Origin of the sequence: Streptomyces tatrensis (assembly GCF_049310065.1) — a bacterium.
GTDB lineage: Bacteria > Actinomycetota > Actinomycetes > Streptomycetales > Streptomycetaceae > Streptomyces.
This window is the reverse complement of the sequence record NZ_JBMDLB010000007.1, coordinates 627,060-852,534: the sequence shown is the minus strand read 5'-3', so window position 1 is coordinate 852,534 and position 225,475 is coordinate 627,060. Positions and strand designations below refer to the sequence as shown.

205 protein-coding genes and 13 pseudogenes are annotated in these 225,475 nt (G+C 70.2%); 97 read left to right on the top strand and 121 right to left on the bottom strand.

Annotation, left to right across the window (positions count from 1 at the left end):
* Nucleotides 1-97 precede the first annotated feature (97 nt).
* The 3 genes from ACODT5_RS07575 to ACODT5_RS07565 all read right to left on the bottom strand — a co-directional run bounded on the left by ACODT5_RS07575 (nt 98) and on the right by ACODT5_RS07565 (nt 2,309).
* On the bottom strand, nt 98-1,126 hold the full coding sequence (locus ACODT5_RS07575) for an amidinotransferase (protein ID WP_422518407.1): 1,029 nt from the start codon (nt 1,124-1,126) through the stop codon (nt 98-100).
* A gap of 141 nt (nt 1,127-1,267) precedes the next feature.
* Nucleotides 1,268-1,798 (bottom strand): class I SAM-dependent methyltransferase, encoded by a 531-nt coding sequence (locus tag ACODT5_RS07570; protein ID WP_422519585.1) that lies wholly within the window; start codon nt 1,796-1,798, stop codon nt 1,268-1,270.
* A 145-nt stretch (nt 1,799-1,943) separates the two neighbouring features.
* Complete coding sequence (locus ACODT5_RS07565; protein ID WP_422518406.1) at nt 1,944-2,309, bottom strand: DF family (seleno)protein; 366 nt, start codon at nt 2,307-2,309, stop codon at nt 1,944-1,946.
* 339 nt (nt 2,310-2,648) lie between these two features.
* Here ACODT5_RS07565 and ACODT5_RS07560 point away from each other — a divergent pair, with 339 nt between their 5' ends.
* Nucleotides 2,649-3,734, top strand: a complete 1,086-nt coding sequence (locus tag ACODT5_RS07560) for an IS630 family transposase (RefSeq protein ID WP_422518405.1) — start codon at nt 2,649-2,651, stop codon at nt 3,732-3,734.
* Nucleotides 3,735-3,839: 105 nt separating this feature from the next.
* Here the strand turns inward: ACODT5_RS07560 and ACODT5_RS07555 are convergent, their stop codons facing one another.
* The 4 genes from ACODT5_RS07555 to ACODT5_RS07540 all read right to left on the bottom strand — a co-directional run bounded on the left by ACODT5_RS07555 (nt 3,840) and on the right by ACODT5_RS07540 (nt 7,839).
* On the bottom strand, nt 3,840-4,769 hold the full coding sequence (locus tag ACODT5_RS07555; protein WP_422519584.1) for a DUF4331 family protein: 930 nt from the start codon (nt 4,767-4,769) through the stop codon (nt 3,840-3,842).
* A gap of 131 nt (nt 4,770-4,900) precedes the next feature.
* Nucleotides 4,901-5,302, bottom strand: coding sequence for a hypothetical protein (locus tag ACODT5_RS07550; RefSeq protein WP_422518404.1), 402 nt, complete (start codon nt 5,300-5,302; stop codon nt 4,901-4,903).
* A 435-nt stretch (nt 5,303-5,737) separates the two neighbouring features.
* Complete coding sequence (locus ACODT5_RS07545) at nt 5,738-6,505, bottom strand: hypothetical protein (protein ID WP_422518403.1); 768 nt, start codon at nt 6,503-6,505, stop codon at nt 5,738-5,740.
* Nucleotides 6,502-7,839 carry a right-handed parallel beta-helix repeat-containing protein gene (locus ACODT5_RS07540; RefSeq protein ID WP_422518402.1) on the bottom strand — a complete coding sequence of 446 codons (1,338 nt, stop codon included), beginning with the start codon at nt 7,837-7,839 and terminating at the stop codon, nt 6,502-6,504. The genes ACODT5_RS07545 and ACODT5_RS07540 overlap by 4 nt, the downstream gene beginning before the upstream one ends.
* Before the next feature lie 78 nt (nt 7,840-7,917).
* On the opposite strand from ACODT5_RS07540, the gene ACODT5_RS07535 reads away from it, so the two are divergent.
* Both ACODT5_RS07535 and ACODT5_RS07530 read left to right on the top strand, forming a co-directional pair.
* On the top strand, nt 7,918-9,075 hold the full coding sequence (locus ACODT5_RS07535) for a Dyp-type peroxidase (protein ID WP_422518401.1): 1,158 nt from the start codon (nt 7,918-7,920) through the stop codon (nt 9,073-9,075).
* A gap of 147 nt (nt 9,076-9,222) precedes the next feature.
* Nucleotides 9,223-11,433: an SdrD B-like domain-containing protein gene (locus ACODT5_RS07530; protein WP_422518400.1), complete on the top strand. Its 2,211-nt coding sequence runs from the start codon at nt 9,223-9,225 to the stop codon at nt 11,431-11,433.
* A 461-nt stretch (nt 11,434-11,894) separates the two neighbouring features.
* On the opposite strand, the gene ACODT5_RS07525 is transcribed toward ACODT5_RS07530, so the two are convergent.
* From ACODT5_RS07525 to ACODT5_RS07510, 4 genes are all read right to left on the bottom strand, one after another.
* A complete protein-coding gene (locus ACODT5_RS07525) occupies nt 11,895-12,710 on the bottom strand; it encodes an alpha/beta fold hydrolase (RefSeq protein WP_422518399.1) in 816 nt (271 codons plus the stop codon).
* Nucleotides 12,711-13,067: 357 nt separating this feature from the next.
* Nucleotides 13,068-13,913 (bottom strand): proline iminopeptidase-family hydrolase, encoded by an 846-nt coding sequence (locus tag ACODT5_RS07520; protein WP_422518398.1) that lies wholly within the window; start codon nt 13,911-13,913, stop codon nt 13,068-13,070.
* A gap of 176 nt (nt 13,914-14,089) precedes the next feature.
* Nucleotides 14,090-14,743: a DUF1326 domain-containing protein gene (locus ACODT5_RS07515; protein WP_422518397.1), complete on the bottom strand. Its 654-nt coding sequence runs from the start codon at nt 14,741-14,743 to the stop codon at nt 14,090-14,092.
* A 64-nt stretch (nt 14,744-14,807) separates the two neighbouring features.
* Nucleotides 14,808-15,074, bottom strand: coding sequence for a hypothetical protein (locus ACODT5_RS07510; protein WP_422518396.1), 267 nt, complete (start codon nt 15,072-15,074; stop codon nt 14,808-14,810).
* Between the two features lie 111 nt (nt 15,075-15,185).
* On the opposite strand from ACODT5_RS07510, the gene ACODT5_RS07505 reads away from it, so the two are divergent.
* Nucleotides 15,186-15,806 carry a DUF1326 domain-containing protein gene (locus ACODT5_RS07505; protein ID WP_422518395.1) on the top strand — a complete coding sequence of 207 codons (621 nt, stop codon included), beginning with the start codon at nt 15,186-15,188 and terminating at the stop codon, nt 15,804-15,806.
* A 94-nt stretch (nt 15,807-15,900) separates the two neighbouring features.
* Here the strand turns inward: ACODT5_RS07505 and ACODT5_RS07500 are convergent, their stop codons facing one another.
* A complete protein-coding gene (locus tag ACODT5_RS07500; protein WP_422518394.1) occupies nt 15,901-16,734 on the bottom strand; it encodes a DUF2182 domain-containing protein in 834 nt (277 codons plus the stop codon).
* A 62-nt stretch (nt 16,735-16,796) separates the two neighbouring features.
* Nucleotides 16,797-18,998, bottom strand: a complete 2,202-nt coding sequence (locus ACODT5_RS07495) for a heavy metal translocating P-type ATPase (RefSeq protein ID WP_422518393.1) — start codon at nt 18,996-18,998, stop codon at nt 16,797-16,799.
* A 134-nt stretch (nt 18,999-19,132) separates the two neighbouring features.
* Here ACODT5_RS07495 and ACODT5_RS07490 point away from each other — a divergent pair, with 134 nt between their 5' ends.
* The 4 genes from ACODT5_RS07490 (at nt 19,133) to ACODT5_RS07475 (ending at nt 21,506) form a co-directional block, all read left to right on the top strand.
* Nucleotides 19,133-19,543, top strand: coding sequence for a heavy metal-responsive transcriptional regulator (locus ACODT5_RS07490; RefSeq protein ID WP_422518392.1), 411 nt, complete (start codon nt 19,133-19,135; stop codon nt 19,541-19,543).
* A gap of 52 nt (nt 19,544-19,595) precedes the next feature.
* The gene (locus tag ACODT5_RS07485; protein ID WP_422518391.1) at nt 19,596-20,000 is read left to right on the top strand and encodes a hypothetical protein; all 405 of its coding nucleotides are present in this window, start codon (nt 19,596-19,598) and stop codon (nt 19,998-20,000) included.
* A 115-nt stretch (nt 20,001-20,115) separates the two neighbouring features.
* Nucleotides 20,116-21,243, top strand: coding sequence for an urease accessory protein UreH domain-containing protein (locus ACODT5_RS07480; protein WP_422518390.1), 1,128 nt, complete (start codon nt 20,116-20,118; stop codon nt 21,241-21,243).
* Nucleotides 21,243-21,506: a cation transporter gene (locus ACODT5_RS07475; protein ID WP_422518389.1), complete on the top strand. Its 264-nt coding sequence runs from the start codon at nt 21,243-21,245 to the stop codon at nt 21,504-21,506. The genes ACODT5_RS07480 and ACODT5_RS07475 overlap by 1 nt, the downstream gene beginning before the upstream one ends.
* A gap of 195 nt (nt 21,507-21,701) precedes the next feature.
* Here the strand turns inward: ACODT5_RS07475 and ACODT5_RS07470 are convergent, their stop codons facing one another.
* Nucleotides 21,702-22,550 carry a winged helix-turn-helix transcriptional regulator gene (locus ACODT5_RS07470; RefSeq protein WP_422518388.1) on the bottom strand — a complete coding sequence of 283 codons (849 nt, stop codon included), beginning with the start codon at nt 22,548-22,550 and terminating at the stop codon, nt 21,702-21,704.
* Nucleotides 22,551-22,570: 20 nt separating this feature from the next.
* On the opposite strand from ACODT5_RS07470, the gene ACODT5_RS07465 reads away from it, so the two are divergent.
* Entirely contained in the window at nt 22,571-23,941 is a 1,371-nt protein-coding gene (locus ACODT5_RS07465; protein WP_422518387.1) for an FAD-binding oxidoreductase, read from the top strand.
* Nucleotides 23,942-24,848: 907 nt separating this feature from the next.
* Here ACODT5_RS07465 and ACODT5_RS07460 read toward each other — a convergent pair.
* Both ACODT5_RS07460 and ACODT5_RS07455 read right to left on the bottom strand, forming a co-directional pair.
* Nucleotides 24,849-26,132, bottom strand: a complete 1,284-nt coding sequence (locus ACODT5_RS07460; RefSeq protein WP_422518386.1) for an MFS transporter — start codon at nt 26,130-26,132, stop codon at nt 24,849-24,851.
* The gene (locus tag ACODT5_RS07455; protein ID WP_422518385.1) at nt 26,129-27,493 is read right to left on the bottom strand and encodes an MBL fold metallo-hydrolase; all 1,365 of its coding nucleotides are present in this window, start codon (nt 27,491-27,493) and stop codon (nt 26,129-26,131) included. Before ACODT5_RS07455 ends, ACODT5_RS07460 begins: the two co-directional genes overlap by 4 nt.
* 87 nt (nt 27,494-27,580) lie before the next feature.
* On the opposite strand from ACODT5_RS07455, the gene ACODT5_RS07450 reads away from it, so the two are divergent.
* Together ACODT5_RS07450 and ACODT5_RS07445 are read left to right on the top strand one after the other, a co-directional pair.
* Nucleotides 27,581-28,249 carry an ArsR/SmtB family transcription factor gene (locus ACODT5_RS07450; protein ID WP_422518384.1) on the top strand — a complete coding sequence of 223 codons (669 nt, stop codon included), beginning with the start codon at nt 27,581-27,583 and terminating at the stop codon, nt 28,247-28,249.
* Nucleotides 28,246-28,395 carry a hypothetical protein gene (locus tag ACODT5_RS07445; protein WP_422518383.1) on the top strand — a complete coding sequence of 50 codons (150 nt, stop codon included), beginning with the start codon at nt 28,246-28,248 and terminating at the stop codon, nt 28,393-28,395. The genes ACODT5_RS07450 and ACODT5_RS07445 overlap by 4 nt, the downstream gene beginning before the upstream one ends.
* A gap of 45 nt (nt 28,396-28,440) precedes the next feature.
* On the opposite strand, the gene ACODT5_RS07440 is transcribed toward ACODT5_RS07445, so the two are convergent.
* The 7 genes from ACODT5_RS07440 to ACODT5_RS07410 all read right to left on the bottom strand — a co-directional run bounded on the left by ACODT5_RS07440 (nt 28,441) and on the right by ACODT5_RS07410 (nt 31,705).
* Entirely contained in the window at nt 28,441-29,547 is a 1,107-nt protein-coding gene (locus ACODT5_RS07440; protein ID WP_422518382.1) for a cytochrome P450, read from the bottom strand.
* A 26-nt stretch (nt 29,548-29,573) separates the two neighbouring features.
* Nucleotides 29,574-29,828 (bottom strand): hypothetical protein, encoded by a 255-nt coding sequence (locus tag ACODT5_RS07435; protein WP_422518381.1) that lies wholly within the window; start codon nt 29,826-29,828, stop codon nt 29,574-29,576.
* A 67-nt stretch (nt 29,829-29,895) separates the two neighbouring features.
* On the bottom strand, nt 29,896-30,297 hold the full coding sequence (locus ACODT5_RS07430; RefSeq protein WP_422518380.1) for a hypothetical protein: 402 nt from the start codon (nt 30,295-30,297) through the stop codon (nt 29,896-29,898).
* Nucleotides 30,294-30,533 (bottom strand): hypothetical protein, encoded by a 240-nt coding sequence (locus ACODT5_RS07425; RefSeq protein WP_422518379.1) that lies wholly within the window; start codon nt 30,531-30,533, stop codon nt 30,294-30,296. Before ACODT5_RS07425 ends, ACODT5_RS07430 begins: the two co-directional genes overlap by 4 nt.
* Nucleotides 30,530-30,937, bottom strand: a complete 408-nt coding sequence (locus ACODT5_RS07420; RefSeq protein ID WP_422518378.1) for an HK97 gp10 family phage protein — start codon at nt 30,935-30,937, stop codon at nt 30,530-30,532. The genes ACODT5_RS07425 and ACODT5_RS07420 overlap by 4 nt, the downstream gene beginning before the upstream one ends.
* Nucleotides 30,934-31,344, bottom strand: coding sequence for a DUF6093 family protein (locus ACODT5_RS07415; RefSeq protein ID WP_422518377.1), 411 nt, complete (start codon nt 31,342-31,344; stop codon nt 30,934-30,936). The genes ACODT5_RS07420 and ACODT5_RS07415 overlap by 4 nt, the downstream gene beginning before the upstream one ends.
* Complete coding sequence (locus ACODT5_RS07410; RefSeq protein WP_422518376.1) at nt 31,337-31,705, bottom strand: hypothetical protein; 369 nt, start codon at nt 31,703-31,705, stop codon at nt 31,337-31,339. Before ACODT5_RS07410 ends, ACODT5_RS07415 begins: the two co-directional genes overlap by 8 nt.
* A 600-nt stretch (nt 31,706-32,305) precedes the next feature.
* Here ACODT5_RS07410 and ACODT5_RS07405 point away from each other — a divergent pair.
* Nucleotides 32,306-33,043 carry a hypothetical protein gene (locus ACODT5_RS07405; RefSeq protein ID WP_422518375.1) on the top strand — a complete coding sequence of 246 codons (738 nt, stop codon included), beginning with the start codon at nt 32,306-32,308 and terminating at the stop codon, nt 33,041-33,043.
* A gap of 213 nt (nt 33,044-33,256) precedes the next feature.
* Here the strand turns inward: ACODT5_RS07405 and ACODT5_RS07400 are convergent, their stop codons facing one another.
* The 5 genes from ACODT5_RS07400 to ACODT5_RS07380 form a co-directional block, all read right to left on the bottom strand.
* Nucleotides 33,257-33,577 (bottom strand): hypothetical protein, encoded by a 321-nt coding sequence (locus ACODT5_RS07400; RefSeq protein WP_422518374.1) that lies wholly within the window; start codon nt 33,575-33,577, stop codon nt 33,257-33,259.
* A gap of 58 nt (nt 33,578-33,635) precedes the next feature.
* Nucleotides 33,636-33,839: a hypothetical protein gene (locus ACODT5_RS07395; RefSeq protein ID WP_422518373.1), complete on the bottom strand. Its 204-nt coding sequence runs from the start codon at nt 33,837-33,839 to the stop codon at nt 33,636-33,638.
* A gap of 131 nt (nt 33,840-33,970) precedes the next feature.
* Nucleotides 33,971-34,885 (bottom strand): major capsid protein, encoded by a 915-nt coding sequence (locus ACODT5_RS07390; protein ID WP_422518372.1) that lies wholly within the window; start codon nt 34,883-34,885, stop codon nt 33,971-33,973.
* Complete coding sequence (locus ACODT5_RS07385; protein ID WP_422518371.1) at nt 34,885-35,277, bottom strand: head decoration protein; 393 nt, start codon at nt 35,275-35,277, stop codon at nt 34,885-34,887. Before ACODT5_RS07385 ends, ACODT5_RS07390 begins: the two co-directional genes overlap by 1 nt.
* Nucleotides 35,278-35,422: 145 nt before the next feature.
* A complete protein-coding gene (locus ACODT5_RS07380; protein ID WP_422518370.1) occupies nt 35,423-36,118 on the bottom strand; it encodes a hypothetical protein in 696 nt (231 codons plus the stop codon).
* Nucleotides 36,119-36,212: 94 nt separating this feature from the next.
* Here ACODT5_RS07380 and ACODT5_RS07375 point away from each other — a divergent pair, with 94 nt between their 5' ends.
* The gene (locus ACODT5_RS07375; protein ID WP_422518369.1) at nt 36,213-36,767 is read left to right on the top strand and encodes a hypothetical protein; all 555 of its coding nucleotides are present in this window, start codon (nt 36,213-36,215) and stop codon (nt 36,765-36,767) included.
* On the opposite strand, the gene ACODT5_RS07370 is transcribed toward ACODT5_RS07375, so the two are convergent.
* Nucleotides 36,745-38,337 (bottom strand): hypothetical protein, encoded by a 1,593-nt coding sequence (locus ACODT5_RS07370; RefSeq protein ID WP_422518368.1) that lies wholly within the window; start codon nt 38,335-38,337, stop codon nt 36,745-36,747. The genes ACODT5_RS07375 and ACODT5_RS07370 overlap by 23 nt on opposite strands.
* A 720-nt stretch (nt 38,338-39,057) precedes the next feature.
* Between ACODT5_RS07370 and ACODT5_RS07365 the strand changes: the two genes are divergently transcribed.
* From ACODT5_RS07365 to ACODT5_RS07345, 5 genes are all read left to right on the top strand, one after another.
* A complete protein-coding gene (locus ACODT5_RS07365; protein WP_422519583.1) occupies nt 39,058-41,016 on the top strand; it encodes an APC family permease in 1,959 nt (652 codons plus the stop codon).
* A gap of 58 nt (nt 41,017-41,074) precedes the next feature.
* Complete coding sequence (locus ACODT5_RS07360; RefSeq protein ID WP_422518367.1) at nt 41,075-41,251, top strand: hypothetical protein; 177 nt, start codon at nt 41,075-41,077, stop codon at nt 41,249-41,251.
* Nucleotides 41,252-41,450: 199 nt separating this feature from the next.
* The gene (locus ACODT5_RS07355; protein WP_422518366.1) at nt 41,451-42,002 is read left to right on the top strand and encodes a response regulator; all 552 of its coding nucleotides are present in this window, start codon (nt 41,451-41,453) and stop codon (nt 42,000-42,002) included.
* A 327-nt stretch (nt 42,003-42,329) separates the two neighbouring features.
* Nucleotides 42,330-43,520: an MAB_1171c family putative transporter gene (locus ACODT5_RS07350; protein ID WP_422518365.1), complete on the top strand. Its 1,191-nt coding sequence runs from the start codon at nt 42,330-42,332 to the stop codon at nt 43,518-43,520.
* Between the two features lie 2 nt (nt 43,521-43,522).
* Nucleotides 43,523-44,125 (top strand): hypothetical protein, encoded by a 603-nt coding sequence (locus ACODT5_RS07345; protein WP_422518364.1) that lies wholly within the window; start codon nt 43,523-43,525, stop codon nt 44,123-44,125.
* A gap of 66 nt (nt 44,126-44,191) precedes the next feature.
* Here the strand turns inward: ACODT5_RS07345 and ACODT5_RS07340 are convergent, their stop codons facing one another.
* Both ACODT5_RS07340 and ACODT5_RS07335 read right to left on the bottom strand, forming a co-directional pair.
* On the bottom strand, nt 44,192-44,947 hold the full coding sequence (locus tag ACODT5_RS07340) for a recombinase zinc ribbon domain-containing protein (protein ID WP_422518363.1): 756 nt from the start codon (nt 44,945-44,947) through the stop codon (nt 44,192-44,194).
* 494 nt (nt 44,948-45,441) lie between these two features.
* A complete protein-coding gene (locus tag ACODT5_RS07335; protein ID WP_422518362.1) occupies nt 45,442-45,639 on the bottom strand; it encodes a DNA-binding protein in 198 nt (65 codons plus the stop codon).
* A gap of 184 nt (nt 45,640-45,823) precedes the next feature.
* Here ACODT5_RS07335 and ACODT5_RS07330 point away from each other — a divergent pair, with 184 nt between their 5' ends.
* Complete coding sequence (locus ACODT5_RS07330; protein WP_422518361.1) at nt 45,824-47,407, top strand: tyrosine-type recombinase/integrase; 1,584 nt, start codon at nt 45,824-45,826, stop codon at nt 47,405-47,407.
* Nucleotides 47,408-47,531: 124 nt separating this feature from the next.
* Here the strand turns inward: ACODT5_RS07330 and ACODT5_RS07325 are convergent.
* Together ACODT5_RS07325 and ACODT5_RS07320 are read right to left on the bottom strand one after the other, a co-directional pair.
* Nucleotides 47,532-47,720 (bottom strand): annotated as a pseudogene (locus tag ACODT5_RS07325) (type II toxin-antitoxin system PemK/MazF family toxin); the annotation flags it as partial.
* Entirely contained in the window at nt 47,717-48,406 is a 690-nt protein-coding gene (locus ACODT5_RS07320) for a TetR/AcrR family transcriptional regulator (protein ID WP_422518360.1), read from the bottom strand. The gene ACODT5_RS07320 and the pseudogene ACODT5_RS07325, both read right to left, overlap by 4 nt.
* 77 nt (nt 48,407-48,483) lie before the next feature.
* Here ACODT5_RS07320 and ACODT5_RS07315 point away from each other — a divergent pair, with 77 nt between their 5' ends.
* On the top strand, nt 48,484-48,891 hold the full coding sequence (locus ACODT5_RS07315) for a RidA family protein (RefSeq protein WP_385379132.1): 408 nt from the start codon (nt 48,484-48,486) through the stop codon (nt 48,889-48,891).
* Between the two features lie 35 nt (nt 48,892-48,926).
* Here ACODT5_RS07315 and ACODT5_RS07310 read toward each other — a convergent pair whose 3' ends face one another.
* The 3 genes from ACODT5_RS07310 to ACODT5_RS07300 all read right to left on the bottom strand — a co-directional run bounded on the left by ACODT5_RS07310 (nt 48,927) and on the right by ACODT5_RS07300 (nt 51,720).
* Nucleotides 48,927-49,538 (bottom strand): hypothetical protein, encoded by a 612-nt coding sequence (locus ACODT5_RS07310; protein WP_422518359.1) that lies wholly within the window; start codon nt 49,536-49,538, stop codon nt 48,927-48,929.
* Nucleotides 49,539-49,715: 177 nt separating this feature from the next.
* On the bottom strand, nt 49,716-50,411 hold the full coding sequence (locus tag ACODT5_RS07305; protein ID WP_243341112.1) for an alpha/beta fold hydrolase: 696 nt from the start codon (nt 50,409-50,411) through the stop codon (nt 49,716-49,718).
* Between the two features lie 64 nt (nt 50,412-50,475).
* Complete coding sequence (locus tag ACODT5_RS07300; RefSeq protein WP_422518358.1) at nt 50,476-51,720, bottom strand: MFS transporter; 1,245 nt, start codon at nt 51,718-51,720, stop codon at nt 50,476-50,478.
* Between the two features lie 287 nt (nt 51,721-52,007).
* On the opposite strand from ACODT5_RS07300, the gene ACODT5_RS07295 reads away from it, so the two are divergent.
* The 3 genes from ACODT5_RS07295 (at nt 52,008) to ACODT5_RS07285 (ending at nt 56,269) form a co-directional block, all read left to right on the top strand.
* The gene (locus ACODT5_RS07295; RefSeq protein ID WP_422518357.1) at nt 52,008-53,084 is read left to right on the top strand and encodes a LacI family DNA-binding transcriptional regulator; all 1,077 of its coding nucleotides are present in this window, start codon (nt 52,008-52,010) and stop codon (nt 53,082-53,084) included.
* A 387-nt stretch (nt 53,085-53,471) separates the two neighbouring features.
* The gene (locus ACODT5_RS07290) at nt 53,472-54,671 is read left to right on the top strand and encodes a thiolase family protein (protein ID WP_385379119.1); all 1,200 of its coding nucleotides are present in this window, start codon (nt 53,472-53,474) and stop codon (nt 54,669-54,671) included.
* Between the two features lie 158 nt (nt 54,672-54,829).
* Nucleotides 54,830-56,269 (top strand): aldehyde dehydrogenase family protein, encoded by a 1,440-nt coding sequence (locus ACODT5_RS07285; protein WP_422518356.1) that lies wholly within the window; start codon nt 54,830-54,832, stop codon nt 56,267-56,269.
* A gap of 54 nt (nt 56,270-56,323) precedes the next feature.
* Here the strand turns inward: ACODT5_RS07285 and ACODT5_RS07280 are convergent, their stop codons facing one another.
* The gene (locus ACODT5_RS07280; protein ID WP_422518355.1) at nt 56,324-56,959 is read right to left on the bottom strand and encodes a hypothetical protein; all 636 of its coding nucleotides are present in this window, start codon (nt 56,957-56,959) and stop codon (nt 56,324-56,326) included.
* Nucleotides 56,960-57,010: 51 nt separating this feature from the next.
* Between ACODT5_RS07280 and ACODT5_RS07275 the strand changes: the two genes are divergently transcribed.
* From ACODT5_RS07275 to ACODT5_RS07265, 3 genes are all read left to right on the top strand, one after another.
* Nucleotides 57,011-57,556, top strand: a complete 546-nt coding sequence (locus ACODT5_RS07275) for a thioredoxin family protein (RefSeq protein WP_422519582.1) — start codon at nt 57,011-57,013, stop codon at nt 57,554-57,556.
* A gap of 81 nt (nt 57,557-57,637) precedes the next feature.
* Nucleotides 57,638-59,068 carry a dihydrolipoyl dehydrogenase family protein gene (locus tag ACODT5_RS07270; protein WP_422518354.1) on the top strand — a complete coding sequence of 477 codons (1,431 nt, stop codon included), beginning with the start codon at nt 57,638-57,640 and terminating at the stop codon, nt 59,066-59,068.
* Between the two features lie 133 nt (nt 59,069-59,201).
* Nucleotides 59,202-59,729: a hypothetical protein gene (locus tag ACODT5_RS07265; RefSeq protein ID WP_422518353.1), complete on the top strand. Its 528-nt coding sequence runs from the start codon at nt 59,202-59,204 to the stop codon at nt 59,727-59,729.
* A gap of 176 nt (nt 59,730-59,905) precedes the next feature.
* On the opposite strand, the gene ACODT5_RS07260 is transcribed toward ACODT5_RS07265, so the two are convergent.
* Nucleotides 59,906-60,628: an SDR family oxidoreductase gene (locus tag ACODT5_RS07260; protein WP_422518352.1), complete on the bottom strand. Its 723-nt coding sequence runs from the start codon at nt 60,626-60,628 to the stop codon at nt 59,906-59,908.
* A gap of 96 nt (nt 60,629-60,724) precedes the next feature.
* Between ACODT5_RS07260 and ACODT5_RS07255 the strand changes: the two genes are divergently transcribed.
* The gene (locus tag ACODT5_RS07255; RefSeq protein WP_422518351.1) at nt 60,725-61,648 is read left to right on the top strand and encodes an AraC family transcriptional regulator; all 924 of its coding nucleotides are present in this window, start codon (nt 60,725-60,727) and stop codon (nt 61,646-61,648) included.
* A 1-nt stretch (nt 61,649) separates the two neighbouring features.
* Here ACODT5_RS07255 and ACODT5_RS07250 read toward each other — a convergent pair whose 3' ends face one another.
* The 4 genes from ACODT5_RS07250 to ACODT5_RS07235 form a co-directional block, all read right to left on the bottom strand.
* Entirely contained in the window at nt 61,650-62,759 is a 1,110-nt protein-coding gene (locus tag ACODT5_RS07250) for an ABC transporter substrate-binding protein (protein ID WP_422518350.1), read from the bottom strand.
* 304 nt (nt 62,760-63,063) lie between these two features.
* Entirely contained in the window at nt 63,064-63,165 is a 102-nt protein-coding gene (locus ACODT5_RS07245) for a putative leader peptide (protein WP_422519581.1), read from the bottom strand.
* Between the two features lie 146 nt (nt 63,166-63,311).
* Nucleotides 63,312-65,663 (bottom strand): arylsulfatase, encoded by a 2,352-nt coding sequence (locus tag ACODT5_RS07240; protein ID WP_422518349.1) that lies wholly within the window; start codon nt 65,661-65,663, stop codon nt 63,312-63,314.
* Nucleotides 65,664-66,026: 363 nt separating this feature from the next.
* Nucleotides 66,027-66,125: a putative leader peptide gene (locus ACODT5_RS07235; RefSeq protein ID WP_422518348.1), complete on the bottom strand. Its 99-nt coding sequence runs from the start codon at nt 66,123-66,125 to the stop codon at nt 66,027-66,029.
* 301 nt (nt 66,126-66,426) lie between these two features.
* Here ACODT5_RS07235 and ACODT5_RS07230 point away from each other — a divergent pair, with 301 nt between their 5' ends.
* The 3 genes and pseudogenes from ACODT5_RS07230 to mtnB all read left to right on the top strand — a co-directional run bounded on the left by ACODT5_RS07230 (nt 66,427) and on the right by mtnB (nt 68,318).
* Nucleotides 66,427-67,011 (top strand): 1,2-dihydroxy-3-keto-5-methylthiopentene dioxygenase, encoded by a 585-nt coding sequence (locus tag ACODT5_RS07230; RefSeq protein WP_422518347.1) that lies wholly within the window; start codon nt 66,427-66,429, stop codon nt 67,009-67,011.
* Nucleotides 67,008-67,715, top strand: a pseudogene (gene mtnC, locus ACODT5_RS07225) (acireductone synthase); the annotation flags it as partial. The gene ACODT5_RS07230 and the pseudogene mtnC, both read left to right, overlap by 4 nt.
* Before the next feature lie 3 nt (nt 67,716-67,718).
* The gene (mtnB, locus tag ACODT5_RS07220) at nt 67,719-68,318 is read left to right on the top strand and encodes a methylthioribulose 1-phosphate dehydratase (protein WP_422519580.1); all 600 of its coding nucleotides are present in this window, start codon (nt 67,719-67,721) and stop codon (nt 68,316-68,318) included.
* A gap of 84 nt (nt 68,319-68,402) precedes the next feature.
* Here the strand turns inward: mtnB and mtnA are convergent, their stop codons facing one another.
* Nucleotides 68,403-69,434 (bottom strand): S-methyl-5-thioribose-1-phosphate isomerase, encoded by a 1,032-nt coding sequence (gene mtnA / locus ACODT5_RS07215; RefSeq protein WP_422518346.1) that lies wholly within the window; start codon nt 69,432-69,434, stop codon nt 68,403-68,405.
* A 403-nt stretch (nt 69,435-69,837) separates the two neighbouring features.
* Here mtnA and ACODT5_RS07210 point away from each other — a divergent pair, with 403 nt between their 5' ends.
* The 5 genes from ACODT5_RS07210 to ACODT5_RS07190 are packed head-to-tail and all read left to right on the top strand — an operon-like array spanning nt 69,838 to nt 75,150.
* Complete coding sequence (locus ACODT5_RS07210) at nt 69,838-70,887, top strand: BMP family ABC transporter substrate-binding protein (RefSeq protein ID WP_422518345.1); 1,050 nt, start codon at nt 69,838-69,840, stop codon at nt 70,885-70,887.
* Nucleotides 70,868-72,367 (top strand): ABC transporter ATP-binding protein, encoded by a 1,500-nt coding sequence (locus tag ACODT5_RS07205; RefSeq protein ID WP_422518344.1) that lies wholly within the window; start codon nt 70,868-70,870, stop codon nt 72,365-72,367. Before ACODT5_RS07210 ends, ACODT5_RS07205 begins: the two co-directional genes overlap by 20 nt.
* A gap of 1 nt (nt 72,368) precedes the next feature.
* Nucleotides 72,369-73,535: an ABC transporter permease gene (locus tag ACODT5_RS07200; RefSeq protein WP_422518343.1), complete on the top strand. Its 1,167-nt coding sequence runs from the start codon at nt 72,369-72,371 to the stop codon at nt 73,533-73,535.
* Nucleotides 73,535-74,404, top strand: coding sequence for an ABC transporter permease (locus ACODT5_RS07195; RefSeq protein ID WP_422518342.1), 870 nt, complete (start codon nt 73,535-73,537; stop codon nt 74,402-74,404). Before ACODT5_RS07200 ends, ACODT5_RS07195 begins: the two co-directional genes overlap by 1 nt.
* A complete protein-coding gene (locus ACODT5_RS07190; protein WP_422518341.1) occupies nt 74,401-75,150 on the top strand; it encodes a nucleoside phosphorylase in 750 nt (249 codons plus the stop codon). The genes ACODT5_RS07195 and ACODT5_RS07190 overlap by 4 nt, the downstream gene beginning before the upstream one ends.
* 90 nt (nt 75,151-75,240) lie before the next feature.
* Here the strand turns inward: ACODT5_RS07190 and ACODT5_RS07185 are convergent, their stop codons facing one another.
* The 4 genes from ACODT5_RS07185 to ACODT5_RS07170 form a co-directional block, all read right to left on the bottom strand.
* Nucleotides 75,241-76,356 carry an aliphatic sulfonate ABC transporter substrate-binding protein gene (locus ACODT5_RS07185; protein ID WP_422518340.1) on the bottom strand — a complete coding sequence of 372 codons (1,116 nt, stop codon included), beginning with the start codon at nt 76,354-76,356 and terminating at the stop codon, nt 75,241-75,243.
* Nucleotides 76,357-76,613: 257 nt separating this feature from the next.
* Nucleotides 76,614-76,712, bottom strand: a complete 99-nt coding sequence (locus ACODT5_RS07180) for a putative leader peptide (RefSeq protein WP_422518339.1) — start codon at nt 76,710-76,712, stop codon at nt 76,614-76,616.
* A gap of 149 nt (nt 76,713-76,861) precedes the next feature.
* The gene (locus ACODT5_RS07175) at nt 76,862-77,320 is read right to left on the bottom strand and encodes an RrF2 family transcriptional regulator (RefSeq protein ID WP_422518338.1); all 459 of its coding nucleotides are present in this window, start codon (nt 77,318-77,320) and stop codon (nt 76,862-76,864) included.
* Nucleotides 77,321-77,439: 119 nt separating this feature from the next.
* Nucleotides 77,440-78,645, bottom strand: coding sequence for an acyl-CoA dehydrogenase family protein (locus ACODT5_RS07170; RefSeq protein ID WP_422518337.1), 1,206 nt, complete (start codon nt 78,643-78,645; stop codon nt 77,440-77,442).
* Nucleotides 78,646-79,342: 697 nt separating this feature from the next.
* On the opposite strand from ACODT5_RS07170, the gene ACODT5_RS07165 reads away from it, so the two are divergent.
* The gene (locus ACODT5_RS07165) at nt 79,343-79,894 is read left to right on the top strand and encodes a winged helix-turn-helix domain-containing protein (RefSeq protein WP_422518336.1); all 552 of its coding nucleotides are present in this window, start codon (nt 79,343-79,345) and stop codon (nt 79,892-79,894) included.
* A 9-nt stretch (nt 79,895-79,903) separates the two neighbouring features.
* Here ACODT5_RS07165 and ACODT5_RS07160 read toward each other — a convergent pair whose 3' ends face one another.
* From ACODT5_RS07160 to ACODT5_RS07140, 5 genes are all read right to left on the bottom strand, one after another.
* Nucleotides 79,904-80,725: a class I SAM-dependent methyltransferase gene (locus ACODT5_RS07160; protein WP_422518335.1), complete on the bottom strand. Its 822-nt coding sequence runs from the start codon at nt 80,723-80,725 to the stop codon at nt 79,904-79,906.
* 122 nt (nt 80,726-80,847) lie between these two features.
* Entirely contained in the window at nt 80,848-81,726 is an 879-nt protein-coding gene (locus ACODT5_RS07155; RefSeq protein ID WP_422518334.1) for an oxygenase MpaB family protein, read from the bottom strand.
* 29 nt (nt 81,727-81,755) lie between these two features.
* Nucleotides 81,756-83,879, bottom strand: a complete 2,124-nt coding sequence (locus tag ACODT5_RS07150; RefSeq protein WP_422518333.1) for an MMPL family transporter — start codon at nt 83,877-83,879, stop codon at nt 81,756-81,758.
* Nucleotides 83,880-84,090: 211 nt separating this feature from the next.
* Nucleotides 84,091-84,510, bottom strand: a complete 420-nt coding sequence (locus tag ACODT5_RS07145; protein ID WP_422519579.1) for a MarR family winged helix-turn-helix transcriptional regulator — start codon at nt 84,508-84,510, stop codon at nt 84,091-84,093.
* 145 nt (nt 84,511-84,655) lie between these two features.
* Nucleotides 84,656-85,903, bottom strand: a complete 1,248-nt coding sequence (locus tag ACODT5_RS07140) for an NAD(P)/FAD-dependent oxidoreductase (RefSeq protein ID WP_422518332.1) — start codon at nt 85,901-85,903, stop codon at nt 84,656-84,658.
* A 133-nt stretch (nt 85,904-86,036) separates the two neighbouring features.
* Here ACODT5_RS07140 and ACODT5_RS07135 point away from each other — a divergent pair, with 133 nt between their 5' ends.
* Both ACODT5_RS07135 and ACODT5_RS07130 read left to right on the top strand, forming a co-directional pair.
* Complete coding sequence (locus ACODT5_RS07135; RefSeq protein WP_422518331.1) at nt 86,037-86,312, top strand: hypothetical protein; 276 nt, start codon at nt 86,037-86,039, stop codon at nt 86,310-86,312.
* Between the two features lie 74 nt (nt 86,313-86,386).
* On the top strand, nt 86,387-87,022 hold the full coding sequence (locus ACODT5_RS07130; protein ID WP_422518330.1) for a VOC family protein: 636 nt from the start codon (nt 86,387-86,389) through the stop codon (nt 87,020-87,022).
* A gap of 49 nt (nt 87,023-87,071) precedes the next feature.
* On the opposite strand, the pseudogene ACODT5_RS07125 reads toward ACODT5_RS07130, so the two are convergent.
* Nucleotides 87,072-88,196 (bottom strand): annotated as a pseudogene (locus tag ACODT5_RS07125) (NAD(P)/FAD-dependent oxidoreductase); the annotation flags it as partial.
* A gap of 92 nt (nt 88,197-88,288) precedes the next feature.
* Nucleotides 88,289-88,627, bottom strand: a complete 339-nt coding sequence (locus ACODT5_RS07120) for a VOC family protein (protein ID WP_422518329.1) — start codon at nt 88,625-88,627, stop codon at nt 88,289-88,291.
* Nucleotides 88,628-88,873: 246 nt separating this feature from the next.
* On the opposite strand from ACODT5_RS07120, the gene ACODT5_RS07115 reads away from it, so the two are divergent.
* Nucleotides 88,874-89,638, top strand: a complete 765-nt coding sequence (locus tag ACODT5_RS07115) for a phosphodiesterase (protein WP_422518328.1) — start codon at nt 88,874-88,876, stop codon at nt 89,636-89,638.
* On the opposite strand, the gene ACODT5_RS07110 is transcribed toward ACODT5_RS07115, so the two are convergent.
* The gene (locus ACODT5_RS07110; RefSeq protein ID WP_422518327.1) at nt 89,611-89,910 is read right to left on the bottom strand and encodes a DUF2087 domain-containing protein; all 300 of its coding nucleotides are present in this window, start codon (nt 89,908-89,910) and stop codon (nt 89,611-89,613) included. The two genes, ACODT5_RS07115 and ACODT5_RS07110, sit on opposite strands and share 28 nt — an antisense overlap.
* Before the next feature lie 144 nt (nt 89,911-90,054).
* Between ACODT5_RS07110 and ACODT5_RS07105 the strand changes: the two genes are divergently transcribed.
* Nucleotides 90,055-92,817, top strand: coding sequence for a penicillin acylase family protein (locus ACODT5_RS07105; RefSeq protein WP_422518326.1), 2,763 nt, complete (start codon nt 90,055-90,057; stop codon nt 92,815-92,817).
* A gap of 73 nt (nt 92,818-92,890) precedes the next feature.
* Here the strand turns inward: ACODT5_RS07105 and ACODT5_RS07100 are convergent, their stop codons facing one another.
* From ACODT5_RS07100 to ACODT5_RS07075, 6 genes are all read right to left on the bottom strand, one after another.
* Entirely contained in the window at nt 92,891-93,547 is a 657-nt protein-coding gene (locus tag ACODT5_RS07100; RefSeq protein ID WP_422518325.1) for a hypothetical protein, read from the bottom strand.
* Complete coding sequence (locus tag ACODT5_RS07095) at nt 93,544-94,032, bottom strand: DUF6114 domain-containing protein (RefSeq protein WP_422518324.1); 489 nt, start codon at nt 94,030-94,032, stop codon at nt 93,544-93,546. Before ACODT5_RS07095 ends, ACODT5_RS07100 begins: the two co-directional genes overlap by 4 nt.
* A complete protein-coding gene (locus tag ACODT5_RS07090) occupies nt 94,023-94,652 on the bottom strand; it encodes a DUF6230 family protein (RefSeq protein WP_422518323.1) in 630 nt (209 codons plus the stop codon). The genes ACODT5_RS07095 and ACODT5_RS07090 overlap by 10 nt, the downstream gene beginning before the upstream one ends.
* 123 nt (nt 94,653-94,775) lie before the next feature.
* Nucleotides 94,776-95,540, bottom strand: a complete 765-nt coding sequence (locus ACODT5_RS07085) for a MerR family transcriptional regulator (RefSeq protein ID WP_422518322.1) — start codon at nt 95,538-95,540, stop codon at nt 94,776-94,778.
* Nucleotides 95,541-95,627: 87 nt separating this feature from the next.
* Nucleotides 95,628-96,824, bottom strand: coding sequence for a methyltransferase (locus tag ACODT5_RS07080; RefSeq protein ID WP_422519578.1), 1,197 nt, complete (start codon nt 96,822-96,824; stop codon nt 95,628-95,630).
* Between the two features lie 155 nt (nt 96,825-96,979).
* Complete coding sequence (locus ACODT5_RS07075; protein WP_422519577.1) at nt 96,980-97,354, bottom strand: tetratricopeptide repeat protein; 375 nt, start codon at nt 97,352-97,354, stop codon at nt 96,980-96,982.
* A 171-nt stretch (nt 97,355-97,525) separates the two neighbouring features.
* Here ACODT5_RS07075 and ACODT5_RS07070 point away from each other — a divergent pair, with 171 nt between their 5' ends.
* Nucleotides 97,526-98,491, top strand: coding sequence for a pirin family protein (locus ACODT5_RS07070; RefSeq protein ID WP_422518321.1), 966 nt, complete (start codon nt 97,526-97,528; stop codon nt 98,489-98,491).
* Nucleotides 98,492-98,930: 439 nt separating this feature from the next.
* Here the strand turns inward: ACODT5_RS07070 and ACODT5_RS07065 are convergent, their stop codons facing one another.
* Both ACODT5_RS07065 and ACODT5_RS07060 read right to left on the bottom strand, forming a co-directional pair.
* Entirely contained in the window at nt 98,931-99,521 is a 591-nt protein-coding gene (locus ACODT5_RS07065; protein ID WP_422518320.1) for a DUF5994 family protein, read from the bottom strand.
* 143 nt (nt 99,522-99,664) lie between these two features.
* On the bottom strand, nt 99,665-100,375 hold the full coding sequence (locus tag ACODT5_RS07060; protein ID WP_422518319.1) for a CBS domain-containing protein: 711 nt from the start codon (nt 100,373-100,375) through the stop codon (nt 99,665-99,667).
* A gap of 231 nt (nt 100,376-100,606) precedes the next feature.
* On the opposite strand from ACODT5_RS07060, the gene ACODT5_RS07055 reads away from it, so the two are divergent.
* The 3 genes from ACODT5_RS07055 (at nt 100,607) to ACODT5_RS07045 (ending at nt 102,451) form a co-directional block, all read left to right on the top strand.
* On the top strand, nt 100,607-101,695 hold the full coding sequence (locus ACODT5_RS07055; protein WP_422518318.1) for a zinc-dependent alcohol dehydrogenase family protein: 1,089 nt from the start codon (nt 100,607-100,609) through the stop codon (nt 101,693-101,695).
* Between the two features lie 253 nt (nt 101,696-101,948).
* Nucleotides 101,949-102,305 carry a flavodoxin domain-containing protein gene (locus tag ACODT5_RS07050; protein WP_422518317.1) on the top strand — a complete coding sequence of 119 codons (357 nt, stop codon included), beginning with the start codon at nt 101,949-101,951 and terminating at the stop codon, nt 102,303-102,305.
* Nucleotides 102,302-102,451: a hypothetical protein gene (locus ACODT5_RS07045; RefSeq protein WP_422518316.1), complete on the top strand. Its 150-nt coding sequence runs from the start codon at nt 102,302-102,304 to the stop codon at nt 102,449-102,451. Before ACODT5_RS07050 ends, ACODT5_RS07045 begins: the two co-directional genes overlap by 4 nt.
* 72 nt (nt 102,452-102,523) lie before the next feature.
* On the opposite strand, the gene ACODT5_RS07040 is transcribed toward ACODT5_RS07045, so the two are convergent.
* The gene (locus ACODT5_RS07040) at nt 102,524-103,387 is read right to left on the bottom strand and encodes a slipin family protein (RefSeq protein ID WP_422518315.1); all 864 of its coding nucleotides are present in this window, start codon (nt 103,385-103,387) and stop codon (nt 102,524-102,526) included.
* Between the two features lie 160 nt (nt 103,388-103,547).
* The gene (locus tag ACODT5_RS07035) at nt 103,548-104,177 is read right to left on the bottom strand and encodes a CBS domain-containing protein (protein ID WP_422518314.1); all 630 of its coding nucleotides are present in this window, start codon (nt 104,175-104,177) and stop codon (nt 103,548-103,550) included.
* Nucleotides 104,178-104,444: 267 nt separating this feature from the next.
* Here ACODT5_RS07035 and ACODT5_RS07030 point away from each other — a divergent pair, with 267 nt between their 5' ends.
* Together ACODT5_RS07030 and ACODT5_RS07025 are read left to right on the top strand one after the other, a co-directional pair.
* The gene (locus ACODT5_RS07030) at nt 104,445-105,353 is read left to right on the top strand and encodes a universal stress protein (RefSeq protein ID WP_422518313.1); all 909 of its coding nucleotides are present in this window, start codon (nt 104,445-104,447) and stop codon (nt 105,351-105,353) included.
* Between the two features lie 154 nt (nt 105,354-105,507).
* Nucleotides 105,508-107,223 (top strand): sensor histidine kinase, encoded by a 1,716-nt coding sequence (locus ACODT5_RS07025; protein WP_422518312.1) that lies wholly within the window; start codon nt 105,508-105,510, stop codon nt 107,221-107,223.
* Nucleotides 107,224-107,232: 9 nt separating this feature from the next.
* On the opposite strand, the gene ACODT5_RS07020 is transcribed toward ACODT5_RS07025, so the two are convergent.
* The 3 genes from ACODT5_RS07020 to ACODT5_RS07010 all read right to left on the bottom strand — a co-directional run bounded on the left by ACODT5_RS07020 (nt 107,233) and on the right by ACODT5_RS07010 (nt 110,932).
* Nucleotides 107,233-107,922 carry a response regulator transcription factor gene (locus ACODT5_RS07020; protein WP_327251446.1) on the bottom strand — a complete coding sequence of 230 codons (690 nt, stop codon included), beginning with the start codon at nt 107,920-107,922 and terminating at the stop codon, nt 107,233-107,235.
* Between the two features lie 43 nt (nt 107,923-107,965).
* Nucleotides 107,966-108,451 (bottom strand): Crp/Fnr family transcriptional regulator, encoded by a 486-nt coding sequence (locus tag ACODT5_RS07015; RefSeq protein ID WP_422518311.1) that lies wholly within the window; start codon nt 108,449-108,451, stop codon nt 107,966-107,968.
* Between the two features lie 117 nt (nt 108,452-108,568).
* Nucleotides 108,569-110,932, bottom strand: a complete 2,364-nt coding sequence (locus tag ACODT5_RS07010; RefSeq protein WP_422518310.1) for a phosphoketolase family protein — start codon at nt 110,930-110,932, stop codon at nt 108,569-108,571.
* Nucleotides 110,933-111,220: 288 nt separating this feature from the next.
* Here ACODT5_RS07010 and ACODT5_RS07005 point away from each other — a divergent pair, with 288 nt between their 5' ends.
* The 4 genes from ACODT5_RS07005 (at nt 111,221) to ACODT5_RS06990 (ending at nt 115,725) form a co-directional block, all read left to right on the top strand.
* On the top strand, nt 111,221-111,787 hold the full coding sequence (locus ACODT5_RS07005) for a DUF1003 domain-containing protein (RefSeq protein WP_422518309.1): 567 nt from the start codon (nt 111,221-111,223) through the stop codon (nt 111,785-111,787).
* A 109-nt stretch (nt 111,788-111,896) separates the two neighbouring features.
* Nucleotides 111,897-112,577, top strand: coding sequence for a helix-turn-helix domain-containing protein (locus tag ACODT5_RS07000; RefSeq protein ID WP_422518308.1), 681 nt, complete (start codon nt 111,897-111,899; stop codon nt 112,575-112,577).
* A complete protein-coding gene (locus ACODT5_RS06995; RefSeq protein ID WP_422518307.1) occupies nt 112,574-113,329 on the top strand; it encodes an HAD family hydrolase in 756 nt (251 codons plus the stop codon). The genes ACODT5_RS07000 and ACODT5_RS06995 overlap by 4 nt, the downstream gene beginning before the upstream one ends.
* Nucleotides 113,326-115,725 carry a glycoside hydrolase family 65 protein gene (locus ACODT5_RS06990; protein WP_422518306.1) on the top strand — a complete coding sequence of 800 codons (2,400 nt, stop codon included), beginning with the start codon at nt 113,326-113,328 and terminating at the stop codon, nt 115,723-115,725. Before ACODT5_RS06995 ends, ACODT5_RS06990 begins: the two co-directional genes overlap by 4 nt.
* A gap of 110 nt (nt 115,726-115,835) precedes the next feature.
* Here ACODT5_RS06990 and ACODT5_RS06985 read toward each other — a convergent pair whose 3' ends face one another.
* The 3 genes from ACODT5_RS06985 to ACODT5_RS06975 all read right to left on the bottom strand — a co-directional run bounded on the left by ACODT5_RS06985 (nt 115,836) and on the right by ACODT5_RS06975 (nt 118,338).
* Nucleotides 115,836-116,711, bottom strand: a complete 876-nt coding sequence (locus ACODT5_RS06985) for a universal stress protein (RefSeq protein WP_422518305.1) — start codon at nt 116,709-116,711, stop codon at nt 115,836-115,838.
* Between the two features lie 94 nt (nt 116,712-116,805).
* Complete coding sequence (locus ACODT5_RS06980; RefSeq protein ID WP_422518304.1) at nt 116,806-117,678, bottom strand: universal stress protein; 873 nt, start codon at nt 117,676-117,678, stop codon at nt 116,806-116,808.
* A 36-nt stretch (nt 117,679-117,714) separates the two neighbouring features.
* On the bottom strand, nt 117,715-118,338 hold the full coding sequence (locus ACODT5_RS06975) for a CBS domain-containing protein (protein WP_422518303.1): 624 nt from the start codon (nt 118,336-118,338) through the stop codon (nt 117,715-117,717).
* 273 nt (nt 118,339-118,611) lie between these two features.
* Here ACODT5_RS06975 and ACODT5_RS06970 point away from each other — a divergent pair, with 273 nt between their 5' ends.
* The 3 genes from ACODT5_RS06970 to ACODT5_RS06960 are packed head-to-tail and all read left to right on the top strand — an operon-like array spanning nt 118,612 to nt 122,992.
* Entirely contained in the window at nt 118,612-119,514 is a 903-nt protein-coding gene (locus ACODT5_RS06970; protein ID WP_422518302.1) for a universal stress protein, read from the top strand.
* A gap of 8 nt (nt 119,515-119,522) precedes the next feature.
* Complete coding sequence (locus ACODT5_RS06965) at nt 119,523-120,380, top strand: universal stress protein (RefSeq protein ID WP_422518301.1); 858 nt, start codon at nt 119,523-119,525, stop codon at nt 120,378-120,380.
* On the top strand, nt 120,380-122,992 hold the full coding sequence (locus ACODT5_RS06960) for a cation-translocating P-type ATPase (protein ID WP_422518300.1): 2,613 nt from the start codon (nt 120,380-120,382) through the stop codon (nt 122,990-122,992). The genes ACODT5_RS06965 and ACODT5_RS06960 overlap by 1 nt, the downstream gene beginning before the upstream one ends.
* Before the next feature lie 195 nt (nt 122,993-123,187).
* Here ACODT5_RS06960 and ACODT5_RS06955 read toward each other — a convergent pair.
* Nucleotides 123,188-123,403 (bottom strand): annotated as a pseudogene (locus ACODT5_RS06955) (sensor histidine kinase); the annotation flags it as partial.
* A gap of 1 nt (nt 123,404) precedes the next feature.
* Here ACODT5_RS06955 and ACODT5_RS06950 point away from each other — a divergent pair.
* Nucleotides 123,405-123,749 (top strand): annotated as a pseudogene (locus ACODT5_RS06950) (cytochrome P450); the annotation flags it as partial.
* Between the two features lie 264 nt (nt 123,750-124,013).
* On the opposite strand, the gene ACODT5_RS06945 reads toward ACODT5_RS06950, so the two are convergent.
* From ACODT5_RS06945 to ACODT5_RS06930, 4 genes and pseudogenes are all read right to left on the bottom strand, one after another.
* A complete protein-coding gene (locus ACODT5_RS06945) occupies nt 124,014-126,077 on the bottom strand; it encodes a SpoIIE family protein phosphatase (protein WP_422518299.1) in 2,064 nt (687 codons plus the stop codon).
* A gap of 169 nt (nt 126,078-126,246) precedes the next feature.
* Complete coding sequence (locus tag ACODT5_RS06940) at nt 126,247-126,528, bottom strand: hypothetical protein (RefSeq protein ID WP_422519576.1); 282 nt, start codon at nt 126,526-126,528, stop codon at nt 126,247-126,249.
* A gap of 139 nt (nt 126,529-126,667) precedes the next feature.
* Nucleotides 126,668-127,453: pseudogene (locus tag ACODT5_RS06935) on the bottom strand (Dyp-type peroxidase); the annotation flags it as partial.
* Nucleotides 127,440-128,072: a molybdopterin-dependent oxidoreductase gene (locus ACODT5_RS06930; RefSeq protein WP_422518298.1), complete on the bottom strand. Its 633-nt coding sequence runs from the start codon at nt 128,070-128,072 to the stop codon at nt 127,440-127,442. The pseudogene ACODT5_RS06935 and the gene ACODT5_RS06930, both read right to left, overlap by 14 nt.
* Before the next feature lie 318 nt (nt 128,073-128,390).
* Between ACODT5_RS06930 and ACODT5_RS06925 the strand changes: the two genes are divergently transcribed.
* Complete coding sequence (locus tag ACODT5_RS06925; RefSeq protein WP_422518297.1) at nt 128,391-129,098, top strand: hypothetical protein; 708 nt, start codon at nt 128,391-128,393, stop codon at nt 129,096-129,098.
* Nucleotides 129,099-129,170: 72 nt separating this feature from the next.
* Here ACODT5_RS06925 and ACODT5_RS06920 read toward each other — a convergent pair.
* Nucleotides 129,171-129,975 (bottom strand): annotated as a pseudogene (locus ACODT5_RS06920) (IS5 family transposase).
* Nucleotides 129,976-130,040: 65 nt separating this feature from the next.
* Here ACODT5_RS06920 and ACODT5_RS06915 point away from each other — a divergent pair.
* Entirely contained in the window at nt 130,041-130,667 is a 627-nt protein-coding gene (locus ACODT5_RS06915; RefSeq protein ID WP_422519575.1) for a tyrosine-type recombinase/integrase, read from the top strand.
* Between the two features lie 28 nt (nt 130,668-130,695).
* Here ACODT5_RS06915 and ACODT5_RS06910 read toward each other — a convergent pair whose 3' ends face one another.
* The gene (locus ACODT5_RS06910; protein WP_422518296.1) at nt 130,696-134,424 is read right to left on the bottom strand and encodes a DEAD/DEAH box helicase; all 3,729 of its coding nucleotides are present in this window, start codon (nt 134,422-134,424) and stop codon (nt 130,696-130,698) included.
* Between the two features lie 351 nt (nt 134,425-134,775).
* Between ACODT5_RS06910 and ACODT5_RS06905 the strand changes: the two genes are divergently transcribed.
* The 3 genes from ACODT5_RS06905 (at nt 134,776) to ACODT5_RS06895 (ending at nt 137,438) form a co-directional block, all read left to right on the top strand.
* Nucleotides 134,776-135,426: a class I SAM-dependent methyltransferase gene (locus ACODT5_RS06905; protein WP_422518295.1), complete on the top strand. Its 651-nt coding sequence runs from the start codon at nt 134,776-134,778 to the stop codon at nt 135,424-135,426.
* A gap of 150 nt (nt 135,427-135,576) precedes the next feature.
* Nucleotides 135,577-136,434: a DUF3592 domain-containing protein gene (locus tag ACODT5_RS06900; protein ID WP_422518294.1), complete on the top strand. Its 858-nt coding sequence runs from the start codon at nt 135,577-135,579 to the stop codon at nt 136,432-136,434.
* Between the two features lie 128 nt (nt 136,435-136,562).
* Nucleotides 136,563-137,438 (top strand): hypothetical protein, encoded by an 876-nt coding sequence (locus ACODT5_RS06895; RefSeq protein WP_422518293.1) that lies wholly within the window; start codon nt 136,563-136,565, stop codon nt 137,436-137,438.
* Between the two features lie 245 nt (nt 137,439-137,683).
* Here ACODT5_RS06895 and ACODT5_RS06890 read toward each other — a convergent pair whose 3' ends face one another.
* The 3 genes from ACODT5_RS06890 to ACODT5_RS06880 all read right to left on the bottom strand — a co-directional run bounded on the left by ACODT5_RS06890 (nt 137,684) and on the right by ACODT5_RS06880 (nt 141,209).
* Complete coding sequence (locus ACODT5_RS06890; protein ID WP_422518292.1) at nt 137,684-138,940, bottom strand: hypothetical protein; 1,257 nt, start codon at nt 138,938-138,940, stop codon at nt 137,684-137,686.
* 344 nt (nt 138,941-139,284) lie between these two features.
* Nucleotides 139,285-140,013, bottom strand: a complete 729-nt coding sequence (locus tag ACODT5_RS06885; protein ID WP_422518291.1) for an HAD family hydrolase — start codon at nt 140,011-140,013, stop codon at nt 139,285-139,287.
* A gap of 263 nt (nt 140,014-140,276) precedes the next feature.
* Entirely contained in the window at nt 140,277-141,209 is a 933-nt protein-coding gene (locus ACODT5_RS06880) for a hypothetical protein (RefSeq protein ID WP_422518290.1), read from the bottom strand.
* Between the two features lie 499 nt (nt 141,210-141,708).
* On the opposite strand from ACODT5_RS06880, the gene ACODT5_RS06875 reads away from it, so the two are divergent.
* Genes ACODT5_RS06875 through ACODT5_RS06860 form a run of 4 tightly spaced genes read left to right on the top strand, consistent with a single transcriptional unit; the run spans nt 141,709 to nt 143,716 of the window.
* A complete protein-coding gene (locus ACODT5_RS06875; RefSeq protein WP_422518289.1) occupies nt 141,709-142,917 on the top strand; it encodes a DNA/RNA non-specific endonuclease in 1,209 nt (402 codons plus the stop codon).
* Between the two features lie 27 nt (nt 142,918-142,944).
* On the top strand, nt 142,945-143,361 hold the full coding sequence (locus tag ACODT5_RS06870; protein WP_422518288.1) for an ATP-binding protein: 417 nt from the start codon (nt 142,945-142,947) through the stop codon (nt 143,359-143,361).
* Nucleotides 143,358-143,561 (top strand): hypothetical protein, encoded by a 204-nt coding sequence (locus tag ACODT5_RS06865; protein ID WP_422518287.1) that lies wholly within the window; start codon nt 143,358-143,360, stop codon nt 143,559-143,561. The genes ACODT5_RS06870 and ACODT5_RS06865 overlap by 4 nt, the downstream gene beginning before the upstream one ends.
* On the top strand, nt 143,558-143,716 hold the full coding sequence (locus ACODT5_RS06860) for a DUF6126 family protein (RefSeq protein ID WP_422518286.1): 159 nt from the start codon (nt 143,558-143,560) through the stop codon (nt 143,714-143,716). Before ACODT5_RS06865 ends, ACODT5_RS06860 begins: the two co-directional genes overlap by 4 nt.
* A gap of 76 nt (nt 143,717-143,792) precedes the next feature.
* Here ACODT5_RS06860 and ACODT5_RS06855 read toward each other — a convergent pair whose 3' ends face one another.
* From ACODT5_RS06855 to ACODT5_RS06830, 6 genes are all read right to left on the bottom strand, one after another.
* Complete coding sequence (locus tag ACODT5_RS06855) at nt 143,793-144,128, bottom strand: ArsR/SmtB family transcription factor (protein ID WP_412078666.1); 336 nt, start codon at nt 144,126-144,128, stop codon at nt 143,793-143,795.
* Nucleotides 144,129-144,295: 167 nt separating this feature from the next.
* Nucleotides 144,296-144,724 carry an STAS domain-containing protein gene (locus ACODT5_RS06850; protein ID WP_422518285.1) on the bottom strand — a complete coding sequence of 143 codons (429 nt, stop codon included), beginning with the start codon at nt 144,722-144,724 and terminating at the stop codon, nt 144,296-144,298.
* Nucleotides 144,725-144,754: 30 nt separating this feature from the next.
* Nucleotides 144,755-145,159, bottom strand: a complete 405-nt coding sequence (locus ACODT5_RS06845) for an ATP-binding protein (protein WP_422519574.1) — start codon at nt 145,157-145,159, stop codon at nt 144,755-144,757.
* A gap of 17 nt (nt 145,160-145,176) precedes the next feature.
* Entirely contained in the window at nt 145,177-145,599 is a 423-nt protein-coding gene (locus tag ACODT5_RS06840; protein ID WP_422518284.1) for a pyridoxamine 5'-phosphate oxidase family protein, read from the bottom strand.
* Nucleotides 145,596-147,320: a SulP family inorganic anion transporter gene (locus ACODT5_RS06835; protein WP_422518283.1), complete on the bottom strand. Its 1,725-nt coding sequence runs from the start codon at nt 147,318-147,320 to the stop codon at nt 145,596-145,598. The genes ACODT5_RS06840 and ACODT5_RS06835 overlap by 4 nt, the downstream gene beginning before the upstream one ends.
* Nucleotides 147,317-147,658, bottom strand: coding sequence for an ArsR/SmtB family transcription factor (locus ACODT5_RS06830; protein WP_422518282.1), 342 nt, complete (start codon nt 147,656-147,658; stop codon nt 147,317-147,319). Before ACODT5_RS06830 ends, ACODT5_RS06835 begins: the two co-directional genes overlap by 4 nt.
* Before the next feature lie 266 nt (nt 147,659-147,924).
* On the opposite strand from ACODT5_RS06830, the gene ACODT5_RS06825 reads away from it, so the two are divergent.
* The gene (locus ACODT5_RS06825) at nt 147,925-148,284 is read left to right on the top strand and encodes a zinc ribbon domain-containing protein YjdM (protein WP_422518281.1); all 360 of its coding nucleotides are present in this window, start codon (nt 147,925-147,927) and stop codon (nt 148,282-148,284) included.
* Between the two features lie 187 nt (nt 148,285-148,471).
* Here the strand turns inward: ACODT5_RS06825 and ACODT5_RS06820 are convergent, their stop codons facing one another.
* From ACODT5_RS06820 to ACODT5_RS06795, 6 genes are all read right to left on the bottom strand, one after another.
* Nucleotides 148,472-149,686, bottom strand: coding sequence for an IS30 family transposase (locus tag ACODT5_RS06820; protein ID WP_422518280.1), 1,215 nt, complete (start codon nt 149,684-149,686; stop codon nt 148,472-148,474).
* Nucleotides 149,687-149,761: 75 nt separating this feature from the next.
* Nucleotides 149,762-150,028, bottom strand: coding sequence for a metal-sensitive transcriptional regulator (locus ACODT5_RS06815; RefSeq protein WP_250739415.1), 267 nt, complete (start codon nt 150,026-150,028; stop codon nt 149,762-149,764).
* Between the two features lie 60 nt (nt 150,029-150,088).
* The gene (locus ACODT5_RS06810; protein WP_422518279.1) at nt 150,089-150,661 is read right to left on the bottom strand and encodes a rhodanese-like domain-containing protein; all 573 of its coding nucleotides are present in this window, start codon (nt 150,659-150,661) and stop codon (nt 150,089-150,091) included.
* An 85-nt stretch (nt 150,662-150,746) separates the two neighbouring features.
* Nucleotides 150,747-151,493, bottom strand: a complete 747-nt coding sequence (locus ACODT5_RS06805; RefSeq protein ID WP_422518278.1) for a sulfite exporter TauE/SafE family protein — start codon at nt 151,491-151,493, stop codon at nt 150,747-150,749.
* Nucleotides 151,490-151,849 carry a rhodanese-like domain-containing protein gene (locus ACODT5_RS06800; protein ID WP_422518277.1) on the bottom strand — a complete coding sequence of 120 codons (360 nt, stop codon included), beginning with the start codon at nt 151,847-151,849 and terminating at the stop codon, nt 151,490-151,492. The genes ACODT5_RS06805 and ACODT5_RS06800 overlap by 4 nt, the downstream gene beginning before the upstream one ends.
* A 41-nt stretch (nt 151,850-151,890) precedes the next feature.
* Nucleotides 151,891-153,270, bottom strand: a complete 1,380-nt coding sequence (locus ACODT5_RS06795; protein ID WP_422518276.1) for a rhodanese-like domain-containing protein — start codon at nt 153,268-153,270, stop codon at nt 151,891-151,893.
* Nucleotides 153,271-153,432: 162 nt separating this feature from the next.
* Between ACODT5_RS06795 and ACODT5_RS06790 the strand changes: the two are divergent.
* From ACODT5_RS06790 to ACODT5_RS06770, 5 genes and pseudogenes are all read left to right on the top strand, one after another.
* A pseudogene (locus ACODT5_RS06790) lies at nt 153,433-153,874 on the top strand (P-type ATPase actuator domain-containing protein).
* Nucleotides 153,774-154,814 (top strand): type IV pilus twitching motility protein PilT, encoded by a 1,041-nt coding sequence (locus ACODT5_RS06785; RefSeq protein WP_422519573.1) that lies wholly within the window; start codon nt 153,774-153,776, stop codon nt 154,812-154,814. The pseudogene ACODT5_RS06790 and the gene ACODT5_RS06785 overlap by 101 nt, the downstream one beginning before the upstream one ends.
* 344 nt (nt 154,815-155,158) lie before the next feature.
* Nucleotides 155,159-155,335 carry a hypothetical protein gene (locus ACODT5_RS06780; protein WP_422518275.1) on the top strand — a complete coding sequence of 59 codons (177 nt, stop codon included), beginning with the start codon at nt 155,159-155,161 and terminating at the stop codon, nt 155,333-155,335.
* A gap of 786 nt (nt 155,336-156,121) precedes the next feature.
* A complete protein-coding gene (locus ACODT5_RS06775; protein ID WP_422518274.1) occupies nt 156,122-158,194 on the top strand; it encodes a SpoIIE family protein phosphatase in 2,073 nt (690 codons plus the stop codon).
* Between the two features lie 251 nt (nt 158,195-158,445).
* On the top strand, nt 158,446-158,625 hold the full coding sequence (locus tag ACODT5_RS06770; RefSeq protein WP_422519665.1) for a hypothetical protein: 180 nt from the start codon (nt 158,446-158,448) through the stop codon (nt 158,623-158,625).
* Here ACODT5_RS06770 and ACODT5_RS06765 read toward each other — a convergent pair.
* Nucleotides 158,590-158,781: pseudogene (locus tag ACODT5_RS06765) on the bottom strand (SixA phosphatase family protein); the annotation flags it as partial. The gene ACODT5_RS06770 and the pseudogene ACODT5_RS06765 overlap by 36 nt on opposite strands.
* Nucleotides 158,782-159,216: 435 nt before the next feature.
* The gene (locus ACODT5_RS06760) at nt 159,217-160,077 is read right to left on the bottom strand and encodes a hypothetical protein (RefSeq protein WP_422518273.1); all 861 of its coding nucleotides are present in this window, start codon (nt 160,075-160,077) and stop codon (nt 159,217-159,219) included.
* Between the two features lie 9 nt (nt 160,078-160,086).
* Here ACODT5_RS06760 and ACODT5_RS06755 point away from each other — a divergent pair, with 9 nt between their 5' ends.
* The 6 genes from ACODT5_RS06755 (at nt 160,087) to ACODT5_RS06730 (ending at nt 167,584) form a co-directional block, all read left to right on the top strand.
* Nucleotides 160,087-160,299: a hypothetical protein gene (locus tag ACODT5_RS06755; RefSeq protein ID WP_422518272.1), complete on the top strand. Its 213-nt coding sequence runs from the start codon at nt 160,087-160,089 to the stop codon at nt 160,297-160,299.
* A 145-nt stretch (nt 160,300-160,444) separates the two neighbouring features.
* A complete protein-coding gene (locus ACODT5_RS06750; RefSeq protein WP_422518271.1) occupies nt 160,445-160,759 on the top strand; it encodes a hypothetical protein in 315 nt (104 codons plus the stop codon).
* A 559-nt stretch (nt 160,760-161,318) separates the two neighbouring features.
* Nucleotides 161,319-162,581 carry a lectin gene (locus tag ACODT5_RS06745; protein WP_422518270.1) on the top strand — a complete coding sequence of 421 codons (1,263 nt, stop codon included), beginning with the start codon at nt 161,319-161,321 and terminating at the stop codon, nt 162,579-162,581.
* Entirely contained in the window at nt 162,578-163,966 is a 1,389-nt protein-coding gene (locus ACODT5_RS06740) for a ricin-type beta-trefoil lectin domain protein (RefSeq protein WP_422518269.1), read from the top strand. The genes ACODT5_RS06745 and ACODT5_RS06740 overlap by 4 nt, the downstream gene beginning before the upstream one ends.
* A 151-nt stretch (nt 163,967-164,117) precedes the next feature.
* Nucleotides 164,118-166,304, top strand: a complete 2,187-nt coding sequence (locus tag ACODT5_RS06735; RefSeq protein ID WP_422519572.1) for an RICIN domain-containing protein — start codon at nt 164,118-164,120, stop codon at nt 166,302-166,304.
* Nucleotides 166,301-167,584 carry a ThuA domain-containing protein gene (locus ACODT5_RS06730; RefSeq protein WP_422518268.1) on the top strand — a complete coding sequence of 428 codons (1,284 nt, stop codon included), beginning with the start codon at nt 166,301-166,303 and terminating at the stop codon, nt 167,582-167,584. Before ACODT5_RS06735 ends, ACODT5_RS06730 begins: the two co-directional genes overlap by 4 nt.
* Before the next feature lie 94 nt (nt 167,585-167,678).
* Here the strand turns inward: ACODT5_RS06730 and ACODT5_RS06725 are convergent, their stop codons facing one another.
* Both ACODT5_RS06725 and ACODT5_RS06720 read right to left on the bottom strand, forming a co-directional pair.
* Entirely contained in the window at nt 167,679-168,890 is a 1,212-nt protein-coding gene (locus ACODT5_RS06725) for a M4 family metallopeptidase (RefSeq protein WP_422518267.1), read from the bottom strand.
* Between the two features lie 49 nt (nt 168,891-168,939).
* Nucleotides 168,940-170,328 carry a hypothetical protein gene (locus ACODT5_RS06720; protein ID WP_422518266.1) on the bottom strand — a complete coding sequence of 463 codons (1,389 nt, stop codon included), beginning with the start codon at nt 170,326-170,328 and terminating at the stop codon, nt 168,940-168,942.
* 143 nt (nt 170,329-170,471) lie between these two features.
* On the opposite strand from ACODT5_RS06720, the gene ACODT5_RS06715 reads away from it, so the two are divergent.
* Entirely contained in the window at nt 170,472-170,675 is a 204-nt protein-coding gene (locus ACODT5_RS06715; protein ID WP_422518265.1) for a hypothetical protein, read from the top strand.
* A 33-nt stretch (nt 170,676-170,708) separates the two neighbouring features.
* On the opposite strand, the gene ACODT5_RS06710 is transcribed toward ACODT5_RS06715, so the two are convergent.
* From ACODT5_RS06710 to ACODT5_RS06690, 5 genes are all read right to left on the bottom strand, one after another.
* Complete coding sequence (locus ACODT5_RS06710; RefSeq protein ID WP_422518264.1) at nt 170,709-171,782, bottom strand: trypsin-like serine peptidase; 1,074 nt, start codon at nt 171,780-171,782, stop codon at nt 170,709-170,711.
* Nucleotides 171,783-171,812: 30 nt separating this feature from the next.
* Nucleotides 171,813-172,943, bottom strand: a complete 1,131-nt coding sequence (locus tag ACODT5_RS06705; RefSeq protein ID WP_422518263.1) for a trypsin-like peptidase domain-containing protein — start codon at nt 172,941-172,943, stop codon at nt 171,813-171,815.
* Between the two features lie 6 nt (nt 172,944-172,949).
* Nucleotides 172,950-177,014: an AAA family ATPase gene (locus ACODT5_RS06700; RefSeq protein WP_422518262.1), complete on the bottom strand. Its 4,065-nt coding sequence runs from the start codon at nt 177,012-177,014 to the stop codon at nt 172,950-172,952.
* Between the two features lie 177 nt (nt 177,015-177,191).
* On the bottom strand, nt 177,192-178,133 hold the full coding sequence (locus ACODT5_RS06695; protein WP_422518261.1) for a hypothetical protein: 942 nt from the start codon (nt 178,131-178,133) through the stop codon (nt 177,192-177,194).
* A 1-nt stretch (nt 178,134) separates the two neighbouring features.
* The gene (locus ACODT5_RS06690) at nt 178,135-179,025 is read right to left on the bottom strand and encodes a DNA/RNA non-specific endonuclease (RefSeq protein ID WP_422518260.1); all 891 of its coding nucleotides are present in this window, start codon (nt 179,023-179,025) and stop codon (nt 178,135-178,137) included.
* 192 nt (nt 179,026-179,217) lie between these two features.
* On the opposite strand from ACODT5_RS06690, the gene ACODT5_RS06685 reads away from it, so the two are divergent.
* Nucleotides 179,218-180,072: a caspase family protein gene (locus ACODT5_RS06685; protein ID WP_422518259.1), complete on the top strand. Its 855-nt coding sequence runs from the start codon at nt 179,218-179,220 to the stop codon at nt 180,070-180,072.
* Nucleotides 180,073-180,099: 27 nt separating this feature from the next.
* On the opposite strand, the gene ACODT5_RS06680 is transcribed toward ACODT5_RS06685, so the two are convergent.
* Nucleotides 180,100-182,961: a peroxidase family protein gene (locus ACODT5_RS06680; RefSeq protein WP_422518258.1), complete on the bottom strand. Its 2,862-nt coding sequence runs from the start codon at nt 182,959-182,961 to the stop codon at nt 180,100-180,102.
* A 466-nt stretch (nt 182,962-183,427) separates the two neighbouring features.
* Between ACODT5_RS06680 and ACODT5_RS06675 the strand changes: the two genes are divergently transcribed.
* On the top strand, nt 183,428-185,134 hold the full coding sequence (locus tag ACODT5_RS06675) for a thiamine pyrophosphate-binding protein (RefSeq protein ID WP_422518257.1): 1,707 nt from the start codon (nt 183,428-183,430) through the stop codon (nt 185,132-185,134).
* Nucleotides 185,135-185,158: 24 nt separating this feature from the next.
* Nucleotides 185,159-186,550, top strand: a complete 1,392-nt coding sequence (locus ACODT5_RS06670; protein WP_422518256.1) for a hypothetical protein — start codon at nt 185,159-185,161, stop codon at nt 186,548-186,550.
* Between the two features lie 84 nt (nt 186,551-186,634).
* Here ACODT5_RS06670 and ACODT5_RS06665 read toward each other — a convergent pair whose 3' ends face one another.
* From ACODT5_RS06665 to ACODT5_RS06630, 8 genes are all read right to left on the bottom strand, one after another.
* Entirely contained in the window at nt 186,635-187,105 is a 471-nt protein-coding gene (locus tag ACODT5_RS06665; RefSeq protein ID WP_422518255.1) for a hypothetical protein, read from the bottom strand.
* A 320-nt stretch (nt 187,106-187,425) separates the two neighbouring features.
* Nucleotides 187,426-190,464, bottom strand: a complete 3,039-nt coding sequence (locus ACODT5_RS06660) for a patatin-like phospholipase domain-containing protein (protein WP_422518254.1) — start codon at nt 190,462-190,464, stop codon at nt 187,426-187,428.
* Nucleotides 190,465-190,477: 13 nt separating this feature from the next.
* On the bottom strand, nt 190,478-191,533 hold the full coding sequence (locus ACODT5_RS06655) for a hypothetical protein (RefSeq protein WP_422518253.1): 1,056 nt from the start codon (nt 191,531-191,533) through the stop codon (nt 190,478-190,480).
* 3 nt (nt 191,534-191,536) lie between these two features.
* Nucleotides 191,537-192,502: a serine/threonine-protein kinase gene (locus ACODT5_RS06650; protein WP_422518252.1), complete on the bottom strand. Its 966-nt coding sequence runs from the start codon at nt 192,500-192,502 to the stop codon at nt 191,537-191,539.
* Between the two features lie 42 nt (nt 192,503-192,544).
* A complete protein-coding gene (locus ACODT5_RS06645; RefSeq protein ID WP_422518251.1) occupies nt 192,545-193,453 on the bottom strand; it encodes a hypothetical protein in 909 nt (302 codons plus the stop codon).
* A 179-nt stretch (nt 193,454-193,632) separates the two neighbouring features.
* A complete protein-coding gene (locus tag ACODT5_RS06640) occupies nt 193,633-193,755 on the bottom strand; it encodes a hypothetical protein (protein ID WP_422518250.1) in 123 nt (40 codons plus the stop codon).
* A 490-nt stretch (nt 193,756-194,245) separates the two neighbouring features.
* The gene (locus ACODT5_RS06635) at nt 194,246-194,437 is read right to left on the bottom strand and encodes a hypothetical protein (RefSeq protein WP_422519664.1); all 192 of its coding nucleotides are present in this window, start codon (nt 194,435-194,437) and stop codon (nt 194,246-194,248) included.
* Nucleotides 194,438-194,571: 134 nt separating this feature from the next.
* Nucleotides 194,572-195,042, bottom strand: coding sequence for a hypothetical protein (locus ACODT5_RS06630; RefSeq protein ID WP_422518249.1), 471 nt, complete (start codon nt 195,040-195,042; stop codon nt 194,572-194,574).
* 557 nt (nt 195,043-195,599) lie between these two features.
* Here ACODT5_RS06630 and ACODT5_RS06625 point away from each other — a divergent pair.
* The 3 genes from ACODT5_RS06625 to ACODT5_RS06615 all read left to right on the top strand — a co-directional run bounded on the left by ACODT5_RS06625 (nt 195,600) and on the right by ACODT5_RS06615 (nt 200,906).
* Nucleotides 195,600-196,517: a terpene synthase family protein gene (locus ACODT5_RS06625; protein ID WP_422518248.1), complete on the top strand. Its 918-nt coding sequence runs from the start codon at nt 195,600-195,602 to the stop codon at nt 196,515-196,517.
* A gap of 14 nt (nt 196,518-196,531) precedes the next feature.
* Complete coding sequence (locus ACODT5_RS06620; RefSeq protein WP_422518247.1) at nt 196,532-197,935, top strand: cytochrome P450; 1,404 nt, start codon at nt 196,532-196,534, stop codon at nt 197,933-197,935.
* Nucleotides 197,936-198,005: 70 nt separating this feature from the next.
* Complete coding sequence (locus ACODT5_RS06615) at nt 198,006-200,906, top strand: ATP-binding protein (protein WP_422518246.1); 2,901 nt, start codon at nt 198,006-198,008, stop codon at nt 200,904-200,906.
* 93 nt (nt 200,907-200,999) lie between these two features.
* On the opposite strand, the gene ACODT5_RS06610 is transcribed toward ACODT5_RS06615, so the two are convergent.
* The gene (locus tag ACODT5_RS06610) at nt 201,000-202,130 is read right to left on the bottom strand and encodes a PucR family transcriptional regulator (RefSeq protein ID WP_422518245.1); all 1,131 of its coding nucleotides are present in this window, start codon (nt 202,128-202,130) and stop codon (nt 201,000-201,002) included.
* Between the two features lie 86 nt (nt 202,131-202,216).
* On the opposite strand from ACODT5_RS06610, the gene ACODT5_RS06605 reads away from it, so the two are divergent.
* Both ACODT5_RS06605 and ACODT5_RS06600 read left to right on the top strand, forming a co-directional pair.
* Nucleotides 202,217-203,272, top strand: coding sequence for a ferredoxin reductase (locus tag ACODT5_RS06605; protein ID WP_422518244.1), 1,056 nt, complete (start codon nt 202,217-202,219; stop codon nt 203,270-203,272).
* Nucleotides 203,273-203,279: 7 nt separating this feature from the next.
* Nucleotides 203,280-204,398, top strand: coding sequence for a fatty acid desaturase family protein (locus tag ACODT5_RS06600; RefSeq protein ID WP_422518243.1), 1,119 nt, complete (start codon nt 203,280-203,282; stop codon nt 204,396-204,398).
* Between the two features lie 194 nt (nt 204,399-204,592).
* On the opposite strand, the gene ACODT5_RS06595 is transcribed toward ACODT5_RS06600, so the two are convergent.
* A complete protein-coding gene (locus ACODT5_RS06595) occupies nt 204,593-206,056 on the bottom strand; it encodes a hypothetical protein (RefSeq protein ID WP_422518242.1) in 1,464 nt (487 codons plus the stop codon).
* A 705-nt stretch (nt 206,057-206,761) separates the two neighbouring features.
* On the opposite strand from ACODT5_RS06595, the pseudogene ACODT5_RS06590 reads away from it, so the two are divergent.
* The 6 genes and pseudogenes from ACODT5_RS06590 to ACODT5_RS06565 form a co-directional block, all read left to right on the top strand.
* Nucleotides 206,762-208,102: pseudogene (locus tag ACODT5_RS06590) on the top strand (pectate lyase family protein); the annotation flags it as partial.
* Nucleotides 208,097-209,128, top strand: a complete 1,032-nt coding sequence (locus tag ACODT5_RS06585) for a pectinesterase family protein (RefSeq protein ID WP_422519571.1) — start codon at nt 208,097-208,099, stop codon at nt 209,126-209,128. The pseudogene ACODT5_RS06590 and the gene ACODT5_RS06585, both read left to right, overlap by 6 nt.
* 125 nt (nt 209,129-209,253) lie before the next feature.
* A complete protein-coding gene (locus tag ACODT5_RS06580) occupies nt 209,254-209,781 on the top strand; it encodes a SigE family RNA polymerase sigma factor (RefSeq protein WP_422518241.1) in 528 nt (175 codons plus the stop codon).
* On the top strand, nt 209,778-210,485 hold the full coding sequence (locus ACODT5_RS06575; protein WP_422518240.1) for a hypothetical protein: 708 nt from the start codon (nt 209,778-209,780) through the stop codon (nt 210,483-210,485). Before ACODT5_RS06580 ends, ACODT5_RS06575 begins: the two co-directional genes overlap by 4 nt.
* Nucleotides 210,486-210,522: 37 nt before the next feature.
* Nucleotides 210,523-210,654, top strand: coding sequence for a hypothetical protein (locus ACODT5_RS06570; protein WP_422518239.1), 132 nt, complete (start codon nt 210,523-210,525; stop codon nt 210,652-210,654).
* A 207-nt stretch (nt 210,655-210,861) separates the two neighbouring features.
* Nucleotides 210,862-211,034: pseudogene (locus ACODT5_RS06565) on the top strand (IS5/IS1182 family transposase); the annotation flags it as partial.
* Nucleotides 211,035-211,132: 98 nt separating this feature from the next.
* Here the strand turns inward: ACODT5_RS06565 and ACODT5_RS06560 are convergent.
* The gene (locus ACODT5_RS06560; RefSeq protein WP_422519570.1) at nt 211,133-211,837 is read right to left on the bottom strand and encodes a TetR/AcrR family transcriptional regulator; all 705 of its coding nucleotides are present in this window, start codon (nt 211,835-211,837) and stop codon (nt 211,133-211,135) included.
* Between the two features lie 95 nt (nt 211,838-211,932).
* On the opposite strand from ACODT5_RS06560, the gene ACODT5_RS06555 reads away from it, so the two are divergent.
* The 3 genes and pseudogenes from ACODT5_RS06555 (at nt 211,933) to ACODT5_RS06545 (ending at nt 214,655) form a co-directional block, all read left to right on the top strand.
* A complete protein-coding gene (locus ACODT5_RS06555; RefSeq protein WP_422518238.1) occupies nt 211,933-212,790 on the top strand; it encodes an NmrA family NAD(P)-binding protein in 858 nt (285 codons plus the stop codon).
* A 617-nt stretch (nt 212,791-213,407) separates the two neighbouring features.
* A pseudogene (locus tag ACODT5_RS06550) lies at nt 213,408-213,598 on the top strand (transposase family protein); the annotation flags it as partial.
* Between the two features lie 472 nt (nt 213,599-214,070).
* Nucleotides 214,071-214,655: a GNAT family N-acetyltransferase gene (locus ACODT5_RS06545; protein ID WP_422518237.1), complete on the top strand. Its 585-nt coding sequence runs from the start codon at nt 214,071-214,073 to the stop codon at nt 214,653-214,655.
* Between the two features lie 573 nt (nt 214,656-215,228).
* On the opposite strand, the pseudogene ACODT5_RS06540 reads toward ACODT5_RS06545, so the two are convergent.
* Nucleotides 215,229-215,783: pseudogene (locus tag ACODT5_RS06540) on the bottom strand (TetR/AcrR family transcriptional regulator); the annotation flags it as partial.
* A 147-nt stretch (nt 215,784-215,930) separates the two neighbouring features.
* On the opposite strand from ACODT5_RS06540, the gene ACODT5_RS46980 reads away from it, so the two are divergent.
* From ACODT5_RS46980 to ACODT5_RS06530, 3 genes are all read left to right on the top strand, one after another.
* Nucleotides 215,931-216,377: an MFS transporter gene (locus ACODT5_RS46980; protein ID WP_479685660.1), complete on the top strand. Its 447-nt coding sequence runs from the start codon at nt 215,931-215,933 to the stop codon at nt 216,375-216,377.
* On the top strand, nt 216,277-217,119 hold the full coding sequence (locus ACODT5_RS06535) for an MFS transporter (protein WP_479685663.1): 843 nt from the start codon (nt 216,277-216,279) through the stop codon (nt 217,117-217,119). Before ACODT5_RS46980 ends, ACODT5_RS06535 begins: the two co-directional genes overlap by 101 nt.
* 645 nt (nt 217,120-217,764) lie before the next feature.
* A complete protein-coding gene (locus ACODT5_RS06530) occupies nt 217,765-219,534 on the top strand; it encodes an oleate hydratase (RefSeq protein ID WP_422518236.1) in 1,770 nt (589 codons plus the stop codon).
* Between the two features lie 51 nt (nt 219,535-219,585).
* On the opposite strand, the gene ACODT5_RS06525 is transcribed toward ACODT5_RS06530, so the two are convergent.
* The 6 genes from ACODT5_RS06525 to ACODT5_RS06500 all read right to left on the bottom strand — a co-directional run bounded on the left by ACODT5_RS06525 (nt 219,586) and on the right by ACODT5_RS06500 (nt 224,366).
* Complete coding sequence (locus ACODT5_RS06525) at nt 219,586-220,059, bottom strand: MarR family winged helix-turn-helix transcriptional regulator (RefSeq protein WP_422518235.1); 474 nt, start codon at nt 220,057-220,059, stop codon at nt 219,586-219,588.
* A gap of 207 nt (nt 220,060-220,266) precedes the next feature.
* Nucleotides 220,267-220,758, bottom strand: a complete 492-nt coding sequence (locus ACODT5_RS06520) for a M48 family metalloprotease (protein WP_422518234.1) — start codon at nt 220,756-220,758, stop codon at nt 220,267-220,269.
* Nucleotides 220,692-221,060, bottom strand: coding sequence for a hypothetical protein (locus ACODT5_RS06515; RefSeq protein ID WP_422518233.1), 369 nt, complete (start codon nt 221,058-221,060; stop codon nt 220,692-220,694). Before ACODT5_RS06515 ends, ACODT5_RS06520 begins: the two co-directional genes overlap by 67 nt.
* Nucleotides 221,057-221,437 (bottom strand): BlaI/MecI/CopY family transcriptional regulator, encoded by a 381-nt coding sequence (locus tag ACODT5_RS06510; protein ID WP_422518232.1) that lies wholly within the window; start codon nt 221,435-221,437, stop codon nt 221,057-221,059. Before ACODT5_RS06510 ends, ACODT5_RS06515 begins: the two co-directional genes overlap by 4 nt.
* A 139-nt stretch (nt 221,438-221,576) precedes the next feature.
* Nucleotides 221,577-222,188 carry a hypothetical protein gene (locus ACODT5_RS06505; protein WP_422518231.1) on the bottom strand — a complete coding sequence of 204 codons (612 nt, stop codon included), beginning with the start codon at nt 222,186-222,188 and terminating at the stop codon, nt 221,577-221,579.
* Nucleotides 222,189-222,296: 108 nt separating this feature from the next.
* Nucleotides 222,297-224,366 (bottom strand): RICIN domain-containing protein, encoded by a 2,070-nt coding sequence (locus ACODT5_RS06500; RefSeq protein WP_422518230.1) that lies wholly within the window; start codon nt 224,364-224,366, stop codon nt 222,297-222,299.
* A gap of 557 nt (nt 224,367-224,923) precedes the next feature.
* Between ACODT5_RS06500 and ACODT5_RS06495 the strand changes: the two genes are divergently transcribed.
* Nucleotides 224,924-225,343 (top strand): DUF5990 family protein, encoded by a 420-nt coding sequence (locus ACODT5_RS06495; protein ID WP_422518229.1) that lies wholly within the window; start codon nt 224,924-224,926, stop codon nt 225,341-225,343.
* Nucleotides 225,344-225,475: the final 132 nt, after the last annotated feature.

Below are 225,475 nucleotides of genomic sequence, written 5' to 3'. Positions count from 1 at the left end.
TGCTGTGCTGGCTGGACATCCTCGGCCAGTCAAGCGGCCAACCCGTTGGCACCAGGAAGCGTGTACGTCCGTGGGTGCCGGCTGCCCATCCTCATTCTCACGCCGTCCATGTTCGGCGGTCCCGGCGGACGTCGAGGGTGGCGCAGTGGAAGGAGCCCCCCAGGGCCTGGACGTTGCGGAAGGGGGACGGCACGGGTGTGAAGTCGAGCGAGGTCAGCAGGGTCTGGAGCTTCTCGTCCTCGGCTTCCACGAGGACGTGCCGGTCGTCGACGACGAGGAGGTTGATGCTCACCCACGCGCTCGTCATGTACCGCGGCGGGGGTCCGGCGTCCGGTTCGGGCCGTGGCGCGGGAACGAGTTCCCACCCGTCCAGCGGTGTGCCGCGCATCGTGTCCGGGGTGATGCGGTCCGGGTTGTAGAGGGCGAGTCCCTCGCGTAGTGGGCAGAGGGTTGCGTCGATGTGCATGGCGTGGGGATCGTCAGGCTGCAGCAGGTGCACCCGAATGTCGGGTCCGAGCCGGGCACGCAGGTGGTCGACGCCGGAGCGGTTGGTGACGTGGCTGAGCTGGCCCACGACCGTGCGGGGTCCCAGGCGGAGGAAGTCGGCGGCGTCCCAGGCGGGCCTGTCTTCACCGATGACCCATCGTGGCCCGGGTGCGCGCGGTCCGGTATCGAGGAGGTCCGTTCCGAGGTCCACGTCGGCCGGCAGCCAGCGTGCACCGGCCTGCCGCCACTGCTGGATCAACGGCCAGTAAGCGAGCAGCTCGTGCTGGCGGCTGCGCCAGGCCATGGGCGCTTCGATGATGCGGTCGCCCATCACCAGCAGGCTGTCCCGGGGCATGGCCGCGCAGTAGCCGCCAAGCCCCTCCCAGGGAACGCGCTGCGGGCGGTGGACGCGGCAGCCCATCGACTCCAGGAGCTCCGCCAGCGCCTGGAGTTCCCGCTCCGCCGCTTCGGTGATCCATCCCGGAAACGGGTGCCCGGGCCGGAACTCGTCCCAGTGCTCGGACGGCATGGTGGCCTCGATCATGCGCCGGTCCTCGTCGGGGAACATCGCCCCGTACGCCGTACCGACCACCACCTCCCGCAGAGCACTCCACTCGTCGCACGCGTCCACCACCGTCACGGGCACTCCTCTGCTCAGCCCCTGCGAAGGACCGTACGCAGGCACCGGGTACGGCAGGTCAGGACACGCCGCGGCGGCCCCCTGACCGCAGGGCCGGACGGCGTCGTGCCGTCCCCGGCTCCGTGGCGACACAGGAGGGCGTCATAGGAATTGTGCTGATGGGGGCAGGGTCTGGGTGACGCGCCACAGGCACCGGGGAAGGTCGCCTTCCTCGAAGGGGTGGACCTCCTCCAGGGTCCAGCCGTCGGCGAGCGCGTCGACGAGGTGGCGGGGGAAGAAGTGCACGGCGAACCCGCCGCGCTCGTAGATGTCGTCGCCGTGGGCAATGCCCGTGCCGTAGTGGGCATCGCCGATATGCCGGACGGTGTAGACGAACGTGCCGCCCGGCCGCAGCACCCGGCGCACCTCGTTCACCAATCTGCGGATCTCCTGGGTGGACAGGGCCATGCACAGCAGCATGTGCGCGAAGACCGCGTCCACGCAGCCGTCCGTGAACGGGAGGGGCTCACGCACATCGTGGACGGCTGTGGTGACCCGCTCGGCGACGCCCTGCTCCCGGGCGGCCTTCTCCAGCTGCTCCAAGCCGGTCGTACTGAAGTCGGTGGCCAGGACCATGAACCCCGCACCGGCGAAGTAGAGAGCGTCGCGGCTGTGGCCGGCGCCGAGTTCCAGTACGTCCTGCGCCCCAGCCGCCCGGAAGACCGCCGAGGCATGGGCCAGGGGGCGGAAGGCTGCCCGCCATACATGCCGGGATGGGCGGTATAGGTGCTCTGCCAGTGGCGCCGCTGCGCATCCGCCAGATCCTTCTCGCTGTCCTTCACAGACCCTGTTTCCCTTCGTGCCCCGGGCCGGCTCCGGTGTCGCCGCAGGTCCGGCCGGGGGTGCTGGTCAGTGCCTGCCGCAGCTGCTCTGGGCTGGGGAGACCAGAGAAGCCGTCGGCTGTCCGATACACCCGGCACGCCAGGGCCGCCCGGCGGCCGGGCTCGGCGAACGGATCGTGCCCGTCGATGAGGAAGGTCGGGGAACCGGTGAAGCCCGCCCTCTCCGCCTGATGCTGGTCGGTGATCACGCGCGTGGTGACCTCGACGCCGTCCAGGCCGAGTTCGGCGAGCACATGGCGCACCCGGGCGGCGGCGGCCTCGGAGTGGGGGCAGTCCGCTACGGCCAGGATCTCGATGTTCATGTCTTCAGGATCACGCACATCGGGCCCGGCGGCCGCCCTCTGCTGCTGGGCCAGGGCTTGCGCCATGGGGGCGGTCTGACGCGCGGGCCCAGGCGCAATGCGCTCGACCGTGGTAGAGGACCTGGTACAGGTGTCCGGCGGAGTGGGGTGCCAAGCAGGAGGGCTCCGAGGTGCTCGCGGGCGCACCGAACGGCACCCGAGCCCTTGGGGTGCGGGTCGAGCGGGACCCCCTTCCTAGTGATCTGGTTTTGAGGTCTGAGCTCGCCTCATGAGTCGTGTTCCGTTTGAGATCTTGGGGTTCGCCTGACGTGACCGGCTTGCGGCCGGTGTCCTGGATGGATGGGTGATACCAGGCTGCCGCCGGTCGTGCTGTCGGATGCCGAGCGGTTGACGTTGGAGGACTGGGCCAGACGGCGTTCGACCGCGCAGGGTCTGGCTCAGCGTGCGCAGATCGTGCTGGCGTGCGCGCGGGGATGGAACAACACGGTGGTGGCCGCGCGGCTGGGTATCGAGCGCAAGACGGCGGCCAGATGGAGGAGGCGGTTCCTGCGGGACCGCCTCGACGGGCTGGCTGACGAGCCGCGGCCCGGGGTACCGCGGACCATCACCGATGCCCAGGTGGAAGAGGTGGTGGTCCGCACCCTCGAGGAGGTGCCTGCGGGCGGGACGCACTGGTCGAAGCGGGAGCTGGCCAAGGTGGTGGGGATCTCGCCGGCGAGCGTGCTGAGGATTTGGCATGCCTTCGGCCTGCAGCCGTGGCGGACCGAGACCTTCAAGATCTCTCCGGACCCGTTCCTGATCGACAAGATCCGTGACGTCGTCGGTCTCTACCTCGCCCCGCCGGCCAACGCGGCTGTGTTCGCGGTGGACGAGAAACCGCAGATCCAGGCCCTGGAACGGACCGCACCGGTGTTGCCGATGCTGCCAGGGGTGCCCGAGCGGCGGAGTTTTGACTACGTTCGGCACGGGACCGTCGATCTGTTCGCCGCGTTGAACACGGCGACGGGCAAGGTGATCACGAAGCTGTCCGCGCAGCATCGGGCCGTGGACTTCCGTGACTTCCTCGACGAGATCGACCGCCAGACCGATCCCGGTCTGGCGGTCCACGTGATCTGTGACAACCTCTCCGCCCACAAGGCGCCCGTGGTGCACAAGTGGCTGCTGGCGCATCCCCGCTTCCACCTGCACTTCACGCCTACGTATTCGTCGTGGATCAACCAGGTCGAGCGGTGGTTCGCCGAACTGGAACGACGCTGCCTCGCACGCGGAGTGTTCTGCTCTCTCGACGACCTCAAGGCCGGGCTAGAGAGCTGGATCAAGGTCTGGAACGACGAGGCCCGACCCTTCAAGTGGACCAAGACCGCCGACCAAATCCTCGACCGCATCTGCCGCTACTGCGACAGGATCTCAAAACCGGATCACTAGGCGTCATGGCCCGGACCGTGGCGATGGTCGCCTAGGCGTCCGGGATGAGTGATCAACCTCGCTCGCACAGCCCACTCGATGTCCATGGGCGGTCCACGAATCGGGTCAGCCGCCGGCCGGCAAGGGATGTGGGGTGCCGAGGTAGGGGAAATCGGGCAGCAGGTCGGTGTGCGGGCCGATGTGGTCGGTGGTGATCTTCCCGTTGGAGAGCATGGTCAGGCGGGCTGAGGTGACGTCGTCGGTGAGGGTCCGGCCGTTGGGGTAGGCGGCGGGCTTGGCGCGGTCGTAGCGCAGGATGTCCGGCAGAACGGTGCGCAGGGCCTGCTCGGCGGCGTGGGGGTCGTAGTTGCCGAAGTGCTGGAGTGCCGCGGTCCATGGCTCGTGGTAGGTGTCCCAGTCCTCGGCGGGTTCGCCCTCGTTGTAGGTGTCCTTGGCGTCCTCGGCGTTGAAGTACGCGGTCAGGGAAGGGTGGGCACCGCGGTCCACGGACTTGAGCTGTCCGTCCTGGTACAGGCTGACGCGCGCCCACACCCCGATGACCGGGTCGGCGGCGAGCTCGGCGTTCGGCATCTCCAGCACGATGCCGAGGACGTTCTTGTCGGCGCCCCAGTCCACGCCGGTCCACTGGAACTCCTTGACGATGCCGTCCAGGTCGGCGAAGAACGGGTCGCTGCGCAGCCCGGCGGAGAACCGGTATGGGCCGGCTTCGACCACGGTCGGCTCGGGGCCGAACCCGACTGGCGCGTCGGTGATGATCTGATGGCCGCTGACCTCGTGGGCGTGTGCTCGGGCGCCGGTCGCCCGGTAGACGGTGGTGGTCTGTCTTCCCTCACGGGGCGGGGAGAAGACGACGCTGAACGCGATGTCGGCTTGATGGTCCCCGTCGGTGTCGACGTTGATCCGGTACACCGCGTCCGGATGGAAGGCCGCGCCGCCGACGGGCGCGATCGGATGAACGTTCATGATCAGCACGGTGCGGTCACCAGGGACAGTGAATACGAAGAGATCCGTCAGATCGAGCCGGGCGTCGTCCATGGGGGAGCGCAGATTTGGTCCGCTGAGGTGGTGAGACATGACCTCAACATCCACCGCTCACCAGCGCGCAACCCGGCGGCGCGTCGACACGACTCCAGGAGTCACCCATCCGGCCATCGCGGTCCTGCCGATCAGATCAGCCCGGAGGCGTTGCGGCGGCCGGCGGTGCGTTCGGGGTCGTGGATGAAGAAGACGCCGACGAGGGGGACGTCACGCATCCCGTCGGGGGTGTCGATGCGTACGCCGCCAGCACCGTCGAGGTACAGAGTGTGGCCGCTGACGCTGCGCAGGGTTTCGCAGCCCTCCCCGTCCCGGGAGATGACACCGCAGGTGAGGGGCCGGTCGGCTTGGGCCTGTTGGCCCAGGGCGCTGCGCACGAGGAGGCGGCCGGAGGCGTCCCAGGTGGTGGGACTGGTCCAGGTACAGCGGCTGACGGTGTCGGAGAAGATCTGGCGGCGTCCGCTGCCGTCCTGGGCGTCACCGATCCAGATGAGTCGCATCTGCCCGGGCAGCGTGCTGATCGTCTCGAACATGCCGCCACCATCGCACGTCCCTCGGGCCCTGGGCCGCTCACGCGCCGGACTCGCCGAGCCTGGGTCCCGAGCGTGGGCCGTGTGTGGGACGGCCCGCCACGGGCCTTCGAGCGGTTAGGTGCGCGGACCGGACGGTCAGCTGGCACGGAACTGTCTCGTTCGCTGCCATAGCGTGAGGCACGTCCATTAATCAAAGCTGGCTGCTGTGCTTATCGGACCCCGGTGTCCCGCCCTCGTCGGAGGAGCGGGACACCGCCGTTTGTGGTCACGGAGATCCCCGTGCTGACCGTTTCCTCTTCTGCGCGTTACAGAGCTCCCGGATGGCCCCGGACCGTGCTGGGGATCTCTTCGGCAGCCGAGTCAGGGCGGCAAACAGCGGACAGCAGGGGTGACACGGGAGCCCCCGAAATCACCCAGAGGCGGCACGTTGCCCGTTCAGCTCGGGGATGGAGAACTCGGCGGGTTGAGTGGGGCCTGGGTGAGTGCCGGCAGTGGTGACGGCAGCGGGTCCGCGGGGGCCTGGGGAAGTTCCGCGGTCATCCAGTCGCTCTCCCCGCCGGCCCGTGCGCTGAAGCGGAGCAGGCGGCCGTCGTTGTCGATCCAGTAGCGGGTGTTGCCGATTTTGGACTGGTCGGCCCCGGCGGTCGGGGCGGCGGGGCCGGCTACGACGATGACCGGGGCCTTGGCCACGTGGTCCTGCCTGACCAGGCGCGCGCTGCTACGGGCGAGGAGCTGGGCGTTGTCGGGGCGGTCGGTGCCCAGGTTGAGCAACAGGAGAAGGGCTGCGTCGAGCGGTGAGGCGTGCGGGGTGAGGCGGTGTGCTTGCCAGCCGGTGGCGGGGGGCTGTTTCGGGAGGCCGCCGGGCCAGTTGGGGCGCGTGGTGACGCTGGTGAGGTTCCACTGGATGAGCTCTCGGGCCGGCGATTCGGCGTCCGCGCGGATTTCGGCGTAGCCGAGGTGGCGGCGCCAGTCGATGCGGCCGGTGAGGGTGATGGTCCGGCCCCGGGAGGGGATGGTCATGGTGACGTTTCCCGTGCCGCGCCGGTACGTCGCGAAGCGGGCCAGCGCGACGCGGTCTGCCTCCTCGGCGGTGAGGGGCCGGGGGGCTCCGTCCTCGGCCTCGGGCTGTCCTGATCCGGAGCAGGAGGTCAGGGCGAGCCAGCAGGTCAGCACGGCTGCCACCGCAGCGCGGACCCGGGTCATCGGCCGTCCCGGCTGGACGCGGCGAGCAAGGTCGCGGCGGGCACCGGGACGGTCGCCGGGTCGACGGGCTCCGGGCTGCCGGGGGCGGGAGCGGCGGGCGCCGTGGCGGCCTGCGGAAGCTGCGGTTGGGCAGGGGGGAAAGGGACGTCGAGGAAGGGCAGGCCGACCGGGGCGGGCGGGGTGTGCACTGCGGTCCCGGGGCCCGAGGTGGGGCTGTCGGGACCGGGGCAGTCCATGGTGTCCGCCAAGTCCGCCGGGAGCGTGCGGCCCGGGAGGTCGTCGAAGCAGTTCCCGCTGCCGGGGGCGTGCGGTGAGGCGAGGTATGCGGCGTCGAGAGCGTTGGCGGCGAAGATGTTGCCGATAACCTTGTTCCCCATCGGGGGCATGTCCTCGGACGAGGAGAGGATCAGGCCGGCGCGGGGGTGGCCCGTGATGCGGTTGTTCTGGATGGTGTTTCTGCGACCGCCGGCGATGCCCAGGCCGATGCCGAAACCGCCGTCGGCCTGTTCGGGGGTGTCCGGGGCGGCGTTGTCGGCGATGAGGTTGCCGACGATGGTTGCACCGGTCTGTGGGGTGAGGGCCTCGAGGTAGTCGGAGCCCACGGTCATCCCGACTCGGTTGCCGGTGAAGCGGTTGCCGACGACCCACAGGGGGCCGCTGGCGTTGGTGCCCTCGTAGCCGACGGCGTTGCGCTCGGCGACATTGCCCCGCACCAGGATCTCGCACGGCTTGCACTGGCCGACGTACAGGCCGGAGTCGGCGCTTCCGGAGGCGTAGTTGTGCTCGATGGTGCCGCGGCGGGCGTTGAAGGCGTAGATGCCGTAGAGGCCGTTGTTGGCGGCGGTGACGTAGCGGACGCGAAAGCCGTTCAGGGGAGGGTTCGCCGCCGGGTCGAGGCGGTGATAACCGTCGCTGCCGCGGCCGATGCCTTCGCCTCCGTTCTTCATGCCGGTGACGAGGACGCCGTTCTGGAGGTGGCTGCGGACGGTCAGGTTCTCCACGGTCACGCCGGGGGCGGTGACCACGATGCCGTTGCCGCGCCGGCCTTCGCCGTCGATGACGACACCATTGCGGTCGGTGCCCCGCAGCGTTACCTGTCCCGTACGGATGTGGACGGTCTCGCGGTAGCGGCCCGGGGAGACCAGGACCAGATCCTGGGGACGGGCCCGTTCCAGGGCGGAGGTGATGGTCGGCGCCTGGGCGGGGACGCGGATCACGGCCGGGGCGCGGGGGGCATCGTCGGCGGGCCCGGCCGCGTGCGGACTGCAGGCGGCCGTCGCGGCGCAGGCGAACAGCACGGCTAGGAACCGGAGTCGCAGGTGGGGGGCGGGCACGGCGTGAGGTCCTCATCCGGGCAGGCGGTGCCGGCCGCAGCGGATCGGCGGCCGATCAGTCGTGCGTAGAGTACTCACATGACCACGCAGAGTGACAACCCTTCGGTGGTTCGACGTGCGTTGCTGGGCGTGCTGCCCGCCGTCGCCTCACTGAGCGGGTGCCGGTCCGGCGCCCCTACGCCGCCCGCCTCCGGCCCGCGCCCGGTAGACGGGCGGCCGCCCGGCGCGGTGTTGGCCTCGGGCCCGCGCCAGGCCGGGGTCGACCGCCCGACACAACCGCAGACCCACGCCGTGGTGTCGGTGTACGACTTCCCTCCGGGAGCCGACCCCGCCCGAGTGGCCGCGCGCCTGGGCGAAGCCATCCTGGAGCTGACCGGGAAGCCCCGGATCACCATTGGGCTGGAGGTCGGGGACCTGACCGTGACGGTGGGCATGGGACCGCGACTTGTCGGCCTCGCCCATCAGGGCGTGGCTGGCGGGCTGGAGTTGCCGGCCTTCGCCGGCGAGGAGCGGACCGCCGACGCGTGGGGTGGCGACTTGCTGGTGCAGACATGTGCGGGCGACCCCGTCGCCGCGGTTCTCTCCGATACGCACCTGAGTGCTCAGCTGACCTCCGACGGCGCCTCGCGCCGCTGGTCGCAGACTGGATTCCGGCCGCCGGGCGGCGGAGCGGTCCGCAATCTGCTGGGCTTCCCGGACGGCATCGAGAACCCCCACACCCGCTCCGACTTGGAGCGGGAAGTGTGGCTGCCCGAGCCCGCCGCGTTGGCCGACGCCACGATCGCGGTCGTACGAAGGCTGCGCATCGACGTACCCGCGTTCCTCGCCCAGCCCCCGGCCCGACAGGAGGAGGTGATCGGGCGGCGCAAGGCAGATGGCGCACCGCTGAGCGGCGGGGATCCGGCCGACCGGCTCGACCTGGCGGCGAAGTCGGCGCGCGGCCGGTACCTGGTGCCTGCCATGGCCCACGCACGGCGGGCCAATCCGAACGCCACGGGCAGCGGCCGGATGCTGCGCCGGGGGTACAGCTATCACAACGACCCCACGGACCAAGGGCTGCTGTTCATCAGCTTCCAGCGGCAGTTGCGCACCTTCACCGCTACCCAGCGACGCCTCGACGACGGCGACGACCTGATGCGGTTCGTCACCGCCACCGCATCCGGGGCCTTCCTCATCCTTCCGGGTTTCAGCCCCGAAAAGCCTCTCGGAAGTGGCGTTTTCGCAGGTCGCCGCTGAATCCGTTCTGCACATCTCACCCCATCCAGGGGCGAGTCACTCGAAAGTGCGAATCTACCGACAGGGCCTTTCGGGAAAGATCAACATCCCAAGATCATGGTCACGCAACGTGTTCATCACCACTGTGTGTGACATGGAGGAAGAGCTGTGAAAGCCCTGAGGAAGGCCATGGTGGCGCTCGCCGCCGGTCTTGCCCTGACCACCGGAGTCCTACAGCAACCCGCGGCCGGAGCGGACCCGGCAGACGGCACGGCCCGCATCAAAGTCGTCCGCGACTCCAACACCAACGGCCGCCATGATCCCGCTTCCGAGCTCCCGGCGGCCGGCATCACCGTCGAGCTGACCGACTACGAAGGCAACGTGGTCAGCGGAATCACCGGCCCCGACGGATACGCGGTCTTCCCGCCCAACACCGTCCTCACCGGCGGCAAGTACTACGTACACATCAAGATGCCCAACGGCTCCTTCCTCCAGCCCACCTTCGGCGCCGCCGGCGGCCTCGCGTCGAACGCCGCCATCATCGACGTGACCAACGGGGACGCCGAACTGACCATGGGCGTACGCAACCCGGCGGACTGGTGCGAGGACGACGCCCGGCTGAGTACGGTCTGCCAGGTCGCCGCCACCAAGTCCAACGGTGTCCGCACCACGGTCACCTTCCCGTTCCGCGAACGCGGTGACAGCAACAGCGGCAACACCACCACCCTCGCCACCCGCACCGACACCGGCAACACCTACGGTGTGGCCTACCACAAGCAGCAGCGCCGCATCTTCACCGGCGCCCACGCCAAACGGCACACCGTCTACGGCCCCTCGGGGCAAGGCGCCATCTACGTCACCCCCCGGGACGGCGGAGCCACCACCCTCTTCACCACCGTCCCGAACACCGGCACCACCGCGCACCAGGACTCGGTCCGCTTCGACGGCCCCTTCGTCGGCGCGGTCGGCAAGGAGTCACTCGGCGACATCGACATCTCCGAGGACAACCGCCAGCTGTTCGCCGTCAACCTCAACGACCGCAGGCTGTACACCTACAACGCCACCCAGCCCACCGCCGCCGCGCCGGTGACATCCGTGGCCATCCCCAACCCGGGCTGCCAGGCAGCCGGCGACTGGCGGCCCTTCGGCCTCGGCGTGCGGGACGGGGTCGTCTACGTCGGCGGGGTCTGCTCCGCGGAGTCCTCCCAAGCCGCCGCCAACCTCAGGGCGGTCGTGTGGACGTACAACCCCGTCACCGCGACCTTCGCGGCGGCGCCGCTCTTCCAGCAGCCGCTCACCTTCCCCCGCGGCGAGGTCAACGTCGGCGTCCCCGGCTTCAACCGCTGGTTCCCGTGGACGGCCGGCGCCTCCACCTTCCCCCAGCAGCTCGTCGCCCACCCCGAGCCCGAGCTCAGTGACATCGCCATCGAGAGCAACGGCGACATGGTCCTCGGCTTCCGCGACCGGTTCGCGGACATGGGCGGCCACGAAATGCCCAACGCCAACCCCTCCTACACCAACAGCGCCATCACCGACTCCGGCGGCGACCTCAACCGCGCCTGCCGCAAGCCCAACGGCACCTTCGAGTGGGAGGGCACAGGCTCCTGCCCGAACAACGCCCCCACGCGCCCCAACGGCGGCCAGCCCGCCAACGTCGTCGAGTTCTACCCCGGCGAGTTCGTACCCAACGCCCACCTGGAGACCGCCCAGGGCGCCATCGGCCTCCACCTCCGCGAGCAGCGGATCGCCTCCACCGCCATGGACCCGGCCAGTCAGTTCTTCACCGGCGGCACCGCCTACTTCGACCGCCTGACCGGAAGCCGCGGCGCCAACCCCGGCGAACAGGGCTTCACCCTCCAAAAGCTCAACGACCCGCTCGACGGCGGCTTCGGCAAGGCCAACGGCCTCGGCGACCTCGAAGTCCTCTGCGACGAGCCGGCCGTCCAGATCGGCAGCCGCGTCTGGTACGACCGCAACAAGGGCGGCGCCCAGAGCGTCGACGACGACGAACCCGGCATCCCCGGAGTCACCGTGCAGCTCCTGGCCGACGACGGCAGCCTGCTGGCCACCGTACGCACCGGCGCCGACGGCGCCTACTACTTCGGCCCCGAGCACGGCCTCCGCCCCAACACCAAGTACAAGGTCCGCTTCGACAAGTCCACCGCCGACACGAGCGTGATCAACTCCCGCCGCCCGCCTGCCGCAAGCGGCCTCGTCTGGTCGCCCGTGCAAGCCATCGGCGCCCCCGGCGACCTCAACTCCGACGCCGTCCCCGACACCACGCCCACCGGCCAGTTCGCCACCACCGAAGTGACCACCGGCGCACCCGGCACCGTCGACCACACCATCGACGCCGGCCTCTTCATCAACCGCCTCTGACCCAGCCAGCCGGTCGCCGCCACCTGTGCCCACATGAGTGGCGGCGACTCCACCCTGACCCCACGTGCCAGTCAGGACGATAGCCAGCGGTCAACAGGGGCGCGCCGAGAGCCCCGACATCACCCTCAGGAGCCATGTTTTCGCAGGTCATCGCACTTGTAGACACCAAGTGCCGGGTGCTTCCCAAGCTTACGGCGCGGGTTCGATGCCCGCCATCCGCCCTTGGAGGAAGGCCCACGCCAGCGACCCGGGCCTTCTTCATTGTTTAGACCCCTACGGCATTGGCGTGCCCTCCCCGTACCCCACCTCGCAGGAATACTCCGGCCAGGGAGCCTCTGGAACGCCACTCGCACCGCCCCAGCGAAGCGCCGTCTCGAATTGCGAGGCAATTCAAGCGACTTACGCCATCCTGCCGCGCGGAATGGTGAATTCGCTTACGCAAGACGGTGGTTGGCTCAAGATTAGGCTCCGCGGGCGAATCCGGTCAGTGCGGCCACGTACTCCTGCGGATGAGTGATGTGGGGGATGTGCCCCGCCCCCTCGATAGTCTGCCGCTTTGCCTGGGGCATCGCTGCGGCCAGCCGGTCGAGGACCTTTGAGAACCACGCTGGGCTCTCGGACCCGCGGCTCAGCAGCACCGGCATGGTGCAGGCGGTGAGTGCGTCGAGGTCGAGCGTGGCCCAGCCGGGGTCGGTCTGCTCATCCAGCCAGGTGGGGGCATGCGTCACGAGCGTGCCGCGGAAATCGTCGGGCAGCCGGTCCCACATACCGGGGCCCAGCGCGATTTCCTCCACGAACAGGCGCGCGCCCTGCTCGTTCTCCCCCTTGCGCAGGTGGTCCATGGCGGCGTCGACGGAGATCATCGCCGGCTGGAGCTCTGCCATGGACTCTGGGTCGTCGGCCACGACGGCGATGAGCGGCGGCTCGTGCAGCGTGAGGCTGCGGAACAGCTCGGGACGGCGTGCGGCCAAGGCGAGCACGATCGACGCGCCGAAGGAATTGCCGGCGGCGTGTACGGGGGCGAGCCCGAGCTGCTCGATCAGCGCGGCGAGATCGTCCTCGTCCTGGCGCCGCGTGCCCTGGCCTGGCACGGTTTCACTGCGGCCATGGCCGCGGCGGTCATAGGCGACCACGGTGAACGAGGCTCGGATGTCGGCCTCGATCGCGGGCTTCCAGCTGGTGTGGTCGTTCCACGACCCGTGGACGCATACGAGCGGATCGCCCTCGCCGACGAGCTCGTAGTAGAGATCGACACCGTTGGCGCGTACCTGTGGCATGCCATAGCTCCTGGGGGAGGGGAAGGGCGGCGGGTTTCCAGTGATCACCCGCCGCACCGTTCCCTACCAGTCCCGTCCGGCAACACGTCCGCTGCCACGCCGTCATGGGGCCCGGTCGAAGTCGATCACCACGTCCGGGCCCACCGGGTGGGTGTGGCAGGCCGGTCGAAGCCGGCGTCGCGGTCGGCTTCGTCGAGGTCGCAGTCGCCGAACGAGGTCAGGATGTGCAGCGGGAGGGGCACGCAGGCCGGCTCGTACGCCGTGAGGGCGAGTGTGCGCCGTCGACCGACCGTACGGCGTAATCCTCGAGGTTTCCGGCGCGGTACTGCGGCCGTCGCCCGGGCCGTTCCTGGCTCGCTAGGGGAGGGCGGACGCCTCGACTTTGGTGAGGAAGGAGTTGAGGACCTCACGGTAGTGGTCCGGTTCTTCCGCTGAGGGGAGGTGGGAGCTCTGCTCGAAGAGGACCCATTCGGCGCCGGCGATGCCGTCCGCCAGGGGGCGGACCACGGCGGGGGTCGTGAGGTCGTGGCGGCCGGAGGTGATCAGGACGGGGAGGTCCAGCTCGCCCAGGCGAGGGGTGACGTCCCAGTCCTTGAGGTTGCCGGTGATGTCCCATTCCTTGCCCCACATGATCCCGTACACGTCGTGGTTCATGTTCGTGAAGGAGCGGACGAGGTGGTCGGGCCAGGGGTCCAGGCGGCAGAGCCACCGCTGGTAGAAGGCCATGGTGGCCCCCTCCTCGTCCCGGGCGATGGCGGCCCGCGCGTCGGGCGGTAGGGAGTGCTCGAGTCGGCGGGTCTCGGACTCGTACAGGGCCGCGCTGGCCAGGGGGCCGGCCAGGGTGAGGCTGGCCAGGCCGGAGGGGCGGGTGAGGACGTACTCCAGGGCCACCTGGGCACCGAAGGAGTGGCCCAGGAGGTGCAACCGCTCCAGCCCGAGGGCCGACCGGACGGCAGTGACCTCTTGGACGAAGGTGTCCATGACCCACAACGCGGGGTCGTCCGGATGGTCGGAGCGCCCGCACCCGAGCTGGTCGTAGAAGATCACTGCACGGTCGAGTGGCTCCAGGTCGGTCATGCAGTCATGAGGGCAGCCGGGTCCTCCGTTGATCACGAGCAGCGGCAGCTCTTCGCCGGGCTCACCCACGATCTTGTACCAGGTGCGGAGCCCGTGGAACGCTACGAAACCCTCGGTGGCCGCCATGACGCGCCTCCACGTGAGATGGGCACAGCCCCAATGGAACAAGGTCTCGCCATCCCACTCAACCGATGTCCGCCTTGAAGCCAAGTGCTCGTTCTCGGCATGCAGCCGGGCACCGGCAATGGCCCGAAGGCCGGCCCTCTGAATGTGACTCCGACCGTAATCGCCCGGACAGGCCGCTAGTCCGGCCCTGTCCAGTCGAAGGTGATGTGCTTGCTGGACTGGCCTTCCCGGCTCCAGTGGAAGCCGAAGGCGTCGGCGCGGTCCGCGGTGGAGCGGCCCCAGGTGGCGACCTGGCCCGGACCGGTTTCAGAGCCCGGCAGGTTGGTCGACTGAACCCGTGCGCCCTCCGGTGTGGTCGGTCCCGTCAGGGGCACCGCGCTCGCCTCGACGCGGCCGGGGATCGTGGCGCGCCAGCCGCCCAAGTCTTCGTCGACCTCCACTTGGATGGGTGCGAAGTCCATGCCGCGCATCTCGGCGTCCATCATGGTGACCATTTCGGCTGGCCAGCTGCCCGCCTGGCCGCCGAAGATCATTTGCAGGGCTTCGCGCTGCGCGGTGTCGGCACGTTCGTCGAGGAACACCGCCGCGTACGACTCGGTGTGCTCCGCCCATATGTTGCCGACGAAGGAGCCGAGCATCAGCACGTTGAGGCTGTCCAGTGGCACCTCGCCGTAGTTGCCCTCGCGGATGTGCCAGGCCAGGACTCCATCGCATTCACCGTAGGTGGGCAGCTGGGCGAAGGAGCAGGGGCAGGGAACATTGCACCTGCACGTGTCGAACCAGTCCCCGGCCGCGTGCCATCTCGGGACGGTCGCTGTCGTCTCGGACATCTCATCGCCTCCACACGGCCCGCGCCGGGCAGGGAACACGTGGTCGGCAAGCCCCCGCCGGACATCACAGCCGGCGCTCGGCGGCACGGGTCATCTCCTCAATTCTCCCCCTCCTCCTGCGATGGGCAAAGCCGAGGACGCCAGGGCCGAATCGATCTGTACACCCGTGGCGGGTACGCCTAGCCTTGAAGGGAAGGGCTGGCTCCTCGGGCCGGAACAGCGTCCGCAGGTGCGAGTCGGAGATGCATGCTGCCATCGCGCTGGACAGAACCTCTGGCCTGGGCGGCGGGGTGAGGTATGCCGCCGCTGCCGGGGTTAGCGTCGGCTCCATGGCCTGCAGCGTGCCCGCCGAGGGGTCTGCGCGTTCCCCGCCCGCCGCTCTCGACGCCGGCGTCGTCCGCACCGTCGGACGGCGGAACCCCTCCAGCGATCGGGAGCAGTCATGACGTGGAGTATCTCGGGCAACTACCTGGCTGGTTGCTCATGCGCGATGGTCTGCGGGTGCGCCGTCGACGCGAAGCCGCACGACCCGCAAGGACGCGAGGAATGCCTTGGGTGCGCCGCGTTCCATGTGGCGGACGGGCGGTTGGACGACGTTGACCTGTCCGGGGTGACCTTCGCCTTCTACAACCACTTCCCCTCCAACCTGACGGCCGGCAACTGGAAGGTCGGCGTCGTCGTCGACGAGGGTGCCAGCGACGAGCAAGTCGATGCACTCGAGCGCATTGTGTCCGGGCGTGAAGGCGGTGCGTTCGGTGAACTGTCGCAGTTCTACGGCGAGTACCTCGGTGTGGAGAGGGCGAGTGTCTCCCTGACGGACGGGGAGAAGCCCCGGCTCAGCGTCGCTGGGAGGACCGAGCTGGCATTCGAGCCTCTTCGCGGTCCCGATGGTGGGCCTACGACGATGAAGAACGCGATGTTCGGGTTCTCCCCCGAGTTCACCCTGGGACGCACGACCGGCACTTCGACTGCCTTCGGCCTGACCTTCGAGCCGGCGTACGGAGAGCAGTCCGACTACACGTTCTCCAGCGAGCAGCCCGAGGGCGCGCCCGTAGGGCGGTAGCGCGCAGTCGGCCCGTACGTCGAACACGGGAGGAGGACGGTACATGTCTCCTCCCGCGCAGGTGGAGCTTGGCGGGCGACGGCGAGGCTGCCGCTCAGAGCGGGCCGCTCATCTGGTTCATCTCCTCCATCGGCGGCGCGTCCTGAAGGCCCGGCAGCAGCCAGCCCTGGAAGGGAGCGAGAGCCGCCAGGACAAGGAAGGCGATCCCGACGGCCCAGGTGAGCCAGGGGCCCCGCCGCCACAGCTTCTCCAGGAAGATCACCGCGGCCACGGCCGCCATCGCGGCCACGTTCATGAAGCCGAGCGGGATCAGGACGGCCATCAGCCCCCAGCAGCAGCCGACGCAGTACAGACCGTGGTGCGCGCCGACCCGCAGATCCTTCGCCCACGGCCGGAACCGCGAGTACCGCAGCAGCTGGAACATCGGATTGCGGCAATGCCGCAGGCAGACCCGCTTCAGCGGCCCGAACTGATGCAGCCCGGCGAGGAGGAAGGCCCCCGCCCCGATCCAGCGGCCGGCGTCCGGGTTGCCGTCCACCAGGTGTCCGGTCAACGCCAGGGCTCCGTACGCGAGCAGCCCGAACCCGGTCCAGGCCAGCAGATAGCCGCTGACGAATTCGGCGATGTGCAGTGCGCGTGCCGGGCCTGTCGAGCGGCGGCTGATGCCCCGTACCCAGGTGATGGCGACCGGGGCCACCGACGGCAGCATCATCGCCGCCATCATGACCACCCACAGCAATAGGAAGAGCGGCAGCGCCAGTCCCATGGTGCCGGGCTCCATTCCCATGTGTTGGGCTTGCCCGATCGTGAGCACCCACGCGAGTACGGCGATCAGCACCATCAGCGTCCAGCCGACCGCCAGATCCCGCCGGGGCAGAAGGACTCCGGGCCGGGTCGGCGCGGGTGCGTCGAGGTGGACGTGCGGCATGGCGGGCCTCCCAGGGGCGCCGTTGCCCGAGGACATCTCCAGCTCAGCACAGAACCCGCGGGTCAGCGATGCAGCGGCTGGAAGCGGCGTAGCCGCGGGCTGTTGGTGACGACGAAGACGGACGAGGAGGCCATGGCTGCGCCGGCGATCATCGGGTTGAGCATGCCGAGGGCGGCCAGCGGCAGGGCGGCCACGTTGTAGGCGAACGCCCAGAACAGGTTGGCCTTGATCGTACGGAGGGTGCGGCGCGCGAGCCTGATGGCGTCACCGGCGGCCCGCAGGTCACCCCGTACGAGCGTCAGGTCGGATGCGGCGATCGCGGCATCGGTGCCGGTGCCCATGGCCAGACCGAGGTCGGCCTGGGCGAGCGCGGCCGCGTCGTTGACGCCGTCGCCGACCATCGCCACCACGCGGCCCTGCTCCTGAAGCCGCCGGATCTCGGCGACCTTGTCCTCGGGGTGGACCTCGGCGATGACCCGGCCGATGCCGACCTCGGCGGCCACCGCGCGGGCAGCTGCCGCGTTGTCGCCGGTCAGCAGGACCGGGGTGAGCCCGAGCCGCTTGAGGTCCGCGACCGCCTCGGCGCTCGTCGCCTTCACGGTGTCGGCGACCACCAACGCGGCCCGTACCTGCCCGTCCCATGCGGCAAAGACCACCGTGCGTCCCTCGCCCTCTGCCGCGTCCCGGAGGCGGGCGAGTTCGGCCGGCAGCCGCAGCTCCTGCCGCCCCTCCAGCCAGGACGCGCGGCCCGCGTGAACGGTGCGCCCCTCCACGGTCCCGGTGACGCCCCGGCCCTGGGTGTTGGCGAAGCCGGTCACCGGCGGCAGGGAGCCGAGCCGCTCCCGTGCGGCCTGGGCGATCGCGGCGGCGATGGGGTGTTCGCTCGCGTCCTCCAGGGCCCCCGCCAGGCGCAGGACCTCGGCCTCGTCCTCGTCGGCGGCGGGCACGACCTTCACCAGGCGCATCCGGCCCTCGGTGACCGTGCCCGTCTTGTCCAGGACCACGGTGTCGATCCGTCGGGTGGACTCCAGTACCTCCGGCCCGGAGATCAGCAGCCCGAGCTGGGCGCCACGGCCGGTCCCGACCATGAGGGCGGTCGGCGTCGCCAGGCCCAGCGCGCAGGGGCAGGCGATGATCACCACGGCGATGGCAGCGGTCAGCGCGGAGGCTGCGGAGGCGCCGGTCAGCAGCCAGACGCCGAAGGTGCCCGCGGCGAGCGCGATGACCACGGGCACGAACACCGCCGAGATCCGGTCGGCCAGCCGCTGCACGGCCGCCCTGCCCGTCTGTGCCCGCTCCACCAGGACCGCGATCTGCGCCAGCTTGGTGTCCGCGCCGATCCGGGTGGCCCGTACGACCAGCCGGCCGTGGCTGTTGACGGTGGCACCGGTGACCGCCGAGCCCGGCCCGACCTCGACTGGCACGCTCTCGCCGGTCAGCAGTGACTCGTCCACCGCCGAGGCGCCCTCGACGACCTCGCCGTCCGTGGCGATCTTCTCCCCGGGCCGTACGACGAACAGGTCATCGACCGCCAGGTCCTCGACCGGGATGCGTACCTCCGCGCCGTCGCGCAGCACCGCGACGTCCTTGGCGCCCAGGTCCATCAGTGCGCGGATGGCGTCCCCGGCCCTGCGCTTGGCCCGGGCCTCGAAGAACCGGCCGGCCAGCAGGAAGGCCGTCAGGACGACCGCGACCTCCAGATACAGGTGCTCGCCGCCGGCCATGACAACGACGACGCTCCACAGGTAGGCGGCGAGCACACCCAGCGACACCAGGGTGTCCATCGTCGCCGACCCGTGCCGCAGGTTCAGGGCGGCCGCCCGGTGGAACGGCCAGGCGCCCCACACGACCACGGGAGTGGCCAGCAGCAGCGCGCCCCACGGCCAGCCGTCGAACCGAAGCGCCGGAGTCATGGATACGAGGACCACCGGCAGCCCCAGCAGCGCCGAGCCGATCAGCCGCCGCCGAAGCCCGGCGAGGTGGGCGCCCTCGGTGTCCGTCTCGGCTTCCCCCTGCGCGGACTCGCGACCCACCGCCGAGGCCCCGTATCCGATGGCCTCGACCGCATCGATCAGCTGCTCCTGCGACACCTCCGGGTTGTCCCGCGTGACGTGCGCTGTCGCGGTCGCGAGGTTGACCGTCGCGCTCACTCCCGGCAGCTTGGCCAGCTTGCGCTCGACCCGGGCCACGCAGGACGCGCAGGTCATGCCGGTGATGGCCAGCTCTATGGAGTGGCTGGCTTCGGCGGGAACGGTCCGTGCCATGGCGGGGTTCCTCTCGCTTTCCGTCTCGTAGGGAACCGGGCATGGGCGACAGCTCCGCCGGTGCGACCACGCTAAAACCTTGCCCTTAGGGCAAGGTCAAGCGCAGACTGTCGGGCGTACGAACGGAGTCGCCCATGCTCACCGTCGGCCGCATCGCCGCCCAAAGCGGTCTGAGTCCCAAGGCCGTCCGCCTCTACGAGGCCGGCGGACTCATCGACCCGCCCGAGCGCACCTCCGCCGGTTACCGCACGTACCCGGACGACATGGTTCCGGTACTCCGCTTCATCAGACAGGCCCAGGCGCTCGGCCTCAGCCTCAAGGAGATCAAGGGAATCCTCGACCTCCAGCGCAGCGGCGAGCAGCCTTGCGGCCTCGTCACCGATCTCCTCGATCAGCACCTCGCGCACATCGACCGCCGTATCTCCGACCTCCAAGCACTCCGGACGACCCTGCGCAATGCCCGGGCCCAGGCCGATCAGGCAACGGGCCGAGGGGAGAGCGCCGTGGTCTGCCGGATCATCGAAGGTGCGTCGGCGGCGTCCTGAGCCGCGGACGCCCGATCGGAATGGCAGATGAGGGCATGGCCTAGCATGGCGCATGCCGCGACCCCTGCCTCCGTCGCTCCGGACGTGGTCCGGGGTGCTGCTGGTGTGCGCGCTCTTCGCCTGTCTGACAGGGCTCGCGCGTCCCGCGATGGCGATGCCGATGCCTGGGCCGATGGACACCACCCCGCACGTCGCGGTCCGCTTGCACGTCGAGGCCTCGGCCGCCGCCTCGGCCGCCGCCTCGGCGCCGGATCACGGTCCGCGTTGTCCGGTGGCGCAGGAGCAGTGCGTGGCGTCGAAGGTCGTCCTCACGCAGGGCAGCCCGGCAGCCCCGGCGCCCGCGATCACCTCGCACGCGACGGACTGTCCGTCCCGGCTCCCGCGCCCCTGGCCCCATGCCCCGCCTCCGGCGGCGGCCCCTCCTGATCTGCACCGGTTGTGCGTGTCACGGACGTGACGGCCGGCCACCCGCAGGGCTGACGCCCCGCGGGAAGCCGCCTTCCCTCACGTCCGCTTCGGCGCGCCCCGATGTTGCTGCGCGTGCCGTCGTCGCAGAACAGGAGTAACGACGCATGCCGTCGTCCGTAGCTTTGCTGATCACCGGTGCGAGCACCGGTCTGCTCGCCGGTGGCGCCTCGTGTGCCGCCGTACAGGGGGGCCTGCTGGCCGGTGCCGTGACCCGCCGCAGCAGCCCCGACCCGAAATCCACTCCCGCGTCCTCGCGTACGCCGCGCCCCGCGCGGCAGGCGGATGCCGGCACACCGCTGGCTCCCGTCGGGGCGTTCCTCGCCGGAAAGCTGGTGTCCCATACGGCGCTCGGCGCCCTGCTCGGGGTGTTCGGCAGTGCCTTGCAGCCCAGTCCGCGTACGCAGGCGGTGCTGCTGCTCGTGGCCGGCTCCGTCATGGTGCTCTTCGCGCTGGACCTGATCGGAGTCAAGGCCGTGGGGCGGCTGGTGCCGCGCCCGCCGGCATCATTCGGCCGCCTGATGCGGCGCAGCGCCAAGACCGAGTCGCCCGTCACCCCCGCCCTGGTCGGCTTCGCCACGGTGCTCGTGCCCTGCGGCGTGACCCTGTCCATGGAGCTGCTCGCGATCACCTCCGGATCGGCGGTGGCCGGCGCCGCGGTGATGGCCGGGTTCGTACTCGGCACCGCACCGCTGTTCGCCGCCCTCGGCTACCTGTTCCGGCGCAGCACCCAGGCCCTCTCTGGCAAGCTTGCCGGGCTCACCGGAGTGGTGGTGCTGACCGTAGCGGCCTGGACCATGGTCTCGGCTCTTCAGGCCGGCGGCTGGGTCTCCTTCGACTTGGCGAGCAAGCAGCAGACCACCGCCACCGGCCCGTTCCTCGTCGAAGGTGGCGAAGGCAGCGGCAACGGCAACGGCGGAACGGCATCGGGCGAGGCCGCCCCCGTACACATCGACGCCTCCGGAAAGCAGACCGTCGTCCTCACCGTGACGGACTTCTACCTCCCCACGCAGTTCACCGCGAAGGCCGGCGTGCCCACCACACTGGTCCTGCGGGGCAAGGACTCCGGCGGCTGCGCCCGCGCCTTCACCGTCCCCGAACTCGGCGTCCAGGAGATCGTCAAACGCGACGGCGACACCGAGATCGACCTGGGCACCCGCAAGCCCGGCACCCTGCGCTTCTCCTGCGCCATGGGCATGCAGACCGGCGCGATCGAGTTCAGGAAGGACCTGTGATGAAGCTGTTCAGCCGTGAGAGCAAGCCCGAGGCCCCGACCGGCGAGCAGGTGGTTCTCCTGATCGACGGCATGCACTGCACCAGCTGTGGCCTGCTCATCGACGACGAGCTGGAGGACCTCCCCGGCGTCCGCTCAGCCACCACCGACGTACGAGCCGGACGCTGCGTCGTCCGCTTGGAGGACAACACCGGCGCCGACACTGCGGCGCTCGTCGCGGCAGTTGAGGCAGCCGGGGACTACACAGCGCGCATCGCCGGCTGACACCCGTAGGTACTCGCTCGGCCCGGCACGAGGGGAATCCGTGCCGGGCCCTCGGGGGCGGGCGATCGGCATCGTGATCGCTCACGCCACATCGCCCACTTCGGATCCGCCGCAGCAACTCACCGGCACACCGCTCGCCGGCCACGTCGCCGACCTCGAGCCTTACGTGCGGACATCAGGCCGTGCCCCTCCGTGTCAACCCAGGGTCTGCAGTCGGCTCGCCGCAGTCTGGGGGGCCGGCTTGATGTGGGCGAAGGCGCTCTTGGCGTTCCAGGTGGGAAAGGCGCGTACGAGCCACGACGGGCCGTGGAGCTGGATGTGGCGGTCGCGGGTGGCTTCGACCCAGGTGAGTCGGCCGGCGTGCCATTTGACGAAGGCCTCGGCTTCCGCCGTGACGTAGAGGTCCTCGTCGAGGCCGGGGTACGTCTTGCAGATCTCCGCGTCCGCGTGCTCTATCAGCAGCCAGTACCGCTCGGGGCTCGGGCGGCCGGTGAAATCGAAGCGGACGACGATGCGGCGGTCCGGGAGCCGGTCCCGGCGGAGCATGTTGCACATCGACCACAGCGCCACGAAGGGATCGAGGTGCTCGGGGGCGATCTCGAGCCAGGCGGCACCCCACTCGCCGAGCGACACGCAGACCTTGAAGAGGTCGCGACCCGCGGAAGTGAGCCCGTACTGGCGTCCGCGCTCTCCGTCCTTGGGCGCCGACGTGACGATGCCGAGCCGTTCGAGCTGCTTGAGCCGCTGCGCGAGCAGGGTGCGGGAGAGCCCGGGGGCGCCTTCGAGGATCGCACTGAAGCTTCCGCAGCCCAGGTACAGGTTGCGGATGATCACTGGCGTCCATCGCTCGGCAAAGATCTCGGCACCCCGGGCGATGGGACAGTACTGACCGTAGGTCCGCACCACGCCAGTGTCCCACGCCCGGCTTCGGCTGATAAATCCGGTGAAGTCCAGATTCTTGACTTCACGACCCCGGTCGACGGTGGTGCGATGGGTGCGTAGGCAGACGAGGACCACGACGCCGACACCCTGCAGGTCGGCCATCCGAGCGGGAGGTGACCGCGATGGAGATCAACGGATTCCGGGGCCGGCTGATCACCGCCGACCACACCGACTACGACAGCGCCCGAGCCGTGTGGAACGGCGCCGTCGACCGGCGCCCCAGGTTGATCGCCCGATGCGGCGGGAGCGCAGACGTGGCCGCAGCCGTGCGCTTCGCCCGCGAGCACGACCTGGAGATCGCCGTCCGAGGCGGGGGCCACAACGTGGCCGGCACGGCGGTGTGCGACGACGGGATCGTCATCGACCTCTCGGCGATGCGGGCCACCTGGGTCGACCCCGCCGGCCGCACGGCCCGGGTGCAGGGTGGTGCGCTGTGGGGCGACGTCGACCACGAGACGCAGGCCCACGGTCTGGCCACCACCGGCGGTATCGTGGGCCACACCGGCGTGGCCGGGCTCACCCTCGGCGGTGGCATCGGGTTCCTGATGCGCAAGCACGGGCTCGCCGTCGACAACCTGATGGCCGCCGAGGTGGTAACCCCCGAGGGCGGCATCCTTCGGGCGTCCGCGGATGAACACCCCGATCTGTTCTGGGCGCTGCGGGGCGGCGGCGGCAACTTCGGCGTCGTCACCACGTTCCGGTTCGCCCTGCACCCCGTCGGCCCGACCGTGATGGCCGGACCCGTCTTCTGGGCGGCCGACGACACTGACGACGTGCTGCGCTTCTACCGGGACTTCGCGGCCCAAGCGCCCGACGAGCTCGGCACCGTCGTCAGGCTCGGTACGGTTCCCCCGCTGCCGGTCATCCCGGAGGAGTTGCACTGGCGGCCGGCCATCGCCGTGGCCTGCTGCCACGCCGGCACCGCCCAAGACGGCGAGCGTGCGCTGCGGCCGCTGCGCCGGTTCGGGACGCCGCTCATGGACCTGATCTCACCGACGCCGTACGCCGCCTTCCAGGGCGCCCTCGACGACACCGTCCCCCACGGGTGGCACTACTACTGGAAGTCCACCGACCTCACGAGCCTCTCCGGCGACGTCATCGGCGTCATCGCCGATCACGCCTACCGGGCCGCCTCACCCCGGTCGTACGTGGCGATGTTCCACATGGGTGGCGCCGTCGCGCGGGTCCCCCGTGACGCCACCGCCTACGCCGGTCGCGACGTGGCCCACAACATCGTCATCGACGCCGCGTGGCTCCCCGACGAGTCCGACGAGCACGCCGCGACCGAGACCGCCTGGGCCCGCCGGTTCCTCCAGGCCCTCCAACCGCACCGCGCCGGCAGCGTCTACGTCAACTTCCTGGACTCCGACGACGCCCCCAGCCGCGTTCGAGAAGCCTACGGCGATCACACCTACCGGCGACTGGCCGAGATCAAGGCCAAGTACGACCCCGACAACACCTTCCACCACAACAAGAACATCCGCCCCGTCTGAGCGGGGCGGGCGACGATCCCGGGCCGATGCGACCTCCCTCTCAGCGACCGTAAGGAGGAGACGCTCAGGACTGACTGTTTTGAGGAAGCCGATGAGGCAAGCGCCCCACCAGCCGGACTGGCTGACGGTGGCCGCCAGGCCCGACTGGATGAGCAGAGGCTGCGTACGGGGCGTGGCGAACCAGTCGACGGCCAGCACGGCGCCGAGCCCGACTACCAGCTCACGCCGCGCGTGCTCCAGGCGGCGCCGCATCAGGTACTGGTGTGGGGACTGACCGGTCGACATCTTGAAGGCACGGGTGGAGTGGGACTCCCTGACCCCCGCCACAGCAGCCAGATCGAACCGCTCCCGGCACGCCCTTCCGTCCGCGGACCAGCGCAGATTCGACGATTTCCCGGTATACACGACCACCACGTGCACCGGCGGCCCCACCGGCAATGACGCCATATCCGATGTCCCCGCGGCAAGCTCCAGTGACCGCTCCGTCACCACGTGAAGGGCCGCTGCCGTACAGACTCCGCAGGTGAGGCTTGATGCACGAAAGGCTCACCCCGCCAGTATGCGACCTCACGCCTCCGGCGTCCTGCCTTCACGCCGCCTGCGAGGGAACCACAAGGTGCTCACGGCGGAGTCGTCTCCGCCACAGCTTCACCGCCTCCACCCCCGGCCAGCGGCCCCTGGCCGAGCTGGACGTGGTCGAGGTACGCGATGAGGAGCATGCGACCTCCAACGGCATGAACGGGTCACCACGGGCCTCGTGGGCGGAGCCGACCCTTCGCTCGACCCGGTGCCTGGCGACCGCGAGCGACGTCCTGTGGCTGCTGGACAAAGCCGCGCGGGCGCCCACTTCACTCGGGACCGCCCGGGAGCATGACGTTCCAGAGGCGGCACGACCCCGGCAACGGGGTCACCGACCAGGGGGTGGCTTCGGGTGCGTTTCGTACATGCGGATCGCGACGAGCAGGCCCGAGGCGGCGGTGAGGGCGGCGACGGCCCAGACTGCCGTGCTCAGTCCGTAGACGTCGGCCAGGACTCCGGCGAGGAGCGCACCGACCGCGAAGCCGCCATCTCGCCAGAGCCGGTAGACGCCGACCGCACGTGCCCGCCAGGCGGGGTGGGCGACGTCGCCGATCACGGCCAGGAGGGTCGGGTAGACCATGGCGGTGCCGAGTCCGAGGAGGGCCTGGGCGGTGGCCCAGGCGCCGAATGTGGTGCCGGCGGCGACGAGTCCGATGGCGACGGCCTGGAGGAGCATGCCGGCGGTGATGAGGTGTTTGCGGCCGATGCGGTCGGACCACCAGCCGGTGAGGAGTTGTCCTGCGCCCCAGACCGCCGGATAGATCGCGGCGAGTGCTCCGATCTGACCGATGGACAGGCCGTGGGCGGCGAAGAGCAGGGGGAAGATGCCCCAGGCGAGGGCGTCGTTGAGGTTGTTGACCATGCCGGCCTGGCTGGCGGAGGACATGGCCTTGTCGGTGAAGCTGGTGCGCCGGGCGATCTGCCCGGTGCTCAGCTGGGTTGCGGCCAGGTCTTGTACGGGGTGCAGTGCGGCTTCGGCGCGGGCGTGGTCGCGCGTCTCGCGTACGGCGAGGACGGACAGGCCGAGGCCGAGGGCGGCGTAGGCAGCGCCGAGCAGGAACGGTTCGGGGCGCAGGCCCGCGTGGGCGGCTACGGCGCCGGTGGCCATCGCGGTAGCGGCGACGGCGACGTATCCGGCTGCCTCGTTGAGGCCCATGGCCAGGCCTCGTCGGTCGGGTCCGGCGAGGTCGATCTTCATGATGACGGTGGTGGACCAGGCCAGGCCTTGGGAGGCGCCGAGCAGGATGTTGGCGGCGACGATCCAGCTCCAGGATGGCCCCCAGGCCAGCATCGCCGGGACAGGCAGGGCGAGGAGCCAGCCGGTGATCAGTACGGGCTTGCGGCCGTATCGGTCGGAGAGGGTGCCGGCGAAGAAGTTGGTGACGGCCTTGGTGGCGCCGAAGGCCAGGATGAAGGTCAGTCCCGCGGTGGCGGAGTCGAGGCCGAAGACCTGGACGGCCAGCGGCGAGAGGAGGGTGCGCTCTTGTCCGAGCATGCCGCCGACGAGTGCGTTGACGGCGACGAGCAGGGTGAACTGGGCGAGGTTGGCGCGCAGTCCGAGCCGGATGCCGCTGCTCGAGTTCGTGCGGGGCGTGGCTGCGGGGCGGGTCACTCTCCCCCCTGGAGGGGGCGGCCGGTTGCCTTGGCCCAGTCGGCGGGGCCGCCGTCGAGAACCGCGAGGTTCTGGTGGCCGGCGCGCTGGAGCAGGCTGGCGGCGGTCATGGCGCGCTCACCGTGCCCGCATGCCACCACCGCACCGTTCGGGGCTTCGTCGGCGTGAGCGGCAAGGTCGCCGAGTTCGATGTGGAGCGCGCCCTTGATGTGGCCTGCTGTGTGCTCGGCGCGCTGCCGTACGTCGAGGACCGGCCGGTTGCCGATGCGGTCGGCGCTGACGAGGGCGAGGGTCTGCTGTTCGCCGCCCGCAGCGGTCCAGGCGTCCATGCCGCCGTCGAGATGGCCGGCCAGCCGCTCGTAGCCGATCTTCAATGCCTGCCAGGTGATCTCGGAGAGGTCCTGGCCCGGTGCGGCGACGAAGCCGATCGGGGCGTCATCCGGAAGCAGCCAGCCCAGCCACGTCGCGAACTGGTCCCGCAGCGGGATGGAGATCGCGCCGGGGATGTGGCCGACCGAGAAGGCGGTCACCGGGCGTACGTCGACGAGGTGGCCGCCACTGCCGAGCAGGGTCCGCACCTCGCCGGCGCTGAGGGCCGCGAGGTGCGGGGCGGCGCCCAGTACAGCCGGCCCGCTGCGGTTCCGTTCCCCCAGTCGGTCGAAGTACGCGGGGTAGGAACCGAGGCTGCCGAGGAGTTCACGTACGAAGGTGTCCTCATCGGGGGCGGCGAGGAGCGGATTGCCCCGCTTCTGCGCGCCGATGGTGGTGGTGCGCTCGGCGCCGGGCGGGGCCGAGCAGAAGGATCCGGCGCCGTGGGTGGGCCAGACTGCCACGGCGTCCGGCAGCTCGGCCAGGCGCTTGAGCGAGTGGTACTGGGCTCTGGCCAGCTCCTCGGCGCGGTCTGCGCCGAGGAGGTCCGTACGCGCGGCCGAGCCGACGATCAACGATCCGCCGGTGAACACGCCCAGTTCGCGGGCGCCGTCCAGAAGGAGGAAGGACAGGTGCTCGTCGGTGTGTCCGGGGGTCGCCAGCGCCCTCAGAGTCAGCCCGCCCAGGTCGGTCTCGTCGCTGTCGCCGAGCGGGGTGTACGGGAAGTCCCGGCCCCCGGTGGCGGAGGCCAGTACGGTCGCGCCGTCGTCGGCGGCGAGCTGAACGGCGCCCGACAGGAAGTCGGCGTGCAGGTGGGTGTCGGCGGCGAAGGCCACCGTCAGACCGTGGCGGTCGGCGGCCCGGCGCAGGGACCGCAGGTCCCGGCTCGCGTCCACGGCCAGGGCCCGGCCTCCGCCGAGGTCGACGAGGTAGGCGCTGTTGCCCAGCCCCTCGTCGACCAGCGGTATCAGATGATCGTCGGCGAAGCCCATGAGGTCCTCCAAGTGTCACGGTAGGGGCTGCGTGGTCACAGCGCCCCGCCCATGGATATAATATTCCATGGATTTATGGAGGATGCCATGGGAGATGTGACGCGGAAGTCCGCGCTGTACGACGCCTTCGCCCACACGGGCAAGGCGCTGAGCAGCGGCAAGCGCCTGGAGCTGCTGGACCTGCTCGCTCAGGGCGAGCGCACCGTCGATGCGCTCGCGAAGGCGGCGGGGCTGAACCTGACCACCGCCTCGGCCCATCTGCAGACGCTCAAGCAGGCCGGGATCGTGGCCACCCGGCGGGAGGGCGTACGCATCCACTACCGGCTGGCCGGGGGCGATGTCGCCGCCCTGTACGCCTTGCTGCGCAAGGTCGCCCAGACCCACCAAGCTGGCGTCGAAGCGGCGCGCCTTGCCTACCTCGGCGACGACCAGCCCGAGGAAGTGGGGCGTGAGAACCTGCTCGCCCGCGCGCAGACTGGCGAGGTCCTCGTGCTGGATGTCCGCCCCGCCGCGGAGTACGAGGCCGGGCACATCCCCGGCGCCGTCTCCATCCCGGTCGAGGAGCTCGCCGAGCGGATCGCCGAGCTGCCGGCCGAGACCGAGGTCGTCGCGTACTGTCGCGGCGAGTACTGCGTCATGGCTTACGACGCCGTACGCCTGCTCAACGCGAACGGCCGCCGTGCCGTCCGGCTGACCGACGGAATGCTCGAATGGCGGCTCGCCGAGCTGCCCGTGGCCACCGGAGCCGCCGCGTGAAGCACACCCACCCCGGCCTCGACCGCGGCCCGGTCTACTTGGACTGCAATGCGACGACCCCCATCTCCGACCGCTCCTACCGCCCGGTGCACCCACCTGAAAGCCGGCGCCTGTCCCGCGGCTTCTCCAGGCACCCGGTCGGCTGAGCTCAGGCGACTGTGCGGCATCCATTGGCGCGTCCGGCCGCGCCATCATGGGGACTGTGTCGCCTCGCCCGAAGGGCTCGAGCGGGCCGGGAAGGCTCGCACGCGCCGCCCCCTCTGCGGGGGCGGAGAGCAAGGACATCCCATGCGCACCTTCGAGCAATCTGGTGTTCGCCGGGGGCGAGGAGTTCTCGAACGCCATGCAGAAGTCCACGTTCGCCGTCGTCGGCGGCACAGGCGAATACAGCGGGACGGGCGGCTACCTGGACAGCAAGTTCTCTGGGGCTCGGCATGTGGCGCGAGGCGTAACCGGACGGCTTGGCGCAGCTCAGCGTCGGTGCGGCCCACCGTATTGCATGCAGCATGTGTGGTGCTATCGCCGGATCGGGCGATGCCTCTCACTGCAAGGTGGGGTCCGCGTTGTCGAGGCTTTCGGGGCGTGGCGTGACGGTCATGCGGATACCGTCCGGCCGCACGGTGATCGACGCGGACGGTCGGACCCTCGCGCCGGGCACGGGGCACAGCCGCCAGCGTGTGGTGATGGTGGCGAGGGCCAGGGTTGCCTCGATGGTGGCGAACTGGTCTCCGATGCACCTGGCGGGCCCCGCCGCCGAAGGCGATGAACGCGTTGCGCGCTGGCGGGGTGCGTTTCGCGGGGTCCCATCGATCCGGGTCAAACGTCTGTGCGTCTTCGTACAGGTCTTCCCGGTGATGGATCAGGTGCGGACTGAAAGCGACCGTCTCCCCGGCTTTGAGGGTGTGTCCGCCGAGTGCGGTGTCGGTGGTCACGATGCGGTTGAGTAGCCACACCGGTGTATACAGCCGCAGCACCTCGGTGATCACGCGCCCGGCGAGTTCCAGCTGTGGCAGGTCGGCGAACGAAGCGGCCCGGCCGGCGAGTACCGCGTCGGCTTCGGCCTGGACCCGGCGCTCGATCTCCGGATGCTCGGCCAGCATCCAAAACGCCCATGAGAGCGCGCCCGCCCCGGTCTCCGTCCCTGCGATGAAGAACGTGATCACTTGGTCGCTGACCTGGGAGTCGGTCAGGCCGGGATCGGTGGGCTCGCCGTCATCGTGGCCGTGGCCGAGCAGCGAGGAAAGCAGGTCGCCGTGGTCCTGCCCGTCGGTCCTGCGTTCGGTGATGATGTTGTTCATCGTGTTCCGCAGCCGGGCAGGCGCCACTATCCGCGTTGGTTGAGGGCGCGGGTCAGGTCGCGGTTGGCGGCTCGGGTGGCGTCGAGTTCGGCCTGCCGTTCCTCCAGCGCGCGGGTCAACTCGATGTTGCGTTGTTCGAGTTGAGTGATGCCCTCGCGATAGATGCACACGAAGACTGCCTGGTTCAGTTTGGCCTCGGTGTAGGACCCGTTGAATGCGGGCGTCCTCGTGCCGTTCGGAATGCGGCCTGCTGGACAAGGGAAGGGGGGCGTCTTCGGCATGGAGTTCGGGATCTCCACTTGTGGGTCACTCGGCTCGATGCGCTGAGTTGGTACCGCTGGACTTGCGTCACCATGTCGTCGGCCGTGGCCGGATCGGAGCCACCATCCACCATCCACCATCCACCATAAGCAACCGCGCCCATACGGCGACCCCAGGCACATCTAGCGGGCGCTCCCACCCGCCGTCCGGGGTGCGCTGGAGGAAGGCCCGTCGTACTCGGTCGGCCAGCCACTCGGCCTGGTCGGTGCGTGCCGCGACGATCGTCACCTGGAAGGTGAGGTGGGCGTCCTCGGAGGCGTCGGAGAACGGCGCGCCGTCGACGGGGCCGCCCAGCGGGTAGAGCACGCTGTACGGCAGCGGCGCCGGTTTGCCGTCCACCAGCGGAAGCCCCCCGACTCCGCAGGGCCGACCGGTAGCTGCGGCCAGCATGGTGCGTACGGCGGCCGTCAGGGGGGCGCGGTCGATCATTCGGTGTCCCGAGTGAAGTAGGCGGCGGCCGGTCCTTCGATGCTGAGTACGCCATATCGGCACAGCCCGAGCGCGTCCCATTCGCTGAGGCCCGGGGTGGTGATGACCGACAGGGAGCGTTCGCCGTCCACGTCCAGGACCTCCGCAACGACCACGGCACGGGACAGGATGCCCCGCTCGTGCCCGCCCAGGACCTCGGTCAGCACCGTCTCCACGTCGGTGGCCAGATCGTTCACAGGGCACGCTCCACCGCAGCACCGAGGATCCGGGCGACGACCGGACCGGACGCCTCAACAGCAGGCCCAACGTGAGGGAACGGGGGCTGCGCATACGGGCGGCCGAGGCTGTCCGTCCCGACGAACCCGTACTCCAGCCTCCGGGCCTGCGGAGCGTTCGAGCCGATCTGCGCGACGAACACGGCGCCGGCCGCGGTCACCTCGGACTGCCACGAAGCCCGGTACCGGCCGGTGATCACCCTCGGGCCCGGCCGGCCGGACGCGCGCTGCCGGATCGACGCCACCAGCAGCGCCGCACTCACGCGGGCCGCAGCCTCCGACTCCGACCGCAGAGCCAGTCCCCTCTGATCGAAGAGGGCCGCGAGCGCCGCCGGATGGTTGAACGAATCCTTCCCCCGACTCACTGCGCGCCCCGGTTGCGCTGCTCCAGCCACACGGTCCGCAGCACCGGGAACGACGACACCTCGCCCAGCGTGGTCACCTCGTACGTACGGCCTTCGGCCTGCCGGTCACGAGCCTCGACCACCAGCACCGCGTCGTGGTCCTCCAGCTCCGGCGCCGACAGCGGCAGCAGCAGCTTGTACCCGGCCCGGATCTCCTCGACCCACGCCCCGTCCCGGCCCCGGCTGCGGATCTTCTCCTGCTGCGGATACAGCCCGGCGTTCCCGTCGTAGACCACCAGCGGCGGCCCGTCGATCAGCTGCCCGGTCTTCGGATCGAGGACCTGCTCACCGACGTCACGCGTCACCTTCACCGTGTCCGTCATCAGGTGCCGCTCCGCGAAGCGGGCAACTCCAGCCTGATCAAGCACGATGCGCCCACTCCCTGAGCTGCGCCAGCACCCCGCGGGTCAGCTCACCAGGCCGGCCATCAAGGTCATCGCGGTTCAGTACGGCCTCGTCGAGCTTCTGGGAGTCCACGGCGTCGAGGAAGCCGATCACGACGTGCCTCAGGTCGGACGGCTCGGCCATCACCTCGGCCAGCCCGTCGAAGCCGAAGCCCTCCCAGCCCGGCGTCAGATACAGCGTGATCTCGGGACCCTCGTCCACGGTCTGCGTGATCCGGTAAGCCTCCACGGCCCCCGCCACGTCCTGCCCATCGACCTCGATCACGGCCGACTCATCCGGACGGGCGGCTATACGGACACGGCGGGGCTCATCGAAAACGCTCATGATCTGGAGCGTAGGTGTGCGAACGGGGCGCCCGCGGTCAGCTCTCCAGGCGGTCTCGCTGACCTCGTGGACCGTCTCGTTCGCTGCCGTAGCGTGAGACACGTCCATTAATCAAAGCTGGCTGCTGTGCTTATCGGACCCGAGTGTCCCGCCCCTCTTCGGGGGCGGGGCACCGCCGTTTTCACCCAGTAGGGCCGTGGATGCCCTGACCGTCTGCTCTCCTGCCCGTTACGGTGTCTTGGTGGACCGGACGGCGTTCAGGATGCGGTGGGCCCCGGCGCCAGCGAGCTCCGTTGCAAGGGCCTTGCCAAGGGATTCTGGGTCCGAGGCCGGACCCCGACGCCAGAGGCTGATTTGCTCCGTTCCATCCAGAGATGTCACCTGGTAGTGGCGGCTTTCCCGTACTGGGAGACAGCGCGTGGGACAGGTCGACTCTGCAACTGAGCCCGCACAGGGTGGAAGGCGGCGGCATGCGCAGCATCGTTCCCGTTCGGGGGATTCGGGGGATCTGTCGGCGGGCCTCGGGGGCGTATCCGTTGCGCTCCTCAATGATCACCAACGGGATCCGCAGGGTGTGGGTCTGGTGATCGAGGAGTGTTGATGCAGTCCTTGCCGCGTACTGTCGCCGCCGTTTTGACGACCTGCATGGCCCTGGGCCTGACCTTGGTGCCGCAGTCGGCTGGTGCTGCACCCGGGCCGCGCGGGGTGGACAAGACCATCCTCAAGACGAACCTGCCTGAGGCCAAGGCGTTCCTCGACGGGGAGCCCGCCGACCTGTCGGCCGCGGTCGCCTTCTGCAACAGCGGCCCCAGTGCGTGCTCCTTCACCGTCGAGCTTGAGAACAGCTTCGCCTACTACGACCGGGCCCAGGTCGTCGGCGACACCTTCATCAACTGCACCCGCAACTTGGTGGAGAACAATCGCCCGGTCTCCTACGAGGGGGTCACCTACGACAGTGTCAACAAGGCGCAGCCGGACCTGTTCGCCCACCCGGACTTGGACCGGCCGCAGGAGGCCAGCGCCATGTCCGAGCAGTTCGCAGCAGCGGCGGAGCGGGCCCTGACGCTGCCGTGGACGTGGACCACGTCCGTGAGCAGGACCGTGACGGAACGGGTCCAGCCGGGCGAGGCGTCCTGGATCGAAGCCCAGACCGCCCGGCAGCGGGTGTACGGCTCGTTTACCGCAGCCGGCCAGGGCGTGCCAGCCTGGCGGATCGAGGTCATCGTCGACAGCCCCAGCCGCGCGCTCCCCGACCGCCTCCTCCAGCGCACCGCACCGATGAGCACGGTGGAGCAGCAGCGGTGCGTCTCGAGCCGGCCCAGCGCCCTGATGCCCTGACCATTCCGCTCTCGCCGCGACCGCTAGATTCGGCGTAGAGGAAACGACGGCCCGGACTGGGTATTTTCGGCCCCCGGCCCAGGCAGGTGCCCAGAGCCTGGGACTTTTGGCGAGCTGGTCTGGTCCACCACCGAGCGCCCGGTGGAGATTGAACGAGCCCCATCAAGGCTCCAGGGCACCCGTGGCGGGTGCCCTCACTCGGGCCGTGGTCCGTCAGCGGCGGGGGCGTGCGACGAGGGGGACGCCAAGGATCACTTCCGAAGCCCCCGCAGGTGCGTCGTCAGGTGCGGTCTGTGAGCTGAGTTGGGCAAGGCGCCGTTCCAGCGCGGCCACGTTCGAGGCGTGGTCGATGGTCGCGACCCCGTTCACGGTCACCCGTAGGGGCTCGGCGAGCAGCGCGGCGATCCGTGCGTGAAGCACCTCGTCGGCAACGGCACGTGCCGAGCCGAGGCGCTCGTACCGTTGGGCCAAGTCGACCGGATCGGTGTCGGGGCCGAGCTGGGCCGTCAGCCAGTGAAGGACATCGGTGTGCACGAAGCTCCTGTTCGTACGTAGGGGGCGGGGAGGAGTGGTGTGCTCCTCCCCGCGGTGGTCAGGCTGAGGGCGTGCCCTTACGGGCGGGCTTCTCCTTCGGTGGCTCGCTGTTCTCCCAGCAGCTCGGGTTGGTGATCTGCTGGGCGATGTCCGGGTCCGTGACCTCCGTGCCGGCGGTCAGCACGAGCGGTACGCGCTCCACCGGGTCCAGGACGTGCACGGTCGCGGTCAGGACCCCGAGGGCGTGGACGGCCGCGCTCACAGGACGGTCGCCGTGATGTGGCAGTCCGGTGCGGCCAGCACCGGCATGGCGACGGCAGCGCCCTTCGTCCAGATCTGCACGGGGTCGTCCTGTGCGCCGCGGGTGATGATGATGCCTGGGGCCTCCTCCCGTTAGATCTGCGCGCCGGTGCCGCGGGAGAGGGCCAGGGACTCGGCGGTCGTGCCGTACTGGGTCTGTCCGCACTTGGCCCGATCCGGCGGCAGCAGAATCCACTTGTCCTCGGGCAGTACGCGCTTGGACACGTCGTCCTGCCAGACCTGCGCCTTGTAGAGCGTGATGGGCGGCAGCCCGTACGTGCCGCGCACCGAGTTGACTTGCTCGGGGGTCAGGACCGAAGTCGGCGTTTGGGCGCCCGACGGGGTGCCGTGGTACGCGGCCCGGTAGGAGCTGTTCCCCGCGAGGTGCGACCACGCCCTGCGGGAAGTCAGGACCATCTCCGGGGCCGGGGCGCCGATCGAGTCGAGGTAGTCGATCCAGCGCAGCTCGTCCGCGAGCGGGTCGGACGTCGGATCGCTCCAGGGCTTGGGCGCGGTCGGCATGTTCGCCGCCGGGACTCCGTAGTCGACTTCGACGGTCAGCCCGTTCTCGCCGGCGAGGGAGAACTTGCCGTCGAGGAGCACGTCACCGGCGGCCAGCTCCAGGCGGGAGCGAATCGCTTCGACATGCCGTTCCACGTCGTCGTAGAGCAGCTCGACAAGCCGGTCTTCGTCGGCGCCGCGCGCCGCGTCCAGGAGGAGCTGTTCCATCTCGCCCACCAGGAGCTTCTGGCCGAGCGCGGGCAGGGTGCCCTCGGTCTGGGTGGCTTCGGCCTGGCGCTTCGCGAACGGGACGCTCGTGTCGTACGCCCGGTAGGAGGCGGTGTTGACGCGGCGCTTGGAGTTCCGGATCCGCCACTTCACGTCCTGGACCTGCGTCTCCGCGAACACGGTCTGCGTCAGGAGGAAGTCGCCCGGGTTGGGGATCGAGCGCGCGTACACGGTGAGGTCCGCGACGGACACGCCCTTGAGGAGGTCGCTGATGCTCATTAGCTCACCGCCAGGAAGCGGATCTGCGCGCCCGCCGGGTTCGCGGCGATCTTCGACGGATCAATGCCGCCGGGGATCTTCGCTGTCTTCACCGTGCCGTGCCAGAGCAGGGCGGCCGGGACCTTCACGGTGCCCGGGGTGAACGCGGCCTCCGCGTAGACGAGGCCGGCGAGGACCTGACGGCCGTCGGTGGCCGCCGGGTCGTAGGCGCCGTACAGGCCGGACGCGGTGATCCGGCCGACGGGCACGCCGGACCGCACGAAGCCGTGCGGGGCAGTGGCGGTCGGCTCGGAGTAGTGGGTGCTCTTGGTGAGCTTGGCCAGGTCGAGGGTGATCGTCTCGGTGGAGTCGGTGCCGTGACGGGAGGCGAGCCAGTCCCGGTCAGCGGTCACGGTTACAGAGGTCGTGTACGGCTGTATCAAGCCGCTGTCTCCTGTAGTGCTGGAGGCGACACGCTCGCACCGGAGTTGGTGGAGCGGTCCACGAGGAGAGAGCGGGGCGTGGTCCCCGCGGCGGGCAGCTGTCGCTGCGCGCGGGCTACGAGGCCGGGGGCAGGATGCCGCGGCGGCGTGCCATCGCGAGACCGGCAGAGCCGGGCCTGCTGGTCTGGCCACCCGGGCGGGGCGGAGGCGCGGACGCGGGGGACCCGCCCGGCGCCGGCGGGATCGCGTCGGGGGTCTTGGGAACGGTGGTGAACAGCTCGGGGCGCCGGTTGCGGAGCTCGCTCGCGGCCTGGGCCACAGCGGTGTCGTCCGCGTCGTCCGCGTCGTCCGCGTCGTCCGGGACGCGCAGCAGGGCCACGGCGTCGTGGAGGTCTTCGCCCGTCGCACCGAGTCCGGCGAGGGCGGCGCGACGTGCGGCGTCCCGCTCGCGGGTGCTTGCTGCTGCCTCGCGCTGGATGGCGGCTGCCTCGCGGGCGTCGAGGTCCTGCTCGCGGCGCTGGGCTTCGGTGAGCTGTGCCTTTTCGGCTTCGCGCTGCTGGGTGATGAACTGCTCCAGCTCGCTGGCCGAGGTGAAGCCCAGCTTCTCGACGAGCGCACGGGCGCCGGACCGCTGCCCCTGGTCCTGGTCCTTCTCGCGGGCCATCAGCTGCTGAAGCTGCTGCTGGTCGAGGGACACCTTCACTGCGGCGTTGGACGGGTCTTCGGAGGAGGCGCCGAGGATCGGGAAGATGGGGCGGCCGTCGCGGCGGTAGCCGAGGACGGCACCGGGATTGGGCATGGTGCGGGACATCAGGACGTGCAGCTCCTCGACGTCCCCGCGCCATCAGCGAGTCTACGTATGCCAGCGTGACGCCCTGCGGCTTCCTCGATACCCCTCACCTGGAATGATCAACACGACTATCCAGATGGGGGGCATCGTGGAAGAGATCGACGGCGTATCGCTCGAGAAGACGGCAGCGGCCGGGAGGCGACCGAAGAAGGCGTGGTTGGCCGCCGGGGCCGTAGTGGTCCTGGTGGTGGGCGGAGCCCTGTGGCTATGGCAGCCGTGGGTGGACCGCACACCGTTCACCGCGTACACAGCCGCCCTGCAAGAGGCCGAGTACACCGTCCCCGGGTCCTCGCCGGATTCCTGCGTACGCACGGCTGCATCCGAGGAAGAACGCGTCATCTTCGACGAAGACGGCAAGCAGCTCGCCGCCGGGCGGGACCCCAGGGAAGGCCAAGTGCTGGGGCCGGAGTTCGGTGAGTTCGCAGGCGACTGCCTGTTTATCTCCCGCATCGACAACGTCCCTGGTGGGAAGGGGACCTACGTGACGCAGTGGGGTGGAGGCACCAAGCAGAAGGTCTCCGAGGAGGACATGCGCGAGTCGGCGCAGGCCCAGACGGAGCGGTTCAAGACGAAGCAGAAGTCGGACTTCAAGACCCCTTCGGAGAACTAGAGTCCTCCTCCTCGTCGCCCGGCTGGGCCGATCGGGCTCCGGCCGGTGTCGTCTTCTCCCGCCGCACGGTGATCCGATCCACCTCCTCGAAGGCATCCTCGATCGGGTAGCCGGCGTCCTGCAACATCCGTACGCCGGTCTCCAGGCTCAGCACACAGGCCCCGACACCGCGCACCACCTCGTCCAGGACGGCACTGCGGTCCGTAGGCGTGTGCGGCCCGAAGGCCAAGCGCACCGGCAGGTTTTCACCTGCGGGCCAGCCCTCCGCCTGCCCGGCCTGATGGAGCCTCTGCACCATCTTGAACAGCAGCCCGTACTTGTGCGCGCGGGCCAGGCGCATCGCGTCGACCAGGGAGTCCAGCGGGCCCAGGGACAGCTGGAGGGCGTACCCGCTGGGGACGTCGGAGGGGTCGACCGTGCCCAGGCTGACGGCGGGGAGACGTGCGTTGACGGCCGCCCTCTCCCGGATTTCCTCCACGCGGGCGCGGAGCTCCGCCAGCTGCCCGGAGGTGTCCAAGACGTCCATGCGTCCGCCGTCGGCCAACTGAAAGATGGTGCCCGGCTCCACCGACAGCGGGCGGGGCCTGCCCGTGACCCGGTCCACCTCGGCGCGCGCGCCGGCCAGACCGATGATCGGGGCGCCGGTCGTCGCCGAAGCGCGCGCTGAGTCGGTGTCGGTCTCCGCGAGTTCGTCCAGTACCTGCATGACGGGGGCCAGCGACGACTGCCCGAAGTGCTCGCCGTCGGCCACGGTGTTGCTGATGTGGACGATCGGCAGGAAGTCCAAGCGCAGGTCGAGACGGTGCAGGACCTCCCCGTCCGAGCGGGTCCGGAACCGGGCCTTGTCCAGCGGCAGGTCGTCGAGGCTCTGTCCGTGGCGCAGGTCATCGAGGTTCCACTCCGCGTCGGTGAGGAAGCAGGTGGTGCTGGAGGGCCGGTCCGCCCACGGGTAGGTCCGCTCTTCGGGTATCTCCCAGGCCAGATGGACGCGCCGCGGGTAGTCGCCCGGATCCGCGTCCTCATCCAGCACGGGGAAGTAGAATCCGGGGTCGAATGTCCGCAGCCGCACCCTCCCCTTGTCCGGGTCCCAGGCCAGCAGGTACACCGCGTCCCCGAGCAGCACCGCCTTGCGCTCGGCGGCCTGCATGCGCAGCGGCAGGAGCTCCTTCTCCGCCCAGCCACGCAACAGCAGCTGCACGGCGGCCGCGGCCTGCGCCTGCGGGTCGGGCTCGTCGGCCCCGGCGTGCTCGGCGCCCGCAACTACGATCTGCTGGGACTTGCCGAGGAGGTGCGCGAGCGCGGTATCGACGAAGACGGCGGCGGCACCGAACTCGCGCCGTTCGGCGCCCGCGTCGTTGCCGGTGAGGACGGCCAGCTCCCCGGCCTGATTCGCGTCGTACGCGGCGAGGATCTTGTACGCGGCCAGCCGGCGCAGAGCATCACGGGGAACCCATGTCGCCTGCACCTGAGGTGCGAGGGACCGATGAGGGCGGCCGCCGCTGGCGGCCGTCATCATCGGCTTGTAGTTCAGCCACGACCAGGCGTCGGACACGAAAGTGCGCAGGCCCACGAGAAGATCACCCTCGACAGCCCCACGCCGCCTTCAGCGTAAGGGAGCGAACAGTGCGCACCTGATCCGCTCGCCTCGCCCCGAGACCTGCTGCGTGACGGTGGCCCGGGACGAGGGGGCGTGGACCGCAGCCGCCGTGTCTGGGTGGCCGGGCCCCACCACTCCACACCATCGCCCTTGTGACGGCTCGTGCCTTCTCTGCACTTCTTGCCTCGCACCAGGGCGTCGAGCGGTCGAGGTCAGCGGGTGGGACGGCGAGCCTGCGGAGGTGCCCCTCTCGGAGGCAGGGTTTTGTTGCTGCGTTGGGCTGCTCCGGGCTCCCGCTACGTGGGGTGCCGGGCTCTGCCAGAGGAGTTGCCGTTGTGCGTCCTGACGGGCGTTAAGGATGCGTCAGGATTTTTGGGGGTTGGGATGCGGCAACAAGTGCTGTGGTGTCCTCCGGGCACAAGGTAAAGGGCGGTGGCGCGTCTCGCTGGCTGGTGCTTTGCCGCTTCCTGGGTGGCTTGTTGAGGTTGGAGATCGTAGCCGGGGCGGTGGGTGGCGCTCTGGGCGCACGAAGCAGGGCGGTAACGGAGTGGTTTTGTCCGGTGCGTGTTCGCCTCGGCGGCGGGCTCATACTCGATGATCGTCGCGAGGCCTGAGCTGGTGGCCGTCGTGTGGGTGCGTTGAACAGGCCGGGAAAGGTTGCTGGGGGACATGAAGGACGCGGATCAGTCCGGTATGCCGGAGGTGGTAGACAGTCCTGCTCTGCGGTCTGAGCCGTCTGGCGGGCTGGCGCGGTGGATGCTGCGGCACCAGGTGCAGCCGGTGGGTCCTGCTGCGGGTGAAGGGCACGCCTTGCCTCACGCGTGGTGGAAGGTGATGTGTCTGACTGGCGTCGACTACTTCTCCAGCCTGGCCTACGTGCCTGCGATCGCCGCCCTTGCCGCAGGGGCGGTGTCGCCGCTGGCGACGCTGCTGATCGTGGCGCTGACCCTGTTGGGGATGCTGCCGATGTACCGGCGGGTGGCGAAGGAAAGCCCGCACGGCGCCGGATCGGTGGCGATGCTGGAGGACCTGCTGCCGTTCTGGCGGGGCAAGCTGTTCGTGCTCATCCTGCTCGGCTTCGTGGCCACGTCGTGGATCATCACGATCACCCTGTCCACCGCGGATGCCTCCGTGCACGTGGTGGAGAACCCCTTCTTCCCCGCGGTGCTACACGGCCACGAGGTCGCCCTCACCGTCGCCCTGCTGCTGGTCCTCGGAGGGGTGTTCCTCCTGGGGTTCAGCGAAGCGGTCAGCGTGGCCATCCCCTTGGTCGCCGTGTTCCTCGTCCTGAACGCGGTCGTCATCGGCATCGGTATGGCCCACGTGTTCACCACTCCCGGGGCCTGGTCCGCGTGGACCGACGCCCTCGCAGCGGGCGGAGGCGGCTTCGGCGCCCTGGTCGGCCCCGCGCTGCTCGCCTTCCCCCTGCTGGTGCTGGGCCTGTCGGGCTTCGAGACCGGAGTCAGCATGATGCCGCTGGTCGCCGCAGAAGGCGACGACACCGAGCAGCGGCTGCGCTCGCGGATCCGCAACACCCGCAGGCTGCTGACCACCGCCGCGCTCGTCATGAGCGTCTACCTGCTATCCGCGAGCTTCGTCACCACCCTCCTCATCCCGCACGAGCTCTTCGAACCGGGCGGCGCCGCCAACGGCCGCGCCCTCGCCTGGCTGGCCCACGAACATGTCGGAGAGGCGTTCGGCACCGTCTACGACATCAGCACCATCCTGATCCTGTGGTTCGCCGGCGCCTCCGCCATGGCGGGACTGGTCAACATCGTCCCCCGCTACCTGCCCGACTACGGCATGGCCCCCGAATGGGGACGCGCCGTGCGCCCCGTCGTGATCGTCTACACCGCCCTGTGCATCATCATCACGATCGCCTTTAACGCCGACGTCGACGAACAGGCCGGCGCCTACGCCACCGGCATCCTCGCCATGATGGTCTCCGGCGCATTCGCCGTCACCGTCTCGACCGCACGCCACCGCCGCCGCGCCACCACCATCGGCTTCGCCCTGCTCACAGCCGTCCTGCTCTACGCCCTGGTCGCGAACATCATCGACAAGCCCGACGGCATCGTCATCTCCGGCTTCTTCATCGCCGGCATCATCACCGTGTCGCTGATCTCCCGCGTTTCACGCACCACCGAACTGCGCGCCGACCGCATCGTCTTCGACGCCGACGCCCGCCGGTTCATCAACGACACCCTCGCCCACGACAACTCCATCAACATCATCGCCAACCGCCGCCAGGCCGGCGACGCCGCCGAGTACAGCGACAAGGAACGCGAACAGCGCGGCGTCAACCCGGTACCCGGCCGCGCAGACGTCCTCTTCCTCGAGATCGACGTCGTCGACCCCTCCGACTTCAGCGACACCCTCACCGTCCACGGCGTCGACGTGGATGGCTACCGGATCCTGCGCGCGGCCGCGCCGGCCGCACCGAACGCCATCGCCGCGATCCTGCTGGCCCTGCGCGATGCCACCGGCGTCCAGCCGCACTGCCATTTCGCCTGGGCCGAGGGCAGCCCGCTGGTGCACATGGTCCGCTACTTCCTCCTCGGACGCGGCGACACCGCTCCGGTCACCCGTGAGATCATCCGCAGCCACGAACCCGACCCAGCCCGCCGCCCCGGCATCCACGTCGGCGGCTGACCACCGCAGGGCGTACGCAGCCACTTTCAAGGATTCCGCGGGTGAGGAGACGAAGGGCATGCCAGAGATGACCTACAAGCCGGACCGCCGCATGCGGCTGAGGATCATCGTCCTCACACTCGGCGCGACCGCCATGATCACAGCAGGAGTGGCCACCGAATGGTGGTGGCTGCTCGGCATCGGCGTGTGGACCGTGATCGTGGCGTTCCTGACAGAGCTGATCTACCGTCCGTAGGCCGGTGACGCCGGCGCGCTCCGGGCCCGTATCTGCCTGATGCTGACGGCCCCCTGACAGCTGAGCCCGGCTCAGAACATGTGGGTGCCGCAGGGCATCTGCGGCCGTGCATGCCCCGGTCAAGGATGTTTATCAACGAGCCGCACCTTTCAGGTCATTTAGGATTTCCGTCAGCACCGGAGGAAAGGCTGCCCACCTAATGACCCGGGTGCTCGTGGTGGAAGGTGACCCTCAGCTCCTCCGCGCGCTGAAAATCAACCTCCATGCGCGGAAGTTCGAGTCCCAGGAAGCCGGCACCGGAGCCGACGCGTTGCGGTTTGCCGCTGCCCGCACACCCGACGTCATCCTGCTGGATTTTTGTCTGCCGGACATGGACGGCATCGATGTGATCAAGAGCATTCGGCGCTGGAGCGCAGTCCCCATCCTGGTCCTTTCCACCGGGTGCACCTCGCAGGAGAAGGTCCATGCCCTGGACACGGGCGCGGACGACTACGTGGCGAAACCGTTCAGCATGAACGAGAGCCGCCGACCGGGGACGCCCCCTGTTCATCGCACAGCTGACGGCCATCGATCCGGACCTCCCCTGTGGAATGTGGTTCGGCTCAGATCGAGGCGACTACGTCTTCTACAAGCCAGCGGCCAGCAGGATTCTCCAGGGTGCAGATCATCCTGCACGAGATCGCACACATGCTGCTGCAACATCGCGGCCCGCACTTCGACACCGATGACATACCCAGCGGTGAGGACGTAGAGGTCGCGGCGGAAACCATGGCTTCCCTCATCGAAGGCAGCACGCAGCCCTTCGGCACGAACACTTCAGGAATGCCTGCCGCCGACATCATGCGGGCCGAAGCCGCCCGCATCCGGGCCATTGCCTCCGCACCTACCAATCTCGATGAGTACTTGGGGATTTCGCCGGCGAGGATGCTGTCCCTGCTCGGACGGACCAGATACTCCGGCCCCCAGGAGATGGATGCGGAAAGCCTGGCGACTCTCATCCACGAGAAGGCCAGCCGTACCGAGGCGCGGTCCCGGACAACCGAAGGAACGGACGTCCTGGAGCGTCTCAGCGACGCCTTTGGACACCCCACTCAGCAAGAAAGTCCGACCCATCAAAACCGCAGTCGTCATCACGCTGTGGGTTGTTGCCCTGTCGCGCCTTCCCGCAGCAGTACGTATTCCTCGTCAACGCCCGTTGTGGGCCGCATTTATGTGCGTCGCCCTGGCCTGCACGGTCGCGCGCCCGAACGTGAAGCGGCTGCTGATCGAGCCCACCGGAGTGACCAACCTGGCCACCTTGCTCCAGCACATTCTGGGTATCGCGGGCAGCACGGCCGTTCTCCTGTTCGTCATCGCCATGGCCCGGCCGGCATCCCTTCGCCGCGCCCGACCGGCTCTCTACGCTGTCGCCACGGTGGGCCACGCGCTGCTCATCACGCTTTTCGCGCTGACACCGCGTCCGGTCGAGGTCCACAACTTCTTCGAAGCCAACCTCGGCCAGCCGTATGGCACGGCCTACTGCCTGGTCTTCCTCGGCTACCTCACTGTCGCGATGACGATCTCCGCCTGGCTGTTCCTGTCCTACAGCGGCCGCGCGGCGGGCGGCCCCCTCCGTGCAGGCCTGAGGTTCCTGGGTGCGGGGGCGGAGCTCGGTGCCATCTACACAACCTGGCGCATCGCCCACATGCTCACCCGCCTGTCCGGCTCCGACTTCATCACTGACGACGACACCACCCAGGTCATCGCGGACTTCCTCGAGTACACAGCGATCACGCTGATTGTCCTCGGCAACACAATCCCCGCCCTCGGAGTGCTCTGGCACTCCACGAGCTCACGGCGGGCCCTGCGCCAGGTTGAGCCGCTGTGGTCCAGCCTCACCGAAGTCGTCCCCGATGTAGTCCTGGACAAGCCCGTGGGCCGCACCCCGCGGCTGCGACTGCACCGCCGACTCATCGAGGTCTGGGATGTAGTTCTCGTCCTCCGCGCATACGCCCCGGCGGAACTGATCGCGGCAGCCCGGGCCCGGTCCCAGGCCCCGGACATACCTGCCGCGCAACAGGAGGCGTTCGAGTACGCACTGTGGATCCGGGCGGCTTGGGATGCCCGCCTCCGAGGAGCCGACTCGACCGTTGACGAACCCGCCGGCGAGAACCGGATGGGTGACGCCGACACCGAGTTCGACACCGAGGTCCGCAAGATCCTCGCTCTCGCGCAGGCGTACCAAGATCCACGTGTCGCCGAATTCGCCCGCACCTACCAGGAGTCGTAACCATGACCACCACCCACACCCCCGTATCCGGGGCGGACAAGACGCTCGCGCAGCACGTCACCGACATCCTGGAACCGAGGACGTGGATCATCGCGGTGACTCTCCTCATGGGCTGGCACGCCGACCGGCTGACCGGAATCGGCTGGGGCCTGTTCGCCGCATTCTTCTGCGGCATCGCCCCCATCCTGTGGATCAAATGGGGCGAGCGCCGAGGCTACTGGGGCGACCGGCACGTCCGGCGAAGGCAGGACCGCCTCATCGTCATCCCCGGCATCATGCTGTCCGTCGCCATCTGCATCGGTGCCATGACGCTCCTCGACGCCCCGAAGGAGATGACGGCGCTGATTGTCGCGATGCTCGCCACACTCGTCGCAATCCTGGCGATCACCACCCAGTGGAAGATCAGCGTTCACACGGCCGTCTCGAGCGGGGCCGTCCTCATGCTGGGCTTCGCCTACGGCCTGTGGGTGCTGGCCGCCTACGCACTGGTCCTCCTCGTCGGTTGGTCCCGCGTGCAACTTCGCGACCACACCCTCGCCCAGGTCGCCGCCGGCACGGTCCTGGGCGCTAGCGTCGCCGGGCCGATCTTCCTCAGCCTGAGCTGAGGCTGTATGCACGAAGGGGCCCCGACCAATCGAGGTCGGGGCCCCTTCGTGCATACAGTGGCTTTGTCAGCCGATTGACGTCCGCCAGTCGATCCGGATGCGGCTGTGAGGGTCGTGGCCACGTCCGCCTCCGGAGGCCAGCACGTGGACCTTCCGCACCGACAGCAGCACGAGTCCGCGCTGCGATGCGCGCGGCGCCGACTTCCACCACCTCACGATGTCGTTCACGTCCGAGATCGGAACAGCAGCGAGCTGCTCCAGGAACCGGACGCGGGCCCGACATGCCTTGAGGTCATCCTTCGTTGCCTGCTCCGCAGCCTTGTAGGCCTGGGGGAGCATGGACTTCCGCATGGACTTCAGGACACCGAACCGCTCCTCGGCCCCCTCGATGTGCGTGCGAAGCCGCACCAGCTCCTTGCGGGCGTCCGCCTGGAGCCGCAGCAGCTTCTCGTGGACCCCCGGTCGCAGGAGGTCGGCGATGACCTGTTCCGCAAGGGCGGTTTCCAAGCGGTCCGCGTTCATGCGGACCTTGCCGCACGAACTGCGGGTTCGGGTGGGAGGCAGGCAGCGATAGCCCGGTCCCGCTTCGGCGTTGACCCGAGCTCCAGACACGTCGTGACCGCATTCGCCGCAGTCCGCGATTCCCTGGGTGGCCAGGTACTCGTACGCGTCCCGGGGCGGCGCGCTCGTCGCGGCGCGCTCCGCGCGGTTCCGCACCAGGGCGCGGTGCTCGTCCAGGGTGAGGACGGTGTCCCCGAATCCTTCGATGGGCTCACCGTCCGCGTCCAGGCCGGCCATCTTCGGGTGCAAGAGAGTCCGCATGAGCGTCTCGCCGCGCCACAGACCACCGAGAACGGTGCGGTGCCCCTCGTCGTTGAGCCAGTTTGCGACAGCGTTCGCTGACTCTTGGGGGTCGGTGGCGAAGAGCCGGGATGCCGCCCGCCGGAGGAACGCCGCCTCGGCAGGGCTTAGGCCCCCGCCGTTGACGTAACCGGACAGCCGTGCCATATCCCTATGTCTCCGCTCGATCGTGTGTAGATCGCGTCTAGATGAGGCGTAGCTCTCGCCTCTAATAGGCCAATGTACGTGTTGGGGGACTGTCAGCATGTTTACTGATCGGTCGTCAGGCTGGGCGTGGCTCGTTTACGCAGATGAGAGACTCCGAGGGTTGCGTGAATGTGGCGCAAGTCACAATGGTTCGGCAATGTGAAGGCATTCAAGATCGACAAACTGAACGAGCAGGTCGGAGCGCCAGAATCGCAAGGAGCCCACCCCCTCGAACGGGGAGCGGGCTCCTGTGAAATAGGTCAGCGTACTCAGCTCACGCACACGCCCAGCGCATCCCAGAGCGAGGCCGTAGCAACCCGCGACGTCGACCCCAGTCGGATGATCCGCGCCGGAAAACAGTCCGCCTTGATCAAGTCGTACGCCCTGTCCTTGCCGATGCCCAGTGCCCGCGCAGCCGTCGCCACACTCACCGCCGGAGGCGGCTCCAACAGCTCGGCCATCGTCATCGGGCCGCCCTGCGCACACCGCGCCGGACGCCCCGCAACGGCAGAAACAGATGAGGACATAGGTGGTCACATCCCTCGTCCCCGCGCCACCTGATCAGAAGCCTACGGTGCCCAAGGAGGCGTCCCGCTCGCTACAGAAAGATGAGGACACGTAAGGACAATCAAGCTCATTCGGGGGACGCCCATGTTCAGCGGCAGCATCTACAAACGGTGCAAGTGCACCGAACCGAAGCTCGACGAATCGGGCCAGCCCGTTCTCGACTCGAACGGCAATGCAAAGGCTCGCGAGCTCGGAACCAGCTGCCCTGAGCTGAAGAAGCGCGACCACGGAAGCTGGTACTACTACGTCAACCTGCCCGACGGGCCACGCGGTGAACGGCGCCGCCCGCGCAAGGGAGGCTTCCTCACTCGCGCAGCCGCACAGCACGCCGCCCAGGAGCTCTGGAGCGAGGCCAACCATGGAATCAAGGTCGAGTCCCGCGAGACCGTCGAACAGTTTCTACGGCGCTGGCTGAACAACCGCGTGGACCTCAAGCGGAAGACCCGCTGCGACTACGCCGACTTCATCGAGCGCCTGTACATCCCCGCCCTCGGCCAGCTGACCATGCGAGAACTCCGAACTCGGCACATTCAGGCGATGTTCGAGGACATCTGGACCTACAACAAAGTCAAGGAAGAGAACCGCATCCGGGCGGACCAGGCCGTCGCGGCATCTGAGGCCGCCCGCCAAGCGTGGCGGCAGGCTCCCCGGCCACGCCCGCCGGAGCTCCGCGCGCACTGGGATGAGGCCAAGGCGGCCCTCAAAGAGGCCCGGGCCAAGCCCCGCCAGGACACCGGCCCCGGAACGCAGAAGCGGATCCTCGACGCCCTCTCGGCCGCTCTCAAGGCCGCTGCGATGGAAAAGCTCATCACCGAGAACTGGGCCGACGAAGTAGTCATCCCGAAGTACGAGAAGCCGCGCCCCCTGGTGTGGACCGACGAACGCGTCGCTCGCTGGCGCCAGACCGGAGAGAAACCGAGCTCGGTCATGGTCTGGACCCCCGAGCTCACCGGCCAGTTCCTCGACGCCGCCGCCGGCCACCGCATGTACGTGATGTGGCACTTGCAGGTGTTCCGCGGTCCTCGCCGAGGTGAAGCCGCAGGACTCACCTGGGCCGAGGTCGACATGACCCGAGGAACAGCGAACATCGTTCAACAGCTTGTCTCCGACACCTCGCACAAGCTCTTCGAAGAGACCCCCAAGAGCCGCAGCGGCCGACGGACCATCGCCCTCGACTCCGCTAGGCACGCACTCTTGACCACCTGGCGCGACGTGCAGAGGGCCAAGCGAGTCGACTGGGAAGCGAAGCACAAGCAGAGCCCTGAGAAATACGGTCCGTACGTCGACAGCGGATACGTGTTCACCCAGGACAACGGGACGCCCTGGCACCCCGACAACGTCTCCAAGGTCTTCGATCGCCTCCTCAAGCGTCTCGACATGCCGCCGATCAGGCTCCACGACCTACGCCAGTGCGCGGCCTCACTCAGCCTTGCCGCCGGCCTCTCCATGAAGGCCATCCAGACACTGCTGGGACATGCCACCTTCTCGCTCACAGCCGACACATACACCAGCCTGCTGCCCCAGTTCGAGAAGGAAGCCGCAGAGGCCCCCGTCGCCCTGGTTCCCCGAGCCCACCACCAGCCAGCAGTACCGGCGCAGGAGGCCAGACCACAGATGACGCTCATCTCAGGAAAGCCGAGCGCGAGCGACAGGAAGACCGCCGCCTAGCCTGATGTCCCCCGAATGTCCCCCGCACATGCAGAAACGGCCTCCCGAGGAAGATCTCGGGAGGCCGTTTCTGCATGTTTTGGCTGGTCGGCACGGGTCTAGAGGAGAAGAGAGGGATCGGTGGCCCGTCGTTCTCCTCGTACGGAACCCAGGTCCACACGATCTCGCCGGGATCGGGATCCCCGTCGCAATCGGGGGCGTACGAGGTCTGCACCGGCCCGATGGCATGCGGATCGGCCTCGGCGGTCGCGGTGTGCCCGTCGCGGCCCGGCTGCTCGACGTGACCGTTGCTCTGGTGTGAAAGTGCCGTCATTCGGGCGAGGTTACCGGGTGGCCGCGCGGGGTGCCGGGCGGCGTCCCGGGAGTCGAGCGTCCTTCCTCGGGTGGGACGGGCGCTGTCTGCCAGCCGAGTTCGACGGAGCGGCGGCACCTGTCGGCGGCGTCGCCGGAGCCCGTGAACAGTGCGGTCAGCATGGGCACGCCCTGGCTGAGGACTTGGTGCGGCAGGGGGCCCGTCGCGACCAGGGACGCGAGTCCGTGGCCGATCACCCAGCTTTGCGTCGCCAGGGTCAGGGGGTCGATGTCGTCGCGGAAGCGGCCGCCGGTCTTGGCGCGTTCGACGGCGCTGACGAGACAGTGCAAGGTCTCGTCAGCGGCCTTGGCGTCCTCGAGCTCGAAACCGGCGTCGAACATGATCCGGTAGAGGTCGGGGGCGGCCAGGGCGTTGTCCACGTAGGCGGCTCCGAGCGCGGCCAAGTCCCGTACCGGATCCGTGGACATGGCCACGGCGTCGAGCCTGGCCGCCAGGTGCTTGAAGCCCTCCTGGCGCATCGCCGTCCACAGGCCGTCCATGCCGCCGAAGTAGGTGTAGACGGCCATCGTCGACACGCCGGTGCCGGCCACGAGCGAGCGGAGGGTGACCGGTTCGCGGGTGCGCAGCATCATCGCGGCCCGCTCGATCAGGAGGGAGCGGATCGCCGGGTCCTTGGTTCGCGCCATGTTCCTACAATACATAGCAGCGCTATGCTTTGAGGAGTTGCACGCCGGAGCGTGCGCACCGACGAGAAGGAGCCGTCATGGCCGTGAAGCTGGTCAACCCGAACGGGCTGCCGAAACCAGACGTGTACCGCCAGCTCTCGATCGCCACCGGATCGAAGCTGGTGTTCCTCGCGGGCCAGGTCGCGCGCGATGCCGAGGGTCGGAAGGTCGGTGAGGGGGACTTCGCCGCTCAGGTCGAGCAGTGCTATCTCAACATCGGCACCGCCCTGGCCGAGATCGGCGGATCCTTCGACGATGTGGCGAAGCTGACCGTCTACGTCGTCGACTGGAGCCCCGAGAAGATGCCGCTGCTGGGGGAGGGCGTGGCCCGGGCGGCGGCCAAGCTGGGCATCGACCCCGTCAAGCCGATCACCTTGCTGGGCGTCGCGGCGCTGGGGGAACCCGACCTCCTCGTCGAGGTCGAAGCCACGGCCGTCCTCGACTGAGGCGGGTGATGACCACTTCCCCAGGAGGGCGGAGGTCACCTGTCGATCGGTAGCAGGTTGTTGATCGCCGAGACCGCCGTCCGGGGGTCGTCGGCGTGGCAGCGGACCGTGTGGACCTGCTTGCGGCGGCCCAAGAGGCTTACGTGGGTGACCGGGTGGGTCAGGTCGATGGTGATCGAAGTCTGTGAGGCGATGGCCACGTCCAACACGCCGTCTTCGGGGTCGTTCGCGTTCGGGAAGCGGAGGTCGTAGCGGGCGGACGCGACGTGGTCCAGCGGTATGAGCAGGTCGAGCCGCGCGCCGCGCCGTATCCATAGGCCGCCGGGTCCTACGACGTGAGGGCGTGTGACGGCGGTGGCGTGCAGCCCCAAGGCGAGCAGCACCGTGTAGAGGTCTATGGGAAGCATGGTCAAGTGGGCGACCGGATAAGGGGCGAGCATGATGGAGACGCCGACCGTCTCGATCGCGCAGAAGAACACCAGCCCGTACGCCATCGGGGCTTGAGCCCGCGCGTATCCGACGGCGATGCCGGTGCCCCCCACCCCGTGCGTGCGCCGGGTCACCCATAAGACGAGGCTCGCCAGTTGGCGCCGCTCGTGCGCCAGTAGTCGTCGTGTGTGGTCGATGAGTGTTGTGGTTCTCCCCATGTGAGCAAGTGAATCAAAAGGGGTGGGCGGGGGATGCGGGCGGTGGCGGTCTGTGCGGTTCGCCGCGATCAACTGCCCCGCCCTCCCGGCTGAACGGGGAGTTCTGCCGGGAGGGCGGGGGGAATGGGTGGTGGGGAGGAGGCTCCTTGTTGGTGGGGCCGGGGCCGGGGCCGGGGCCTAGAGCCAGCCCTCCAGGGAGGCCATGAAGCCGTCGAAGTCGTCTCGGTGGATGGTGTGGCCGGCGCCGGTGACCGAGCGGACTTCGAAGCCGCGCTCCTTGAGGACCGCCGCGCGCTCGGGGGAGATCAGGAAGCTCGGGTCCGCCAGTTGTACGAGGGACGGGACCACCGGCGCGGCCGGCAGCAGGTCGGTGCCCATCAGCGGGGTCAGGCTCAGGGCGGTGGCCTCGTCCCAGACGGCCAGGGTGGCCAGTTCGACGTCCACGTCGGCCTCCTCCCAGCGCGGGTTCATCGCCTGGATCTGCTCCTTGGGCGCGGACTTGAACTGGGCGAACATCTCGGGGCCGAAGCCCTCGCCGAGCTCCGCCAAGTGCCAGGCAGGGTCGGAGAACACGGCGCGCTTCGGCTTCAGGCGGTCGACGGCCTTCGAGAGGGTCAGGCCGCCCAGGGAGTGGCCGATGGCGAGCTCGGCGCCGGCCGGGAGCGTTTCGACCACGTCGTCGGCGAAGGCCTCCGGGCTGTACTCGCCCCGGCCGCTGGCGCCGTGGCCGCGCAGGTCCACGGCGATGGCGCGGTAGCCGCGCTCGGCGAGGGCGGGTCCGACCCGGCGCCAGGTCCGGTGGTCGGCCATGATCCCGTGGATCAGGAGGGCGATGCGGTCGCCTTCGCCCCAGGTGTGGGTGTGGAGCTGCACGGTGGTGTCCTTCGTCGTCAGGGGTGGTGGGTGGTGAGGGAGAGCGGGGGTGGCGGCCGAGTCGTCAGCGGACGCTGCGGATCGGCTTGACCGCCAGGGCGCCCGCCACCGCCAGGGCGGCGGCCGCGATGAACAGGGCCGTGTAGCCGCCGCTCACGGACACGATCACCGAGGCGATGAAGGGGGCGACGATCTGCGGGCCGGCGTTGGCGATGTTGAGTACGCCCATGTCGCGGGCGGCGTCCTCCGCCTTGGGGAGCACCATCGTGACCAGTGCGGTGTCCACGGCCATGTAGCAGCCGAACGCGAGGCCGTTGATCACGGCGAAGGCCAGCATGGCCGTCCAGCTGGTCGACAGGGCCGGGATCACCAGCGCGACGGCGGACAGCAGGGCGGAGGCGCCGACGAAGAGCTTGCGGCGGTCGTACTTGTCCGAGAGCCAGCCGCCCAGGACGGTGGAGACGACCATCGCCACGCTGGTCAGCGGCATCATGATGGCGACCGCCGCCTCCGGCTTCATGCCCTCGGGCAGCACGGTGTGGTCCTGGAGGATGTACAGCTGGTAGCCGCTCACCGCGAAGTAGCCGAGGACCAGCAGAGCCCGACCGATGAACGCCCAGCGGAAGTCGTGGTCCCGCAGGGCGCTCGCGAAGGCGACCAGCTGCTCCTTGACCGGCATGGAGGGCTTGGCGGGGCGCCGTTCCTCGCGGGTGCAGGTGGTGAACAGGACGGCGGCGCCGGCGACGATCGCGCCGAAGATCAGGTATCCGGTGCGGTAGTCGTCCGAGAAGGCCGCGCCGATCAGGGCGCCGATGGTCGAGCCCAGCGGCAGGCCGAGGCCGACGGCCGCGGAGGCCTTGCCGCGGGCGCTCATGGGCACCCGGTCGGGGACCACGGAGGTGATGGCGGCCTGGTAGATGTTCATCACGGCCTGGCCGAGGCACCAGGCGATGGTGATGAGCAGGATCGTGTCCGCGGCGCCGAGCAGGAACATCGCCGGTATCGCGGCGAGTCCACCGCCCAGGATCCAGGGGTTGCGCCGTCCGCTGCGGTCGGACAGGGCGCCCGCGACCGGGTTGAAAACGGTCGCGAAGATCGCCGAGACCCCCGCGATCAGGCCGAAGTTGGCGACCTTGTTCGCCGCGTCGATGTCCTCGACCTGGAGGGCGAGGAGTACGCCGGCGACGCCGATGTAGAGCGCGTACATGGCGCCGTTGCCGACGAGCAGCAAGGGGAGCAGGCCGCGCGGGGAGGCGGGGGCGTCGGTGGTGGCGGCGGCGGTGCCGGTGCCGGGGGAGGAAAGGGCCACGGTGCCCTCCTGGGCAGTTTGGTAAGGGGCGAGGGATACGGGAGGGGTGCACTGAGGGGTGTGGGGAGGTGTGCGCGCCGCCCCGTCACGACGGCGGGGGTGCGACGGAACGCGGCAGGGCGGCGGCACGGCTGGACACGGCACCGGCACGTGTGGAGACACCCTTGGTGAAGCCGGGGTGACGTCCTGGTTACACGTGTCAGTGAATCGTGTAACCACTGTGTAGCATTGGTTTCCGGCCATCCGCTAGCCCCTGGGCACAAACGGTCTGGAAAGATGCCACGGCAATGTCTCAGTCACCGAAGCCGCCGAAGCCCCCCACGCCGCCCGCGACCCCCACGCTGCCGTCGCCGTCGCCGTCACCGTCTCCGTCCGGGCCGCCGCCCGTGCCGACCAGCGCGGACGTCGCCCGGCTCGCCGGAGTGTCGCGCGCGACGGTCTCGTACGTCCTGAACAACGCGGAGGCCGTACGCATCAGCGAGCCGACCCGCCGCAAGGTCCGCGAGGCCGCCGAAGAGCTCGGCTACGTCCCCCACGCGGCCGCCCGCAGCCTGCGCGCCGGGCACACGCGCATCGTCCTGCTGCCCACCTCGCACGTGCCGATCGGCCCGCTGTACAGCACCTTCCTCAACGAGTTGCAGTGGGCGCTGCGCAGCCTCGACTACACGGTGGTCCAGTACGGCAGCCTCGGCCTCACCGGTGACGAGGCCGCGCGGGCCTGGGCCGAACTGCGGCCGGTCGCGGTGCTCTCCCTCGGGGAGATCACCCTGTCCGCGCACAACGTGGCCACGCTCAAGCGGGCCGGGGCGCGCGCGGTGCTGACGATGGGGCCGCAGGCCGTGGCCGGGGCGCACGCGCTGGTCATGGACCAGGCGGAGGTCGGAGCGCGGGCGGCGGAGCACCTGGTGGGGCGGGGCCGGCGGCGGATCGGCGTGGTCGTGCCGCAGGAGCAGGGGCTGGAGCTGTTCTCCACGCCCCGCCTGGAGGGTGCGCGGTCCGTGGCGGGAGCGGAGATCGTGGCCCTGCGGATGGCCTACTCGGAGGAGTCGGCGGCCGAGCTGGCGGAGCGGTGGAGCTCGCTCGGGCTCGAGGCGGCGTTCGCGTACAACGACGAGTACGCGATGCTCCTGATGCGGGCCTTCCAGGACGTGGGGCTGCGGGTGCCGGAGGACGTCGCCGTCATGGGCGCGGACGATCTGCTGATCGGACGGCTGCTGCGGCCGAGGCTCAGCACGGTGCAGATCGAGATGCCGACCGGGGAGCGGCTGGCGGCGCTGGTCGACGAGGCGGTACGGGTGCCCTCGGCGGCCGTGCGCAGACATGACCTGATGGCTGCGGTGGCGGTGCCGCGGGACTCGACGTGAGCCTGCCGTGCCGCTCCGGGCGGGTGGGCGCCCCGGCGCCGGGCCGACGCTGAGCGACTCCATCCGGGTGGGGGTCGGCCCGCCGTTCCCGGCTGCGGCGCCGTGGCCGCGCCTCAAACGCCGGCGGGGCTGGTATGAAGCGCCGCGCCGTGGTCGTGTGCGGCGCCGTCGCCGGGGGCCAGCCCCCGGACCCCCGCGCCTCAAACGCCGGCGGGGCTGGATCTTGCGCAGGTCCGGGCCCCCGGTGGGGGCCTGGGGGCCGTTGACAGCGGGGGCGGGGGGACGGAGACTTCGGGCGCGCCCCACCGGGCGCGGGCGGAGCGTGCGCCGGGCCGGACAGTGGTGTCGGTGTGCCGCGCCGCCTCCCGTTCGCCCCGGAGGGACTCCATGAGCATCCGTACCGTCCGCGACGTCTACGTCGTCGACGCCGTCCGCACCCCGATCGGGAAGTTCGGCGGCGCCCTCGCCGGCGTCCGCCCCGACGACCTGGCCGCCCACGTGGTGCGCGCGCTCGTGGACCGTACGCCCGCACTGGACCCGGCCCGCATCGACGACGTCGTCTTCGGGGACGCCAACGGCGCGGGCGAGGACAACCGCGACGTGGCCCGCATGGCGGTGCTGCTCGCCGGGCTCCCCGTGACCGTGCCCGGGGTCACCGTCAACCGCCTCTGCGGCTCCGGCCTCGAAGCCGTCGTCCAGGCGGCCCGCGCCATCGCGCTCGGGGACGCCTCCGTCGCCATCGCGGGGGGAGTCGAGTCCATGAGCCGGGCCCCCTGGGTGGTGCAGAAGCCGGAGCGCGCCTTCCCCGCCGGGCACCAGCAGATGTGGTCCACCACGCTCGGCTGGCGGATGACCAACCCCCGGATGCCCGCGGAGTGGGCCGGTTCGCTCGGCGAGGGCGCCGAGCTCGTCGCCGACAAGCACGGCATCACCCGTGAAGCGCAGGACGCCTTCGCGCTGGAGAGCCACCGCAAGGCCGCGGCCGCCTGGGCCGCAGGGCAGTACGACGCCGAGGTGGTCCCGTACGCGGGTGTGGATCTGCTGCGTGACGAGTGCATCCGAGAGGGTTCCGGCCCGGAGGCGCTCGCGCGCCTGAAGCCCGCCTTCCGCAGCGACGGCACCGGCACGGTCACGGCGGGCAACGCCTCGCCGCTCAACGACGGCGCCGCAGCACTGCTGTTGACGGACGAGGAGGGCCTCGCCGCCACCGGGCGGGAGCCGCTGGCCCGGATCAGCGCGTCGGCCGTCACCGGGATCGAGCCCCAGCTCTTCGGCCTGGGGCCGGTGGAGGCGGTCGAGCGCGCGCTCGCCAAGGCGGGCCGCGGTTTCGCCGATCTGGCCGCCTTCGAACTCAACGAGGCTTTCGCCGCGCAGGCGTTGGGATGCCTCGCCGCCTGGCCCGAGCTGGATCCGGCCGTGGTCAACCCGCGCGGCGGGGCCATCGCGATCGGGCACCCGCTGGGTGCTTCGGGCGCCCGGCTGGCCGGTTCGGTGGCGCACCAGCTCGCGGCGGCCGGATCCGGCACCGGGATCGCGGCCCTCTGCATCGGTGTGGGACAGGGCATCGCCCTCGTGCTGGAGCGCTGAACCGACTCCGGCCGGTCGATCGTTTCCAGTCATAGTCGGGCGTCAACTGCTCTACAAAAGAAGAGAATTGATGCCTCCGGCGCGGTGGGGTGGCACGATGGCGCGTGCTGCCGCCACCCCCCCGCCGCCACGCTCCCCGCACCCGGAGGCCCCGCGCCATGCCGCTCCTCGATCCGACGCTCTGGCAGGACGGACCCACCCTCACCGGAGGTACCGCACCGGTCGTCGAACCCGCCACCGGCCAGACCCTCGCGACCATCGACCTCGCCGCCCCGGCCGATGTCGCGGAGGTCGCCGTACGGGCCCACGCGGCCCAGCGGGACTGGGCGCGGGCCACCCACATGGAGCGGGCGGCCGTGCTGCGCCGGGCCGGTGACCTGTTCACCGCCCACGCGCAGGAGCTGCGGGACTGGCTGGTCCGGGAGTCCGGATCCATCCCCGGCAAGGCCGACTTCGAGCTGCACGTCGCCGCGCAGGAGTGCTACGAGGCCGCGGCCCTGGCCTCGCGCCCGGCCGGGCAGGTGCTGCCGAGCGAGGCGCCGCGGCTGTCCTTCACCCGCCGCGAACCGGTCGGTGTCGTGGGGGTGGTGGCGCCCTTCAACGCACCGCTGATCCTCTCGATCCGCTCGGTCGCGCCCGCGCTCGCCCTCGGCAACGCGGTGCTCCTCAAGCCGGACCGCCGTACCGCGGTCAGCGGCGGGCTGGCACTCGCCGCCGTGTTCGCGGCGGCCGGCCTGCCGGGCGGACTGCTGCACGTCCTGCCCGGCGGCGCCGAGACGGGCGCGGCAGTGGTCACCGACCCCCTGGTCAGGGTGGTCTCCTTCACCGGATCCACCGCGAGCGGCCGGCTCGTCGGTGAACTGGCGGGCCGTCACCTCAAGCGCGCCCACCTGGAGTTGGGCGGGAACTCGGCACTGGTCGTGCTCCGCGACGCCGATGTGGCGGCGGCCGTCGCGCAGGCGACCTGGGGCTCCTTCTTCCACCAGGGCCAGATCTGCATGACGGCCGGCCGGCACCTCGTGCACGCCTCGCTCTACGACGAGTACGTGGAGCGGCTCGCGGCGCGCGCGGACGAGCTCGCGGTCGGGGACCCGTACCGCGAGCGGGTGCACCTGGGCCCGCTCATCGACCGGTCCCAGCTGGACCGGGTCCACGGCCTGGTGGAAGCCAGCACCGCACAGGGCGCCAAGCTCGTCACGGGCGGCGCCCACCAGGACCTCTTCTACCGGCCCACGGTGCTGGCGGGCGCCGGCGACGACAGCCCCGCCTACGCGGAGGAGGTCTTCGGTCCGGTGGCGCCCGTACGGTCCTTCGCGACGGAGGACGAGGCGGTGGAGCTGGCCTCCGCCGGTCCCTACGGGCTCTCCCTCGGGATCGTCACCGGTGACGCGGCGCGCGGGCTGGACCTGGCGGGGCGGATTCCGGTCGGGATCGCGCACGTCAACGACCAGACGGTGAACGACGAGGCGGTGGCCCCCTTCGGCGGCGTCGGCGCGTCCGGCACCGGCGCCCGCTTCGGCGGCGAGGCGAACCTCGACGCCTTCACCGAGCTGCGCTGGACCACGCTCCGCGCCACCCCGGGCGGGCATCCGTTCTAGGGCCTGTCGTCAAACTCCCGTCTGCGGGCGACGGCGGGAGTGTGACGACAGGCCCTAGGGCCGGTCGTCACGCCCCGGCTCTCTCGGCTCTTCCGCCTCCTCCGTCCGCCCGGAATCCCCGGTGCGCGGGGCGTCCGCGATGTCGAGGAACCCGCGCCCCCGGAACCGAACCGGAGCCGCCAGGGCCTGCTCGTAGGCCGTGCGCGGGAACGCGTACGGTCCGAGGGCGAGGACTCCCCACTCGGGGCGGTAGGGCTGGTGGAAGCCGGACCAGGTGACCGTGTCCGCCGTCACGGTGACGGTGGCCATCATGGGCCAGCACTCGTCCGTTCCGCAGATGCACCCCAGCAGGGCCATGGCGCCGGTACCCGGCTCGCGCCGCTCGGGGTCGGGGTCGCCGAGGAAGTGACGGCGCGCGTGTGCGTCGTCGCTCATGACCAGGGCGGCGTGCTGGCTCAGGAGGCGCTCCTCCCGTCCGTCGGGGGGCTCCTCGGAGGCGTCCCACTCCTGCGACCAGCCGGCCCGGGTGGCTTCGGCGACGAGGGTGCGCAGGTCCGCACCGTCGATCCGGACGCCCCAGGCCCCCCGGGAGCGTTCGCCACTGGGGTACGGCCGGCGGAGGAACTCCACGGTGCGGGGCGAGCCGGCGGCAGGGGCGTCGTCAGGGGAGACGGGGCCTGTGTGGGTCATGGGGTCATTGTGCGGGGCAGAACCGGGTAAACCCGGGCGGAGCGGGGCAGAATCGCCCGGCCGGGTCGCCCCACGGACTCGCCGGGTGCGGTCAGGAATGCTTCGAGCCGGTCGTTCGTTCAGGGAAAACAAGCAGCTCAGGGAAACGAGCGGCACCGCACTCTGGAGGTCTGGAAAACCGTGGCTACTGTCGAACTCACCAAGGAGAACTTCGACCGGACGGTGAGCGAGAACTCGTTCGTCCTGATCGACTTCTGGGCGGGCTGGTGCCGCCCCTGCCTGCAGTTCGCCCCGGTCTACGAGAAGGCGGCCGAGGCCAACCCCGACCTGCTCTTCGCCAAGGTGGACACCGAGGCGCAGCAGGAGCTCGCCGCCGCCTTCCAGATCAGCTCGATCCCGACCCTCATGATCGTCCGGGACCAGGTCGCGATCTTCTCGCAGCCCGGAGCGCTGCCCGAGGCGGCCCTGACGGACCTCATCACCCAGGCCCGCGCCCTGGACATGGACGAGGTACGGACGAAGATCGCCGCCGAGCAGGCCGGCGCCGCAGGCACCTCCGGCGCCACGGCCGAGGAGCCCGGCACACCGGACGCCTGATCCCGGCACGCCGGACCTGATCCCGGCACGCCGGACGCCTGATTACGTGACGGGCCCCCGTCATGCGGTGAGACTGGCCCGATGAGCGAAGCGGTGGAGTACGACGTAGTGGTCCTAGGCGGGGGCCCGGCCGGCGAGAACGTCGTGGACCGGACCCGCGCCGCCGGGCTGAGCACGGCGCTGGTCGAGAGCGAGCTGGTGGGCGGCGAGTGCTCGTACTGGGCCTGCATCCCGAGCAAGGCGCTGCTGCGCCCGGCGCTGGCCCGGGCCGACGCGCGCCGGGTGCCCGGTCTCGCGGGCTCCGTGGCCGGCCCCCTGGACGCGGAAGCGGTGTTCGCGCACCGGGACTACTGGACCGGGAGCTGGAAGGACGACGGCCAGATCGACTGGCTGGAGTCGGTCGGCGCCCACGTGTACCGGGGCCACGGGCGGCTGTACGGAGTCCGCAAGGTCGCCGTCACCAGCCCGGAGGGGGAGCACCACGTGCTCTCCGCCCGGCACGCGGTCGTCGTGGCGACCGGCACCCGGGCCGTGATCCCGGACCTGCCCGGCATCGGGGACGCCCGCCCGTGGACCAGCCGCGAGGCCACGTCGGCACAGGCGGCTCCGGGCCGGCTGCTGATCGTCGGCGGGTCGGTGGTGGCCGTGGAGATGGCCACGGCCTGGCAGGCCCTCGGCTCCGAGGTGACCCTGCTCGTACGGGGCTCCGGGCTGCTGCCCCGCATGGAGCCCTTCGCCGGGGAACTGGTCGCCGAGGCGCTGCGCGAGGCAGGCGCGGTGGTCCGTACGGGCGTGGCCGTCGAGTCCGTCGTACGGGACGGTTCGACCGGGCCCGTCACCGTGGTGCTCGAAGGCGGCGAGTCGCTGGAGGGCGACGAGCTGCTGGTGGCGACGGGGCGCTCCCCGCGCACCGAGGACATCGGACTGGACACCGTCGGGCTGACCCCGGGCGGCTGGATCGCGGTGGACGACAGCTGCCGGGTCCCGGGGATCGACTGGCTGTACGCGGTCGGCGACGTGAACCACCGGGCGCTGCTCACCCATCAGGGGAAGTACCAGGCCCGGATCGCGGGCGCCGTCATCGCCGCCCGAGCGGCGGGCAACACGCCGCTCGACACCGGCCGTTGGGGCGCACACGTAGCGACCGCCGATACGGAGGCCCTCCCGCAGGCCGTGTTCACCGACCCGGAGGCCGCATCGGTGGGCCTGACCCTCGCGGAGGCGGAGCGCGCCGGCCACCGGGTCCGGGCCGTCGACTACGACCTCGGCAAGGTCTCCGGAGCGGGCCTGTACGCCGACGGCTACCGAGGCCGGGCCCGCATGGTGGTGGACCTGGACCGCGAGATCCTGCTCGGCGTCACCTTCGTCGGACCGGGCGCGGCCGAACTCCTGCACGCGGCGACCATCGCGGTCGCGGGACAGGTACCGATCGCGCGGCTGTGGCACGCGGTTCCGGCGTTCCCGACGATCAGCGAGGTCTGGCTGCGGCTGCTGGAGGAGTACCGCAGTTGAGGGACAAACGGCGGAGGTCCGCATGCACGGCATACCCGGCGATGTCGACGCCGGCAGCCGACGGCTGCTCTGATGGTGCCCGGGCATACCAGTCACGCGGGGGGCGCTTATGGCAACGCAGACCATCATCGGTGTGGTGGGAATCGTCATCCTGGCAGGCGGGTTAGTGGCTGTGGTCGCCATCTGGCGGTCGGGCTCCCCCTTCCCGGAGCTGACAGGTACCGGTGACACCCGACCACGAGGGCCGGACTGTTCGACCTGCGGCCACAGTGAGCACCGGGGCCGGTGCTCCGAGAGGGTTTCAGCCTCCGGGGACATCTACGACGGCGGCGGTGACTGGGTCGGCTACAGGGACGAGACCTACTGCAACTGCGATCAGTACCGCACCCAGGCCTGGCCGCCGTGCACCACCTGCGACCACCGTCGCGAGGAGCACTACATGCTCCTCAAGTGCAGGCACGTCAAGGGCTACCCCGGCGAGAGCGCCTGCCCTTGCGGCAACTACCGTGCCGAGCCCGGGCCGAAGCCGTCGTACTACGTGGAAGAGCTGAAGGCGGCGGGCCGCCGTTGTCCCTTTCCCGCCGACGAGCATGGCGTCCGCACGCACCGGTGCTTCACGTGCGCACTGCTGGACGGCCGGTGCCCATACGACCGATCGTGACGTCTCCACCGTGCCGTACCTGCCTTACGATCCCCCGCAGATATCAGGGAGGACCGCCAGGGATTCCTGGCCGCTCAGTTACCAGTCCTTTGCCGCGGCTGCTGGAGGAGGGCAGGGCGTGCGTACCGCCGCCAAAGGCTGTCGGACCGGGCTTGCCGGTCCGACAGCAACCGAGGTCAGGCCAGTGCGGCTCCGCCGTCGAGGGTGAGCACCGTGCCGGTCGCGTAGCCGTTGTCCAGGAGGTAGAGGTAGGCCGCCGCGGCCTCCTCGGGGCTGCCGACGCGCTGTACGGGAAGTCCGCTGCCCTGCGCTTGGAGGAAGGCCTCCGGGTCGGGCACCGTGCTGTCCCAGAGCTCGGTGCGGATCGCGCCGAGGCGGACCGCGTTGACCCGGAGCGGGGCGAGTTCCAAGGCCAGGGCTCGTGTCAGGCCCTCGACGGCTGCTGTGACGCTTGCGCCCAGCGAGGTTCCGGGGGCGGGCCGGGTGGCGAAGGCGCCGGAGGTGAAGGTGATCGAGCCGCCGGGACGGAGCCTGGGCGTCGCGTACTTCGCGGCGAGCAGGGCGCCCCAGAAGCGGCGCTCGAAGAACGCTCGGGACTCTTCGGCGGTGAGGTCGGCGAACGGCTTCAGCAGCAGGGACTCGCCCGCCGTGTAGACGAGGTGGTCGAACTCGCCGATCCGGTCGAAGAAGGCGGCGAGCGCGGCCTCGTCGGCGACGTCCAGCACGATGCCTTCGGCCCGGCCTCCGAGCTTCTTCACCGCCAGGTCGACCCGGTCCTGGCTGCTGGAGGCGACGACCACGTTCGAGCCCTGAACTGCTGCGGACTGCGCAACGGCGAATCCGATGCCGGAGGTACCACCTATGACGACGACCCGCTGGGTACTTGCTGTGTTGTTCATGGTGAGGACGCTACGTGTCGCGGTCGAGACAGTGGATGGCCTCAAGTCTTGATTCTTTGTCTGATCGTCTCGATCCCGGCACGCTAGGGTGAGCGCATGGACATACTCAGCGACACGCTCGCGGCCCTGCGCACCGGGCGTCCGTCCGTTGTCCGTACCGACGCGCAGGCGCCGTGGGGTGTGCGCTTCCAGCCCATCGCGGGAGCCGGATTTCACGTCGTCGTCGAAGGACGCTGTTTTCTCGTGCCGGTCGGCGGCGATCCGATAGCCCTGGGCCCCGGCGACGTCGTGTTCCTGCGGCGCGGCACCGATCACGCCATCTGCGACGCGGTCACCAGCGAGCTCGTCGCCTTCGAACCCGGCCGCGTGGACACCTCCTCGCCGATCGGGCGTTTCGCCGTCGAGGGCGACGGCGCTCGCACCGTGCTGGTGTGCGGGGCCTACCACCTCGACATCGACCGGCCGCATCCGCTGCTCGGCGACCTCCCGGTGGTCATCCACCTACCGGCCAGTCCCGGTCGCCATCCGGCGCTGCGCTCGGCGGTCGACCAGCTCTGCGCCGAGATCCACCAGCCCCAGCCGGGTTCGGACTCGGTGGTCACGGCGCTCGTCGATCTGCTGCTCCTCTACATTCTGCGGTCCTGGTACGCCGAGTTGCCCAGGGAGCAGACGCAGGGCTGGGCCTCGGCGCTGAACGATCCGTTGATCGCCCCGGCGCTGAAAGCGATCCACGACGACCCGGCGCATCCGTGGACCGTCGAATCGCTGGGGAGCCGGGCCGGGTTGTCGCGCGCGGCGTTCGCCCGGCGGTTCACCACGGTGGTCGGCGAACCGCCACTCGGCTACCTGACGACGTGGCGGATGGCCATCGCGGCGCGGATGCTGCGCGAGACGGCCGACTCGCTGAGCACCGTGGCCGAGAAGGCCGGCTACACCTCGGAATTCGCGTTCGCCAAGGCGTTCAAGCGGCACTTCGGCGCCCCGCCCGGGGCCTATCGGCGGTCCAGGGCGAGCTACTGACCTACTTGGCGCCGAGACCGGCGTCGGAGACCTCGGGCTTGCCCGCCGCCTTGAGCACCTTGTTCAGAAGCCGCAGGTCGTAGATGCCGCTCAGGTCGGGCTGCTCGATGAGCTTGGCCTTGACCGCGTGGGCGGCCTGCTCCTTCAGGGTCGCAGCCAGCGGGTCGTCGGTGACCGTGAAGCTGGGCCACGCCGGGTGGATGACCTCCGGGTCGAGAGGCTTACCGGTGTCCGCCGCGAGCTTGGCATTCGCGGAGGCCCTCGCCGCGTCCTGGTGGGAGCGGATCCACCTGTTCGTCTTCACCGTGCCGCGCAGAACGGCCTCGACCACGTCCGGGTGTTCCCTGAGGAACTTCTGCGACACGATGATGTTCGTGATCACGAACTTGTTCTCCGGCCAGAGGAAGCCCTCGTCGAGAAGGACCTCGCCGCCCTCGGAGACGAGCTTGGAGGCGGTGGGCTCCGGTACCCAGGCGCCGTCGATCGAGCCCTGTTTGAAGGCCACGGGGGTGACCTTGTTGTCGGTGCGGATGACGGAGACGTCACCCTTGCCGGACTCCGGGTCGACCTTCCATCCCTTTTCGGAGATCCAGTTGAGGAAGGCGACGTCCTGGGTGTTGCCCTTCTGGGGGGTGGCGATCTTCTTGCCCTTGAGGTCGTCCAGGGTCTTGATCTTCGCCGGGTTCACGACGAGCTTGACGCCGCCGGAGGCGGAGCCGGAGATGATCCGCAGGTTGGATCCCTTGGACTTCACGTAGGCGTTGATCGACGGCGAGGGGCCGATGAAGCCGATGTCGAGGGAGCCGCTGTTGAGGGCTTCGATCTCGGAGGGGCCGGCGTTGAAGGACTGCGGCTTGATCGTGGTGCCGTTCAACTCCTTCGCGATGAGGCCTTCCTGGAGACCGACCAGCGCTGTGGCGTGGGTCAGGTTCGGGAAGTAGCCGATGCGGACCTCGGAGGCCGATAGCTTCTTGTCGGCATCGGCGGCGAGGTTGGTCCTACCGTCCTCCTTCTTCGCCTCAACACGGGAGCCGCAGGCCGTGAGCAGAAGGGGAAGTGCGGCTGTTACGGCGATGGCTCGCAGGGTGATGTGCGGTCTTGCGGCAGACACGGAGGTGTCCCTTCACGGGGTGGGCGTTCGGGAAGGCAGGGAGACGGGCGGCGCGACGTCGTCGACACGCACGGCACACGCACCCACTCCCGGCCGCCGGTGGTGGAACGCCGTAACAGGCCGAGCGATGGGAAAGGTGCCGGGGATGTCGCGGAGCTGAGGTCGCGCCGCCGTACGTCGCACGCCGCGCGCGGAGGCGGCGCGGGGCGGTGAGGTCCGCCGAAGGGCTGCCCGGTCGATGGGGAGCGGGAAGGCGCGGCGCACAGCGGTGCACTGGGCGTGGAGCAAGGCCCTGCGGATGACGTCAGGCAGACAGACAGATGGCGCTGGACGTCCGGACCAGGTCGATGTACCGACGTGCCGTGAGAGCAGGCAGCGGAGGGCGCGCACGGTGCGGTGTTCGCACGGCCACCTCACAACTCCCCTGATTGCAGAACTTGTTGACAGGAATCTTGACAGGCGGGAGTCAGCCGCCCAAGGGGTTGCCCACATGATGGACGAGCACGTGCCGCGACGGGCCAACCGCCTTCCCGGACCCGCGGGCCGCCTTCGTCACTCGAAGGCGGCGGCAGCGTCCCGCAGCGCGCGGGCCACGAGCGCAGGGTCGTAGGGCGCTTCCCGGCCGGGGGCGTAGGTCACCGAGCGTAGGCCGCCGGTGTAGCGGAAGCTGCGGTGGCGTTCGTAGACCGGCCAGGAGACCGGGGACTTGCGGTCCACGCCCACGCTGATCCCCTGCAGCGGTGCCATGCCGATGAGTTGGTGCACGCTGGTCGACCGGCCGGTCTCCACACCGTCGAGCAGGATGCGGAACTCCCAGCGCAGGCCTTCCACCGCCTCGGCCGAGAGCGTGATCGTCCGGCGGCCCGCGGGCAGCGGGCCGGCGTCGGTCTCGTGCAGATCTCCGTACTCGTTGTAGGCGAACCGCAGCCGCCCGTCCTCCACGTACAGGCTGTACCCGCCGCCCTGGTCGCCGTGCGAGACCAGCACGCCCTGGTCCGGGGCGGCGTGTTCGTCGAGTTCGACGGTGATGTCGAAGGAGCGGAAGGAGATGAGCCGGGAGGAGCGGTAGCGCTCCAGCTCGGGCGTGCCCGGCAGCAGGGTGAGGGGCCGGTGGAAGCGTTCCTCGGCGGGGTTGCGCCGGGCTAGCGCGCCGCTGCCGTCGGCGAGGGGGAAGACGCCGTTGCGCCAGGCCGCCGACTCCCAGGCAGCCGCCAGCTCCTTCACCACCTCCGGGTGGTCCCGGGCGACGTCCAGGGTTTCGGTCGGGTCGCTGCGCAGGTCGTACAGCGCCCATTCGCCGTCGTCGTACGGTGTCCCGGGCCGGTGGAGGGTGACCAGCTTCCAGCCGTCGCGGTAGTAGCTGCGGTTGCCCGACATCTCGCAGTACTGCTCGGTGTGGGCGCTGGGGGCCCGCCCGTCGTGCAGCACGGGGGCGAAGCTGACGCCGTCCGGTTCCTGGGCGGGCCGCGAGTGCCACAGCTCAGGGCGCCGTACGCCCGTGAGTTCCAGGAGGGTGGGGGTGATGTCGGTGACGTACTGATACTGCTGCCGGACCCCGGAATCACCGTCGGCCCGGCGCAGGCCCTCGGGCCAGGAGATGACGAACGGCACCCGCACGCCGCCCGCGTAGGTCTGGCCCTTGTAGAGCCGGAAGGGGGTGTTGGAGGCCATGCCCCAGCCGCGCGGGTAGTGCACGAGGCTCTGCGGGCCGCCGATGAGGTCGGTGTCCCGGCCCACGTCCTGGTTCCAGTCGTCGGGGACGGGCTGGTGGACGAAGCGACTGAAGTAGCTGCGCGTGCCCTCGGCGCCGCCTTCTCCGGTTCCGCCGTTGTCGGAGGTGAAGACGATGATGGTGTTGTCGAGTTCGCCGAGGGCGCGCAGGGTTTCGGTGAGTCGCCCGAGGTTCTGGTCGATGCTGTCGACCATCGCCGCGTACACCTCCATGTAGCGTGCGTAGCGATGCTGTTGATCGGGCGTCAGCTCGTCCCAGGGGCCTACGTCGAAGCCGCCCTCGGAGTTGCGGTCCGGCAGGGCGGTCCCCTCGGGGAAGAGGCCGTCGGTGATCTGGCGGGCGAAGCGGGTCCGGCGGAGCGCATCCCAGCCGCCGTCGTAGCGCCCGCGCTGACGTGCGATGTCCGCGGGCTTGGCCTGGAGGGGGCCGTGGACGGCGTTGTGCGCCACATAGAGGAAGAACGGCTTGTCGGGGTCGTGTGCGCGGAGCGACTTCACCATCGAGATGGCCTGGTCGGTGATGTCGTCGGTGTAGTAGTAGCCGTCGGGCAGCTCGTCGATGTCCAGCGGGCTGTTGTCACGGACCAGTTGGTGCGGGTGGAAGAGGCTGGTCAGGCCCTCCAGTACGCCGTAGTACTGGTCGAAGCCCTTCTGCAGGGGCCAGTTGCGCCGGTCGTCGGCGGCGTTGGAGGCCGAGTCGCGGGTCAGGTGCCACTTGCCGACGGCGTAGGTGGCGTAGCCCGCGTCGTGCAGGAGCTCGGCCAGGGTGGGGACGTCCTCGCCGACCTCCATGCCGTATCCGGGGAAACCGGGGTCGAAGTTGGCGACCGTCGAGGACCCGACGCGGTGCGGGTTGAGACCCGTGAGCAGTGCGGCGCGGGCGGGGGAACACAGCGGCATGGTGTGGTAGTTGGCCAGGCGAAGGCCACCCTCGGCCAGTCCGTCGAGTACGGGGGTGGGGACCTCCGAGCCGAAGGGGCCGATGTCGCTGTAGCCCATGTCGTCGACGAGTACCACGACGACGTTCGGGGAACGGCCGCCCGCGGGCCGGCGCGGCGGCGGCCAGGACGGCGCGGACTCGGCGAAGGTACGGCCGACCCGTCCGGCGAACCCTTCGTAGGGATCGCGGCGGTTCGGGGTGGCGGGGGGCGCGGGGGTGGGCGGGCTGGTCACGGGTGGAGCTCCTTCGATGCGGAGGGCGGGGGGAAGGGCAGCGACCAGGGCGCGGATGCGGGGCTGTGCGGTACGGGTGCAGCCTTCGTAGGCGGGACCTGTCTCGACGACCCGTCCGCGGTGCATCACTGCGATGTGCGGAAGTCATGCGAGGCCGGCCGGCTCAGGCGCACGGCGTACGGCGCAAGAGCGGGTGGGGCAGGAGCGGGTAGGGCTGGGGGAGCGGCTTCGCCCTGGTCCGGTCGGGAGTGCCGAGCGCGGGACGAGGGCCTGGCAGCCGCGTCACACCGGGAGGCCCCGTCGGCCGGGACCGTGCTGGGGGCCGTGTCCGGGGCTCTGTCCTGGGTCAGGCAGACATCGAAATCAGCGAGGACAGCCCGGCGACGGCACGGCACAGATCGCACTGGCCTGTCGACAAAGGTCGACATGCCTGCGGGAAAAGAGCGGTGCGGTCGGGGTCATGCGCGCAGATTGTCAGACACCCGATGGTTGGTCAAACGCCATTGTTCGTAGCGGATCGCCGCACGTCCCGTGCGTCGGCCACGTGGCCCACGAAGATCGTGAACGGGCCGCCGACACGGCCGCGAGCACGGATACGGGCACGGATACGGGCACGGTGGCGGTCTCGATCGCGGGCGGGTCCGGGCCCCAGGTGCACGTGCCATGCTGCCGCCACGCTGTGGCAACAACAGGAGGCGAGAATCGGCCCGGGGCCAGGGGGGCCGCACCCCCGCACCCCGCCCTTCCACCCCTGGAGCATTCCGTGACGCTACTGACGACCTGGCCGGAGAGCGGCCCCGGGACCGTTGTCCGCCGTACCTCGGAGCCCGCCGAGATCGCCGCCGCACTGGCACCCCTCGGGGTCCGCTACGAGCAGTGGCCGGTGCGCGACGACGTTCCGGCGGACGCCGACGGTGAAGCCGTCCTCACCGCCTACCGGGCCGAGATGGACCGGCTGACCCTGGAGGAGGGCTTCGCCACCGTCGACGTGGTCGCCCTGCACCCCGACGACGACCCCGGATTCGCCGAGAGGGCGAAGGCCGCGCGGGAGAAGTTCCTCGAGGAGCACACGCACGATGACGACGACGAGGTGCGCTTCTTCGTCGCGGGTTCCGGCATCTTCTACCTGCACGTGGGCGGCGAGGTCCACGCCGTGCTGTGCGAGCGCGGCGACCTCCTCGGCGTGCCGAAGGGCACCACGCACTGGTTCGACATGGGCACCCGGCCGGCCTTCACCGCGATCCGCTTCTTCCACGAGGAGGACGGCTGGATCGGCACCTTCACCGGCAGCGGGATCGCACGGCGCTTCCCCGACTTCGACACGATCACGGCGCAGGACGCGGCGTGAGCCAGGCCGTGGACGCCGTGGTCCTGGACATCGAGGGCACCACGAGCGCCACCGGTTTCGTCGTCGAGGTCCTCTACCCGTACGCCCGCGAGCGGTTCGGCGCGCTGATCGCCGAGCGGTCCGAGGAGCCGGAGGTGGCCCGCGCCCTCTCCCAGGTACGGACGGAGCTGGGCGAGCCGGAGGCGGGCCCGGCACGGATCGAGCAGGCGCTGAACGCCTGGCTCGACGAGGACCGGAAGCTGACACCGCTGAAAACCCTTCAAGGCGTGCTGTGGGCCGAGGGGTTCGCGCGAGGTGAGCTCGTCTCGCACTTCTACGCGGACGTGGTGCCCGCGCTGAGACGCTGGCACGCGGCGGGCACACGGCTCTACGTGTACTCGTCCGGATCGGTCACGGCGCAGCGGGCGTGGTTCGGGCACAGCCCCGAGGGAGATCTGCGGGGCCTCGTGAGCGGCTGGTACGACACGCAGAACGCGGGCCCCAAGCAACAGGCCGCGTCCTACCGCACGATCGCGGCGGACACCGGGATCCTCCCGGACCGGCTGCTGTTCCTCTCCGACCGACCGGGCGAACTGGACGCCGCCCGGGTGGCGGGATGGCGGGCCGTGGGCGTGCGGCGGCCCGGGGAGCCGTACTACGAGCAGGGTCTGCGGGGCCATGCGCAGGCCCGGACCTTCGAAGACATCGACGCGGTGGGGGAGCGGGGCGTGACGACGGTGACGGACCTGGAGCAGGCGGGGGCGGTACTGGCCGCGGAGGCGGCGCGCTTCGCCTCCTTCGGCTGGATGCGCGGCACGTCCGGCAACCTCTCGGTGCTCCTCTCCCGCGACCCGTTCCGGCTGGCCGTCACGGCGAGCGGTCACGACAAGGGGGAACTCGCCCACGGAGACGTGGTGTTGGTGGACGAACGGGGCGTCGCGGTGAGAGGCGGCAAACCGTCCGCCGAAGCGGAGCTGCACGCGCGCGTGGCCCGCCTGACGGGTGCGAACGCGGTCGTACACGTGCACACGGTCGCCTCCGTCCTCATGGGGCGCAAGCAGCCGGGCGGCATCGTGCTGAAGGATCTGGAGATGCTCAAGGGCGTCGGCCATCCGGCGGAGGGGGAGGAGATCACCCTGCCCGTGATCGCCAACAGCCAGGACATGCGGGTGCTCGGGGACCGGCTGGAGGCCGCCCGCGACCCGCGGATGCCGGCCGTGGTCGTGGCGGGGCACGGGCTGTACGCGTGGGGCGACTCGCCCCGCCAGGCACGCCACCACACCGAGATCGTGGAATGGCTCCTGGAACTGGAGCTGGCGACGGGCTGATACGTCACGTCGCCGGATGCGCCGCATCACCCGCCGCCCCGAGGGCGCTCCCCGTTCGGGGAGCGCCCTCGGGGGCGTGCCGCCTCAGGCCAGGTGGTCCGAGGGGAGCTCGCCCGCGGACACCTCCAGGACGCCGCGCTCGGTGACCAGCGCCGTCACCAGACTGCCCGGGGTCACGTCGAAGGCAGGGTTGTGGCCGCGGGAGCCGGCCGGTGCGGTGCGGACGCCTCCCCATTCCAACACCTCCTCCTCACCGCGGAGTTCTATGGTGATCTCCTCGCCGCTCAACGTCGCCAGGTCCACCGTCGTGGTGGGCGCCGCGACGACGAACGGGATGCCCGCGTGCGCGCACGCCAGGGCGATGCCGACCGTGCCGACCTTGTTCGCGGTGTCGCCGTTCGCGGCGATCCGGTCCGCGCCCACCACCGCGAAGTCCACCTCTCCCCGCAGGATGGTCCCCGCTGCCGCGCCGTCGGCCTGGACGTAGTGCGCTATGCCCTCCTCGGCCAGCTCCCAGGCGGTCAGCCGGGCTCCCTGCAGGAGCGGCCGGGTCTCGTCGGCGTACACCGTCTCGAGCAGCCCACGGGCGTGCAGTTCACGGATGACGCCGAGCGCGGTGCCCCAGCCGGCCGTGGCGAGCGCCCCGGTGTTGCAGTGCGTCAGGACGCGCAGGGGACGGTCCTCGTCGAGCCGCTTCAGCAGCCAGTCCGCGCCGTGCGAGCCCAGGGCGTGATTGGCTTCCACGTCCTCTTGCTGCAGGGCGGCGGCCTCGGCCAGGACGGCCGGCACGCCCTCGTCCAGCCTCGCCAGCACCCGGTCCACGGACACGGCCAGGTTGACCGCGGTCGGCCGGGCCGCCCGGATCCGGGCGACCTCCTCGCCTATCCGCGTACGGTCCCAGCCCTCGCGCTCGCCCTGCAACAGCGCGATGGCCACCCCGTACGCCCCGGCCGCGCCGATCGCCGGGGCCCCGCGCACCACGAGGCGCCGGATCGCGTCCACCAGAGCGTCCACGTCGGTGACGCGCAGCACCTCCTTGCGGTGCGGCAGGACGGTCTGGTCGATCAGGGCGAGACCGTCTCCGGCCCACTCGACGGCACGCAGTTCCCTGGTCATGACAGTGCACTCCAAAGGCTCGAGGGAGGAAGGGGGGAGGGGTGCGCGTCACCGTACAGGAGCTGTGGGAACCAGAGTTCGAGACGGAGGACCGGTCATGAGCACCCCGGTGCTACTCTCCTGGCCTCAACGATCTGTTGCACGGTAGTCCGAGGGGAGAGCGCACATGCTGTTGACGCTGCGGCGCTACCTCGACTACGGCCGGTGCGCCAGCGACGCCTGTCGCGGCTGAGCGCTCCTCCGCCTGCCACCTGACGAGCTCCTTTCCGAACTCGTCTGATTTCACGCCGATTTCACAGATCTCGTGCGCCGTTCACATACGAGCGGCCGCCTCCCTCGTGCACCCCGTGCCCGTCTGTCCGTGCACCCGTGCGCCCCCGAACCGTCCTGGAAGGTCGCCTCCATGTCCCGGAGATCCCGTACCCATGCCCTTCGACTCGCCGCCACCGTGACGGGAGGGATCCTGCTCGCCACCGGCTGCAACGCCGCCGCGGCGAAGAAGGAGGAGGGCGGCAAGAGTGCCGGCCCGCAGTTCACGCTCGTCACCCCGGACGCGGTGGGACAGAACGAGTTCCTGAGGCTCTCCGTGGACGGCGTGAAGGCGGCGGCCACAGCACGCTCGGGCAGTTCCAAGGTCTACGAGTCCACCGACGTGGCCTCCCGGCAGCAGAACGTCCAGGCCGCCGTGGACGCAAAGCCGAAGGTGATCGTCCTGGTCGGCTTCGAGTTCGCCGACCTGGTCGCCCAGCAGGCCGAGGCCCATCCGGACCAGCAGTTCCTGGTGATCGATGCCTGCACCAAGCAGGCCTACCCCAACGTGAGTTGCGCCGTGTTCCGGGAGCACGAAGGAGTCTTCCTGGCCGGAGCCGAGGCCGGGCTGCTCACCAAGAGAGGCAAGGTCGGGGCCGTGGACGTGCTCGACACGCCCCAATTCCGGCGCTACAGCGAACCGTTCGCTGCCGGGGCCAAGGCGACCGCGCCCGCGAGCGAGGCGACCACCCGCTTCGTCGGCGGCCAGTCCCCCTTCAACGACTCGGCCCGCGCCAAGGAACAGGCCGGCTCGCTGATCGCCGCCGGCACCGACCAGTTGATGGCCGCCGCGGCCGCGGGCAACTACGGAGTCTTCGAGGCGGCCAAGGCCAAGGGAGTCTTCGCGTACGGCGTGGACGTCAACCAGTGCGTCACGGCGCCCGGCACCGTCGTCGACAACGTGATCAAGAAGACCGACGTCGCCGTGGAGAAGGGCATCGAGCAGGTGCTCGGCGGCAAGGGCGGCCAGACCATCTCGTACGGACTCAAGGAGGGCGGGATCAGCCTGACCGGCCTGGAGCAGGGCGTCGCCGAGTCCCAGTGCGTCATCGCCCAGCACCCCCCGGTCCTCGACCAGGTGAAGCGGCTGCGTGACCAGATCGTCTCCGGAGAGCTGAAGGTCGATGACCCCGCAGCCAAGTAGCCCCGCCGAGACGGTCGTCGCACTCACGGGAATCACCAAGCGATTCAGCGGAACGCTCGCGAACGACGCGGTCGACCTCCGGGTGGGGCGCGGCGAGATCCATGCCCTGATGGGGGAGAACGGCGCCGGAAAGTCCACCCTGATGTCGATCCTGTACGGGATGCTGCGACCGGACGCCGGCACGATCCGCGTCCACGGCCGCGAGGTGAACTTCTCCGATCCGGCCGACGCGATCGCCGCCGGGCTCGGCATGGTCCACCAGGGTTTCCGGCTCTTCGACTCGCTCACCGTCGCCGAGAACGTCGTCTTCCGGACCGAGCCGCGCCGGTTCGGCCTCCTCGACCGTGCGGCCACGCGCCGCCGGGTCCGCGAACTCGCCGAGGAGCACGGGCTGCCGGTCGACCCCGACGCCCGGGTCGGCGCTCTGCCCGTCGGCGTGCGGCAGCGGGTGGAGATCCTCAAGCTGCTGCACCGCGGGGCCCGCGTCCTGATCCTCGACGAGCCGACGGCCGTCCTCACGCCCGACGAGGCCGGAAAGTTGTTCGCCGTCCTCAAGTCCCTTGCGATGCAGGGGCATTCGGTGATCCTCGTCACCCACAAGCTGAACGAGGTGCTTTCGGTGAGCGACAACGTCACGGTGCTGCGCGACGGGCGGGTCACGGCCCGGCTGCGTACCGCCGACACCACGGCGGCCGAGATCGCCGAGGCGATGACCGGCCGCCGGGTGGAGCTGGACCGGATCCACCCGCCGGGGACCCCCGGAGAGGTGGTGTTGTCCGTCTCCGGCGTGCGCGGTGTGGACCTCACCGTCCGGGCCGGGGAGATCGTCGGCATCGCAGGCGTCGCGGGCAACGGGCAGAGCGAGCTGATCGAAGCGCTGGCCGGGCTGCGCCCCGTGACCGCCGGCCGCGTCGAGCTGGCCGGGCGCGACATCACCCACGAGTCACCGGCCGGACGCCGGACGGCGGGCCTCGCCTACGTACCGGAGGACCGTGCGGCGGTGGGCACCGCGCCCGCCGCCTCCGTCGCGGAGAACCTGGCGATGGGGCACCACCGGAAGTCGCTCGCCACCAGGCACGGACTGCTGCGTCCCGCGGCCCTGCGCGCCCATGCCCGGTCACTGATCGAACGCTTCGGCATCAAGGCGCCCTCACCCGGGACCCCGGCGGGCGCCCTGTCCGGCGGCAACCTCCAGAAGCTGCTCGTCGGCCGTGAACTCGCCTATGAGGCACCACTGTTGCTGGTGGAACAGCCCACGCGCGGCGTGGACATCGGTGCGATCCAGCAGATCCACGAACGGCTCGTCGCCTACCGGGACGCGGGTCACGCGGTGCTCCTGGTGTCGGCCGAACTCAGCGAGATCCGCGGCCTGTCGGACCGGATCCTGGTGATGTACGAGGGCCGGATCTCGGCCTCCTACACCCGGGACGAAGCGGACGAACACACCCTGGGCCTGGCACTGGCCGGAGCGGAGGCCTGACATGAGCATCTTGCCCACCCGCTCGACCCTTGCGTCCGCGCTGCGCTCCCCCGTCCTGTTCTCCGTCGCGGCCACCCTCCTGATCGGCGTGCTCCTCCTCGCCGCCACCGGGGCCGACCCGTTCACCGCGTACGGGGCCGTGCTGAGCGGCTCCCTCGGACCCGACGGGATCGGAGCCACGCTGACCACCGGCACCAGCGTCCTGGGCATGGCCCTCGCGCTGGCCGTGCCGCTCCGCGCCGGACTGATCAACCTGGGCGGCGACGGACAGTTGGTGCTGGGCGGCCTGGCCGCCACCGTCACCGGCCTCTACGCACCACTGCCCGCGCCGCTCACCGTCGCGGTGTCCCTCCTCGCCGGGATGGCGGCCGGAGCCGCGTACGCCGTGCTCGCCGCCGTGTGTGAGACCCGCCTCGGGGTTCCGCTCCTGGTGAGCAGCCTGCTCCTGTCCTATCCGGCGGTCTCCTTCGCCTCCTACCTGGCGCGGTATCCGCTGAAGGAGCCCGGTTCCGGCCTGCCGCAGACACGACGGCTGCCCGAGGGCGTGGAACTGCCCGCGCTCGGGTCGACCACGGTGACCGCCGGCCTGCTCCTCGTCGTCGCCGCGGCCGGTGTCCACTTCTTCGTCGACTCGCGCACCAGCGCCGGGTACGAGGTCCGGATGACCGGCCTGGGTCCGCGCTTCGCGGCGTACGCGGGAGTCGACCGGGGGCGGCTGACACTGCGGCTGATGGGTGCCTCCGGCGCCGTCTCGGGTCTGGTGGGAGCGATCGGGGTGCTGAGCTTCCCGCACCGGTTCATCGACGGCGCGCTCACCGCCCCCGGCTACACGTGGACCGGACTCACGGCGGCGCTGCTCGCCGCCGCGGCCCCGGCCGGCACCGTGCTCGCGGCCCTCTTCTTCACGGTCCTGCAGGTGGGAGGCCTGAGCATGGAGCGGGCCACCGAGGTCCCGCGCGAGCTGACGCAGGTGCTCCAGGCCCTGGTCATCGTCCTGCTCGCCTCCAGGTCGCGGATGACCCGGCGCGCCGGGCGACGCAAGGGCGGGACCGGGACGTATGACGAGACCAACGACGAGACCAACGGCGGGACCAACGGCGGGACCAACGGTGAGAACAGCGACGAGAGCAACGACGTGCACACGAACGAGAACGTGAAGGTCGCCTGATGTCCCTCGAAACCGACCTCTTCCTCTCGGTGCTGCGCGCGCTCACCCCGATCCTGCTCGCCGCGCTCGGCGGGGCGATCTGCGAGCGGGCCGGCGTCTTCAACATCGGCCTCGAGGGCATGATGCTGATCGGCTGTTTCAGCGCGGTCACCACGAGCTGGTTCACCGGCAGTCCGTGGCTCGGAGTGCTCGCGGCAGCGCTTGCCGCCGCCGCCTACTCCCTGATCCTGGCCGTGGGCGCCGTGACCCTGCGCGGTGACGCGGTGGTGCTGGGCGTGGCCATGAACCTCCTCGCCCTCGGACTCACCGGCTTTCTGCTGCGTACGGTCTTCGGGGTGCGGGGCACCTTCGACGACCCCGCCCTGTCCGGACTCCCCCTGATCGGCGGGCAGTCACCACTCGCCTACCTGTCCTGGGTCGCGGTCGCGCTCACCGCCTTCACCCTGTCCCGCCACGTGTGGGGGCTGAGGCTGCGCGGGGTCGGCGAAGCGCCCGAGGCCGCGGCGGCACTGGGGGTGAGTCCCGTCAAGTACCGCTACGGCGCGGTCCTGGCCGCCGGGACGCTGCGCGGTCTGGCCGGGGCCCAACTCGCCCTCGGCAACGTCACCTTGTTCTCCGAGAACATGACCGCGGGCCGCGGCTGGATCGCGGTGGTGGCGGTCATGCTCGGCCGCGCCGCCCCCGTCGGCGTACTGCTGTCGGCCCTGCTGTTCGCCGTCGCCGAAGCGGTCGGCTTCCGCCTGCAAGGCCTCGGCCTCCCGCAGCAGGCCACGGACGCGGCGCCGTACGCCGTCACGCTCGCGGCCCTCTTCCTGACGACGGCGGCCCGCCGCCGTGCCACCCGTACGAGAACCGGAGCTGTCGCATGACCCAGGACCTGCTGCCCCTCACCCGCATCCCCCGCACCGGCCTGCCGGGCTCCGCGCTGGTCGTCGGCGACCCTGCGCGGGCCGAAGCCGTCGCGGGATTGCTCGAGGACGCGAAAGAGGTGTCCCACCACCGCGAGTACCGCGTGTTCAGCGGTGGTTGGCGAGGTATCCCGGTGACGGTCGCCTCCCACGGGGTCGGCGGACCCGGCGCGATCCTGCTCTTCCAGGAGCTGGCCGACGCGGGCGTGCGCACCCTGATCAGATTCGGGACCGCGGGGGCGATCCGCCCCGGAATCGCCGACGGGGACCTGGTGATCGCCGAGGCGGCGGTACGCGATGACGGCGTGACCGGTCAGTTGCTGCCGCCGGAGTATCCCGCGGTGTCCGCACCGGAGGCGGTACTGGCGCTGCAGCGGGCGGCCGCCGAGGCGGGAGTACCCCACCACCGGGGCATCGTCTGGACGCGCGCCGCCTTCCAGCCGGGGCTCGTTCCCTTCCCGGCGTACGAGAAGGCCGGTGTCGCCGCGATCGAGATGGAGCTCTCCGCGCTGCTGGTGACGGCTTCGCTGCGCGGGCTGACCGCGGGCGGAGTGCTGGTGGTGGACGGGGCGAACGCCGACGACCTGGTCGACGAGGAGGCGACCGGCGGATACGACCCGCACCGTGAGGTGGTCGCGGCCGGGGTCGCGAGGGGCAGCGTCGTGGCCCTGGAGGCGCTGCGGCTGCTCGCCGAAGACGGGCAGTGAGCGCGGGTTCGGCCGCCGGGTGAGGTGGGACCCGAAACGCCGGTGCGGCGGCGGTCCGGGAGGACCGCCGCCGCACCGGCAGGGCGTGTGCTACTTGGTGGCGCCGAGGCCGGCGTCGGAGACCTCGGGCTGGCCGGCGGCCTTGAGGACCTTGTTCAGGAGCGTCAGGTCGTAGATGCCGCCCAGGTCGGGCTTCTCGATGAGCTTGGCCTTGACGGCCCACTCGGACTGGGTCTTGAGCGTTGCGGCGAGCGGGTCGTTGGTGATGAGGATGCTGGGCCACGCGGGGTCGATGACCTTGGCGTCGAGCGGCTTGCCGCCCTCGGCCGCGAGCTTGGCGTTGGCGGAGGCCTTGGCCTTGTCCGGGTTGGCGTTGATCCACTCGTTGGTCTTGACGGTGCCCTTGAGCACGGCCTCGACGACGTCCGGGTGCTCCTTGAGGAACTTCTGCGACACGATGATGTTCGTGATCACGAACTTCTTGTCGGGCCACAGGGCGGTCTCGTCGAGGAGTACGGTGCCGCCTTCGGAGACGAGCTTGGAGGCGGTGGGCTCGGGGACCCAGGCGCCGTCGATCGAGCCGGACTTGAAGGCGTCGGGGGCGACCTTGTTGTCGGTGCGGACGACGGAGACGTCACCCTTGCCGGACTCCGGGTCGACCGTCCAGCCCTTCTCGGCGATCCAGTTGAGGAACGCGACGTCCTGGGTGTTGCCCTTCTGCGGGGTGGCGATCTTCTTGCCCTTGAGGTCGTCCAGGGTCTTGATCTTCGCCGGGTTCACGACCAGTTTGACGCCGCCGGAGGCGGAGCCGGAGATGATCCGCAGGTTGGAGCCCTTGGACTTCACGTAGGCGTTGATCGACGGGGAGGGGCCGATGAAGCCGATGTCGAGAGAGCCGCCGTTGAGGGCTTCGATCTCGGAGGGGCCCGCGTTGAAGGACTGCGGCTTGATCGCGGTGGCGCCGAGCTCCTTGGCGATCAGGCCTTCCTGAAGACCGACCAGCGCGGTGGCGTGGGTCAGGTTCGGGAAGTAGCCGATGCGGACCTCGGAGGCCGACAGCTTCGTGCCGGCGTCGGCGGCGGTGCTCGCCTTGGGAGCGTCGTCCTTCTTGGCCTCGGAGCCGTAGCCGCAGGCGGTGAGCAGCAGGGGGAGCGCAGCGGTCAGGGCTATGGCACGCAGGGCGGTGATCGGTCTGGCGGCAGACACGGAAGTGTCCTTTCACGGACGGCCGGGGAGGCACGGAGGGAATGACGGAGATGTGAAGCGTGGGGACGAAGCGGTACGCGGACGGCGACGCGGAGCCGTCGGTACGCGCGGCAGTCGCACCCGGTCGGGCGGCGGGATCGCCGTCGCTCGAACGTGCGGGTGGCGATGTCGGCCGAGGGGTCGAGCCTGCCGGCGGCGAGGGGCTGCTCAGTGCCCCGGCGGTGCTCCGCGCGGGGTACCGGGCCCCATGGCCGGTGTCAGGAAGGCTGACAGATGGCGCTGGAGGTACGGACCAGGTCGATGTGCCGGCGGGAGGTCAGGGACAGGATCCGGCTGGCGCGTCGCAGTGTCTGCACGGCCACCTCACCCCCTGATTCCTAGTTTTCCCACCTGGTTGGTAGGCATATTGGCAGACAGAAAGCCGCACCCCAAGAGAATGACCACATGTTGGACAGTTTGATCTCTACATGTGAGAAATCGCAGGTGGGGCGGGGTGGGGTGAGGGTTAGGGATTGGTCCAGGCGTCAGGGGCGCGGGATAGGGCGGACACGGCGGGCGGCAGGTCGGACGACGCGACGTCCGCGAGCGTCACGCCGTCGAGGATCTCGCGCACGTTGGCCCGCAGCGCGATCCACAGGGGGAGAAGAGCCTCGGCGGGGCCGGTGTACGCCAGGTCGGGGGGACGAACCCCGCGCACCGAGACGAGCGGTCCGTCCACGACGCGGATGACGTCCGCGATGCTGATGGACCCGGCGGGCTTGGCCAGCCAGTAGCCGCCGTTGCCGCCGCGCTGGCTCAGCACGAGACCGCCTCGGCGCATGTCGTTCAGGATGCCCTCGAGGAACTTGTGCGGGATGTCCTGGGCATCGGCGATGGCCTCGGCCTTCAGCAGCCCGTCATCCTGCGACGCGGCAAGCTGAAGTGCGGCACGTACCGCGTAGTCCGCCCTGGCTGAGATCCGCATGCGGCCATTATCCCGTATGCGCGCGTCCGGCGTCCGCCGCGGGTGCGCCGCCGGCCGCGGGGCGGGTACGAGCGCCCGCCCCGCGGCCGGGGACCCGTACCCCGCACGGGTGCCTCGTGTCAGTGGAAGGCCTCCGCCACCGCACGGTGGGAGCCGTTGAGGTAGTGCTCGCCGATGGAGCGCAGACGGTGCGCGGCAGGGTGGTGGGCCGTCAGGACGCGGGCGTTGCGCCAGAAGCGGTCCAGGCCGGGAGCGTCGGCGAGTTCCAGCACGCGCGCCGTGACGTGCAGGGCGGCCTTGGACGTCACCGTCTCGGCCGTGGCGACCAGGGCGGCGATGCCGGCCGGTTCCTCGGCGTCGAGCTGCGCGCCCCTCTCGAGGGCCTGCGCCATCACCTCGGTCGCCCGGTCGACCACGGCGGTGGCCGTCTGGGCGGCGGAGGCGAGTTCCCCGTACGTCAGGAAGAGGTCCGGGTCCGCACCGGGCAGTCGGTATGCGTGACCGCCCCTGCTGAGGTCGCGCGCTTCGGTGAGGGCGCCCTCGACGATGCCGAGGCCCACGTGGCACAGGGCGAGCCGGAGCGCCGGATCGGCCAGTGCGGTGAAGGGGGCGGTCGGCTCCTCGTCGTACGGGCGGCGGCCCAGTACCTGACCGGGCGTCACGGTGGCCCGGTCGAAGGCCACTTCGCCGGCGCCGCCCACGCGCTGCCCGAGGCGGTCGTGGGCGGGTTCGATGGTCATGCGCGGAACGCCGGGTGGGATCCGTACGACCAGGACGTCACCGGTCACCCCGCAGACGGCGTCGACCACGATCTGGTCGGCGATGGACACCGCCGTGTCCACGAAACGGTGCCCGTTCAGCACGTAGCCGGTGTTGCGGGGCTGCAGCGTGAGGTCCGGCCCGCCGGCGTCCTCGTCGGGTGCCGCGGTGCGGATGGCGCCGGTCCACAGCCACTGCTCGCGCACCGACTGCTCTTCGAGGGCGGTCGCGTGGTGATGGCTCGCGTAGAAGCGTCCGCTCCACGCGTGCACGTAGTGGCGGGCGAGTACGTCGCCGACGGAGCTGTCCGCCGTGGAGAGCTTCCGGATGACGGTGCATCCGGTGCGCCAGTCCGCTCCCCGGCCCGGCCCGGGCGGGGTGAGGGCGGCCGGCAGGCCGGCCTCCCGCAGCCGGGCCACCTCGTCGGTCGGCGGCCTGCCCGCCCGGTCGCGGAAGATGGCGTCCGCGGCGAGATCGTCCGCCACGTCGCGGGCGGTACGCAGGAGTGCCGCCCGGCGCTGCTCGTCGGTGGGCCGGCGGCCGACGGTGCTCGGTGTCGTCGGCATGGGAGTCACCGACACGCCCGGGCATCGCCGCGTGGCGCTGGGGCTGGGCGGACAGCGGTGCCATGAGGGGCGGCGGTGGTCATGTCGGCTACTCCGGAAAGTCGTTGGGCGTGTCGGCCGGTTGCTCGCTAGGTGGAGCGGGAGGCGCTCGGACCGGGCTTCACCGTATCCCCACCTTTCCCATCGGATTGATAGGGATACTTGTCCGAAGCGGTCTTCCAGGCAAGTGTGTGACCGTATGGCGGACAGTCCCGTCTCTACATGAGAGATGACGCAGGGTCGGGAGGCGTCATTTCCCATGCGATCAGTAGGAAAGTGTTGACGCGGGCACGTGGAGCACCCCACGATGTGACCATGTCCCCGTCGCAGCCGTTGCTCGTACGCCGCAGGCACGTTGACTTCCGTCTCGTGGCCAGCGCCGTCTGCCGACCCTTCTGAGGCTTCTCCGACAGGGCATTTCCACGTCGCGCGCAGGCGTTCCGGCCGCCGCTCCTCTCCGTACGCCTTCTCCTCGTGGCGGCGGTTCTCCTGGCGCCGGGCTCGCTAGCCTTCCCGCTGAGCCGCTGGGGTCCGCCGTGTGTACGGCGTGCCCGCCCTCCCGGCCCGCCCCGCCGGATCCGTCATGGATCCGCCACGCCCGGTCGTGGCCGAACGCCCGGCATCCGCAGTCCACTCCGAGCAGCCGAAGGGGCTCATCGTGACCACCGCACTTCCCGCACACGCCATCCGCCGTTCCCCTGCCCCCCGACTCCAGCTGGTCGGTGACCACCCGGCCGTCGTACCCGCCCACGGAACGGACGGCGGCCGCGTCGGGTACCTCGTGTTCCTGCCGGCGGACGTGGACCCGGTGGCGCTGATGAGATCGCACGGTGTGCGCCCGGAGATTCGTCCCCTCGAGCTCGGGGCGCCGCAGGCTCCCGATCCGGAACCGGCCCCCCGCTCCGGGCCCGTCCGCTCCGACGATGCCATCCAGGTCGATCGGGAACGTCGGCTGGTCGAGGTCGACGGGCGCGAACTGGAGCTGACCTACCTGGAGTTCGACCTCCTGTCCCACTTCGTGGCGCACCCGCACACGGTTCACACGCGGGACGCGCTCATCTCGGGCATCTGGGGTTACGGGCACGTCGGCGACGGCCGCACCGTCGACGTCCACGTGGCCCGGCTGCGCCGCAAGCTCGGCCCCGCCTATCGGGGCCGCATCTCCACGGTGCGGAGCGTGGGCTACAAGTACGTGCCCGACCACCAGTAGGGAGGCGACCTACTCGCCCCGTCGGGCCGTCACCAGGAGGTACTCCCAGTCCATGGCTCCGTCGGCGAGGTGCCGCGCGGCCAGGTCGTCGAGGGCCGCGTCGAGGGCGGACACCCGCTCGGGGTCCTCGGACACGAAGCGGTACGTGGCGATGGTCGGCCCGTAGCGGGCCTTGAAGTACTCCCGGAACTCCTCCGGCCGCCCGAACCGGTCCACGCGCAGCGTCTGCCGTCGTGCGTCGAAGTCGCTCACCCGGTCCCCGAGCAGGGTGCGCACGTGTTCCGGGTCGCCCCACAGGGGCGGCGGCTGGACACCGGGAGGCGGCGGTGGAGCGTAGGGCCGCATCGTGGCGAACATCTGCCCGATGAACCCCTCGGGAGTCCAGTTGATCAGCCCGATGGTGCCGCCCGGCCGGCAGACCCGGACCAGTTCGTCCGCCGTCTCCTGGTGGTGCGGGGCGAACATGACGCCGACGCAGGACATCACCGTGTCGAACTCGCCGTCCGCGAAGGGCAGGGCCTCCGCGTCCGCTTCCCGCCAGTCCAGCCGGGCGCCGTGCGTCTCCGCGAGCCGGCGGCCGGCTTCGAGGAGCTCGGGCGTGAGGTCGGAGGCGATGACCTCGGCGCCGAGGAGGGCCGCGGGGATGGAGGCGTTCCCGGACCCCGCCGCGACATCGAGGACGCGGTCACCCTGGCGGATGCCGCAGGCCCGTACCAGCTCGCCACCCAGCTCGTGGACGACGTTCGATGCCACGGAGGGGTAATCACCCAGGGCCCACATCGCGCGGTGCTTCGCCTTCAGGGCGTCGGGGGGTGCGTTTTCGTTGCTCATGTCCCTATGACTAGCGTCTGGGCAGGCCCCGGGGAGGACGACGCTGCGGACGGGTACCCCGCATGGCGGCGGCCACTGGAGGGAGTTCAGGGAGTTCAGGGAGTTCGGTGGGTTCGGTGGGTTCAGGGAGTGGGCGGTGGGGGCGGTGGGGACATCGCCCACCGGATCGTCCCTGTCAGGGCGTGCCCCGACAGGGATACGCAGGTCTCCACCGGCCCGGTCGCGGGGCGCAGGCCGAGCATGCCCGGGGCCCAAGGGGGCAGCAGGGCGATCGCGTTCGCGGCGAGCAGGGCGTACGGGACCCGGGCGGGCCAGGGCAGCGGCGGATGGCGGAGCAGGAAGCGAGCTGCGTCTAGGGCTTCGGGCGTGGCCCGCAACTCAGGCCGGTACCGGGCCAGAAGGGACAGCAGTGATGCCCGGTCGCGTGGTGGGTCCACCACGCCCAGAGCCGTCGCCACCCGCGCGGTGTCCGCGACGTAGGCGTCGTATCCGGCCGCGTCGAGCGGGTGCGCTCCGAAGCGCTCGTGTGCGCGCAGGAAGCTGTCGACCTCCGCGGCGTGCACCCAGCCCAGGAGGTGGGGATCGGCCGCGCGATAGGGATCGCCCGCCGCCGTGGTGCCCCTGCCCCGTTCGTGGACCGATCGGACCCTGTCGACGGCGAGCTGTGCGTCCTGAGCCGTGCCGTAGGTGGTGACGGCGAGAAAGGTACTGGTGCGCTGGAGCCGGCCCCACGGGTCGCCGCGGAAGTCGGAGTGCGCCGCCACGGCGGTCATGGCGAGCGGATGCAGGGACTGGAGCAGGAGGGCGCTGAGCCCTCCGATGAACATCGAGGCGTCGCCGTGGACCGTGCGGATGGGACGGTCGGGGCCGAACCACCGGGGTCCGGGCGCGGTGTGGATCCGTGCCCGGTTGGCGGGGCCGGACGGTCCCGCCAACCGGCTGAACAGCGTCGAGCCGAGCCGGGCCCGCAGGTTCCGGCCTCCGGCGGATGGCTTGTCCATGCTGGTGTCCTGCCCGCCCGGTGCCCGGTTCAACGCTCCTTGCCGGTGGCGCGGCTGAGCGCTCCCGGCCGCCATGCCGTCGGGCCGATGTCCCGGACGAGGGCCGGTACCAGGAGCGACCGGACGACGAGGGTGTCGAGGAGCACGCCGAAGGCCACGATGAAGGCGATCTGGAGCATGAACGCCAGCGGGATGACGCCGAGCGCGGCGAACGTGGCGGCGAGGACGACACCCGCGGAGGTGATCACGCCGCCGGTGGCCACCAGTCCTCTCAGCACCCCCTGGCGGGTGCCGTGCAGAAGGGATTCCTCGCGGACCCGGGTCATCAGGAAGATGTTGTAGTCGACCCCGAGGGCCACCAGGAAGACGAAGCCGTACAGCGGGACGGAATAGTCGGTGCCGCTGAACCCGAGGAGCTGCTGGAACACGATCGCGGAGATGCCCAGGGTCGCGACGAAGCTGAGGGCGACGGTGGCGACGAGGAGCACGGGCATCAGCACCGAGCGCAGCAGTCCGGCGAGGATGATCAGGATGATCACGAGCACGACGGGGATGATGAGCTTGCGGTCGTTCTCGGCGGTGCGCTGGGTGTCGTACTGCTGTGCGCTGTAGCCGCCGACGATCGCGTGGGCGTCCGGTACGGAGTGGACCGCCTGGCGCAGTCGTACGACGGTCTGCTGCGCCGACCTGCTGTCCGCGGGTGCTTCGAGCGTGGCGTTGAGACGGACCCTCCCGTCCGCCACGAGCGGGGGGCCGCCCGCCGGACCCGGTGCGGTGAGGGGGGTGACGCCGTCGACGCCTTCGGTCTGCTCGGCCGCCCGCTTGACCTGCTCGATCCGGTCGGCGTCCGCGATCACGACGGCCGGGTTGCCCGATCCGCCGGGGAAGTGCTCGCTCAGGGTCTGCTGGGCGGCCACCGACGGGGCGTCGTTCACGAAGATCTCCTCCAGCGGCACGCCCTTGGCGTTGAGCGTGGGGGCGAAGGCGGCGCAGGCCAGGAGGACGGCGAGGCTGAGGGCCCAGACCTTGCGCGGGGCACGGTCCACCAGGGCCGCCACGGACTTCCAGATGCCGTGGCCGGTGCTGTCTTCGGCGGTGTGGCCGATCTTGGCGGGCCAGTAGGCTGCGCGGCCGAGCAGGACGAGGGCGGCGGGCAGGAAGGTGAGGGTGCTCAGCACCGCACACACGATGCCGATGGCCCCCACGGGACCGAGGGCGCGGTTGTTGGTGAGGTCGCTCAGGAGCAGGGCGAGCAGGCCGAGCGCGACGGTGCCCGCGCTCGCCGTGATGGGGCCGACCGACCGCCGCAGGGCCGCCCGTACCGCGGCGAACCGGTCCGATCGGGCCTGGAGCTCCTCGCGGAAGCGCGCCGTGAGCAGAAGGGCGTAGTCGGTGGCCGCGCCGATCACGAGGATCGAGAGGATGCCCTGCACCTGCCCGTCGACGCGGACGATGCCCCGGTCGGCGAGTACGTAGACGTTTCCGCAGGCGAGTCCCAGGGAGAAGACGGCCCCGACGATGATCACCAGGGGGAGCAGCAGGCTGCGGTAGACCAGCAGGAGGATCAGCAGGACGGCGGCGAGGGCAACTCCCAGCAGGAGTCCGTCGATCCCGGCGAAGGCGTCGGCGAGATCGGCCTGGCTCGCCGCGGGGCCGGCCACCTGCGCGACGGTCCCGGGGACCGTCGCCGCGGCCGCCGAGATCTCCTCCAGGGCGCGGGGCAGCTCCTCTCCGAGGTCGGGCTCGAGCTGTACGACGCCTTGGAGCGCCTGCCCGTCGGCGGAGAGGACGGCGGGGGAAGACGGGCCGGCGGTGAGGCCGTCGTCGCCGAGACCGCCGTCACCGAGACCGCCGTCACCGAGACCGGCCAAGGCCCGTGTGGCGGCGTCCTGTTGCTGGGGACCCAGCTTGCCGCCCGGCGTCTTCGCGGTCCACACCACGACCGCGGGCAGGCTCTCGTTCTGCTTGAAGGCCTTCTGCGCCTCGACGACCCGGGTGGATTCCGAGCTGCGGGGCAGGAAGGCCGTCTGATCGTTGGTGGCCACCTCGCCGAGCTTGCCCGCGTACGGGCCCAGTCCGCCTCCGACGAGAAGCCAGGCGACGAGCAGGACGACGGGGATCAGCCATCGGGTGGACCGTGAAGAGGCGGACATGGCGCTCCTGTGGATCTATCTCAACGGTTAACAATCTCAATGATTGAGATAGATTAGCGGTGACGGCACCACGGCGGTCAGGAGGGCCACCGCTGCTTGCGCGTACACCGGTTCTTCTCCGGGAATGGCCGGTGCGGATGCAGATACGGATGCAGATGTGGATGCAGATGTGGATGCGGATGTGGGGATGTCGGCCGGCCGGGCCGAGGATTCAGCGCCCCGGAGCCCGCAGGTCGCCGAGTTCCTCGTTCATGGCGGTGAGGAACCTCAGGGCGATCGCGAGTTCCTCCTCGCTGAACCGGTGACGGGCGCTGTCGGTGGCCTCGGCCAGGGGCATGAAGGACGAGCGGGCCGCTGCCCTGCCCCGCTCCGCGTAGCGGATGTGGATGACGCGGCGGTCCGCGCTCTCCCTGGATCGGGTGATGTGGCCGGCGCGCTCCAGCCTGTCGAGGCAGGCCGTGACGGCGCCCGAGGTGAGGCCGAGGTGCTCGCGCAGCCGGCCGGGGGTGAGGGGTGCGGCGCTGTCGAGGATGACGGACAGGGCCTGGACGTCCGTGGGGTGCAGCCCCTGATCGTGCGCGAATCCGTGCACCAGGCGGTTGACCTCCCCGTTCAGCCGCCTCAATTGCATGGCGAACGCGTGCAGGCCCACCTCACCGTTCCCTTCCGGGACACCTCCGCTGGAATTTCGCACATCCGTATTGGCCACCGGGCCAGCGTATAGAAGCATTCGGGCGGCCCGCGATGTGGCGAACCGCCCGGGGCGTGTGACGGGTTCAGCGGTCGAAGTCCGCCAGGACCTCGCGGGCCGCCCTGGACCCGGAAGCCAGGGCGCCCTGGAGCGAGCCGGTCGCCCGGTGGTCACCGCAGACGTACCGGCGTGGGCCGAACCTGGTCGTCCGGATCAGCGGCAGGGGCGGGGCCATGGCGGGCAGCGCGTCGCGAACCGTGTGCCGGCTCACCAGCTGCCAGGTGTCCGTGTCGGCTCCGTACGCATCTGCGAGCGCGGCCCGGACCACTGCCTCCTCCGTGGGATCGGGTGCTCCGAGGACGGAGGTGGCAACGAGTGCGCGGCCGTCGGGGGCGTAGCCGGGGTGCACCTCGCTGAGCACGCAGGTGTTGAGGAACCGCCGCTCCGTGTCGACCAGCAGCGTGGGCTCTCGAAGCGGCGAGCGGTCTGCGGCGTGGTAGAGGGTGGTGACCGTACGGCCCGCGGGCACGCTCAGCCCGGGCAGCAGCCGGACCGCCGCTGCCGGGTTGGTGGCGACGACGACGGCCCGGGCACGGTGTTCCGTACCGTCCGCCAGGGTCACCCCGTCGCCGGTCAGCCGGGAGACAGGGGTTTCGAAGCTGAGAACGCCAGGGGGAAGGAGTCCGGCGAGCTGGGCGGGGACGGCTCCGATGCCGTCGGCGGGCAGGCACAGAGTGCCGCGCACCATGCTGCGCCAGATGAGGTGGAAGAACCGTGAAGAGGTCTCCAAGCCGTCCTCGAGGAACACCCCGGACAGGAACGGCCTGAAGAAGGTCTCGACCAGCCCGTCGGAGATCCCGGCCTCGGCCAGCGCGGTGAGGGTCGTCCGGTCGGGCCGGGCGCGCAGCAGACGCGGCGGCAGGAGCGTGTCCTGCGCCGTGAGGATTCCGAGCGCGGCGAGGTCACGGGCCGTGGCCAGCCGGCCCGGAAGCAGGTCGCGGCTCTCGCGCGGCCGCCGGGTGGGGTCCGTGAAGCGCAGCAGCCGGCCACCGCCCGTGTGCACGAGCACGCCCGGGGTGAAGGGCCGCAGGCGCAGGGGGCGCAGCGCGAGGCGGCGTTTGACCTGCGGGTACGCGGTGTTGAGCACCTGGAAACCGCGGTCGGTGACGAAGCCGGAGGAACGGTCGGTGCGCATGCGCCCGCCGACCGCGTCCGAGGCCTCCAACAGGCCGACGCGGAGCCCTCCTGCCAGCAGGTCGGCGGCGCAGGCGAGGCCGGCGGCGCCCGCACCGACCACGATCACGTCCCGGCCGTTTCCCTGTTCCCGCATCATGCGCGGTCACCTTCGCTTCAGGGTGATGGGCCCTCGGCGATCGGCCCCGGCCCACGCTACGTCGCGTCGCAGGCGGGTCTGCCGGGGGCGCGCCGGGGACGGGCCGCAGCGGACCGGACCCGCTGCGGGCGGGGTGCAGATCCGCGACGTTGAACGGCAGCATGCTCACGCGGAGCTGGGCGGTGATGCCGCGGCCGACCAGCCTGGCCCGATCCAGGGATGCGTGCAGGCCCGCGTAGACCGGTTGCAGGCCGTCACGGAGCTGTCGGCCGATCTCGGTCAGGCGCACGGTCCGGCTGGTGCGGCTGACCAGTTCGGCGCCGATGCGGCGCTACTGCTAGCGCTGCCGCCCGGCTTCGACCGGGCCTCCCTCGCCGGGATGGCGTTGATCGATCCGCTCCACGGCTGAATCCACGGCGGACGGGGCCGGGGCTGCGGGCGTGGCGTCGGGATTTGTGTGGGTTGTCGGGTGATGCTGACGCGGTGCGACTTGATCACGTGTCCTACGCGGTGGCCCGCGACAGCTTCGTCTCGACCGTCCAGTGGATCGGATCGGCCCTCGGCGCCGGGTTCGTCGACGGGGGCGTGCACCCGCGATTCGGCACCCGTAACTTCATCCTCCCGCTGAGCGGCGGCACCTACGTCGAGGTCGTCACCACACTCGACCACCCCGCCGCCGACCGCGCACCCTTCGGCCAGGCGGTCGCGCGCCGCGCCGCCGAGGGTGGCGGCTGGCTCGGTTGGGTGGTCTCCGTCGACGACATCGCCCCGGTCGAGGCCCGCCTCGGCCGCACCTCGGCCGAGGGCCACCGTGTCCGCCCCGACGGGTTCGACCTGAGGTGGAAGCAGATCGGCCTGCTGGAACTGCTGGAGGACCCGGAACTGCCCTACTTCCTTCAGTGGTCGGTCCCCATCGAGGAGCGCCCGAGCGCCGACCCGCGCACCTCCACCACCATCCACGGGGTCTCCATCGCCGGCGACGCCGCCTCCATCGCCGACTTCCTCGGCGAACCGGCCGACCACCCCCTCGACCAGATCGACGTCACCTGGGTCGAGGACGAGGAACCGGGCCTGGTCTCGGTCGAGTTCGCGACCGCCCACGGACCGGTCACGATCTGACCCGGGCCCGATTGCCCCGCGGGAGCAGCCGGATGGAGTCTCCTGGAACCTAGGCGACCCGCTCGGCGGCGGCCTGCGCCCCGTCGCGCTCGGCCTCCAGCAGCTGCCGGCGCGTTGCGCCTCCCGACTTGAGGTGCAGGCTGTACGAGCCGGGCTTCTCCGCCTCGTCGGCCAGGTGCTCGGGGACGTACGTGCACACGGTCTCCTTCAGCTTGGCGCCCAGGCGGCCGTCGACCTTGAACCACACCGCGACGTCCGACCGGTTGGCGAACTGGAAGATGCCGTCGCCCCGGCCCAGGCTGATGCACTGGGCACCGAACGGCTGGTTGAGGGTGGCCGGTTCCTCGCCCGCGATCCGGCTCAGCACTGTGTCCGCTGCGCGCGCACCCAAGGGCATCGCGGCCTGGCAGCTCATCCGCAGCGGCAGGCCCGACGGGGCGGCCGAGTCGCCGGCCGCGACGATGCGTACGTCGTCCACGCTCGTCAGCGTCTCGTCCGTGAGCAGCCGGCCCGCCGCGTTGGTGCTCAGCCCGCTGCGCACGGCCAGGTCCGGCACGGCGAACCCGGCTGCCCAGATGGTCACCGCGCTCGGCACCTCGCGTCCGTCGGCGAGCTGCACGGCGTCGCGGCCGACGGCGGTCACCTCAGTGCCGGGGCCGTCCAGGACGCTCACACCGAGCCGGTTCAGCCGTCCGGCGACCGAGCGGCGCCCCCGGGCGTGGAGGTACGGGCCGAGCACCCCGCCGCAGACCAGGGTGACGGCACGGCCCTGCTCGGCCAGCTCGGCGGCGGTCTCGATGCCGGTCGGTCCGGCCCCGACCACGGTCACCGCGGCTCTTCGCGGGGCCGCGTCGAGGACCGGGCGCAGCCGCTGCGCGTCCTCGAGGGTGGCGAGCGGGTAGGCGAACTCGGCCGCTCCGGGCACGCCCGGGTCGGCGCTGCCGCTGCCCACGGCGTAGACCAGGTAGCCGTAGCCGAGCGTGCCGCCCGAGGCCAGCGCCAGGCTGTGGTCGTCCGCGTCGATCCGCGCCACGGTGTCGACCACCAGCCGGACGCCCCCGGCCGGGACGTCCCGGTAGGCGATGACCGCCGCGTCCGAGCCGCCCACCAGCTGGTGCAGGCGGATCCGGTGGACGAAGTCCGGACGCGGGTTGACCAGCGTCACCGTCACGTCGTGACAGGTCCGGCTGAGTGACCTGCACGACAGAAGGAGGAACAGGAGGGACTAGGAGGAGGAACAGGAGGAGGAATGGGGCGTGGCGGCCGTCAGGCGCCGGCGGGCGGCACCCACTCCACCAGCTGGATCAGCACGCCGTTGGGGTCCGCGAGCTGGAACACCCGCTCGCCCCGGGGCTCTTGGCGCAGCGGCATCAGGATCCGCGCGCCCTCCCGCCGCAGCCGCTCGTACTCGCCGGGCAGGTCGGTGACCGTGAAGGACACCGCCACTTCGGTGCGCGCAGCCGACGGCCCCGGTGCGGGGTTCGGCTCTGGCTCGCCTTGGAGGACGACGAGGTCGGTGGCCGCGTCGTCGCGCGAGAGGTGGATGGTCCCCTCGGCCACCAGCACCTCGCGAAACCCCAGGTGGTCGGTGACCCAGCGGTTCACGATCCGGCTGCGAAATCGGGTGGCGCGAGGGCTCGGGGGCCTCGAAACTGACCTGCTGTGTCCGTGAACCCTCGAGGAGGACCACCCGGTGATACGGGGGACGGTCGGCGGGGCGGAGACCCGGCTGTTCGCCCTGGCTGACGCCGTTGGTTACGCCAAGATCTGGATCTCGGAGCATGGGACACCAACGGCCGCGATTTTCGCGGGCATACAATCCCAGCTTCCGGACCGAAGGAGTCACCGACCGTGATCGTGATAGCCCACCTCAGCGACGTCCACCTCGACGGAGGGGAGCGCGCCGCCGAGCGGACCCGCGCCGTCATGGAGTACCTGGAGGGGCTCCCCTACGAGCTCGACGCGGTGCTGGTGAGCGGGGACATCGCCGATCACGGGCGCCCGGAGGAGTACGAGGAAGCGCGCAAGGCCCTCGGCTCCCGCCACCCGCTGGTCCTCTGCCCCGGGAACCACGACGACCGCGCCGCCTTCCGGCGCGGTCTGCTGGGGGAGGAGTGCCCGTCCGCGGCCCCGGTCGACCAGGTGCTCCGCGGCGAAGGCTTCGTCCTCGCGGTGTGCGATTCGTCCGTACCCGGTGAACACCGCGGGTACCTGGAGGACTCGACGATCGCCTGGCTGGACGGAGTGCTCACCGCCACCCCGCGCGAGGTGCCCGTACTGGTCGCCTTCCACCACCCGCCCGTCCCGCTGCACATCCCGTACGTGGACGGCATCCGGCAGTTCGGCGAGGAGCGGCTGGCGGCGCTGGCCGAGCGGCACCCGCACCTGACGGCGTTCCTGTGCGGGCACGCGCACACCGGCGCGGCGACCACCTTCGCGGGGCGGCCGCTGCTCGTGGCTCCCGGCGTGGTGTCCACGACGCGGCTCCCGTGGGAGGCGGCGTCCGGGGAGAGCGAGTACGTCCACACGGACGAGCCGCCGGCCGTGGCCTTCCACGTGATCGGCGAGGACGGCCGGCTGACGACCCACTACAGGGTGGTCGTGGCCCGCCGGTAGCCGGAGCCGTCGCGGGTCCGGGTGAGGTGCCCCGCGATGACCAGGTACCGCCGCAGCGCCGCGCAGTCCTCGTGGACGCCGAGCAGCAGGCCGTTCACCTCCGGCTCCGTGTAGGCGCGGTCCGCCGCGAAGAGGGTCTCGGTGAGGTGGGTGAGCAACTGCTCGCGGCGGGCCGCCTTGCGCGGGATCGCCGTGAGGCGGCCGTCTGCGGCGAAGAGGTCGGTGACGCCGCGCGGGGTGCGCGTGCTGGTCTCTGCGGTGCTTTGTGACATGGGGTGGAGCTTCACCCGGGCGGTCGCCCCGGGGCAACGCATTTTCCGCACGCGTGAAAAGTGACGGTCGTTCATCTTACTGAGTGGTAGCACCTGCCAGTACCCTCCCCGTGACCGGTTCCTGCCCCCCACGGAGGAGCACGTATGCGACGCCCCACCACGCACACGAGAGCCCGTACGCGAACTGCCGTCGCCACCGCACTGATCGCCCTCGGAGCGGCCCTGCTGACCCCGGCCGCGGCCGCATCAGGGGCCGATGCCCCGGTGCCGCTTCCCATCGCCGACTACTGCGGACAGCAGTGCGCGGACATCCTGCCGCCCGGCCAGAGCGGCAACGCCACCCTCGCGCAGATCCTCGCCCACAAGGCGTTCGGCACGCTGCCCGCCCACACCTCCGACCAACTGGCGCGCTACGACTCGCTGGTGGCCGGCTATCCCGGCCTCACCGACGCCAAGGTCAACGAGTTCTTCAACGACGCCTCCTTCGGCGTCCCGGCCGACCAGGTCGAGTCCACCAGCAGCCCGCGCTCCGACGTCACCATCACCCGGGACAAGAAGAGCGGCGTCCCCCACATCAAGGGCACCACCCGCTACGGGACTTCCTTCGGCGCCGGCTACGCGGCAGCCCAGGACCGGCTCTGGCAGATGGACCTCTTCCGGCACGTCGGCCGGGGCGATCTGACCCCCTTCGCGGGCGGCGCCCTCGCCAACCAGGGCCTGGAACAGCAGTTCTGGCCGCAGGCCCCGTACACCGAGGCGGACCTCCAGGCCCAGGTCGACCGGATCCGCACCGCGGAGGGCGAGCGCGGGCGGCTCGCGATGGAGGACGCGCAGGCGTACATCGACGGCATCAACGCCTACCGGGTGCAGTCCAAGAACGGCCGCTACTTCCCCGGCGAGTACGTGCTGACCGGGCACATCAACTCGATCACCAACGCCGGTGAGATCCAGCCCTTCAAGCTCACCGACCTGATCGCCCTCGCCTCCGTCGTGGGCGGCCTGTTCGGCGGCGGCGGAGGAGGCGAAGTGCAGTCCGCGCTCTCCCTGTTGTCCGCGCAGCAGACGTACGGACTGGAGGAGGGCACCCGGGTCTGGGAGTCCTTCCGGCAGCGCGAGGACCCGGAAGCCGTGCTCACCGTCCACGAGGGGACGAGCTTCCCCTACGCGCAGAAGCCCGCCGTCCCCCAGGGCGCGGCCCTGCCCGACGCCGGCTCGGTCACCGCCGAGCAGCTCGTGTACGACCGTACGGGCTCGGCCGCGACCGCCGCCGCGGCCACCCCGCCGAGGCCGGTGAAGCAGAGCATGTCCAACGCCCTGCTCGTCTCCGGCGCGAAGACCGCGAGCGGCCACCCGGTCGCCGTCTTCGGCCCGCAGACCGGCTACCTCGCGCCCCAACTCCTCATGCTCCAGGAGCTCCAGGGCCCGGGCATCAGCGCGCGCGGCGCCTCCTTCGCGGGCGTCAGCATGTACGTCCAGCTCGGACGCGGCCAGGACTACGCCTGGAGCGCCACCTCGGCCGGCCAGGACATCACCGACACCTTCGCCGTCGAACTGTGCGAGCCCGGCGGCGGCGCCCCCACCAGGACGAGCTCCTCGTACCTCTACCGCGGCACCTGCACGCCCATGGAGAAGCTGGAACACACCAACACCTGGAAGTCCTCCGTCGCGGACCCCACTCCGGGCGGCTCCTACCGGATGCAGGTGTGGCGCACCAACTACGGCATCGTCACGCACCGCGCGACCATCGCGGGCAAGCCCGTGGCCTACACCGCGCTGCGCTCCACGTACCGCCACGAGGCCGACTCGATCATCGGCTTCCAGATGTTCAACGACCCCTCCTACGTGAAGGACGCCCGCACCTTCCAGGAGGCGGCCCGGCACATCGGCTACGCCTTCAACTGGTTCTACGCCGACTCGCGCGAAGCGGCCTACTACAACAGCGGGTCGAACCCGGTGCGTCCGGCCGGAGTCGACCCGGCGCTGCCCATCCAGGGCAAGCAGGCCTACGAATGGCAGGGCTTCGACCCGGCCGCCAACACCGCGGCCTACACCCCGCCCGCCGAGCACCCGCAGTCCATCGGCCAGGACTACTACATCAGTTGGAACAACAAGCAGGCCAAGGGATACGGTGCGGCCGGATTCGGGATGGGCTCCGTCCACCGCGGCGACCTCCTCGACCAGCGCGTCAAACCGCTCGTCGCGGCGGGCGGCGTGACCCGGGCCAAACTGACCCAGGCCATGGCCGACGCGGCCGTCACCGACCTGCGCGCCGAGAACCTGCTCCCCGAACTGCTGGCCGTGCTGCGCAGCGCACCCGTCACCGATCCGGCCGTCGCGGCCGCGATCGACAAGCTCGCCGCCTGGCAGGCCGCGGGCACCGAGCGCAAGGAGACCGCGCGCGGTTCGAAGACGTACGGGCACGCGGACGCCGTACGGATCATGGACGCCTGGTGGCCGCTGCTGGTCGAGGCCGAGTTCAAGCCCGGTCTCGGGGCGCCGCTCTACGACGCGCTGCGCGCCTCGCTGACCATCGACGAGGCGCCCAACGCGGGCCACGGGCCCACCGGTTCGCACGCCGGCTCGGCCTTCCAGTACGGCTGGTGGAGCTATGTGGACAAGGATCTGCGTACGGTGCTCGGCCGCCCGGTGTCCGGACCGCTGGCCCGGACGTACTGCGGGGGAGGCTCCCTCTCCGGGTGCCGGGACGCCATGACGGCAACGCTCAAGCAGGCGGCGGCAGCCACCCCCGCCGCCGTGTATCCGGCGGACGGGATCTGCGCCGCCGGCAACCAGTGGTGCGCGGACGCGATCGTGCAGCGTCCGGTGGGCGGCCTGGCCCACCCGCAGATCAACTGGCAGAACCGGCCCACCTATCAGCAGGTGGTGGAGTTCCCCGCCCACCGCTGAGGCCCACGCGTACGAAGGCCCGCCGGCTCCGGAGTGCTCCGGGGCCGGCGGGCCTCCCCGCGTACGGGGGGTGTCAGGGTGCGACGGTGATCTGCTGTGCGGGGTTGGTGGTGTCGGTGACCTTGTAGACGGCGTTGAAGGTGGACGCCGTCGCGCTCGTCGGGCAGCCGAAGCCGCCGGTGACGGTGACCGGCACCGAGGCGTTGGCGAAGGTCAGGCTCGGCGGGGCGCCGTTCGTCCAGGTCCCGGGAACGCTCGCCGCTCCGGAGGGGGCGGCGGTGACGGTGCAGGAGGCGAGGCCGCTGGTCTGGACGACGAGCCCGCCCGTGGGCACGGTCATGGTGGCGGTGATGGGGGAGCCGTTCTGCATCGACACCGACCAGGCGCCGCTGGTGGTGACCGTGGGGGTCACGCCCCACATGCTCGAGGTGCAGGAGCTGTACGTGGGCGGGGAGATCGGGGAGGAGACGGGCCCCGCCGGGTTGTTGTTGCCGGGGGCGGCCGGCACCGCGCCGGTGGACACCGAGACCGTACAAGTGACGGTGACGGAACCGGCTTTGAGGGTGGCCTTCCCGCTGAGGGTGGCCTTGAAGGCGTGCCCGGCCGGGGTGACGGTGGTCGACCCGGCCAGGGGTAAGGGCAGGGCGGTGGCGGAGACCGGGGCGAGGGACATGGCTCCGGCCGCGGCGGCCGCGGCGAGCGCGAGCGTGGTGGTGCGCGTACGGCTCATGGCTGTGCTCCTTGGGGATCGTGGTGCTGTGAGGGAGCGGGTGTGGGGGGCGGTGTCGTGAGGGGCGGGGCCAGGAGGGGCGGGTCCGTGAGGGCCCCGGGCGCGGATGCCTCCGGGTCCCGTGCGGCGCCGGGGCGCGGGGCGGCGTACGGCTGCCAGGCGAACATGAGGCCGCCGCCGAGGATGCCGAGCAGGGTGCCGATCAGGAACCCGCCGAGGTTCGACAGGACCAGCGCGGCCGTGGCGATGAGGGTGGTGAGGACGCCGGCCAGGGCCCGCTGGGGCGGGGAGAACCAGGCGGTGAGGCCGAGCACGATCATGACGATGCCCATCAGGACCGACGGGATCCCCGCGACCCCCTGCTGGAGCATGATCTTCAGGGGCGCGAGCGGCAGGGCGCAGATCTCGGCCCCGGCCAGGATGGCGAACAGCCCGCCCCAGAAGGGCCGGCCCTGCCGCCAGCGCCGCCAGCGGCTCAGAAGCATTCCTTCTTGCCCTTGCTGATGTTCATGTTCAGCCCGGAGAGCTTGAAGGTGCCCGCGTTGGTGGCCCACGCCGTCTGGTGGAGATCGGTGATGCTGACGGTGTCGGCCTGCTGGGCGAACAGGTCCTGCATGCCCACCGCGTCCGCCGGCCCCTTGTCCAGGGTGGAGGCGTCACGGCCGATCTCGATGTTGGTGAAGACCGCGTCGCCGGAGAGCTGGGTGGCGTCCACGAAGAGGTTGCTCGCCTCGACGGGGGCCTTCTGGCCGGCGGTGAGGTTGAGCGAGATGTCCCCGATGATCGGGAGGGTGGTCACCACGGACTGGCAGAGGCTGTGGAGCTTGGCCTCCCTGATGGCGGTGACCGCCACCGGGATGAGCTCCTCGCGGGCGTTCACGTCCACGCTGCCGTACTGGGCGAAGCCCTCGCCCTCCAGGCTCTTCGCCGACACCTTGAACTGCTGGCCCGAGACGGCGAATGAGGCGGCGAGCGCGCCTTGCGCGAGGGCGATTCCGAGGCCGGCGGTCACGGCGACGGCGGGGACGGTCAGTACGGCGAACCGCCGCCAGCGGACTCTGCCCGCATTGTCGGCCCTCTCGGATAACTTCGGGGAATCTGCCATGAGATCGTCCCTTATGTTCGGCTGTGCACCGTTGTTTGTTACCGACGAGTTGAATGTAAGAGTGCCAATGGGGGTTGGCAAGGTTGCTCGGGCGTACCTTTTCGGCCGAGTCCTACTCGCCGGTCACGCCCCGGGAGGCTCCGTGTGCAGCAGCTCGGCGACCTCGGCGTCCACGCGCCGCGCCATGGCCCGGGCGAACTCGGCGGCCACGACCTCGCCGGCCAGCGGACGCAGCGCCGACACCGCCTCGGTGATGTGCCGCAGGCGCGTGGCCGAAAGCTGCTCCAGCCCCTCCGCTCCGATCACGTGCGCGCTGAACAGCGCGACGAACCGGTCCGCGACCGCGGCCGCCTGCGTCTGTACGAAGTCACCCGCGTCCAGGACCTCCGCGAGCGGAACCCCCGCCCGCACCAGCGTCACCGTCGCCTCCAGCAGCCGCCGGCTGCGGTGCGTCACCAGGTCCCCGTCGATCGTCACGTACCCCAGCTCGGCTGCCCGCCGGGTGTCCTCGGGGGAGGCGGTCGGGCCGAACAGCTTCCGCAGCTCGCCGCGCGACATCACGACCGGCTCCTCCTGCTCCCAGTCGCGGGTCATCTCCCGCTCCAGGCCCAGCAGTTGGGACAGCCCGCCGCCCTGTTCCCAGGCCGCCAGCAGCTCGGCTATGCCGTTGACGGTGTAGCCGCGCCCCAACAGGTCGTTGATCAGCCGCAGTCGGGTGAGGTGGTCGTCGGAGTACCAGGCGATCCGCCCCTCCCGGCGTGGCGGCGGGAGGAGCCCGCGCTCCTGGTAGTAGCGCAGGTTGCGCACCTTGACCCCGGCCGCGCGGGCCAGTTCGTCCCGGCGGTAGTGCCCGCCGACGGCCGCGTCCTGATCCACCTGACTGCTCACGCGGCCGAGTGTAGGACGCGGCGACGGGCCTACCGGCGAGTTAGCGCACGGCGGTCGGAAGATCGCCGCACAGGGTGTACCGGCAGGTCACGCGCCGCGGGGCTGCTCGCGCCGCTTGACCGCCCGCAGGACGACGAACTTCGGCTCGCTCGCGGCGACTTCGCTGTTGCCGAAGAGGCGGCGCAGGTGGGTGTGGTACCCCATGTGACGGTTGGCCACCACCCACAGCTCGCCGCCCGGCCGCAGCACCTTGCGCGACTGCGCGAACATCCGCAGCGCCGTCGCGTCGGTCGTCGCCTGGTGGGAGTGGAAGGGCGGATTGCAGAGCACCAGGTCCACCGAACCGGGCGGCAGCATCGAGACGCCGTCCCCGACGATGAACTCGGCGCGGTCCAGGCGTCCTTGGATGTTGGCGCGGTACGTGGCCTCGGCCGAGGCCACCGCCTGGTACGACTCGTCCGTGAAGACGACCTCGGCCTCCGGGTCGGCCACCGCGACCGCCGTGCCGACGATGCCGTTGCCGCAGCCCAGGTCGACGACGCGGGCCCCGTCGGTGTTGGTCGGAATGCTCTGCAGGAAGAAGCGGGTGCCGACGTCGAGGCGGTCCGCGCAGAAGATCCCGGCGTGGTTGACCACGGACAGACCGGAGCCCGACCCGGCGTCCTGGTCGACGGTGTACGTCACCGGCCACGGGCCGTCGGTCCGGGGATGCGCGGCTCCGGGGTTCCCGGGCGTGCAGAAGATCAGCCGGGCCTTCTTCTCGGCCAGCGAGGTCTTCGTCGGACCGAGGATCTTCTCGAAGAGCCGCAGGGTGGAGGTGTGGATCTCCTTCACCATGCCGGTGCCGACGACCACGGTGCCCGCGTGCACGTGCGGGGCCAGGCGGTAGAGCATGTCCTCCAGCAGCGCCAGGCTCTTCGGTACCCGCACCAGGAGCACGTCGATCCGCTCCGGCGGCGCGTCCTGCGTCGTCAGGAGCGTCACGGTGCTCTTGGCGGTCCCGATGCCGTTGCGGTCCAGATTGGCCGCGGTGGCGGAGCGGGTCAGGCTGGAGTCGGTGATCTGGGTGGGGTGGTGCGCGGCCAGCGCCGTCGTCAGCGCTCCCCAGCGGTCACCGATCACGGTGATCTGCCCGGCGCCGGCCAGATCCACCGGGCCGCGTTCACCCGTACCGGACTCGAGGTGGCGCAGCAGGTACTCGTCGGCGGCGTCCCATGCGAAGAGCCGGTCGCGCGGGTCCTCGGGGAAGCGGGCGAGCTCGTAGGAGCCGAAGGGCGTGGTCAGACGGTTCATATTGCCCCCAGGCTAACCGAGGGACAGGCCCGGTCCCGCACGGGCGGGGCCGGGAGAGTGGGCGAAGCGGCACCCGGCCATGCGACAGCCCGGGTCCGGACGCGGTCCGGACCCGGTGGGCAGCGCTCCGCGCCAGGGCCTCTGCGCTACCGCTGCTCCGGGAAGTCCCCGGCCATCGCGGCGGCGATCCGCAGGTACGGAGCCGCCTCGGCGGCCCGGCCCTGACGCTCCAGGGTCCGCCCGAGCATCAGCTGCGCGTAGTCCTCCACGGGCCAGCGCTCCAGAAGGGCACGGAGCTCGCGCTCGGCCTTGGAGAGCTGGGCGGAGTGGTAGTAGGCGCGGGCCAGCAGCAGCCGCGGAGCCAGCAGCTCGGGGGCCTCGGCCGCCACGCCGTGCAGGACGCGGGCGGCGTTCGCGTACTCCTTCGCCTCGAAGAAGAGCCGGCCGCGGTCCCAGCGCTCGGCGGCGGTCCCGTGCTCCAGGTAGCCCTGCTTCGCGTCGATCGCGCCCGCCGCGCCCATCACGTCCATCGCGCTGCTCAGGTCCATCGGATCCCTTCCGCCATACAGGTGCCCTACCGAGCCGAGCTCTGCCCGCTCCCCGGCCCGTCATTCGGTCCGCCTGCTCAACACGTGGATCCGTACGCACATTCCCATGACCTCGGCGGCGGCGCCGGGGCTAAGTTGTGCGGTATGAGCAATCTCGATCGCCAGCCCGCTCTCTCCACCTGCGGCGGCCGCGGGTTCGTCGTCGCCGAGCCCGTGCGCGAGCTCCTGAGCCCGCGCACCGTCAAACTCGGCGAGTCCACCGAGGTCCGCCGGCTCCTGCCGAACCTGGGCCGCCGCATGGTCGGCGCCTGGTGCTTCGTCGACCACTACGGCCCGGACGACATCGCCGACGAGCCCGGCATGGCGGTGGCCCCGCACCCCCATTCGGGGCTCCAGACGGTCAGCTGGCTCCACGAGGGCGAGGTCCTGCACCGCGACAGCGTCGGCAGCCTGGCGACGATCCGCCCGCGCGAGCTCGGCCTGATGACCTCCGGCCGGGGCATCAGCCACTCGGAGGAGAGCCCGCGCCCGCACGCCCGCTTCCTGCACGGCGCGCAGCTGTGGGTGGCCCTCCCGGACGCGCACCGCGACGTGGACCCGCACTTCCAGCACCATGCGGACCTCCCGCAGGTCAGCGCCCCGGGCCTGACCGCGACGGTCATCCTGGGCACCCTGGACTCGGCGACCTCGCCCGGAACCGCGTACAGCCCGATCGTCGGCGCGGACCTGGCCCTGGCGGCGGGCACGGAGACCAGGCTCCCGCTGAACCCGGACTTCGAGTACGCGGTCCTGTCGATGTCGGGCGAAGCCCACGTGGACGGCGTCCCGGTCCTCCCGGGCGCCATGCTCTACCTCGGCTGCGGCCGCACGGACCTCCCCCTGCGCGCGGTCTCGGACGCCGGCCTGATGCTGCTGGGCGGCGAGCCGTTCGAGGAGGAGATCGTGATGTTCTGGAACTGGATCGGGCGCTCCAACGAGGAGGTCGTACAAGCCCGCAAGGACTGGATGGAAGGCTCCCGCTACGGCGAAGTGAAGGGCTACGACGGCCCTCCGATCCCGGCTCCCGGGCTCCCGCCGGTGCCGCTGAAAGCGCGTGGACGCGTACGCTGACCTGTGTGTTTATGGATCAGCTCGATCGGTCGGGATTGGCTGGTGAGAGGGGGAGGCTCCGGCGGAGATCGTTCCGCCGGAGGGAGCGGCGAGGTCCCGGGAGGTCCTCTTCGGGGCTCCCGCCGGTTCCCATGTGTGACCAGCTGGGGTCAGCTTTGCCCGGATCAATGCTGACCTAATGCTGACTTATGTGACCATCCGTCAGATGTCTTGGTGGCTTCCGGGGGTCGCGAAGGAGTCCTGGCCCGCGTCCTCGGCTCGGCGCGCCAGGTTGTACGGAGCGTAGTCGTCCGAGGTTTCGCCTCATGGTGGTGCCAAGCGAAGACATACTCGACCTGGCCACACGGACGCCCCGGGGCGAACTCGTGGCCTCCTCTCTACCCCGACGCGCGCGCGGATCCCGCACGCCCTCCTCCACACCGGCCAGGCATGGAAGCGCTCACCACCAGGCGCCGGCGGACAGCGGTCCGACCGGCAGCCTGGCGAGGGAGCCGATGTCGGATGCGCGCGCCCCGCCTTCGCTCTCCCAGGCGTCTTCCCGGTTCCGGAGGTCGGGCCTTCGGCCGATGACTCCTTCGGCGGCGATCAGCGCGCGGCAGGTCAGGACGCTGCCGGGGACGGCGGCGGCGGCCATCAGGCGGGCCGCGGCGGCGGGTGCGGTCTGGGGCGGTACGACGAGGAGGTCCCAGCGGCCGACGGTGTAGGAGAACAGGACCAGCTTGTCGGGGTCCTGTTCGGTGAACCAGCCCACGTGCAGGGTGTGTCCGGCGACGGGCACCTTGTGCGGGATGACGGGCCAGCGGGTGGGGTTCACGGTGACGCGGGTGATGCGCCCCCAGCGCTCTGCCAAGGCGGCGACGAGAACGGGGAGTTCGGCTGCGAGGTCACGGGAGCGGGGCCACCAGGCGCCGTCCAGCTGCCCGGCGAGGGTGGTCTTTGGCGTGAGCACGAGGCGAGCGGGGCGAGGAGGCGCGGCAGCGGAAGGCGCGGGTGGCGTGGCAGGTGCGGTGCGTTCAAGGATGACGGTCATGGTGGAGACCTGTCCCCGGGCCGCCCGCAGTTCGACGGTCCGGCGTATTGATCGCCGGAAATGACACCTGAGTTGCATCCGATGCGCGAAATACTCCCGGTAGCTCCATTCTACGCTGGTGCGGAGATCGAAAGGGGTTCTGATCAGGTACTTTCGCTGAGGCGGAGCGTTTGCGCCCCGGCCGTCTGCGCGACCGACGTGGTCAGCGCGCAGTTGACGTCGACCACGCCTTTCACGGCGCGTGCGAGACGTGCTGCCACCGGAATGAGTGATGCGTCGAGGATGCCGCCGGAGAGGGTGACTACGCCGTGGTGGACGTCGACCCGCACCCTGTGCTGTGCAAGGGGGAACAGTCGGCCGACCACCTCGCGCCGTATCTCGTCCGCGAGTTCACTGTCCGGGCGCAGGAACACCTTGAGCAGATCGGTGCGACTGACGATGCCCTGGAGGGTGCCGGCCGGGTCGACGACCAGTAGTCGTTTGATGTTCCGTTCCGCCATGAGCCGGGCCGCCTGGGCCAGGGTGGTGTCGGGCCGAACGGTGACGGCGGGAGCCGTCATCAGGTCCTTGGCCAGGGTTGAGCCGGCCTTCAGCGTGTCACCGAGCCGCCGCATCTGCTCGATGAGACCGGCGTCGTGATCGCGGAACTCCTCTTTCGGAAGCAGGTCGGCTTCCGAGACCACGCCGATGACCCTGGCCGCGCGATTGCCCTCGCCCCCGCCTTCGATGACCGGTACTGCCGTCACTCGCCACTGCTTCATGACGGCGACGATCTCCTTGAACTCGGCGAGGGGCGTGACGCTGACGACGGTTCTCGTCATCACGTCGCGGACGAGACGTGGACTGGAGGTCATGGCGTGGTGGTCCTCAATGAGAAGGCGAAGGGTTCCCGGGGCCGTCCCGGAGATCGGCGGCCGTCCCCCGGTGAAAGAGACCCTCCATCCACCATCACACCTCCACGGCACGGGCCGGAGGGGCCTGTCGGGCCCCGGTGCGGGACCGTCCGGCCCTGTCCGGGAACCGGGCGGCGGGGACAACCTGAGGTGACCTTTGCCGGAGCGCGGGAGATATGAAGAGGTGGCGTCATGAAGGCACTCGTCTTCCAGGGACCGGGAAGCACCGCGTGGCAGGAGGTGCCGGATCCGGCGATCAAGGATCCCGCCGACGTGATCGTGCGCGTCGACGCGGTGACCATCTGCGGTACGGACCTGCACATCGTCAAGGGTGACCTGCCGGAGGTGACTCCAGGCCGTGTGCTCGGTCACGAGGCCGTGGGCACGGTGGTGGAGAGTGGCGGTGACGTCCGTTCGGTGCGCCCCGGCGACCGGGTCCTGGTCTCCTGCATCTCCTCGTGCGGCCGGTGCCGGTTCTGCCGCGAGAGCCGCTACGGGCAGTGCCGCGGGGGCGGTGGCTGGGTGCTCGGGCACACCATCGACGGCACGCAGGCCGAGTACGTCCGCGTGCCGTTCGCCGACCTTTCCGTGCACCCGCTGCCGAGCACGGTCGACAGCGCCGACGCCGTCCTGCTCGCGGACATCTTCCCCACCTCCTACGAGGTGGGGGTGCTGAACGGCAACGTGCGGCCCGGGGACACCGTCGTCGTGGTCGGCGCCGGTCCCGTGGGACTCGCGGCCATTGCCACGGCACGGTTGTACTCGCCGGCCCGCGTCATCGCCGTCGATCTCGCGCCGTCCCGGCTGGCGACGGCGCGCGAGCTGGGGGCGGACGCGGTCGTGAACGCCGCCGAGGAACCGGAAATGCTCGTGGGCGACCTGACCGACGGACTCGGCGCGGACGTGGTCATGGAGGCCGTCGGCGTGCCCGAAACCTTCGAGATGTGCACCCGCATGGTCCGCCCCGGCGGCCGGGTCGCGAACATCGGCGTCCACGGCAAGCCGGCGACCCTGCACCTCGAAGACCTGTGGATCAAAGACGTCACCATCACCACCGGGCTCGTGGACACCTCCTCCACGCCGATGCTGCTGCGCATGCTGGCGGCCGGCCGGCTGCCGACCTCGTCGCTGATCACCCATCGCTTCGAGCTGGGACAGATGGAAGAGGCGTACGAAGTGTTCTCCCGTGCCGGTGAGACGGGCGCGCTGAAGGTCGTGCTGGGCGGGCCGCGCCACGACGACCTGGCCGTATCGAACCCGTCGCGCGTCCAGAGGGCGTGACGGGTTCGGTGCGGACGCTGGGGCCGGTCGGCCCCCTCCTCTGTCCCTGTCGGCCCTGCCAAGCGATCTTCCCACCGGGTGATTCTGGAGTGCGGACCTGTTCCGGGTCTCGCTCCCGAAGAGGTGATCCACCATGCCTCGGATCCAGATCTCGGCACCCCGGCCACGGCCGCACCGCCCCTCGCCCCTTGACCTGCGCATGCCGTCGGGGCGCGTCCTGCCGTACTGAGAATGCAGGAAGAGAGACAGGCCCATGAGCACACAGCGGGTACTGGTCGCCTACGGCAGCAAGCACGGTGCGACCGCCGGCATCGCGGAGGAGATCGGCAGGTCACTGCGCGACGACGGCTTCGAGGTGGTCGTCGCGCCCGCCCAGGACGTGGACGATGTCCGCGGCTACGACGGCGTGGTCCTGGGCGGTTCGCTGTACGCCGGCCGCTGGAACAACAGGGCCCGTCGCTGCGCCGAACGCAACGGCGAACACCTGCGCCACCGCCCGGTGTGGCTGTTCAGCAGTGGTCCGGTGGACAGTTCTGCCGAGCAGCGGAACCTGACACCCGTACGGGACGCGGCCCGGGCGATGGAGATCTCGGCGCCCGCGAGCACGTGACGTTCGGCGGCAGCATCACGGACACGACCCCCGGTCTGCTCGCACGGATCCTGGTGCGCCAGGGCCGGGCCGGGGACTTCCGCGATCCTGAGCGGATCCGCGCCTGGGCCCGCCGGATCGGCGCCGAACTCGCGACGACTCACTGAACGCACCCCACAGCACAGCAGTCGGCGCCGCCGTGCGGAGAACGTCCTCCGCGCGGCGGCGCCGACTTTCGGTCACATGGTCTTGACCGCTCGCGCTCCGTTCGGCGGGGACGGGCTGGCGAGCGGCGTGGTGATCTCCGCCGTGCGCGGTGTCTGGAGCGTCGCGGCCGCGGTCTCGCGGGCGAGGAAGGCGCCGAGTTCGCCGATGGTGCTCATGAGCGGTGCGGGGAAGACCACGGTGGTGTTCTTGTCGACGCCGATCTCCACGAGGCTCTGCAGGTTGCGCAGTTGCAGGGCGAGGGGGTGGGCCATCATGGTGTCGGAGGCGTCGCCGAGTGCAGCGGCGGCCAGCGACTCGCCCTCCGCGTTGATGATCTTGGCCCTCTTCTCCCGTTCGGCCTCGGCCTGGCGGGCCATCGCGCGCTTCATGCTGTCGGGCAGCTGGATGTCCTTCAGTTCGACGAGGGTGACCTCCACGCCCCATTCGGCGGTGGTGACGTCGAGGATCTCGCGGATGTCGAGGTTGATGCGGTCGGTCTCCGAGAGGGTCTCGTCGAGGGTGTGCTGGCCGACGACCTTGCGCAGGGTGGTCTGGGCGATCTGATTGATGGCCGCGCCCACGTTCTCGATGGCGATGACCGACTTCACGGCGTCGACGACGCGGAAGTAGGCGACCGCGGAGACGTCGACGCTGACGTTGTCCCGGGTGATGATGCCCTGGGACTGGATGGGCATGGTGACGATCCGCAGGGACACCCGGTGTAGGACGTCCGCGAACGGCACGATGACCCGCAGGCCCGGCGCGCGGGTCCCGACGAGCCGGCCGAAGCGGAACAGCACGCCCTGCTCGTACTGCTTGACGATCTTCAGGGCCATCGTCAGCCCTATCAGGGCGACCACGGCCAGGGCGATCAGGGCGAAGATCAGGACTTCCATGAAGGTGCTCCTCACGAAGTGCGGTGGCGGAGCAAGGGGATGGCCCGGGTCCGTCTGCAGGGCTCCGTACGGGTGTGACCGGGTGCGGCGAGCCTGCCTCGTTTCCATGCTCGCGCGGTGCGGGTGGGGCGGGCAGGGGCCGAACGGTCCACATCCTGCATCAGCGGCGACCGTCTGCGGTGCTGCGGTCCGGCGGAGCGGTGCGGGTGTGGGTGTCGTGGGAGTGGGCCGTGAGCCGGTCGATGACCGCGACCACACCGTCCAACTGTCCGGCGAGCCGGAGCGCGATGGGAATCTGGCTGCTCCTGGGCAGTCGGCCGTCCAAGGTGACGACCCCGTCCACGACACCCACGCTCACGGCATCGCTACCGATACCCATCGTGTCCGCCAGCACCTCCTCGACGAGCACGCGGCGGATCTCGTGGTCGGGGCGCAGAAACACGCGGAGCAGGTCCCGTCGCGTCACGATGCCGACCAGGCGGTCCTCCTCGTCGACGACCGGCAGCCGCGTCACCCCGCGTCGGGTAATGAGGCGGGCGGCCTCGGTGACGGTCTGTTCGGCGTGGACCGTGACAGCCGGCGCGGTCATCAAGTCTTCAGCGGCGAGGTGGTCTTGGACGAGCAGATCGGTCCGCGAGATGACCCCGAGGACGCGCTCGTCCGCGTCCAGGACCGGCATGCCGCTGATGTCGTGTTCGACGAGCAGCGCGGCCACGTCCGCGGACGGAGTCCTCCCGAGGACCGAGACGACCTCGTCGGTCATCAGGAAGCCGACCTTGGCGTGCTTCATCTGTGGCCCTCCTGTCGGCTTCGGCCAGTGAGCGCATCGTGCGGAGCGCCCTCACCAGCCACCATCCGCCGCGTCCGCCCGCAGGGCGAGGGCCGAACGGGTCCTGTGCCAGGGCTGACCGGTCCCCAGCGGTGAGGGGTCGATGAGGCGGTGTGCAGCGGGCAAGGGACCTTCGGTCCCTTGACTGACCCCTGCGGCCCGTTCCTCGCGCGGGTCAGGGTGGCAGTGTGAAGAGACCCCCGCCGCTGTTCGACAGAGGAGGAAGCCATGGAAGGCTCCACCCAGCACCGTCCGGACCTCGGCTCGGTCGTCGTCGGTGTCGACGGATCACAGACCGCGCTGACAGCGGCGCTCTGGGCCGCCGCAGAGGCAGCCCGACGCAACAGCACCCTTCACATCTTCTACGCGGCAGACACCGCCGGCGGGGTCTTCTACCTGTCGGCGGAGATCATCGAACGCGTGCACATGGAGGGCCGTGACCTGTTGGAGCTCACGGCCGCTACGGTCTCTGAGCGGTTCCCGACCCTCCACGTCTCCACGGAGTACAGCCGCCGGGACCCCGTCTCCGGTCTGCGCCGAGTGGGGGCGAAGTGCGGCATGACTGTGGTCGGTCACCGCGGGCTGGGCGGCTTCGAGTCGCTGATGCTGGGTTCGGTCGGTCTGAGGATCGCGGCAGCCGCCACGACCCCCGTCATCGTGGTGCGCGGCGGCGAGGACCTCGCCGAGAGCGGCGTGGTGCTGGCCGCGGTTCGCGACGAGTACGACCTCGAATGCGCGCGACATGCCGCCCGCGAAGCAGAGCTGCGCAAAGCAGCGCTGCACCTGCTGACCGTGTGGAACGTACTCCAGTACGCCGGAACCGTCGTCACCATGCTCGACGGCGTCAACGAGTTCGCGGGCCGCCATCTCCGCGGTCTGAAGTCCGTCGCCGACCGCGTAGGCGAGGAGTTTCCCGCGTTGACGGTGAACACCGACGCGGAAAAGAGCGTGTCGGTGGCTTCGGTCCTGGTCGAGGCATCGCGCCGTGCGGACCTGCTCGTCATGGGAGGACGGCGATCGCCCGGGTACTTCGGGCCCACCCTGGGACGTACGACGCACAGTCTCCTGCACCATGCGCACTGCCCCGTGGAGCTCGTTCCACGGCACGATGGGGAGCGGGGGAGCGACGCGGCATGACGGACATCGCTCCGAGGGCATCGCCCAGGTCGAGAAGGCTGCTGTGGAGGCCCAGCGCCGCATGCTGATCGAGACGGCCGCAGGCCGGGCGCAGGAGGACTAGGCTGAAGGCCGGGCGGTTGAGCGGAGCTCTTCGACGCCGCCGGAGGTGTCCATGGCCGGGGTCGATGGAGATGCGTCGGCGCGCCGGATTCCGCAGCCGAGGCTGGACGCGCTCCAGGCGCAGATCACTGACGCGCGGGATACCCGTGACCGGCTGACGGGCCTGCTCGAGGCGGTCATGTCGCTGGGGCAGGGGCTGGACCTGGCCCAGGTGCTGCGCGGCATCGTGGAGGCCGCAGTGGTCCTCGTGGACGCGGAGTACGGTGCGCTGGGCGTGGTGGGGGACGACGAGCAACTCGCCGAGTTCCTCCCGGTGGGCATCAGCGACCAGCTCCGGGCGCGGATCGGTGCCCTGCCCACCGGACACGGACTGCTGGGCGAGCTGATCAGGCACCCGCGGCCACTGCGCCTGGGAGACCTCTCGGAGCACGCGGCCTCCGCCGGGTTTCCGGAGCACCACCCGCCGATGCGTTCCTTCCTCGGCGTGCCGATCCGGGTCCGGGACGAGGTGTTCGGCAACCTCTACCTGACGGAGAAGCGGGGCGGGAAGGGCTTCGACGCGGAGGACGAGGGGGTCTTGTCCACCCTCGCGGTTGCCGCCGGCGTCGCCGTGGACAACGCCCGTCTGTACGAGGAGGTCCGGCTCCGGGAGCGCTGGCTGGCGGCCAGCTCCGATTTCACGAGCGCGCTGCTGTCCGGCTCCTCCGAGATCGAGGTGCTGGAAGGCATGCTGGAGCGGGCCCGGGACATCATCTCGGCCGAGATGTGCGTCTTCTACCAGGTGGGGCCCGGCGGCGAGCTGCGCGGCTCGCTGGCCCTGGGGGAGGGCGCCGAAGCGCACCGCGGGATCGTGCTGCCCGGCAGCGAGGGGATCCTGGCCGCCGTCATCCTGGCACGGGACGGACTGATCACCTTGGCCGATATGGCCACCGATGCCCGGGCCGCGGCGCAGCCGGACACGTGGACTGGCTTCGGGCCGGCCGTGGCGGTCACGGTGGGCACGAGGGCGAAGCTGCGGGGAGTGCTGATGCTGGCACGGCGTACGGGGCGGCAGGCCTTCGCCGCGGCCGAGGTCGCGCCCCTGCCCGGCTTCGCGGGGCAGGCGGCCCTCGCGCTGGAGCTGGCCGACCGGCGCCGGGACAGTGAGCAGGTGAGCCTGTTGGCGGATCGCGACCGGATCGCCCGGGATCTGCACGATCTCGCGATCCAGCGGCTCTTCGCCACGGGAATGACCTTGCAGAGCGCCCAGCGCTTCGTGGAGCACCCGGAGGCTTCCGAGAGGCTGAGCCGGTCGATCGACGACCTGGACGAGACGATCAAGATCATCCGGTCGACGATCTTCGGACTCCGCGACCACGAAGGGGCTGGCAGTACCCCGAGACTCCGGGTCCGTGCGGTGCGGGCCGTGGGCGAGGCGGCGGCGCTGCTCGGTTTCGCGCCCGCCCTGCGGATGGAGGGGCTGATCGACACCGATGTTCCGGTGCCGGTCGCCGACGACGTGGTGGCCGTGCTCGGAGAGGCCCTGACCAACGTGGCCCGCCATGCGGGAGCGGCGCGGGCGGAGGTCGGGATCGTCCTCTCGGACGGTGTGCTGGCTGTGACAGTGAGTGACGACGGTGTGGGTGTCACGGACGGTGGGCGTCGGAGCGGTCTGCGCAACCTCGCGGAGCGCGCCGAGGCCCGCGGGGGAGGGCTGTCCGTCTCGCCGGGCCCGGATGGTGGTGGAACCCGTTTGGACTGGCGGATCCCGATCGGACCCACCCGGTGAGTTCGGGCCTTAGCGGCCGGTCTCGTCGTGCTCGCGCACCTCGGCGGCGATGACGGCGGCCTGCACGCGGCGTTCGACGCCCAGCTTGGCGAGCAGCCGTGAGATGTGGTTCTTGACCGTCTTCTCGGACAGGAAGAGCCTTTTTCCGATCTGACGGTTGGTGAGGCCCTCGCCGATCAGTTCGAGTACGGCTCGCTCGCGCTCGGAGAGCACCGTCAGCCGCTTGTCCCCGGGCGGCTTCCCGGCGGTCGGGTCCCGGAGTGAACTCATCAGACGGGCCGTTGTCGCGGGGTCGAGCATCGACTGGCCCGTCGCCACCGTACGGATGGCGGCGACCAGGTCCGATCCCTTGATCTGCTTCAGTACGTACCCGGCCGCGCCCGCCATGATGGCGTCGAGCAGGGCGTCCTCGTCGTCGAAGGACGTCAGCATGAGGCAGGCGAGATCCGGCATGCGCGAGCGCAGCTCGCGGCAGACGCTGATGCCGTCGCTGTCGGGCAGCCGTACGTCGAGCACCGCGACGTCGGGCCGCAGTGCCGGCCCTCGGGCCAGGGCCTGCGTGGCCGTCGCCGCCTCACCCACCACCTCGATGTCCGGCTCGGAGTCCAGCAGGTCGTGCAGTCCGCGCCGGACGACCTCGTGATCGTCGAGGAGGAACACCCGGATGGGCGCCGGGGCGGCAGCTGGTGCATCGGACATCCACGCCACACCCTCGGGTCGGATACGTCTGGGGACAATTGTCTCAGATGAGGCTTCCGCTGCCGTGGGGTGCGTACAGGTCGAGGAGCCGGACCCGGGCGGAGACGAGCCGGTGGGCGAGCACCTGCCCCACCCATTGCCACATTGCGGAGGTGAGTGCGGGATCGGAGTCCATCAGCGCCCGTACGGCGGCGGCGTCGAACTCGTCGGTGCGCACCGGCGTCATGGCCTCGGCGCCGAAGTGCCAGGTGTAGGGACGGAACAGCCAGGACCACCCGACGAGCTCGCCCGGGCCGGCTGTCTCGACCACCGCGGCCTGCCTGCCGGGTACGTGCACGTCCATGCCGACGCTGCCCGACCGGACGACCCAGAACCGGCCGGCGTGCCCGCCCTGGTTGAACAGTCGCGCGCCGGCGTCGAAGTTCGCCTCGTGGGCCAGGGCCAGCAGACTGCCGCAGTGCTCCGGGGAGAGGGCGTGGTCGAAGCGGATGGGGGAGGAGGTGAGCCGGTGGGGGGAAGAGGTGCTCATGGCGGTTCTCCGTTCGGGTCCGTCTCCACCCTCCGCCGCCGGCGGCCCGTCCGGGAAGGGCCGTTCGGTACCTTCCCCGACCCGGGCGGCCCACCCGTACCGCCCCGGGCGGGACGATCAGTAGGGCCAGGACCAGTCGGCGACCTCCGGCAGGTCGGTTCCATGGGCGCGGATCCAGTCGTGGTGGCGGATCCGCTCGTCGCACATGTTCTGGCGCAGGGCCGCCTCGCGACCGGCGAGTCCGGGGACGCGGTCGATGACGTCCATGACGAGCCGGTACCGGTCGAGGTCGTTGCGTACGACCATGTCGAAGGGGGTGGTCGTGGTCCCGGACTCCTTGTACCCGCGGACGTGGAGGTTCGGGTGGCCGGTCCGGCGGTAGGCGAGACGGTGGATGAGCCACGGATAGCCGTGGTAGGCGAAGACCACCGGCCGGTCTGTGGTGAAGAGGGCGTTGTACTCGGTGTCGGTCATGCCGTGCGGGTGTTCCTCGTGGGGCATCAGCCGGGCGATGTCGACGACGTTGACGACCCGGACTGCCAGCGAGGGGAGGCGCTCGCGGAGCAGGGCCGAGGCGGCCAGGACCTCCGTGGTGGGCACGTCGCCGGCGCAGGCGAGCACGACGTCCGGCTCGCGGGAGCCGTGGTCGGTCCCCGCCCACTCCCAGACTCCGGCGCCGCGCGCCACGTGCGCGCGGGCCTCCCCGATGGGCAGCCAGTCGAAGCAGGGCTGCTTGCCCGCGACGATCACGTTCACCTGGTCACGGCTGCGCAGCGCGTGATCGGCCACCGCGAGGAGGGTGTTGGCGTCCGGCGGCAGGTAGACCCGTACGACTTCGGGGCTCTTGTTGAGGACGTGGTCGACGAATCCGGGGTCCTGGTGGGAGAAGCCGTTGCTGTCCTGGCGCCAGACGTGCGAGGTGAGCAGGTAGTTGAGTGAGGCGACGGGCGCGCGCCAGCTCAGCTCGCGGGCGCTCTTGAGCCATTTGATGTGCTGGCCGACCATGGAGTCCACGATGTGGGCGAAGGCCTCGTACGTGGAGAACAGTCCGTGGCGGCCGGTGAGGAGGTACCCCTCCAGCCAGCCCTGGCACACGTGCTCGGAGAGGATCTCCATGACCCGGCCGTCGCGGGACAGGTTCTGGTCGGTGGGTTCCGTCATGTCCTGCCAGGCCTTGCCCGTGACGTCGTACAGGTCGTCGAGGTGGTTGCTCGCCGTCTCGTCCGGCCCCACGACCCGGAAGTTTCGCCGTCCGGCGGTGTCCCTCATGACCTGCGCGAGGTAGCGGCCCAGGACGCGGGTCGGCTCGCGCAGGGTGCTTCCGGGCTTCTCCACGGGGACGGCCCACGCATCGAGGGCGGGGAGCGGGAGCGAGCGCAGCAGCCTGCCGCCGTTGGCGTACGGGCTCGCGCCCAGGCGGCGAGAACCCTTCGGTACGCAGGCCAGTACGGAGGAGACGGGGCGCCCCTCGGCGTCGAAGAGCTCCTCCGGCCGGTAGGAACGCATCCAGCTCTCCAACTGCCTCAGGTGTTCGGGGTTCTCGCGCACCCCTGCGAGCGGCACCTGGTGCGCGCGCCAGGTGCCCTCGACGGGGTGCCCGTCGACGGCCGCGGGACCCGTCCAGCCCTTGGGGGTCCGCAGAACGATCATCGGCCAGGGTGCACGCTCGGCACCCGGATCCGTGCCCGCGGCCCGCGCTTCCCGCTGGATGGCGTGGATACGGTCGAGGGCCCGGTCCATGGCTCCGGCCATGGCCGGGTGGACGAGGGCGGGGTCGCTGCCGGAGACGTAGAGGGGCTCGTGCCCGTAGCCGCGCAGCAGCGCGTCGAGCTCCTGCTCCGGTATCCGCGACAGTACGGTCGGATTGGCGATCTTGTATCCGTTGAGGTGCAGGATCGGCAGGACGGCGCCGTCGTGGACCGGGTCCAGGAACTTGTTCGAGTGCCAGGAGGCGGCCAGCGGCCCCGTCTCCGCCTCGCCGTCGCCGATGACGCAGGCCACCAGCAGGCCGGGATGGTCGAAGGCGGCCCCGTACGCGTGGGCCAGCGAGTAGCCGAGCTCACCGCCCTCGTGGACGGAGCCCGGCGTTTCCGGCGCGACGTGACTCGGCACGCCGCCGGGGAAGGAGAACTGGCGGAACAGCCTGCGCATCCCGTCCGCGTCCCGGCCGATGTCCGGATAGGTCTCGCTGTACGTGCCCTCCAGCCAGGAGTTGGCGAGGACGGCCGCCCCGCCGTGGCCGGGTCCCCATACGCACAGGGCCTCCAGGGAACGCTCCTTGACCACCCGGTTCAGGTGGGTGTGGACGAGGTTCAGGCCGGGGGCGGTGCCCCAGTGGCCGAGCAGCCGCGGCTTGATGTGCTCAGCCCGCAGCGGCTCGGCGAGCAGCGGGTTGTCCATGAGGTAGATCTGGCCGACGGCCAGGTAGTTCGCGGCACGCCAGTGCGCGTCCAGCTCCGGGATCCGGTACGTGGTGGTCATGAGCGCTCCTTCGAACCGCAGGCGGGGCATGCGCCGGTTGAGCCGATGCGTGAACCGTGCTCCTACGGGGCCGGAGGCGGGAAGGGCAGGAGCGGCCCCCACATGGGGCCGGTCGGCCCCTTCTGTGCCGCCGGCGGGGGGTGAAGTGTGGGCGGCTGGGTCTCTGCCGGGTCACGTCGCCCCGGCCCGACGGCGGGCTCTGGCGGTACGCCGAGAAGGGGCGATGGTTTTGAGACGATGCGGGACACAGAGCCGTGTCACGGGTGCTCGTCCCGAGGAGGCAGGCAGGTGAACGCAACCGAGGACGAGGCGCGGCACCATCCGGTTGTCGTCGCACACCGCACGAGTCAGGCCGCCGGTGTCCAGTCGCGCATCGCTGACGCGATCACGAAGTTCGCCGGCTCCATGCCGTTCGTCTATCTCCACGCGATCGGCTTCGCCCTCTGGATGCTGTTCGTGGAGGCGAATCCCTGGCCGATGCTGACGCTCGTCGTCTCCCTGGAGGCGATCTTCCTGTCGACGTTCGTGATGATCGGACAGAACCGGCAGGCAGCGTTCCAGCAGGCGAAGGCCGACCACGATTTCGTCGAGCAGGAGCTGGAACTCAAGACCAATACGGAACTGACCCGTGCCATCCACGCGATGACCACGGAACTTCACCGCCGACTGGTTCCGGAAGCGGACAGCGGTCCTGAGGGTTTCCGCAACGGTTTCCTCCCCGTGGACCAGGTAGGTGGTGTGCGGGGCGGAATCGAAGCTGCCTCGGACATGACAGGCCTCCCTCCGGCAGGGGAAACCGGCCTCCACCGTCACACCCCGGGGAGAGGGCCGCATGGGCTCGACAGGCTCCGGTAGGGGACCGTCCGGCCCTGTGCGTGCACCGGTAGCGGGTACAGCCTGAGGTTGACGCCCAGCGCGTCGCCAAGTTCCTGTACCGGCTTCGAACAACAAGGGTGTGACGATCATGGGAGAGACCACAGCAGATGCGTCGCCGATCAAGGTTCCGGCTGCCCGTGGTGACCTCGGACGACGCGTGAGCGCCCGCCGCGAAGAGCTGGGACTCACGCGTGAAGAACTCGGGGAGCGCTGCGGGGCTGCCGCGTCGTACATCGCCTACGTGGAGGAGCGGGCGGCGGCGCCCAGCATGGGCATGCTCGTGGGTCTCGCGGACGGGCTGGGGACCACCGTTGCCGAGCTGACCGGGAGAACGACCGACAGTCCCCCCGGCATGGGGACCGCGATGCGCGGTTCCGAGTCGAGGGCGTTGAGCGAGGCCGAGTGCCTCCGCCTGCTCTCCACCCACGGCATCGGCCGGGTCGGTTTCTCCGGCATGGAAGGACTCGCCGTCTTCCCCGTCAACTATGTCGTCGTGGGAAACGAGATCGCGTTCCGCACGGCGGCCGACTCGCGGCTCGCCGAGGCATCCGGGACCGAGGTCGCCTTCGAGGTGGACCACATCGACGACGTGATGCGAGAGGGCTGGAGCGTCATGGCCGTCGGCGAGGTGTCCGGTGTCACGGACGGGGAGCGGGTCAGCCACCTGTATTCGGTCGCCCGCTCGCTCCCCTGGGCCGGCGGACCCCGCACGCACTGGATGTCCATTACCCCCACCAGGATGACCGGCCGTCGTGTGGGACCCGGGTGAACGCCCCGCACGCCGTCGTGTTCGACACGGACGGGGTACTGCTCGACTCGGCGCGGCTGCACGCCGCGGCCTGGAAGACTGCCTTCGACAGCTGTCTGGACGCCTGGGCCACGTCCGGGCACGGGCGGCAGCCTCCCTTCGACGCGGACCGTGAGTACCGCCAGTGGGTCGACGGCAAGCCCCGGCTGGACGGGGCGAGTTCCTTCCTGAACTCCCGTGGCATCCACCTGCCGACCGGCAGCCCCGACAGCGCACCGGGCGACGACACGGTCTGGGCGGTGGCCGCGCGCAAGGAGGCGGCGTTCGTCAGCACGCTGCGGTCCGGGGCCGTCCATGCCTTCACCGACGTCGCTCCGGCGCTCGCCCGGCTGCGGGCGCACGGCGTGTGCTGTGCCGCCGTATCGGCCTCCCGGCATGCCCGGTCGCTTCTCGGATCAGCCTCCCTTCTGGGCTGCTTCGACGCTGTGGTGGACGGTACGGACGCTGCCGACCTGGGGCTCGCGGGCAAGCCGGACCCCGCTCTGTTCCTCGAAGCGGCCGTACGGCTCGGGACGGACCCCGCCCGCTGTGCGGTGGTGGAAGACGCCCTCGCAGGTGTCGAAGCAGGCCGACGCGGCAACTTCGGCCTCGTCATCGGCCTCGACCGGACGGAGAACCCCGACACGGCACGGGCACTACGGGAACGCGGGGCGGACCTGGTCGCCGCCGAACTCCTCACGGTCGCCGGCCTCGTCTGCGGGGCACGACCGTGACCGCCTCGTGGACCTGGGAGTACGACCACTACGACCCCCGAACGGAGCGCCTGGTCGAAGCCCTGTGCACACTGGGCAACGGAAGGTTCGCCACGCGCGGTGCGGCCCCCGAGACCCCGGCGGGCCCCGTGCACTATCCCGCCACGTACGCCGCCGGCTGCTCCAACCGGCTCACCTCGCAGGTGGTCGGACAGCAGGTCGACAACGAGGACATGGTCAACCTGCCGAACTGGACGGCGCTGTGGTACCGCTGCATCGCCGACGGCGGACTCCCGGGAGACTGGCTGACTCCCGACGATCCCGGGATGCTGCACTACGAGGTGGTGCTCGACCTGCGCCGAGGGACGCTCACCCGGCACATGCTCTTCCAGGACGGCCGCGGCCGCCGCCTCGGCGTCACCCACGTCCGCGTCGTGCACATGGGAGACCCCTACCTCGCGGCCCAGCGGACCACCTTCCACGCGTACGGATGGAGCGGCCTGATCGAAGTGGAATCAGGGCTGGACGGAGACGTGGCCAACGCGGGAGTGGAGCGCTACAGCGGGCTCGACGGCCACCACCTCACGGACCATCGGACGGGCTTCGCGCCGCACGGCGTCGCGTGGATCGCCTGCCGGACCACCTCCTCCCGCACCGAAATCGGCCTTGCCGTCAGGACGGTCACCCGACCTCGCGCACCCGTCATGACGAGCCACACCGCGGCCGGGACGGTGCAGACGTACAGACTGCCCGTGGCTCCCAGACGGTCCGCGACGGTGGTGAAGACCGCGGCCCTGTACACCTCCCTCGACAGGCCGGCCGGAGACCTCCTGCCGCGCGCGATCGAACACGCTTCGCGGGCACCCGGATTCCCGGCCCTGCTCACGGCACAGCGCTCGGCCTGGGAACGGCTCTGGGAGCAAGGCGAGTTGACCGTGTCGGGGGAGACGGGCCGGACCCTGCGCCTCCATCTCTTCCATGTACTGCAGACGCTCTCCCCGCACACCGCCGAGCTGGACGTGGGTGTCCCCGCGCGAGGCCTGCACGGTGAGGCCTACCGGGGCCACGTCTTCTGGGACGAACTCTTCGTCCTGCCCTACATCACGCTGCACTTCCCCGAAGTGGCGCGGGCCCTGCTCATGTACCGCCACCGACGGCTGCCGGCCGCCCGCGATGCTGCCCGGCTGGCAGGACAGAGCGGAGCGATGTTCCCCTGGCAGAGCGGAAGTTCGGGACAGGAGGAGAGCCAGGCCCTGCACCTCAATCCCCGCTCGGGCCGCTGGCTTCCCGACCACTCACACCTGCAGCGCCATGTCGGCTCCGCCATAGCCCTGAACGTCTGCCGTTACGGGCGGGCCACCGGGGACACCGGCTTCCTGCACGGCCCCGGCGCGGAACTCCTGCTGGAGATCGCCCGCTTCTGGGCTGGCGCCGCCGTCTACGACGCGCACCGGGGGCGCTACCGCATCCGCGGTGTGCTGGGCCCGGACGAGTACCACGACGCCTATCCCGCGGCCGCGGAACCCGGAATCGACGACAACGCCTACACCAACGTGATGGCCGCCTGGGTGATCCACCAGGGGCTCGAACTGCTCGACGAACTGCCTCCCGCACGACGGACGGAACTGACCGAGCGGCTCGCCCTGGACCGCGGCGCGCTGGAGCACTGGGAAGAGGTGTCCCGCCGCCTGTACGTCCCGTTCCACCGGGGCGTCATCAGCCAGTTCGAGGGATACGGAGACCTGGCCGAGCTGGACTGGGCGGCCTACCGTGCCCGGTACGGCGACGTGCGCCGGCTCGACCGGATCCTGGAAGCCGAAGGGGATACGGTCAACCGCTACCAGGCGTCGAAGCAGGCCGATGTGATCATGCTCGGTTACCTCTTCCGGTCCGCCGAGCTGTACGGCCTGTTCGCCCGGCTCGGCTACCGGCTCGACGATGCGGTGTGGCGCGCGACCGTCGCGTACTACCTGCCGCGCACCAGCCACGGATCGACGCTCAGCAGCCTCGTCCACGGGTGGGTGCTGGCCCGCCAGAAGGATCCGGACGCCTGGAAGTACTGCGAGGAGGCACTCCTCGGCGACGTCACGGACATCCAGGGCGGGACCACCGGCGAGGGGATCCACCTGGGAGCCATGGCCGGCACCCTCGACCTCGCGGAGCGCGGAGTCACGGGCCTGGAGACCGGCCCCGAAGGCCTGTACATCGATCCCGTCCCCCTACGGGAGATCGAGCCCGTCTCCTTCACGCTCTGCCACCGGGGGCACCGCGGTGTCCGTGTCCGACTGCTCCACGGCAGGTTCGGCATCACCGTGCCGGAATCCCGCCACGGTCCTCTGGCCCTCATGCTGCCGGGCGAACAGGCCGTCGTGGTGGCGGCCGGAGACGAGCATTGGTTCCGGCTTCCCGTGGACTAGACCCGCCGCCTTCGCGGAGATCTCCCCGGGCCACCGACGGACTGCGCTGCCTTGGGCGGCGTACCCGTAAGCCCGCGCGCACCTGACCGTCCAGGGGAACGCGGGTGCGTTCACTCGTGGGCGATGACGGCGACGGGCGAGGTGGCGTGGTGCAGGACCGCGTGCGCGATCGCGCCGATGTGGGTGCCGTAGGCGGACCGTCGGATGCGCCTGCCGACGACGACGAGCGCGGCACCTTTGGAGGCGTCCACGAGCTGGATCGCGGACTGGCCCATGCGCACCTCGGGAGTGACTGCCACCGAGGGGTGCTTTTCGCACCAGGGGCGGACCATCTCGTCCACGGCCGTGGCGATCCCCTGCCCGATCTCCTCCTGGGCGCCGGGGTCGAGAAAGGGGCCGTAGCCGATGATCGGCGGTGGTGCCCAGGCATGGAGCACCCGCAGGGCGCATCCGCGGCGGGCTGCCTCGTCGAAGGCGAAGGAGAGGAGCGCGTCACACGGGCGCCCGATGTCCACTCCCGCAACGATCGGGCCGTCGGTACCGGATCCCTCGGCAGGCGTCGCCTCACCGTGCGGCGCTCTGACGAGGACGACCGGCTGATCGGCCGCGGCGATGGTGCCGGCGCCGATGGACCCGAGGATGAATCCGGCGATGCCGCCGAGCCCTCGGGAACCCAGCACCAGGATGTCCGAAGAGGCGGCCGCGTGGGCCAGGGCCGTGGCCGGGATCCCCGACAGCCGGCGGGAGGTGATCTCCAGATCCGGATACAGCCGCTTGATCTCCTCGGAGGCCTCGCGCAACAGTCCCTCGGCCCACTGGCGCTGGACCTCGGTGGTCGCGACGGCGAGAGGGGGCCGTTCCAGCCACTCCTCGACGTGGACCAGGGCCAGGGGCACCCCGCGGAGGTCGGCTTCGTGCGCGGCCCATCGGGCCGCCGCGACACTTTCGCGCGAGCCGTCGAGGCCGGCGGTCACAAGGTTGGCCATGGTTCCCATCTCCCTCAGTTGACGTGTGAGTTACTCGTCCGTCATGAGCGCTGCTGGGCCGTGACGCGCAGCACGGCGCGATGAAGCCAGGCGGTCAGTCGTGAGCGAGTACGGCGACCGGCGCGGCCGTGTGGTGAAGCACGGCGTGGGCGATCGGGCCGAGGTGCGTGCCCATGGGGGAGCGGCGGATGCGGCGTCCGATGACGACGAGGTCCGCGCCCGTGGTGGCCTGGACGAGCTCCCGTCCCGCCGATCCGATGAACGTCCTCTCCTCGAGTCGCACGTCCGGGAACTTCAGCCGCCACGGCATGAGCATGTCGTCGAGCATCTGGGCGACGGTGCGGTCGACCTCGCGCGCGACCGAGGGATTGAGGACGGGCGAGTAGCCGGACGCGGGAGGGAGCTTCCAGCCGTGCACCGCCCGCAACGCGCAGTCGCGGCGTGAGGCTTCCTCGAAGGCGAAGGCCAGGACCCTGTCGCAGGATTGGTGGATGTCGACGCCCACGACGATCTCGCCGTACGGGGTGCGGGCCGCGCTCTCCCTGTCGTCCTCCTCCGCCCGTACGAGGACGACAGGTGTCTCGGTGGCCGTGAGGGTGGACAGGCTCACGGAGCCGACGATGAAGCCCACCACACTGCCCAGCCCGCGGGAGCCGAGGACCAGGAGGCCGGCGCTCTCGGCCTCTGCCGCCAGAGCCGCGGAAGGCCTGCCCGAGAGGCGACGCGTGGAGATCTCCAGGCGGGGATACGCCTGCTTCAGCTCGTCGGTGGCAGAGCCAAGGACCTCGTCGGCCCACCGGTCGCGTGTCCCGGGGTCCAGCTCGGGTATCAGCGTGCCGGAGTACCAGTCCTCGGCGTGGACGATCCGCAGAGGGGCCTGCCGAAGCGTGGCCTCGCGGGCTGCCCAGCGGGCTGCGGAGAGGCTCTGGGGGGTGCCGTCGACGCCGACGGTTACGTGGTGGTTCATGACGGTGGCCTCCAGACTGTGCGGGGTGTTCCGCGGTCACCAGGTGATGGGTTGCGCTCCGCGCTCCGGCGGGATCAGACGGGAGTCGTCCGTACGGGCGGTGAGCTCGTCCACCACGGCGACGACGCCGTCCAGTCGTGCGGTGAGTCGCAGAGCGAGGGGGATCTGGCTCTGCCGTTCCAGTCGGCCCGCGAGGGTCACGACACCGTCCAGGACGTGGATGTCCACCGCCCCGGTGGGCGCCTCGATGGTGTCGGACAGCACGTCCTCGCTCACCTGCCGCCGTATCTCGGCATCGGGGCGCAGGAAGACGCGCAGGAGGTCACGCCGGGTGACGATGCCGATGAGACGTTCTTGCTCGTCGGTGACCAGAAGGCGTTGCAGGCCCAGGCGCGTCATGAGCTGCCCGGCCTCCGAGACGCTCTCCTGAGCGTGGACCGTGACACCGGGAGCCGACATGATGTCCGCGGCCGTCAGGGCCTTGCGGGCGAGCAGATCGCTCTCGGAGACGACGCCGACCACCCGGTCGTCCTCGTCCACGACGGGCAGCCCGGTGATGTCGTAGTCGGTGAGGAGCTTGGCGATCTCCCTGAACGTCGCCGAACGGTCCACCGAGTCGACATCTGCCGTCATCACCTCGCCGACCTGGGTGTGCTTCACGAGCGGACCTCCTGTACGTCGTCATGCAGGGGCGCAGGGGGTTGGTGTGCACCACCCGTACAGGGCCACCATCCGCCCGGCCGACGCCCGTATCGAGGGCCGAACGGTCCTGTACGAGGGCCGACCGGGTCCGTCTGCGGAGGCTTATGCAGGTTCCCGGAGCCGGGGAGGGACCAGTCGGCCCTTGCCCTGGCCCCTATGGCCCTCGCCGGCCACGCGCCCGCGATGCCAGCGTGAGAGGGCAAGCACGATGGCCCTCGATCAGGAGAAACCATGGAAGGCATCACTGCCGGTCCGGAACTCGGGACGGTCATCGTCGGCGTCGACGGGTCGGACCCCGCACGCGGGGCAGTCCTGTGGGCCGCGGCCGAAGCAGCACGGCGGGGGAGCACCCTGCACATCCTCCACGCCGCCGACACGGACAGCAGAGCCGTGTACGCATCGGTGGAAACCCTTGAACGGGTCCGTGCAGCGGGCCGCGAACTACTCGATGACACCGCCGCGACCGTAGCGGAACTCCATCCCGATCTGCACGTCACCACGGAGTTCAGTCGCAGCGCACCCGTACCCAGCCTCCACCGGGCCGCCGGCGTCCACGACACGATCGTCGTCGGCAACCGCGGTCTCGGCGGGTTCGCCTCGCTGATGCTCGGCTCCGTCGGACTCAAGGCCGCCGCGAGTGCCACCACCCCCTTGGCCGTGGTGCGGGGGACGGACCCGCGGGTCGAGACGGGCAGCGTGCTGGCCGGTGTCCGCGACGAACACGACCTCGACTGCCTCCGGTACGCCGCGTGCGAAGCCGGGCTGCGCAAGTCGTCGCTGAGGCTGCTGCACGTATGGAACCTGCTGGGATCTGTCGGCAACGTCGTGAGCATGCTCGACGACGTCGAGGAGATCAGCGGCCGGCACGCGGAGCGCCTGACAGCAATGGCTGGCCTGATCCGCGAGGAATTCCCGGATCTGACCGTGCACGCCGACCTGGAGAAGAGCTTCTCGGTGGCCGGTGTACTGGCCGAGGCCTCGAAGGACGCGGACCTGTTGGTCGTCGGCGGGAGGCGCTCGCCGGGCTACATCGGCCGGACGCTGGGGCACGTGACCCACAGCCTCCTGCACCACGCGCGCTGTCCCGTGCTGCTCATCCCGCGGCACGGCAACGATCAGGGGAGCGAGTCGTGAGGGAGAACATGACAGGCCGTGAGATCGTCGTCGGCATCGACCCGGTCAGGGACTGGCACATGGCCCTGGCCTGGGCGGCCGACGAGGCGCACCGCCGGGCGCTCGGACTGGGTCTCGCACTGGTGGTGCCACCGCAACACGACACCCAGCACGCCGACGGGAGCACGTACCGCATCGACTTGCGCCGGACCGGATCGGAAGCCCTCGAAGCGGCCGCCGTGTGGACGCGCTCGCGTCACCCGGATCTCGAACCGTCCGCCCACCTGCTCGACGGGCTTCCGGCCCCCGTACTCGGCCGGCTTTCCCTGAAGGCCCCCATGCTGGTGCTCGGCTCGCGACACCTCAGCCGCACCGAGGAGTTCCTCAGTGCCGGTTCGCTGGTGGTGCCCGTCGTCGCGCAGGCGCACTGTCCGGTCGTGGTCGTCGGTGATGCGGAGCACGTCAGTCAACTATCGCCGTACATGGTGGTCGCGGTCGACGGCAGTGAGTCGTCGAAGGCGGCGCTGGCAGTGGCCTTCGAGGAAGCGAGCGTACGCGGATGCACCCTGCGGGCGATCTCGGTGTGGCACCAGCCCCTGCTCTCGTTCCAGGACAAGAACGCCGGTCTCCAGGCGCAGCGCCGCATGCTGTCCGAGACCGTCGCCGGCTGGTCGGAGAAGTACCCGGACGTCGCGCTCACCCACGAAGTGCTCGCAGGCCACCCGGTCGAGGAGCTGGCGAAGGCAGCCGAACACGCCCTGGCCCTGGTGCTGGGCCGCCGCGGTAACGGGGGCTACACCGGCATGCGGCTCGGCTCCGTCGTCCACGGACTGCTGCACCGGGCCCACTGCCCCGTCATCACGGTCCCCGTCGCGCAAGGGACCTGATGTCCGCGCCCGCGGCCAGCCAAGCACCCGCCGCCCCACGGAAGCCCCGCGGACTCACCGAACGGGAAGCCGAGCGCCGCCTCGTCGAACACGGCCGCAACGAAATCGCCGCCCAGTCGGCCACACCCCTGTACGCGCGGGTCCTGGCGCAGCTCCGAGACCCCCTGGTCATGGTCCTGATCGGCGCGGTCCTGCTCACGATCGCCATCGGCGACCACGCCGATTCCATCGTCATCGGCCTGGTGATCCTCTTCAACACCACCGTCGGCGTGACCCAGGAGATCCGCGCCGACAACGCGGTGGCCGCCCTCTCGGCCATGTCGGCACCGGGAGCACGCGTACTGAGGGAGGGCACACCGCGCGAAGTCCCGGCCACCGACGTCGTACCCGGTGACATGCTCCTCCTCGGCGAGGGCGACATCGTCGCCGCCGACGCCGAGCTCACCGAAGCATCGGCCCTCCTCGTCGACGAGTCCATGCTCACCGGCGAGTCCGTCGCGGTGGACAAGGATCCGGGTACGACCTTGAGCGCCGGAACCGTCGTCGTACGGGGGAGGGGCGTGGCCACCGTGGCGGCGACCGGCGCGGCCAGCGCACTCGGCCGGATCGCCGCCCTCCTCGAAGGCGGGCGGGAACCGACCCCGCTGCAGCACCGCCTCGCCTCCCTCGGACGGATCCTGGCCGCCGCCACACTCGGACTCTGCCTGGTCGTCTTCGCGCTCGGCCTCCTGCGAGGCCTGCCCGTCGGGATCATGGCAGTGACCGCCATCAGCCTCGCGGTCGCCGCGGTACCGGAATCACTGCCCGCCGTCGTCACCCTCGCCCTCGCCCTCGGCGCCCGCCGCATGGCCACCCGGCACGCGCTCGTACGCCGCCTTCCCGCCGTCGAGACGCTCGGCTCCGTATCGGTCCTCGCCACGGACAAGACCGGCACCCTCACCGAAGGCCGCATGGTGGTCCAGCAGGTCTGGATGCCCCATGCCACGGCCGACCTCTCCGGTGTCGGCTACGAGCCCGAAGGCGACGTCCTGATCGCAGGCCGACCCCCGACGCCGACGGAGATGGATCCTCTGCGCAAACTGCTGACCACTGCGGCGCTCTGCAACGACGCCTCCATCCGCCCGCCGACGGGACCGGTCCCGCCCGACGACCGCTGGATCCCGGTGGGTGACCCCACCGAGGCTGCCCTCCTGACGGCCGCGGCCAAAGCGGGCTGTGCCGATCAGGCCGACCTCCACGAAAGCCACCCGCGCGCGGACGAAGCCCCCTTCGACAGCCTGCGCAAACGCATGACCACCCTGCACACCACGCCCGAGGACCGGGTGCTCGTGTGCCTGAAGGGCGCGCCCGAAGCGACCCTCGACCCCGCCGTCCTCGCCGACCCCACGGACCTGCTTCACGCGGCGGAACAGCAGGCTGCGCTGCTGGCCGCCCATGGCTTCCGCGTCCTCGCCGTCGCTTCCGGTACGCGGGACGATGTCCCCGACCACCCCGCCGACGCCGAGTCCGGCCTCCACCTGCTCGGCCTGGTCGCCATCAGCGACCCGCCCAAAACGGAGGCCGCGGCCACGATCGCCGCCTGCCGGGCCGCCGGCATCACCCCCATCCTCATCACCGGCGACCACCCCGCCACTGCGCGCGCCGTGGCAACCGAGGTCGGCCTGCTGTCCGCCGACAGCTCGCACGAGAATGTGGTCACGGGTGTGGACCTCGCCGCCGGCCGGGTCGCGGACCTCACCACCGTCCGCGTATTCGCGCGTACGACTCCGCAGCAGAAGCTGGACATCGTGGAAGCCTGGCGCTCCCACGGTGCCGTTACCGCGATGACCGGCGACGGCGTGAACGACGGACCCGCCCTGCGCCAGGCCGACATCGGCGTCGCGATGGGCGCACGCGGCACGGAGGTCGCACGGCAGGCCGCCGACCTCGTGCTCACCAACGACGAACTGTCGACGGTCGTCTCGGCGGTCGAGGAAGGCCGTCGCGTCTACGACAACATCCGGCGCTTCCTCGTGTACGGCCTGGCGGGCGGAGCGGCCGAGATCCTCGTCATGCTCACCGGCCCCCTCATCGGCCTCCCCCTGCCCCTGCGGGCCGGACAGATCCTCTGGATCAACCTCCTCACCCACGGCCTCACCGGTGTCGCCATGGGCGCCGAACCCGTCTCACCGGGCGCCATGAACAGGCCGCCCCGCCCGCCCGGACAGCACATCCTCGGCGCCGGCGCCTGGCAGCGGCTGCTCCTCCTCGCCACCGTCGTCACCGCCTCCTGCCTCGCGGCCGCCCTCACCGCACGCGCCTGGGACCTGCCCTGGCAGAGCGTGCTCTTCCTCGCCCTGCTCGCCGGCCAGCTCGGAGTGGTACTGGGCCTGCGAGCCCGTCTGCTGACGAAGGAGAACCTCTTCCTCCCCCTGGCGGTCCTCGCCTCCGCACTCCTCGCGGCAGCCGCGCTCTACCTCCCCGCGCTCCGGTCGATCCTGGAGACCGAACCGCTCGATGCGACCGGCATCGGCCTGGCGGCAGCCACAGCGCTGATCGGATTCATCGCAGCCCGCGTCGTACGGACGGCGTTCCACGCGCAACCACCGACAACGACGATCTCCCACGGCTGAGGCGAAACGGCCTCGGCCGGGGATGTCGCGTCCGCTCGGCAGGCAACAGCAGCCCGGCGCCCTCGTAGAAGCGCAAGGTGGTCGCCGGAACACCGGAACACCGGAACGCGGCCAACCGGGAGATCCGCAGAGTGCTCACACCTCGAAGATGAACCTTCGACTCGGGCCGAAGGTCAAGCTGTCACGTCGCACGGACGCGTCTCCGTACCGCTGGAAGGGTTCGAGTATCCGGACCTTCGCCTCGTCGGGGACGCCGGGGCCGCGGTCGACGACGCGCAGTTCGAGGCGGCTGGCGAGGGCACTGGCGGCGACGAGGACGGTCTGACCGGCAGGGCTGTACTTGACGGCGTTCTCGACGATGTTGGCGACGGCCCGCTCCAGCAGGCCCCGGTCGACGGCAACCATGGGCAGCTACCGGAAGCCACTGGTGGGCAAGTTCACCGCGCGGCAGATGCGGCTGCTCACCGAGCGGATCGAGCAGGTCACCACCGAATGCCTGGACGCCATGGAGAAGGCCGGTCCGTCGGCGGACGTGGTGACCGCGTTCGCCAAGCCCTTCCCCACCATCATCATCTGTGAGCTGCTGGGGGTGCCGTACGAGGACAGGGCCTCTTTCCAGGAACAGATCGACACGTTCATGAGCGGGGAGACGGGCGAGGAGGAGCTGATAGCGGCCTACACCGCGACCCAGACCTACCTCGCGCAGCTGGTGGCCGCCAAGCGTGCGAACCCCACCGACGACGTGCTCAGCGAACTACCCAGAGCTGTTGGAGGAAATCCGGTCGGCGTGCGTCGACCGGATGGACGAGTAAGCAGACCTGCTGCCCTGCCGTCGGTGCTTCTCGTAACGGGCTTCAATCTCTGACAGCACAGGCGTCTCTGGGGTACACCCTTGGACGGCCCTGACCGGCAGTGGTCACTCCTTGGTGGCCAGGACGGCAGGAAGCCGAGTCGCTGCGGCGTGTACGCGGAGCCGGCACCCTGATCGTCAGACCGGGCGTCGCGCTTCCTGGTGAGTCCCCTACGGAGCGCGGTGGACGCGGGCGAGGACGAGAACCGTGTCGTCGGCCGGCGGGGTGGGCAGCAGGCTCGCGAGGATGTGGTCCGCCATTGCTTCCAACCGCCCAGGTTCCCTTCGCAGTTCGACGCGCAAGGCTTCCAGGCCGGCATCGATGTCCCGGCCGCGCGCCTCGATGAGGCCGTCGGTGTACAGGGCGAGGGTCGCGTTGTCGGGCAGTTCGATTTCGGTAGTCCGGAAAGGGAAGCCACCGATACCGAGGGGAACTCCCAGGACTTCGTCGATGGTCTCCACTGTGCCGTCCGGCCGGAGCAACAGGGGCGGGGGATGGCCGGCGCTGGCGATGCGGGCGCGGCCGCTCTTCGGGTCGTAGACGATGTACAGGCACGTCGCCAGCTCGATGCCCGCCTCCTGGGCGCACGTGTCGAGTTCGGTGAGCAGGTCGGCGGGCTCGCTTTCGTGCCTGGCCAGTGCCTTGGTGGTGATGCGGAGGCGGCCCATGGCGGCGGCGGCCGACACTCCGTGCCCCATCACGTCGCCCACCACGAGGACGACCCGGCCGTCAGGGAGGTTGATCACGTCGTACCAGTCGCCGCCGACCTCGGTGATTCGGCTGCCGGGTACGTACCGGTGGGCCACGTCCACGTACGGGCTGGTCGCCAGCGCGCTGGGCAGCAGCGCCCGCTGCAGTGTGAGCGCGATGTCCTGGACACGGCTGTACAGGCGGGCGTTGTCCAGACAGATCGCGGCACGTGAGGCGAGCTCACTGGCAAGGCTGACGTCGTCCTTGGTGAAGGCCGGCCGGTCGGCGGACCGGCCGAACATGGCGATTCCCTGGACGGTGCCCCTGGCGATGAGCGGGGCGATGAGGACGCAGGCCAGCCCGCTCTCGGCAAGGAGCCGTGCGCGGGACTCGATGAGGACGGTCCGGGCCAGGAACTCCTCGTTCACCACGGCGGAGATGGCACGGCCGGTTTGCAGCATGTCGTGGATGACGGAGCCGGGCGGATACCGCACCGTTTCCACGCCACTCACGAGCTCGGTGGCCGGAGGGGGCAGGATCGTCCCGGATGCGATCCGGCGGGTGATCAGCGGCCGCGCCGGATCAAAATCCGCCGCCTCGTCCATCCACTCCACGAGTTCGACCACTGCGCCGTCGCAGAAATCCGGCATCGACGCGTCGACGAGCTCCTGAGCCGTGAGGTTCACGTCCAGGGTGGTTCCGATGCGCGTGGAGGCCCCGTCGAGCAGGGCCAGCCTTCGACGGCTGGCGGTGGCTTCCAGGATGGCATGTTCCCGGTCGGTCACGTCCACCATCAGCCCGCCCACTCCGGGGCGCGAGCCGACCGCCTGGGTCAGGGGGAAGAAGCTCACCGACCGTACTTGGTCACGGTCCGGATGCCCGCGCGGGCGCATGCCCACCAGCGTCCCCACGACCGGCGGCCCGCCCAGGGCGACGCTCCGGAGCATGCTCTGGTACTCGCCGCCGTCGGACACGATCATGATTTCGTCCATGGGCCGCCCGAGGTGCGACGCGATCGGGAGGCCGTCCATGTCGGCGAGCGCCTGGTTGAGGTGGACGTACCGGAGCTCCGGGTCGAGCATGACCAGACCGATGGGGCAGGTCTCGAAGAGAGCGTCGAGGAAGGCGAGGTTGGTCTTGACCCGATCGAGCTCGTCGCTGCGGCTCGCCAGGACCATCACCACTGAACGTCCTCCGGCTCCCTGCATGGAAAAGGCCCGGAAACCGCACTCGAAGTGCGTGGCTTCACGATGCCGTGCCGTCAGCCGGCCCCTCCAGTACCCGAGGGTCCGGCCCCGTTCCGTGAGCCGGGCGCAAGCGTCGGAGGCGCTCCGGGGCCCGTCGGCGAAGAGAACGGCGCCGGGCTTCGACAGGACGGCGGTGGATTCGTACCCGAAGAGGTCCTGCGCCCCGGGTCCCCAGTAACAGACGAGGTCGCCGTCATCGACACCGAAGACGGCCACGGGCACGTGCTCCAGCATCGCGCCCGGCTCGGACCAGAACGGGCCGTGAGCCTCCTCGCCCCCCGGCAGAGCCGATGGCACGAGATGTCCCCTTCCACCCGCCGTTCCCACCATTATGCGGGCCCCATCGGCGGGCGCGCGGCGGGAAGCAAGTGCGCCATGACGAAGGCGGAACCGTTGGCGTCGAACAGCCTGGGTGCCCGCTGAAGAGACCTCGACGCTCCAGTGGCCCACGTGAGACCGGGCGAGGTCAGCTGTTGTCCAGTAGTGCTTGCCCGATGTACTCGCCCGGGGCGGCACCGGCCGGGGCGGCGAAGAGGGAGGACGCCTCGTGGACGGGGTAGCGGGCGAGGGCGTCGCCGCGGGCGAGGCGGTGCTGGACGGGGATGAAGCCGGTGCGGGGGTCGGACTGCCAGGCGAGGAAGAGCATGCCGGCGTCCGGGGTCCCGTCGGGGCGCAGCCCGTCGTGGTAGGACCAGCCGCGGCGGAGCATGGTGGAGCCGCCGGTGGTGGCGGGTGCGGCGAGGCGGATGTGGGCGTTGGTGGCGATGACGGGGACGCCGTCGGGCCGGGCGGCGGCGAGGTCGGCCGGGGTGCGCTCCGTTCCGCCGCTCAGGGGGGAGGGTGTCCCAGTGGTCGAGGAGCATGCGGATGCGCCGTACGACGAGGTAGGAGCCGCCGGCGAGCCAGGCGGGGGCCGCCGGGTCCGAGACGACGATCCGCGCCAGCTGGGCGGGGTCGGCCGGGTCGGGGTTGGCGGTTCCGTCGAGGTGGCCCATCAGGTTGCGGTGGGCTCCGCCGGCCGAGGTCCCCTCGGGTGCGCTGGTGAAGCCGGTCAGCGTCCACCGGATCTTCGCTTCGCCCTGGGCCAGGCGCTGGAGCGTGCGCAGGGCGTGGACGGTGACGAGAGGGTCGTCCGCGGCGATCTGTACGAACAGGTCGCCGTCGCCGCGGGCGGGGTCGAGCTGGTCGTCCGGGAAGGCCGGCAGGGGTGCGAGGGCCTCGGGGCGCGCGGAAGCCATGCCGACCCGGTCGAAGAAGGTTGAGCCGAGCCCGAACGTGAGGGTGAGCGCCGCGGGGCCGACCCCTCGGGCCGCCCCGGTGTCGACGGCGCGGGAGCTGGGCGGGGACAGTTCCTCCCCGACCGGCCCGCCGCGCGTGAGCCGTTCGGCGGCGGTGGACCAGCGCAGCAGCAGGGCGGCGGCCCGGCCGCGGTCGGTCCGGGTCCCGAAGTCGAAGGCGGCCAGGCGGACATGGGCCTGACGGGGGTGGAGGATCCCGGCCTGGTGCCGTCCGTGGAAGGGTGCGGCCTTCGCGTCGGTGGACGGGGCCTTGTCCGAGCGCAGGGAGGCGAGCGCCGTGGTCCCGGCGCCGAGGACGCCGAGTCCGCCCGCGCCGAGCAGCAGCCGCCGGCTCAGGGGTCGGCGGCTGCCCGTACCGGTGTCAGGGCTGGACACCGTCGACCACCGGATCGATGACGCCGACCCACAACTGGTTCAGCTCGGATACGTACCGTCCACCCTTGGTGTCCTGCGGAACGACGAGGCGAGGTCCGGACGCGTCCTCGAAGGGGGTTCCGTCCTCGGAAACGGCCAGCAGGACCTGGGATTTAGCGAAGGCCGGGTCGAGCTCCGCCCAGGCGAACACGGCACGGTAATCTCCGCCACCCGTCGCGGCGACGACGCCGCGCAGCGAGCCGTTCTTCTTCGACGCGTCAAAGCGCGGCTGCGCGTTCTTGAGCACCTCGTGGAGCAGAACGCCCTGGTAGGTGTGCTTCTGCGGGCCCTTGGCGCTGGTGAACTCGACCGAGACCGAGGTCTGCGGCAAGGCGCGAAGTTCGGCCAATGTGACGGTGTGGGGCTTGTCGACCTGGCCCGCCACGCGTACCTCGCCCGGCTTCAACGGGGGCAGGGACCCCGTGGTGGAGGAGGGAGCGGAAGCGGACGGCGAAGCGGAACCCGTCGCGGCCGACGGGGCCTTGGCGTCGGCCGACTCTCCGCAACCTGTCAGGAGCAGTCCGCCGACGGCGAGCGAAGCTCCCCAGGCTCGTGTGCGGAGTCTGATGTGCTGAGGCATGGGCGTGTCCCTCCTGACTACTGCTCGACTGCCTCGCAGGTGCGAGGTTAACAATGTCGAGTCAGCTCAAATGACATGTGAAATATGCATGTCAGGTAGCAGATGTGGACATGGGTTGCTGGACAGTCGTGGGGCTCGGCTGACAGGTTGGGACCACGCCGACGGGTCGCCTCGAACCGCGGGTGCAGCGCCTCCCGCGACCTTGGTTGGACCTCCAGAACGAGCGGGTCAAGGCTTCGCGATTTGGTGGAGTGCTCCAGTGCGGTGCCGGAAGTTCCGCTGTTTGACTCGTAGTTGTTCGTCGCCGGGGAGGTGATCGTGCTCCTCCCCGTGCGGCCGTTCTCGCACCTGATCCGCTCGCCTTGCCATGGAAATCCTCAGGCCCACCTGCAGTGGGCGCAGATTAGAGGTCGTTTCCTTTGGTGGAAACGTGGCTATGTTGCCTGGGCGTTCGTCTACCAACTCGGGCTGAAGCAGGAACTGTGGGAGATCATGGGTAGGACGTTGGAGGCGGCTGGAGAAGCGCTGTGCTGCGCCGCGGCCATCCGTTTGGGTGGAGCCACCCAAGTGTTGGCTGACAGGGCTGGCCTGTCCGATCGCTGCGGTCCGGTGGTGGCGGGACTGGAGGCGATTGCGGCGTCTCTTGAGGGTCAGGAACTTGATAGGGGCGCGCTTGGCGCGGCCTTCAGTGCGAACTGGAACCTGGGTGCCGCATATCCGGCCGAGCATGCGGGTCGGGCGTTCTTCACAGCCTGGACTCGGGTGGTGTTCGTCGCGATCGGGCCGGCCCTGCCGAGCCAGCAGCAGATTGTCGCTATTCAAGGTTTGGACTGCGCTTTGGACGCGGCGGCGGCGTGGCCGTCCGACGCCCACGTCGGCTCCTCTGTGAGACTCGTCGACTTCGAGCTGGCCTGCCAGCAGAAGGCTGAGGATGAGCTCCGAAAGGGCGGGTTACCGGCACTGCGGAGGCTGACCCAGGTGCAGAGTGAGCAGTACGGCCAAGCAGCGGAACTGCTCATCGGCTAGCAGCAGACCAGCTCAGAGCCCGTATCCCGGCTTGACCGCTGTAAAGCTGACAGCGGGGTGCACGTCCCTTCCTCAGCTAAGTCTTCGGCAGTTGATCAGAGCTGCGGCGATGGCGGTGAACGCGAGGAAGTGTTCTGCCTTGCGTTCGTAACGGCGGTGTAGTCGGCGGCAACCTGCGAGCCAGGAGACTGTCCTCTCGACCACCCATCGATGTCGGCCGAGCCTCTGCGAGGACTCGATACCTCGACGGGCAATGCGGTGCTGGATGCCGCGCTTGCGCAGCCACCGGCGAAGGTGGTCGTAGTCGTACCCCTTGTCAGCGTGGAGCTTGCCAGGCCGACGTCGACGTGGACCGCACCGTGATCGGACCGGCGGGATGCCGCGCACGAGCCGCTCCAGTCCAAGGCTGTCGTGCATGTTGGCTCCCGAGATGCCCAGCGACAGCGGTAGACCGTTCCGGTCGGTGATCAGGTGGATCTTCGATCCCAACTTGCCGCGATCGGTCGGGTTTGGTCCCGTCAGTGGCCCCCTTTTGCGGCCCTCACACTGACGGAGTCGATCGCGCACCGCGACCAGTCCAGCTGGCCGCGGGCGCCGAGCTCGTCGAGGATCACTCGGTGGAGCCTTGCCCATGTACGAGTTCGGCTCCACTGGGCGAACCGCCGGTAGACCGTCTGCCAGCAGGGACCAAACACCGGCGGGAGCTGCCGCCAAGTGCAACCCGAGGTGGCCACGAACACGATCGCTGCCAGAACCTCACGGTCACCTGCCCGGCGCCGGCCCCCGCCCTGTGGACGTATCACCTCATTGGGGGCACCACTCGCCGAAACAACACCCACAACTCGTCCGGTACCAACCGCTCAACCAGATCCGTCATGCAATGAACAACGAATGATCACACCATAAGAAACGAGGTCTAAGGGACGGGGCCGAGCACACTGCATCCGCCACCTGAAGTGGCGCGACCAGGACGAAGGGCGGGCCGTTCCTATCCCGGGAACCATCGTGGAGAGGATCCGGCAGCACGTCGAGCAGCACGGAACCTCCCGGGTCGTGACCGGCCTGAACCGGATCGAGGGCGACTACCTGTTCTCGAACGTGGGTGGCACCAACATCCTCATGTACTCGCTCGTGGACCGGCTCTGGCGGAAGGCCAAGACTGCTGCCGGGATCACCCGGAAGATCACCCCCCACTGGCTCAGGCACTTCTTCGCCTCCGCCGGGCTGTCCAAGGGCGTGCCGGTGACGGACATGGCCGAATGGCTCGGACACAGAGACCCGAAGATCACGTATCAGACCTATGCTCACGTGATGCCGGACGCTCCGCAGCGCCTGCGCACGGTCATGGACTCGGTGTTCACCCTCGAATCGGAGCTGACCCTCCCCCTGGCGTTCGAGGCACTCACCGAGGCTGCCCAGCGGAGAGGAGGGAGGCCCTCGCGAGACGGTGGTGCAGGCCGCGCAGCGCTCCAGGCTCGTCGGCGACGTCACTCGCGAGGCTGTCTCGCGGGCGGCAAGGCCATGGACTCTGGCGGCGGCGTGTGGCGTTGCGTCGTGACTGGCATGTAGCCCTCCGCCCTGCTGGCCCCGTCGGTGGTCATTCCGTGTCCGGCGGCCAGGTGGTGCGGTCGCGGAGGTGGTGGAACTCTGTCAGCTGGGAGGCGAGGACGTCGAAGTGGGGGAGCGGGGCCCACAGGCTGCGCTCGCCGATGACGTAGAGGCGGCGTCTGGCGCGGCTCGCGGCGACGTTGAGCAGGTGCGGGGTGCGGGCCGCCCAGTCGCGGGCGCCGGGCCGGCCGCCGCCGAGCACGAGGACGACGACGTCGGCTTCCTTGCCCTGGGCCCGGTGGACGGTGGCGCAGCGCTCGTCGATCAGTTCGGACGTCCAGCCTTCACGGCCGCGACAGATCTTCTGGCATTCGGCGACGAGGGCCCGGAAGGGGGCGATGATGCGTACGCGCTCGATGTCGACGCCGTGCCGGTGCAAGTGGTCGAGGACGAACTCGAAGGCTCGGCGGTCGCGTTCGCCCCACGGGGCCTCGGACGGGCGGCCCGGGTCGTCGGTGTTGAGCCAGCGGCTGGGGAGTAGGCCGTCCCGTTCCGCATCGGGGAACGCCTTGGGTGCCGTGCCGTAGACCATGAGGCCGCCGTACGCGACCTCGTTGCTGACCGTGAACATCGGCTCTTCGCAGCGGCGGTGCACGCGCAGCGGCGAGCCCACCCAGACGTGCTCGTCCTCGGTGTCCGGGGCAGGCAGGTAGGTGCCGTAGCGGTTGGTCCGGTCGGCGACGGCCTGGGCCGAGGTGGCCGAGGGCAGCCAGTGCTCGTCGACTCCGTAGGCGCGCAGCAGCCGGCGCTGCAGGGCCGTGGGCATGGTGACGACGGGTTCGAGCTGGAGCGGATCACCGACCAGAACGGCACGGCGGGCGCGCCACAGCGCGCCGGCGGCGGCCTGCGGGGTGGCTTGCCCGGCCTCGTCGACGAGGACCCAGCCGATCGACTCCCGGCCGAGGCGGGCGAACATGCTGCCCACCGAGGAGAACGTGGTCGAGACGACGGGCACCAGGAGGAAGAGGGTCTGCCACGCGTGCTCGACCTCCTCGTCGGGGACGGGCCCGTTGGTGCCTGCCATCAGTTCCATGAGGACCTGGAGGTTGCCGCGGACTTTCTTCGCGGCGCCGGCGACGAAGGCGCGGTGCAGGTCGAGGGCGCGCAGGAACAGGTCGCTGCGGGCGGTGGACCACACTTCGTCGGACCAGGGCGAGCCGAGTTCCTGGTCGGCTTCGGTGAGGTGCGACCAGCCGAGCGGCAGTGACGGCAGCGTCCGGGCCGCCTCCCGCAGTTCGCGGTGGCGGCCGTCGAGTTCGGCCACGGCGGCCCGCAGGTCGCGGCGGGACGAGTCGGCGACCCACCGGGCGTGCCGAAGGGCGGCGGCTGCCGCGGCCTCCCGCGCGCTCGCGGCCCGTTCGTGGTCGAGGGCGGCGGTGAGGCCGGCGGCGGCCTCGTCGACGGCGGCGCCGGACTCGGTGTGCCGGCCGGCGGCCAGGGACTCTGCGCGCACGGCCGCGGCGACCTGCTCCAGGGATTCATCGAACGCGGCGCGCTGCTGGACGAGCAGGTACGCGATCTCGGCCTGGGTGTGCTCCTGCTGCTGTTCGGCGGCCTGCCGGTCGGCCGCGCTCTGCAGGAGGCGGCGCAGCCCGCTGCGCAGGCCCCGCTCGACGGCCGGGGGCGCGTCGTGGCGGGCGGTGAGCGCGGTCACGTACTCACGGTGGTGCGCGGCTACTTCACGGGCGGCCGACAGGTCCGCGCGGGCGGTGGCCAGCTCCTGGCGGGCCCGCGGTACGTGCTCGGAGGCCGTCCCGTATCCGGCCTCGGCCACCACCGTGGCCGTCCGGGCGGTGGCGGTGGCGGCGGCAGCCCGGTCCAGAACCGTCGTGGCGGCGGCGACCTGCTGGTCGGCCCGGGACACGGCGGCTTCCAGGTCCGCGATCCGTTGCCCGCCCGACGGGGACTCGACGGCCGCCAGGGCCCCGGCCAGCCGGGCCCGCCCGGCGCGCAGCCGCTCGACCTCGGCCTGGGCGCTGCGGAACGCCGTGACGGCATCGGTCCACGAGGGCACGGGTTGGGCGGGCCCGGCCATTGCAGCCGGGGCCTGGCCCGCAGCGACGACCGCACGCCGGCCGGCGGTCGGGGGCTTGGGCGGAATCCAGTCGCGCAGGATGTTCTCCATGCCGCGCAGCGGTGGCAGTCCCGCGTCGGAGCGGGCCTCGGTCTCCTTCTCTGGCAACTGGCCCCACCAGAACCGGTTTCCGAACTCCTTGCGATTGGACTTGTTGCCGAGCACCGCCGCGACCAGACCCCAGGCCGGCCCGCCCAGGAGCGCGGAGGCGAGGTCGGAGAAGTGGTCGGGGCCGTCATGCCAGTGCTCGCCGAGCGCGCCCATGCCGGGCAGTTCGGCCGTGATGTTCTCCACGGCGCCGTTGTTGGAGGAGGCGACCACGATCTCGAACCCGGTCAGCCGCGGGTCGAGCCGCGACACGAACCGGGGATGCCTGCCCTGGCGGTCCCTGCCGTGCCACGCCGGACCGGTGAACGCCTGCCAGGGCCGGTCGAACGTGGCCAGCACCGCCGCCCGCTCGACGACCAGTGCGGCGACCAGGTCGCGCAGCATCGTGGTCTTGCCCGTGCCCGGCGGGCCGTTCACGGAGAACATCCCGCCCTCGGTTCCCGCTCGGTCGGCGAGCATGCGGTCGACCGCGAACTGTTGGCTCAGCGCGAGCGGGAACCGTGCCGGCGCAGGCCAGCGGCCGGCCGGAACAAGGTCCGGAGCCACCCCTTCCAGGACGACCCCGCGTTCCCGGCGCACATCCGTCCGCGCCCCCACGGCGACGGAGTCGAGCTCGGTCAGGTACGCCTCCAGCGCCGGGCCGATCCCTTTTCCGACGGCCGCGGACACCCGGGCCAGATCTGGCGGGAGAAGACTGTTGAGGAACGGCGCTGTGGCGGCGACCTTCGTCCGCGGGTCCCGCGGCCGGTGGACCAGCCTGCTGCGTACCCGGACCACCCTTGGCCGCAGGTGGTCCCGTACCCCGCACAGGTCGGCGATCTGCGCGGTCAGGGCGACCAGATCGGCGAACCCGAGCGCACGGGGACCGGCGTTGGCCCCGGACTCCGCCGGCGTGTTCGGACCGCCGGTCGACGCCCTCTCGGGAACGCCCTCGGTGCCGTCCGGCCGCCCGGATTCGACCTGCTCCTCGGCGGGCCGGCGGGCCGCGACCCAGTCCGCGGCACGGCGAACCAGGGGTTCCGCCGCGCCCTGCAGGGCGGCGCCGGCGACCTCGCCGAACAGGGCCCCGACCGCGCCGACGGCCGCGCCGCCCAGGATCTCGGCGAGCAGCCGCTGCCAGCTCCCGCCGCCGGCCGGCGTTCCCGCCACACCCCCTGAGTCGGGCCACCGCTCGTACGTAGTTCCGGCGGCCGGGGCGGTGGGGCCGTAAGGCATCTCGGTGGCTGTGAGCTCGTCGATCGCCGAGCCGAACGCGTCGTCGAGCTCCTCGAAGCCGTCCAGCCACCCCGCTGCGGACGGCCCCGGATCGAACAGCCGGCCGGTCGCCCAGGCGCACGCGGAGATCACCGACGTGTCCTCGATCGGCCGGCCCTCGTCGTCCAGGACCAGCGCGAACATCGCGCTCTGGCCCGACAACACCAGCTCGCTCTGCGGCACGCCGGGATCGGGGTCGGTCCCCTCGGGCAGTACCGCGATCATCGCCTGGCGGAGCAATTCCAGGTCGAAGACACCGCAGTAGACCTCATGCCGCCACATCCGGCCGTACGGTGCCCGCCGTGCCCCCGTCTCCGGATGGTCCGGCGCCCACGGTAAGCGTGGCGGTGCCTGGCCCGGCTCCGGCGTGAGGTCGATGACGTACTCGTCCCTCGGCCCGGAGCGGGCGGCGGGGCGTCGGCGGGGTAGCGCCGGGATGGTCGGCGGGCTGAACAGCTCGATCGCACGCCAGCACTCCAGCAGCGCCTCCCGCCGACGGTCCTGCGCGTGTCCGCTCCGCACCCACTGCCCCCGTGTCGCACACGCGGCATCATGCCGCTCCCCTGAAGATCAGCTGTACAGCCGAATCTACCGGACCGTCACCAACCCGGGTCCCGGTCAGAGGATCCTCTGGTGCTGGAACGCTCAGGCACACAGGGCCGGTTCGGCCGCTCCGTCCCCATGCTGGAGCGCGTCCGCGAGAGCGCCCGCGTCGAGGGCACCGCCAACGCGTCCTTCACCCAGGGCGACGCCCAGAGCCATCCCTTCGCACCGGGCACCTTCGACGTGGCGATCATCCGGTACGGCGTCATGTCCTTCGCCGACCCGGTGGCCGCCTTCGCCAACATCGCGAGCGCGCTGTGCCCGGGCGGACGCCTGGCCTTCGTCTGCCCGGCGGAAGCCGGCGGCAACGAGTGGCTCCAGGCCCTCGCCGCGCTGCACGGCATCCTGCCCGTCGGAGAGTTCGGCGCCCGGGATCCCCCGGGATGTTCTCGCTCGCCGACCCGGAGCACACCGTCCGGATCCTTCTCGCCGCCGAGTTCGAGGCGGCCCGGGCGGTACGCGTCCACGCGGACGGGGCCTCGGGCCGCGACGCTGAGGACGCCGCCGCGTTCCTTCTGGGATCCGGCCCCGGCCGACACCTCCTCGACCAGGTCAGGCCCGAGGAACAGGAGTTGGCTCGCCGAACGCTCGCCCGACGTGCTGCGCCCCCACCAGAGGGAAGACGCCGTACTGCTGCGCAGCTCCTCCTGGCTGGTCACGGCACGGAGGCCGGCGCGCTGAGGCCTTGAGTGGCCCCATGGTGCGGCTTGGCGTCAGTGGGCGCGCTCGAACTCCGTTGTGGGCCGTACGCCTTGCCGCTCCGTACGCCCTACCGGCTTCGCCCGGCCGTGGTAGATCTTGCGGGCGGCGGCGGCGACGACGGGGGCGGGCATGGACTGGCACACGATTCGGCTGCTGGGGTGCGCGGCGTGTGGCGTATGGGCGCTGGTGGGGTACGTGCGGGCGCTGGCCGGGGCCACCCGTGTTCAGCGGACAGTACGGGTGACCGGGCGGATCGTCGAGGTGCGGGCACCCGCACACGGCGCCCCCGGCACGTTCGGGATACCCGTGGTCATCGCCTTTCCCGACCGCGCCACAGGGCAGGAACACACCCTGCTGCACGAGGGCGAGCGGGGCCTCCAGCTGGACACGGTCTGGGTCGGCCGCGAGGTCGCGGTGCTCCACCCGCCCGGCGAACCGCGGCAGTTCGAGGTCGGCTACACCCTCCAGGACGGCCTGAGCGGGCGGGGTTGGCCGAACTTCGCAGTCTTTCTGCTGTACGCCGGGCTGGTCACCGACACCGCGATCGGCCATGGCTACCCGTGGACTCTGCTCGGTGTCGGCGGGCCGCTGACCGTCGCCATGGCGTTCGCCCTGCGCCACGACCTTCGCTTGACGCGCCTCGAGTCCGCTCGACTGGCCGCAGCCATCGACGTTCCGGGCCGCGTCGTCGCCGTCACCGAGTCCGTACACGACGACAGCGAGGGGACCTGGACCAGCTACACCGCGATCATCGTCTTCACCACCCGCGAGGGAACGACCGTCACGGCCCGCCTCCCCACCCCGCCGAAGGACTCGGCCAACGCGTACGGCCAGGAAATGACCGTCCACTACGTGCCCGACGACCCCAAGGTCTTCACCCTGGACCGTGCACGCTCCCACCGCTCCGCAGTCCGGGACCTGGTCTTCGTCGTCCTGCTCCTGATGCTCGGCGCGGCGGCGACCGTCGTAGGCGCCTTTCTGCTGTGACAGCCGGACCATGACGGACCCAAGGTCCCCGTCAAGGGCCGTCGCCAGTGGCAGATCCGCGTCCCTGACCGGCGATGATGGGTGTGGGGCGCCGCAGTGGCACCCGTTGGGTTCTCAGGGGTGGAGCCATGATCGAGGTCGGGCGGGACGGCGCGTTCGGCGTGAACGGTGTCGGGATGGAGCGCCGGCCGTTCCCGTTGAGCTTCAGCGTCCGCGAAGTGGAGGGGGTGTGGCGGGTGACCGCCGGCGCGGCCCAGGCGGGCGAGTTGGCCGACCTGCTGGTGGCCGTGGCGAACGAAGCGGTCGCGGTGGTGTCGCTGGCGACCAACTCCTACCTGGACGAGGACTGGCAGCCGATGCGGCCCTCGCTGATCGCGGCCGACCTCGGCGTGCCGTGCACGGTCCACCCCCTCGGCTCCTGGGCGTCCGGCACGTACGGACTCGCGGAGGAGCTCCTGGTGATGGACCGTGACCACCTGCCCCGGTTCCTCGACGGCACCTGGTCCCCGTACGAGCTGACGCTCATCGACCTGCCCGCCGGCGCCACCCCGGAACAGCTCGACGAGCTCGCCCTCGTCCTCGGCACGACCGGCTTCGACGAACCGCTCCTGGACCGCCTGGCAGACTCCTCCCGCGTCTGGTTCTCCGGCCACGACGACTGCTACGTACTGCTGGAAACCCGGGACCCCGCCCTGCCGGCCGCCGTCCTGGCCCGCCTGCTGGCCCTGCTGGCCGGCTCTGCCGTCGCCGAACTCACCGACGAGCCCTCCTCACGCGTTCCCGAGCCCGGGCCGTGGCTGCCCGAGCGGCTCATGGCCACCGCACGCCACTGGATCGGAGCCCTGGACACGGCCACCGAGGATCTGGTGACGATCGCGCTGGCCGCCCTGCCGGAGCCATGGCGGCTGAACGTTCCGTTCCCGCAGCGGGCCGACCTGACGGCGACGCTCGACGTACGCCACGGCACCTGGCGGATCGCCCCCGCCTCCATGCCGCTGCCCTAGGAGCTGCCCGAACCGCGCGGAGGCTACCCGATGGCGAGAGAAACCCCGTTGCCTGCCGGTGGCCGTCCTGGTGGGATGCAGGGGTTTTCGACGGTGGGATCGGCGGGAGGGGACGGCTTGGCAGTGTTCGGGTGTGCGGGCTGCGGTGCGGTCCTGACGGCGGCGGTGTCAGAGGTGGCACTGCCGGTCCACCTGAGCGACACCCACTGGGAGGCCCTGCACCCGCCGCTCCTGGAGGCGGGGACCTACGCCGTCGACCCCGAGCCGTTCGGGCCACCCTGGCGGCCGTGGGAGGAGATCGGAACAGAGCAGGCGGCGGCGCGGGGAATCTTCGCTCCGTCCAGCCGTTGACGTTTAGGAAAGGCGTCGCCGACCGGCCAGCGGCTGGGTAGACCGAGGGCGGTGTGAATGGGGCGAGCCGCTGGCTGGTGGTCGACTTGTATGTCGACCATCCGTGTGGTTGCCCAGGTAGGGAGGATGGGGGCTGGAAGTGATCTGGGGTCGGGGCTATGCCAGAGGACGGGGGTGTTCTTCGCCCAGGTCCAGGGTGCTGGGTTGTCAACGATGAGCACGCCGCTGACCCGGCCGTGGGCGTGGTCGTAGGTAGCGGTCCAGTAGCCGTCGGGCTTTCGACCGAAGGTCGGTGTGCTGGCGTGGGTGTACTCGACCGAGGTCCCGTACAGCGCGGTCTCGGTGTCCTCATCTTCGGGGAACGCGGCTGCATGGCCAACCGCCACGATGAACGGCAGACCCAGCTCGCCGTACCTGCCGCCCTTCCTTCTCACCGCGTCGAGTACCCGATCCTGCTCGTCCCCGAACCAGGCAATCGCGGGGTGGATGCCGATTGTCCTGCTCGTTGGATCGCCTCGCTTGCCGTGGCTGCGGGGAATCGCCTCGAATGTGAGGCACCAGCCAGCCTCCTGCCAGGTGTGCCTGGGCAGCGGAACCCCATGCTTGTACCCGGCGATGACTTGGTCGGGGTCCAGGCTCGCAAGCCACCGAGTCAGCCCAGCCTTCAGCCGCCTGCGTGGCGGTGCTGCCGATCCGGCCCTGTCAAGGGTGCACGACAGGAAGAAGTTGGGGCTCGGCACGCTATTGATGGCGTCGGTCAGATCAGGTGGGAACGTGTCGCCCAGGCGCTGGGCCGTCCAGATCGCCTCGACGACAAATTGCTCGCCATCGCGGGTGACCAGGAAGTCGGGGTTCTTGCCACGCGTGCCTATCTGAGGCTCGATCTCCACGGTGCAACCGGAATCGAGCAGCATCTCGTGCAGGTACAGCTCCCACAGCGCTGAGAAGACGTTCGTGTCGAAGTTGCGATCCAGCAGCCGACTACGCACGCCGGGCTGAGCCTCGTCAGGGAGGTGTGACCACCACTCGTTGATTACATTCCGAACCTGGTCCCAGAACGGACCGGCGATCCTTTCGAAGAACTCAGCATCTGGTTCAGCCGCTCGCTTCGGTGACGCATCCGTCCGATTCCGGCTCGTGTATACGACCATGGCCAAGGATCGTAGATCGTCCCGTCGACGACTCCCGTACATTTCCGCAGCGGCGTGGTAGGCCGGGCTTCATGGGATCGCCGCGCGGCCACCAGGAAGGGCAGGGACTGCCGGAGATCACCTACAGCCACTGTCCATCCGATGGGCGCGGAGAACTGGCGACCGTTGAATACGCGAGCCCACCAATATCAGCCCCTGGCCCGCCTCGTCCAGGCGCCGCTTCACCTCGGCGTACGGCATGGGCTGTTCGCGGCCGCCGCCGGCTGGCCCGGTGGCGAGCGTGAACCGTCCCGGGGTGGGTTCGGGCCTTCACCCGTGAAGGCCCGAACCCACGATCGAGGGCGTCATACAGCACGATCTGGTTCGCGGAACGGTTGAGGATCCGCAGCACGCGATGCCCACGTGGCGTCCCGGCTCCCCCTGGACACATACGCGCCGAATACAGAGGTATCGAGATCCTCGAGGGACTCCAACACCAGAGTGGCAATCGCAAAGCGAGGATCGCAGCGATCAGCGGCCTCGGGAACGGCGACGACCGTCATCTGGGCTGACACGCCAGCGAGGACGCCGTTGAGCGAGTCCTCGATCACAATGCATTCGCCGGGTGACGCCCCGAGGGCGGCGGCTGCGCGGAGATAGGCGCCCGGGTGGGGTTTGCCGTGTTCGTCGTCTTCGGCCGAAAACACGGCATCGAAAGATCGGTCAAGGCCGGTGCTCGCGAGCGCATGCCGAATCACCGACTCCGGCGAAGATGACACGACGGCCATCGCCCTCGATGCACGCGCGCACGCCGCGACGGCGTGTTCGGCGCCGGGTTTCAGCGTCACTCCCTCCAACCTACGGCATACGGCGGCCACGATCTGCTGCTCGACGTCGTCGGGGTCGGCTTGAATGGTGGCCCGATCGAACCAATAGGCCACCATGTCCCTTTGCCGAAGCCCGCGCGTCGCCGCCTGCATCTCCGTTGTGAGGTGCAGGCCAAACGGACCGAACACCTCACGCTTTGCCGCGTCCCAGATCGGCTCGGAGTCGATCAAAAGGCCGTCTAGGTCGAATAGGACAATCGGTTGCATCGGTTGCTCTTTCGTTGGCGATCATGCGAGGACGAGCTGCCCCGCCCTGCATGAGCAGATGGTGCTGCGGTCGATGACGATACTCATGAGCCGCTGGCTGGCCCGGCGGCGAGCGTGAACCGTCCCGGGGTGGGCTCGAAACCCGCCGATCAAGTTCGGTACGACAACGGCTTCTTACACCTATGCCGAGGTGTCGCACGGAGACGGTGGCGGCTACACCAAGACGCAGGAGAACGCAGGCCGCGGTGCCTCTTCGCGAGCCCTCAGGGTCCCTTGATGTGGTCGCTCAAATCCCCGCCGATTTGCGGGTTCAGAAGGCCAATGTGGTCGAACCCGACCTGATCCGCGAGCTCGCGCATGTACAGACGGCTGGAGGCTTCAAGAAGTAGCGAGTACGCGTCTGCCGCCTCGCGCGAGCGGCGCCATCCGGTGACGCACACCACGGTGGAGACCAGGAGCCCGGGCCACCACATGGTTCCAATGGCCGCGTAGAGCAAGCCCCAGCCCAGCAAAGTGGTCGCGCCAGTCAGCCGGCCTCTCGCCGCGGTGACTTCGGTGCGCGCCGTATCGGGCAGCATCAACCACAGGTGGGGCCAGACGAGCCCGAGGTCGACATCGAATTGCCGTTCCAGCCGGATGGCGGTGGCGTTGATTCGGTCCCCGATCCAGGTGGGTCGTGCCGGTCGCTCTTCCGCTATGCGGAGCATCGCAGTACGAGCTTCCTCCATGCTGTGCGTGCGCGCCCCAGAGCTCCCTTCGGATGACGGGACGGTGATGCGGGCGCGTTCTTGCCCAAGCAGCATTTGGTAGGTCTCTGCATGGCGGTCCCACCGTGCGCGGCGCGTGGCAGTGTGATGGCGGGCCAACTGCCTTGCTCCCCATGGCCATTGAGTCCAGTCCGCGGCGAGCGAGACTCTTTCGATGGCGGAGCCCGCGGCCTGGGCTGCAAGGCCTGCGACCGCTGAGGCCAGGAGGATCGCGGTCAACACCACTGCCAGTCTGCCGGTCGTCGTCCATCGAGGGGAGGCTGCCCATCGGTCGATCTCATGGGTCAGTCGCGCCAGGTCGAGGGCGTGGAGATGGCCAAGGGTCAGGGCAGATGCCAGCGTGGCCAGCAGCAGTACGCCCGGCAGAACGAGCAGGGTCAGCCACCGCTCGGCAAGCTTCTTGCCGAGTTCGCCCAGCAGCCCGCCCATGTCAGATCTTCACTTTCCTCAGCCTGACTTCCGCCCCCTCGTCAATGCGGCACACCGGGGGCGCGGTCGATCCCTCGCGCGGCCACCAACTGCGTGAGCAACGCTGCTGTCGTGGGCAGATGAAGACGGACTCTCTACGTGCCGCAGTGATTCCGGTGGGCCTCACCCCCCCCCCCCCCCCCCCCCCCCGCGAACCCCGCCCCAAAACTCCCAGCGCATCGCCTGACGCGAGCACCGCCTCATGGAGATCCTCCAGAAGGTCGGAGACTGCGCGCCCGTCTTTGACCGCCAGTCGGAACCGATTGAGGCTGGTCGCGTCACCGGTCTCTTCGAGTAGCGTCCGGATCTCTCCCGAGTGCTCGCACACGTATGCCACGCCGTCGGCATCCGGCCCGTAGAAATCACCCTGCTCGGACACCCTGATCCCCCTGCATGTAAGAGAGTTGACGTACCGTCGGATGGCACGGTCATTTCTCTCACACGACGGCACGGGGGAGCAATGCAGACGGAGATCGAGGATCGTCTGGCGCCGGTGGTGGCACGCCTGAGTCATGCGGGCGAGTACACACCGATCTTGGAACCGTCCGCAATGGAGGACGCGCGACGCCTGGCCGCGGTACTCCCCGAGGACTACCTCGGGCCGGCCAGGGAGGCGCTTGGCCTCCTGTACTGGATGCGAGCCGTCCTGCGGCACGAGGCCGGTCTCGACCACAGCGAGGAAATCCACTGCGCAGTGGAAGCGTTCACAGCCCACTTCATCGCCGGCGTAGGGAACAACGGGCAAGTGACGGTGCGGCTGACAGCCACGGTGACCATCGAGGGCCGGGCTGCCGGAACCTGCACCGCCACCGGGCGCCTGCCGCTGGACAGTGCCGGCGGCCTCACGTGCTCCGCCGCCGGCGCGGGGCCCGTCTTCACCCAGGAGCAGGCCAGGTTGCGGCGCGCCGCGGATGCACAGGCGCAGGCGACGGGAAGCGCGGTCCCCTACACGCTCCACTCCCTCGCCGACACCACCGTCACGGTCCTTGCCGAGTTGGATGAGGCGGCAGTGGAGGAGGAACAGGCAGATGAGGAGGAGGTGGCAGTCGACGCACCGACATTCGCCGATGTGATGGCCTCGGGTGCACCGGGCGGCCACGGCGACGAGGATGCGGCACCGGACTGCACTCGGTCCCGTCCACAGGGAGCGGTGCCGAACGGAGCCGGGTGGATCCTCAACACCACTGGTGCGTACGGCCGCACCGAAGTGGGTCGGGCCTGCCTGAAGAACCCGCCCAACAACAGCAGCAAGGAGAAGAAGCCCGACCCGTTCGGTTATGCGGAGGCCCGCGTCGCGGTGCGCAGGCTCGGCAGGGACCCCGAGACCGACCTGGCCCGATGCCACATCATCGCGGCACGGTTCGGCGGCTCGAACACCCTGAAGTCGAATCTCAGCCCCTGCGGCCAGCGGATCACGAACATCGGTGCGCTCAGCATGACGGGAATCGAAGACCGGGTGGCCAAGCAACTGGAAGACCATCCGGACGGCAGCGTCCGCTACCTGGTGGAGCCGTTCTTCAAGGCGGCCAACAGCAGCATCCCCAAGGGATTTGTGATGATGGCCGTCTACTACACCCCGGCCGGAACCGTGTACTGGGTCGACGCGCGGTCGGTACTGAACGTCGTGGAACCAGCTGGCGGAGGCGGCCTGGTGAACATCGGGAACTGACGACATCGGGGGCGGAGGACGCACTGCGTGTGGCTCACGATCACGGGGTGGCGACGGGCGACGAGGGCAGCCGGTGAGCCCGGCGGCGGCGCCGAGCCGGCCGGTTGCGCGTTGATGGTCCGCCGTTCGAGCGGGCAGGCGTCACTGTTCGGCGCGGTCCTGCTGGTGGTCAGCGAGCTCGTCGCCAACGCCGTACGGCATGCCCACAAGTCGCCGGACGCCGAGGTCACCCTGGAGATGACCGAACACCTGCTGGTGGTGGGGGTGGGGGACCTGGATCCGCGCCCCATGACCCTGGCCACCGCCGAGCGTGCTTCCGGGCAGGGGCTGCGCACCGTGGCCGAACTCGCCCGTGTGTACGGCGGCGACGTCCGCGTGGAGCCCGCGGGCGAGCGCGGCAAGTCCATCGTGGTCCGCTTCATCCTGCCGGAAGGAACCCCGTGATCAGCAGTCACAGACCAGACGCCCAGCTGTACGAGATCACCTACCTCGGCGCCGTCGACGATTCCGATGCCCGTACCGTCGAGGCGCGTGAGGTCGCGGGCGTCATCGAGGAGGCCGGGCAGCACGGCAGGCAGGTTCTCGTGCGCCCGTACGCGTACCCGCAGGATGCCCCGAAGGCTGCGAACGGAGAGCACTCGTGACCGACGGCAAACCCGAGGAGAGCGCGGCGGCGAAGCAGGAGAGGTGGCTGGCGAAGGGGGTCGCCCTGCGCGCCTTCTTCTACATCGTCGGCACGCACCTGTTCGCCGGGTTCGTGTGGTTGCTGTTCTATCTGGGCCGGCACGCCCAGCAGTAGGAAGAGGCCGTCTCCCGGTGTGAATAGTGCGGTGAACCCCGCACTACGGGAGACGGCCGCCGATCACGGCCCCTTGTTACCGGGGGCTGTTGGCGCGAAGGTCGGCGAGCAGTTCGGCCTGGCCTTGAAGGACACCGGAGAGGATGCTGCGGGCGACTCGCAGCAGCTCCGCGACCTCGTCGCTCGTGAGCCGGTAGTACACGTTCGCGCCTTCGCGGCGGGTGACCACCAGGTTGGCCTTGCGCAGGACCGCGAGCTGTTGTGACAGGCTCGCGGCTTCGACACCGACCTCGGGCAGCAGCTCGGCGACCGCGTGCTCACGCACACTGAGCAGCTCCAGAACGCGGATGCGGACCGGGTGACCCAGTGTCTTGAAGAACTCCGCCTTGAGCTGGTACAGCGGTGCGCTCACTTGGGTACCCCTGCCTCGACTGCCCATCGCATCCACCCAGAACCGTTTCGCCGTAGAGGGCGTCCTTTCGCCCCTACACACCTTGTGACCTCCACAATTGCAGATCACCGCAACTCCTGGGGCAGTGCATCCTGTCTTTGTGACGTTCGGTCCCGCGCGCAGGGCCGTCAGCCCTTCGTGACGAACACGGTCCCCATGGAGCGGGCCTGCTCGGTCGGCCACTGGTCGCTGCTCCATTGGCGCTGCTCGTCGCCCACCGCGTGGTGGGCGGCCAGCGCGGCGGGCAGGTCGCAGTGGACGGGGATCGGCGGGCAGGAGCCGTCTGGGACGAGGGAGCCGTCGGCGGGAATCGAGGCGAGCTCCAGGGGCCGCCCCTCCTCGGCGAGCCGGCGGGCCGCCTGGGCGACGGCGAGCTGTCCGCCCACCGACCAGCCAAGCAGTCCGCTCAGGTCGAGGACGACCGGTCCGGTGCCGCGGGCCAGGACCCACCCGATCGCGCCGGTGAAGCGCGCGATCGCATCCGAGCCGAGGTATCCGGCCAGGGACAGGACACCCAGGCCGGGGTGGATGGTGTAGCGCCACTCGATCGTCATCATCACTCTCTCGTCACTAACTGCAACTGCGCTCTACAGGGGAAGGGTGATCCAGATGCTCTTGCCGCGCCCGTCCGCATCCGCGCGGACCACTGCGGTCCCGCCGAGCTCCATCGTCATCTCGACGACGGTGGCCAGCCCGCTGCCCGGAGCCGTGGCCAGCGCCCCGAAGAGGGCGGGCTGGTAGGGGTGGCGGTCGTGGACGGCGAACGCGTACACACCCGCCCCGTGCGCGAAGGTCACCGTGATCGTCGGCGACAGTGCGGCGGCGTGGCGGACGCTGTTGGTGACCAGCTCGGTCAGGATCAGCAGTCCCGGCCCGACGCTCGGATGCCGCAGGCCCACACCGCACTCGACCAGCACCAGTTCGGCCGTCTCCCGGGCCATGCGTACGGCCGAACCCTTCGCGGGTACGGTCAGCACGTGCCGGTAGGGCATCGTCTGGACCTCGACGCTCACCGCCCGGTCCCCTGAGCGGGGCGGGCGAGACGGAACCCCGACACCTGCTGCGGGTGGATGCGCAGCAGGGTGTCGTGCGGTCCGTGGGCCCAGCCGGGCAATGTCCGCCGGTAGTGTGCGGCCTCATCCGGGTCGGTGATGATGTCGGCCGGACCGTGGGCCGTCACCGTCCAGCCGGTGCCGGCCTGCGTGCGGATCTCGTCCGCGTGATAGGTCAGCACCGCCCTGCAGGGGATCGCTGCGGCCTGCACGGGTGTGCGGACGATCAGGCGCCCGTAGTCCAGGACGTGGCTGGCCGGGCGGACGAGAGCATGCTCGCGCTGGACGTAGACCAGGCGCCCTTGGGCAGAGCCTTCGAGGAGCCACAGGGACTCGGTGCCGGAGACATCGATCATGAGGCGGTCGGCGGGGGCGGTCATCGTGCGGCCTTCCGGATGCGGTGCGGACGGTGCTTGAGCGGCAGCAGCCCTGCCTGCTCCAGGTGCTTGCGGGCGCCTGCGATCGCCTCGGGCGTGGTGGCGTACTCCCGGCCGTCGTGCCGCAGGAGGTCGAGTGCGCCGACGGCCTCCAAGGCCTGGCGCTGAGCCGGCCGGATGCCGGACGTCAGGACGGCGATGCCACGCCGGTTCAGCTTCTGGACCGCGTCCTTCAGGACGAGTGCGCCAGTGGCGTCCATCGTGGTGACGCGGGACATGCGCAGGATCACCACCTTCACGTCGGAGACCTCCGACAGCTCCAGCAGGAAGCGGTGCGCGCCGGCGAAGAAGACGGGCCCGTCGATGCGGTAGGCGACGATGTGCTCGGCGAGCAGCGCGTGCTCCTCGTCGCTGTGCTCGCCGGGCAGGTCCGGGCGGAAATCGACCTGGTCCATCCGCGCCTGGCTCGCGACCGCCTTCAGGGCGAGCGCCCCGGCCACGACGAGGCCGATGATCACCGCATAGACGAGATCGAGGACCAAGGTGGCGGCCGCCGTCAGGACCAGCACGACGGCGTCCGAGCGGGTCGCCTTCGCCATCGCCCGCAACGAGCCGACCTCGACCATCCGGATCGCGGTCGCCAGCAGCACCCCCGCCAGAGCGGCGAGTGGGATCTTGGAGACCAGGGGCGCGGCGGCGAACACGATCACCGCGAGCACGGCGGCATGCGTCAGGGCGGCGAGCCGGGAGGAGGCGCCGGTGCGGACGTTGACCGCCGTGCGGGCTATCGCCGCGGTGGCCGGTACGCCGCCGAACAGCGGGGCGGCCAGGTTGGCAATGCCCTGCCCGAACAGCTCCTTGTCCGGGTCGTGCTGCTGCCCCACCGTCATCCCGTCCGCGACCGTTGCCGACAGCAGCGACTCCAGTGCGGCCAGCGCGGCCACCGCGATCGCGGGGGCGAGAAGCGAACCCAGCGTGGACAGGTCGAGGAAGGCCAGGGAGGGCGCGGGCAGCCCGGACGGCAGATCGCCGATGGGGGCCGCGGCCTCCAGGTGGAAGACCTGCGCGATCACGGTCGCGGCGATGACCGCCACGATGGAGAACGGGACGGCGGGCCGCCAGCGGGCACCGAGCAGCATCACGGCGGCGACGCCGAGCGAGAGCGCGATGGCCGTCCAGTTCGGGGCGTGCGCGAACTCGACGACGGCCCGCCAGGCAACGGCCAGGACCTTCTCGCCGTCCGGCTTGGGTACCCCGAGCGCGCCCGGTATCTGCTGAAGTCCGATCACGCACGCGATGCCGAGGGTAAAGCCCTCCACGACCGGCGCCGGCACGTAGCGCATGTACTGCCCGGCCTTCATCAGCGCCAAGGCGATCAGGAGGACACCGGCCATCAGCCCGACGGTCAGCACCCCGCCGGGCCCGTAATGGGCGACGATCGGCACCAGCACCACCGTCATCGCACCCGTGGGCCCCGACACCTGAAGGTTGGACCCGCCGAACAGTGCGGCGAGCGCGCCCGCGACCACGGCGGTGGCGAGCCCGGCCTCGGCGCCGAGCCCGGAGGAGACCCCGAAGCCGAGCGCGAGCGGCAGGGCGACGATCGCGACGGTGAGACCGGCCAGGAGATCCCCGCGGGGGTTTCGGCGCATCACCGCGAAGTCGCCCCGGGTCGGCATCAAGGAACGGACCCGGTCGAGTCCGGTGGTCAGCACGGTATTCATGGTGCGGGGACCTCGGATTCGCGCAGCTCCTCCAGGAGCTCGCTCTGCCCGGTCAGCACCTCGGTCAGAATCCGCCGGGCCGCCCGCATCAGCTGCGCGACGTCCCCACCCGCCAGCTCGTAGATCACCGTCGAGCCGTCACGGACCGAGGTCACGATCCCCGAGCGACGCAGCACCGCGAGCTGCTGCGACAACGCCGAGGGCTCGACCTCGATCGCGGCCAGGATGTCCCGTACCGGCATCGGCCCGTCCTGCAACAGCTCCAGGACCCTTATCCGTACGGGGTGCCCGAGCATGCGGAAGAAGTCGGCCTTGGCCTGATACAGCGGAACAGGCATGGTCTCGCATCCTTCTCATCACCCCGGGCGCCGGGGAAGCGACTGGTGCTGTGCCTGCGGCTACCTACGGGCACGGCCAGTACAGGATCTACGAAATTGCATAATTTTGCAATTAGTCGATTTTGCGGTTCTTCTCGCACCGGAGGCTGTAACGTCACGGCGTGGGCCCCGCCGCATCCCCCGTCGGCGGGGCCCTTCCGGCGGGCTCGTGTCGGCGTCGACCGTCCTGGAGCACCGCGCGTACGTACCGAGCTAGGACAGAACAGATGGCGGCGAGCCTGCCCCCGTGCCCGAAGTGCTCCAGCGAGTACACCTACGAGATGAACGCGCTGATGGTCTGCCCGGAGTGCGCCCACGAGTGGGTTCCCGTTTCGGCCGGGACGGGTGACGAGAGCGCCTCGGGTGTGCGGGTGATCAAGGATGCCGTCGGGAACGCGCTGAGCGACGGCGACACCGTGACCGTCGTCAAGGCCCTCAAGGTCAAGGGCAGCCCGTCGGGGATCAAGGCGGGCACCAAGGTGCGTAACATCCGTCTGGTCGACGGGGTCGACGGCCACGACATCGACTGCAAGATCGACGGATTCGGTGCCATGCAGCTCAAGTCGAGCGTGGTCAAGAAGGCCTGACCTGGCTCCCGGCTCCGGGGTCTGATCGACGTTTCGGGCGCACTCCGGTAGGCAGGGGCTCTCGACGGCCGGCGGTTTCTGTCGCGCTCGGCCAGCGGCTCGGGCGCGAACTTGTGCACGAAATTGCGAAACGGCCCGACCCGCTCGGGCGGTTTCTAGGGGTCGTCGCAACACGTGGTTGGTTTGATCAGGCCGCGAGGAGTTTATGCAGGCGCTCGGCTGGGGTTTCCCAGTCGAGCGTTTTGCGTGGGCGGCCGTTGAGCTGGGCTGCGACGGCGTCGAGGTGGTCGCGATTGTGGACGGCCAGGTCGGTGCCTTTCGGGAAGTACTGCCGCAGCAGGCCGTTGGTGTTCTCGTTGGAGCCGCGCTGCCAGGGGCTGGCCGGGTCGCAGAAGTAGACCGGGACGTCGGTGGCGACGGTGAACTCGTGATGGCGGCCCATCTCCGAGCCTTGATCCCAGGTCAGGGACCGTTTCAAGTGGGCGGGTAGCCGCTGGACGGTTTCCTGGAGTGCGTCGCGGACCTGCTCGGCGCTGCGGCCGTTGGGCAGGTGCAGGAGCATCACGTAGCGGGTGGCGCGTTCGACGAGGGTTCCGATCGCGGAGCCGCTGTCCTTGCCGATGATCAGGTCGCCTTCCCAGTGCCCGGGCACCGCCCGGTCCTCAGCCTCGGCGGGACGCTCACTGATCATGACCATGGGCTCGGCGAAGCGGGGCCGGCGCTGCTCGGCCTGGCGCTGCGGCTTGCGGCGTGCGCGTCCGGTCCGAAGTGCTCCGGCGAGCTCTCGCCGTAGTTCTCCGCGTCCTTGCACGTAGAGGGCCTGGTAGACGGTTTCGTGGACCACGTGCATCTCCGGCCGGTTCGGGAACTGTGCCCGCAGAGCGTGGCAGATCTGCTCCGGGCTCCACAGCTCGTCCAGGCCGGCCTGGACCGCGGCCCGCAGCTCGGGGTTCAGGGTGATCTTGCGCGGCTTGGGCCGGGGGCGGCGGCCATCGGCTCGGGCCTGGGCCGCGTGCGGCCGGTACTGGCCGCCCACGGGGTGGCGGTTGCGGCGGATCTCCCGGCTGACGGTGGAGGGGCTGCGGCCGAGCTCGGCCGCGATCGCCCGGACCGTGGCCTTCTCCCGGAGCCGGTCGGCGATGTGGATCCGGTCGGTCTCACGCAGATACCGCGAGGGAGCGGACGGGGGCGCCACCGCGTTGAGCGGTGACGCCCCGACGTTCCCGCCGGACGGGGCGCGGCCGTTACGCCAGCGCCGCCCGGTCTTCTCATTGATGCCGACGATCCGGCACGCCTCTTTGTTGCTCACACCCCGCTGCATGAGCTGAAGGTAGAGGCGCCGTTCCTCGGACAAGGCACGGCGCCCCTGGACAACGGACCGGTCCCGGATCTTGAAGTCCATCGCATCCCCTGAACTGGGGTGTTGCAACGACTCCTAGAACCCAAGTCGGGGGGTCGGGCCGTCTTCGAATGACCCTCAGGCCAGGGCGAGGAAGAGCTTCTCGAGTTCTTCCTCGGTCATGGGCGGCTGGGCTCCATCGGCATTGTTCATGCACTGGCGCATGCCGCTGGCGACAATTTTGAAGCCGGCCCGGTCGAGTGCTTTGGAGACGGCGGCGAGTTGGGTGACGACGTCCTTGCAGTCGCGGCCGGCCTCGATCATGGCGATGACTCCGGCGAGCTGTCCCTGGGCGCGGCGCAGACGGTTGAGGACTGAGCTGACCGCTGCTTCGTCGACCTTCACCGGGTGCCTCCTGATTGGCGTGCTGTCCCCTCATGGTACCCCAGGGGGTATGCGTGAGGGTCAGTGATCGCGGAGGGCCGCGAGTGTGGCATCGAGCTCGCCCTGGTGGGGGCGGTTGTGGGGGAGCTGGGCGAGGGCGGCTGCCATGCCGCAGGTGTTGGTGAGGGCCGAGAAGGCCAGGCCGCCGGCGATCGTGGCGGAGATGAGCTGGAAGGCGGGGTGGATCAGTCCGAGCGCGAGGCCTGCGAGGACGAGGATGCCCGCGGTCAGGCGGACCTGTCGTTCCATGCTCCACGTGGTGCGGGAGGGGTGCTCGGGGTGGTGCAGGTCGTGGCCGGCGGCGGTCCACGCGCCGGTGCCCCCGGCGAGGGTGGCGGTGCTGATGCCGTGCTCGGCGAGCGTCGTGCAGGCGCGGTCCGAGCGTGCTCCGGAGGCGCAGACGACGAGGATGGCGCCGCGGCCGGCGGCGTGACGGATGTCGGGCAGGGCGCGTGAGAGCTGATCTAGGGGGATGTTCAGGGCGCCGGGCAGGTGGCCTGCGGCGTATTCACCGGGGGTGCGGACGTCGAGGATGGTGAGCTCGTGCAGACGGGTGCGGGCCTGGGCGGAGTCGAGGGTGTGACGGGTGGTCATGGCGGAGTGGTCCCTCCTGGGTGGCGGCCTGTCCGGGAGCGGGCGCCGGGTGAGTTTGGGGTGGGTCGGGCGGGCTGCTGCGGTGTCAGCGGATCGCGTCGGTGAGCATGAAGGCCGCGACGGCCAGCAGTGTGACGGCGAAGATCCGTTGCAGGGCGGGGCCCGTGATCTTGACGGCGAGGCGCCTCCCGTCCCAGGCGCCGAGGATCGCGGCGCCGGTGAACGGTGCGATGACCGCCCAGTGCAGAGGCGCGGGGCTGCCGGTGCGGGCGGTGAGCGCGGCGAGTGAGTTGACGGTGATGACGAGCAGGCTGGTGCCGACGGCTGTCCGCATGCGCAGGCCCAGGACTCCCACGAGGGTGGGGACGGCGAGGAATCCGCCGCCGACGCCGAGGAATCCGGTGATCGCGCCGAGGCCCGCGCCGGCTCCGGCGGCGCGGAGCGGCTGTGCCGGGCGGAACTCCTTCTCGGCTTTGGGGGGTTTGAGCATGCGCAGGGCGGCGACGCCCGCGATGGCCGCGAACGCGGCGGTCAGCACCTGTTCGGGCAGTCGTGCGGCGAGGGTGGCCGCCGCCATGGCGGGGAGTATGCCGGCGGCCGCGAAGAGGGTGCCGGTCTTCCAGCGGACGTTGCCGGAGGTGGCGTGGGTGTAGAGAGCGGTGGCGGATGTGGCGGTGACGATGATCAGTGACGCCGTGGTGGCGGCGGCCGGGCTGAAGTCGAGCAGGTAGATCAGGGCCGGGACCGCGAGCACGCTGCCGCCGCCCCCCAGGGCCCCGAGTGCGAGGCCGATGACGGCTCCTGCGGTCAGGGCGAGGAGGAGCGTGCTCACGCTATCGAGCCGCTGTTTCCACAGTCGTCGACAACAGGTAGCCCGGCCGCGGCCCAGGCGCTCATGCCGCCCTTGACGTCGATGGCGTCCGCCCCGCGCGCGGTCAGGAGCTTCACGGCCTGCCGGGAGCGGTGCCCGGAGCGGCAGATCACCACCAGTGGCCGGCCCTGGGCGGCCGGGGGCACCCCGTCACTGGTCATCAGGGCAGAGAGCGGGGCGTGCACGGCCCCGGGTGCGTGTCCGGCCGTCCACTCGGCGCGCTCGCGTACGTCGAGCAGGACGGCGCCCTCGTCACGGGTGCGCTGATGGGCCTGGGGCGGAGTCATGCGGGCGGGGCCGCGGCGGAAGAGGAACATCTGTGGGTCCTTCTCTCGTCGGAATTGGGGAGGGCGAGTCGTCAACTGTCCAGGCGGCCGGGCCCGCTGACTACCTGGAGGCCTGTGCCCCGGGCGGCGTCGAAGGAGTCGTCGACGGCTACGACCTCGCGCCCGGCGGCATCGAGCAAGGAGGCTGCGATTCCCGCGCGCATTCCGCCCGCGCAGTGCACCCACACCACTCCGCCCGGTACTTCGTCCTGGCGCCGGTGGAGCTGGTGGACAGGGATGTGTACCGAGCCCTTGATCCAGCCCTCCGCCCGCTCGGAGTCCCGCCGTACGTCCAGCACGATCCTGTGCTCGTACGGGTCCAGGGCAGCGAGGTCGGCGAACGTGGCCCGCGGGAAGCTCTGCGGATCCTCGCCCTCCGGAAGCCAATCGGCGGGCTCTCCGGTTGCCGCGGCGGCCGGCCGGTCGATACCGACCCGGGCCAGTTCGCGCTGTGCCTTCGCCAGCTGCTCGGGGGATTCCGCGAGGAGGGTGACGGGCTTGCCCCAGGGGATCAGCCATGCGAGGTAGGTGGCGAGCTTCCCGTCGGCCTCGAAGTTGAAGGCACCCGCGACGTGCCCCTGGGCGAATGCGATGCGGCTGCGCAGGTCGACCACCCATTCCCCGGCCGCCAGGCGGGCCGCGATGTCGGCGGCGTCCGCCACGGGAGGTGCGGTGAGGTCGACCGGAGCAGGGCCCGCGGCGTTGGCCGGTCCCATGTGGGCGTAGTAGGCGGGCACGTCGTCGAGACGGGCCAGCAGGGCGGAGACGAAGACGTCGACGTCCTGGACGAGGGCGTCGTTGCCCGCCTTCTCCTTGCCGATGGTGCTGGCGTTTGCGTCGGCCTGGGCCGAGGAACAGAAGCTTCCGAAGCCGTGGGTGGGCAGCACCTCGGTTTCGTCCGGCAGCTCGGCGGCCAGCCGATGCGCGGAAGCGTGCTGGGCGCGGGCCAGCTCCTCGGTCAGGCGCGGCTCCACCAGGTCGGGCCGCCCGACCGTCCCGATCAGCAGGGAACCCCCGGTGAACACCGCGACGGCCGCGCCCTGCTCCTCCAAGACGTAGGAGGTGTGATGCGGGGTATGGCCGGGGGTGGCCAGTGCCCGGAGCGTGATTCCCTCGTCCACCGTGACGGTGTCGCCGTCATGGACGGGGGTGCGGGCGAAGGACACCCGGGCCGTGGCCGGCACCAGGTACTCCGCGCCGGTGAGGCGTGCCAGATCCAGCCCGCCGGTGACGTAGTCGTTGTGGATGTGGGTCTCCACGACGTGGGAGATCCGCACTCCCCGCCGGGCCGCCGCGGCGAGCACCTGGTCGATGTCGCGCGGCGGGTCCACCGCCACGGCTGTGTGGGCACCGCCTGCCAGGTAGCTGCGGTTGCCGAGCCCTTCCAGGTCAAGGGTGTCGATGAAGAACACGCTGTCGCTCCTTCGCGTGAGAATTACCCCCGGGGGTATATCTCGAGCGTAGCATCAGTACCCCCGGGGGTATTTTTGGCAGTGATCAGGGCCGTCGGAGACCCGTGGGCGTGCCTACTCACGGCCAAGGCCTTGGTCCTGCGGAACGGCGAGCCGGTCGAGATGGCCACGGCCGAGGTGGCCGTCGGGGACCTCATGCTCGTACGCCCGGGGACGAAGATCGCCGCAGACGGAGTCGTGGAGGAGGGGGAGAGCGAGGTCGACGGTGACGGGAGAGAGCCTGCCCGTACGCAAGGAGCCGGGCTCCCCGGCGGTCGGCGCCACCCTGAACACCAACGGCACCCTGCGGGTGCGGGCCACCAAGGTGGGTGCGGACACGGCACCGGCCCAGATCGTCAAGCTGGTCCAGGAGGCTTGCCGCCACCGGCCGCACCGTCGTCATCGCCGCCATCGACGGCCAGGCGGCGGCCCTCATCGGCATGGCCGACGCACCCCGGGAGAGGATCGCTGGCGCGGGGCGGCAGCGACCTGCTGCTCACCACCGGATCGGCGCCGTTCCTCCGTGTCGACGGCGCCCTGCGACCGGTCGAAGGGCCCGCACTGACCGAGCCGGAGGTCGACCGCCTGGTGACCGGGGTACTGGGCAAGGAACTCACGGAACGCTTCCGCCAGGAGAAGCAGGTCGATTTCGCGTTCAGCTGGGGGGAGAAGGCCAGGTTGCGCGGGAACGCCTTCGTGCAGCGCGGCGCGTCGGCCCTGGCGCTGCGGATCATCCCGTTCGACGTGCCGTCGTCCGAGCAACTCGGGCTCCCCCCCCGGTCGTCATCGGCTGGGCGGGCAAGCCGCGCGGGTTCGTACTGGTCACCGGGCCGACCGGGTCGGGGAAGTCGACGAGCCTGGCTGCGCTCCTCGACCATGTCAACACGCACCGGCCGGTGCACATCCTCACCATCGAGGACCCGATCGAGTACCTGCACCAGCACAAGCGCTCGGCGGTCAACCAGCGCGAGGTCGGCACCGACACCGACTCGTTCCCCTCCGCGCTGCGCGCGGCCCTGCGCGAGGATCCCGACGTCCTGCTCCTCGGCGAGATGCGCGACCCGGAGAGCATCTCCGCGGCCCTGACCATCGCCGAGACCGGGCACCTGGTGTTCGCCACCCTGCACACCAACGACACGGGGCAGACGCTGGACCGCATAGTCGACGTGTTCCCAGCTGAACAACAGCCGCAGATCCGGCTGCAATTGGCGCACACCCTGGTCGGCATCCTCAACCAGACGCTCATCCCCAAGGTCGGCGGGGGTCGGGCGCCCGCCTTCGAGGTACTGGTAGGCACGTCGGCGATCCGCAACCTGATCCGCGAGGGCAAGACCCGCCAGCTCCGCAACATGATCGCGACCGGCCACCGCGACGGCATGCAGACCCTTGAAACCAGCATCAACGCCCTCGTAGCGGCAGGCACCATCACCTACGAGGAGGCCGTGCTGCACACGGCCTATCCGGAGGACATCCAGCGACCCTACGCCGCGGCCGGCCGCACCTGACCGTCTGATGGGTCGCGTCTCGAAGAGACAGGCTGGAGCGCGGAGGCCGACAGCGGGGGTCCACCAGATCCCCGCACCGCGGCCCGCCACCGTGGACCTCACCAACCGACGGGCCACCGCCGCACACACCGCGGCCAAACCCACCGTGCCCATCCGCCAGGCCGAACGCCTGCGAGCCCTGCCCAAGAAGGAACTGCCGCGGATCTGCCAGAAACCGACGATCACGGTCCGGCCCGGCGACCTCGGCAAACGAGACAAGTTCCGCCAGGACCGGCACCAACATCGCCGACCCAAGCAAGCGGCTCGCCCACGGCCGCGTCGCCCAGACCATCCTCCTCGCCCTGATGGTCTGCAGCGCCAACCTGCAGATGCTCTTCAGCTGGAACCAGACCACCGGCACCGCAACCAACGGGGATCTTGTCGATGTGATCGCGGAGCTCACGGAAGCAGCTCCGGCCTCCATCACCACGCACGGGCTTTCCCCGCCCCAGCAGCCGACGACGGTCCACACGAGTAGCTGACTCCCCGGCACTACACGACGAGCTCAAGCACGCCCAGCAGCGGCTCCGACGCCCCTCACGCACCCGAACCACCCCGAACCCCAGGCCGATCCTCCGCCAGGCGACCGCCCAAGGCCCTGCCCGCTTCCGTGCTTGCGGCGGCTGGGGGCAGGGGCCTTGGAACCCTGCCACCTGGCACATCTACACACACGTCCGGACCCCTGATGCTCCCGCCGGCTCGACCTACGAATACACCGGAGTCGGCACCTCCACGGACGGCTGAAGCTCCCACCCCGGCCCTCGCGGGCGCCCAGACAGCTTGCCAAAGAGATAGGGGCCCCCGAGAGGGGCAGGCTGATGGAGCCGGGGGAGATGCGGCGCCCTGGGCTCCGTCACCAGCCAGGTGCCGTCCGGGCCGTACGCGGTGCGGAAGAATCCGGTCGACGCGACGCCCGAGCCCCCGGTCGTTTCGGTTGCCCGATTCGGGCGACCACGGCGGCGTCTCAGCTCATTACCTGGCCGGCGAGGCGCAGCGTGATCAGATCACCCTGCGTCCGTCATGGCTGGAACCCTGCCACCGTACGGCACGCGGGCCAAGCAGGTCCTGATCATCGGTGCCCGTGGAAGACGTGCTGTGTGCTCTGGAATGCGTCTGCCCGGATAGTCCCAGGAGGCGGTGTCATGCCGACCGGGCTGACGATGGATCCGTAGGACCCGGTTCCCGGAGGGCCCGCCTGGGCTGCTCGGGGCCTGACGGCGACCGTGGACGCAGGGCAAGGACGCTGCGGCGTGGGGTACAGGTGCCAGATGAATGAGCGCATCCCGGTCGAAGAGCTGATCAGCGGCGCCGCGCAGGCTGCCGGCGGATGGCTGGGCGCACTGCCGGTCGCGCTGGTGGCCACCAGCGCGGACGGAACGATCGTGCGCTGGAACCAGGTCGCGCAGGAATTGCTCGGCTATGCGCCGCCGCAGATGCTGGGGCGCAACATCGCAGACCTCCTCCATCCAGGATCCGATCGCAGTCTGGGCCGCTCTCTCTGGGAAGCCGCGGCCGCCGGGCGGGGCGTGATGGGCATGGTGACCGCCTGGCACCGCGACGGGCACCCGCTGGAGCTGGAGATCTGGGCCTCTCCGGTGTCCGACCGCGGGCGCGGCGTGGCCACGGTGCTGGTCTTCGCTGCCGATGCCCACGCGGCACGGCGCATCCGGGGGTCGTCGGCGATATGGGAAGGTTTGTTCGACCGCTCCCCGGTCGGCATCGCGATTCTCGACTCGCAGCTGCGGTTCCTGCAGGTCAACCCCGCGCTCGAAGCCATGAACGGTCTGCCGGAATCGGCACACGTGGGTCGTCGCCTGGCCGAGATCCTCCCGGAGGTGAATGCGCGCGAGATGGAGGAGGCCATGCTGCAGGTGCTGGAGACCGGGCGGCCGGTCCTGGACCGTCGCCGTGTCGGACGGACGCCGGCGGAACCGGACCATGACCGTGTGTGGTCGTGTTCCTACGTCCGGGTGGAGGATCCCGCCGGCATGTCGATCGGAGTCATCGCCTCGCTCGTCGACATCACCGAGCAGCAGCGCGACCACGTCGAGGCCGAAGCCGCACGGCGCCGGCTCGCCATGCTCAGTGAGGCAAGCATCCGGGTCGGCTCCAGCCTCGACCTGGAGCGCACCGCGCAGGAACTCGCCGATCTCGCCGTGCCGCGCCTCGCCGATGCCGTTACCGTGGACGTCCTGGATGCGCTGGCGCGCGGGGACGAGCCCGGCATGGGGCTGACCGGCGGCGTCGCCTTGCGGCGCCTGGGCAAGGCCCCGCTGTCCGGATCCAAGGTGACCGACATCCTCGCCCCCCTCGGCAGGACGCTCGTCTTCCCCGTCGCCGCTCCCTACACGCAGGCCCTCGCGGCCCGGCAGTCCTTCCTGACCGCCCGTCTCGACGAACAGGCCGTCGCCCCCGCCGCCCGGCACTCGGCCAAGCCCGCCCAACTGGTCGCGGTGGGTGTGCACTCACTGGTCATGGCACCCCTGGTGGCCCGGGAGACGGTGCTCGGCGTCGCCACGTTCTACCGCACCCGCCCGGTAGGACCCTTCGGGTCCGAAGACGTCACCCTCGCCGGTGAACTCGCCGCCCGCGCCGCGCTCAGCATCGACAACGCCCGCCTCTACCACCGTGAGCACGACACTGCGGTCATCCTCCAGCGCAGCATGCTTCCCCAGCACATCACCCCGCCGCCCGGCATCGCGGTCAGCCACCGCTACCTTCCCGCGAGCGACGTCAACGAGATCGGCGGTGACTGGTACGACGTCCTGCCCTTGGCGGGCGGCAAGGCGGCCCTGCTCATCGGCGACGTCATGGGGCACGGCATCGCCGCCGCCGCAGTCATGGGCCGACTGTCCGCCTCCGTACGGGCCCTCGCACGCCTGGACCTTTCGCCCGTACGGCTGTTGCACCAGCTGGAAGCCGTCCTCGGTGATCTGGCCGAGCCGATGCTGGCCACGTTCCTGTATGTCGTCTGCGACCCGGCCACCGGACACTGCACCGTCACCAGGGCCGGACACCCGCCGCCCGCACTCGTGCTCCCCGACGGCACGGTCCGGCTCCTGGACACCCCGCCCGGTGTCCCCCTGGGAGTCGGGGGCATCGCCTTCACTCCCACCGAGATCAAGGTGCCTCCCGCCAGCCTTCTCGTGCTTTACACCGACGGACTGATCGAAGCCCGGGGCCGTGACCTGGACGAGCGGCTCGCCGAGCTGACGCAACTGCTCGCGGATCCACAGCGGCAGCTGGACCACCTGTGCGACTCGCTGATCACCCACCTCGTTCCAGCGGCGGCCGACGACGACGTCGCGCTCCTGGTCGCCCGCATAGGCGGGGTGCCGTGAGGAGCTGTCGGGCTTCCGTGGCACCCGGGCGGATGCGCCTGTGGCGTACGCCAGCGGGCGGCGTCCCGGGGGACGGCGAAGCGGGTCAGCCGGGCCGAGCCCGGCGTGAGCTCCTGCCAGGGACCGGGGCAGGCGAGCACCGCGATCGCGGACGTCGGGAATTTCTCGGACAGGCGCTCGATCGCTTCGGCCTCCGCTGCGTTCACGGCCTTCCGTGCAAGGCTGACGGACAGATCCTCCAGGCCCGGGTTGTGGCCGACGAGCAGCAGCGTCCGTACCTCCTGCGGTACTTCGGAGACCACCTCCAGCAGTTCCTCCGGCTCGGCGGCGTAAACCCGTTCGTCGAAGCGCACGGGTACCGCGGCGCCGAGCTGTCCGGCTGCCAGTGCCCAGGTCTCGCGGGCCCGTCGGGCGGTGGAACAGATGACTAGCGCGGGGACGCAGTCCGCGTCGCGCAGCCAGCGGCCCGCCGCGGGCGCGTCCCGTAGACCCCGCGGACCAAGCGGCCGCTCATGGTCCGCGACGTCGGGCCAGGCGGATTTGGCGTGGCGCAGCAGCACCAGGCGGCCGGTGGATCCCGCGATCATGACCTCAACCTCATGACCTCAGCCTCGCACGGTGCACGGTGCGCGGTGCGCGGTCCGCGGTCCGCGGTCCACGGGGCCGGACGGGAGGACGGAGTCGTCCAGTTACGGCCACCGGTGACCGCTGCCGGGCCCCGGGTCACTCCCCTCGCCAGCGAGCTGTCGGCCGCCTCTGGATGTCCGCGTCGCATCACCGCGCCGGCGAGTGCGTGACGATGCTCCTCGCCATGGCCCATCCGGGCCTTGGGCGATGGTTCCGGCAGTCACCGGGGAGGACACCGTCCTTCGACTGGCGGGCGGTGGGCGGCATGCCTTCCAGGTGAAGGGTTTCAGAGGGCGTCTGAACGGTATGGTTCAGAGGGAGGCGGCGCGTTTGCCGGCCTTGCGCAGGGCGAGTGCTCGACGTCCTCACCCTCCGAGACGGCCGGATCGCCGAGTTCACGTCTTTGCTCGCTCCCGCGGCCCTCGGCCTCCCCTCCTCGCCGGCCTGACCTTGATCTCCCCGTAAACCGCACTGATCAGGGTCGGGCCGAACAGAAAAGCGAGCCAGGTCCACGTGTACCAGTGCTTCCTAGTCCCCTCGATCTCCGCGGCCTCGGCCGGGGGCGCGATGCCCGATGGGTCCCAGTAGACCGCGATCCGTCCGTCGTTCACGAGTTCCTCGTCCGGATAGGAGGACCAGCGGTCGAGCAGGTGCCCGTCCGGATGTCTCACCGGGTAGTACTTGTCGAGGCACCCGTACTCGTCCCCGTCGGGCCTCCAGCCGACGTCGGTCTCGCACTCCGGCGCACCGATTGACGCCGAGACCCGTTCCCCGTTCAGGATCAGGTACTCCCGGCTTATCCCCACCAGGCCGAACAGCACGACGAACATGCCGAGCACGGAAAGGCTGATGAACACCTTCAGGTTCTCGTCCTCCCGCACCAGAGCGGTCAGGAAGAGCCCGGTGAACACAGCACCGCAACCGCCGAGGACAAGAGCGATCAATTGCAGGACGAAGAAGTCGGCCGACCAGGCCAGTAGCGCCAGCAGAGTGCACAGTGAGACGACCAGCGCGACCCTGACGACCCGCCAGGCAAGTCGAAGGACGCCGGTCGAGCGCAGCTCCATGCTGAGGTTCGGGTCCGCTTCGATCTGCTCGGTCATCTCGGTGACGATCCGGTCGGACGCCCGGGTCAGCTTGGACAGCATTCTCCCCGGCGGGTTGAGCGACCGTTCCTCGTCCGTGGTCCGCAAGTCCCGGGCCAGCTGAACGGTCTTCTCGACGGCGCGATGTGACTTGCGCTGTTTTCTGGCCACGCGAGCATCATGGCGGCCTGGGGATCCGCGCACCAGAGCGGGAACCTGGACGTTCAGGGACGGGATTTCGCCGAATCCGTGTACAGGCTGCACTCGGGGCCGGCCGGCAATCTCCCCGAGTCCTTCGTGAATACTCCGGAGGGAATCGAGCTGCTCAACAAGCATCTACAAGCCCTGCCGCAGGGGCAGCTGATCATGGAACACTTCAGCAACCGGTTCTAGGACGACAAGGAAACGAACGTGTGCGCGAAGGAGATGGGTCGCGGTGGATGAGCGGCCCATGGCCTCGGAGATGTCTCTCGCGCGGGAGATCGTCGGGCCTCTCGGGGGGATCGTCGAATGTGGAGCGTCCCTCCGTGGGGAAACGGTGGCCGAGTTCGTCGCGATCCGCCGCACCGAACTGGACCGGATCCTTGCCACGGTGCGGGACATCGGCAGACTCCATCCGACGACGATGGACATCGTCGATCAGCTGGGATACCTGCGCGAGCATGACATTCCCGTCACGTCGTTGCTGCTGCGGTCCGGCTGCATCGAGGAGTTCTCTCCGGAGCTCGGTGGAGCCGCGGCGGTACGGCGCATGGCCCGGATGGGCGCGGACCTTCAGCTGACGCACCTGTTGCACGCTCTGGTGGGCACGGCCTCGGTCAGCCGCACGTGTGCCTCAGTCAATCCGGGCTGAGCCCGTGCCTTGGGTGAGTCGACGACGCACCCGGGAATCCACGGATTCACTCAAGGCGGCCTTGCCCTCTCCTTCGGTTCTCCGGGCCGGGCCTCGCGTCTGACCGGTCTACACCGTCGAACACGAAGCCCTGCCACTCGTGCTCGCGTACGGCGTCACCTCCGGCGGCGCACCGAGCGCTGGGCCCGAGTGAAGGTGTCCCGCTCGACGGGGAGCGCCAGCCTCGGATCGCCGTACCGGCGGCTCACACGAACGGCCGCGGAGGCTTCCCGGCTAGACGGTTGAGCTACGGGTCGGGCGAGCCGCTTCTTGAGCTGGGCGTAAAGCTCGGTTACAGCGGCGTCCGCCGCAGGGGCCGCGTTCATGAATGTGGTCCATACCAAACCCTTGACAGGGTTTTCGTTCAATACTTAAATCACATGGTGATGAAAGAGCCCTCCGGGCTCGCCTTCGCGCCTCCAATCCCTGTCGGCGCAGCAATCATCCGGATTCCCATGCCGCGTTGTCATATGCATGCCACAGGATTATACGCCCGTCATGCTCCCTGGAAGGGAGAGTCATGCACCCCCCACCCTTATCCCGGCGCCTGCTGCTGTCTCTCGTCTCGGTCCTCACCCTCGCGTCGCTGTCCACCGGACTTGCGCAGGGGGCGCCCGCGCCAGCGGCGCGGCCACCCGCAGCAGCAGCCGCTGTCACCTTCTCCGACGAGTTCGACGGACCCGCGGGCTCCGCCGTAGACGGCGGGAAGTGGCAGATCGAGACGGGCGACAACGTCAACAACCACGAGCGGCAGTACTACACAGCGGGCAACCGCAACGCCGCCCTCGATGGCCAGGGCCACCTGGCCATCACCGCCCGCCGTGAGAACCCGGCCAACTACCAGTGTTGGTACGGAAGATGTGAATACACCTCCGCACGGCTGAACACAGCCGGCAAGTTCACCACGACGCACGGCCGCGTCGAGGCCAGGATGAAGATCCCGCGCGGACAGGGCATGTGGCCCGCGTTCTGGATGCTGGGCAGCGACATAGGCCAGGTTGGCTGGCCCAACTCCGGTGAGATCGACGTCATGGAGAACGTGGGCTTCGAGCCATCCACTGTCCACGGCACCCTGCACGGTCCCGGGTACTCCGGCACCGGCGGAATCGGCGCCGGGTACGCCCTGCCCGGTGGCCAGGCGTTCGCCGACGCCTTCCACACCTTCGCCGTCGACTGGAGCCCCAACGCGATCACCTGGTCCGTCGACGGTACGGTCTACCAGCGCCGCACCCCCGACGACCTCGGCGGAAAGCAATGGGTCTTCAACAAGCCCTTCTTCCTCATTCTCAACCTCGCCGTCGGCGGCTACTGGCCCGGAGACCCCAACGGCAGCACGGTCTTCCCCCAGGAGCTCCTGGTCGACTACGTACGGGTCAGCACCGACAGCGGTCAGCCGGGCGGCGGCGGTCCCATCACCGGAACCGGCGGCAAGTGCGTGGACGTCGCGGGCGCGGGTACCGCCAACGGCACCCCCGTACAGCTCTACGACTGCAACGGCAGCGCTGCCCAGCGCTGGAGCGTGGGAACCGACGGCACCATCCGCGCACTCGGCAAGTGCCTGGACGTGGCCGCGGGAGGTACGGCCGACGGCACGCCGGTCCAGTTGTGGGAGTGCAACGGCAGCGCCGCCCAGCGGTGGGCCGTCCCCGCCGCTCAGGACATCGTCAACCCGCAGGCGAACAAGTGCCTGGACGCCTCGGGCGGCACCTCGGCCAACGGCACCCGATTGCAGATATGGACCTGCACCGGGGTCGCCCATCAGAAGTGGACGGTGACCCGATGACCACGAGACTCCTGCGCAGGCCCACCGTGCGCGGTGTGCTGGGCACAGCCGCGGCAGCTGCCCTCGTCACCGGCCTGAGCGGCAATCCTGCGATCGGCGCGGCATCGGCGACCGGCCAGATCACCGGCCTCGGCGGCAAGTGCGTCGACGTCGCCGGGGCGAGCAGCGCCAACGGCACCCCCGTACAGCTCTACGACTGCAACGGCACCACCGCACAGCAGTGGAACGTCATCGGCGACGGCACGATCCGCGCGCTCGGGAAGTGCCTGGACGTGGCCTCGGGCGCCGCCGCCGACGGAACCCGGATCCAGCTGTGGGACTGCAACGGCAGTGCTGCCCAGCAGTGGTCGGCCACCGCAGCCCGCGACATCGTCAACCCGCAGGCGGACAAGTGCCTGGACGCGACGGGCAACGGTTCGGCCAACGGCACCCGGCTGCAGATCTGGAGCTGCACCGGCGCCGCCAACCAGAAGTGGACGGCGCCGGGCGGGGGCGGGACTCCGGCACCCGGACCGGGGGCCATGGCCGTGGCGCCGTACCTGTACAACGGCTGGGGGAGCCCGCCGGGTCCCACCACCGTGACGAACGCGACCGGCGTCAGGTGGTTCACGCTCGCCTTCGTCCTCAGTAACGGCTACTGCAACCCGCAGTGGGACGGCAGCCGGCCGCTGACCGGAGGCGTCGATCAGCAGACGGTCAACACCGTGCGGACGAACGGCGGCGACGTCATCCCTTCCTTCGGCGGTTGGAGCGGCAACAAGCTGGAAAGTTCCTGCGGCAGCGCGGGCGAGCTTGCCGCGGCGTACCAGAAGGTCATCAACGCGTACGGGCTGAAGGCCATCGACATCGACATCGAGGCGGCGGCGTACGACAGCCCAACCGTCCAGCAGCGCACGGTCGACGCGCTGAAAACCGTCAAGGCCAACAACCCCGGCATCAAGCTGTACGTCACCTTCGGCACCGGGCAGAACGGCCCCGACAGCAGCCTGATCAGCAAGGCCGCCGCTTCCGGGCTGACCGTGGACAGCTGGACGATCATGCCGTTCAACTTCGGCGGCGCCGGCCAGAACATGGGCCAGCTCACCGTCCGTGCGGCCGAGGGCCTCAAGAACGCGGTCAAGAACGCCTACGGGTACTCGGACGACCTCGCCTACCGCCACACCGGCATCTCCTCGATGAACGGCATCACCGACAACGGCGAGACGGTGACCGTCGAGGACTTCCGCACCATCCTCGGCTACGCCCGACAGCGTCACCTCGCGCGGCTGACCTTCTGGTCGGTCAATCGTGACCGGCCCTGCACCGGCGGCGGAGCCGACACCTGCTCAGGCGTCGCCCAGCAGCCGTGGGACTTCACCCGCGTCCTCGCCCAGTACAACGGCTGACCTCTCCCGTCCTCTCCCGTCCCCGCCCACCCCCCACTCACGCCGTACAGCCGGCACAGGAGAACACGTGCTCAGCTCCCCGCACATACCCGGAGCGGTTCGCCACGGCGCAAGCCGGGCCCGCCTCACACGGCCCTGGGCCGCGGCCCTCGTGGTCGCCGCCTCGGCCGCGTCCGTCCTCACCGCCCTCCATCCCAGCCAGGCAGCCACCCCACGGGCCGCCACCCCGAACGCTTCCGCGAAGGCGGCCGCCGACCTGCCGACGGGCTGGTCCACCGTCGTCAATGCCGGCAGCGGCAAGTGCGTGGACGCCCGGGCGGCCGCGACCGTGAACGGCACGGCGGTGCAGCAGTACTCCTGCAACAACAGCACCGCGCAGCAGTGGAGCTTCACGCCGACCAGCGACGGCTTCGTGCGGATCGGCAACCGCAACGCGAGCACCCAGGTCGTCGACGTGAGCGACACCTCCTCGGCCGACAACGCCGCCGTGCACCTCTGGGCGTACGGCGGCGGCAACAACCAGCAGTGGCAGGCCGTCGACGAGGGCGACGGCGCGTACCACTTCGTCAACCGCCACAGCGGCAAATGCCTGGACGTCCCGGCCGCCTCGACGGCCGACAGTGTCCAGCTGGTGCAGTACACCTGCAACGGCACGGCGGCCCAGCGCTTCCAGGTGGCGCCCGTGAACACCGCGCCGGGGGATGTCGATCTCGGCCCGAACGTGGTCGTCTTCGACCCGTCCATGCCGTCGTCCACCATCCAGAGCCGGCTGAACTCCATCTTCCAGCAGCAGGAGACCAACCAGTTCGGCTCCCAGCGCTACGCCGTGATGTTCAAGCCGGGTACGTACAGCAACGATGTCAACGTCGGCTTCTACACCCAGGTCCTCGGCCTCGGCCAGTCGCCAGACTCGGTGACGATCAACGGCGCCGTGCACGTGGAGGCGGACTGGTTCCCGCCGCAGAACGCAACCCAGAACTTCTGGCGCGGCGCAGAGAACCTGTCGGTCAACCCGACCGGCGGCACCGACCGGTGGGCGGTCTCGCAGGCGTCCGGGTACCGGCGCATGCACGTCCGCGGCAACCTCGAGCTGAGCGACGGCGGCTGGGCCAGCGGCGGATTCATGGCCGACAGCAAGATCGACGGCCAGGTCCGGTCCGGCACCCAGCAGCAGTGGCTGACCCGCAACTCCCAGCTCGGCAGCTGGACCGGTTCCAACTGGAACATGGTGTTCGTCGGCAGCCAGGGCGTGCCGGGCAACACCTTCCCCAATCCGCCGTACACCACGGTGAACCAGACGCCGGCGGTCCGCGAGAAGCCCTTCCTGTACGTGGACGGCGCGGGCGCGTACAAGGTGTTCGTGCCGTCCCTGCGAACCAACTCCACGGCCACCAGCTGGGCGAACGGGAACGCGGCGGGCAGCTCGCTCGGCATGGACCAGTTCTACGTCGTCAAGGCCGGAGCAACGGCCGCACAGATCAACGCCGCACTGGCCGAGGGCAAGAACCTGCTGGTCACCCCCGGTGTCTACCACCTCGGCCAGACCTTGAAGGTGACCCGCCCCGACACTGTCGTCCTCGGTCTCGGCCTCGCCACCTTCATTCCTGACAACGGTGTCACGGCCATGACGGTCGCCGACGTCGACGGCGTGAAGGTCGCAGGGGTCCTCTTCGATGCCGGAACCACCAACTCGCAGACGCTGATGGAGGTCGGCCCGGCCGGCGCTGCCGCGAACCACGCGGCGAACCCCACCTCTCTGCACGACGTCTACTTCCGGGTCGGTGGCGCCGCGGTCGGCAGGGCGACGACGAGCCTGGTGGTCAACAGCGATCACGTCATCGGCGACCACCTGTGGATCTGGCGCGGCGACCACGGCAGCGGCATCGGCTGGAACAGCAACACGGCGGACACGGGGCTCGTCGTCAACGGTGACGGCGTCACCATGTACGGCCTGTTCGTCGAGCACTACCAGAAGCACCAGACCATCTGGAACGGCAACGGCGGGCGGACGTACTTCTACCAGAACGAGATGCCGTACGACCCGCCGAACCAGGCCGCCTGGATGAACGGCTCCACCCAGGGCTACTCGGCGTACAAGGTCGCGAACTCGGTCACCAGCCACCAGGCCTACGGGCTCGGCAGCTACTGCTACTTCAACGTCAACCCGAGCGTGACCGCCGAGCGTGCCTTCGAGGCCCCCAACAACCCGAACGTGCGCTTCCAGAACATGGTGACCGTCTCGCTCGGCGGCACCGGGACCATCCGGCACGTCATCAACGATCGGGGTGGACCCTCCAACGCGTCCACCAACGTGGCCAATCTGGTGAGCTACCCGTGAGGCGGCTCGCAGCACGGCTGCTGATCCTGTTGGCCTTGGCGCTGGGGCTGACCGCCCCGGCCCACGCCGGACACAAGGCCTCCGCCGCACCCCGGGCCCCGGCCTTCAAGGTGATCGCCTTCTACAACGGCACCTGGGACGCCGCACACATCGACTTCGTCAAGGAAGCCAACGAGTGGTTCCCGCGGACCGCCGCGCAGAACAACTTCACCTACACGCCGACCACGAACTGGGAACTGCTGGCGAACGGAGGGGTGAACGGCTACCAGGTCGTCCTGTTCCTGGACGACGCACCCAAGACGGGCGCCCAGCGGTCCGGCTTCGAGCGGTACGTGAGGGCCGGCGGCGGCTGGATGGGCTTCCACTCCTCGGCGTTCACCACCAACGCCGGCTCATGGCCCTGGTACTACAACGGGTTTCTCGGCAGCGGGAACTTCAGGACCAACACCTGGGGGCCGACCACGGCGGTGCTGCGTACGGAGGACCGGACGCACCCCTCGACCACCGGGCTGCCCGCGACGTTCACCTCAGCGGTCAGCGAGTGGTACGGCTGGTCGAAGGACCTGCGCGCCAACGCGGACATCAAGGTCCTGGCATCGGTCGACCCGACAGGCTTCCCCCTGGGCACGGACCCGAACCAGTCCTGGTACAGCGGCTATTACCCGATACTCTGGACCAACACCCAGTACAAGATGCTGTACGCCAACTTCGGGCACAACGCCATGGACTACGGCTCCAACACCCGGCTGTCCTCGACCTTCGCGAGCCCGACACAGAACCGCTTCCTGATCGACGGGCTCAAGTGGCTCGGCGGAGTGGCCGGCAGTCCTGCGCCGACCGACCCGATCTCGGAGACCGCGTGGTACTCACTGGCCGACAGCGCGAACGGGGCCTGCGTCGATGCGAGAGCGGCGGCCACGGCCGACGGCACGGCGATCCAGCAGTACACCTGCAACGGGACTACGGCCCAGCAGTTCCAGTTCCGTCCCACCGACGGCGGGTACGCCCGGATCGCGATCCGGGGCAATCCGCAACAGGTCGTCGACGTCACCGGGGTCTCCACCGCCGACAACGCACCGCTGCAGCTGTGGTCCTACGGCGGTGGCGGCAACCAGCAGTGGCTGCCGGTGCGGGAAGCCCCGGGCCGCTACCACTTCACCACACGGAACAGCGGCAAGTGCCTGAGCACCACAGGTAGTGCGGCGAACGGCGTGCAGCTGGTGCAGCGCGCCTGCGACAGTTCGGTCTCCCAGAGCTTCCACCTGACCGCTCACCCCTGAGGCTCTGCCTTCCCCTGATCTCCACGTTCGGAAGAACAGCCGGTACCGCCCGGGTCGCCCTCGTGCGGTACAGGCTCCGTCCTGCCTTCTACCCTCACTTGGTTGCCTTCAGAGCGTTCACGTCCTTGGCCAGCGCCGTCACCTTGGCGCTCAGTTCCCCGATTTGCCTGTTCAGGGCTGTCAGGTCGTCCTGCCGGCCCAAATTGCCGTTCCCGTTGGCCGCACGGCTCCGTGCTCGGGCGGCCCCGGTCGGGACGCCCTTGATGGAGATTTCCACCTCCTGCCACGCCGCCAGCACGGCCGACTGTTCGGCGCTGCCGACGCCGAACAGTTCCCCGGCCTTCTGGAAGGTGGTGTGGGCGAAATCATGGAACTGGGCCTCGGCGCCGGACACTTTGAGAGATTCGAACCAGATGGGCCCGGCGGCCTCCCATGCGAACCCACCGATGCCTACGGCTGTCAGGAAGAATGCTCTGTTCGGAATGCCGGAGTTGAGGTGCACCCCGCCGTTGTCCCCTTCCTCGGTGTCGGGGAGGTGGATGAATTTGCTCATGCGGTCGGGCTGGGGGTCCTTTCCGAACAGCGGATTGTTGTACGCGTGCCCCGGGGCCTTCATCGATCGCAGGGCGTCGGCATCGATTCCTGGGGTCCACACGTCGGCGCCGATCAGCCAGTCCGCCTCGTCGGCCGCCTGCTTGAGCGACCACTGCTTGACCAGCGACCCGAAGACGTCCGAAACCGACTCGTTCAGGGCACCCGACTGGTTGTGGTACTCGAAGCCGGCGGTGTGCTCCGTGACTCCGTGCGTCAGCTCATGGGCGATCACGTCGAGGGATCCGGTGAGGTCACCGAGCACCTTTCCGTCCCCGTCGCCGAAGACCATCTGCCGTCCGTCCCAGAACGCGTTGTTGAACTTCACGCCGAAGTGAACGAACCCGTCCAGACGCATCCCCCGGCCGTCGATCGAATCACGCTGGAACACCTCCCTGAAGAAGTCGCGCGTCAGACCGAGTCCGTCGAACGCCCGGTTCGTGGACTCGTCCACGGACTCCGGTCCGTCCTCCGACCTGGCCAGGACAGCGGTCGGGAGGAAGCTCTTCTCCTCGCAGTCGAAGACGGTGCGCCGGCCGTTACCGGGGGCGGCCGCGCCGGCGAAGGAGGCCCGGACCTCTCGCTGGCCACGCAGGCGAGCAGTGGTCAACATGGTGTCCAGGGCCGCCTGGCGCACCTCGCTCTGGTCGCTCTCCAGGAGCCTCCTGAGGAGGTACGGGGGGATGATGCAGTTGAGTCGCGAGGTCCTGCTCATAGGACACCTCATGAATCGGGGGGATGGTTGACCTGAGCGGACTGGCCCTCTACCCGCCTGCGCGGGCCTTCTCCAGGAGCTCCAGGTAGGGCGTCACCGCGGTGGAGCCGCGTACCGGCGAAAGACCGTACCGGTCGATGTTCTTTTCGTTCGCGTAGGGATTTTTGGGATTGAACTCTATCCGTTCATCCGGCGGCGACACGTCCACGACGACGCGCGGCCACTCGCCATTGTCCACTCTGAACACGGTTATCTGCTGTCGCCCGCGGGTCACGTTCAGGATTTCACTGCTGTTCGAGATGTCGGATCGATACCTGTACTTTGTGTGGTCAGGATATCCTTTCTCCTTCTTGGCGTCCTCTGCGAGCTTCTTGCCTCCGACCCCGGAACGTTCGTAAGTAGTGGGCATTTTCATTCTGTCTTTCCTGATCACGTACACTTCGGTCTGGGCCCGGATGGCTTCCCACGTGCGCTTCTCCGGATCCTTGACCTCGACGACCACGTCCTGCGCGATCTCCTCCCCTGGGTTCAGCACGCTGCCCACGGGCGTGACGAAGGCGCCATGGTAGATCAAATCGAATGTGGTCTTGGTGTCGGAGCTGCTGTTCGCGGGCCCGCCATGGATCCAGTACTTGCTGTCGAGGATGTAGACGGGAACTTCGCCTGCGTTCTTCACGTGCAGATGAACCGTCACGTGCAGCTGGGACGCACTTTTTTGCAGACTCGACTCCTTGAACTCCGCCCCGCTCTGTATCAGCGGTGTTCTCACATAGGGAAGATAGATTTGTGAGTATGCGAGGTTGGCGCCGGCGAGAAGGGTGGAGATGATGACCCCGATCGCGATCGTCTTGGGATTGCGAAGACCTTTCCACGCCCGCAGCCTGATGAGTCCGACCAGCGCGACCGAAGCCCAGACGCAGAGGGCGATCCCGATCAGGGTGTAGCCGGTGAAACGCTCGCCGATCTGTAGCAGGAGGAGGCAAATCCCGCAGAGGAGGGCGATGATGACTCCGCCCAGAACGGCCACCCCCGAGTAGCGCCATCGCCGCTTGCCCCAGTAGTCGACCGCCGCCCCGGCGGCAGCCAGCTCCACCAAGGAGGCGGCGAGGACGGTAACTCCTGCGATCCGTCCGCCGTAGGTCAGGGCATCGCCGCTGTCCGACATTCCGATCTGGAAGAGCGGGTATGCGGTCGCGAGGAAGCCGAAGACCATGAGCAGGCCGATGGTCAGGCGCCGGACGGGCCGGTCCGGCCAGACACCGCAGTCCCCGCCGAGCCATTGGATGTCGTGGTGCCCGACTGACACACCAGCGCGATCCAGGATTCTCCGGAGCTCCCCGGCAGACCGGGCCTCTCCCACGCGGTGGCCGTCGATCAGCACCTTCCGCGAGCCGAGGTCATCAGGCGGCCCTACGGACACCTCGGGTGTGTTCGCCATGACATCAGCCTCCTCTCAGTCCGGGGAAAGTGCCCCCGGAGCATGCCCCCCTGAGCACCACCGCGTCAGGGTGCGGTCAAGGCGGTGCAGGGCGAAGCTGGAGTTGACGTGTAGGCAGCGCTCGCCCCCCGAAGGGAGTTCTCATGCGTAGACGCATTCTCGGATTCACCGCCGCACTCGTACTGGCCGTTCTCGGCACCGCAGTCCCCGTCGCGTCGGCTGTCGTGCCGACGGTCACCGGACCGGAGTGCGAGGCCGACAAAGTGGGGAAGGTGGAGTACGACTCCAGTACCGGCCTCTTCACTTGCATAGGCGGCGAGTTCGACGGCGAACCGATCACCGGGTGAACGCGGCCTCGGCCATTCATGTGCGACACCGTCCTACACCCAGTTGACTTCCGCCCGCTCCAGCAGCGGATCGTCCGTCAGCTGGAACAGCGGCACCGCGAAGTTGCCCGACCTGAACCGGCCGCCGAAGTGGAGGCCGAGGACCCGGTGGTCGGCCAGGTCGAAGACGGGGGAGCCGCTGTTGCCGCCGAGCGTGGAGCAGTCGTGCGTCATGGTGAACCCGGGACCGTCCGGGACCAGCGCCGTCGCCGTGCCCGGCTGGAGCCGCTTCACGTTGTAGATGTCCATGAAGATTCGGCTCATGGCCTCCGGTTCATTGCGGCGTCCGTCCGCCGCCGGGTAGCCGACCACGTACACGGGCCGGCCTTCCAGCTCCGGCGGAGCGTCGGCAGCGATGGGCAGCGGCGTCGGCAGCGGCCCGCCGCCGCCCGCCACCGGGGACACCCGGAGCAGCGCCATGTCGACGTCCCGGTGGATGCCGATGATCTCGGTGACTTTGAACTCGAACGATCCGTCGGTGGCGGGCGCGCCGAGTTCCTCAGCGGTGTCGATGCGCGCACCCATGCCCTGACGGAAGGTGAACCCGCCCTCGCCGTCCGCACGGCTGAACTCGGCCGCGACATGGCGGTTGGTCATCACGGCGAACGGCGAGACCAGGAAGCCCGTACCCAGCCAGTCCAGGTCCGCGTGGCCGGAGACCTCCACCCTGCCGACCCGCTCGATCGACGCCCGGATACCCGGCCGCTGCCCGTCCAATAGGGCCCAGTCGCCCGGCTGCGAGGCGAAGTCCTGGCCCTGGACCAGGATCGCCGGGCGGCCTTCGAGCAGGACGATCGCCTCCACCCCGAAGGACTCGTCCGCGTCGACGTCGTCCCGGCGGCCCGCCGCCAGCTTCTCCAGCCCGCGCACCCCGGCCTCCAGCACCCTGGCCCGTTCCTCCCGGGCGGCGCGACCGATCTGCGCGGCCGCCTCCTCCTCCCTGGGAAGCTCCTCGGCGGACTCGGGGATCTCGGCGTCCAGCCCCTTGCGTACGCGTGCGGCCACCTCCAGCAGATCCTCTCGGAAGACCTGCTCGGGCCCGGTCGCCACCGGTGATCGACCGTGCATCTCACACCTCCAGTGATCGTGCCCGTCGCGTCAGCGCGACTGGGCCGCAGCGATCTCGTCGTGGATCTGCGGGTGGTGCTCCCGCAGGTGCCGCATGATGGCACTCAGTTGCGTGCCGACGTTCACGAAAGCCGTGCTCTTGCCCTGGAAGCTGACGTCCGTCACGCGCCGCGTGCCGCGGTGCAGGGCCACCACCGTCCAGTTGTCGGTCAGCACGGGCGAGCCGGAGGAGCCGCCCCGGGTGTCGGTGAAGTAGCGCACGTCCGTGTCGTCCGCCTCGAAGGCGAGGTTGTTGCGCAGCGCGATCCGCTTCGGCTCCCCACCCGGGTGCTGAATGATGTTGAGTGCCACCGGCGTGTCCTTGTCCACCGCCAGCGGTGCGGTGGCGATGCGGAGGAAGGTGTCGGGCGGGGCGGCGGTCAGACGCAGCACGGCGTAGTCGAGCTCCTCGTCCCAGGCCACGAGCTCGCTCGCCTGTACCTCCTCGACGTCCGTGTCGTCCTCGCTCAGGTAGTCGAACCGGGAACGTGAACCCTTGGCCTGGAGCTGGAGGTCCGACGGGTCCGCCACCTGCTGTTGGCCGTCGGCGCGCTTGCGGGCGTTGACCACGTGGTGGTTCGTGACGAGGAGGCCGGGGGCGATGAGCCAGCCCGTGCCGCTGTGGGGCAGCGCCACCGGCTGGAGCAGGGCGCCCCCCTGGTACGGCAGCACCTTGATGCGGGCGACCGAGGAGCCCGCCTTCTCTCCTTCGCTCAGGAAGCCGAAGGGCACCGTGTCGTCCCGGAAGACGATCTCTTCCTTGGTTTCCCCGGTACGGACGTCGGGCGCCACGTCGGGCTCGCCGGCCGCGTCGCGCGCTACCCGGTCCAGTGCCTTGAGGATCACGTCGCGGGCGGCGGCGTCGGTCAGTTGGTCGGCGGCGTTGCGGAGCCAGACGGCCAGCGGAACGGTGCCGTCGATCAGCCGCTCCACCCGGTTCATCTCGTTGAGGTCCGACAGGACCTGTGGGCCGGGCGCCGCGAGGACCGGCAGCGAGCCGAAGTACTTCGGGAGGATTCCCGCGAACAGCAGCCTCCGGAGTGCCGGGTCCGACAGTCCTGCCTCCACCGCTGTGTCCCGCAGTAGTCCGACGTCGTCCTGGGAGAGATACGTGTCGCTCATGGTCGATCAGGCCGCTCGGTGGCCGTTCCCTTCGGCTGGGCTCTCTGCTGAGGGGTGCGCGTCGCCCGGCTCCGGGGCGACCGGCCGCGTGCCCGAGGGCGCGACCGGGCCGGGGGAGCCGGCGCCGGCGCCCATCGCCGCCGCCACGCCCGAGGCGAGCTCGCCGCTCCGGTCGTCGAGCGCCAGGAGGCGCCCGGCGAGCCGGTCGAGCGTCCCGAGCCGGCGCGCCTCACGCAGCATGCCCTGCACCCCCTGGTGGGTGGCTCCGGTCGCAGACCGAAGGACGGTGGCAGAAGGGTCGGGCGGGCCGGCGGACTCCTCCAGAAGGCGGAGCAGCGAGGGCCGCAGCTCGGGCCGATCGGCCACCACCCGGGCGATCGCCTCGCCGAGTATGTCCAGGACCCCGTCCTCGGTCTCGGGCAGGCCCACGACGTCCAGGGCGTGCTCCAGGATCCGCGGGTGGTCGCGCGAGACCTCGGCGACCGCGGCACGCACCAGGGCGGGCTGCCGGACGAGCTCCGCGTCGGGCAGCAGCCGCAGCCGCTCGGCGAGCCTGCTCCCGGCCTCCTGATCGTGTTCCTCGGTGCGGGACGCCAGCTGGGCACGGGTCAGCAGGGCGCCCAGCGCCTCGAAGTCCTTGCCCAGGCCCGTGGCGATCTCCTCTGCCTCGGCGAGGTCGTCGTCGGCCTCGGCGAGGTCGCCGTCCGCTTCGGCCAGCCGCGCCGAAACGAGGAGCAGCTCCAGCTGCATTCCGGGGAAGCCGTCCTCATCGGCGCGCTCCACGGCCGCGTCGGCGGCAGCCCGGGCTTCGGCACGACGGCCCAGCCGGTCCAGGATCTCGACCCACAGCGGGTGCAACGGGCTGCCCGCGGTCCACGGGCGCCGTCCCTCGATCCGGGCGGCGGCCTCCTCGGTGTACCCCTGCGACAGCAGGTCCTCGACCTCGCGGGCGGCGATGCGTTCCCAGTCCTCCTGGTCCGCCTCCGCCATCACCTCGTCCGGGGTGTGGCCGCCGAAGCGCCCGGCGAGGTACGCGGCGGACCGCCCCGCCATGTCCTCGTCGGCCCCGACGAGGAACCGCTCGACACCGGGCAGCCAGCGCAAGTCCACGTCGCGCGGGCTCTCGTTCAACCGCAGCCGGTGGTAGATCTCCTCGGCCCGCGGCTCCAGGCCTTCGCGTACCGCGTAGTACGCGACGGCGCGCCGCCCGACCGCCCGCATCACGTCCGCATGGGCGCGGTCGGCCAGCCGCAGCATGATGGCCCGCAGATCGGCCCGGTGGCGTACGGTCCCCGGGCCCGCGGATTCCACCTGGTCGAGCCCGGAGAACAGCTCGAAGAGGCGATCCGCCTCCGCGTCGGAGTCCACGGTCAGTCCGCACGGACCGGCGAGGACGTCCCGGATCAGTCCGGGGGTGATGGTCCGCAGTGCCATTCCGGCCTGCGCCAGAGCGCGGACGTCCGGGTCCCCGATGCGCCTGAGGATCCGCTCGTAGAGGGTCCCCTGGATGAGCATCTGGTCGACCTTGCGGTAGAAGTGGCGGCGCCGCCGGGGCAGGCTCTCGATCAGTTCGTTCAGCGATTCGGCCCGGTTGCCCTCCTGCTCGGCTGCCCGCGCCGCCAGCTTCAGACTCAGGGGATTCCCGCCCACGCGGTCGGCGAGCTTCTCGGCGAGACGCTCGTCGGACACCCCGCAGGAGACGAGCAGGGCCACGGAGGCCTCCGGGCCGAGGTCGTTCAGCTCGATGGTCAGGGGCTCCACCACTCGGGCCGGATGGTGCTTCAGCAGCCGTCCCGCGACGACGGTCCGCAGCCGCGGGTGCACCTTCTGGAGCGCAGACCAGAGACCCCACATGCGGCCGAGCTCCGGGGAACCGCTGTACTGGGCCTCCTCGAAGGAGTCGATCACGAGAACCAGGGGCGGCTGCTCCGCCGCGGGCACCCCCACTGCTTGGACGACGATTGTCGCGAGCTGCGCCGCCAGCATGCCCTCGCGTGCCGAGGCCAGGGCGTGCACGCCCGACTGGGAGAGCCGCGCCATCGTCGCCCGGGTGGTGGCGAGCTCGTAGAGCTCTTCGACCGTGCCCTCTTCGGCCCGGTGGAGGCCGACGGTCTCCTCGCACGCATGCGCCAGGGTGTCGAAATCGGCGTGGTGCTCGGGGTACTGGACGCTGAGCTGCCGGGCCATCTCGGCGATCAGGGTGGCCGGTTCGCGGGCCGAGAGGGTGGGCCTGGCGAAGTCGACGTACGCGAAGGGGAACGTGGTGGGGAAGTCGCGCAGACTGTCCCGGAGGAACGTCGCGAGCAGGGTGCTCTTGCCGACGCCGCTCAGCCCGTGGACCAGTACCGGCCGCTTCGTGCCGGTGCCGACCGCCAGGGTGAACTCGTCCTGGAGCGGCGTGGGCAGTCCGATGTAGGCGCGCAGTCGGGCGAGTTCCTCGGCGCGCCCCTGGAAAGCGCTGCGTGCGAGGCGTTCGAGGGGCTGCATCAGCCGCGCCCGGTCGAGTAGCCGCTGGACCTCCGCGCTCTCGGGGATGCCGGTGATGCCCGGGATCTGCGCGAGCCACAACACTGCCTGCAGCGTGTGCGGCAGCTGGTCCAGCTTCTCGCGGGCGAGGTTCGGGGGCGTGCCGTCGAGGTAGGCCAGCGCGATGCTTGTCGGGCCCGTGCCGGGCGGGATCTGCTCCAGGTTGGCCAGCAGGGCGCGGCGGGCCCCTTGCGGACCGGCGAAGCCGCCGAGCGCCGTGTCGCGGACCTCCGACTTGAGTACCCAGGTGACGGTGTTACGGGCGCCGACGGCCCGGCAGTCGCGCAGCAGCTCCACCACGGCCGCCCCGGAGGGCTCCTCCTCGCCGGGCAGCTTCAGCCGTGCGGGGTCGAACCTGCTCAGCAGGGACGCCGCTTCCCGGTACGCCTTGCGCAGGTCCGACACGTCTGTGGGGCCGGCGGAGGCCACGGCGGTGCTCAGCTGCTCGCTCAGACGCGCGCCGAAGTCCCCGTCGCCGAAGTCCTCGCCGGAGGCGAGCTTGCCGTAAAGGCGGACCGACGCCGCTGCCGCCGTGGAGATCTTGCGCATGTAGCTGTCCGGGCCGCACGCCTCACAGGCCTGCAGAACGGCGGGGACGGCCGTTTCCACGAGGGCGGAGATCCGCTGGATGTCCGGGGGAGTCGAAGGCGAAGCCTCGGTGAAGAACTGCCGGAAGAACTCGCGCAGATCCTCCGGGCCGAGCATCCGGGCGGTGTCCCTGACCTCGTTCTTCCGTATCTCGTACGGGAGCTGGCGCATCGTCGGCGAGTATCCGAGCAGCACCAGCCGGGGCGGTACGTCCGGCGGCGTCGGCCTCTGCTTGTGGATGGTCAGGGCCAGCTTGCCGATGCAGTCCCAGACGTCGGAATTGGCGTCGAGCTTGTTGCAGTCGTCCAGCACCAGCCAGTACTGCCCCTGCGCGGTGGTGGCCTGGCTGACGGCGCGGTGCACCGCCGCATCGATCTCCGGTAGTGGATCGTTCAATTGTGTTGGATTCAACGGCGGGAGGGGCGGGAGGGGCGGGAGGGGCGAGAGGGCCGTGCTCGAGAGCGTCGGTGCGACCGGGTTCGGGTCCGCGACGCACTCGGCGAGCCGATGGACCAGCTGCTCGGCGGTCGAGGCCCGGTTCAGCGTCACCCGCACCGGGCGGAAATTGCAGTGCTCGCCTATGTGCCGGATCAGCTTGTAGCTGTAGGAGCGCCCGCTGTCCGGCTCTCCGTCCACCACCAGGACGGTCTTATCGGGATTCTCGTGGAATTCGCGGATCCGATTCCTGAAGTCCGCCCGGTCGATGAACACCTCGGCGCCGTTGCCGAGCACGCTGCTGAGGAAGAAGTCCCGGGGGGAAATGTGCAGCCGGACGGCCTCCTCCAGCTCGCTCTCGAGGCGCTTGGCCTCCATTCCGACCGGGAGGGAGGTGAGCGTGCTCTGCTGCATGAGCGTGCTGAGGAGTAGGAGTTGCATTTCGACGCCGCTGTTCCGCACTGCCTCGACCAGGGCGACCGAATTGTCCCAGCTCACGTAGTTCAGTGGGATTCTGCTCACGAACTCGGGCGAGAATCCGAACTGGACCAGCTTGGGTCGGGGTTCGCCGGAAATGAAGAAGTGGTCTCGCACCAATTCGGTGACGAGTCCCCAATCGGTATCCTTGGGAGACATACCGCACCTGCACAGCCGCCGGAGCGGCGTGGAAAGACGGACTGCCGGATACCTGCCATGGTTTCACTCGGCCCGGTCACTCGCAACGCGGCCGAACAGGGTGCGCAGCACCTGCTGGACGGGCGCGCTGCGCAGGTACTCGGTGATGCCGTGGTGGTTGCCGCTGTCGTTCCTGACCAGGTGGTCAGTGATGAGGTCGGGTGGGTCGTACTCGGGCCGCAGCCAGTGGTCGAGCGCCACTAGGTCCCGCAGGTCCGAGACGTTGGACCAGGCCGCCACACCCGCCGGGACCGCCGTCGGGAGCGCGAGCAGGTCCTGGACCTCGGTGATGCCGAGAGGAGACCCCACGCTGAGGAACAGCGTGACGTCCCGTCGCACCTCGCGGAGCACCTCGTAGGCGATGACCGAGCCGAGGCTGTGCCCCAGCACGACGAGCGGCCCGTCGCGCAGGTCGGTCAGCTCGGCTCGGACGACCTCGCGCATCGCCTCGCCGACACCGCCGAAGAAGTACGCGTACACGTCCTCGAAGGTTCGCTTCACGAGCAGCTCGAAGACGGGTGCGCGCATGAAGAGGGGGAGCGGCAGTGCCTCGGTCAGGTCTGACGAGACCGGTGCGGGCGCCGCGTCCTCGGCCCGGCCGAGGGTCTCTGCCGAGTACGTCATCTTCGCCAGCCAGTTCGCCAGTTGCTCCTCCCCGGCCCGCGCCGACCGCCCCCCTGGCGCCGGAAGGCGCGCCTCGCGGAGCGTCTGCTCGATGAACTCCTCCGGAGGTCGCGGCACACCCGGGTCCGGGAGGCCCCGGATGGGCGGCGGCGGGCCGCCGGACAGCGGGTCGGGCTCGTCGTCGGGCAGGGGGGTGCCGTACCGGACCGGCGCCCAGTAGGCCATCCGCGATGCCGCGCCCATGTCCGCGGCGAACAGCGCCCTGTCCCACTGGGCCTTGAGTAGTTCCTTGCGGACCTTGTTCCCGTTTCCGTGGACGTAGACGACGGTGGCGTCGTCCATCTCAGCTGTCCAGGACCACGTCGTCGTAGCTCTCCAGCCGCTTCCAGCGCTCCGCGGGTGCGCGGGTGACGGGCATGAGGTCGGCGGCCGGCAACGGCCCGAAGTCGAGGCCGGTGAGCTCGACGATGTCGGTGACGGGCACCTGGAACGTACGGAACGGGCCGAGCGGTGGCGGATCGCCGGGCCTGGCGCCCGCCATCGCCCGCTCACGGTCCCGGCTGAGGTCCGGGCTCTGGTCGAGGATGTACCCGGTCGAGGCCAGTTCGCCGTTCTGGACGAAGGCGGCCACCTTCCAGAACCGGAGCGGCACCTGGATGCCCCGGTAGGGCGGGTCGGAGTCGTGCAGAACGGGACCGGTGAAGACGGACAGCTTGCGGTCGAACCGGGCCGCGTGGTCGAGCAGATGGTTCTCCAGCCCCTGCCACAGCTCTTTGCCCTGGTTGAAGACGTCCTGCTGCGGGGCCGCGTTGGTGAAGTGGAAGGTGTCGATGTTCGCGCGGCCGGCCTCGGCCGCGGCGCCCCAGACCGGGTCCAGGCGGCGGACCAGGTGCCCCCGGTCCAGGGAGTTGTCGCGGTAGATGTCGTTGCCGGCCTGCTGGGACTCGGGCACGCGGGGGTCGAACCCCCAGTTGTCGTCACGGGGTACGTCCTCGACGAGGAGCTCGCCGTCGATGCAGACGGCGGTGGAGGCGGCCAGCCTGCGGTCGGGGCGCAGGACGACGGTGAAGTGGGTGTAGGGGAGGACCACGGTCTCGATCCCGCCCGCGGCCGGCAGGGGGAGCGGGACGACGGCACCGAGGAAGGACTCGTCGTAGCCGGTGCGATCGGCGAGGGAGCCCTGCCGTGCCTTGGTGTCCGCAGCCCGGTCCGGTGGCGTATCGATTGCGTTCATAAGATAGCAATACCGCACGCAAGTGATCATTTACGGTGCGATGTGACAGGCCACCCGAACAGCGGCCCTCCGGCCGGCTCCCCTCGACAGGCCCGATCGGGGGGCGTCCCCGGCACCCCGGTTCGGGCGGCGGCCACCGCGGAACCCATCCTGTCGACCCCCCTGTGCCCGCCACGCCCCCGAGGAGTACCCGTGCCCACTGGCCTGTCCATCCACGTCGGTCTGAACAAGGTCGACCCCGCGGCGTACGACGGCTGGGACGGCAAGCTCCTGGCCTGCGAGAACGATGCCCGCGACATGGCCTCGGTGGCCCGCGCCGGCGGGTTCGGCGACACCGTGATCCTGACCGGCGACGGCACCGTGGAGAACATCGCCGGGGAACTGCGCAAGGCGGCCGGACGGCTCAAGAGCGGGGACATCCTGCTCTTCACCTACTCGGGCCACGGCGGCCAGATGGACAACGTCGTCGGATCGGACGACGAGCCCGACCGGCTGGACGAGACGCTGGTGTTCTTCGACCGCCAGTTCCTCGACGACGAGCTGTACCGGGAGTTCCGACGGTTCGAGGAGGGGGTCAGGATCTTCGTCCTGCTGGACTGCTGCCACAGCGGCAGCGCCATCGAGTCCCTGCAGGGGCTGCTCACCCCGGAGGCGCTGCAGTCGCAGTTCCAGACCAGTGACCCGGGCCAGGTGGAGGCGGCGTCCCGGCTGATGCCGCTGCTCAAGCAGCAGCAGATCTTCGTCCGGGACAGGCCGTTCTACGAGGGCCTCCAGCGCGAGCTCAAGGACGCCAACGGCGGCGGCCCGGCGCCCGGCGCCGTACTCATCGCCGCCTGCCAGGACAACCAGGTGGCGTCCGACGGAGACGTCAACGGACTGTTCACCGCAAACCTTCTCAAGGTCTGGGGGAAGGGAGCCTTCCTGGGCGACTACCGCACCTTCCACCGAGACATCCAAAAGCGCATGCCCGCCAACCAGAGCCCGAACTTCTACACGACGGGCAGCCCGTCGGACGGCTTCCTCAAGCAGAAGCCGTTCACCATCTGACACGGGCAGCCCGTACGCGCGGGCCTCTCAGCCGCGACCGCCATCGGTTCCCTTCGCCGTGGCCAGGCGCCAGGGCGCGAACGCGCCGGCCGTGCGCGGCAGGAGGCCCGCCAACTCGGGGCAGTGCCGCACCACCACACTGCTCATGCCGTTGCGCTCGATCCAATCGATGCCCAAAGGGGTGTACACCTCGGGCCTGAAGTCGACCGTGAGGAAGCGATCGCTCTGCAGGCGGCGGGTCGCCATCAGGATGAAGATGCGGAAGGCGGTGTCGCTGAAGCCGAAGCCCTGCGGCGGGTTCTCGGCGAAGAGACCGACCATGGTGTCGATGTGATCGACATCGCGGTAGACCTCCTTCAAGCGTGCGACGGTCTCCGCGTCGCTCGACACGTCCTCGAACCGCCGCACGCGCGGCTTGTGGAGACCGGCCCGGAAGTCGTTGTAGCGCGGTACACCGCGACGCCGTGTGCGTACCAGATCGACCACGGACAGGTCGATGACCTCGCCGTCCCGCTCGAACGACCGCAGGGCGTGCGGGTAGTTGTTCAGCGTGATCGCGCCGGGATGAGCGATGCCGAGCGAGTACAGGGAGTTGGCCAGACCGGTCTTGCGGATGAGCGCTTCCGCGGCGGGGCCCTGCACGTCGTTGAAGCCGAGGGTGTCCAGACGCCGGCCGAGCCGGTGGTCCATGATCTCGAAGTCGTCGGGGAGCAGCGGGTGCATGCGGTAGACGGTGACGAAGTCCTCGGTGAGCGAGTATGGAGCGGCGTGGTGGTCCGGCAGGGTCTCGGGGATGCCGGTCAGTGAATGCGCCTCGAAGAGCCACAGTCCCAGTTGTTCGAGCCACTTCTTCGGCGGTCCCTGCCAGTTGGTCTTCAGGCCGACGTCGATCACTTCGGTGGCGAGGATCGCGGGAGTCCACTCAACGGTGTGGATCTTCGCGATGAGAGCCGAGACGACCAGTCGCGCCGTGTGGTAGACACGGTCCTCGCTCAAGGCCGGGTACTCCTGCCGCAGTGCTGTGCACACGGCGTTGTGCTCGCGGGCGAAGAGGGTCTGCATGGCGCTGAGGCCGTACCACCAGCTCTCGGCGAACCCGGTGAGCGGGAGGCCGTCCGGCCCGGCCGGCAGATGGCCGTCCTCCAGGCGCAGCGCGGCACCGCCTCCCGGCTCGCGCAGCGACCTTCCGGTGACCTCGTTGCCGCCGTAGATTTCGGAGCCGTCCCACCAGTGGGACGCCGCGTTGGCGAACAGCGTCGGCGGACCCTTGCCGTCGGCCGGGTACAGCCCCTCGTTCTCGGCGAAGCGCATGACGTCCTCGGGACGTCCGCCCGGAGTGTTCCGCCACGTGACACCGGGAGGGAGCGGCACCTCGACGGTCTTCGTGCCGCTGGGGTAGCGCTTGTGGTTGACCCAGTCGTGCACCTGGAACTGGATCCAGGCGGCGGCCAGGACGTTGAGGGAGCGCGCCGGAAGGAAGACGTCGCGGTGCAGCAGCTCGCGACTGACGGTGACCGGGTTCGGTACGTCGAACAGGTCTGGTTGGTAGACGGGCGCGAGGTTGCGGCCGAATGCGGACCCGACAGCGCCCATCTTCGGAGCGGACAGATCGTTGTAGGTGCCGTCGTAGCTCCGTGCGAGCCGCATGTCCTCGTCGATGGGATCGGGGACGGGCTGGACTCTGGGCGGTGCCTCGCGGAGCTCGGTGTCGAGCAGATTGTCCTGGCGCAACTTCTGCCGAAAGGCCAAGAGGTTCAGCAGGCCGAGGCTCGTGGGCAGGCGGTGCCAGGGGACGAATCGGTTGAGGCCGCGGAAGGTGGCGCGCAACGGCACTCCCAGTACGGCGTTGCGCTGCGGCTCGACGTTGGCGAACCGGTGGCCCAGTCGGTGGGCGCTGCTGGCTTCGTAGGCGACCTTGCGCGCCCGGTTGAGGTTTCCGAGGGGCCGAAAGTCCTCCGTGGTGTTCCACGGGTTGAAGGCGAGCTCGTCAACCCGTGCTGCTGCGGCGCGAGCCTCGGCGGAGCTGATGTCATGGCGCGGGACGGTCAGCGTTGCCACCCGCACGAGAGGAGTGTCCCCCTCCTTCCACTCGGCCGCGCCGTCCTCGATGGGCGTCCGGCGGGCGTCCACGTAGCGCTGGACGTACAACTCGAAGACGACATCGGCCTCCTTCAACCGCCGTGCGAGTTCGTGCTGAAGGAAATCGGGGTCGGCGGCGGAGGGTGCGGGGGCCGACGGGGCGCCGTCCGCGGGCCTCAGCTGATAGCGCACCGGCCCCGCGTCACCCCACAGGATGGCGCCGCGGCTCCAGTACGTCTCCAGCGCCAGGCTGCTCACGGGGCGGCTCGTACCCGCCCGCACGTTGCGGCGCATGCGCGCGGCCGTGGACCAGCCGACCGCGAGCGGCAGGGTGACGAACAGCGCGACGGCCTTCCGCAGCGTCGAGTCGGCGCCCGCCATGGCCTTCGCGAATTCGACGAACTCGACCGCGTTGCGCGCGTGCGAGACCGGATGGCTCGTCATCAGCAGGTCGTGCGCTTCGCCCGCTCCTGCCGCGATGCGCAAGGCCGCTCCGCGCATGTCGGGGGCGTGGTCGGTCTGGCGGGCGCCGTTCGCATTGGAGAGCCGCACGGTGACGGGGTACTCGGCACCCGGTTGTGCGAAGCCGGACCGCAGGTCGGGGGGCAGGTCGCCGGCGAAGGCCAGACGCGCGTTCTCCGCGCCGAGAACGGCCTTGGCGTGGAACGTCCGTGCGAGCTCGGATGCGCCACTGCGCTTCCTGGACTTGAGCTGGACCCGCATGAGCTCGCGGGCGAGCCGCTCGAAGACGAGCCGTTCCGCCTCGGGGTCGCCGCCCATGTAGTGCTCGTACTGACTGGTCTCGGCCATGTGTGCCTCTTCGCCAAGGCGCACCCCGCTCTCCGGACGCAATGCCGGCGGACGACGAGGTGACGCTGCACGGCTGCCCGGGACTGGGTCCACGGGCACCTGGGTTACACACGGCAACCCTGACTCAGTGGTGCGGCCGCGTCGCGCGGAACAACGCAGACGGGTGGCATCCGCCTCGCGCCCCCGTAGGTGTCCGCCGTACGAGCCCTGCGCGCGCCGTGAAAGGTGACGCCGGCCCTGTCACTCGTACGGTCCACTCCACGTGCGGGAGCGGGATGCGCCGGGTACTGGCAGACTGGTTCTGGAAGATCGCACGGCAGCGTTGTCCGGCGCGTGCGAGTGCTTCTTCCCGCATCAGTGGGCCACTACGGCCACCACAGCTCCTCGCCCGAGGCGTCATTCCCGCATCCGGGGACGCTCGGGGCGTCTCCGTCATCAATGCGGGGGAGTGGACGAGGGAACGGCGATGAGGGTTTACGAAGCCATAGTCAAGGGCCTGGAAGACGTCGGAGTCCGGGCCGCTTTCGGCGGTGCCGGAGAGAACGCCGCCGGCCTGATGCTGGCGCTGAAGCATTCGCAGCAGATCCGGCCGATCATCACGCGGCACGAGCAGGCCGCGTCCTTCATGGCGTGCGGCCACGCGATGTACACGAACGAATTGGGCTTCTGTTTCGCAACGGCAGGTCCCGGTGCGTTCAACCTGTTCTCCGGTCTGGCTGTCGCGATGTCCGACTCCTACCCCGTCCTGGCAGTCTCGGGATACGCCTCGAGGGCATGGCAGGGATGGGGCTCCCTCAACGAAACCTCGGGCCTGAACCGGACACCCGACTCCCGGGCCATGTTCGCCGCCACGACGAAGAAGTCCTTCCTGCTCGCCGACGCCGCCGACACGTGCGACGTGCTCGAGGAAGCCGTCAACATCGCCTTCGAAGGAAGGCCCGGCCCGGTGCACATTCACGTTCCCGAGGACCTCACCCACCGTGGTGTCGAGGTGACGGACTTCCGGCACATCCGCCTCGACGTGGCCCCGGTCGTCCCGGATCGGGCCCGCGTGGCGGAGATCGCCTCGGTGCTGGGCGACGCCCTCACACGGCGCAAGCGCATCGTGGCGCTCGTCGGGTTCGGCGCGATCCGCAGCGGAGCGGGAGCGGAGGTCCGGCGCTTCATCGAACGCTTCCAGATTCCCCTGCTCACCACGCTGGACGGCAAGGGCATCGTCTCAGAGGGGCACCCGCTCTCGGTGGGCGTCTTCGCGGACAGCGGACACTCCAGTGCGTGGAAGGCGTTTCGCGAGGCCGACGTCGTGCTGTGCGTCGGCAACTCCCTGAATCAGCATGCCACGTTCAACTACCGCGAAGACCTCTTCGAGAACAAGGTGCTCGTCCATGTGAACATCTCCGAGACCGAGTTCCACAAGGCCTACCGGCCCGACTACGCGCTGCTCTCCGACGCGCGCCTCGGGCTGGCCGCCCTCCACGAGGCACTGGACGAACGGGTCGGCGACGTCCCGGCGGTCGACGTCGACGGCCGCGACTACGAAGCCCGTCACATCACGCACCTGACTGGAAAGATTCACCCGGGGGAGCTGGCCCAGGCGATCGGCAGGATGCTGCCCCCACGAGGTGTTCTGCTCGCCGACGCGGGAGCACACCTCGCCTGGCTCGGCTACTACGTGGAGCTGGAGGAGGGGCAGAACTTCCGCAAGGTCGGTTCCTTCGGGCCGATGGCCGGCCATGTCAACGGCGCCATCGGAATGAAGGTCGCGCACCCGGAACGGACCGTCGTCGTCGGGTGCGGCGACGGGTGCTACTCCCTGTCCGGTTTCGAGCTGATGACCGCCGTCGAGAACGACATCCCCGTCATCTGGATCGTCTTCGACGACCAGGAGTTCAAGCTGATCAAGCTGTTCCAGCTCGTCACCTACGGCGAGACGGGGCTCGTCGAGTTCCAGAACCCGGACTTCGCCGCGTACGCGCAGGCGTGCGGCGCCGACGGTTACCGCGTCGAGACACTGGAGGAGTTCGAGAAGGCGTTCCGTGAAGCGCTCGCCTCCGGCCGGCCCTCCCTCATCGACGCCCGGATCACGCGATGGGCCGTCCCCCACTACAGCCCCTCGCCCGACGGAGTCATCGCCGGCCTCGTCGAGACCATCGAGGCACGCTTGCGCGGCTGACGGCGTCCGTGAAGGGACAGCGGTATGAACGACCCGATGAACAGCCACAGCCGTGCCGGGTTCGAGGCCCTCGTGAACCGCCCGCTGCTCGCGTCGATCTGGCGTCGCCGCACCCACCGGGTCAGCCGCGGCAGCTCGGTCGAGGCCGGTTCGATGAGCTGGGCCTCCACCGCACCACGAGCCCCGCTGACAGAGCTCGAAGAGGCCGTCCTCATCGCCATCACGGGCTGCTCCGGCCTCACCATGCCGGACCGTCCTTTCGCCGACCCCCGCGACGGCAAGCCCATCATGGCCAAGCCGAACCTCAACATGGCCGGCCGGACCGCGGGCAGCCCCGACAACGCCCAAGGCACGCACTTCTTCCTGATCAACGACACCGGCACCTACTTCCTGCGCAACCTGCCCCCTGCATCCGACGGAGGGGCGTCGGCGCTCGACCCGGAAACCCTGTGCTCGCGCGCCGCCGAGGCGAAGGTGCGGCTCCTCGACCACCGCATCGACGTACCGGAAGGGAAACGGGACTTCCCCGCCTACCTCGACTCGAACCGGTTCCTCTCGAACCTCCCGGGCACCACCCTCCTCTTCCCTGTGGTGGACCTGTCACGGCAATACATCAACGGGCTGATGTACCTGCTGACCCAGCCCGAGGGGGCACGGCCGGCGATCGTCGACGACCGGAACCTCTACCGCTCGGCGGGCGTGCGCACATGGGTGAAGTCGGGGTTCCTGAACGAAGACATCAAGCTGCCCCTGGGATTCATCTGGGCCATGCGGACGCAGATCGAGGCCGACCTGCTGCTCCAGAACCTCATGCTCACTGCCGACGCCATGGGTCTCGGAGCCTGGATCCACGCTTCGATCGCCCCGTCGATCATGCTGGGCGACCCGAAGTTCCGTCCCGCCTACGGTCCCATGCTCGGCTTCGACTGGACCGTCCCGCGGTGGAGACCGGCGGACCTCCTGCGCTGGCAGGTGCCGCTTCCGCGCTACGCAGACCTGAGGGCGACCGCCGTGGGCCTGCGGCACAACGGTGAACACCTCATCAAGGCGATGTGCCCGCCCAACTACGGCACCATGGGCGAGGCGGTGGACGCCGTCGTGGCGGGGAAGTTCGGGCCGGCGGGCATCTACTCCGACGAGGGGTTGTTCGCGCGCATCTACCGGGGGGACTTCGGAAGGCAATACCTGCACGAGGCCAGCGACTACTCCGCCGACGTCATCGCGTGTACGCGGGACATCTGCACCTACATCTACGAGACGCACGGGCGGTTTCCCGCCCACTGCGACACGATCCACGTACCGGGCGTGTGGCTGCAGGCCCATCACCTCGAGAACGCCTACTACGAGCGGTACTTCCACGACGGTCTGACCGAGGCCCACCGCACTCACGACGAGTACTGGCACGGGGAAGGGTGACGGGACCTTGAGAAACGGACCTGTCCGGGACGGTGACCGTCCCGGACAGTCCTGGGAAGCCCTCGTGGTACCGGGCCGTCAACCTCAGTCGATCCGTTGGCAGATGGCCACCGGCAGTCTCGGTGACCAGGTCTCGGTGCTGTGGTCGTAGGCGCGGGCGTAGCCGTTGTTCCCGGGGGCGCAGGGAGCGGTGATGTTCGTCTCCAGATAGACGGCCCCGCCGGGGATGCCGGAGTTCGTCTTGGCGGTCACGGTGCTGTGGTACCTGATCTTGCCCGTGTTGTACTTGACGACCACGTAGACCTTGCCGCCGAGGGTGAAGTTGCCACCACCGACCTTGAGATGGCCTCGGTAGGTGTACTGGAACAGGTAGAGGTCGCCAGGCGCCTTGTCCAGAGCGGCCGGAGTCGTCGACAGGCCCTGGGCGGGCAGGCCGACGGGTGCCGCGTCGGCCGTCGCCGTCGGTGTGACGCCGAGGCCGACCACGGCCAGCGCTGTTGCGGTTACTGCGGAGCGGCGCGCCCAGCCAGAGGCCGAGCGTCGGAACGTGTGCATGACTGCTCCTTAGGGCGGTTCGGAACCATCAGTCCTACGGGCGTGATTCTGGTAGGCCCGCGGAGACCGCCGCGTACGGGAAGAGCTGGTCAGCGCGCCGCGGTTGCAGGCCTGGACGACGGATCCCTAGTCAGTCACGGGACCGGGCGGTGAGGGTCCGGCAGAGGCATCGATCACGTCGCCGCACCGAGACCCTTGATGTCGGCGGCGTCCGCGCTCTGCTGCCTGGCGGAACGTCCGCACTCCCCGGGAGACAATGGTTCAAGCATATTCCGAACGGGTGAACTTCGCCGCTCCAGCCGCTCCAGCCGCTCCAGCCGCTACCGCTGAGCGCCTCCGGACCCGCGGCGCTTGACACCGCACTTCGCCGCGTGAGCGCGGCCCACCTCCGCGGCCTTGGTGCCGAGGTGGTGTCCGAGCGCCCGGTAGGCGTCGAACTGGGCGTGGTCGAACCACTGGTCGAAGGTGGCCTGGCGGGGGAAAGCCTTCTCCCGGAGGGCGTAACTGAGCAGCTCGTACGGCATGTCGGGGGTCAGACTGGCCTTCACGAAGATGATCGTCCCCAACGCGACGGCCGGTGCGTCGGGCGAGAACTGGACAGGTTCCGGGTACTCGATCGTGCCGCGCACCACGCAGGTGGCGGAGAACCGGCCGTTCAGGGAGGCCATCGGCACCTCGGGCGCGAGCGGTTTCGCGCTGCCGGGAACCAGGTTCAGCAGATCCTGGCCCTCGTCATCGAAGGTGATCGTCACTCCGAGGTCCTCGTAGGCGAGTGTGATCGCCTGCGCGAGGGTGGTCGCCAGCGGCGGCGAGTCCCCCGAAGCGTCGATGACATAGATGGTCCGGCAGCGGAGCCGGAGCATCTCTACCAGGCCGAGATTGTCGAAGTGCCCGCCGTCGGTGCACAGCAGCAGGGGAGTGGTGTCCGAGTACCGGCCCACCAGCTCCTGGAGCTGGTACCGCAGTCGCCGTACCCGCGGCAGCCGCGGCATGATCCGGTTGGGCCCGTACGTCGCCAGTTCCGCGAGGTACAGGGGGTTGGGCACCCAGGTGCCGAGCCGAATGTTGGACAGCGCGAGCAGCCGCTCCATGAACATCGTCTGGGAGCCCATCGCGGAGGCGAAGGCCGCTCCGGACACGGCGACGGCGGACTGTACGGTCAGGTCGCGCCCGATCAGCGCCGGGGCGGTCTTCTGCAGAGTGCCGGTGCGGACCCAGCCGGTGTCGGGTCCGCCGCAGTAGTCGGATGCGAAGGTGAAGGGGACGGCGGGCCGGCCGGGCGCGGTGCGGTTGCGCAGGGAGACGGCCGCGGAGGCGGCGAAGATGACCTGGGGGAAGCCCTCCACCCGCTGTGCGTAGGGGTTCAGCAGGGTCGGCTCGTTGTTGTAGTCGTACGGCAGGGCGCCGACCGAGCCGTCCTTCAGTACCGCGCGGCGCACGGCGAAGGCACCGGCCAACCGTTGTCGGTAGAAGGGGTGCAGGCTGAATGTGGTCTGGTCGATGACGAGTGTCAGCACGATCAGGGCGATCGGCACCCCCCACTGCCACCCCGTGTGCCAGCTGCCTGCGTAGACGGCGGCCCAGGACATGAGGGCGAGGCCGAAGAACGCGACCAGGAGCAGAACCAGCCAGCACACCAGGGCTTTCACCCAGCTGCTGCCGACCTGCGTGACGAGGGACGTGCCGCCCCTGGCGAACGGACCTGCCTGCTCACCGTCCGGCTTCAGCCTCTTCACCGTTTTGTGGACCGCGGTGAACCACGTACCCGCGGCGGTCGCCGCCGCGGTGATCGCGCCGAGCAAGGCCACTCCCGCCCCGCTGTCGTCCCAGTACCCGGCCTTGCCGGCCTTGTGGGCCAGAGAGGAGAAGAACCAGATCACCGAAGGAAGGACGACCGAGTACGCGGCGACCGCCAGCGCGAGGCCGGTGAGTGTGTTCACCGTGCTGCGCAGCCATGCGGGGCGGGACTTGTCGCTGCCGGCCCGCGCGAAGGCGTACCCGACGGACACCAGGCCGGCCAGGCCGAACAGGACGAGGACGGGTTGCCAGGCGTTCGGGTACAGGTCAAGGGACGAGTCGAACCCCTCCGCTTCCGCCGCGAGGGGGCGGAGTGCGATCAGTGGAAGGTGTGAGTAGAGCTGATGCAGGAACTGACCTGCCACGGCGAAGACCAGCGCCAGCATGCCGAAGGAGACGGCCATCCCACGCAGCACCGCCCCGGCGGCGTGCAGCTTCTCCTTGGGCGCGTCCGCCAGGTACTTCGCGTGCCGGCGGATGTGGTCCTCCTCCGGGCTGCCCGGCGCGAACACGTCCGCGGGATTCGCCAGCCCCGGCCGCACTGAAGGGCTCCCGTCCAGGGCCCGGAGCCGGGCATCGGTCAGGGCCAGCTGGAAGGCCCCGGCGGTGTACCCGCCGCCGGACACCGACACCAGATACCTCGCCTCGAGCAGTTGACCGCGCAGTGCCTGCAACGCTCCGAGGGTGACCGAGGCCGAGCGGATGCCGCCGCCGGAGACACAGAAGCCGAGCTCCGCGGGGTGGCGACCGGGAGGCTGGTACGCGCGGGTGCGCCAGCGGGTCACCGCGCTGTCCTTCGGGGTCCGGGCCTCGGCCCGGTGTGGTTGCAGCGGGTCGGGGGCGGTCCACTCGGGCCGGGGCTCCCAGTCGTGGGGCGCGGCGGGCGGGATGATCACGTCCGGGTCGCTCCACTGGCTCTCCGTGCCGTCCGTGAGCCTGTGGGCGTGGGCCACGACGGGACGGGGGCGGTCCTCCAGCGCACTCCGCACGAAGGAGGGGTCCAGAACCCGGCGGCAGTAGAGGGTGACGACGATCAGGATGGCCGCCGCCACCAGCGGGACGACGAGCGCCCATTTGACCTGGGCGAAATAGGCCGCACGCGTCAGGTCCGGTACCGGGTCGGCGGCGAGCCGGTTCAGAGCCCTCCAGAGGAAGAGGTTCTCCACGCAGTCCGCAACCACCGGCACGGGGGTGAGGGCGAGGGCGCGCCGGGCCCACAGCCGGGTGGACTCCCGGTAGAGGAAGAGGTGCCCGAGCCCGAAGGCCCCGGCCAGGGCCGCCGCGTAGCCGGGAACGAACATGCGCCAGTCGAGGACGAGGCCGTTCTGGAACAGCGTGCGGCCGTCCCCGCCTTCGACGCCGTTCACGATGGCGCGGGCCCCTTCGGCCGTCGTCGCGAACTGCAGGAGCAGTTCACCCTTCCCCGAGGGCTTGTCAAGGAACGGCGGATCCACCGTGTACCAGATCATCATGCAGAGACCTGCGGTGAGCCCGAACAGACACAGCCCCACCGCCCAGCCCGGAATCTCTCGCAGCCTCGACTGCGTCGGAGCATTCGGCATGCACGCAGAGTAGTCAACCGGATCCCGTCCGGACGTCATTTGTGGCGGTGCTCTCGGGCGGTTTTGCTCGAAAGGAGTCAAGTTCCGCGGCGCGTTCGTGGTACGGCAACCGCGACATCTTGGAGACCAGGGCCCACATCCGGCGCTCGTCGGCCAGCTCGCCCGGAAGGACGAGGCCGAGGGATTCGGCGAGCGGTTTGCGTCCCGAGTTCACGAGCGCTCTCACGGCCGCAGCCCATTCGTCGGTTGCCGACACGGCCGCGCGGTACCACACCGGAATCAGGACGCCCGGCAGCACGATGGCCATGAGCAGCAGCGGGACATCGGGGTGAGCGGTGGTCAGGGCTGCCGCCGCACAGAGGACGACGGCGCAGTGGCCGAAGACAAGGGCAACGAAGAAGTCGACGTTCGCGCGTGCGAGATCGACCTGCCGGCGGACCTGCTCCGGCGCGTTCCCGGTCAGTTCGTTCCACATCACCTGGGTGTCGAGGCGGAATCGGTCGTAGCCGTACTCCTCAAGCCGCCGGATCGCATTCCCGAGCTTCGTCGGTGCCAACTGCTCGGGGGTGACCGGGTAGCGGGCGAGCCGTTCACGGAGCAGCGCTCGCTGTACGGCGGTGCGCCGCCGGTCCTTGCGGGCGGCCCGTTCGATCCGCGGGTGGGCGCGCAGGGCGGTCAACCGGACGACGTCATCCCCTGCCAGCCGGTTCTCCCGCTCCTCGCGCTCCAGCCGCATCAGCGTGAGCCGGTCCTGCAGATCCTGCTTGGCCTGGCGCCGGCGAGCGCACCCGTACGCGGCGAACGCGCTCGGCCATAGGGCGTACCCCTCAAGCACACGGTAGAGAGGGTTCTGGAGGGCGCTGAGGGTCAGCCCGAGGAGGACCGAGACGCTCAGCACTCCGACGGACAGTGGCGTGACACCCGCAGACCACAACTTCGCGGACCAGCCGCGCCCCAGGCTCGGCCAGACGGCCACGACGAAGAGGCACACGTTCAACGCGGTCGGCAGGAGCCATCCCACCAGCACGGTCCAAGCGCCACCCAGAGCGCTCTTGGCGATGTCACCCATGTGTCACCACTCATCGTCATCGTCATCGAAGGGTGGTCCGGGCGGCGTGCTCTCGTTTGACCCATCAGGCGGGGGCGAGGCCGCCCCGGGGGGCGGCGGAGGCAGGCATGGCATCGGCGCGGCAGAGGGCGACTCGGCAGAGCGCAACTCGGCAACGAACTCCAGGCACGAGGCGTAACGATCCTCAGGACGCTTGGCCAGCGCCTTTGCCATCACGGCATCGACACCGGGCGCGACCTCCGGACGCCTCTCGGAGAGGGCTGGGGGCGGATCGTACGTGTGTGCCCACAGCAGCGCCATGTCGCTGTCGCGCTCGAATGGCGGCCCGCCGGCGAGGGTTTCGTAGACGACACAGGCGAGGCTGTAGAGGTCGCACCTGCCGTCGACCGTGCCCCCTGAGATCCGTTCCGGTGCCGTGTAGTCGAGCGTGCCGACGAACTCGCCCGCGGTGGTGAACACGGTGAGCGCCAGCGTCAGTCCGAAGTCTGTGAGGTAGACGTGCTCGGCGTGGTCGCCGTCGGTGCCCTCGGCGACCAGGATGTTGTCGGGCTTGACGTCGCCGTGGACCAGATCGTGCGCATGGGCCGCGTCGAGTGCGGATGCCACTTGAGAGGCGATGCGCAGTGCGGTCGGGACGGGCAGGGGGCCGTCCCGGTCCAGCCGGGTCCGCAGGTCCGGACCGGGGACGTACAGCATGGCGATGTACAGGACGCCGGTCTCACCGACTTCGAAGATCGGCAGGATGTGCGGGTTGTCGATCGACGCGGCACCCCGCGATGCGTGAGCGACGCGGCGTCGGAAGGCGTCGTCACGGCTGCGCTCGGGGGCGATCAGCTTGAGCGCGACCGTACGGTCCAGTCGCAGGTCCGTGGCGCGGTAGACGACGGACATTGCCCCACGGCCGATCTCGTGCTCCAGCCGGTAGCCCGCGATCTCTCTGCCTTCCGGGAACCCTCGGTGTGCCTCCATCGATCAGCCACCACCTTCACGCCACTTGCCGAGTCCTGGTGGTCACACACCGCCCTCGATGAGCGTCCAGCCCGAGGAGACCTGGGCGAGCGAGCCGACGTTGGCGTAGTTGCCGTTGACGAGCGTCGAGGTCCAAGCGGTCCCGTCGTTCTTGTAGAAGAACAGGCTGTCCGAGGTCCGGCCCACCTTGTCCCAGATGCCGGAGGTGCCTATCTTGCGGAAGTCGATGCCCGAGCCGTCGGTCGCCTTGGACACGCGGAACTCGAGTTCGCCGCCGGCCCTCGCCCAAGACAGCACGGAGTCCTTGGTCGCGGTCAACTCCCCCAGGAAATCGTCTCGCGGGATGCTGCCCGTGTCCGTGTAGACGCCACCCGTGAGGGTCCCGTAGCCCACGTTGCTCCAAGGGAAGTCGCCCGACCCGTGCCTGGCCGCCGAGACCAACGTGTCGCACGATGCTGCCATGGTCCCCCAGCCCTTGCTGAAGTTGTCGTACACGCGCACCTGTCGGTAGACGCCGTTCTTGAGGGTGCCTGTGACGCCGTGGCCGGTGTTCCCGTTGTAGAAGATCACGGAGTCGCCGGACGCCTCAACGAAGGTCCAGCCCGTGGAGAAGTTGTTGAAGGTCTGGGTGCGGGCATAGTTACCGCCCTTGAAGGTGCCTACCTCCCCGGCCCCCGTGTTCTTGTTGTACAGCACCAGTGAGTCGCGGCTGGCTGCGGCGTGCGTGTAGCCGGCCGCGAGGTTGAATGCCGACTTGTACTGCCAACGGCCGGCGGAGAGGGTGCCGGTGCCGGCTTCGCCGCTGCCGGCCTTGTAGAACAGGATCGAGGTACTCGGCGTCGTCTCGTTGCAGTACGGCGAAGCAGCGGTCGCGGATGTCACCGGACCGGCCAGCAGGACGGCCGTCGCGGACGTTGCAGTGGCAAGTGCGGCCACCAGGGATTTCCTCATGGTTCTCCCCATTTCCTCGCACTTGGGCGCATACGGCACCAGGGCGTGCGGCCGGCTATCAGGGCATGCCGGAATTCCCCGCGCCGCCGTGCGCGAATCTGAAGGAGGACGCCCTTACGTGCAGCCGGCCCCCACGGTGCCGGGCGGCCGCCGCAACCGAGCTTGTTCCACGCTCGTGCTCAGGCATCCTCGTTCATCGTGCGCTGCCCATGGCCGCACCGCATCTCGGTGCGGCCCGAGCGGCTGCCTCGATCCGTGTTCTTCTCGCCGCCGCCGTCGTAGGCGCAACCTTCGGGATGCACGGCCCCTACAGTCCGCTCTCTGGCGCGGGCGAGGCAGCCGCCAAGGCGCTCGCGCCGAGGCTTACTCAACGCCACCTGGCCGCGGTGCATCGCCGCATGGAACGTTCCGTAGCCGTCGCGCGCGGCCTCACGACTGTCTCGAGAGGTGCCGGAAGCAAATGAGCGCCGCGGCGATCCCGGCGAAGGCCGGCAAGCGTTCCGCCTTGCGCTCGGAGCGACGGTGCAGGCGGCGGCACACGGCCAGCCAGGCCACCGTCCGCTCCACGGTCCAACGGTGCCATCGTCGAAGCGTCTCAGCTCTGCTGCAGCAGCAGCCAAGCCAAGCCGATCGACGTGGGCACGGGCACCAGAATCCTGTTCTTCTCCCGGGCCATGAGCTGACCGAGCGTGACAGGGCGGCCTTGGTGATGTCCTTGGTGGAGGTGTCGTTGTGGTGTCGGGGCGAAGGGCGCGCGGCCTGCTTCGGATCCCGTGCTGGTTCGGTGCTGGTTCAGACGTGCTGCGCGCGAGAAAGCCGCAGGTGGTAGCTCTGACCGGATGAGTTGTCGTACCACTCGATGGTGGTCCCGATGAGACTGGCGGCGACGATCCGCCGGATTCCGGATGGAGGACTCGGGACGGTTCCGGGGGAGACCATGTGCACCACTTCCAGGGTGTCTGCGGGGACGTCGGGTGTGGCCACAACGTAGAAGTCCGCAGGTCACCGGTATATGTGGCGTGCCATCACAATCAACCCCACCTGAGTGTGTACCACCACCACTCGGCCGCGACACGGCCACTCTCGCCTGCCGCAGGCTGTCTCTTCCGGCGGTCCCGTCAGAGAGTTGGGGAGTCGGTCGCGCGGGCGGTGTCGTCGAGGCGGCCGTCGATCCACGGGTGTCGCGCCGCGTCGCGAGCGGCCGGGGGTGCGCCCGGGTGTCGGTTGCGGGTGCGGACGTTCTCCACGACCGCCCAGCCCTTGCCGCCGTCGAAGGTCCTGAACTCGACCAGGTGGTGGTCGAGGTGTCCAGTGATCATCACTGCCATGAGGGACAGGTACTCTCCCCGGAGGTCGGGGGTGAGCTCGCCGTCCTGCGGCCCTCCCAGGAGGACCGGCTGTTCCTCGGCCAGGAGCGTGCAAGTGGTCTGGACGGCTCGGACGAGTGCCTCGAACTGCTCCCCGCTCAACCGCGTCCGTAAGAACTCCAGATGGGAGCCGAGGACGTCGGCCTCCTCGCCGCCTCCCGACCCACCGGGATCCACCTGCGCTCCAGGCCTTCCAGGGTCCGGCGGATGGTTCTCGGTCATGCTTCCGCCCTTCCCCCAACGGCCGTTGCCCTGCGCAGTGTAGGCCGAGGCCCGCGCTCCGGCGGCGCTCTTCGGCCACCCGGCCGGCCCCGGCTGTCTGCTCTGCGGCGCCGCGGGCCCCAGGCACCCCCGAACGCAATCGACTATGCCAATTGCACATTCGCAAGGAATGCAATTTCGGCAATTCCGGGATGGATTAACCGCGTTCACTCTCCCAACGTTGACAGCGTGCTGCGTCTTGAGGGTAAATGAGTTCACAGGTGGCCTGATGTGGTCGCAGCCAGGCTGGATCAGGCCACTCCGTGACCGGTTCATTCCGCCCGTCACCTGGTGTGGCCGTGGCGGTGTCGCAGTAGAGGGGTGTTTGGGTCGCGGGTGTACAGCGTGGTCGTGTAGTGAGCGGGTATTGACGAAACCGATTCTTCCGTGGGGGATCAATGGCCCAGCTCAGTTCTTTTTCCGTCCCCGATTTCCACCTTCCGTTCGGAAACTCCAAGCATCCCGGGGCCGCCCGGGCGAACGCCGAGGCGACCTCGTGGGTGTTGCAACACGAGCTCGTGACCGCCGCAGCCGAGCAGTTCTCGGGCATCGGCGTGGGCCACCTGGCCGGCCGGGTGAGCGGTGACGTCCCCTACGAGCGGGTCCTCTTGCTCGCCGAGTGGATGGCCTGGTCGTTCGTCCTGGACGACCAGCACGACCACCTCATCAGGGCGGGAGAGGTCGCGGCCTGGCGGCCCATCACCGATGCGATCACCGGCTATCTGCGAACGGGGCGGATCGAGAGGTCGGCAGCGGGCCGAAATCCGTTGGTGACGGGATTCGTCGACCTGTGCGACCGGATCCTGGCCGGCATGTCAGAGGGGACCGCGGCCCGGTACCGCACCCGTGTCCCCCTCATGCTCCACTCCTTGGACCAGGAGGCGGGCAACCGCGCCGCCGCGAGGCGCCCGGGGGTCCAGGAGTACGTCCTCATGCGCCGCCACAGCTCCCAGATCCTTCCGATGATGGACATGGTGGAGGCCGGGCTCGGGATCGACCTCCCGCAGAACGTCCACGACCTCCCCGAGTTCCAAGCTCTCACCGCGAGCGTGCTCGACGTCATCTCATGGGGCAACGACGTGTTCTCCCTGCCGAAGGAGCAGGCCTGTGGGGACACCAACAACCTCGTCTCCCTCGTCTCCTTCTGGGAGAGGTGCTCCCTCCCCGACGCCGTCCGGGCGGTCGAGGGGCGCATTCAGGAGCGCATCGAGCAGTACCTGACCGAAGAAGAACGTCTGATTCAGGCCGTCAATGCGCTCCCCGGGACGGAACCGTCGCTGGTCGACGCGGTCACCCGCTGCGTGCGCAGTTACGAGGACTGGATGATCGGCGCCGATCTGTGGCAGCGTTACGAGTGCACGCGGTACAGCGACGAACGGTTCGCGGCCGGACTGGAGTCTGCGTACACCCGCCCGGATCTCATCTCCGCGGCGTGACGGGAAGTCAGTTCATGGCAGCTGAAGCGCATTCCGGTCCCGAGGTCCATGCTCCCGTCGCCCCAGGGCGGTTACCGCTCCTGGGCCACGCGCTGCAACTGTGGCGCGGGCCGATCGCGTTCCTGGAGTCGCTCCGGGAACACGGCGACATCGTGCGGATCGACATCGGCACCTGGCCCGTCCACGTGCTGACGAGCCCGGAGCACGTCCACTCCGTACTGGTCCAGCAGGCACAGCAGTTCGGCCGGGGAAGGATCTTCGACAGGCTCCGCCCGGTGTTCGGCAACGGGATCGTGACCACCGACGGCGACTTTCATCGCAAGCAGCGCCGGATGATGCAACCCGCCTTCCACCGCAACCACATCGCCGAGTACGCCGAGGTGATGTGCCGGCAGGCGGAGGTGATGTCCGCGTCGTGGACGGCCGGCCGCGAGATCTCCATGGTCACGGAGGCGCGCGGGTACGCGATGTCCTCGGTCGCCGAGATGATCTTCTCGGGGGACCTGAGCCGGCCCGCCGTCGACGAGGTGCACCGCTCGCTTCCCATCGTCCTGGAGGGCATGCTCGTGCGGGCGGTCATGCCCAAGTCGCTCGACCGGCTGCCCATTCCGTACAACCGGCGGTTCGACGGCGCAGCCGCCCGGCTGCGCCGGACCATCGACGAGGTGATCGAGCAGTACCGCGCCGAGGAGCCGGCCGGGCGGGGCGACCGCCACGACCTGCTCTCCTTGCTGCTGGCGGGCGTGGACTCCGAGACGGGCTCGACGATGGATGCCGAGCAGGTGCGGGACGAGGTCATCGCCATCATGCTCGCCGGCACCGAGACCTCTGCGACCACCCTGTCCTGGATCTTCCACGAGATCGGCCGGCACCCCGAGGTGGAGGCGCGCGTCCACGCCGAAGTCGACTCGGTGGTGGGGTCCCGGCCCGTGCGTCCCGAAGACATACCCGCGCTGACCTACACGCACGACGTCTTCCAGGAAGCCCTGCGCCTGCATTCCCCCTTGCTCTTCACCCGCAGGGCCCTGGCCCCCCTCACCCTCGGCGGAATCTCGATCCCGGCCGGCGCGGAACTGGCCTACAGTCCGTACGCGTTGCACCGGGACCCCGTGCTTTTCCCCGACCCCGGCGTCTTCGACCCGGACCGCTGGCAAAAGGGGGCGAAGGAGCGGTCCCGTACTCACAGTTACGTCCCGTTCGGGGCCGGCCAGCACAAGTGCATCGGCGATTCCTTCGCCGTGGCGGAGATCCTGACCGCGGTGGCAACCGTCGCCTCGCGATGGCACCTGAAGCCCGCCCCGGGCATCACCGTGCGTGAACTTCCCGCAGGGATCCCGCAGCCCAGCGAACTGCCGATGATTCCCGTGGCGCGGAAGGTACATCACTCTTCTCGTACGAGTGATGAGAAACCGCAATAGTGTGCTGAAAGAGCATCAACTCCTCCTCCGGCCCGTACACTCTGCCGCACGTGTCTGGAGGGGGCAAAGGATGTCGCAGGTCGCGGAACCGAGAAGCTGGAACACTCAGCCCCTGCTGGAGCGGAAGGCGGAAGTCCTCGCGATCCAACGCGCGGTGGACGCACTCTGCGGGATCTCGGCCAATGGCTCGGCCAACCGCAGCGGGGGTGTCCTGACCTTCGCCGGATCGGCCGGCATAGGCAAGACCACCCTGCTGAACGAGGCTCGCCGCCACGCCGCCGACCGCTCCTGCACCGTGCTCTTCGCGCGCGGCGGCGAGCAGGAGCGGCAGGTTCCGTTCCACGTGATGCGCCAGCTCATCCAGCCGGCCCTCGCCGCCATGAGCGAGGACGAACGGCGCGACGCGCTCGGCAACTGGTACGGCATCATCGCCCCCGCGCTCGGGCTGACCGCCGCCCCGAAGGGTCCGACGGGGCCCGACCCGCAGGGCGTGCGCGACGGACTCGACTGGGTGGTCACGCATCTGGCGGTGCGCAACGCCCCCGTCGTGCTGATCGTCGACGACGCGCACTGGGCGGACGCGGAGTCCCTGAGCTGGCTCACCTCCTTCGCGGCGCGCGCGGAGGAACTGGCCATGCTGATCATGGTGGCCTGCCGGCCCGACGAGATCCCCGCCGACGCCGGCGCGCTGCGCGCCCTCATGGGACGCCAGGGGACGCGCCCGCACGAGCTGGCTCCCCTGACCACGAGCGCCGTCGCGCGCATCGTGCGCGACGCCCTCGGTGAGAACGCGGACAACGTGTTCTGCCGCGAATGCTGGGCGATCACCGGCGGAAACCCCTTCGAGGTGGTCGAGCTGGTCATGAAGGGCCGCGACCGGGGGTTGAAGCCGTACCAGGGCAACATCCCCCAACTGCGCGACCTGGCTTCCGCGGTCAAGGGCAGCGGCCTGATCGACCGGCTCGAACAGCTCGGCCCGTCCACCGTCCGGCTCGCGTGGGCCGCCGCCGTGCTCGGCACCGCGGTCCCCCTCGGCATCGTCGGTGGCGTGGCCGCCCTCGGTGAGGCGCAGGCCGCCGAGGCCATCGACCGGTTGCGGGCCGCACGCATCCTGACCGTCCTCACGGGCGTACGGCGCAAGGAGGTCGTGGAGTTCTTCCACCCGCTCATCGCCACCGCCGTGTACCGCTCGATCCCGCCCGGTGTACGCGTAGCCATGCACGGGATGGCCGCCCAGGCCGTGATCGACGACGGGCAGGGTTCCGCGGCCGCCGCCCGCCACCTGCTGGAGATGCACCCCGAGGGCGACCCGTGGGTCGTACAGCAGCTGCGCCAGGCCGCGCGCGAGAGCTTCTCCGCGGGCGCTCCTGACGCCGCGCGCCGCTACCTGGCACGTGCCCTGCGCGAGCCCCCGGAGGTGGAGGACCGCGCCGAGGTCCTGTTCGAACTCGGATCCGCCAACCTCCTGCACGAGCCCGCGACGACGATCAACCAGCTCAGGGCCGCGCTGGAGGAGCCCAAGACCGACCAGGCCCTGCGCGAGGCGATCACGTACCGGCTCGCCCAGGCGCTCGGCCACACGGGTCAGCTGGGTCTGGCGGCAGGGCTCCTCGCGGAGGAGGCCCGGCGTGCCACGAGCTCCCGTACGCGGCTGCGCATGCAGGCCGAGCAGTTCAAATGGAACGCTGTCCGGTTCGACGAGGAGAACTCGCCCGCCCGCTCCCGGCTCCTCGCCCAGTTCGCCAAGCGGCTCACCGGCCGGGGTCTGCCCGAGCGGCACATCCTCGGTCTGCGGGCCTGGGACGCCGCGATGCGCGGCGAGTCCGCCTCCACCGCCCTGGAGTACGCGGAACAGGCGCTCGACGGGGGCATGAGCTGGACCGACCAGGACTTCGGCTTCGAGGTGCCCGCCGTCCTCGCGGTCACGCTCATGTACTGCGACCAGCCCGGCCGGGCCGAGGACCTCTTCAACACCGCGATCGTCGAGTTCGAGGGGAAGGGCTGGCGCGGCGCGCACCTGTCGTTCGTCTACACCCTGCTCGGCTACGTCCGCTACCGGCGCGGGCAGCTCGCCGAGGCCGAGGACTTCGTACGCAACGGCCTGCAGATCGCCGACCGCGTCGGCACCGGGATCCCGGCGCAGTGGTACGCGATCGGTACCCTCATCGAGACCCTGCTCGCCCGGGGGAACACCGCCGAGGCCCAGCGCATCGCCAAGGCCTACAAGCTGGCGGACGGCTTCCCCCAGGCCGTGGTCTATCCCGATCCGCAGGCCGTGTGGGGCAAACTGCTCCTGGCCCAGGGCAGGATCGAGGAGGCGGAGCACCACCTCACCGCAGCCGGCCGGCGCCTGGATCTGCGCGGAACGCGCAATCCCTCGTGGAGCCCCTGGCAGCTGGACCTGGCGCTCGCGCAGGCAACGCACGCGCCCGAGCAGGCACGGGCCACGGCGGCCGAAGCGGTCGCACGGGCCCGCGCGTTCGGGACGTCCAGCGTGATCGGACACGCCCTGCGCGTCGCGGCCGCGGCCGCGGACCCGTCCCAGGCGGCGGGCCTGCTGCAGGAGGCGGTGGAGCACCTCGAACAGTCTCCGGCCGCCTGCGAACTCGCGCACGCGCTCATCGACCACGGCATGGCCCTGCACGCCATCGGCGACCCGCACCAGGCGGCGCAACAGACCTACCGGGGCATGGAGTTGGCCGCCGACTGCGGCGCCGACGGGCTCGTGAGCCGGGCCAGGACCCAGCTGGCCTCGGCAGGTCTGCGGCCTCGCCCTCTGCACACCTCCGAGCAGGACACCTTGACCGTCGCCGAGCTCACGGCTGCCCGCCACGCCTCGGCGGGGATGGACAACAGGGCGATTGCCGCGGCGATGCACACCAACGCCCAAGCGGTGTCCGAGCTGTTGTCCGCGGTCTTCACGAAACTGGGCACCGACCGGCTCGGACTGCACCGGGCCCTCGGAGCCTGATCGCCCGGCCGGCCCGGAGGGGAGCCCGGGCCGGCGCCGGCGTTGGCTCAGGTGCGCCCCGCTGCGTCTCTGGTCAGCACGGCTCTGCCGCGTTCAGAGACCGACCGCCAGCGTCAGTTCAAGGACCCGCTGGGGCGATGCGAGGTCCGGGAACAGCTCCCGCAGCTGCGACATCCGGTACCGGACCGTCTGGGGATGGACGAACAAGGCCGCCGCCACCTCGTCGCGCCTGCCCTGGTGCAGCAGCCACGCCCGCAACGTCTCCTCCAGCCGCCGTGAGGTCGTGACCGGCAAGGTCCAGAGCGGTGCGAGGGCTCGGGCACGCAGGTCTGCGAACGCGTCCGCGTCAGCGCTCAGCACGAGCTCGGGCAGGTGGTCCTCGGTGTCGCGAATATCAGGGGAGAGGGAGCGCGCGCGTACGGCTCGTGCGTACGAGGCGGACGCACGCGTCCACGGCCGGGCCGGGCCGACCACGGCGGTGCGGTCGGTCAGCTGCCGCAAGAGATGCGATCGGTCGGCATCGGGTACGAGCAGCACGCCGGTGCCGTCCGGCAGATCATCGAGGACGAGGGTGCTCGGGTCGAGCGCGCGGTAGACGGGCCGGGCCTGGGCGGCGGGCAGCAGGACCGCGGTCAGCGAAACCGGAGGCTGCCACCCGGCCCGTCGAACCGAGGCGAGCAGCACGTCCGTGCTCGCGCCGGCGAGGAGATCGCGGGCCAGGTGCTCCAGGTGGCGCTCGTGGGCCCTGCCCCGGGCGGCCAGTTCGTCGGCATGGCCCGCGGCGCTCGCGGCGGAGAGCTCGTCGATGTAGGCGAAGGTCAGCTCGGCGAACTTGGCGACCTCGGCCGCGGGCAGACCTGCGGGTACGGCACCCGCTGCCAGGCATCGCCAGGCCACGCGGGCGCCGACGCGATAGGCGCTGAGCAGGGCGTCCATCGAACGGCCGTCGCGCACCTCGCCGCGGCCCAGCTCGTAGGCCGCGTCACCGGCGTCGCCGCCCGTCGCGTTCCCGGTCGCGAGGTCCAGGTAGTGCCCCAGGGCGGTGCGGACGGATCGGCGGATGGTGGCGCCCATGCGGCCCGAAAGGGCGTTGGCGTAGGGATGGACCTCGTCGATGATCGCCTCGACGACCTCGTCGGCGGTGTTCTTCAGCGCGGCCCGAAGTGCGGTGACCGTCGTCTCGTCCAGGGCCAGCTCGCTGGCCCTCCTGCTTGCATGACTCACTTTTTGTTCCCTGCGAACAATTCAGCCGACCAGATTTACGTCCTGCGGTCAGGACTTTACGCCCTGAGGCACAGCAAGCTGGAGTCATGACGAGCACAGCCCTCCGCAGCAGGGCCTGGAAACTGCTGGAGATGGTCACGACGCCGCTGCTGCCGTCGGACTACCTCGACCTGGTCAGCCCGCTGCGGGCGGGCGCCGACCTGCGTGGGCGCATCGAGGCCGTGCACCCCGAGACGGGTGACGCCGCGACCATCGTGATCAGGCCGGGACGGGGCTGGCGCGGCCACACGGCCGGTCAGTACGTGCGGATCGGGGTCGACGTCGACGGGGTGCGCCTGTGGCGTGCCTACTCGCTCACCTCGCCGACGAACCGCCAGGACGGCCGCGTCACGATCACCGTGAAGGCGATCCCGGACGGCAAGGTCAGCAACCACCTGGTCCGCAGGGCGAAACCGGGCACGCTGATCCACCTCGACCAGCCGACCGGTGACTTCGTGCTGCCACAGGCCAAGCCCGCCAAGGTGCTCTACCTGACGGCCGGCAGCGGCATCACGCCCGTGATGGGAATGCTGCGCGACATCGAGATCGACGACGTCGTCATGGTCCACTCCGCGCCACAGCCGCAAGACGTGATCTTCCGCAACGAGCTGCACGACCTGGTCGCCGACAAGAAGCTGCGTCTCACCGAGCTGCACACCGACACGGACGGCATGCTCGACATCGCCCGCCTCGCCGAACTCGTGCCCGACTGGGCCGAGCGCGAGACCTGGGCCTGCGGGCCCGCGGGCCTGCTCGACGCCGCCGAAGAGCACTGGACCGGGCACGGCATGCAGGAGCGCCTGCACACCGAACGCTTCCGCCCCCGCATCGTCGTCGCCGGCGACGGCGGCGAGGTCACGTTCAGCGCCACCGGCAAGACCGTCGACGCGGACGGCGCCACGCCGTTGCTGGACGTCGGCGAGGAGGCCGGCGTGCTCATGCCCTCCGGTTGCCGCATGGGCATCTGCTTCGGCTGCGTCACGCCGCTCAAGGCGGGCGCCGTCCGCGACCTGCGCACCGGCGAGATCACCGAGGCCGAGCCGGGCGTCCTCATCCAGACCTGCGTGTCCGCCGCGGCGGGCCCTTGCGACATCGAACGGTAGGAGCACCTTGACCGCCATCGACCCCACCGCCCACCTGACCGCGGAGCAGATCGAGGAGCTCGGGCGCGAGCTGGACGCGATCCGCGACGAGGTGATCGCCGGCCGCGGCGAGAAGGACGCCGCCTACATCCGCAAGGTCATCTCGGCGCAGCGCAAGCTCGAGCTGGTCAGCAGGGGCGTGCTGCTGTTCTCGATCTTCCCGCCCGCGTGGCTGATCGGCACTGCCGGTCTGTCCGTGGCGAAGATCATGGACAACATGGAGATCGGCCACAACATCCTGCACGGCCAGTGGGACTGGATGCGGGACCCGAAGATCCACTCCACCACCTGGGAGTGGGATCACGTCTCGCCGTCCGAGCAGTGGAAGCACTCGCACAACGAGCTGCACCACACGTACACCAACGTGATCGGCAAGGACAACGACCTCGGCTACGGCATCATGCGCGTCGACGAGGACCAGAGGTGGCACCCGTTCCACCTCGGCCAGCCGCTGTGGAACTTCCTCAACGCCTGCTTCTTCGAGTACGGCATCGCAGCGTACGACCTGGAGCTCGGCAAGAACCTGCACAAGCGCCGCCGCAAGAACCCGGAGTTCCGCGCGCGGGCCAAGGCCGTGGGCCGCAAGATCCGCAAGCAGGTGCTCAAGGACTACGTGATCCACCCGCTGCTGTCGGGCCCGTCGTTCCTCCCCACGCTCGCCGCCACGTTCACCGCGAACCTGGTCCGCAACATCTGGACCCACTCGGTGATCATGTGCGGGCACTTCCCCGAGGGCGTACAGGTCTTCGAGCGCCGGTCGATCAAGGGCGAGACGCGCGGCCAGTGGTACCTGCGCCAGATGCTGGGCTCGGCGAACATCAGCGGCAGCAAGGCCATGCACTTCATGACCGGCAACCTGTCGCACCAGATCGAACACCACCTCTTCCCGGACCTGCCGAGCAACCGGTACGCCGAGGTCGCGGTGAAGGTGCGCGCGCTGTTCGAGAAGTACGAGCTGGAGTACGTCACCGGCCCGCTGCCCAAGCAGGTGTTCTCCGCGTGGCACAAGGTCTTCCGGCTCTCGCTGCCGAACAAGAAGCCCAAGGTCAAGACGCCGGACCGCGAGCAGGAGCTCGTCGCGGCCTGATTCCCGGCACGGGTGCAGATCCACGGGTGCAGATCCACGGGTGCAGATCCACGGGTTCAGATCCACGGGTTCAGATCCTTTGGTCCTCCTGGATCAGGTCGACGCGGCCGACTCCTCGGCCCCAGCCCTCGTAAACTTCGGGCTGGGGCCGGGAATCCGTGCCGTCGCGCATCGGCACGCGCAACGCGTCCAGGTCAGCGCTTGGAGATCCGGACCACTCCCGTGGCGGTGCCCTGGTAGAGGGTGCCGTCCGGGGCGGCGGTTCCGCGCATCTGGAGCGGGTTGTAGACCAGTCCGATGCCCAGGTAGGAGCTGGTGAGCTGCGCGCCGGTGGCCGGGTCGACGACGGAGTGGTGGTACTGGGCGAAGGTGTTCAGGCCGGCGCTGCCGGTCGGGCCGCTCACGGAGACGGTGTAGATCTTCCCGTCGGCCAGGGAGAGCCGGGGCAGCGCGGCGGACTTCAGCGGGCTGTTCCACACCACGTCGCAGCCGGTCCCCTGGGCGTTGACGTCGATCCGGCTGAGACCGTCGTCGAAGTCCGCGGAGGAGGGCTGGCTCGCCGGGGCGCCCTCGGGCAGGGCCGGGTAGGGGTAGCCGTAGGTGTTGGTGACGAAGACGCTGCGACCTGAGGCGATGACGGCGTCCTCGGTGCCGCTGCGGGCGTGCTGGGTGAGCACGGGGATCCGGCAGACCGGGTCGGGTCCGCCGGCCGCCCGGTAGACGAGCAGGTTCGCGTGCGGGGCGGCGTTGTCGACGATGGTGACGTACTCGGTGCCGTTGCCCGGTCCGAAGAAGCTCGGCGTGGTGCCGGTGCCCCAGCTGAGCTGGCCGGGCTTGCGGGCCGGACCCCGGTCGTAGGGGGCCCGCCAGTCCACGGTCGGGGTGCCGTCGGGGGCGGCCGACAGGATGTAGAGGGCGTGGTCGGTGGCGACGGCCGTGCGGCCGGGGACGGTGGAGATGCTGTTCTGGACGCCCTCGCCGGTGCTGATGCTGCGCACCGCCCCGGTGCCCGTGTCGACGGTACCGATGACGCCGCCGCTCGTGGCGAACCAGATCCTGCCGTCCCAGGCGGGGGTCAGGCCGACGATGTTGTCGCCGGCGGGGACGGCGTTGCCGAGGGGGGTGGACTGGTCGATCCGGAGCGTCCAGCCGGATCCGGCGCGGTGGTGGCCGATGCGGAGGAGGTTGTTGTTGCCGTCTACGACGACCAGGCGGTCGCCGTTGTCGAGGTAGGCGTAGACGCCGCCGAAGAGACTGCCCTTGGGCAGGGCGAGCGAGGCGAGGTCGGCGCCGGTGGTGGGGTCGAGGAGGTGGACGGTCGGCGTCTGGCCGAAGATGCTGGTGCAGAGGGCGAGCACGTAGCCGTCGCTGCCTATGACCACGGTGGGGCAGGCCGAAGCCAGCGCCGTGCGGGAGTAGTTGATGCCGTTCGTTCCGGGACCCGGGTAAGGCGTGGTGCCACTGGAGGCGCTGTCGCCGTGCATGGTCGCGGTGCCGTTGGCTGCGGTGACCGGGTTCTGCGGCGGCTGCGGGCCGTACGGGGATGCCGGGTCGGCGGCGGAGGCGGGTGTTCCGCTGAGGCCCGCGGCGCTGAGGGCCACGGCGAGGGAGAAGGCGAGCACGGCAAGGCGCCCGCCCGTGGGCAGGGAGAACGGCATCAGGGGTCCTCGGAACGTGGAGGGGGAGGGAGCAGCTGAGAGGCGCTGCGGACAATGAGGTGTGCTGCGAGGGGCCGGCGCCGGCGGACACCCTGGCTGTGCAAGGCGCTGCGGGGCGCTGCGGGGTCGGCAGGCGCGGTGATGTCGGCCGACGCGGTGGTGTCGGCCGACGCGGCGGGAGCCGATGGTGCGGCTCGGCCCTTGTTTCCGGGTGGCGGTTGTTCCTCGGAACGGCTCTGACAGGGACGCTAGCCGGTACCCGTGCGATCCGGATCTTTCCGTGGCTGCCGGCCACGGCTTGTTCACGCAGTTCACGCTCCCGCAGCATCGGGGCAACAGACGGGGGGAGGGGGAGGAGTCCACCTCACGTCCGAGGTGGACACTGCGTCGGGCTGTCGGGCGTCACCCTTCCGGATGTGGGCGGCGCATCCGGGGCCCTATGTCTTTGGTCAAGGTGGTCGGACGGGTCTTGCCAGGCCGACAGGCCGGATGGCCGGCCGGATGGTGCCAGGACCGTAGCGGGCCCGCGCCCGGTCAGTAACGGCCTAGACGGCCAACGGCGGTCGTACGGCCCGACTACGGAACACAGCGAGGGACAACGCACCACGACCTGCAGGATATTTCCGGCGGGTGCCCGGCAACCTTTCGAGGTCCGGCGGCAACTGATGGGTGAACAGCGCACCTCACTCCAAGGAGCCACCGCCCATGCTTGCTTCCCCCCACCGCCGCCCCACCGGACGCCGAAGGCTTGCCCTGGCCGGAGTGGCCGCCCTGGTCGCCGCCGGTCTCGGTGCTGTGCCGCTGGTTGTGAAGGCCGATGCCGTGGCGCCCGCCGACCTCGCCCACGGCGTGCTGCCCGCCCGGGACGGCTGGGCCGCGAGCGGCTCGGGCACCACGGGCGGCCGGACCGCGGACGCGGCCCACGTCTTCACCGTCTCCACCCGCGCCGAACTGGCGAAAGCCCTGGCCGCAGGCCCGGCCGCCGCCCCGCGGATCATCCGGGTCAAGGGTCTGATCGACGCGAACACCGACGACAGCGGGAAGCCGCAAAGCTGCACCGACTACGCCGCGGGCACCGGCTACTCGATCGGCTCCTACCTCAAGGCCTACGATCCCGCGGTCTGGGGCCGTGCCAAACTGCCGTCCGGCGCCCAGGAGAACGCCCGCAGGGCGGCTCAGGCCAGGCAGGCCGCCCGCATGGTCTTCACGGTCCCGGCGCGGACCACCGTCATCGGCGTGCCCGGCACCGGAGCGGGCATCACCGGCGGCAGCCTGGTGGTGAAGAACGCCGACAACGTGATCATCCGCAACCTGTCGCTCACCGACGTCCGGGACTGCTTCCCGCAGTGGGATCCGACCGACGGTTCCACCGGCAACTGGAACTCCGCCTACGACGCCGTCAGCCTGCGCGGCGCCACCCACGTCTGGGTCGACCACAACAGCTTCTCCGACCTCCCGCACCCGGACTCCGCCGAGCCGGTCCGCTTCGGCCGCCACTACCAGGTCCACGACGGCGCCCTCGACATCACCAACGCCTCCGACCTGGTCACCGTCGGGTACAACAGGTTCGGCAACCACGACAAGACGATGCTGATCGGCAGCAGCGACCAGGACACCAAACTCCGGGTGACGCTCCACCACAACGTCTTCCAGGGGGTGGTCCAGCGCGCCCCGCTCGCCCGGGTGGGCCGGATCCACCTGTACGACAACTACTACGACACCACGGCCTCGGAGGGCTACCGGCACAGCTACAGCGTCAACTCCCGTGCCGGCGCCCAGGTCGTCGCGCAGAACAACCACTGGAAGCTCTCCTCGGACCGGAAGGCCTCCCAACTGCTCAGCGGGGACGGCACCGGAGCCGTCGCGGGCAGCGGCAACCTCGTCGGCGGCGTCCCCGTGGACCTGGTCGCCGCCTACAACGCCGCCAACCCCGGGAAGAAGATCAAGACCACCGTCGCCTGGAAGCCCACCCTCACCGCCGGTCTGGAACCCGCCGCCGGACTGCCGAAGAAGCTCGCGGCGCAGGCGGGCGCGGGGGTCCTGACCGAGACCGGAGGCAAGGGGCCCACCCCGTCCGCTCCTGCCCCGTCCGTTCCCGCCCCGTCCCGTCCCGCCGGCGGCCGTACGCTGACGGTCGCCGCCGACGGCTCCGCCGCCCACCGTTCCGTACAGGCCGCCGTCGACGCCGCCACCGCGGGCGACACCGTCCTCGTGGCACGCGGCACCTACCGGGAGACGGTGAACGTCCCCGCCTCCAAGCACGGGCTGACCCTCAAGGGCGCCACCGGCAACGCAGAGGACGTCGTCATCACCTACGGCAACGCCTCCGGCACACCCAAGCCCGGAGGCGGTACGTACGGAACCGCGGGCAGCGCCACCGCGACCTTCTCGGCGAACGACATCACCGTCACCGGTGTCACGGTCGAGAACACCTGGCAGAGGTCGGCGCACCCGAGCGTCAAGGACACCCAGGCGGTGGCGCTCAACGCGTCCGGCGACCGCCAGCGGTACCTCAACTCGCGGTTCATCGGGCACCAGGACACCGTCCTGAACTGGGCTCCCTCGGCCACCGGCCAGTACCGCCAGTACTTCCGACACTGCTTCGTCGCGGGCGACGTCGACTTCGTCTTCGGCAACGCCACCGCCGTCTACGACCACGTCAACATCACCTTGCGCGACCGGGGCGCCGCGGCCGGCGGCCACAACGGCTACCTCGCCGCACCGAACACCGACTCGGCCAAGCCGTACGGGATCCTCATCACCGACAGCACGATCAGCAGCCCCGCCCAGCCCCGGACCTACTACCTCGGCCGGCCCTGGCACCCCGGCGCGAGCGCGGTCGGCCAGCTGGTCATCCGCAACACGAGTCTGCCCGCGGCCGTCAAGACCGAGGGGCCGTGGACCGACATGGGGGGCTTCTCCTGGAAGGCGGCCCGGTTCGCCGAGTACGCCAACACGGGCCCCGGCGCCGGCACCGGAGCCAACCGGCCCCAGCTCGGCCCGGACCAGGCGGCAACCCACACCGCCCGCGCCTACCTGGCCGGTACCGACGGCTGGAACCCGACGGGCTGATGGGCGCCACCGTGCTGAGCGGGCCCGGGCGGGCGGAAGCGCCCGAACGGGCACTCGAACGGACTGCTACTCTCCGGTACTCGCCTGAGATCGCCCCCGCCGCACCGAGAGGCCGTACCGAGGCCATGACCGAAGACCAGGCGGCCGCGGAGTTCCACGCGTTCTTCGAACGCCACCACGCCGAACTCTCCCGCCTGGCATACCTGCTGACCGGAGAGGCGGACGCCGCCGACGACCTCGCCGCGGACGCGATGGTCGCGCTCTGGCGCCACTGGGACAGGGCACGCGGCGCCGACTGCGCGGTCGCCTACGCCCGCGGAGTCGTCGCCAACCTCGCCCGCAGCCGGATCCGGAGCACGGTGCGCGAGCGGCGGCGCATCCTGCTGTTCTGGTCCCACCGCCCGGAGCGCACCGACGGGCCGGACTTGGCCGCCGTCATGGACGTGCGGGCCGCGCTGGGCCGGTTGCCGTTCCGCAAACGGGCCTGTGTGGTGCTGCGGTACGCCTTCGACCTCTCGGAGAAGGACACCGCGGCGGCGCTAGGGATATCGGTCGGTACGGTGAAGAGCCAGACCTCGAAGGGGACGGCGGAACTGCAGCGGCTGCTCGGTGCCCGGGCCGCCGACGAGCTGGTGGGAAGGGGAAGCCGGTGACCGACGAGCTGCGCGGTCTGCTGCGCGAGAGCGCCGAAGCCCACTTGCCCGACCGGGCCCGCATGCTGGCCCGGATCGAGCGCGGCACGGCCCGTCCCGGCGTCGCCCTTCGGCCGCGGGACCGCGGCCGCACCCGCGCCCTGACCTGGCCGAAGACCGCCCTCGCGGCCCTGGCCACCGCCGGGACCCTGGCGGTGAGCGCCCTGACGGTGGTCGCCGCCGTGCACACGCCGGACGCGCCGCAGAACCCGACGGCCGCTGCCCCGTCCGCCACCGGCCGCGTGGCGCCGCCGACGGCTGTAGGCAGCCGGACGGAGGACGGCCCGCTGTGGGCCGACGGCTCGGTCGACCCCCACAGCAACGCCTACTGGGCACAGAGCAACGTCACCCTCAAGGCGGGGAAGCCGCTCACCGCGCTCGTCGTCGAGCTGCGCATCGCTCTCACCGAGGGGGTGAGGGACACCGGGAACTGGCGGACCCGCCCCGCCGCGGACTTCGACGTCTCCGCCCGCGCGGAGGGCGGCTTCCTCGTCTACCGGTGGACCCTGAAACCCGGCAGGACGGTCCCGACCGGCGAGCACGTCTTCGCCGGCCAGTACGACCACGCCGCCGGCGGACGCGATGCGAAGGACGACACGTACCGGATCGACGCCACTGGCGGGGCCGCAGAACACGGAGCCGCCGTGTGGGGTGGCTTCGCGTAGGCCACCCCGTGACCGTGGGAGGACCACCGCCGGAGGCGTGCGCAAGCTGATCGTGCCGACCTTGAGGACTTGCCCGGCTTCGCGGACATCAGAGGAAGAGAAGTTCGACGTCCTTCGCGATGCAGAGCCGCAGAACGACCGTCAGCTCTTGGGCTGCATCGATGTGTGACCGAGGGACGCCGACCTCATTCCGCCACTGGTCGACGATCGCCTCGAGCCGGGGCAGGAGCGCAGCGCATTCAATGGGCGAGAGCTCGCCTCCACCGTCATCGGGGCGATCGAGGAGTGGTTCGAGCAAGGTGGATACGTCACTCCAGGGTCGCTCCCCACCGAAGCCCCACATCCCGTCGAGATCGAACCCCTCGGCTCGCGCCAGGTGGCCGGTGTGATCACGGCGTCGGAGCCGTCTCGGACAGCCCCGTTCGCCGGGCTTCGCCCGCGCAAGTTCGGCAAGTCGTAACCGTCCTGCGGCGTCGGGGTGCGGATGCGGCCCGCAAGGGTCGGCCGTGGAGCCTTCCGCTGGAGGACCGGGCACTGCTGGTGGCGTCTGGCACCAGGATTTCATAGGGAGCGGAACTGTTTCGTACGGAATTGCAGGCTGAGCCGCGGCAGAAACGCAACCGTACTGAGTGCGGGAGGAGCCGCTCCTACGGGCCGGAGAGGCGGTCGAGCCAGTCTCCGAGCAGTGCGCGCTCGTGCGGGGTGAGCTTCGTGAGCTCGGGCAGTGCGGCGCGCAGGGTGACGGCGGCGGCCGCGGGGCCGGCGGGTGCTGTGGCGGGTGAGCTGGTCAGGATGGCCGTGCAGAGCGCCTCCCAGGCGAAGTCGGCGAGATTGGTGTCGCGTTCGCCTTCGGGCTGGTCGATGAGGGTGAACACGATGCCCGTGCCGGCCGAGCGGATGAGGTCGACGGCACGGTGCTCGGGCACGCGCAGGAGTCCGGCCCGGGCGAGGCGGGTGACCCGTCGGCGCAGTACCGCGGCACCGGCTTGCGCCGCGGCTTCGCCGTCGGGCGTTCGTAGCGGCGTGTTCATGAGCCGGAACAGGGCGGGGTTCGCCAGGCCGAAGCCGATGTGCAGATCCCAGCCGGCGCGCAGCGCTCGGAGCGGATCGTCGTCGGCGTCGACGGGGGGTTTCTGCGCCACGTAGCTCATGAATCCGTGTTCGGCCACGGCGCCGAGCAGTCCGTTCTTGTCGCCGAACAGCCGGTAGATCATGGGCGGCTGCACGCCGGCGGCGAGCGCGACCGAGCGGGTGGTCACCGCGTCGGGCCCCTCGGTGGCCAGCAGGTGCGCGGCGACGTCGACCAGGCGCGCACGCACGGCGTCGCGCGGGGACTGCGGAGCGGGTTCCATCACGTTTCCCACGATAGCGCATCGTTGTTATCGTCGATTTTTCAATGGTAGCGTGAAAAGCGAATCATCGATATCGCCTGAGCTCGGAGTCGAACATGCTGGTCATCGCCGGAGCCACCGGAGCCCTCAACGGCGCCACCGTGGACCACCTGCTGGAACGCGTCCCCGCCGGGGATGTTGCCGTCACCGTGCGCGACGTCGCCAAGGCCGAGCGCTTCGCGCAGCTCGGCGTGGAGGTACGTCGCGGCGACTACGCCGACCCGTCCTCCCTGCCCCGCGCCTTCGAGGGAGCCGACCAGCTGCTGCTGGTCTCCGCGAACGAACCGGACTCGGACAAGGCGGTGGCCCTGCACCGTACCGCCATCGAGGCCGCCGTCACCGCGGGCGTCGGACGCGTCCTCTACACCAGCCACCAGGCCGCCGCGCTGGGCAGCCCCTTCGGCCCCGCGCACGTCCACGCTTCGACCGAGCAGCTCCTGGCCGACTCCGGCCTTCCGTGGACCGCGCTGCGCAACGGCTTCTACGCGCACAGCCTCAACTGGCTGACGGGCCCGTGGCGCGAGACGGGCGTCATCACCGTCCCCGGCGACGGACCGGTCTCCTGGACGGCGCGCGAGGACGCGGCCGAAGCCGCCGCCGTCATCCTCGCCTCCGGCGGCAGCCACGACGGTCCGACCACGCTCACCGCGAGCGCGGCGCCGACGTTCGAGGAGATCGCCGAGATCGCCTCGGAACTCACCGGGAACACCGTCAAGTGCGTCGTCATCGACGAGGACGAGTGGCTCGCCGACCAGGTCGCCCGGGGTGTCGAGGAGCGGATGGCGGGCTTCCTCCTCGGCTTCTACCGGAACGCGCGGCAGGGAGGCTTCGCCGGCATCGACCCCCTGCTCGGCACGCTCCTGGGCCGGGAGCCCCGCGCGGCACGCGACGTGCTGTCCCAGCCTGCCGGCTGACAGTGGCAGGTACCCCGCGCCCTCCTGAAGGCCGCCAGCTCTGCGCGCGGTCTTCGGCGTAGGGCCGCCACTTCCCGGGTGAGCGGGAGGGGCAGCGCCTGCTGCCGCACGGCAGCCGTCATTCGGTGAGTACGTGCGCTATCCGGTCGAGGTCTTCGAGGAGTCCGGTCAGGCGTTCCTCGCCACGGGCCCGTTGGGGCACGACAGCCTGAGTAAGGTTCGGGACTTGCCGAGGTCCAAGGGTTGTCCCGTCACTACTCGTCGGGTGTGCCGCTGAACACGTGGGCGGGCTGCCGCAAGGGTGCCCCACTTCGCGCGGCTGCTGACTGGCCGTGTTGTCAGTGGCTCGGGATACGGTGCGGTGTGATGGGCCGGACGGAGATCGTAGGGGACTCGCGGCTACGGGGGGTGGGTCGCACAGGCCCCGGCAGCCGGCTCGGGACTGGAGGTATCTTGCCGTGTCACCACCCCCCAACTCCGCGCTGGTTCGGGTCCTGTCGCGAGATGCGGAGCCGACCGGTCGGCCAACGCGCGCGCAAAGCCGCCGATGACATGATCTTGATGCGGCTGGTGTGATCACGGCGTCAGAGCCGTCCTGGATAGATCCGTTCGCGGGGATGAGGCCGCGTTGCTTCGATAAGTTGGTGACCGCGGTTCGGCGGGATCCTGCGGCCGATGTGCACCGAGGGCGGCGCCGTGGAGCCTGTCCCTGGAGGACCGCATCCTGCTGGTCGCGGCGTACTGGCGGACGAGCTTGACGATGGGCCAGATTGCGCCGTTGTTCGGGATCTTCACGCCTGCCGAGGGACCTCGCCCAGCGCGTCCCCGGCGCAGGTCGCCGCCACACTCTCGGCGTCCGAGCCGGAGCCCTCTGGGAGCGTCGCGAAGCCGAACGCGAAGCGGTCGGCCAGGCGAGGCCCAGGGTTGACAGAGGGCGGTGGTAGTCATGGGCGGCCTTCGAGAGGCGAGCTCCGAGGGAGGGGACGACGGTTCGGTCCGGCGCGTCAAGCAGGTTGATCCGATCCGACTTCTCCAGATGCGAGGGACGGGCGCCCAGTCCAGGAGGCATCGTGGTCAGGGGCGTCGGTCAGCGGTGCCAGGCCAAGGGCAGAGCTTCGTACTCCGCTCATGCGCGGCGATGGTGCGCCGGCTTCTGCGTCTCCGTAAGTCCTTGCTCGCCAACTACCGCACCACGTAGCTGGTTTCGTGAGTCGGCCACGACGTCGGGGCGCTGCGTGACGGCCTCCCCTCCTCTGGGCAGGTCGGTTACGCTGCCCGGCATGGACGAAGCCACCGCGCAACCGTTCCTTGCGAGGCCGGTCACCGGGGTCAATGGCGCTGTCGCCACCCTGCGTGCCCTGAAGAGTGGAGACGCCTCCAGTTTCGGGGAATTCCTCGAAACGCTCTCGACGGAGACCAGGGAGGGCTACCGCCCACATCCGCTCGACCGGACTGAAGCGGAGCGGATCTGTGCTGCTCTCGACGACCCGACCGCCCTGCGCTTCGTGCTGGCGGATGCCCATGACGATCGCGTGGTGGCCTATCTGCTGGCCCAGTTCGCAATCCCGGAGGGTGAGAAGGCGCGTTACCGGAATCTCGGGTGGACCATCGAGGACGGCGCGGACTGCCGCATCGCCCCCGTCGTTGCCGATCATTTGCAGGGCAACGGTCTCGGAACCGAGCTGCTCAAAGGGGCGCTCGACATCCTGCGTCAGCGCGGATGCCGGCACGTCATCCTCTTCGGTGGCACCCGAACCTCCAACGCCCAGGCGATCCGCGCCTACGAAAAGGCGGGATTCAAGCCGGTCGGCGTCTTTCGCGAACGGGGGATCGAGAGCGTCGACATGTGGCTCTCCTTGAAGTAGCGGGCGGGCGGCATCTCAGCGCACGATCCGGCCGGTCAGTTCGTCGGCCCCCGGAGCTTCGACGTGGTCCGGTGGCCAGGGAGGCGATCAGCTCGATGGCGAAGTAGCCGTCCAGGGCGCCGCACGGGGGCCGCCGCTCGGCTGGGGGCACGTGGATGTCTCGGCGGTGACGACGCTGCCGCATTCCCAGACCCTGCCCGTGAGCCAGGGGAGCGCGACGTAGGACATGACGAAGTCGGGGCCCGGGCGGTGTGGACCCCGGCGGCTGGGGACGCCGTGGTCGGCCGCGGCCATCACGGCCATGCCGAGCATCGCGACCAGCAGCGGCCGCGCGCCGCCGGCGATGTCGCCGTAGGCGGCGAACCCGGCCCAGGTCGTCCAGAACGCCAGGTGCAGGACCGCGTAGGACCGACGTCGCTCCAGCTGGGGCTGTCGTGCAGCAGGGGGAGAGTCGGCCGACCCCGGCCACGGCGACCAGGTCGAATAGCAGCTTGCTCCACCCGGCGTGCCTCTCGTGGTTGCCGACGGCTCCGGCATCCGGCGAGGAAAGGGAACTGCGCGACGTCGCGACTCCTGCCGGGAATCGTCGTGGCCGCGGGCGGCGCGGGGCGCTTCGAGGGCGAAGTGGGCCAGGGCCGTGCAGCTCGGATCATCTTCGGCCGTGCCGCTCTCCTGACTGATGGCCCGGGCCAGGGCATCGGTGTGGCGCAGCCACATGGCCTGTTGGTAGTCGCGCAGCGCCGGGGTGGTGTTGACCAGGGCGACGAACGCGGTGAAGCGCGGATCGGCGCTCGCGGCCGCCATGCGGCAGCGGAGCGCGTGCTCGCGCAGGGCCGCCGGGATCGACTGGCCCTCCGGCCTGTCGCGCACCGCTGCGAGCAGACCGGCCTCCTGGTCGGCGTCCTCGTCGAAGACGAGGGCCTCCTTGACCGGGAAGTGCTTGAAGAGCGTGGTGGTGGACACGTCGGCGGCGTCAGCGATCGCGCGGATGCCGACGTCGTCGTACCCGTGCTCCAGGAACAGTCGCAGCGCGGTGTCCGCGATGGCCCGGCGGGTGGCCGCCTTCTTTCGTTCACGGCGTCCTGCCGGGGCCGGTGGATGACCGGGGGCTCGGTCTGTCTCGGGCATGTCGTCAGCCCACCCTTAAGTTGCGTTGATGTGAAAGTTGAGCTGTTGCACTGTTTTATTCGCTGTGCTCTTCTGGAAGGGCGGGCGTCGGAGCAGGTGCCCGCCCCTCCGCGTTCCCCTCCCTCATTCCGAAAGGAGTGATCAGCCATGTCCACGACTGCGTTCCTCCCCTCCGCCGGCCCCACGGCCGTACCGAAGAACGTGCGCTGGGTGCTGCTCGGCGTCATGCTCGCGATGCTGCTGTCGATGCTCGACAACATGGTCGTCAGCACCGCGATGCCGACGATCGTCGGAGACCTCGGCGGCTTGGAGCACATCTCCTGGGTCGTCACCGCCTACACCCTCGTCACTGCCGTCACGACACCGATCTGGGGCAAATTCGGAGATCTCTTCGGCCGCAAGCCCGATCAACGCGAAGGCGCCCGCGCCGCTCGACCTGATCGCCCTGGTGTGGCTGTGGCTGTGGCTGAAGCTGCGGGTCCCCGTCCGGCGCATCCAGGCGAAGATCGACTGGGCGGGCATCGCCCTGCTGACGCTCTCCATCACCTCGATCGTCCTGGCCCTGTTCATCCAGGTCGAGAAGCGGGCCAGTGAGCCACTGAGCGTCTTCACCGGACACCGGAACTACCCGCTCGCGATGGTCATGATCCTCGCCGCGGGCGTGGTCATGTTCGGTGCGGGCCTCTACCTGCCGCTGTTCCAGCAGAGCGTCCAGGGCGCCTCGGCCGCCAACTCCGGCCTGCTGATGCTTCCGATGATGATCCCCGTGGTGATCGTCTCGACCATCGCCGGGAAGGTCATGTCCGCCACCGGCAAGTACAAGGTGTTCCCCGTCGTCGGCACCCTGTTCCTGGCTGCCGGGCTCGGCCTGCTGGCCACCATGGACGCCCACACCTCATCCCTGCTGACCAGCCTGTACATGGTCCTCGTCGGCATCGGGCTCGGCTTCACGATGCAGATGGCCGGCACCATCGCCCAGAACAGCGTCTCCCTGCGGGACATGGGTGCGGCCATGAGCTCCGTCAACCTCTTCCGCACCCTGGGCGGGTCCCTCGGCGTCGCCGTCTTCGGCTCGCTGTTCACCCGCGCCGTCCAGCCCACCCTGCCGGCCGGCGGAGACACCGGCCCGGACGCCCTGCGGAACCTGTCCGCCGGGGCCAAGGACGCCTACCTCACCGCGGTCACGGACGGCACGAGCCACATCTTCCTCACCGCCGCGATCGTCTGTGCCTTCGCCTTCGTCGCCGCGCTCTTCGTCATCGAAGTCCCGCTGAAGAAGGCCGGCCCGCCCGCACCCGCCGACCGCCCCGAGAACGTCACCGTCGCGGCCGGCTGACACCCGGACACCCACGAGTGCGGCCGCGCGCCAGCTCCCCGAGGACCTCCGCACCGACCTGCCGCGCCAGCCACTCCGCCCGGGGGAGGTTCCCGAGATTGGACAGGTGTACGAACAGCGTGTGCTCATCTGCGGTCCTCGGCCGTCTGTAGCTCGGCGAGCTGGAACCTTCGTCCGCTCCCGCCCATCGCCGCGGCCACTGGAATGCGACGCCTAGGGGCCGTGTCGGGCGGCTGGCAAACCCGGCTGGTCTTCATGTGCGGTGAAAGGTCCCGTTCGCTCGCGAAATCACGCTCTGCGTGGTGGTGGTGTAAGGGCATTCGCTGCCCGTGTTCTACCTCCAAGAGTTGAGTGGTTCATTGCCTGAGCCCGATAATTCCGGCCCGCCGGTCAGGAAATGAACGGCATTCTCCCTTCGCGTCGAGCGCCACCGCCCCGCCGGATTGATCGACCGTGGATTCGGGCGCGTCCGCAGCGCGCGCCGTGCGGTCCGGGCCGTGTCGCCCGGCCGTCGCTGACCAAGCGGCTGTACATTCCAACTGATTCGCTCAGTGGTATTTAGCATTTCCATTGGTTGTGCATCTGTTCATCTCGACGTTTCCGTCGTCGAGTGTTGGGACCGTCCTGTAGAGCGAAGGAGTGACCGTGTACTACAGCAGCGGGAATTACGAGGCATTCGCCCGGCCGCGCAAGCCCGAGGGCGTGGATGCCAAGACCGCCTGGTTCGTGGGATCCGGACTGGCATCGCTGGCCGGTGCGGCCTTCCTCATCCGTGACGGGCAGATGCGCGGGGACCGCGTCACCGTCCTGGAACGGCTGAAGCTGCCGGGGGGCGCGCTCGACGGGATCAAGGAGCCGAAGAAGGGGTTCGTCATCCGCGGCGGCCGCGAGCTGGAGAACCGGATGGAGTGCCTGTGGGACCTCTTCCGGTCGATCCCCTCGCTGGAGGTCGAGGGCGCGTCGGTCCTCGACGAGTTCTACTGGCTGAACAAGGACGACCCGAACTCCTCCCTCCAGCGCGTCACCGAGCGACAGGGCCAGGACGCGGGAACCGACGGCCTGTTCACCCTCGACGACCGGGCGCAGAAGGACATCGTCAAGGTCTTCCTCGCCACCCGTGAGGAGATGGAGGGCAAGCGCATCAACGAGGTCTTCGGCCGCTCCTTCCTCGACAGCAACTTCTGGCTGTACTGGCGCACCATGTTCGCCTTCGAGGAATGGCACAGCGCGCTGGAGATGAAGCTGTACCTGCACCGCTTCATCCACCACGTCGGCGGACTGCCGGACCTGTCGGCGCTGAAGTTCACCAAGTACAACCAGTACGAGTCGCTCGTGCTGCCCCTGACCCGGTGGCTGATCGGGCAGGGAGTCACCTTCCGCTTCGACACCGAGGTCACCGACATCGGCTTCGAGATCACCCCCGGCCGCAAGCAGGCGACCCGCATCGACTGGCTCAGCGACGGCGAGCCGGGTGGGACCGACCTCGGCGCGGACGATCTGCTCTTCACGACGATCGGCTCCCTCACCGAGAACTCCGACAACGGCGACCACCACACCGCGGCCCGCCTCGACGAAGGCCGGGCCCCCGCGTGGGACCTGTGGCGGAAGATCGCCCGCCACGACGAGGCGTTCGGCCGCCCGGAGGTGTTCTGCGGCAACATTCCCGAGAGCAAGTGGGAATCGGCCACCGTCACCACCCTCGACGCGCGCATCCCGAAGCTGATCGAGAAGATCGCCAAGCGCGACCCCTTCAGTGGGAAGGTCGTCACCGGCGGCATCGTCACGGCCCGGGACTCCAACTGGCTGATGAGCTGGACGGTCAACCGCCAGCCCCATTTCAAACAGCAGCCCGAAGACCAGATCGTGGTCTGGCTGTACAGCCTGTTCACCGACCGTCCCGGCGACTACGTGGCCAAGCCGATGCAGGACTGCACGGGGGAGGAGATCACCCAGGAGTGGCTCTACCACCTCGGCGCTCCCGTCGAGGAGATCGCGGAGCTCGCGGCCTCCGGCGCCCTGTGCGTCCCGGTGATGATGCCGTACGTCACCTCCTTCTTCCTGCCCCGCCGGGCCGGCGACCGCCCCGACGTCGTCCCGGAGGGCGCGGTCAACTTCGCGTTCATCGGCCAGTTCGCCGAGACCACGCGGGACACGATCTTCACCACGGAGTACTCCGTGCGGACCGGAATGGAGGCCGCCTACCGGCTGTTGGGCGTCGAACGCGGCGTACCCGAGGTGGTCAACTCCACCTACGACATCCGCGCCCTGCTGGACGCGGCGGGTCACTTGCGCGACGGGAAGCCGATCGGCCTGCCCGGCCCCGAGATCCTGCGCAAGCGGCTGCTCGGCAAACTGCAGGAGACGGAGATCGGCGAGCTGCTGGCCGAATTCGGGCTCATCCCCGAGGCGCCGTAGCCACGGATCTCTCCACGGCGGCAGTGCGGGGACCGCCCCGTCGACACTTCCCTACGGCGAGGACGGCGGCAGGACGCCCGCGCGGGTGGCCGATGCGCGCACTCGGCGCAGCAGGTAGCGCAACTGTGCGCGCTCGCCCTTGGTCAGGGATGCCAGCAGGGTGCTGTGCAGGGATTCCAGAGCGTTCTGCATCGTCGCCAGGGCCGCGGTTCCGGCGGGAGTGAGGGCCACCACCTCGTGTCGACCGCCCATGTTGACGACCATGGCCTGCAGCAGGCCCTGCGCGAGGAGGTCGTCGATCACCTGCGCGATGGCGGACGGCGGCACCTGCAGTTGCTCGGTGAGATCGAGTCGGGCGTGCGGTCCGAGATCGGCCAGCGTCCTGAGGACCGTCTGGTGGAGGGGGTCCAGGAGGCGCATCCCCGGCCGCTCGGCCATCAGCGCGTCCACTGCCCTGCCTGCTTCGGCCAGCAGGTACGCGATCTCCTCCGAGGGGCTCGAGGATCCGCTACCCCTGTCGTACACGTCGCATCCAATCGCCGGGCCGTAGGCAACCCTCCGGCCCGGGACGCACAGGCGGACGTCGTCCGTGGCGTGATGCCGTGCGAGGAAGCCGGGCGCACTCGGCTCGGGTGAAGGAGTTCCTTCGGTTCCGGCAAGGTGAGGTAGACCTAGGCTCACGATACGTGACCTGGAGCGATCGGTCTACGTTGATGTCGTCAGTCGCGTGGTTCAGCCGGCGAGCAGGGCCCTGGCGGTGAGCTCGACGTACTCGTGCAGTCCGTAGGCCAGGGCCAGGCACAACAGGGCCGATACGGACACGGTCGCAACGAGTCCGGCGACGGCGGCCCGGGTCCGGTGGCTCCGTGGCCGAACGGGAACCGGCCGCAGCAGTGCTTCGACCCGCTGAGGAACGGGCCCCGTGCCGACGGCCAGCAGGGGACCGCGGTTCTCGGGCAGCTTCCCGGCAGCCGAGGCGGCCAGCGCCGCGCGCGCGATCACGGTCGCCGTGAGGCGCCGGTTGCCCACCGCGGCGGCTGCCGACTCGTCCGCCCACCGCTCCAGGTGGAAGTCCAGGGCCGGGCGCAGGGACCGCAGGGCAGGGTGTACCGCGGCAGCCAGGTCCGCGGTGAGGGACAGCAGGTGGTGGCGGCCCGTCAGGTGGGCCCGCTCGTGCCCGAGCAGCACCTCGCGCTCGGCCGGGCCGAGCGGTGGTCGTACCAACGGCGTGCCATGCGCACCGCCTGGAACGCCAGAGCCGCACCGGCCGCGGCGGAGACCGGCACGGCGGCGGGCCACTCGGCAGCCGCCCGCGCCAACGGGATCTGCTCCAGGGATGCGAGGAACGGTACGTGGAACAGCCCGATCAGTGCCGCCACGGTGCCACCGGCCAGAAGAACGGCCGCTGCGGTCAGGGCCGCGCACGCTTCGCGCGGCGGCAGGAGCGAGGCGAGCCTGCGGGTCGCGGCCGCCGCGCCCCAGGGAAGGGCCAGGGTCAGCATGACCAGGGCGAGAACGAGGGTCATGCGCCTTCCTCTGCCTCCAGGAGCAGGCGCCTGAGCGCGTCCTCGTCATCTCCGGAGAGGGAGGACACGAACCGCTTCAGTACCAGGTCGCGTTGCGGTCCCCGGTCGAGCTCCCGGTGCATGCGGCCGGCCGCCAGGCCCGCGGCGTCGTCCGCCGCGGCGTAGGCGAAGCCCCTGCCCTCGCGGGTCCGCCGGACCGTGCCCTTCTCGTACAGGCGGCCCAGGATCGTCGTCACCGTCGTCCTCGCCAGGTCCCGGCCGAGGGCGGCGTTGATCTGCTGCGGCGTCATCGGCCGGTCCGCCGCCCACAGGATCGCCAGTACGTCCGCGACGAGCTCACCGTGCGGACGCTTCGCGTCCCGGCCTTCCTCCACCATCCTGCTACCGCCCCGCTACTGCCCGGATCGTTTCGTCCGGCGTATATATAGGTTTGCCTTACCTACTCTACGGGGGCGTGGGGTGCCCTGTACGGCGCGCGTCCGAACCAGGACGGACCGGTAGGCCTTGTGGAATTCCTCAACGCGATGTCGAGGCCCGCCTGCGGCGCAGGAGGATGCCGACGGCCGCCCCGGTCAGGGCCGTTGTCGCCACTCCCGCCGTTGTCCACCAGACGGCGGGACCCGTGCCTGGTTCCACCGGGGCCTCGGAGGCCGGCGCAGGTGTCGGCGTCGGGGTCTGCGCCTGCGTCCCGGTCGGCGCGGACGACGGGTCGGCGGGGCGGGGGCCCGGGGTGCCGGTGGTCGGGGCCGGGTCCACCACCGGTACGCCGACTTCGAGTTCGCCGTGCCCGAGGGCGGGGAAGCCCACGTCCACGCTGACCTTCCAGGTACCGGGCGGCAGGGACTCGGCCGTGGTCCAGCCGGCCGGCGTCGCGGCGGGATCGCGCACCAGCCGCCAGGGCCCCAGCGTGCGGACGCCGTCGGCGCTGACCGCGTTCACGGTGGCGGCGACCGCCTCTTTGACCGCGTCGCCGTCGTTCTCCCAGGTGACGTCCGCGGTGACGTGGCCTTCCCGCTGCCCGGTGACCACCACCTTCACGGTGTCGCCGTGGGCGTGCGCCACGGCCGGGGAGAGCAGGATCAGGCCGACGGCGGTCAGGACGGCCTGGAGAGCGATTCGTATGCGCATCGTGGCGTGCTCCGGGGTGGGGTGAGGGGGCGAGGGGTGGGTTGAGGGGCCGGCGGACGGCCGCGCGACGCGGCCGTCCGCCGGAGGGGACTTCAGTGGCAGTCGGGGTCAGCCGACCTTCTGCACGGTCCAGACCTGCGGTGCCCGGCCGTCCGCGCGCTGGAGGTCGAGCAGCCAGTTCCCGTAGTAGGGACGGCTGCTCACGGTCAGGGCGAAGCCGCCGCTCGGGTCCGTGACGCTCACCGCACCACCGCGGGTGGTCAGCTTCCAGCTCTGCGCACCGGCGCGGCCGCAGGGCTGCTGCGCGACCCACATGCCCGCGGCGGGAGTACCGCCCGGCTGCAGGCACTTGCCGGAGACCGCGGAGCGGATGCGGACCAGTCCGCTGCCCGCGTCGTCGAAGTACCACTGCTGCTGCGCGTACCCGTTGGAGCGCGCCCCGACGAGCACGGTGCCGTCGGCGCTGCGCCCGCCCCACACCTCGGCGGCCATGCCGGTGCTGCCGTTCCCGAGCAGGTACCGGGTCCCGGGGGTGGTCGCGCCGCCGCCCGTGCCCTTCGTACGGAAGGACGCGGCCTTGCCAGCTCCGCTGTCCCGGCCGGCGCTGTCGCGGACGGAGACGGCGACCGTGTAGGAGGTGTCGGGCCGGAGGTTGTAGACGCGCAGCACGGGGGACTGGACCCAGGTCAGGTGCCTGCCGTTCAGCAGGACCTGGTACCAGGCTGCTCCCTCGACCTTGGGCCAGCTCGCGACGGCGGAGTCCGACTGGATCTGGCCGACGGTCACGGCCGGTCCGCCCGTGGGCTTCTTGGTCGGGCTGGGCGTCGGCTTCTTGGTCGGCGACGGGCTCGGGCTCGGGCTCGGGTTCGGACCGGGGCCGGTGCCGCCGCCCTTGTTCTTCATCAGGAACTGGTTGTCGGCGATGTTCCAGTGCGTGGCCAGGTAGCTGCCGGCCTTGGGGCTGGTGTGGAAGTAGTCGTCGTGGTTGCAGTCCAGGATGTTCTCGGAGGCCTGGTTGGTGCAGATGTTGCGCATCTGCGGGTAGTACGGGGTGTCCGAGTAGCACATGACGTCGTACTCGTCGGTGCAGTGGGCGCCGCGGCTGGTGTTCGGGGCGCTGTTGTTGACCGCGCCCAGGTTGTGGCCGAGTTCGTGCGCCGCGGTGTGGCCGCCCCAGCAGCCGGAGTCCGTACGCCCGTAGGAGGGGCCGAAGTTGCTGAGGTTGGCCTGGCCGGGCCGCTCGTCGCCGTTGAAGGTTCCTATGCCGCAGTAGACCTTGGTGTCCGCGAAGATCATGTACTTGCGGTCGCGGCGGTCGAGCCCCTTGCCGGCGAGGGCGGCGTTGGTCGCGCTGAACTCCGCGAGCGCGGAGTCCGGGAGCTCGATGTTGAGCACGGTGGGGGTGCAGTCGGCGGCCGTCACGTAGCGGATGTACCGGACGCCACCGGTCTGCTGGGCGCTGGCGGAGTAGATGAGGTCGGCGTCGGCCGCCCATTTGCGGAACGAGGCCACGTACTCGGAGTAGCGGTCACGGCCGGGGCCGTGGACGTACACGACCTGGACGCGGTTGCCCGTGCTGCCGTCTCCGTCGCACTGGACGGTCTGGCCAGCGGGGCCGGCGGCGACGGCGGCGACGGTCTGGCCGGCGGCGGCGGAGGGCGCGGGCGCGGCGGACTTGTCGGCCGCGCGGTCGGCGTCGGCCGCGGGCGCGTCCTGAGGACGCCCGCCGCCCGCGCCTGCCGCGGGGTCGTCGGCGGCGGGTCGGGCCGGGTCGGCCGCCGGTGCCGAGGCCTTGACGGCGGGCGCGATGTCCTTCGCTATGTCGACGCCCTTGGGCGGGGCGTCGGGGCCGTGGGTGCACAGACCCGCGCCGGTCCGGTAGACGCCGGCACACCGGTCGCCCTTCGGGGCGGGGGCGAGGCCGTCGTAGACCATGCCGCGCGCGCTCTCGTTGGCGGGCGCGGCCGCGAGGGGCTCGGGCTCCTGGTCCCGGGCGGGCGCGGCGGCCGGTGCGGCCGCCTCCGTACCGGCTTGTACGGACACGGCCTGGGCATTCTCGCCCAGTCCGGAGTAGGCGATGCCGGCGGCGATCACCGCCGCCGAGGCCATGGCGGCGGTGAGGAGCATCAACCGCCGCGGCTTGCGGCGGTGTTCACGCCGTCTGCGTCGTTCTGTCATGGGCACCTCAAGTGAACGTCGGATGAGTGGGTGCGCGGAAGCCTGCCAGACGAATGCGGCGGAGAATTCGGACAAAGAGGGGTGTGGCTCGAGAAATCGTTCCGTTACCTGCCGGTCAGATCTGATGAACACTCAAGAGGCAATGAGGCAAGGGGAGTTACGCGCGTCACGTGGTATTGGTCCAGGCCTTATCGAAGGCAGTCGTTACCTAATCGAGATAACAAGTGGGGTGCTGCTGACGGGAATTCAGTCAAGGATTCACCTAATTACTACCTGTCGAATTCCCTTGGTCACGACCCGTGAGGAAGACGCTGCCCGGCCGGCTCGGCGGAACACGGAGGCGTGCTCCATGGCCCGCTGACGGAACGTCCGGGCTCTACGCGAAGAACCGGCGGCTGTCCGGCCGGCCCCTGGCCCGGTTCCAGTCGGTCGGCTCCCGCCTCGCCGCGAGCAGCGCCCGGATTGCCGAACTGGGTCTCCCGGCTCGGTCCGTTGGTCCCCGCCGTGTCGGAGCGCCCGGCCAGGGAGGTGGGAGGGCGCGTGGCAGGGTGGTGGGTATGCCATCACTCTCGCTTCGCATTGTCGGCCGCGATCTCCCGGGGCGTGAATGCGGGGGATACCGGGACGTCCATGTAGCCGTGCAGCGCGGGCGCGAGCCTGAGGGAGCTGTTTCCGGGGACGCCGCGGAGGCGGTCTGGGAGTTCACCGTGGAGGTGGTCGTGACGCCGGACGGGGTTCGGGACTTTCGCGGGCCTCATGTCCACGGACGGCGCGGGGGTCGCTTCCTGTATCTGACGTGGGGAGAACTGCGGCACGGCGGGGCGTTCACGATGTTCCGCCGCGCCAAGCTGATGCTCGACGACCTCCCGCCGCAGCTCGTCGAACGGGGCGCCGCCGAAGCGGAGCTGCGGCTGACGGACCGCTGCGGGATGCCCGTGTGCGCCGCGGTGCGCCCGCCCGGCATCGTCTGGAGCTGAAGGGGCGAGGGCTCGCCTGGCGGCGGCGGAGGGCGGGCGGGCGGGCGAAGCCTGCCTGCGGGACCGGCTATCGGATGGCGCAGCCGACCGCATCGGCCCCGGGGCGTAAACCCGTGGGTCTACGCCCTCCCG

What these genes read in the sequence shown, in the direction of transcription:
- ACODT5_RS07565 (WP_422518406.1), bottom strand. Translation starts at nt 2,309, where the DNA reads ATGAACATCGAGATCCTGGCCGTAGCGGACTGCCCCCACTCCGAGGCC.
- ACODT5_RS07560 (WP_422518405.1), top strand. Translation starts at nt 2,649, where the DNA reads ATGGGTGATACCAGGCTGCCGCCGGTCGTGCTGTCGGATGCCGAGCGG.
- ACODT5_RS07555 (WP_422519584.1), bottom strand. Translation starts at nt 4,769, where the DNA reads ATGGACGACGCCCGGCTCGATCTGACGGATCTCTTCGTATTCACTGTC.
- ACODT5_RS07550 (WP_422518404.1), bottom strand. Translation starts at nt 5,302, where the DNA reads ATGTTCGAGACGATCAGCACGCTGCCCGGGCAGATGCGACTCATCTGG.
- ACODT5_RS07545 (WP_422518403.1), bottom strand. Translation starts at nt 6,505, where the DNA reads ATGACCCGGGTCCGCGCTGCGGTGGCAGCCGTGCTGACCTGCTGGCTC.
- ACODT5_RS07535 (WP_422518401.1), top strand. Translation starts at nt 7,918, where the DNA reads ATGACCACGCAGAGTGACAACCCTTCGGTGGTTCGACGTGCGTTGCTG.
- ACODT5_RS07525 (WP_422518399.1), bottom strand. Translation starts at nt 12,710, where the DNA reads ATGCCACAGGTACGCGCCAACGGTGTCGATCTCTACTACGAGCTCGTC.
- ACODT5_RS07520 (WP_422518398.1), bottom strand. Translation starts at nt 13,913, where the DNA reads ATGGCGGCCACCGAGGGTTTCGTAGCGTTCCACGGGCTCCGCACCTGG.
- ACODT5_RS07515 (WP_422518397.1), bottom strand. Translation starts at nt 14,743, where the DNA reads ATGTCCGAGACGACAGCGACCGTCCCGAGATGGCACGCGGCCGGGGAC.
- ACODT5_RS07510 (WP_422518396.1), bottom strand. Translation starts at nt 15,074, where the DNA reads ATGGAGCCGACGCTAACCCCGGCAGCGGCGGCATACCTCACCCCGCCG.
- ACODT5_RS07505 (WP_422518395.1), top strand. Translation starts at nt 15,186, where the DNA reads ATGACGTGGAGTATCTCGGGCAACTACCTGGCTGGTTGCTCATGCGCG.
- ACODT5_RS07500 (WP_422518394.1), bottom strand. Translation starts at nt 16,734, where the DNA reads ATGCCGCACGTCCACCTCGACGCACCCGCGCCGACCCGGCCCGGAGTC.
- ACODT5_RS07495 (WP_422518393.1), bottom strand. Translation starts at nt 18,998, where the DNA reads ATGGCACGGACCGTTCCCGCCGAAGCCAGCCACTCCATAGAGCTGGCC.
- ACODT5_RS07490 (WP_422518392.1), top strand. Translation starts at nt 19,133, where the DNA reads ATGCTCACCGTCGGCCGCATCGCCGCCCAAAGCGGTCTGAGTCCCAAG.
- ACODT5_RS07485 (WP_422518391.1), top strand. Translation starts at nt 19,596, where the DNA reads ATGCCGCGACCCCTGCCTCCGTCGCTCCGGACGTGGTCCGGGGTGCTG.
- ACODT5_RS07480 (WP_422518390.1), top strand. Translation starts at nt 20,116, where the DNA reads ATGCCGTCGTCCGTAGCTTTGCTGATCACCGGTGCGAGCACCGGTCTG.
- ACODT5_RS07475 (WP_422518389.1), top strand. Translation starts at nt 21,243, where the DNA reads ATGAAGCTGTTCAGCCGTGAGAGCAAGCCCGAGGCCCCGACCGGCGAG.
- ACODT5_RS07470 (WP_422518388.1), bottom strand. Translation starts at nt 22,550, where the DNA reads ATGGCCGACCTGCAGGGTGTCGGCGTCGTGGTCCTCGTCTGCCTACGC.
- ACODT5_RS07465 (WP_422518387.1), top strand. Translation starts at nt 22,571, where the DNA reads ATGGAGATCAACGGATTCCGGGGCCGGCTGATCACCGCCGACCACACC.
- ACODT5_RS07455 (WP_422518385.1), bottom strand. Translation starts at nt 27,493, where the DNA reads ATGGGCTTCGCCGACGATCATCTGATACCGCTGGTCGACGAGGGGCTG.
- ACODT5_RS07450 (WP_422518384.1), top strand. Translation starts at nt 27,581, where the DNA reads ATGGGAGATGTGACGCGGAAGTCCGCGCTGTACGACGCCTTCGCCCAC.
- ACODT5_RS07440 (WP_422518382.1), bottom strand. Translation starts at nt 29,547, where the DNA reads ATGAACAACATCATCACCGAACGCAGGACCGACGGGCAGGACCACGGC.
- ACODT5_RS07435 (WP_422518381.1), bottom strand. Translation starts at nt 29,828, where the DNA reads ATGCCGAAGACGCCCCCCTTCCCTTGTCCAGCAGGCCGCATTCCGAAC.
- ACODT5_RS07430 (WP_422518380.1), bottom strand. Translation starts at nt 30,297, where the DNA reads ATGATCGACCGCGCCCCCCTGACGGCCGCCGTACGCACCATGCTGGCC.
- ACODT5_RS07410 (WP_422518376.1), bottom strand. Translation starts at nt 31,705, where the DNA reads ATGAGCGTTTTCGATGAGCCCCGCCGTGTCCGTATAGCCGCCCGTCCG.
- ACODT5_RS07405 (WP_422518375.1), top strand. Translation starts at nt 32,306, where the DNA reads ATGCAGTCCTTGCCGCGTACTGTCGCCGCCGTTTTGACGACCTGCATG.
- ACODT5_RS07390 (WP_422518372.1), bottom strand. Translation starts at nt 34,885, where the DNA reads ATGAGCATCAGCGACCTCCTCAAGGGCGTGTCCGTCGCGGACCTCACC.
- ACODT5_RS07380 (WP_422518370.1), bottom strand. Translation starts at nt 36,118, where the DNA reads ATGTCCCGCACCATGCCCAATCCCGGTGCCGTCCTCGGCTACCGCCGC.
- ACODT5_RS07375 (WP_422518369.1), top strand. Translation starts at nt 36,213, where the DNA reads ATGATCAACACGACTATCCAGATGGGGGGCATCGTGGAAGAGATCGAC.
- ACODT5_RS07365 (WP_422519583.1), top strand. Translation starts at nt 39,058, where the DNA reads ATGCCGGAGGTGGTAGACAGTCCTGCTCTGCGGTCTGAGCCGTCTGGC.
- ACODT5_RS07360 (WP_422518367.1), top strand. Translation starts at nt 41,075, where the DNA reads ATGCCAGAGATGACCTACAAGCCGGACCGCCGCATGCGGCTGAGGATC.
- ACODT5_RS07355 (WP_422518366.1), top strand. Translation starts at nt 41,451, where the DNA reads ATGACCCGGGTGCTCGTGGTGGAAGGTGACCCTCAGCTCCTCCGCGCG.
- ACODT5_RS07345 (WP_422518364.1), top strand. Translation starts at nt 43,523, where the DNA reads ATGACCACCACCCACACCCCCGTATCCGGGGCGGACAAGACGCTCGCG.
- ACODT5_RS07340 (WP_422518363.1), bottom strand. Translation starts at nt 44,947, where the DNA reads ATGCGGACTCTCTTGCACCCGAAGATGGCCGGCCTGGACGCGGACGGT.
- ACODT5_RS07335 (WP_422518362.1), bottom strand. Translation starts at nt 45,639, where the DNA reads ATGACGATGGCCGAGCTGTTGGAGCCGCCTCCGGCGGTGAGTGTGGCG.
- ACODT5_RS07330 (WP_422518361.1), top strand. Translation starts at nt 45,824, where the DNA reads ATGTTCAGCGGCAGCATCTACAAACGGTGCAAGTGCACCGAACCGAAG.
- ACODT5_RS07320 (WP_422518360.1), bottom strand. Translation starts at nt 48,406, where the DNA reads ATGGCGCGAACCAAGGACCCGGCGATCCGCTCCCTCCTGATCGAGCGG.
- ACODT5_RS07315 (WP_385379132.1), top strand. Translation starts at nt 48,484, where the DNA reads ATGGCCGTGAAGCTGGTCAACCCGAACGGGCTGCCGAAACCAGACGTG.
- ACODT5_RS07310 (WP_422518359.1), bottom strand. Translation starts at nt 49,538, where the DNA reads ATGGGGAGAACCACAACACTCATCGACCACACACGACGACTACTGGCG.
- ACODT5_RS07295 (WP_422518357.1), top strand. Translation starts at nt 52,008, where the DNA reads ATGTCTCAGTCACCGAAGCCGCCGAAGCCCCCCACGCCGCCCGCGACC.
- ACODT5_RS07290 (WP_385379119.1), top strand. Translation starts at nt 53,472, where the DNA reads ATGAGCATCCGTACCGTCCGCGACGTCTACGTCGTCGACGCCGTCCGC.
- ACODT5_RS07285 (WP_422518356.1), top strand. Translation starts at nt 54,830, where the DNA reads ATGCCGCTCCTCGATCCGACGCTCTGGCAGGACGGACCCACCCTCACC.
- ACODT5_RS07280 (WP_422518355.1), bottom strand. Translation starts at nt 56,959, where the DNA reads ATGACCCACACAGGCCCCGTCTCCCCTGACGACGCCCCTGCCGCCGGC.
- ACODT5_RS07270 (WP_422518354.1), top strand. Translation starts at nt 57,638, where the DNA reads ATGAGCGAAGCGGTGGAGTACGACGTAGTGGTCCTAGGCGGGGGCCCG.
- ACODT5_RS07260 (WP_422518352.1), bottom strand. Translation starts at nt 60,628, where the DNA reads ATGAACAACACAGCAAGTACCCAGCGGGTCGTCGTCATAGGTGGTACC.
- ACODT5_RS07255 (WP_422518351.1), top strand. Translation starts at nt 60,725, where the DNA reads ATGGACATACTCAGCGACACGCTCGCGGCCCTGCGCACCGGGCGTCCG.
- ACODT5_RS07235 (WP_422518348.1), bottom strand. Translation starts at nt 66,125, where the DNA reads ATGACCCCGACCGCACCGCTCTTTTCCCGCAGGCATGTCGACCTTTGT.
- mtnA (WP_422518346.1), bottom strand. Translation starts at nt 69,434, where the DNA reads ATGACCAGGGAACTGCGTGCCGTCGAGTGGGCCGGAGACGGTCTCGCC.
- ACODT5_RS07210 (WP_422518345.1), top strand. Translation starts at nt 69,838, where the DNA reads ATGTCCCGGAGATCCCGTACCCATGCCCTTCGACTCGCCGCCACCGTG.
- ACODT5_RS07205 (WP_422518344.1), top strand. Translation starts at nt 70,868, where the DNA reads ATGACCCCGCAGCCAAGTAGCCCCGCCGAGACGGTCGTCGCACTCACG.
- ACODT5_RS07200 (WP_422518343.1), top strand. Translation starts at nt 72,369, where the DNA reads ATGAGCATCTTGCCCACCCGCTCGACCCTTGCGTCCGCGCTGCGCTCC.
- ACODT5_RS07195 (WP_422518342.1), top strand. Translation starts at nt 73,535, where the DNA reads ATGTCCCTCGAAACCGACCTCTTCCTCTCGGTGCTGCGCGCGCTCACC.
- ACODT5_RS07190 (WP_422518341.1), top strand. Translation starts at nt 74,401, where the DNA reads ATGACCCAGGACCTGCTGCCCCTCACCCGCATCCCCCGCACCGGCCTG.
- ACODT5_RS07175 (WP_422518338.1), bottom strand. Translation starts at nt 77,320, where the DNA reads ATGCGGATCTCAGCCAGGGCGGACTACGCGGTACGTGCCGCACTTCAG.
- ACODT5_RS07170 (WP_422518337.1), bottom strand. Translation starts at nt 78,645, where the DNA reads ATGCCGACGACACCGAGCACCGTCGGCCGCCGGCCCACCGACGAGCAG.
- ACODT5_RS07160 (WP_422518335.1), bottom strand. Translation starts at nt 80,725, where the DNA reads ATGAGCAACGAAAACGCACCCCCCGACGCCCTGAAGGCGAAGCACCGC.
- ACODT5_RS07155 (WP_422518334.1), bottom strand. Translation starts at nt 81,726, where the DNA reads ATGGACAAGCCATCCGCCGGAGGCCGGAACCTGCGGGCCCGGCTCGGC.
- ACODT5_RS07150 (WP_422518333.1), bottom strand. Translation starts at nt 83,879, where the DNA reads ATGTCCGCCTCTTCACGGTCCACCCGATGGCTGATCCCCGTCGTCCTG.
- ACODT5_RS07145 (WP_422519579.1), bottom strand. Translation starts at nt 84,510, where the DNA reads ATGCAATTGAGGCGGCTGAACGGGGAGGTCAACCGCCTGGTGCACGGA.
- ACODT5_RS07140 (WP_422518332.1), bottom strand. Translation starts at nt 85,903, where the DNA reads ATGATGCGGGAACAGGGAAACGGCCGGGACGTGATCGTGGTCGGTGCG.
- ACODT5_RS07110 (WP_422518327.1), bottom strand. Translation starts at nt 89,910, where the DNA reads ATGTCACAAAGCACCGCAGAGACCAGCACGCGCACCCCGCGCGGCGTC.
- ACODT5_RS07105 (WP_422518326.1), top strand. Translation starts at nt 90,055, where the DNA reads ATGCGACGCCCCACCACGCACACGAGAGCCCGTACGCGAACTGCCGTC.
- ACODT5_RS07100 (WP_422518325.1), bottom strand. Translation starts at nt 93,547, where the DNA reads ATGAGCCGTACGCGCACCACCACGCTCGCGCTCGCCGCGGCCGCCGCG.
- ACODT5_RS07095 (WP_422518324.1), bottom strand. Translation starts at nt 94,032, where the DNA reads ATGCTTCTGAGCCGCTGGCGGCGCTGGCGGCAGGGCCGGCCCTTCTGG.
- ACODT5_RS07090 (WP_422518323.1), bottom strand. Translation starts at nt 94,652, where the DNA reads ATGGCAGATTCCCCGAAGTTATCCGAGAGGGCCGACAATGCGGGCAGA.
- ACODT5_RS07075 (WP_422519577.1), bottom strand. Translation starts at nt 97,354, where the DNA reads ATGGGCGCGGCGGGCGCGATCGACGCGAAGCAGGGCTACCTGGAGCAC.
- ACODT5_RS07070 (WP_422518321.1), top strand. Translation starts at nt 97,526, where the DNA reads ATGAGCAATCTCGATCGCCAGCCCGCTCTCTCCACCTGCGGCGGCCGC.
- ACODT5_RS07065 (WP_422518320.1), bottom strand. Translation starts at nt 99,521, where the DNA reads ATGACCGTCATCCTTGAACGCACCGCACCTGCCACGCCACCCGCGCCT.
- ACODT5_RS07060 (WP_422518319.1), bottom strand. Translation starts at nt 100,375, where the DNA reads ATGACCTCCAGTCCACGTCTCGTCCGCGACGTGATGACGAGAACCGTC.
- ACODT5_RS07055 (WP_422518318.1), top strand. Translation starts at nt 100,607, where the DNA reads ATGAAGGCACTCGTCTTCCAGGGACCGGGAAGCACCGCGTGGCAGGAG.
- ACODT5_RS07050 (WP_422518317.1), top strand. Translation starts at nt 101,949, where the DNA reads ATGAGCACACAGCGGGTACTGGTCGCCTACGGCAGCAAGCACGGTGCG.
- ACODT5_RS07040 (WP_422518315.1), bottom strand. Translation starts at nt 103,387, where the DNA reads ATGGAAGTCCTGATCTTCGCCCTGATCGCCCTGGCCGTGGTCGCCCTG.
- ACODT5_RS07035 (WP_422518314.1), bottom strand. Translation starts at nt 104,177, where the DNA reads ATGAAGCACGCCAAGGTCGGCTTCCTGATGACCGACGAGGTCGTCTCG.
- ACODT5_RS07030 (WP_422518313.1), top strand. Translation starts at nt 104,445, where the DNA reads ATGGAAGGCTCCACCCAGCACCGTCCGGACCTCGGCTCGGTCGTCGTC.
- ACODT5_RS07025 (WP_422518312.1), top strand. Translation starts at nt 105,508, where the DNA reads ATGGCCGGGGTCGATGGAGATGCGTCGGCGCGCCGGATTCCGCAGCCG.
- ACODT5_RS07020 (WP_327251446.1), bottom strand. Translation starts at nt 107,922, where the DNA reads ATGTCCGATGCACCAGCTGCCGCCCCGGCGCCCATCCGGGTGTTCCTC.
- ACODT5_RS07015 (WP_422518311.1), bottom strand. Translation starts at nt 108,451, where the DNA reads ATGAGCACCTCTTCCCCCCACCGGCTCACCTCCTCCCCCATCCGCTTC.
- ACODT5_RS07010 (WP_422518310.1), bottom strand. Translation starts at nt 110,932, where the DNA reads ATGACCACCACGTACCGGATCCCGGAGCTGGACGCGCACTGGCGTGCC.
- ACODT5_RS07000 (WP_422518308.1), top strand. Translation starts at nt 111,897, where the DNA reads ATGGGAGAGACCACAGCAGATGCGTCGCCGATCAAGGTTCCGGCTGCC.
- ACODT5_RS06985 (WP_422518305.1), bottom strand. Translation starts at nt 116,711, where the DNA reads ATGGCCAACCTTGTGACCGCCGGCCTCGACGGCTCGCGCGAAAGTGTC.
- ACODT5_RS06980 (WP_422518304.1), bottom strand. Translation starts at nt 117,678, where the DNA reads ATGAACCACCACGTAACCGTCGGCGTCGACGGCACCCCCCAGAGCCTC.
- ACODT5_RS06970 (WP_422518302.1), top strand. Translation starts at nt 118,612, where the DNA reads ATGGAAGGCATCACTGCCGGTCCGGAACTCGGGACGGTCATCGTCGGC.
- ACODT5_RS06965 (WP_422518301.1), top strand. Translation starts at nt 119,523, where the DNA reads ATGACAGGCCGTGAGATCGTCGTCGGCATCGACCCGGTCAGGGACTGG.
- ACODT5_RS06960 (WP_422518300.1), top strand. Translation starts at nt 120,380, where the DNA reads ATGTCCGCGCCCGCGGCCAGCCAAGCACCCGCCGCCCCACGGAAGCCC.
- ACODT5_RS06930 (WP_422518298.1), bottom strand. Translation starts at nt 128,072, where the DNA reads ATGCCTCAGCACATCAGACTCCGCACACGAGCCTGGGGAGCTTCGCTC.
- ACODT5_RS06910 (WP_422518296.1), bottom strand. Translation starts at nt 134,424, where the DNA reads ATGTGGCGGCATGAGGTCTACTGCGGTGTCTTCGACCTGGAATTGCTC.
- ACODT5_RS06900 (WP_422518294.1), top strand. Translation starts at nt 135,577, where the DNA reads ATGGACTGGCACACGATTCGGCTGCTGGGGTGCGCGGCGTGTGGCGTA.
- ACODT5_RS06895 (WP_422518293.1), top strand. Translation starts at nt 136,563, where the DNA reads ATGATCGAGGTCGGGCGGGACGGCGCGTTCGGCGTGAACGGTGTCGGG.
- ACODT5_RS06890 (WP_422518292.1), bottom strand. Translation starts at nt 138,940, where the DNA reads ATGGTCGTATACACGAGCCGGAATCGGACGGATGCGTCACCGAAGCGA.
- ACODT5_RS06885 (WP_422518291.1), bottom strand. Translation starts at nt 140,013, where the DNA reads ATGCAACCGATTGTCCTATTCGACCTAGACGGCCTTTTGATCGACTCC.
- ACODT5_RS06880 (WP_422518290.1), bottom strand. Translation starts at nt 141,209, where the DNA reads ATGGGCGGGCTGCTGGGCGAACTCGGCAAGAAGCTTGCCGAGCGGTGG.
- ACODT5_RS06875 (WP_422518289.1), top strand. Translation starts at nt 141,709, where the DNA reads ATGCAGACGGAGATCGAGGATCGTCTGGCGCCGGTGGTGGCACGCCTG.
- ACODT5_RS06850 (WP_422518285.1), bottom strand. Translation starts at nt 144,724, where the DNA reads ATGATGACGATCGAGTGGCGCTACACCATCCACCCCGGCCTGGGTGTC.
- ACODT5_RS06845 (WP_422519574.1), bottom strand. Translation starts at nt 145,159, where the DNA reads ATGCCCTACCGGCACGTGCTGACCGTACCCGCGAAGGGTTCGGCCGTA.
- ACODT5_RS06840 (WP_422518284.1), bottom strand. Translation starts at nt 145,599, where the DNA reads ATGACCGCCCCCGCCGACCGCCTCATGATCGATGTCTCCGGCACCGAG.
- ACODT5_RS06835 (WP_422518283.1), bottom strand. Translation starts at nt 147,320, where the DNA reads ATGAATACCGTGCTGACCACCGGACTCGACCGGGTCCGTTCCTTGATG.
- ACODT5_RS06830 (WP_422518282.1), bottom strand. Translation starts at nt 147,658, where the DNA reads ATGCCTGTTCCGCTGTATCAGGCCAAGGCCGACTTCTTCCGCATGCTC.
- ACODT5_RS06825 (WP_422518281.1), top strand. Translation starts at nt 147,925, where the DNA reads ATGGCGGCGAGCCTGCCCCCGTGCCCGAAGTGCTCCAGCGAGTACACC.
- ACODT5_RS06820 (WP_422518280.1), bottom strand. Translation starts at nt 149,686, where the DNA reads ATGGACTTCAAGATCCGGGACCGGTCCGTTGTCCAGGGGCGCCGTGCC.
- ACODT5_RS06810 (WP_422518279.1), bottom strand. Translation starts at nt 150,661, where the DNA reads ATGACCACCCGTCACACCCTCGACTCCGCCCAGGCCCGCACCCGTCTG.
- ACODT5_RS06800 (WP_422518277.1), bottom strand. Translation starts at nt 151,849, where the DNA reads ATGTTCCTCTTCCGCCGCGGCCCCGCCCGCATGACTCCGCCCCAGGCC.
- ACODT5_RS06780 (WP_422518275.1), top strand. Translation starts at nt 155,159, where the DNA reads ATGGTCTGCAGCGCCAACCTGCAGATGCTCTTCAGCTGGAACCAGACC.
- ACODT5_RS06775 (WP_422518274.1), top strand. Translation starts at nt 156,122, where the DNA reads ATGAATGAGCGCATCCCGGTCGAAGAGCTGATCAGCGGCGCCGCGCAG.
- ACODT5_RS06755 (WP_422518272.1), top strand. Translation starts at nt 160,087, where the DNA reads ATGGCGGCCTGGGGATCCGCGCACCAGAGCGGGAACCTGGACGTTCAG.
- ACODT5_RS06745 (WP_422518270.1), top strand. Translation starts at nt 161,319, where the DNA reads ATGCACCCCCCACCCTTATCCCGGCGCCTGCTGCTGTCTCTCGTCTCG.
- ACODT5_RS06740 (WP_422518269.1), top strand. Translation starts at nt 162,578, where the DNA reads ATGACCACGAGACTCCTGCGCAGGCCCACCGTGCGCGGTGTGCTGGGC.
- ACODT5_RS06725 (WP_422518267.1), bottom strand. Translation starts at nt 168,890, where the DNA reads ATGAGCAGGACCTCGCGACTCAACTGCATCATCCCCCCGTACCTCCTC.
- ACODT5_RS06720 (WP_422518266.1), bottom strand. Translation starts at nt 170,328, where the DNA reads ATGGCGAACACACCCGAGGTGTCCGTAGGGCCGCCTGATGACCTCGGC.
- ACODT5_RS06715 (WP_422518265.1), top strand. Translation starts at nt 170,472, where the DNA reads ATGCGTAGACGCATTCTCGGATTCACCGCCGCACTCGTACTGGCCGTT.
- ACODT5_RS06710 (WP_422518264.1), bottom strand. Translation starts at nt 171,782, where the DNA reads ATGCACGGTCGATCACCGGTGGCGACCGGGCCCGAGCAGGTCTTCCGA.
- ACODT5_RS06705 (WP_422518263.1), bottom strand. Translation starts at nt 172,943, where the DNA reads ATGAGCGACACGTATCTCTCCCAGGACGACGTCGGACTACTGCGGGAC.
- ACODT5_RS06695 (WP_422518261.1), bottom strand. Translation starts at nt 178,133, where the DNA reads ATGGACGACGCCACCGTCGTCTACGTCCACGGAAACGGGAACAAGGTC.
- ACODT5_RS06690 (WP_422518260.1), bottom strand. Translation starts at nt 179,025, where the DNA reads ATGAACGCAATCGATACGCCACCGGACCGGGCTGCGGACACCAAGGCA.
- ACODT5_RS06680 (WP_422518258.1), bottom strand. Translation starts at nt 182,961, where the DNA reads ATGGCCGAGACCAGTCAGTACGAGCACTACATGGGCGGCGACCCCGAG.
- ACODT5_RS06675 (WP_422518257.1), top strand. Translation starts at nt 183,428, where the DNA reads ATGAGGGTTTACGAAGCCATAGTCAAGGGCCTGGAAGACGTCGGAGTC.
- ACODT5_RS06670 (WP_422518256.1), top strand. Translation starts at nt 185,159, where the DNA reads ATGAACGACCCGATGAACAGCCACAGCCGTGCCGGGTTCGAGGCCCTC.
- ACODT5_RS06665 (WP_422518255.1), bottom strand. Translation starts at nt 187,105, where the DNA reads ATGCACACGTTCCGACGCTCGGCCTCTGGCTGGGCGCGCCGCTCCGCA.
- ACODT5_RS06660 (WP_422518254.1), bottom strand. Translation starts at nt 190,464, where the DNA reads ATGCCGAATGCTCCGACGCAGTCGAGGCTGCGAGAGATTCCGGGCTGG.
- ACODT5_RS06655 (WP_422518253.1), bottom strand. Translation starts at nt 191,533, where the DNA reads ATGGGTGACATCGCCAAGAGCGCTCTGGGTGGCGCTTGGACCGTGCTG.
- ACODT5_RS06650 (WP_422518252.1), bottom strand. Translation starts at nt 192,502, where the DNA reads ATGGAGGCACACCGAGGGTTCCCGGAAGGCAGAGAGATCGCGGGCTAC.
- ACODT5_RS06645 (WP_422518251.1), bottom strand. Translation starts at nt 193,453, where the DNA reads ATGAGGAAATCCCTGGTGGCCGCACTTGCCACTGCAACGTCCGCGACG.
- ACODT5_RS06630 (WP_422518249.1), bottom strand. Translation starts at nt 195,042, where the DNA reads ATGACCGAGAACCATCCGCCGGACCCTGGAAGGCCTGGAGCGCAGGTG.
- ACODT5_RS06620 (WP_422518247.1), top strand. Translation starts at nt 196,532, where the DNA reads ATGGCAGCTGAAGCGCATTCCGGTCCCGAGGTCCATGCTCCCGTCGCC.
- ACODT5_RS06615 (WP_422518246.1), top strand. Translation starts at nt 198,006, where the DNA reads ATGTCGCAGGTCGCGGAACCGAGAAGCTGGAACACTCAGCCCCTGCTG.
- ACODT5_RS06605 (WP_422518244.1), top strand. Translation starts at nt 202,217, where the DNA reads ATGACGAGCACAGCCCTCCGCAGCAGGGCCTGGAAACTGCTGGAGATG.
- ACODT5_RS06595 (WP_422518242.1), bottom strand. Translation starts at nt 206,056, where the DNA reads ATGCCGTTCTCCCTGCCCACGGGCGGGCGCCTTGCCGTGCTCGCCTTC.
- ACODT5_RS06580 (WP_422518241.1), top strand. Translation starts at nt 209,254, where the DNA reads ATGACCGAAGACCAGGCGGCCGCGGAGTTCCACGCGTTCTTCGAACGC.
- ACODT5_RS06560 (WP_422519570.1), bottom strand. Translation starts at nt 211,837, where the DNA reads ATGGAACCCGCTCCGCAGTCCCCGCGCGACGCCGTGCGTGCGCGCCTG.
- ACODT5_RS06555 (WP_422518238.1), top strand. Translation starts at nt 211,933, where the DNA reads ATGCTGGTCATCGCCGGAGCCACCGGAGCCCTCAACGGCGCCACCGTG.
- ACODT5_RS06545 (WP_422518237.1), top strand. Translation starts at nt 214,071, where the DNA reads ATGGACGAAGCCACCGCGCAACCGTTCCTTGCGAGGCCGGTCACCGGG.
- ACODT5_RS46980 (WP_479685660.1), top strand. Translation starts at nt 215,931, where the DNA reads ATGTCCACGACTGCGTTCCTCCCCTCCGCCGGCCCCACGGCCGTACCG.
- ACODT5_RS06515 (WP_422518233.1), bottom strand. Translation starts at nt 221,060, where the DNA reads ATGACCCTCGTTCTCGCCCTGGTCATGCTGACCCTGGCCCTTCCCTGG.
- ACODT5_RS06510 (WP_422518232.1), bottom strand. Translation starts at nt 221,437, where the DNA reads ATGGTGGAGGAAGGCCGGGACGCGAAGCGTCCGCACGGTGAGCTCGTC.
- ACODT5_RS06505 (WP_422518231.1), bottom strand. Translation starts at nt 222,188, where the DNA reads ATGCGCATACGAATCGCTCTCCAGGCCGTCCTGACCGCCGTCGGCCTG.
- ACODT5_RS06500 (WP_422518230.1), bottom strand. Translation starts at nt 224,366, where the DNA reads ATGACAGAACGACGCAGACGGCGTGAACACCGCCGCAAGCCGCGGCGG.
- ACODT5_RS06495 (WP_422518229.1), top strand. Translation starts at nt 224,924, where the DNA reads ATGCCATCACTCTCGCTTCGCATTGTCGGCCGCGATCTCCCGGGGCGT.